The 208,134-nt window shown below is 37.6% G+C and carries 171 protein-coding genes and 1 pseudogene; 89 read left to right on the top strand and 83 right to left on the bottom strand.

The annotated features are described in order from the left end of the window. From ACVWYG_RS07435 to ACVWYG_RS07470, 8 genes are all read left to right on the top strand, one after another. A partial coding sequence (locus ACVWYG_RS07435; protein ID WP_457269545.1) for a hypothetical protein occupies positions 1 to 211 on the top strand: 211 nt, incomplete at its 5' end. Between the two features lie 24 nt (positions 212 to 235). Next, positions 236 to 1,144, top strand: a complete 909-nt coding sequence (locus tag ACVWYG_RS07440; RefSeq protein ID WP_457269546.1) for a hypothetical protein — start codon at positions 236 to 238, stop codon at positions 1,142 to 1,144. Positions 1,145 to 1,299: 155 nt separating this feature from the next. Then, on the top strand, positions 1,300 to 2,337 hold the full coding sequence (locus tag ACVWYG_RS07445) for a hypothetical protein (RefSeq protein WP_457269547.1): 1,038 nt from the start codon (positions 1,300 to 1,302) through the stop codon (positions 2,335 to 2,337). 148 nt (positions 2,338 to 2,485) lie between these two features. Then, positions 2,486 to 2,920, top strand: coding sequence for a hypothetical protein (locus ACVWYG_RS07450; protein ID WP_457269548.1), 435 nt, complete (start codon positions 2,486 to 2,488; stop codon positions 2,918 to 2,920). Positions 2,921 to 3,248: 328 nt separating this feature from the next. Then, a complete protein-coding gene (locus ACVWYG_RS07455; RefSeq protein ID WP_457269718.1) occupies positions 3,249 to 3,539 on the top strand; it encodes a type II toxin-antitoxin system RelE/ParE family toxin in 291 nt (96 codons plus the stop codon). Between the two features lies 1 nt (position 3,540). Further along, positions 3,541 to 3,825 (top strand): addiction module antidote protein, encoded by a 285-nt coding sequence (locus ACVWYG_RS07460; protein WP_457269549.1) that lies wholly within the window; start codon positions 3,541 to 3,543, stop codon positions 3,823 to 3,825. A gap of 150 nt (positions 3,826 to 3,975) precedes the next feature. Beyond that, on the top strand, positions 3,976 to 4,461 hold the full coding sequence (locus tag ACVWYG_RS07465) for a hypothetical protein (protein WP_457269550.1): 486 nt from the start codon (positions 3,976 to 3,978) through the stop codon (positions 4,459 to 4,461). Positions 4,462 to 4,661: 200 nt separating this feature from the next. Further along, positions 4,662 to 5,003, top strand: coding sequence for a hypothetical protein (locus ACVWYG_RS07470; protein ID WP_457269551.1), 342 nt, complete (start codon positions 4,662 to 4,664; stop codon positions 5,001 to 5,003). On the opposite strand, the gene ACVWYG_RS07475 is transcribed toward ACVWYG_RS07470, so the two are convergent. From ACVWYG_RS07475 to pheT, 5 genes are all read right to left on the bottom strand, one after another. Beyond that, positions 4,981 to 5,496, bottom strand: coding sequence for an Mpo1 family 2-hydroxy fatty acid dioxygenase (locus tag ACVWYG_RS07475; protein WP_457269552.1), 516 nt, complete (start codon positions 5,494 to 5,496; stop codon positions 4,981 to 4,983). The two genes, ACVWYG_RS07470 and ACVWYG_RS07475, sit on opposite strands and share 23 nt — an antisense overlap. A gap of 176 nt (positions 5,497 to 5,672) precedes the next feature. Continuing rightward, positions 5,673 to 7,226 (bottom strand): ribonuclease Y, encoded by a 1,554-nt coding sequence (rny, locus tag ACVWYG_RS07480; protein ID WP_457269553.1) that lies wholly within the window; start codon positions 7,224 to 7,226, stop codon positions 5,673 to 5,675. Between the two features lie 285 nt (positions 7,227 to 7,511). After that, positions 7,512 to 7,802, bottom strand: a complete 291-nt coding sequence (locus ACVWYG_RS07485; RefSeq protein WP_354358417.1) for a cell division protein ZapA — start codon at positions 7,800 to 7,802, stop codon at positions 7,512 to 7,514. Between the two features lie 33 nt (positions 7,803 to 7,835). After that, complete coding sequence (locus tag ACVWYG_RS07490; RefSeq protein ID WP_457269554.1) at positions 7,836 to 8,126, bottom strand: hypothetical protein; 291 nt, start codon at positions 8,124 to 8,126, stop codon at positions 7,836 to 7,838. 31 nt (positions 8,127 to 8,157) lie between these two features. After that, positions 8,158 to 10,575 (bottom strand): phenylalanine--tRNA ligase subunit beta, encoded by a 2,418-nt coding sequence (gene pheT, locus ACVWYG_RS07495; protein WP_457269555.1) that lies wholly within the window; start codon positions 10,573 to 10,575, stop codon positions 8,158 to 8,160. A gap of 654 nt (positions 10,576 to 11,229) precedes the next feature. On the opposite strand from pheT, the gene ACVWYG_RS07500 reads away from it, so the two are divergent. Next, positions 11,230 to 11,388 (top strand): hypothetical protein, encoded by a 159-nt coding sequence (locus tag ACVWYG_RS07500; protein WP_457269556.1) that lies wholly within the window; start codon positions 11,230 to 11,232, stop codon positions 11,386 to 11,388. Positions 11,389 to 12,189: 801 nt separating this feature from the next. Here ACVWYG_RS07500 and ACVWYG_RS07505 read toward each other — a convergent pair. The 3 genes from ACVWYG_RS07505 to rpsT all read right to left on the bottom strand — a co-directional run bounded on the left by ACVWYG_RS07505 (position 12,190) and on the right by rpsT (position 14,201). Then, the gene (locus tag ACVWYG_RS07505; RefSeq protein ID WP_457269557.1) at positions 12,190 to 13,023 is read right to left on the bottom strand and encodes an endonuclease/exonuclease/phosphatase family protein; all 834 of its coding nucleotides are present in this window, start codon (positions 13,021 to 13,023) and stop codon (positions 12,190 to 12,192) included. Positions 13,024 to 13,047: 24 nt separating this feature from the next. Further along, entirely contained in the window at positions 13,048 to 13,746 is a 699-nt protein-coding gene (radC, locus tag ACVWYG_RS07510; protein ID WP_457269558.1) for a RadC family protein, read from the bottom strand. Between the two features lie 200 nt (positions 13,747 to 13,946). Beyond that, positions 13,947 to 14,201: a 30S ribosomal protein S20 gene (rpsT, locus tag ACVWYG_RS07515; RefSeq protein WP_457269559.1), complete on the bottom strand. Its 255-nt coding sequence runs from the start codon at positions 14,199 to 14,201 to the stop codon at positions 13,947 to 13,949. A gap of 232 nt (positions 14,202 to 14,433) precedes the next feature. Between rpsT and purN the strand changes: the two genes are divergently transcribed. The 7 genes from purN (at position 14,434) to rodA (ending at position 22,577) form a co-directional block, all read left to right on the top strand. Further along, entirely contained in the window at positions 14,434 to 15,012 is a 579-nt protein-coding gene (purN, locus tag ACVWYG_RS07520) for a phosphoribosylglycinamide formyltransferase (protein ID WP_457269560.1), read from the top strand. Between the two features lie 217 nt (positions 15,013 to 15,229). Next, the gene (gene purH, locus ACVWYG_RS07525) at positions 15,230 to 16,756 is read left to right on the top strand and encodes a bifunctional phosphoribosylaminoimidazolecarboxamide formyltransferase/IMP cyclohydrolase (protein WP_457269561.1); all 1,527 of its coding nucleotides are present in this window, start codon (positions 15,230 to 15,232) and stop codon (positions 16,754 to 16,756) included. A gap of 136 nt (positions 16,757 to 16,892) precedes the next feature. Next, positions 16,893 to 17,915, top strand: coding sequence for a rod shape-determining protein (locus tag ACVWYG_RS07530; RefSeq protein WP_457269562.1), 1,023 nt, complete (start codon positions 16,893 to 16,895; stop codon positions 17,913 to 17,915). Between the two features lie 75 nt (positions 17,916 to 17,990). Beyond that, positions 17,991 to 18,824 (top strand): rod shape-determining protein MreC, encoded by an 834-nt coding sequence (gene mreC / locus ACVWYG_RS07535; RefSeq protein WP_457269563.1) that lies wholly within the window; start codon positions 17,991 to 17,993, stop codon positions 18,822 to 18,824. After that, positions 18,825 to 19,340: a rod shape-determining protein MreD gene (locus tag ACVWYG_RS07540; protein WP_457269564.1), complete on the top strand. Its 516-nt coding sequence runs from the start codon at positions 18,825 to 18,827 to the stop codon at positions 19,338 to 19,340. Beyond that, entirely contained in the window at positions 19,340 to 21,319 is a 1,980-nt protein-coding gene (gene mrdA / locus ACVWYG_RS07545) for a penicillin-binding protein 2 (RefSeq protein WP_457269565.1), read from the top strand. The genes ACVWYG_RS07540 and mrdA overlap by 1 nt, the downstream gene beginning before the upstream one ends. Position 21,320: 1 nt before the next feature. Further along, positions 21,321 to 22,577, top strand: a complete 1,257-nt coding sequence (gene rodA / locus ACVWYG_RS07550) for a rod shape-determining protein RodA (RefSeq protein ID WP_457269566.1) — start codon at positions 21,321 to 21,323, stop codon at positions 22,575 to 22,577. A gap of 91 nt (positions 22,578 to 22,668) precedes the next feature. On the opposite strand, the gene ACVWYG_RS07555 is transcribed toward rodA, so the two are convergent. Together ACVWYG_RS07555 and ACVWYG_RS07560 are read right to left on the bottom strand one after the other, a co-directional pair. Continuing rightward, positions 22,669 to 23,160, bottom strand: a complete 492-nt coding sequence (locus ACVWYG_RS07555; protein WP_457269567.1) for a metallophosphoesterase family protein — start codon at positions 23,158 to 23,160, stop codon at positions 22,669 to 22,671. 96 nt (positions 23,161 to 23,256) lie between these two features. Beyond that, a complete protein-coding gene (locus ACVWYG_RS07560) occupies positions 23,257 to 23,967 on the bottom strand; it encodes a tRNA1(Val) (adenine(37)-N6)-methyltransferase (protein ID WP_457269568.1) in 711 nt (236 codons plus the stop codon). Between the two features lie 128 nt (positions 23,968 to 24,095). Here ACVWYG_RS07560 and purL point away from each other — a divergent pair, with 128 nt between their 5' ends. Next, complete coding sequence (gene purL / locus ACVWYG_RS07565; RefSeq protein WP_457269569.1) at positions 24,096 to 27,809, top strand: phosphoribosylformylglycinamidine synthase; 3,714 nt, start codon at positions 24,096 to 24,098, stop codon at positions 27,807 to 27,809. A gap of 675 nt (positions 27,810 to 28,484) precedes the next feature. Here the strand turns inward: purL and ACVWYG_RS07570 are convergent. After that, on the bottom strand, positions 28,485 to 29,321 hold the full coding sequence (locus tag ACVWYG_RS07570) for a CvfB family protein (protein ID WP_457269570.1): 837 nt from the start codon (positions 29,319 to 29,321) through the stop codon (positions 28,485 to 28,487). Between the two features lie 199 nt (positions 29,322 to 29,520). Here ACVWYG_RS07570 and ACVWYG_RS07575 point away from each other — a divergent pair, with 199 nt between their 5' ends. From ACVWYG_RS07575 to ACVWYG_RS07585, 3 genes are all read left to right on the top strand, one after another. After that, positions 29,521 to 31,257 carry an ABC transporter ATP-binding protein gene (locus tag ACVWYG_RS07575; RefSeq protein WP_457269571.1) on the top strand — a complete coding sequence of 579 codons (1,737 nt, stop codon included), beginning with the start codon at positions 29,521 to 29,523 and terminating at the stop codon, positions 31,255 to 31,257. Next, a complete protein-coding gene (locus tag ACVWYG_RS07580; protein WP_457269572.1) occupies positions 31,241 to 33,001 on the top strand; it encodes an ABC transporter ATP-binding protein in 1,761 nt (586 codons plus the stop codon). Before ACVWYG_RS07575 ends, ACVWYG_RS07580 begins: the two co-directional genes overlap by 17 nt. A gap of 313 nt (positions 33,002 to 33,314) precedes the next feature. After that, a complete protein-coding gene (locus ACVWYG_RS07585) occupies positions 33,315 to 34,364 on the top strand; it encodes an SMP-30/gluconolactonase/LRE family protein (RefSeq protein WP_457269573.1) in 1,050 nt (349 codons plus the stop codon). Positions 34,365 to 34,474: 110 nt separating this feature from the next. Here the strand turns inward: ACVWYG_RS07585 and ACVWYG_RS07590 are convergent, their stop codons facing one another. Together ACVWYG_RS07590 and gpmI are read right to left on the bottom strand one after the other, a co-directional pair. Beyond that, positions 34,475 to 35,005: a hypothetical protein gene (locus ACVWYG_RS07590; protein WP_457269574.1), complete on the bottom strand. Its 531-nt coding sequence runs from the start codon at positions 35,003 to 35,005 to the stop codon at positions 34,475 to 34,477. Further along, entirely contained in the window at positions 35,005 to 36,528 is a 1,524-nt protein-coding gene (gpmI, locus tag ACVWYG_RS07595; protein ID WP_457269575.1) for a 2,3-bisphosphoglycerate-independent phosphoglycerate mutase, read from the bottom strand. The genes ACVWYG_RS07590 and gpmI overlap by 1 nt, the downstream gene beginning before the upstream one ends. A gap of 162 nt (positions 36,529 to 36,690) precedes the next feature. On the opposite strand from gpmI, the gene ACVWYG_RS07600 reads away from it, so the two are divergent. From ACVWYG_RS07600 to ACVWYG_RS07615, 4 genes are all read left to right on the top strand, one after another. Then, positions 36,691 to 37,092 carry a DUF4783 domain-containing protein gene (locus tag ACVWYG_RS07600; protein WP_457269576.1) on the top strand — a complete coding sequence of 134 codons (402 nt, stop codon included), beginning with the start codon at positions 36,691 to 36,693 and terminating at the stop codon, positions 37,090 to 37,092. Positions 37,093 to 37,167: 75 nt separating this feature from the next. Beyond that, entirely contained in the window at positions 37,168 to 38,010 is an 843-nt protein-coding gene (gene nadC, locus ACVWYG_RS07605) for a carboxylating nicotinate-nucleotide diphosphorylase (RefSeq protein ID WP_457269719.1), read from the top strand. A gap of 49 nt (positions 38,011 to 38,059) precedes the next feature. After that, positions 38,060 to 38,707, top strand: a complete 648-nt coding sequence (plsY, locus tag ACVWYG_RS07610) for a glycerol-3-phosphate 1-O-acyltransferase PlsY (protein WP_457269577.1) — start codon at positions 38,060 to 38,062, stop codon at positions 38,705 to 38,707. 87 nt (positions 38,708 to 38,794) lie between these two features. Beyond that, positions 38,795 to 39,595, top strand: coding sequence for a M48 family metallopeptidase (locus tag ACVWYG_RS07615; protein ID WP_457269578.1), 801 nt, complete (start codon positions 38,795 to 38,797; stop codon positions 39,593 to 39,595). Positions 39,596 to 39,725: 130 nt separating this feature from the next. Here ACVWYG_RS07615 and ACVWYG_RS07620 read toward each other — a convergent pair whose 3' ends face one another. Together ACVWYG_RS07620 and lpdA are read right to left on the bottom strand one after the other, a co-directional pair. Then, positions 39,726 to 40,565, bottom strand: coding sequence for an MBL fold metallo-hydrolase (locus ACVWYG_RS07620; RefSeq protein ID WP_457269579.1), 840 nt, complete (start codon positions 40,563 to 40,565; stop codon positions 39,726 to 39,728). A gap of 404 nt (positions 40,566 to 40,969) precedes the next feature. Beyond that, a complete protein-coding gene (gene lpdA, locus ACVWYG_RS07625) occupies positions 40,970 to 42,358 on the bottom strand; it encodes a dihydrolipoyl dehydrogenase (RefSeq protein WP_457269720.1) in 1,389 nt (462 codons plus the stop codon). 411 nt (positions 42,359 to 42,769) lie between these two features. Here lpdA and ACVWYG_RS07630 point away from each other — a divergent pair, with 411 nt between their 5' ends. Next, positions 42,770 to 46,126, top strand: coding sequence for a TonB-dependent receptor (locus tag ACVWYG_RS07630; protein WP_457269580.1), 3,357 nt, complete (start codon positions 42,770 to 42,772; stop codon positions 46,124 to 46,126). A gap of 247 nt (positions 46,127 to 46,373) precedes the next feature. Here ACVWYG_RS07630 and ACVWYG_RS07635 read toward each other — a convergent pair whose 3' ends face one another. Next, positions 46,374 to 47,570: an AIR synthase related protein gene (locus ACVWYG_RS07635; protein WP_457269581.1), complete on the bottom strand. Its 1,197-nt coding sequence runs from the start codon at positions 47,568 to 47,570 to the stop codon at positions 46,374 to 46,376. A 363-nt stretch (positions 47,571 to 47,933) separates the two neighbouring features. On the opposite strand from ACVWYG_RS07635, the gene ACVWYG_RS07640 reads away from it, so the two are divergent. The 13 genes from ACVWYG_RS07640 (at position 47,934) to clpB (ending at position 61,562) form a co-directional block, all read left to right on the top strand. After that, positions 47,934 to 48,287: a hypothetical protein gene (locus tag ACVWYG_RS07640; RefSeq protein ID WP_457269582.1), complete on the top strand. Its 354-nt coding sequence runs from the start codon at positions 47,934 to 47,936 to the stop codon at positions 48,285 to 48,287. 337 nt (positions 48,288 to 48,624) lie between these two features. Further along, complete coding sequence (locus ACVWYG_RS07645; RefSeq protein ID WP_457269583.1) at positions 48,625 to 48,894, top strand: TIGR03643 family protein; 270 nt, start codon at positions 48,625 to 48,627, stop codon at positions 48,892 to 48,894. After that, the gene (locus ACVWYG_RS07650) at positions 48,891 to 49,991 is read left to right on the top strand and encodes an FAD-binding domain-containing protein (protein ID WP_457269584.1); all 1,101 of its coding nucleotides are present in this window, start codon (positions 48,891 to 48,893) and stop codon (positions 49,989 to 49,991) included. The genes ACVWYG_RS07645 and ACVWYG_RS07650 overlap by 4 nt, the downstream gene beginning before the upstream one ends. Positions 49,992 to 50,024: 33 nt before the next feature. Further along, positions 50,025 to 50,654 carry a flavin reductase family protein gene (locus ACVWYG_RS07655; protein WP_457269585.1) on the top strand — a complete coding sequence of 210 codons (630 nt, stop codon included), beginning with the start codon at positions 50,025 to 50,027 and terminating at the stop codon, positions 50,652 to 50,654. After that, complete coding sequence (locus ACVWYG_RS07660; RefSeq protein ID WP_457269586.1) at positions 50,651 to 50,794, top strand: DUF2256 domain-containing protein; 144 nt, start codon at positions 50,651 to 50,653, stop codon at positions 50,792 to 50,794. Before ACVWYG_RS07655 ends, ACVWYG_RS07660 begins: the two co-directional genes overlap by 4 nt. After that, positions 50,778 to 52,256 (top strand): cryptochrome/photolyase family protein, encoded by a 1,479-nt coding sequence (locus ACVWYG_RS07665; protein WP_457269587.1) that lies wholly within the window; start codon positions 50,778 to 50,780, stop codon positions 52,254 to 52,256. Before ACVWYG_RS07660 ends, ACVWYG_RS07665 begins: the two co-directional genes overlap by 17 nt. A 120-nt stretch (positions 52,257 to 52,376) precedes the next feature. Continuing rightward, positions 52,377 to 53,165, top strand: coding sequence for a TlpA family protein disulfide reductase (locus ACVWYG_RS07670; protein WP_457269588.1), 789 nt, complete (start codon positions 52,377 to 52,379; stop codon positions 53,163 to 53,165). A 524-nt stretch (positions 53,166 to 53,689) separates the two neighbouring features. Next, positions 53,690 to 54,853 carry a Gfo/Idh/MocA family protein gene (locus tag ACVWYG_RS07675; RefSeq protein WP_457269589.1) on the top strand — a complete coding sequence of 388 codons (1,164 nt, stop codon included), beginning with the start codon at positions 53,690 to 53,692 and terminating at the stop codon, positions 54,851 to 54,853. Positions 54,854 to 54,989: 136 nt separating this feature from the next. Beyond that, positions 54,990 to 56,441 (top strand): cardiolipin synthase, encoded by a 1,452-nt coding sequence (gene cls / locus ACVWYG_RS07680; RefSeq protein ID WP_457269590.1) that lies wholly within the window; start codon positions 54,990 to 54,992, stop codon positions 56,439 to 56,441. A gap of 230 nt (positions 56,442 to 56,671) precedes the next feature. Further along, positions 56,672 to 57,244 (top strand): Crp/Fnr family transcriptional regulator, encoded by a 573-nt coding sequence (locus ACVWYG_RS07685; RefSeq protein WP_457269591.1) that lies wholly within the window; start codon positions 56,672 to 56,674, stop codon positions 57,242 to 57,244. 343 nt (positions 57,245 to 57,587) lie between these two features. Next, entirely contained in the window at positions 57,588 to 58,115 is a 528-nt protein-coding gene (locus ACVWYG_RS07690; protein WP_457269592.1) for a GlcG/HbpS family heme-binding protein, read from the top strand. A gap of 22 nt (positions 58,116 to 58,137) precedes the next feature. Then, positions 58,138 to 58,545 carry a hydroxyisourate hydrolase gene (gene uraH / locus ACVWYG_RS07695; protein ID WP_457269593.1) on the top strand — a complete coding sequence of 136 codons (408 nt, stop codon included), beginning with the start codon at positions 58,138 to 58,140 and terminating at the stop codon, positions 58,543 to 58,545. 413 nt (positions 58,546 to 58,958) lie between these two features. Further along, entirely contained in the window at positions 58,959 to 61,562 is a 2,604-nt protein-coding gene (clpB, locus tag ACVWYG_RS07700) for an ATP-dependent chaperone ClpB (protein ID WP_457269594.1), read from the top strand. Between the two features lie 65 nt (positions 61,563 to 61,627). Here clpB and ACVWYG_RS07705 read toward each other — a convergent pair whose 3' ends face one another. Next, a complete protein-coding gene (locus tag ACVWYG_RS07705) occupies positions 61,628 to 62,344 on the bottom strand; it encodes a TylF/MycF/NovP-related O-methyltransferase (protein WP_457269595.1) in 717 nt (238 codons plus the stop codon). Between the two features lie 241 nt (positions 62,345 to 62,585). Here ACVWYG_RS07705 and ACVWYG_RS07710 point away from each other — a divergent pair, with 241 nt between their 5' ends. From ACVWYG_RS07710 to ACVWYG_RS07735, 6 genes are all read left to right on the top strand, one after another. After that, a complete protein-coding gene (locus tag ACVWYG_RS07710) occupies positions 62,586 to 62,927 on the top strand; it encodes a cupin domain-containing protein (protein WP_457269596.1) in 342 nt (113 codons plus the stop codon). Between the two features lie 368 nt (positions 62,928 to 63,295). Next, positions 63,296 to 63,946 carry a hypothetical protein gene (locus ACVWYG_RS07715; RefSeq protein ID WP_457269597.1) on the top strand — a complete coding sequence of 217 codons (651 nt, stop codon included), beginning with the start codon at positions 63,296 to 63,298 and terminating at the stop codon, positions 63,944 to 63,946. Positions 63,947 to 64,044: 98 nt separating this feature from the next. Continuing rightward, positions 64,045 to 64,923: a polysaccharide deacetylase family protein gene (locus tag ACVWYG_RS07720; RefSeq protein ID WP_457269598.1), complete on the top strand. Its 879-nt coding sequence runs from the start codon at positions 64,045 to 64,047 to the stop codon at positions 64,921 to 64,923. A 21-nt stretch (positions 64,924 to 64,944) separates the two neighbouring features. After that, positions 64,945 to 65,838 carry a polysaccharide deacetylase family protein gene (locus ACVWYG_RS07725; RefSeq protein ID WP_457269599.1) on the top strand — a complete coding sequence of 298 codons (894 nt, stop codon included), beginning with the start codon at positions 64,945 to 64,947 and terminating at the stop codon, positions 65,836 to 65,838. A 40-nt stretch (positions 65,839 to 65,878) separates the two neighbouring features. Next, positions 65,879 to 67,039 (top strand): DUF3298 domain-containing protein, encoded by a 1,161-nt coding sequence (locus ACVWYG_RS07730; RefSeq protein WP_457269600.1) that lies wholly within the window; start codon positions 65,879 to 65,881, stop codon positions 67,037 to 67,039. A gap of 354 nt (positions 67,040 to 67,393) precedes the next feature. Beyond that, entirely contained in the window at positions 67,394 to 68,311 is a 918-nt protein-coding gene (locus tag ACVWYG_RS07735; protein ID WP_457269601.1) for a hypothetical protein, read from the top strand. Positions 68,312 to 68,342: 31 nt separating this feature from the next. On the opposite strand, the gene ACVWYG_RS07740 is transcribed toward ACVWYG_RS07735, so the two are convergent. Then, on the bottom strand, positions 68,343 to 68,804 hold the full coding sequence (locus ACVWYG_RS07740; RefSeq protein WP_457269602.1) for a 3-oxoacyl-ACP synthase: 462 nt from the start codon (positions 68,802 to 68,804) through the stop codon (positions 68,343 to 68,345). Positions 68,805 to 68,972: 168 nt separating this feature from the next. Next, positions 68,973 to 69,785 carry a metallophosphoesterase gene (locus ACVWYG_RS07745; RefSeq protein WP_457269603.1) on the bottom strand — a complete coding sequence of 271 codons (813 nt, stop codon included), beginning with the start codon at positions 69,783 to 69,785 and terminating at the stop codon, positions 68,973 to 68,975. 383 nt (positions 69,786 to 70,168) lie between these two features. Here ACVWYG_RS07745 and ACVWYG_RS07750 point away from each other — a divergent pair, with 383 nt between their 5' ends. The 5 genes from ACVWYG_RS07750 to ACVWYG_RS07770 all read left to right on the top strand — a co-directional run bounded on the left by ACVWYG_RS07750 (position 70,169) and on the right by ACVWYG_RS07770 (position 75,432). Beyond that, positions 70,169 to 71,791: an ABC-F family ATP-binding cassette domain-containing protein gene (locus tag ACVWYG_RS07750; RefSeq protein WP_457269604.1), complete on the top strand. Its 1,623-nt coding sequence runs from the start codon at positions 70,169 to 70,171 to the stop codon at positions 71,789 to 71,791. Positions 71,792 to 71,984: 193 nt separating this feature from the next. After that, positions 71,985 to 72,686, top strand: coding sequence for a DUF4397 domain-containing protein (locus tag ACVWYG_RS07755; RefSeq protein ID WP_457269605.1), 702 nt, complete (start codon positions 71,985 to 71,987; stop codon positions 72,684 to 72,686). Positions 72,687 to 72,795: 109 nt separating this feature from the next. Then, the gene (locus tag ACVWYG_RS07760; protein WP_457269606.1) at positions 72,796 to 73,365 is read left to right on the top strand and encodes an RNA polymerase sigma factor; all 570 of its coding nucleotides are present in this window, start codon (positions 72,796 to 72,798) and stop codon (positions 73,363 to 73,365) included. Between the two features lie 8 nt (positions 73,366 to 73,373). Then, the gene (locus ACVWYG_RS07765; RefSeq protein ID WP_457269607.1) at positions 73,374 to 74,576 is read left to right on the top strand and encodes a hypothetical protein; all 1,203 of its coding nucleotides are present in this window, start codon (positions 73,374 to 73,376) and stop codon (positions 74,574 to 74,576) included. A 112-nt stretch (positions 74,577 to 74,688) separates the two neighbouring features. Then, positions 74,689 to 75,432 carry a DUF1223 domain-containing protein gene (locus ACVWYG_RS07770; protein ID WP_457269608.1) on the top strand — a complete coding sequence of 248 codons (744 nt, stop codon included), beginning with the start codon at positions 74,689 to 74,691 and terminating at the stop codon, positions 75,430 to 75,432. 167 nt (positions 75,433 to 75,599) lie between these two features. Here the strand turns inward: ACVWYG_RS07770 and ACVWYG_RS07775 are convergent, their stop codons facing one another. Both ACVWYG_RS07775 and ACVWYG_RS07780 read right to left on the bottom strand, forming a co-directional pair. Beyond that, on the bottom strand, positions 75,600 to 76,106 hold the full coding sequence (locus ACVWYG_RS07775) for an FKBP-type peptidyl-prolyl cis-trans isomerase (protein ID WP_457269609.1): 507 nt from the start codon (positions 76,104 to 76,106) through the stop codon (positions 75,600 to 75,602). A gap of 10 nt (positions 76,107 to 76,116) precedes the next feature. Next, positions 76,117 to 78,129 (bottom strand): thioredoxin domain-containing protein, encoded by a 2,013-nt coding sequence (locus ACVWYG_RS07780; protein ID WP_457269610.1) that lies wholly within the window; start codon positions 78,127 to 78,129, stop codon positions 76,117 to 76,119. A gap of 141 nt (positions 78,130 to 78,270) precedes the next feature. Here ACVWYG_RS07780 and ACVWYG_RS07785 point away from each other — a divergent pair, with 141 nt between their 5' ends. Beyond that, positions 78,271 to 79,368: a mandelate racemase/muconate lactonizing enzyme family protein gene (locus ACVWYG_RS07785; protein ID WP_457269611.1), complete on the top strand. Its 1,098-nt coding sequence runs from the start codon at positions 78,271 to 78,273 to the stop codon at positions 79,366 to 79,368. 118 nt (positions 79,369 to 79,486) lie between these two features. Here ACVWYG_RS07785 and ACVWYG_RS07790 read toward each other — a convergent pair whose 3' ends face one another. After that, entirely contained in the window at positions 79,487 to 80,992 is a 1,506-nt protein-coding gene (locus tag ACVWYG_RS07790) for a PH domain-containing protein (protein ID WP_457269612.1), read from the bottom strand. Next, a complete protein-coding gene (locus tag ACVWYG_RS07795; protein ID WP_457269613.1) occupies positions 80,993 to 81,541 on the bottom strand; it encodes a PH domain-containing protein in 549 nt (182 codons plus the stop codon). A gap of 277 nt (positions 81,542 to 81,818) precedes the next feature. Here ACVWYG_RS07795 and ACVWYG_RS07800 point away from each other — a divergent pair, with 277 nt between their 5' ends. Continuing rightward, positions 81,819 to 82,154, top strand: coding sequence for an ArsR/SmtB family transcription factor (locus tag ACVWYG_RS07800; RefSeq protein WP_457269614.1), 336 nt, complete (start codon positions 81,819 to 81,821; stop codon positions 82,152 to 82,154). 12 nt (positions 82,155 to 82,166) lie between these two features. Then, positions 82,167 to 83,003 carry an arsenite methyltransferase gene (locus tag ACVWYG_RS07805; protein WP_457269615.1) on the top strand — a complete coding sequence of 279 codons (837 nt, stop codon included), beginning with the start codon at positions 82,167 to 82,169 and terminating at the stop codon, positions 83,001 to 83,003. 339 nt (positions 83,004 to 83,342) lie between these two features. Here ACVWYG_RS07805 and ACVWYG_RS07810 read toward each other — a convergent pair whose 3' ends face one another. The 8 genes from ACVWYG_RS07810 to ACVWYG_RS07845 all read right to left on the bottom strand — a co-directional run bounded on the left by ACVWYG_RS07810 (position 83,343) and on the right by ACVWYG_RS07845 (position 95,694). Further along, entirely contained in the window at positions 83,343 to 84,674 is a 1,332-nt protein-coding gene (locus tag ACVWYG_RS07810; RefSeq protein WP_457269616.1) for a vanadium-dependent haloperoxidase, read from the bottom strand. A gap of 27 nt (positions 84,675 to 84,701) precedes the next feature. Further along, positions 84,702 to 88,022 carry a VCBS repeat-containing protein gene (locus tag ACVWYG_RS07815; protein WP_457269617.1) on the bottom strand — a complete coding sequence of 1,107 codons (3,321 nt, stop codon included), beginning with the start codon at positions 88,020 to 88,022 and terminating at the stop codon, positions 84,702 to 84,704. 379 nt (positions 88,023 to 88,401) lie between these two features. Then, on the bottom strand, positions 88,402 to 88,626 hold the full coding sequence (locus tag ACVWYG_RS07820) for a hypothetical protein (protein WP_457269618.1): 225 nt from the start codon (positions 88,624 to 88,626) through the stop codon (positions 88,402 to 88,404). A 364-nt stretch (positions 88,627 to 88,990) separates the two neighbouring features. After that, on the bottom strand, positions 88,991 to 89,986 hold the full coding sequence (locus ACVWYG_RS07825) for a glycoside hydrolase family 43 protein (protein WP_457269619.1): 996 nt from the start codon (positions 89,984 to 89,986) through the stop codon (positions 88,991 to 88,993). Between the two features lie 69 nt (positions 89,987 to 90,055). Then, the gene (locus ACVWYG_RS07830) at positions 90,056 to 91,426 is read right to left on the bottom strand and encodes a dipeptidase (protein WP_457269621.1); all 1,371 of its coding nucleotides are present in this window, start codon (positions 91,424 to 91,426) and stop codon (positions 90,056 to 90,058) included. A 405-nt stretch (positions 91,427 to 91,831) separates the two neighbouring features. Next, the gene (gene dnaA, locus ACVWYG_RS07835) at positions 91,832 to 93,262 is read right to left on the bottom strand and encodes a chromosomal replication initiator protein DnaA (protein WP_457269721.1); all 1,431 of its coding nucleotides are present in this window, start codon (positions 93,260 to 93,262) and stop codon (positions 91,832 to 91,834) included. Between the two features lie 193 nt (positions 93,263 to 93,455). Continuing rightward, complete coding sequence (locus ACVWYG_RS07840) at positions 93,456 to 95,003, bottom strand: acyl-CoA mutase large subunit family protein (RefSeq protein WP_457269622.1); 1,548 nt, start codon at positions 95,001 to 95,003, stop codon at positions 93,456 to 93,458. 160 nt (positions 95,004 to 95,163) lie between these two features. Beyond that, positions 95,164 to 95,694 (bottom strand): DUF7935 family protein, encoded by a 531-nt coding sequence (locus ACVWYG_RS07845; protein WP_457269624.1) that lies wholly within the window; start codon positions 95,692 to 95,694, stop codon positions 95,164 to 95,166. 91 nt (positions 95,695 to 95,785) lie between these two features. Here ACVWYG_RS07845 and ACVWYG_RS07850 point away from each other — a divergent pair, with 91 nt between their 5' ends. Both ACVWYG_RS07850 and ACVWYG_RS07855 read left to right on the top strand, forming a co-directional pair. Continuing rightward, positions 95,786 to 96,139, top strand: coding sequence for a HesB/IscA family protein (locus ACVWYG_RS07850; protein ID WP_457269625.1), 354 nt, complete (start codon positions 95,786 to 95,788; stop codon positions 96,137 to 96,139). A gap of 191 nt (positions 96,140 to 96,330) precedes the next feature. Further along, complete coding sequence (locus tag ACVWYG_RS07855; RefSeq protein WP_457269627.1) at positions 96,331 to 97,560, top strand: ABC transporter permease; 1,230 nt, start codon at positions 96,331 to 96,333, stop codon at positions 97,558 to 97,560. Positions 97,561 to 97,945: 385 nt separating this feature from the next. On the opposite strand, the gene ACVWYG_RS07860 is transcribed toward ACVWYG_RS07855, so the two are convergent. From ACVWYG_RS07860 to ACVWYG_RS07875, 4 genes are read right to left on the bottom strand one after another with little or no spacing between them, the layout of a single operon-like run. Continuing rightward, positions 97,946 to 98,506, bottom strand: coding sequence for a hypothetical protein (locus ACVWYG_RS07860; protein WP_457269628.1), 561 nt, complete (start codon positions 98,504 to 98,506; stop codon positions 97,946 to 97,948). Positions 98,507 to 98,555: 49 nt separating this feature from the next. Then, positions 98,556 to 99,578, bottom strand: coding sequence for a UDP-glucose 4-epimerase GalE (gene galE, locus ACVWYG_RS07865; protein ID WP_457269629.1), 1,023 nt, complete (start codon positions 99,576 to 99,578; stop codon positions 98,556 to 98,558). Position 99,579: 1 nt separating this feature from the next. Continuing rightward, positions 99,580 to 100,569, bottom strand: coding sequence for a UDP-glucuronic acid decarboxylase family protein (locus tag ACVWYG_RS07870; RefSeq protein WP_457269630.1), 990 nt, complete (start codon positions 100,567 to 100,569; stop codon positions 99,580 to 99,582). Next, on the bottom strand, positions 100,559 to 101,878 hold the full coding sequence (locus tag ACVWYG_RS07875; protein WP_457269631.1) for a UDP-glucose dehydrogenase family protein: 1,320 nt from the start codon (positions 101,876 to 101,878) through the stop codon (positions 100,559 to 100,561). The genes ACVWYG_RS07870 and ACVWYG_RS07875 overlap by 11 nt, the downstream gene beginning before the upstream one ends. 59 nt (positions 101,879 to 101,937) lie before the next feature. On the opposite strand from ACVWYG_RS07875, the gene ACVWYG_RS07880 reads away from it, so the two are divergent. Beyond that, positions 101,938 to 103,185: a 3-deoxy-D-manno-octulosonic acid transferase gene (locus ACVWYG_RS07880; RefSeq protein ID WP_457269632.1), complete on the top strand. Its 1,248-nt coding sequence runs from the start codon at positions 101,938 to 101,940 to the stop codon at positions 103,183 to 103,185. A gap of 13 nt (positions 103,186 to 103,198) precedes the next feature. On the opposite strand, the gene ACVWYG_RS07885 is transcribed toward ACVWYG_RS07880, so the two are convergent. From ACVWYG_RS07885 to ACVWYG_RS07925, 9 genes are all read right to left on the bottom strand, one after another. After that, complete coding sequence (locus ACVWYG_RS07885) at positions 103,199 to 103,711, bottom strand: gluconokinase (protein ID WP_457269633.1); 513 nt, start codon at positions 103,709 to 103,711, stop codon at positions 103,199 to 103,201. After that, positions 103,711 to 104,721, bottom strand: coding sequence for a ferrochelatase (gene hemH / locus ACVWYG_RS07890; protein WP_457269634.1), 1,011 nt, complete (start codon positions 104,719 to 104,721; stop codon positions 103,711 to 103,713). Before hemH ends, ACVWYG_RS07885 begins: the two co-directional genes overlap by 1 nt. Positions 104,722 to 104,723: 2 nt before the next feature. Then, complete coding sequence (locus ACVWYG_RS07895; RefSeq protein WP_457269635.1) at positions 104,724 to 107,096, bottom strand: TonB-dependent receptor; 2,373 nt, start codon at positions 107,094 to 107,096, stop codon at positions 104,724 to 104,726. A 111-nt stretch (positions 107,097 to 107,207) separates the two neighbouring features. Beyond that, the gene (locus ACVWYG_RS07900) at positions 107,208 to 107,891 is read right to left on the bottom strand and encodes a fatty acid desaturase (RefSeq protein WP_457269636.1); all 684 of its coding nucleotides are present in this window, start codon (positions 107,889 to 107,891) and stop codon (positions 107,208 to 107,210) included. 18 nt (positions 107,892 to 107,909) lie between these two features. Continuing rightward, positions 107,910 to 108,758, bottom strand: coding sequence for a 4-hydroxy-3-methylbut-2-enyl diphosphate reductase (locus ACVWYG_RS07905; RefSeq protein ID WP_457269638.1), 849 nt, complete (start codon positions 108,756 to 108,758; stop codon positions 107,910 to 107,912). 29 nt (positions 108,759 to 108,787) lie between these two features. Then, positions 108,788 to 109,444: a carotenoid biosynthesis protein gene (locus tag ACVWYG_RS07910; RefSeq protein WP_457269639.1), complete on the bottom strand. Its 657-nt coding sequence runs from the start codon at positions 109,442 to 109,444 to the stop codon at positions 108,788 to 108,790. Further along, positions 109,411 to 110,511 (bottom strand): glycosyltransferase family 2 protein, encoded by a 1,101-nt coding sequence (locus ACVWYG_RS07915; RefSeq protein ID WP_457269640.1) that lies wholly within the window; start codon positions 110,509 to 110,511, stop codon positions 109,411 to 109,413. The genes ACVWYG_RS07910 and ACVWYG_RS07915 overlap by 34 nt, the downstream gene beginning before the upstream one ends. After that, positions 110,508 to 111,131, bottom strand: coding sequence for a 1-acyl-sn-glycerol-3-phosphate acyltransferase (locus ACVWYG_RS07920; protein ID WP_457269641.1), 624 nt, complete (start codon positions 111,129 to 111,131; stop codon positions 110,508 to 110,510). Before ACVWYG_RS07920 ends, ACVWYG_RS07915 begins: the two co-directional genes overlap by 4 nt. Before the next feature lie 80 nt (positions 111,132 to 111,211). Next, positions 111,212 to 111,721: a phosphoribosyltransferase family protein gene (locus tag ACVWYG_RS07925; protein ID WP_457269642.1), complete on the bottom strand. Its 510-nt coding sequence runs from the start codon at positions 111,719 to 111,721 to the stop codon at positions 111,212 to 111,214. Positions 111,722 to 111,852: 131 nt separating this feature from the next. Between ACVWYG_RS07925 and ACVWYG_RS07930 the strand changes: the two genes are divergently transcribed. Next, positions 111,853 to 112,554 (top strand): head GIN domain-containing protein, encoded by a 702-nt coding sequence (locus ACVWYG_RS07930; protein ID WP_457269643.1) that lies wholly within the window; start codon positions 111,853 to 111,855, stop codon positions 112,552 to 112,554. A gap of 165 nt (positions 112,555 to 112,719) precedes the next feature. Here the strand turns inward: ACVWYG_RS07930 and ACVWYG_RS07935 are convergent, their stop codons facing one another. Then, on the bottom strand, positions 112,720 to 113,124 hold the full coding sequence (locus ACVWYG_RS07935; RefSeq protein ID WP_457269644.1) for a hypothetical protein: 405 nt from the start codon (positions 113,122 to 113,124) through the stop codon (positions 112,720 to 112,722). Between the two features lie 77 nt (positions 113,125 to 113,201). Next, positions 113,202 to 114,638, bottom strand: coding sequence for a 23S rRNA (uracil(1939)-C(5))-methyltransferase RlmD (gene rlmD / locus ACVWYG_RS07940; protein ID WP_457269645.1), 1,437 nt, complete (start codon positions 114,636 to 114,638; stop codon positions 113,202 to 113,204). Between the two features lie 231 nt (positions 114,639 to 114,869). Between rlmD and ACVWYG_RS07945 the strand changes: the two genes are divergently transcribed. From ACVWYG_RS07945 to ACVWYG_RS07965, 5 genes are all read left to right on the top strand, one after another. Next, entirely contained in the window at positions 114,870 to 121,463 is a 6,594-nt protein-coding gene (locus ACVWYG_RS07945; protein ID WP_457269646.1) for an amino acid adenylation domain-containing protein, read from the top strand. A 5-nt stretch (positions 121,464 to 121,468) separates the two neighbouring features. After that, positions 121,469 to 125,467: a non-ribosomal peptide synthetase gene (locus ACVWYG_RS07950; protein WP_457269647.1), complete on the top strand. Its 3,999-nt coding sequence runs from the start codon at positions 121,469 to 121,471 to the stop codon at positions 125,465 to 125,467. Then, positions 125,454 to 126,170 (top strand): 4'-phosphopantetheinyl transferase family protein, encoded by a 717-nt coding sequence (locus ACVWYG_RS07955; protein WP_457269648.1) that lies wholly within the window; start codon positions 125,454 to 125,456, stop codon positions 126,168 to 126,170. The genes ACVWYG_RS07950 and ACVWYG_RS07955 overlap by 14 nt, the downstream gene beginning before the upstream one ends. Beyond that, positions 126,163 to 127,638, top strand: coding sequence for a 1-hydroxycarotenoid 3,4-desaturase CrtD (crtD, locus tag ACVWYG_RS07960; protein WP_457269649.1), 1,476 nt, complete (start codon positions 126,163 to 126,165; stop codon positions 127,636 to 127,638). Before ACVWYG_RS07955 ends, crtD begins: the two co-directional genes overlap by 8 nt. Positions 127,639 to 127,736: 98 nt before the next feature. After that, a complete protein-coding gene (locus ACVWYG_RS07965; RefSeq protein WP_457269650.1) occupies positions 127,737 to 128,114 on the top strand; it encodes an acyl-CoA thioesterase in 378 nt (125 codons plus the stop codon). A 31-nt stretch (positions 128,115 to 128,145) separates the two neighbouring features. On the opposite strand, the gene ACVWYG_RS07970 is transcribed toward ACVWYG_RS07965, so the two are convergent. From ACVWYG_RS07970 to ACVWYG_RS07990, 5 genes are read right to left on the bottom strand one after another with little or no spacing between them, the layout of a single operon-like run. Further along, on the bottom strand, positions 128,146 to 128,637 hold the full coding sequence (locus tag ACVWYG_RS07970; protein ID WP_457269651.1) for a shikimate kinase: 492 nt from the start codon (positions 128,635 to 128,637) through the stop codon (positions 128,146 to 128,148). Positions 128,638 to 128,642: 5 nt separating this feature from the next. Beyond that, complete coding sequence (locus tag ACVWYG_RS07975; protein WP_457269653.1) at positions 128,643 to 129,077, bottom strand: DinB family protein; 435 nt, start codon at positions 129,075 to 129,077, stop codon at positions 128,643 to 128,645. Between the two features lie 2 nt (positions 129,078 to 129,079). Then, entirely contained in the window at positions 129,080 to 130,135 is a 1,056-nt protein-coding gene (locus ACVWYG_RS07980; protein ID WP_457269654.1) for an ABC transporter permease, read from the bottom strand. 1 nt (position 130,136) lies between these two features. Then, on the bottom strand, positions 130,137 to 131,288 hold the full coding sequence (locus ACVWYG_RS07985) for a BT_3928 family protein (protein ID WP_457269655.1): 1,152 nt from the start codon (positions 131,286 to 131,288) through the stop codon (positions 130,137 to 130,139). Positions 131,289 to 131,305: 17 nt separating this feature from the next. Continuing rightward, positions 131,306 to 131,851, bottom strand: coding sequence for a DUF1599 domain-containing protein (locus ACVWYG_RS07990; RefSeq protein ID WP_457269657.1), 546 nt, complete (start codon positions 131,849 to 131,851; stop codon positions 131,306 to 131,308). A 92-nt stretch (positions 131,852 to 131,943) separates the two neighbouring features. Here ACVWYG_RS07990 and folP point away from each other — a divergent pair, with 92 nt between their 5' ends. Continuing rightward, complete coding sequence (gene folP, locus ACVWYG_RS07995; protein ID WP_457269658.1) at positions 131,944 to 132,804, top strand: dihydropteroate synthase; 861 nt, start codon at positions 131,944 to 131,946, stop codon at positions 132,802 to 132,804. A 69-nt stretch (positions 132,805 to 132,873) separates the two neighbouring features. Further along, a complete protein-coding gene (gene cdaA / locus ACVWYG_RS08000) occupies positions 132,874 to 133,665 on the top strand; it encodes a diadenylate cyclase CdaA (RefSeq protein ID WP_457269659.1) in 792 nt (263 codons plus the stop codon). 444 nt (positions 133,666 to 134,109) lie between these two features. On the opposite strand, the gene ACVWYG_RS08005 is transcribed toward cdaA, so the two are convergent. The 7 genes and pseudogenes from ACVWYG_RS08005 to recJ form a co-directional block, all read right to left on the bottom strand. After that, positions 134,110 to 134,520 carry a BrxA/BrxB family bacilliredoxin gene (locus ACVWYG_RS08005; RefSeq protein ID WP_457269660.1) on the bottom strand — a complete coding sequence of 137 codons (411 nt, stop codon included), beginning with the start codon at positions 134,518 to 134,520 and terminating at the stop codon, positions 134,110 to 134,112. A gap of 104 nt (positions 134,521 to 134,624) precedes the next feature. Next, positions 134,625 to 135,107 (bottom strand): CCC motif membrane protein, encoded by a 483-nt coding sequence (locus ACVWYG_RS08010; RefSeq protein ID WP_457269661.1) that lies wholly within the window; start codon positions 135,105 to 135,107, stop codon positions 134,625 to 134,627. Between the two features lie 197 nt (positions 135,108 to 135,304). Then, positions 135,305 to 135,442: pseudogene (locus tag ACVWYG_RS08015) on the bottom strand (DUF2752 domain-containing protein); the annotation flags it as partial. Next, positions 135,423 to 135,854, bottom strand: a complete 432-nt coding sequence (locus ACVWYG_RS08020; protein WP_457269662.1) for a YkvA family protein — start codon at positions 135,852 to 135,854, stop codon at positions 135,423 to 135,425. The gene ACVWYG_RS08020 and the pseudogene ACVWYG_RS08015, both read right to left, overlap by 20 nt. A 49-nt stretch (positions 135,855 to 135,903) precedes the next feature. Then, complete coding sequence (locus ACVWYG_RS08025) at positions 135,904 to 137,421, bottom strand: GH3 auxin-responsive promoter family protein (protein ID WP_457269663.1); 1,518 nt, start codon at positions 137,419 to 137,421, stop codon at positions 135,904 to 135,906. 5 nt (positions 137,422 to 137,426) lie between these two features. Continuing rightward, positions 137,427 to 138,167 (bottom strand): LPS export ABC transporter ATP-binding protein, encoded by a 741-nt coding sequence (gene lptB, locus ACVWYG_RS08030; RefSeq protein WP_457269664.1) that lies wholly within the window; start codon positions 138,165 to 138,167, stop codon positions 137,427 to 137,429. Positions 138,168 to 138,255: 88 nt separating this feature from the next. Then, positions 138,256 to 139,956 carry a single-stranded-DNA-specific exonuclease RecJ gene (gene recJ, locus ACVWYG_RS08035; RefSeq protein ID WP_457269665.1) on the bottom strand — a complete coding sequence of 567 codons (1,701 nt, stop codon included), beginning with the start codon at positions 139,954 to 139,956 and terminating at the stop codon, positions 138,256 to 138,258. Between the two features lie 50 nt (positions 139,957 to 140,006). Here recJ and ACVWYG_RS08040 point away from each other — a divergent pair, with 50 nt between their 5' ends. Then, positions 140,007 to 140,774 carry an MBL fold metallo-hydrolase gene (locus ACVWYG_RS08040; protein ID WP_457269666.1) on the top strand — a complete coding sequence of 256 codons (768 nt, stop codon included), beginning with the start codon at positions 140,007 to 140,009 and terminating at the stop codon, positions 140,772 to 140,774. A gap of 252 nt (positions 140,775 to 141,026) precedes the next feature. Here ACVWYG_RS08040 and ACVWYG_RS08045 read toward each other — a convergent pair whose 3' ends face one another. From ACVWYG_RS08045 to ACVWYG_RS08070, 6 genes are all read right to left on the bottom strand, one after another. After that, positions 141,027 to 141,389 carry a hypothetical protein gene (locus ACVWYG_RS08045; RefSeq protein ID WP_457269667.1) on the bottom strand — a complete coding sequence of 121 codons (363 nt, stop codon included), beginning with the start codon at positions 141,387 to 141,389 and terminating at the stop codon, positions 141,027 to 141,029. Positions 141,390 to 141,600: 211 nt separating this feature from the next. Then, entirely contained in the window at positions 141,601 to 142,188 is a 588-nt protein-coding gene (locus ACVWYG_RS08050) for a YceI family protein (protein ID WP_457269668.1), read from the bottom strand. A gap of 63 nt (positions 142,189 to 142,251) precedes the next feature. Further along, positions 142,252 to 145,137 carry an aminomethyl-transferring glycine dehydrogenase gene (gene gcvP, locus ACVWYG_RS08055; RefSeq protein ID WP_457269669.1) on the bottom strand — a complete coding sequence of 962 codons (2,886 nt, stop codon included), beginning with the start codon at positions 145,135 to 145,137 and terminating at the stop codon, positions 142,252 to 142,254. 204 nt (positions 145,138 to 145,341) lie between these two features. After that, positions 145,342 to 145,905 (bottom strand): hypothetical protein, encoded by a 564-nt coding sequence (locus ACVWYG_RS08060; protein WP_457269670.1) that lies wholly within the window; start codon positions 145,903 to 145,905, stop codon positions 145,342 to 145,344. A 56-nt stretch (positions 145,906 to 145,961) separates the two neighbouring features. Continuing rightward, positions 145,962 to 146,870: an EamA family transporter gene (locus ACVWYG_RS08065; RefSeq protein WP_457269671.1), complete on the bottom strand. Its 909-nt coding sequence runs from the start codon at positions 146,868 to 146,870 to the stop codon at positions 145,962 to 145,964. Positions 146,871 to 147,022: 152 nt separating this feature from the next. Continuing rightward, positions 147,023 to 147,748 (bottom strand): pyridoxine 5'-phosphate synthase, encoded by a 726-nt coding sequence (locus ACVWYG_RS08070; protein ID WP_457269672.1) that lies wholly within the window; start codon positions 147,746 to 147,748, stop codon positions 147,023 to 147,025. Positions 147,749 to 148,031: 283 nt separating this feature from the next. Here ACVWYG_RS08070 and ACVWYG_RS08075 point away from each other — a divergent pair, with 283 nt between their 5' ends. Beyond that, positions 148,032 to 149,675 (top strand): ArnT family glycosyltransferase, encoded by a 1,644-nt coding sequence (locus ACVWYG_RS08075; RefSeq protein ID WP_457269673.1) that lies wholly within the window; start codon positions 148,032 to 148,034, stop codon positions 149,673 to 149,675. Between the two features lie 2 nt (positions 149,676 to 149,677). Beyond that, positions 149,678 to 150,058: a GtrA family protein gene (locus ACVWYG_RS08080; protein WP_457269674.1), complete on the top strand. Its 381-nt coding sequence runs from the start codon at positions 149,678 to 149,680 to the stop codon at positions 150,056 to 150,058. Between the two features lie 411 nt (positions 150,059 to 150,469). Here the strand turns inward: ACVWYG_RS08080 and ACVWYG_RS08085 are convergent, their stop codons facing one another. Both ACVWYG_RS08085 and ahcY read right to left on the bottom strand, forming a co-directional pair. Beyond that, complete coding sequence (locus ACVWYG_RS08085; protein ID WP_457269675.1) at positions 150,470 to 150,997, bottom strand: peptide-methionine (S)-S-oxide reductase; 528 nt, start codon at positions 150,995 to 150,997, stop codon at positions 150,470 to 150,472. A 435-nt stretch (positions 150,998 to 151,432) separates the two neighbouring features. Then, the gene (ahcY, locus tag ACVWYG_RS08090) at positions 151,433 to 152,749 is read right to left on the bottom strand and encodes an adenosylhomocysteinase (protein WP_457269676.1); all 1,317 of its coding nucleotides are present in this window, start codon (positions 152,747 to 152,749) and stop codon (positions 151,433 to 151,435) included. Between the two features lie 296 nt (positions 152,750 to 153,045). Here ahcY and ACVWYG_RS08095 point away from each other — a divergent pair, with 296 nt between their 5' ends. From ACVWYG_RS08095 to hscA, 3 genes are all read left to right on the top strand, one after another. After that, on the top strand, positions 153,046 to 153,501 hold the full coding sequence (locus ACVWYG_RS08095; RefSeq protein ID WP_457269677.1) for a hypothetical protein: 456 nt from the start codon (positions 153,046 to 153,048) through the stop codon (positions 153,499 to 153,501). 202 nt (positions 153,502 to 153,703) lie between these two features. After that, positions 153,704 to 154,132, top strand: a complete 429-nt coding sequence (locus tag ACVWYG_RS08100) for a CBS domain-containing protein (protein WP_457269678.1) — start codon at positions 153,704 to 153,706, stop codon at positions 154,130 to 154,132. Positions 154,133 to 154,326: 194 nt separating this feature from the next. Beyond that, a complete protein-coding gene (gene hscA, locus ACVWYG_RS08105; RefSeq protein WP_457269679.1) occupies positions 154,327 to 156,183 on the top strand; it encodes a Fe-S protein assembly chaperone HscA in 1,857 nt (618 codons plus the stop codon). Positions 156,184 to 156,392: 209 nt separating this feature from the next. On the opposite strand, the gene ACVWYG_RS08110 is transcribed toward hscA, so the two are convergent. After that, the gene (locus ACVWYG_RS08110) at positions 156,393 to 157,628 is read right to left on the bottom strand and encodes a class I SAM-dependent methyltransferase (RefSeq protein WP_457269680.1); all 1,236 of its coding nucleotides are present in this window, start codon (positions 157,626 to 157,628) and stop codon (positions 156,393 to 156,395) included. A gap of 194 nt (positions 157,629 to 157,822) precedes the next feature. Here ACVWYG_RS08110 and ACVWYG_RS08115 point away from each other — a divergent pair, with 194 nt between their 5' ends. Beyond that, entirely contained in the window at positions 157,823 to 161,080 is a 3,258-nt protein-coding gene (locus ACVWYG_RS08115) for a S41 family peptidase (RefSeq protein ID WP_457269681.1), read from the top strand. Positions 161,081 to 161,256: 176 nt separating this feature from the next. On the opposite strand, the gene selD is transcribed toward ACVWYG_RS08115, so the two are convergent. The 3 genes from selD to ACVWYG_RS08130 all read right to left on the bottom strand — a co-directional run bounded on the left by selD (position 161,257) and on the right by ACVWYG_RS08130 (position 164,165). Then, positions 161,257 to 162,300 carry a selenide, water dikinase SelD gene (gene selD / locus ACVWYG_RS08120; RefSeq protein ID WP_457269682.1) on the bottom strand — a complete coding sequence of 348 codons (1,044 nt, stop codon included), beginning with the start codon at positions 162,298 to 162,300 and terminating at the stop codon, positions 161,257 to 161,259. A 45-nt stretch (positions 162,301 to 162,345) separates the two neighbouring features. Further along, positions 162,346 to 163,386, bottom strand: a complete 1,041-nt coding sequence (gene mnmH, locus ACVWYG_RS08125) for a tRNA 2-selenouridine(34) synthase MnmH (protein ID WP_457269683.1) — start codon at positions 163,384 to 163,386, stop codon at positions 162,346 to 162,348. A 311-nt stretch (positions 163,387 to 163,697) separates the two neighbouring features. Further along, positions 163,698 to 164,165, bottom strand: a complete 468-nt coding sequence (locus tag ACVWYG_RS08130) for a DUF4293 domain-containing protein (protein ID WP_457269684.1) — start codon at positions 164,163 to 164,165, stop codon at positions 163,698 to 163,700. 160 nt (positions 164,166 to 164,325) lie between these two features. Between ACVWYG_RS08130 and truA the strand changes: the two genes are divergently transcribed. From truA to ACVWYG_RS08145, 3 genes are all read left to right on the top strand, one after another. After that, complete coding sequence (truA, locus tag ACVWYG_RS08135; protein WP_457269685.1) at positions 164,326 to 165,117, top strand: tRNA pseudouridine(38-40) synthase TruA; 792 nt, start codon at positions 164,326 to 164,328, stop codon at positions 165,115 to 165,117. Further along, a complete protein-coding gene (locus tag ACVWYG_RS08140) occupies positions 165,118 to 166,884 on the top strand; it encodes an ABC transporter ATP-binding protein (RefSeq protein WP_457269686.1) in 1,767 nt (588 codons plus the stop codon). It begins immediately after the preceding gene. A 279-nt stretch (positions 166,885 to 167,163) separates the two neighbouring features. After that, complete coding sequence (locus ACVWYG_RS08145; RefSeq protein ID WP_457269688.1) at positions 167,164 to 168,210, top strand: DUF2157 domain-containing protein; 1,047 nt, start codon at positions 167,164 to 167,166, stop codon at positions 168,208 to 168,210. Positions 168,211 to 168,577: 367 nt separating this feature from the next. Here the strand turns inward: ACVWYG_RS08145 and ACVWYG_RS08150 are convergent, their stop codons facing one another. Continuing rightward, positions 168,578 to 169,225: a LysE family transporter gene (locus tag ACVWYG_RS08150; RefSeq protein WP_457269689.1), complete on the bottom strand. Its 648-nt coding sequence runs from the start codon at positions 169,223 to 169,225 to the stop codon at positions 168,578 to 168,580. A gap of 8 nt (positions 169,226 to 169,233) precedes the next feature. Continuing rightward, positions 169,234 to 172,047 (bottom strand): excinuclease ABC subunit UvrA, encoded by a 2,814-nt coding sequence (uvrA, locus tag ACVWYG_RS08155; protein ID WP_457269690.1) that lies wholly within the window; start codon positions 172,045 to 172,047, stop codon positions 169,234 to 169,236. 246 nt (positions 172,048 to 172,293) lie between these two features. On the opposite strand from uvrA, the gene ACVWYG_RS08160 reads away from it, so the two are divergent. The 4 genes from ACVWYG_RS08160 to recA all read left to right on the top strand — a co-directional run bounded on the left by ACVWYG_RS08160 (position 172,294) and on the right by recA (position 175,264). Next, positions 172,294 to 172,878: an RNA polymerase sigma factor gene (locus tag ACVWYG_RS08160; RefSeq protein WP_457269691.1), complete on the top strand. Its 585-nt coding sequence runs from the start codon at positions 172,294 to 172,296 to the stop codon at positions 172,876 to 172,878. A 73-nt stretch (positions 172,879 to 172,951) separates the two neighbouring features. Then, positions 172,952 to 173,143 carry a hypothetical protein gene (locus tag ACVWYG_RS08165; protein WP_457269692.1) on the top strand — a complete coding sequence of 64 codons (192 nt, stop codon included), beginning with the start codon at positions 172,952 to 172,954 and terminating at the stop codon, positions 173,141 to 173,143. A gap of 290 nt (positions 173,144 to 173,433) precedes the next feature. Further along, positions 173,434 to 174,129 carry an endonuclease III gene (gene nth, locus ACVWYG_RS08170; RefSeq protein ID WP_457269693.1) on the top strand — a complete coding sequence of 232 codons (696 nt, stop codon included), beginning with the start codon at positions 173,434 to 173,436 and terminating at the stop codon, positions 174,127 to 174,129. A gap of 118 nt (positions 174,130 to 174,247) precedes the next feature. Continuing rightward, positions 174,248 to 175,264 (top strand): recombinase RecA, encoded by a 1,017-nt coding sequence (gene recA, locus ACVWYG_RS08175; RefSeq protein ID WP_457269694.1) that lies wholly within the window; start codon positions 174,248 to 174,250, stop codon positions 175,262 to 175,264. A gap of 154 nt (positions 175,265 to 175,418) precedes the next feature. Here the strand turns inward: recA and ACVWYG_RS08180 are convergent, their stop codons facing one another. Both ACVWYG_RS08180 and tsaD read right to left on the bottom strand, forming a co-directional pair. After that, on the bottom strand, positions 175,419 to 175,625 hold the full coding sequence (locus ACVWYG_RS08180) for a hypothetical protein (protein WP_457269695.1): 207 nt from the start codon (positions 175,623 to 175,625) through the stop codon (positions 175,419 to 175,421). A gap of 74 nt (positions 175,626 to 175,699) precedes the next feature. Further along, positions 175,700 to 176,707: a tRNA (adenosine(37)-N6)-threonylcarbamoyltransferase complex transferase subunit TsaD gene (gene tsaD / locus ACVWYG_RS08185; RefSeq protein ID WP_457269696.1), complete on the bottom strand. Its 1,008-nt coding sequence runs from the start codon at positions 176,705 to 176,707 to the stop codon at positions 175,700 to 175,702. An 80-nt stretch (positions 176,708 to 176,787) separates the two neighbouring features. Here tsaD and ACVWYG_RS08190 point away from each other — a divergent pair, with 80 nt between their 5' ends. The 4 genes from ACVWYG_RS08190 to ACVWYG_RS08205 all read left to right on the top strand — a co-directional run bounded on the left by ACVWYG_RS08190 (position 176,788) and on the right by ACVWYG_RS08205 (position 183,808). Continuing rightward, positions 176,788 to 181,215 carry a translocation/assembly module TamB domain-containing protein gene (locus ACVWYG_RS08190; RefSeq protein WP_457269697.1) on the top strand — a complete coding sequence of 1,476 codons (4,428 nt, stop codon included), beginning with the start codon at positions 176,788 to 176,790 and terminating at the stop codon, positions 181,213 to 181,215. A 162-nt stretch (positions 181,216 to 181,377) separates the two neighbouring features. Then, complete coding sequence (locus ACVWYG_RS08195) at positions 181,378 to 182,439, top strand: SGNH/GDSL hydrolase family protein (protein ID WP_457269698.1); 1,062 nt, start codon at positions 181,378 to 181,380, stop codon at positions 182,437 to 182,439. Positions 182,440 to 182,520: 81 nt separating this feature from the next. Then, entirely contained in the window at positions 182,521 to 183,171 is a 651-nt protein-coding gene (locus tag ACVWYG_RS08200; RefSeq protein WP_457269699.1) for an alpha/beta hydrolase, read from the top strand. 31 nt (positions 183,172 to 183,202) lie between these two features. After that, a complete protein-coding gene (locus ACVWYG_RS08205) occupies positions 183,203 to 183,808 on the top strand; it encodes a DNA-3-methyladenine glycosylase (RefSeq protein WP_457269700.1) in 606 nt (201 codons plus the stop codon). Between the two features lie 622 nt (positions 183,809 to 184,430). Here the strand turns inward: ACVWYG_RS08205 and sucD are convergent. From sucD to ACVWYG_RS08225, 4 genes are all read right to left on the bottom strand, one after another. Then, complete coding sequence (gene sucD, locus ACVWYG_RS08210; protein WP_457269701.1) at positions 184,431 to 185,303, bottom strand: succinate--CoA ligase subunit alpha; 873 nt, start codon at positions 185,301 to 185,303, stop codon at positions 184,431 to 184,433. Positions 185,304 to 185,883: 580 nt separating this feature from the next. Further along, the gene (locus tag ACVWYG_RS08215) at positions 185,884 to 186,234 is read right to left on the bottom strand and encodes a single-stranded DNA-binding protein (protein ID WP_457269702.1); all 351 of its coding nucleotides are present in this window, start codon (positions 186,232 to 186,234) and stop codon (positions 185,884 to 185,886) included. Between the two features lie 694 nt (positions 186,235 to 186,928). After that, positions 186,929 to 188,320 (bottom strand): hypothetical protein, encoded by a 1,392-nt coding sequence (locus ACVWYG_RS08220; protein ID WP_457269703.1) that lies wholly within the window; start codon positions 188,318 to 188,320, stop codon positions 186,929 to 186,931. Next, positions 188,317 to 189,705 (bottom strand): McrB family protein, encoded by a 1,389-nt coding sequence (locus tag ACVWYG_RS08225; protein WP_457269704.1) that lies wholly within the window; start codon positions 189,703 to 189,705, stop codon positions 188,317 to 188,319. The genes ACVWYG_RS08220 and ACVWYG_RS08225 overlap by 4 nt, the downstream gene beginning before the upstream one ends. Before the next feature lie 644 nt (positions 189,706 to 190,349). On the opposite strand from ACVWYG_RS08225, the gene ACVWYG_RS08230 reads away from it, so the two are divergent. The 7 genes from ACVWYG_RS08230 (at position 190,350) to ACVWYG_RS08260 (ending at position 200,399) form a co-directional block, all read left to right on the top strand. After that, positions 190,350 to 190,808 (top strand): GyrI-like domain-containing protein, encoded by a 459-nt coding sequence (locus ACVWYG_RS08230; protein ID WP_457269705.1) that lies wholly within the window; start codon positions 190,350 to 190,352, stop codon positions 190,806 to 190,808. Positions 190,809 to 191,135: 327 nt separating this feature from the next. Further along, complete coding sequence (bla, locus tag ACVWYG_RS08235; protein ID WP_457269706.1) at positions 191,136 to 191,912, top strand: subclass B1 metallo-beta-lactamase; 777 nt, start codon at positions 191,136 to 191,138, stop codon at positions 191,910 to 191,912. A gap of 245 nt (positions 191,913 to 192,157) precedes the next feature. Then, entirely contained in the window at positions 192,158 to 194,557 is a 2,400-nt protein-coding gene (locus ACVWYG_RS08240) for a DUF2339 domain-containing protein (protein WP_457269707.1), read from the top strand. Beyond that, positions 194,541 to 195,767, top strand: a complete 1,227-nt coding sequence (locus ACVWYG_RS08245; protein WP_457269708.1) for a DUF3999 family protein — start codon at positions 194,541 to 194,543, stop codon at positions 195,765 to 195,767. The genes ACVWYG_RS08240 and ACVWYG_RS08245 overlap by 17 nt, the downstream gene beginning before the upstream one ends. 340 nt (positions 195,768 to 196,107) lie before the next feature. Continuing rightward, the gene (gene uvrC, locus ACVWYG_RS08250) at positions 196,108 to 197,934 is read left to right on the top strand and encodes an excinuclease ABC subunit UvrC (RefSeq protein ID WP_457269709.1); all 1,827 of its coding nucleotides are present in this window, start codon (positions 196,108 to 196,110) and stop codon (positions 197,932 to 197,934) included. Positions 197,935 to 198,038: 104 nt separating this feature from the next. Next, complete coding sequence (locus tag ACVWYG_RS08255) at positions 198,039 to 199,832, top strand: S8 family serine peptidase (RefSeq protein WP_457269710.1); 1,794 nt, start codon at positions 198,039 to 198,041, stop codon at positions 199,830 to 199,832. Between the two features lie 129 nt (positions 199,833 to 199,961). Continuing rightward, entirely contained in the window at positions 199,962 to 200,399 is a 438-nt protein-coding gene (locus ACVWYG_RS08260) for a hypothetical protein (RefSeq protein WP_457269711.1), read from the top strand. Positions 200,400 to 200,649: 250 nt separating this feature from the next. On the opposite strand, the gene ACVWYG_RS08265 is transcribed toward ACVWYG_RS08260, so the two are convergent. The 5 genes from ACVWYG_RS08265 to ACVWYG_RS08285 are packed head-to-tail and all read right to left on the bottom strand — an operon-like array spanning position 200,650 to position 206,702. Beyond that, positions 200,650 to 201,627, bottom strand: coding sequence for an L-histidine N(alpha)-methyltransferase (locus ACVWYG_RS08265; RefSeq protein ID WP_457269712.1), 978 nt, complete (start codon positions 201,625 to 201,627; stop codon positions 200,650 to 200,652). Positions 201,628 to 201,642: 15 nt separating this feature from the next. Continuing rightward, positions 201,643 to 202,791 carry an ergothioneine biosynthesis protein EgtB gene (gene egtB / locus ACVWYG_RS08270; protein WP_457269713.1) on the bottom strand — a complete coding sequence of 383 codons (1,149 nt, stop codon included), beginning with the start codon at positions 202,789 to 202,791 and terminating at the stop codon, positions 201,643 to 201,645. Continuing rightward, the gene (locus tag ACVWYG_RS08275) at positions 202,791 to 204,362 is read right to left on the bottom strand and encodes an ABC transporter permease/substrate-binding protein (RefSeq protein WP_457269714.1); all 1,572 of its coding nucleotides are present in this window, start codon (positions 204,360 to 204,362) and stop codon (positions 202,791 to 202,793) included. Before ACVWYG_RS08275 ends, egtB begins: the two co-directional genes overlap by 1 nt. After that, on the bottom strand, positions 204,355 to 205,317 hold the full coding sequence (locus tag ACVWYG_RS08280) for an ABC transporter ATP-binding protein (RefSeq protein WP_457269715.1): 963 nt from the start codon (positions 205,315 to 205,317) through the stop codon (positions 204,355 to 204,357). Before ACVWYG_RS08280 ends, ACVWYG_RS08275 begins: the two co-directional genes overlap by 8 nt. After that, entirely contained in the window at positions 205,317 to 206,702 is a 1,386-nt protein-coding gene (locus ACVWYG_RS08285) for a mercuric reductase (RefSeq protein WP_457269716.1), read from the bottom strand. The genes ACVWYG_RS08280 and ACVWYG_RS08285 overlap by 1 nt, the downstream gene beginning before the upstream one ends. Positions 206,703 to 206,793: 91 nt before the next feature. Here ACVWYG_RS08285 and ACVWYG_RS08290 point away from each other — a divergent pair, with 91 nt between their 5' ends. After that, on the top strand, positions 206,794 to 207,873 hold the full coding sequence (locus ACVWYG_RS08290; protein WP_457269717.1) for an aminotransferase class V-fold PLP-dependent enzyme: 1,080 nt from the start codon (positions 206,794 to 206,796) through the stop codon (positions 207,871 to 207,873). Positions 207,874 to 208,134 lie beyond the last annotated feature (261 nt).

The raw sequence follows: 208,134 nt of genomic DNA on the forward strand, positions 1-208,134 counted from the left end.
TGCCATAGCTTTAAAGTTTGGGTGGACAGGTGTATTCCTGTGCCACATTGCTGTTTTTGTGGAACTTAAATTTACTGCTTTTACATGGATGCTTGGGCAAAAATGGCTGACGGTGGTTTACGTTAATTCATCAGTTATTTACTTAATTTGGTGCGGTGCGACAATGGTTCTGCAGGTAATGCCATTTATGCACAAATTTTCAAAACGTTAGCGGTCAGCTTAAAGAACGACCACAATGAAACATACAATTATATTTTTACTGACATTTTTAGGACTGACAAGTAATGTTTTTGCTTATCCTATTTCGCCAAGACCATTAAGACAACTTGTAACTGAAAGTCAGTATATAATTGTTGGCTATGTTGTAAACACCTATGAAAAGAAAAAAGATAAAGATGATTGGGGTTCAAGAGTGGCGAGGATTGCAGTTTTAGAAAATTTACAAGGAAAAATCAGTAAAGACACTATTGAAATTGAATTTAATCCAAATATGATTTGTCCTTCACCAGACAGATATTTTGATAGCACCTATGTAATTTCATTCATAGACAAGGACAAAAAAAGTGGTAAGTTTCATACTCACGCCCTAAATTATGGTGCGAAGACATTAAACAAAGAAGAAATAGAAATTTACAAACAAAGAATTTCGGAAATTCAACAAATTCTTAAAATTTCAGACACAGTAAAACAAAGAAATAAAACTGTTGAATGGCTTGTTAAATGTGCGGAAAATGAAACAACAAGATGGGAAGGAACTTTTGAGTTAAGTCCAGAAAGTAACTTTATGTCATATTATTCAAGAACTAAAAATCAAGACTTTAAAAATGTCATTAATACTGAACAAAAAGAAAGACTTAAAAAAACATTATTAAATTCAAATGAAACGATAGATTTTGGACTAGTTGATTTAGTCTACAAAGACAATGAAACTCAAATTTACGAATTATTATTTACGAAACTCAAAAACTTAAAAGAAGATGAATATTGGATTGCTGATAATTTTATGAATAGACTAAAGCATAAAAATACTTCAAAAGAAATGAATGAGATTATGGAAGAACTTGGCAAACTTCAATTTGAATATGAAAAGAATGACGAACTCAAAAAGACAATAGAAAAATTTATAAAGCTTATTGAAAAATAGCCTGACAGCCAACATCGGTTTGGCAATATGGCGGGTTTAGTGCTAAATCGAAGATTTTTGCTTCCTTTGAAGTTCAGTGATTATAGAAAGTTTCGGCTTCTGCATCCGCCACATCGCCAAGCCGAAAAACGTTACCAGCAATTTTACCAGACATTATGAAAATAAAATTACTTCTACTTTTTTCTATAGTTCTTGTCAATCTTCAAACCAAGGGACAAGTAAAAGGAAACAAAAACATCTCCATTAACGGCTTTAGTCTTTGTCAAGCTTCTATTACTGAACTAAAAGAATTAGACCCGAATTTAAAGGAAGTGATAGTAGAGGAAATGGACCATCCAGTTAGTTGCTTTGGCGAGGATAGCCGATTTGAAAATGGTAAGGGATATTCATCAAGTAAATATCCTGGTATTATTTTTCAGAAAGAACAAACCTCTGACATTATCAGTAAAGTAAGACTTACAAAAGAATTTAAAGGAAAGCTCCCAGATGGAACATATATCGATATGCAAAACCTATCAGCTAAAGATGTTCTAAATAAATATCCAAAATTTGACACATGGGGTTCAAGAGACTGTTCGGATTATTGGAGTTTATCCAACGATACACTTCTTTTCTACGTTAAAATTGACAAAAAACCAAGATATCCAATTGACGAAAAATACTATTTGGAAAAGCCAATTGAATCAATAGATTTGGTGGTCTCTTGTTATAAGCCTTCCGAAGGAAACGAGTCGAACTTCACTCTAACTCCTACTGACCCTGTATTCTTCATAGACAGCGTAAGAGTGACAAAGAATGATTTAATCAAATATGAACCGAACCAAATAGCCTCAGTTACAGTTTACAAAGATAAATCCGCATGGGAAAAATTCGGTTCAGAAGCTGTTAACGGTTTAATATATATAGAAACTAAAAATTTTGCAAAAAAGAGGTATTGGGATTTCCTGTGCTCAAAATCTACCGAGTACAAAAAATTAGTTCCAGAAAAATCTCAAGACATTGATATAGTTTATATTCTGAATAATAAAGTTCTCAAAGAAAATTTTGAAGGAGACTTAGCAAGCATAAACAATGAAAACTTAATTAATTTAAAAATTATTAATGGCGAAATATTAAAATCTGATTTTAATATAACAGACAAGAAAGGCGGTGTTGTTATAACATCAAAACCGACTGAAAAAAATAAAAAATAACTGCTGGTAACAGCAAATTTGCGCAAAAATGGCTGACGGTGGTTTAGTGCGGTGCGGTGCGACAATGGTTCTGCAAGCAATGCCATTTCTGCGCAAATTTTCAAAACGTTAGAAGTAATAGAGCGAAAAACCCTGTAGAAAGTAAAACATGAAATTTAAAATATTACTTTTCATATTGACAAGCCTCTTTCTTGTTTCTTGTTCTGATGGATTCGAGCAAAGCTACGACAACTATGAGCATTATAACAAAGAAGCAACTCTTAGGAATAAAACTTGGTTTCCTGATATTATTAACGACGACAGCTATAATCTAAAAAACGATTCCTATCTCGACCCACTCTGCGCTTATGGTGTTTTCAATTATTCAAATACGATCTATTATGATTCAATCTTTACTAACTCACAAAATATCGACCGCACAATATTCAATGAAAAAGTTAAAACTCATTCATACCGTAGACCTAGGTGGTTTGTAGACCCTGCATTGGTTTCAAAAGATAGTCTCGAAACAATTCAAATAAAACGGTTTTATATAGCAAGAGATAAAGAGAAAAAGAAAATCTACTTTATTATATCAAACTAAGTCGGTAGACCTATGTGTGCTACAAAGCGCAAGTACTATGTGCCATAGTACTTATAACCGCACCTAAAAAAAATGCGGACAGACATCAAAGTATTTGCAATAAATGCCGCTTCGCGAAAGACAATCATTTTGCATTACAAATACCTAGAAACAATTGTATTTTTATTTAAACGTTTCGGTAGGAAATGTTTCAAACCGCACTTCTGTAATCATCCAAAACATTATAAGGCATTTTAAACCGACGAAAGCCTCAAAAATGAATTTGTAACCTCAAACTATTTATTATATTTTTGTATCCAACCGAATACAATTTTAAAAAATATACTTTATTGAAAAGTCAACAGAATTTGATAAGTGGTTTAAGAAACTGAATGACCTGACAGCAAAAGCTAAAATTTTGTTCAGGCTTCAAAAGCTCGAAAATGAAGAGCATTTTGGAGATTGTAAGCCAGTTGGAAACGGAATCAGCGAATTGAAAATCAATTATGCAAAAGGCTACAGGATTTATTTCAAAGAGACTGACGGAAAGATTATTATTTTGCTTATTGGTGGAGACAAATCTACTCAACAAAAAGACATCGAAAAAGCGAAAGAGATTTGGGATAAACTAAAAAAATAAAATGGAAACATCAAAATTTGACATAGCAGATTACGTAGACAGCAAAGAGATGATTGCCGAGTATTTAAATGCGGTTTTGGAAGAAGGAAATGACACTCAAGTTGTGACGGCGATTGGACATATCGCTAAGGCAATTGGTATGACCAAAATAGCACAAGAAACAGGAATGAGCAGACCCAGTTTATATAAAGCGCTAGCTGAAGGAGCAAAACCACAATTTTCAACCATTATGAAAGTATTAAAAGCTATTGGCGGACAATTAAAGGTAAACCCATTAACCGCATAACAAAACCCCTTATAATAGCAAATTTTCGCAAAAATGGCTGACGGTGATTTACGTTAATTCATCGGTTATTTACTTAATTTAGTGCGTTACGATAGTGGTTCTGCGAGCAATGCCATTTCTGCACAAATTTTCAGAACGTTAGTCAGAATTATGAAACCAACCAAACTGATTATAACTTTTTTGACATCTTGCTTTTTGACAAGTTGTGTTATGGGTGCTGGAACGCTTGGCGGTTTTGACACAAGGATGTTTCCGACTTCAAAGCGAAAACTTGTTCAAGGAATCGACACATTATTTTCCAAATATCCCAACTATAAAATTCCTGACAAATGGAAATCTCGTGACGATTGGAAAGAGAGAGGTTATGGCTTTTTAGACAGTAGGATATTTTATTTCCCATCTGAGCCAGAAGAAATGTATTATGTAACTTTTTATGGTGACGCTAATGACTCGATTCAGGTTGACACGACAAAAACTGGAATTTCTATCCGAGCAGTTGAAAATGCTACATCTGGTTGGACACTTGAGGACAACACTTCTTCATCAGACAAGAAAAGAATAGAAGCAAGATTTAACAAAGAAATTATTTCTAAACTTGAACAATATACGGGAACTAAAGCGACAAGAGAAAAATAACTACAGCTACATCGGTTTGGCAATATGGCGGGTTTAGTGCTAAATTGAGGTTCAGTTTTTCAATTGAACATTAGTTCAAAGTTGAAGTTTTGTGCTTCGATTTCCGCCACATCGCCAAGCCGAAAAACGTTAGTGGCAATAGCCAGAACTGCAAACATTAAAATTTGAGAACAGACTTTTGCCTTATTTAAAAAAAGAAAATGGAATATGACTTGTTTTTTGGTGGACTTGTTTTTTTAGTAGTTGGATATTTAATCTACCGCTTTCTTTTAAAAGGAGTTAAACATTCTTTAGAAACTGAAGATGGTAGTGGCCCAACTCTATCAAGTTATGTTGGACTTTGGGGTAGCGTAATTATTTGCTTTATGGTGGGAATAGCTTTATACTTAAATCTCTACCTAATGAAATCTAACATAAATATTGCTACTTTCACTAACAGCAAATTTTTGCAACAATGGCTGACCGTGGTTTCGGTTAATTCAACAGTTATCTACTTAATTTGGTGCGGGCTGAAAATGGTTAGTATCGGATACCGAATTTGATGCAAATAAAATGGAGCAGCCAAATGGGGCCGATTAGCAAAAACCTTAAATCGTCTAAAAAAGATGGTTTTTTCCCCTCAATTTTATGCCCGATAAACTGACCGACCCAAGCGGCCACAAAAATTATTGCATAAGTAGCGTAGGCCGCCCCGCTTCCCAAGCCAACCAACAGCTCTATTTGCACAATCAGATAACTCATCAGACCGATAATCCAGATCATTAAAAAGGCTAAAAGCGGAGATAAAGTGAAATAATAGTAAAGCGTAAAAGCAATTAAGATGGATGCCCAGTTAAAGAAGCCATTGTAGCGCCCAAGAAATTCCAAATGTGGAAATGGAAGGTTCCAAACCAATCCCAACAAACTAAATACAATCAATGGGACACAGACCCAGTGAATCCGCTCATTGGTAGGATTGATATGACTTTCTTGATATTTGTCGAAATAAACTTCTACGGGACGTTTAGGTTCGACAACTATAGGTTGCTTTTTCATAAAGCTCGTTTTTTTATACTAACACTGAATTACGTGTAATTATTTTCGGATGATTGCTTTGTTTAGCGCACGACTGTTACACCTAATGTTTTTAAGTTAACCACTCTATTAAACTTAAACACAGCGCACCTCTATGGTGCGCTGTGTTTAAATACGATCGTTAATACTTCCAACGCTTATTTCGCAAATGCAACCGACCTAGTTTCTCTAATCACCGTTACTTTAATTTGTCCGGGATAGGTCATTTCAGTTTGGATTCTAGTGGAAATATCTGCTGCTAAAAGTTCTGCTTGCGCATCTGTAATGCGTTCGCTCTCTACAATTACTCTTAACTCTCTGCCCGCCTGAATGGCAAATGTTTTTTCTACACCAGGGTAGGAAAGTGCTAAAGCTTCTAAATCTTTTAGGCGCTTAATGTAACTTTCTACAACCTCTCTACGTGCACCCGGTCTCGCACCAGAAATCGAGTCGCACGCCTGCACAATAGGCGAAATCATCGAAGTCATTTCTATCTCATCATGGTGAGCGCCAATGGCATTACAAATTTCCGGGTGCTCTTTATATTTTTCGGCGAGTTGCATACCTAAAATTGCGTGTGGCAATTCTGGATTGTCATCCGGCACCTTTCCAATATCATGCAACAATCCTGCTCTTTTTGCCATTTTAGCATTTAGGCCAAGTTCTGAGGCCATGGTTGCACAAAAGTTGGCAACTTCTCTACTGTGTTGCAGTAAATTTTGCCCGTAAGAAGAACGGTAACGCATGCGGCCAACCATTCTAATTAATTCTGGATGCAGGCCGTGTATGCCTAAATCTATTACCGTGCGCTCTCCAATTTCTACAATCTCATCTTCGATTTGCTTTTTGGTTTTGGCCACAATTTCTTCAATCCTAGCCGGATGTATTCTGCCGTCTGTTACTAAACGGTGTAGCGCCAACCTTGCAATTTCTCTTCTAACCGGATCGAAACCAGAAAGAATGATTGCCTCCGGTGTATCGTCTACAATAATTTCTATACCGGTTGCAGCTTCTAGCGCTCTAATATTTCTTCCCTCTCTACCAATAACTCTACCCTTAATTTCATCACTTTCTATGTGAAAAACAGATACTGAATTTTCTATGGCCATTTCTGTGGCGGTGCGCTGAATGGTTTGTATCACTACCTTTTTAGCCTCTTTATTGGCAGTCAATCTCGCCTCATCAACAATGTCTTTAACCTGCATCATGGCTTGCGTGCGCGCTTCTTGTTTTAAATTTTCAACCAGTTGGTCTTTGGCCTCCGCTGCAGAAAGTCCGGCAATGGTCTCCAATTGCTTTAAATGCTGGCTTTTAAGCGCTTCTACCTCTTCTTGCTTCTTTACGGCAACCTCTGTTTGTCGCTCTAAATTGGTTTTTTGTTTCTCTAGATCTTGTTCCTTTTTATTAAAATTTTCCATCCGCTGATTTACCGATTGCTCTTTCTGCTTCATCGTGTTTTCGCGTTGGTTAATGTTATTATTTTTTGCGTTTATTTCTTTCTCATGCTCTTGCTTTAATTGAAGAAATTTTTCTTTTGCTTCTAAAAGTTGATTCTTTTTAAGAATTTCTGCATTGCTTTCTGCATCTTTTAAAATCTTCTTCACTTTGGTTTGGGCTGCTACTTCTTGCTTCTTAAACAAACCCCTCAGCAAGAATCTTCCTGCCAAAACACCGACCACAAGGCCAGCAAATACGTATAAAACTATTTCCATTTTTTGTTTTTAAATAAAAAAACCGCAGGTAATCTTTAAAGTTCCATCAATTTAAACCTCAACTATGCATAATTAGGGTTTAAGCCATTTTCAGGTGCTAAAAGCAGATGAAATACGCCCTCTTAACCCTATAGATATTGAAGTGTTAAGTTTAAAAAATTTGAAACTCAAAAACTAGCTGCGGCTATATTTTTGTACCAATTATCTGTTTGAATGCACAAGTCTAATTCACCTCTAACAGAGAGAAATCAAACCTAAATGCAACCAAACTATAAAGAACGAACCTTATTTTGAAAAAAAATCATTTAATAAAACATCCAATTCCTCTACCTTGTCGGCAACTGCGGTATCTTGATTTTGCACCTTATTTTCAGTTCTTAATACCGCTGTTGCATAATGTAGCAATGCCATACTAAGTAAATCTTGCTTATCTCTAACCGCATAATTTTCTTGATATTCTTTTATGCGCTCATTGATCATCTTTGCCGCTCGCCTCACAATTTCTTCCTCTTCCGTATTTACCTTTAGCGGGTAGATGCGATCGGAAATGGTTATTTTAATAGAGATTTCTCCCATTTATTAGCTTAGTTTCTGTTGTGCTTCGCTCACCTATTTTTTAAGCAAAGCGATACTTCTATCGATTTCCCGCACAAAATCGTTAATTTTTAGCTTAATATCAAGAGATTTCTCGTTGTTTCCCTCAATACTTTTAGCCAATTTTAATACCCGCATCTTTTCGTCTAAATCTTTACTTTTATCCTTTGAGGCGGAAAGCGCAACATTTAACGATTGATTTTCGAGTTTTAATAAATCATTTTCTTCTTGCAAGGCAGCACATAACTCAACTAACCGAGTTGTTTTATCTAAAATGCTTTCTAACTGTATTGCAACCGAGCTCATGAATTTCTTTCTAAAAATACGAATTTAAATCTTATTTCCTAATGTGTGCACCTGCTTGTTGTTCAAAATTCTGAATAAGTTTCTGCATCACCAACTCTATCTGTTTATCACTCAGGGTTTGCCCTTCATCTTGCAAGATAAAATAAAGTGCATAAGACTTTTTACCTTCAGGTAATCTATTGCCCTCATACACATCAAAAATGCCTACATCTTTAATATATTTTTTATCTGTTTTGAAGGCGATGGCTTTCAATCCATCGAAGGTGATGCCTTTATCTATTAAAAGAGAAAGATCTCTCCTCACCTGAGGAAACTTACTGACTTCCTTATTGATGATCTTGTGCTTCTTGATAATTTTCAACAACACATCCCAATCAACATCTGCATAAAAAACCTCCGCATGTACACCAGCCAGTTTTCTATCACTTTGCGTGGCGGCACCAAATTTTACCAAAACCTGTTCCCCCCGAAAGTATTTGAGCCCATATAAAAATTCTTCATCCTTCAATGTATCGGTTTGAAAACTTACTACGCCTAGCCTACTCAGCAAACCATCTACGGCTGCTTTTAAATTATAGAATGAACTCGCTTTGCTATCTTGATTCCACTGTTCTGCCTCTTTATTTCCAGTTATCAGCAACAATAGCCGCTGCTTCTCTATGTAGCCATCGTTTTTAACTTGGTACGTTTTCCCAAACTCGAAAAACTTTAGATTTGGATTTTTTCTATTTTGATTGTAAGCGACACTTTCCAACGCCGGCATCAATAGGCTTTGGCGCATTACACTTAAATCATTACTCAAGGGATTTAAAATATGAACCGCAGCAGCTATATTTTTAGAATATGCAGGCTTTGTTAAAGAATTGCACATTATCTCGGCAAATCCATTTGCGCTAAGCATATCAGCGACTGTATTATTTGTATTTTCCCTGTCTGGCTTAATTCCGTAGCCAAGTGAAGCGTTTATTTTGGTGGGAATGGGAACATTATTGTACCCATAAATACGCAACACTTCTTCAGTAATGTCTACTTCTCTAGTAACATCTACCCTGTAAGGCGGCACATTTAATGCGAGCGTTTTATCATCCACTTCAGTTGCTCCAATACCCAATGCCACAATAATGTCTTTTATTTCAGCAAGGGGAATGTCAACTCCGATTAGGGCAGTTATGTTTTTATACGATACTTCAAACTCAAAGTCTTTTATCACCTCGGGATAAACATCAGAAATTGCAGAAGATATTTTGCCGCCAGCCAATTCCTTTATAAGCATTGCCGCAAACTTTAGCGCGTCTACCGTGATGTTTGGATCAGTTCCGCGCTCATATCTAAAAGAAGCATCCGTCTTTAAGCCATGCCTTTTTGATGTTTTGCGGACAGAAACAGCGTTGAAGTAGGCACTTTCTAGAAAAATCGTCGTTGTATTGGAATCAACGCCAGAAGTTTTCCCTCCGAAAACACCCGCGATACACATGGGTTCGGCGCCATCAACGCTCGAAACACCATTGCAAATCATCAGATCCTCTGCACTCAAAGTTCTTTCTACCCCATCTAGCGTGGTAAACAATATACCTTCTGCCATTTTCTTAACAACGACCTGCCCGCTGGTAATCTTCGCGGCATCAAATGCGTGCAATGGTTGCCCAAAACCATGAAGCACAAAATTTGTAACATCCACCACATTATTTATCGGGCGCAGCCCAATTATTTTAAGCCTATCTTGAAGCCAGGTTGGCGAGTCTTGGATATGAACCCCAGACAAAGTAATGCTGCTATACCTAGGGCATGCAATAGCATCTTCTACAACCACCGGAATAGTTAAGGATTCATCATCAACGTGAAAACCAGAAATGTCCGGCATTTTGTAGGCACTTCGAAAATAAGCACCTAAATCTCTGGCAACACCTAAGTGCGAAGCAGCATCTGCCCGATTAGGCGTTAAACCAATTTCGAAGACATAATCATCTTCCAAATCGAAAAAGTCTTTGGCAAAAATACCTACTGTTGCTTCTGGAGGCAATACCATAATCCCGTCGTGAGATTTGCCTAAACCAATCTCGTCTTCCGCACAGATCATTCCCTGCGAAAGTTCTCCTCTAATCTTGGCCTCCTTGATTTTAAAAGGTTCGCCAGAAAGTGGGTAAACAGTACAGCCAACAGGCGCTACCACCACTTTTTGCCCAACAGCCACGTTTAGCGCTCCGCAAACAATTTGAACAGGCGTGTTATCCCCTAAATTTACGGTGGTGATGTTTAATTTGTCAGCGTTTGGGTGCGGTATGCAGGTTAATACTTCGCCGATGACCAAATCCTGCAAGCCACCAATAATTGCCTGCACTTTTTCTAAACTTTCTACTTCTAAGCCAATGTCGGTTAAAATTAGAGACAATTCTTCTGCACTTTTTGTAATATTGATAAACTGCTTTAGCCAGTTGTAAGATATTTTCATTAGTAGTTGGTATTTAGTAGTTGGTATCTAGAAATAAAATATTCCAACTACGCTCTTAAAGGGCAAAGGTATTGTTTCTCTCTGAAAGGAAAAAAAGTATTTAGATGCTAGCTTTAGAAGTTAATGCCATTATCATTTTTCCACGCCACTTGCCTAATGGCAGATTTAGCCAACATTCTGAACATAATAACTTAAACTAAAAAGGCTTATAGCTGACCCGTTTTGTGGTTACTGCTGCCATTACACAATAACTCATAGTGCGTTGTTTAAACGGTAAAATTTAACCTTAATTAGCGTTCTAAAGCACAAATCTGTTAAGCTGAATTTATGAGGTTCTTCAACCTATTGAAAGATTGGCGTCATTCTTCTCAAATAAATTTTCCGCACAAATTTAAAATTAGAGTGAAGTTGTATACCGCATTCCAACCTCAAATCCACTCATATCCGCCATTACAAAGGGCATCCGTAAAAAGGATGTACCACGGCTCCTGGACGGACATTGGACGGATATAAAACGGAAATTGATTAGTGAAGTCCGACCAACGTCCGATTCATATTCGTTTTAGGTTTGTTGAATTTCTGTCTTATGTTTAACCTTCTTATATACAGTTTATTAATCCAATATACTTACGTCAATTTTCAACAAGTGCATCAATGCGCAGAAAGCGCAGTTCGGACCAGACAATGCTGATGGCTTATTTGCCCGGCACCACGTACGAAAACATCATAACCATTGGTGCCAAACGAAAAGTAGGTAACGAGACCTTGATGATGGATGCTTCTTGTCAGGGAAAACCATTCACCTCTGAATAGCGTTCATTGCTGAAGACCGTAAACGCATTTCTGATTTCCATTATTTAGGAGGCAAGTAGGTTCGATACCTCTGATTGATCTATCAACTAATTTTCCGAGATGAGATTTCAAAAGCGTAACCCATCATTCAGAACTTAGAGACGATCCAATGCGTTATTGGTCTACCAACCTGATCATTTAGCTGACTCAACGCCCAGCAGCCGCTAAAGAAAATGCAAAGGCCAAGGTTCATTGGTTTTTATCTTTGCGTGTTCGCCAATTAGTCACATGGCTTCGAAAAATTTAATCTGCGCTGATCAAACGACAATAACTTCGGCTTTAGTTTGGTTGTCTTCCGAAAAAGGGTGCTAATCGCATCACGAAGCATGTATTTAGGGGTTCGTATTCCCATCTCACTTCTGAATGCGGAATATTTTTTAAACGACTGTTGAAGGCTTCATAAGCTATCAAAGTGTTAAATGTATCGGACAATCGCGGAGATTTTATCGCCCTATTTTGATGTTCCTGTTTGCGACATCTATTTGTTTTTTTGATCGACTATTGCATTATCAAACGAAGTTACCGTTGATGTTGTTCATGGTTCTATCAAGACAATCTATTAAAATACTTGTTTTCAAAGCCTTAAAAGCCTCGGCATCTATACCCTACGTTCCTCAAAACATGATCTGAAAAACCTTTTTGTAAATGATGATAAACCGAAAACCTAAAATAAATACAAGGGTTTAGAAAATGTAATGGCAATGAAGTGATTGCTCAAAAGCTCAAAATTAAAAGGAAACGGAGCGTCAGATTTCAATCTAATTATTTTTGAAAATCCAGCGCTACAAAAACTGGCAAATGATCTGAAAAATAATGTTGGTTTTTGCTATCAGATAGTACGGCAAATTTTTCTACTTTAAAACCTTTGTTAACAAAAACATAATCTATTCTATCTTTTAAAGGGCTATCGAATTGAAAATTGTTAAAGGTGCCTTCCGGACCATAAGGTTGCGCTATAGACACCTCTTTTGCATCGCTTAAAAAAGATTTTATAGTGGCAATCGCTTCTGTTTCTGGCGTTACGTTTAAGTCGCCAGTAAAAACAACAGGTAATTTTGGCGCTATTTCCTGGATTTTTTGTTTTATGAGTTTTGCAGATTCTATTCTCGCTTGCACACCTATATGGTCATAGTGGGTATTGAAAACGAGAAACGCCTTTTTATTTTTCTTGTCATAGAGTTCAACCCAAGTACAAATCCGTTCTAAGGCTGCATCCCATCCTTTAGATGGGACATTTGGGGTGGTAGACAGCCAAAAGTGACCGCCATCTTTCTTTATAAACCTGTCTTTGTCATAGTAGATGGCAGAAAATTCACCTTTGCGTTTTCCATCATCCCTTCCAACACCCTCCGCCTTAAAATTTGAATTTTCTAATAATTGGTCAAATTGTATAGCCAAGGCTTCTTGTACGCATAAAATATCTGCATCGTGAAATTTAACGAGCGCCTTTACATTCTCCTTTCTATTTGGCCACGCGTTAATTCCATCGCCAGGATTGTTATATCTAATGTTGTAGGTGATGATTTTAATGGGTGTCTGCGCTAGGGCGTTTAGAGTAAGTGCAAAAAATAAACTAAAGATAAAGGTGCTTTTCATTGTTTTTGTGGTTTGTGGTGATGGTTAAATCAAATCTTCGTCTTTGTAACTGTAGTATTTATTACCTGCAAAAATAAGATGATCAACAATATATAGGTAAAGTAATTTTCCCGCTTCCACTAAACTTTTGGTTAATCTGTTGTCAGCTTCGCTCGGGGTTAAATTTCCAGAAGGATGATTATGAGCTAGCACAATTCCTGCTGCATTTTTTTCTAGCGCAATGTGAAATATTATTTTGGGATCGGCAACGGTTCCCGCTTGGCCACCTTTACTTATAAGATATTTGCCTAAAATACCGTTTGCCCGATTTAATAAAATTATCCAAAATTCCTCATGATTTAAATCTGCGAAGACATGATCTAAATAATTGAAGATGTCTCTAGAACTTGAAACTTTTACAATAATTTCGGCATCCGTTTCTTTCCGTCTGAGACCTAATTCTAGGGCCGCAATAATGGAAATGGCTTTCGCTTCGCCGATTCCTTTAAAGCTAGAAAGATCTGCAATGCTTGCTTTCCCTAATTTGGTTAAATTATGATCATAGAAAGCCAAAATCCGTTTACTCAGATCTACCGCAGATTCTGTTAAATTACCGGAGCCAATTAAAATAGCAACAAGTTCTGCGTTGGTTAGATGTCTGCGTCCATGTAGCAACAGTTTTTCGCGCGGTCTGTCTTCTTCCGCCCAAAATTTGATTCCTAATTTCTGCCCGTATTCATCCATTTTTAGAAATAAAAACGACGCCGAAGAAAGGCATCGCTTCTAATATCGTAAAAAAAATTAATCAAATTGAACTTCCTGTTTTATATCTGTCTTTTTATCTTCTGAAGACAGCTGTTTGTAATGGATTAAGGTGTAATGGATTTTAGGTCAAAAAAAAAACGCCGCATAAATTATGCAGCGTCCTTAATATCGGTAAAAAACTAGCTCAAACCGTTAACAAATTTTGTTAACTTTGATTTGTTATTTGCTGCTTTATTCTTGTGAATTACATTTTTCTTTGCTAAACGGTCTAGCATAGAAACAATCTTAGGCAAAAGTTCTGATGCAGATTTTCTATCCTCAGAAGCACGCAACCTTTTAATAAAGGTACGGGTGGTTTTCGCTTGATATCTATTACGTAAGCGTTTTGTAGCGTTTGATCTAATTCTCTTTAATGACGATTTATGGTTTGCCATGCTCTTTAGCCTTTTATTTTGTCTTAATTTGCCCCTTCTTATCGGGGTTGCAAATATATGATTTATGTTCTTAAATTACAAAACGTTTTTGTTTTTTTTTATCAAGCCAAAATGATCGTGCAAAACCAACGAAAAAAACATGTTCAAAGCTAGAAAACAACTGGGAACAATAACACATATCAGCGTTAAATTTTTAATTTAAAATATTACTTTTGATGAAAATCCCAATGTAGTGAGAAAGAGAATTGCCATTTTTGCCTCGGGTTCTGGCTCGAACGCCCAAAAAATAATGGAACATTTTAAGCACAGTATTGATGCTGAAGTTTCATTGGTGCTTACCAACAACGCAGATTCGTACGTGCTGCAACGTGCCGATAATTTTGAAATTCCAAGCCACATCTTTGATAGAAATGAACTGTATGGCTCAGAAAATGTGTTGTTGCTGTTAAAAAATTTGGAAATAGACTTTATCGTTTTGGCTGGCTTTCTTTGGCTATTGCCAGAAAACATTATAGACACCTATCCCGGTAGGATAATAAACATTCATCCGGCAGTTTTACCGAAATTTGGCGGTAAGGGCATGTACGGAGATAAAGTACATCTTGCGGTGCTGGCAGCTAAAGAGCGTGAAGGCGGCATTACCGTTCATTATGTAAACAAACAATATGATGAGGGCGAATACATTTATCAGGCTAAATATAAAGTAGAGCCAAACGATACGTTAGAAATGGTAAAATTTAAAGGGCAGCAGCTAGAGCACTTGCATTATCCGCGTATTGTAGAAAATCTTATTAAAAAGCTGAAAAAGTAGGAATCTGTTAATTACCGAAGGCGATTTGATGTACGAGCAATTGTAAGAACTATTAATAATTTTACACTATAGCGCTTCAATTGCTGTTAAAAACGCCCTAAAATTGTTGCCAAAAATGAACGCTCTAAAATCTGCCGACTATTTTATTTTTGTTCTAGAAAGTCGCCAAAAAAACAATCTGATTCACTAACTTTGCGGCTCAAAATTTTGCGTCCTAATGAGTGAAAAAATCAAAATTAAAAATGCTTTAATTTCAGTATATTATAAAGATGGACTAGCTCCTTTAGTCGAATTTTTGGCCAAAAACGGCGTTCAATTATTCTCCACCGGTGGAACAGAACAATTTATAAAAGAATTAAATTTACCGGTAACTGCGGTAGAAGATTTAACCGGCTATCCATCCATTTTAGGTGGACGTGTTAAAACCTTGCACCCAAAGGTATTTGGTGGTATTTTAAATAGGCGCTCCTTAGATGAAGACCAAAAACAGATATCCGATTATGAAATCCCGGAGATTGATTTGGTTATCGTAGACTTATATCCTTTCGAAGAAACGGTCTCCAGCGGTGGTGAAGAAGCAGATGTGATAGAGAAAATTGATATCGGGGGAATTTCTTTAATTCGTGCCGCAGCAAAGAACTTTAACGACGTTGTAGTGTTGGCTTCGAAAAATGATTATGGCCTTTTACTTTCCCAGCTGCAGGCACAAGACTGTGCCACAACAAGTGCACAACGGAAAGAGTTTGCAAAAAGAGCTTTTCACATCTCGTCGCATTATGACACCGCCATCTTTAATTATTTTAATACAGAAGATCCTTTACAGGTTTTTAAACAGAGCTTAGCAGAGGTAAAAACGTTGCGATATGGTGAAAATCCGCATCAACAAGGCTATTTTTATGGCGATTTAGATGCGATGTTTTCCAAGCTAAATGGAAAGGAACTTTCTTACAATAATTTGGTAGATGTTGATGCAGCGGTTGCCTTAATGGATGAATTTGATGAGCCGACCGTAATCATTTTAAAACACACCAACGCTTGTGGCGTAGCTTCTAGAAACACGCTTTTGCAAGCCTGGAAAGATGCGCTAGCCTGCGACCCAGTTTCTGCTTTCGGCGGCGTTATCATCACCAATCAAAAAGTAGATTTGGCTACGGCTGAAGAAATTAATAACCTCTTCTTTGAAGTCTTAATTGCCCCCGAGTATGAAACAACTGCTTTGGAGCTTTTTGCAAAGAAAAAAAATCGGGTCATTTTAAAACGCAATGAAGTTCAACTAAGCAAGAAGCAATTTAAAACGCTTTTAAATGGTGTGATAGAACAGGATAAAGATTTGGTTATAGAGGCAGGAGATCAAATGACGGCAGTAACGGATAAAAAACCAACCGCACAAGAATTAAAAGATCTGTTTTTTGCAAATAAGCTGGTTAAACACACTAAATCCAATACCATTGTGCTGGTTAAAGACAATGTATTGATTTCTAGCGGCGTTGGGCAAACCTCTAGGGTAGATGCTTTGAGGCAAGCGATAGATAAGGCTGCTTCTTTTGGATTTAGCATTGAGGGTGCTGCCATGGCTTCTGATGCATTTTTTCCTTTCCCAGACTGCGTGGAAATTGCTGCAGATGCCGGCATAACTTCTATTTTACAACCTGGCGGATCTATTAAAGATGCAGATTCTATCGCCATGGCAAACGAAAAAGGAATTTCGATGGTAACTACCGGAATTAGACATTTTAAACATTGAGAAAGGACCTGCCTAAATAGCTAAACAATAAATACTTGTTTTAATTTGCTACATAATAGGCAGTAACTCAGAGATAGTTATATAGAACACAATAAAAAGTCTAATTTTGCATTAGCTTTTATATAAATTATAAAACATGGGATTATTTAATTGGTTTACGCAAGAAGTTGCCATTGATTTGGGAACGGCGAATACCTTGATTATACATAACGATAAAGTGGTTGTTGATGAGCCATCTATTGTTGCATTTGACCGGACTACCAATAGAGTTATTGCCATTGGTAGGCAAGCGATGCAGATGGAGGGTAAAACACACGACAACATAAAGACAGTTAGGCCACTGAAAGATGGGGTTATAGCAGATTTTAACGCTGCTGAAGCGATGATAAAAGGAATGATCCGTATGCTAAACGGTGGCAAAGGATGGATGTTCCCATCTTTACGGATGGTTATTTGTATCCCATCTGGCATTACCGAAGTTGAAAAACGTGCTGTTCGAGATTCGGCTGAAATTGCTGGTGCGAAAGAGGTTTATCTGATTCATGAACCTATGGCAGCTGCTGTTGGAATTGGTATCGATGTAGAAGAACCGATGGGAAACATGATTATAGACATTGGCGGTGGAACAACGGAAATCGCAGTAATTGCATTGTCTGGTATTGTTTGCGATCAGTCTATCCGCGTTGCAGGAGATAATTTCGACTCTGATATTGTAAACTACATTCGCCGTCAGCACAACATTATGATTGGTGATCGTACCGCAGAAAAAATTAAAATTGAGGTGGGAGCCGCTTTACCAGAATTGCAAGATCCCCCTGCAGATTTCGCAGTGCAAGGAAGAGATTTGATGACAGGGGTGCCTAAGCAGATAACAGTTTCATACACAGAAATTGCCCATTGCTTGGATAAATCTATATCGAAAATAGAAGAAGCGATTTTGAAAGCCTTGGAAATTACACCCCCAGAACTGTCTGCAGATATTTACCAAACAGGCATTTATTTAACAGGCGGTGGTGCATTACTTCGCGGACTAGACAAGAGGATTGCTTCGAAAACTAAATTGCCTGTACACGTAGCAGAGGATCCACTTCGTGCGGTAGTACGCGGTACGGGTATTGCCCTTAAAAACATTGGTGGATACAAATTTTTAATGCAATAATCAGCGTTATACGTTATGAGTTATGAGTTCTACGTCTTGTAACTTACAGCGTACTACTTATAACTTATCACCTAAATGCGTAACCTCTGGATTTTTGTAAGTAAGTACAACGCATTTTTTCTGTTCCTCTTTTTTTTTAGTTTAGGGATTTTTTGTACGGTAAAGAACAATGCATATCAGCGCACCGTTACCTTTAACTCCACAAATGAAGTCGTTGGTAATGTTTACCAAAACTTTAGTGTTTTAAAGCGCTATCTAAACTTGGGTAAGGTAAATGACAGTTTAGCTGCAGAAAATGCGAAGTTAAAAACAACACTTCTTGTCCTTAACACCATAGATAGCGCAAAAGATACCAAAGTTATAGACACCTTTAGCCATCAACAATATACCTATCTAGCCGCTAAAGTCGTTAAGAATTCGATTACTTTGCGCAATAACATCATGACGATTAATAAGGGTACTGCCGACGGAATAGCTATCGGAATGCCCGTTATTTCATCTGGAGCGGGTGTTGTCGGTTTTATCAGAGATGTTTCTCTACATCTTGCGACCATACAATCGTTGCTGCATAAAGACACACGAATTAGTGTTATGCTCCAAAAAAACAATGCATTTGGCTCTCTTGTATGGGGTGATGGCAACTTCGACATAAAAAAAGCGTACATTAAGGAGATACCAAATCACATTAAAATGAAAGTCGGAGATACCGTTGTAACTTCGGGCTTTGGCTCTTTCCCTGCTGGTATACTTGTAGGTAAAATTAGCAGAACAGATGTTTCTACCAACGATAATTTTTTATCTGCAGAAATTGCGTTAGTGAACGATTTTAGCACGTTACAGTATGTGTATGTAATTAAAGACAAGCTTGCACAAGAACAAAAAGATTTAGAAAGCGAAGTAAAAAAATAAATGAACAGTAGGATATTAATCGTAAATATTTTAAGGTGGGTAATATTGTTGTGTGTGCAAATATTTTTGCTCAAAAACATGGGTTTTTACGACCTATCCACGCCCTTTATTTATGTGCTTTTTTTGTTGCTCTTACCATTCAAGACCCCTAATCTTTTACTTTATCTTTTAGCATTTGGGACAGGCCTTACGCTGGATTCTTTCTACGATACCATGGGCGTACATGCAACTGCCTGCGTAGTTTTGGCATTTGTGAGGATATCTTTTATTAATGTGAGTTTAAATAAAGATACATTAGATGAACCCGAGCCTTCCTTAAAATATATGGGACTTCAATGGTTTTCGCTATATGCATTTCTTTGCGTCATTACCCACCACCTTGTTTTGTTTTTTTTAGAGAGTTTTAGATTAACAGAAGTTGTTTACACATTAATTAGAACCGGCCTAAGCGTGGTGTTTACGATGGTACTTATTTTATTGGTGGAATTTATTTTCTATAGGAGGAAAGTACGCTAATGGAACAATTATTTAATCGAAAATATGTCATTCAGGGGCTTTTTATCGTAGTGGTAATTGCCTTGTTAGCTAAGCTATTTTACATTCAAATTGCAACCGATAAGTATTTCCTCTCAGCCGAAAGCAATGTTTTGCGAAAAATATACAAGTATCCTGCGCGAGGTGCGATTTTAGATCGCCATTTAAAGGTCATCGTACAAAATGAACCAGTATATGATTTGATGGTTTTACCTAACGATGTGAAACCTTTTGATACTGTAGCACTGGCAAATGCACTTGACTTAACTGTTGCTGGAGTGAGGTTAAGGCTAAAAAAGGCAACAGCACAATCAAATTATAGATATACGCCATTTGAACGTCAGATCAGTATCCAGAGTTATGCAAAATTACAGGAAATTATTTACCGCTTTCCAGGTTTCAGCACACAGGATAGAACTGTGAGGCAGTATCCCGATAGCATTGCAGGTCAATTGTTTGGTTACGTAAAAGAAGTTGATTCTACTGATATCGCAAATTCGGAAAATTATTACAATTTAGGTGATTTTATAGGTAAAAGCGGTTTAGAGAGGTCGTACGAAGATAGATTAAGAGGCGAAAAAGGAGTTACTCGAATGGTTTACGATGTGCACAACACTCCGCAAGGAAGTTATGCAGATGGAAAATACGATATAAAAGCAGAATCTGGTGATCGTCTAATTACTGGGCTCGACATGCGAATACAGAGACTGGGAGAGGAATTAATGCAGAATAAAGTGGGTGCAGTTGTAGCGATAGAACCATCTACGGGTGAGATTTTGGCCTACATAAGCAGTCCAAGTTATGACCCTAACAAATTGGTTGGTAAAGATTGGGGAAACAACTACATGGACCTTTTGAGAAATCCTTATCGCCCGTCTGTAATTCGACCCATTATGGGCTATTACCCTCCGGGTTCTTCATTCAAACCAGTCGATGCATTAATTGCGCTTCAAGAAGGGGTGATAGATAGTGGCACTCACTTTTACTGCCCAGGTTACTTTCAAGCCGGAAATCATCGGGTGAAGTGTGAACACGTGGATGGCAGCATTGGTTTAGAAAGAGGAATTGCCCGCAGTTGTAACACTTATTTTTGCCATGTGTTCCAAAAACTGATTACCAAAAACGGAATGAAAAACCAGCGGCAAACGTATCAAGATTGGCACGATAAGGTTGCCAAATTTGGTTTCGGAGAAGAATTGGGTATTGATGTTCCCTTTGAAAGACCGGGGTATTTTTACAATGCTTCACATTATAATAAAATTTATGGCAAGTATTGGGGCTACAGTACACTCATATCCCAGGCCATCGGACAGGGAGAAATCACCTCTACTCCGATTCAAATGGCAAATGTAATGGCCGCTATCGCCAATCGAGGATTTTATATCACTCCACATTTTATTAAGGCTATAGGGGAAGAAAACCTTGTTCCAAAAAAATACATCACAAAACATTACGTAGGAGTCGATGAAAAATATTTTTCGCCGGTTATACAAGGAATGCAAGACGCCGTAAATAGCTCTTGGGGTACCGCAACGCTTTCAAGAATACCCAATATTTTGATGTGTGGTAAAACTGGTACTGTCCAAAATCCACATGGTAAAAATCACTCCGTCTTCGTTGGTTTTGCGCCAGAGGTCAATCCAAAAATTGCCATTGCTGTAATTGTAGAAAATGCAGGCTACGGAAGTACATATGCGGCACCGATAGCCAGCTATTTGGTAGAAAAATATCTAACCGGAGAGGTGAGTGGCTCTAGAAAACAGGAAGTTGAGTGGATGAAAATCAAAAACTTACTTCCAGATTTGAAAGTAAAAAAACTAAGCAAAACAGATAGCATAGCTTTGCAAAAAACACGAGAAATTAAACAAGCAAAAGATAGCCTCAAAAAAGCGACTAATACTGCGTCAGTAGATTCTGCCATGCAGCGCGCTTCGAGGGTATTTAAATTCATAGAAAATTAAAATGGAACAGTCAAAAAGCCGATTTTTTTTAAATGTCGACTGGATTACCGTATTGATCTATCTAGCCCTCTGCGCAATAGGTTTCATAAATATCTACGCGTCTATTCCCGAAAAAACCGTTGCTTTTAACTTTTCCTCACTTTATGGCAAACAGCTTATTTATATTGTAACAGGGTTAATTTTAGGACTCTCTATTTTGCTCTTTGACGCCCGGATCTTTAGTGTTTTTGGGCCAGTTATCTATGGCGTAACCATTTTGCTATTGATTGCTGTATTGTTTGTAGGAAGAAATGTTGGAGGTAACCAAGCCTGGATTCCGCTAGGCTCGTTTAGATTACAACCCTCAGAATTTGCTAAATTTGGAACGGCACTCCTGTTAGCGAGGTACGTTGGTTCTTTTAATCCTAAATTTAACAACTTCAAATCCATTTTCTTTGCAGCATTAATTGTTTTTATTCCGCTGCTGCTAATTCAATTGCAACCAGATACTGGCTCAGCATTGGTATTTTTAGCCTTTATGTTTCCGCTATATCGCGAGGGACTTTCGGGTTATTTTTTACTCATTTTTTTAGGAATGATTGTGCTTTTTATCGCAGATTTTTTAGTTCCAGTTGGAATTTTGATCGCAATAATTTGCACTGTGGCAGCTCTCTTCGTCTATGCAAATAAACGCCGAAGACAGGCGCTGGTTGTTACTGTATTGGTCGCGTTACTCGCAATCGGTTATTTATTTTTAGTGAAATTTGCGTACACAACTGTTTTAGAGCCTCATCAACGAAGTAGAATTGAATTGATGTTGGGCCTAAAAACTGATAATAAGGGGGCCGGATATAATGTCATCCAGTCTCAAATTGCCATTGGTTCGGGACAAATAACAGGACGGGGGTTTTTAGAAGGTACGCAAACCAAATACGGTTATGTACCCGAGCAAAGTACAGATTTTATTTTCTCTACCATTGGCGAAGAATGGGGATTTTTAGGCTGTTCGGTAGTCATTGGACTGTATCTTTTTCTACTCCTGCGGGTCGTAAACTTAGCAGAACGTCAAAGGTCTGCGTTTTCCAGGGTTTACGGCTACTGCGTAGCGAGCATCTTATTTTTTCACGTATTTATAAACATCGGGATGACGGTTGGCATCATTCCAGTAATCGGCATTCCTCTGCCGCTAATAAGTTATGGCGGCTCCTCACTGTGGAGCTTTACCATCCTCTTGTTCATCTTTTTAAAACTCGATTCTAATAGAATGGGATACATTTAACCCAGCTAGCAAGTGTTGGCTAACAATCCGTTTTTAATAAAAAATTCACTTTTCTCTACATTGCTATTAATAATATTTGTTGTTAAAACTTCTACCTCCCAGCCAATTCTATCACTTCCAAGTTTTCTATCTTTTCTCCGTTGATCTTAAAGCGGATGAGCGTTCGGACTTTATGCCATCCCTGTTTGCCTGCAGCACCCGGATTTATGTGGAGACATTTTATTTTATCATCAAATATTACCTTTAAGATATGACTATGGCCAGTAATGAATAATTTAGGAGGATTGGTATAAATCTCGGGCGTTACATTTTTGCTGTATCGTCCTGGATAACCGCCGATATGCGTCATCCAAACATCTACTCCTTCGCACATAAAACGGTTATGTTCAGGAAAATCGGAAGTGATTTTTTGATCGTCGATGTTGCCAAATACCCCACGAAGTGGTTTAAAGGCGGCCAGTTTATCTGCTACATCTGCTCCGAAATCACCCACATGCCAAATTTCATCGCATTGGGCAAAATGAGTAAAGACAGCTTCATCTAAAAAACCATGCGTATCAGAAATTAAGCCTATTTTCTTCATTGTAAAATTATATTGAGAAATTGTGGTAGTGTTAAATTGTTGTGCGCTTTGGTCTTTGCTCTTTGTTCTTTACTCCTTTTTCTTTTACCCTTATCCTCAAAATGCTAAAAAAAAGTCCTTCAACAAAACCTTATATTCTTGCGTATGCACATTGAGCGATTCATAAATATAAAAATTGCGCTCTACAATGGTGGTTTCTTCTCGACCAAAACACAAAATATGGCGCACTGCAGCTTTTGAATGATCGGAACAAATTTGCACCTTTTGAGACAAGAACAAATTTTTCTGTACCGCTAACTCGATGAGCATGTCGGCTGGCTTCACAGGTAGAATCACCCAAAACAAACCTTGTTCCGAGAGAAGTTCAGCGATTTTATCTATTAATAGTTCGAAGAAATCACCTTCTGCATGTCTGGCGATTCCTTTTTTAAAATCTGTATTTTTTAAATCATTGGTAAAGAAAGGCGGATTGGAAACAATCAAATCAAACTGCCTAGCGGTCCCAAAATATTCGATTGCAATGTGCTCTACAGATAATTGAGGATCAAAGACAGATTTTTCAAAATTGACAGCCGCAGTGATCGAAGCTTCTTTATCTATTTCTACCGCTTTAATAGTCGCATTTGAAAATCTTTGCGCCAACATCAATGCAATTACTCCAGTTCCTGTACCAATATCCAGAATATTTTTTGGATCAGGATGATTTGCAATAGCACCAATCAACACGCCATCGGTATTAATTTTCATCGCACAACCAGCCTGGCTCACTTCAAATTGCTTAAATCTGAATACTTTTTCGCTCTTCATACCATCAAATCTGCAGGTTGCCTATTCGTCTTACCTTCTTGTTCAGGGCCAAAAGTATATGGAATAAGTAGGAACTGAAAGGAGTTTTAACATTTAAAATCGTAAATTCGCATCTTCAAAAAAAAGCCATGATCCACTTTTTCCTCGACGACAAAAAAACAGTTTTTCTAGTTCAAACCAGCGAAAACTTCTCTGATGCTAATGCAGCAAAACTAGAGTGGTTATTTGCGGGTGCCAAGCTTCAAAAAAGCGAAAACTTAGTCGGGATTTTTGTTGGTCCGCGGGCAGCAATGATCACTCCTTGGAGCACCAATGCCGTAGAGATTACCCAGAACATGGCGATTGAAGGCATCATTAGAATAGAGGAATTTAAAGAAGTGCAGGCAGATTTTTCTGACTATGACGCCATGCTTTTCCAAAAGTACGATGGTTTAGATCAACACATATTTACCATAGACATTCAACCTGAACCGATTTTAGAAATAACAGACATTGCTGCATACAACAAGCAAGAAGGCTTGTCTTTAAGCGACGATGAGGTAAATTATTTGGTCGAATTAGCAAACAAAATTAAAAGACCGCTGACCGATTCGGAAGTTTTTGGCTTTTCGCAGGTAAATTCTGAGCATTGCAGGCATAAAATTTTCAACGGCAAATTTGTGATTGATGGAATAGAGCAGCCGAGTTCTCTGTTTAAACTTATCCGCAATACCTCAGAAAAAAATCCAAACGATATTGTTTCTGCTTACAAAGACAACGTAGCGTTTGTAAAAGGTCCGAGGGTGCAGCAATTTGCGCCAAAACGCGCAGATGTAGCAGATTTTTACAAAACAAGCGATTTTGATTCCGTTATTTCCATCAAAGCAGAAACTCATAACTTCCCAACTACGGTAGAGCCATTTAACGGAGCTGCTACCGGTGCGGGTGGAGAAATTAGAGATCGATTAGCAGGCGGCCAGGGCTCTTTGCCTTTGGCAGGAACGGCAGTTTATATGACCGCGCTTTCTCGTTTAGAAGACAATCGTTCTTGGGAAAAAGGTGTTGAAGCACGGGAATGGCTGTATCAAACGCCGATAAACATCTTAATAAAAGCATCAAACGGTGCCTCAGATTTTGGAAATAAGTTTGGGCAACCACTTATTACGGGCTCAGTCCTTACTTTCGAACATGACGAAAGTTCTGATGGTGCTGAAAACGCTAGAGCAAGAGTTTTAGGTTACGATAAAGTAATTATGCTTGCTGGAGGCGTTGGTTATGGCAAAGCCGATCAAGCTCAAAAGAAAAAGCCACAAGAAGGTGATAACATTGTTATTCTTGGTGGAGAAAATTATAGAATCGGAATGGGCGGCGCCGCAGTTTCTTCTGCAGATACGGGTCAGCATGGCACTGGCATTGAATTAAATGCCATCCAAAGATCTAATCCGGAAATGCAAAAACGTGCAGCGAACGCGGTACGCGGTATGGTAGAAAGCGATCATAATCCAATTGTTTCTATACATGACCATGGTGCAGGCGGACACTTAAATTGCTTATCGGAATTGGTAGAAGAAACCGGGGGTTTGATTAATTTAGATAAACTGCCTGTTGGCGATCCTACCCTATCTGCAAAGGAGATTATAGGAAATGAGTCGCAAGAAAGAATGGGCTTGGTTATTGGAAATGACGACTTGGACACGCTACAGAAAATTGCGGATAGGGAACGCTCGCCGATGTATACCGTGGGAAAAGTAACCGACAATCATAGTTTTACCTTCAAATCAGAAACATCAGGCATTAAGCCGATGGATTTGGCAATGGAAGATATGTTTGGCAGCTCACCAAAAATTGTGATGGAAGATAAGACCATCGACAGAAAATATGCTGCATTAGATTACGATGCCTCAAAACTGAATACGTATTTAGAACAAGTTTTACAACTCGAAGCCGTTGCTTGTAAAGATTGGTTAACCAACAAGGTAGATCGTTGCGTTGGCGGACGTGTTGCAAAACAGCAATGTGCCGGACCGTTGCAACTGCCACTTAACAATTGCGGCGTAACTGCCTTAGATTTCCAGGGAAAAGAGGGAATTGCAACAGCTATTGGGCATGCTCCGATTTCTGCGTTGATAGACCCTGCGGCGGGCAGTAGAAACGCCATCGGCGAATCGTTATCGAATTTGGTTTGGGCGCCGTTAAAAGACGGTCTAGATAGTGTTTCGCTGTCTGCCAACTGGATGTGGGCATGCAAAAACGAAGGTGAAGACGCACGGTTATATAAAGCGGTTGAAGCCTGCGCTAATTTCGCAATCGATTTAGGAATCAACATTCCGACAGGAAAAGACTCTTTATCGATGAAACAAAAATATAAGAACGGAGATGTAATTGCTCCCGGAACGGTAATTATTTCCGCGGCTGGCAACTGTAATGATGTGCGAAAAGTAGTCGAACCAGTTTTGCAAAAAAACGGAGGTGCTATTTATTACATTAACCTTTCTAACGATAGTTATAAACTAGGCGGTTCTTCTTTTGCACAGATTCTAAATAAAATCGGCACTGAAACGCCTGATGTTAAAGATGCCGATCGCTTTAAAAAAGCGTTTAATGCCATTCAACACTTAATTGCAGCAGGTAAAATTCAGGCTGGGCACGATGTTGGAAGTGGTGGTTTAATCACTACGCTTTTGGAAATGTGTTTTGCAGATCAAGAGTTAGGCGCTTCTTTAGACTTATCGCCTTTGGCAGAGCAAGATGTTATAAAATTACTTTTCGCAGAAAATATTGCAGTAGTTTTTCAAGCAGACGCTTCCGCTGAGGAAATCTTGGCTAAAGCAGGAGTTGAATTTCATAAAATCGGTGAGGCAAAGTCTTTACCTACCGTGGAAATCAAAAACTTCGATGAAAATTTGAGCTTTGATGTTGCAGATCTTCGAGATGTTTGGTTCAGAACTTCTTATCTGCTTGATGAAAAACAAACTGGCGCTGGTTTGGCAAAAGAGCGCTTCCACAATTATAAAAATCAACCCCTCAAATATAACTTTCCAGCGCATTTCGATGGAAAAAAACCGAATCTAGAGACTTTAGGAAAAGTAGGAAGCAGACCTAAAGCGGCAATTCTTAGAGAAAAAGGCAGCAACAGCGAACGCGAGATGGCAAATGCCATGTTTTTAGCTGGGTTCGATGTGAAAGATATCCACATGACGGATCTAATTAGCGGTCGGGAAAACTTAGAAGACATTCAATTTATTGGTGCGGTTGGCGGTTTCTCCAATTCTGATGTGTTAGGATCGGCTAAAGGCTGGGCTGGAGCATTTTTATATAACGAGAAAGCCAAAACAGCGTTAGAAAATTTCTTTGCCAGAGAAGATACCTTATCTGTTGGTATATGCAACGGTTGTCAGTTATTTATAGAATTGGGTTTGATAAATAAAAACCATACCGAAAAGCCTAAAATGTTGCACAACAAAAGTGGCAAGCACGAAAGCATTTTTACTTCGCTAACCTTGCAAGAAAATAATTCTGTAATGTTGTCTAGTTTGGCAGGAAGTACTTTAGGCGTTTGGGTTTCGCATGGAGAAGGGCAGTTTTCGCTTCCGAATGACGAGGGTAAATACAATATTGTTGCCAAGTACGGCTACGAAAGTTATCCTGCAAATCCGAATGGATCTGATTACAACACCGCCATGATCTGTGATGAAACTGGCAGACATTTGGTGATGATGCCGCACATCGAGCGTTCACTGTTCCAATGGCATTGGGCGAACTACCCAAAAGGTCGTAACGACGAAGTTTCTCCTTGGATGGAAGCGTTTGTTAATGCAAGAAAATGGGTAGAAAGAATTCGGAAGACAAAGGTCGGAAATTAGAAACTCGATTAGTCGGTTAGTTGTTTAGAATTAAAGTAGACCGTTGGAAGTCAAACGCGGTTTCCTGTGTTAGGAAGGGTTAGGTGGAACTTTTTCCATAAAATTTTCATGCTTTCTCCTGCATTCATACTTCTTAACTCATGCCGGCATTCTTATCCTGAAGCAAAATCGGGATAAGCCTGCTTTCCATGATAACTCTATTTGGTAAAATACAAAGAAAGGGTACCATTCCAATCGGGAGCGCTAGCGTGTTGGCCAACAATTTTACTTCATAACCTTTGTTATAAAGACGTGGGAGAATCCTACGCACTTAAAACTAAAATCTTATTTGCTAAAAATGAAAGATGATTGTTTTGGGCACTTTTACCCGCTTTCCCTTTTATTTTTCTGTGTTCAAGAAACAAATAAATGATGTCATTCTGAGCAGCGCGCCGGCGTGTTGTTAAAAACTTTTATAAAAAAAGTTGGATATAAGAAGAAATCAGCAAACTAAAATTAGTCCATGCTCCCTTACTTCAAACAGCTTTCGTTGGTTGTTTTCCTGTGTTTACAGTTAAGTTACTTAAGCCAACTCTTCCCATATACTTTAAGAAAAAGGTTTGGTTGACTAAGGCGCATTTAAATATTTCTTTTTTACAGGTAATGTAAGCACTTATTAATGAGTTCGAAGCGCGATTAATCTTCTGCAGAAATCAAAATAATTTCATCATCAGTTAATTTGATCAATCGTTCTTTATAAAGCGCCCCAATGGTCTTTTTGAAGACACTTTTACTAATTTGAAAACGCAGGTAAATGTCTTCTGGATGGCTTTTGTCGCCTAAAGAAATAATTCCACCGTGTTTTTTCAGCTCGGCCAGAATCATATCCTTCGAACTGAGAACATGCCCATATCCGCTTGGCTGTAATGTAAGATCTATCTTTTCATCGACACGAATTTTCTTTATCCAACCTTTACGTCTATCCCCAACTTTTACCTCAGTAAAAACTTCATTGAAGAAAAGTAAACCAATGTATTTATTGTTAATAACAGCATTGTATCCTAAATCGGTTTCCTCGGTGATGAGTAGATCTACTTCGTCACCTTCCTCAAAATCGAAAGTTTCATTTTCCACAAAATCATACAGTCTTGAGGAAGCTAAAAGTCTGTCATTCCCTTCATCTAAGAAGAGAAAAACGACGTGTTTTTCTCCTTTACGCATAGGTCGAAGCTGTTCTTTTGCCGGCACATAAATGTCTTTATCGATTCCAAGATCCATAAATGCACCATCTTCACCATCTGCGACAACTTTCAAAAAAGCAAAATCGCCAACAGATCCATGTGCTTTTTGAGTAGTCGCAGTAAGTTTTCCATCCTTCTGCACAAATACAAAGACATTAAGATTGTCACCGATTTCTGCGTCTTTCGGTACGTGCAGATAGGGCAATACCACCAATTTATCGCCGTCCGTTAAATTAATGCCTGCTTCGGTCTTACTTACAATACGCAGTTCATTATAGCTTCCAATATTCATGTATCTTGCAAAAATGTTTCCTGACAAAGTTACATTAAGTAAATCTAAATATAGACAGCTTTGACGAGATTGAAGAAGGTCATTTGGTCAATTCAGTAGTCAATAAATTCATTTGATAACAGTTAAATGATTTTTTATGCTATGGATTTTCTAGATAATTCGATTAAATTTGACCGTCAATAAATATGGCGCATCAAAAATGAAAGAAACCAGGAAGTCAAAAAAACCCAATCTTTTTAGTCTGCTCGGATCTTACAAAGGCTCAATTTTTTTACTTCTAATTTTTGCCCTTCTCAGCAATGGTTTAAACCTTGTAATCCCACAAATAATTGCAAAAGGAATAGATTCTTATACGGCTAAAACGTTTCAAGTAAAGCCAATTATGATAGAATTTTTGATCGCAATCGTTCTGGTTTTTATCTTCACCTATCTACAAAGCATCGTCCAGACGTTTGCATCAGAACGTGTGGGCAGAGATTTACGGAATAGACTGTCAGATCAAATATCCAGACAAAGTCATGCGTACATATTAGATGCGAACCCTTCTAAGTTACTCACCAATCTGACTTCTGACGTAGATTCTATCAAACTTTTTGTCTCACAGGCCATCGTATCGATTGCCTCTTCAATTTTTATTATTTTCGGTGCTAGCATTTTGTTATTGACGATTAACTGGAAGCTAGCTCTTTGTGTGATTGCAATTGTACCATTGATCGGTTTTGCATTTTTCTTTGTATTAAAAAAGGTTAAAATCCTGTTTACAGAAAGCAGGGCAGTAATAGATTGGCTTAACAAAGTAATTAGCGAGAGTATTTTAGGGGCTTCGCTTATTCGAGTAATCAATTCTCAAACGTTAGAGTACAATAAATTTATTGAAGCAAATGGCCGGGCTAGAGATATTGGACTATCTATTTTAAGGTTATTTGCGGCCCTAATTCCAATTATAATTTTTGTAGCAAATATGGCAAGTTTGACCATTTTGGTGCTTGGTGGACATTTTGTAATTGTAAACGCAATGACCTTAGGCGAATTTACCGCCTTTAGCAGTTATTTATCTATGCTTATTTTTCCGATTTTAGTGATTGGATTTATGAGCAATGTTATCGCGCAAGCTACAGCTTCATTTCAAAGAATCGAAACTGTCTTGTCTGCTCCAAAAATCGATCATCCAGGGACAAATGAAACAGCATTAAAGGGTAATTTAGAAGCAAAACACATCAATTTAAGTTTTGGACAGAAACCTATTTTGAAGGACATTTCTTTTAAAATAACAGCAGGGTCAAAAACGGCGATTATTGGGCCTACCGCTGCAGGAAAAACGCAACTTCTTGGCATTCTAGCTGGATTAATTCCCCCTAATAGTGGAGAAATCCTATTAGATGGCATCGATTTGCAGCAATATAACCAAGAAAACTTTCACAAATATGTAGGTTTCGTTTTTCAGGATAGCATTATTTTTAATATGAGTATTAGAGAAAATATTGCTTTTAGCAAAACCGTAACCGACGAAGATTTAGAAAAAGCGGTAGAAACCGCCGAGCTTAAAGATTTTATAGATGCGTTACCTGATAAATCGGATACGATTGTTTCTGAACGGGGAAACAGTTTATCTGGCGGACAAAAGCAACGAATTATGCTTGCAAGGGCTTTGTCCATTAATCCGACATTACTATTCTTAGATGATTTTACAGCAAGAGTAGATGTCAATACCGAACAAAGAATTTTAAAGAAAATTTCTACAAACTACCCTAATTTAACGCTTGTTTCAGTTACTCAAAAGATTGCTTCAGTAGAAAATTACGACAAAGTGGTGCTTTTAATGCAGGGCGAAAAAATTGCTGAAGGAACCCATAAAACGCTTTTGGAAACGAGCCCCGAATACATTCAAATTTACAATTCGCAACAAAGTACCAGCAACTATGAACTACAATCTTAATGATATAAACGCTGGACAGGAAAAACAGTCGACCTTAAAGGCTGTTAAGCGATTACTACAACTTATTTCTGCAGAACGGCGCACATTATGGATCGGTTTAGTTGTTATTCTTGTTAATTCCGGCTTATTACTGCTTGGTCCACTTATTATTGGCCACACAGTAGATGCTTACATCCGTACCAAGCAGTTTAATGGAGTGCTGTTGTCTGGTAGTTTTTTGTTGGGAATTTATATAATTGCCATGTTTACTGGCTACACGCAAACTAAATTAATGGGCGGCGTCGGTCAGCGGATGCTCTATACTTTACGAAATGCCATATTTAACAAATTGCAGGAGTTGCCAGTTTCTTTCTTTAATGAGAACAAAGCGGGCGACCTCATTTCGAGGGTAAATAATGACACCGATAAACTAAACCAGTTTTTTTCTCAGTCGCTCATGCAATTTATCGGCAGCATTGCCACCATCATTGGAGCAGGCATTTTTCTATTGTCGATCAATCCAGAACTTGGCCTTGCGGCTTTAATTCCTGCTATATTTATTGTACTTTTCACAGCCATACTTTCTCCTTGGGTAAAAAGAAAAAATGCTAAAAGTTTAAAAAGCACAGGCAGCTTAAGCGCCGAAATTCAGGAAAGTCTTAATAATTTTAAAGTAATTATTGCCTTTAATAGGAGAGATTATTTTAGAAAACGTTTCGAAGATGCAAACGAAGAAAACTATAAAATGGCGGTTGGAGCTGGACTTTCAAACAATATTTTCGTTCCAGTCTACGGATTATTCTCCAGTGCAGCTCAATTAATTGTTTTGTTGTTCGGAATTTATTTAATTTCTATCGGAAGTTTTACGCTCGGATTATTGGTAAGCTACATCGCCTATACCACAAGTTTTTACAATCCTTTGCGACAGTTGGCAGCTTTATGGACGAGTTTTCAAGTAGCAATGGCAAGTTGGGATAGGATTTCTCAGATATTATTGTTGCAAACCGATTTGGTAGAAATCAATGCTCCGCAGTCCGAAACATCAGATGCGCTGCTAGAATTCCGTCACGTACATTTCGGTTATGATGAATCTAAAGAAATATTACATGATGTAAACCTAAAATTCGAAAAAGGAAAAACTTATGCATTAATTGGACCAACAGGCGGCGGAAAAACGACTACCGCATCGCTTATTTCTAGGTTATATGATGCCACAAAGGGAACCATTTTTCTGGAGGGAAAAGACATCAGAACATATTCTGCCGACGAAAGAAGCCAGAAAATTGGTTTTATTTTGCAGGAGCCCTTTCTATTTTCGGGAACTGTAAAAGACAACATTTTATATGGGAACAGCAATTATAGAAATTCGACCGATGCCGAGTTGGAAAAAATAATATCAGACGCGCACCTTGGCGCTTTGTTAGCCATTTTTGATGAGGGTTTAAAAACTGAAGTCAACCCTTTATCCGATAACATTAGTTTGGGTCAAAAACAGTTAATCGCGTTTATGCGAGCTGTATTAAGAAATCCTGCATTGCTTATTTTAGACGAAGCAACGGCTAATATTGACACCATAACTGAGCAATTATTGAGCAGCATTTTAAACAAGTTGGCAAAGGAAACCACATTAGTCATTATTGCGCATAGATTGAACACCATAGAAAATGCCGACGAAATTTATTTTATAAATGATGGCATGGCTCAACGTGCGGGTACTTTTACTGAAGCCTTAAATATGTTGGTAAAAGAAAAAAGGGCATCTTAAATAGTTATATTATTATCCAAAACTATAAACTGTTAAGTTAAGGCTAGCAGACTGGGAATGGCAAATTAACCTAATCTATTTTCTTTTAGGAATGCACTTTAGGCGTTTTTACAACCGTTTCGCTTTATCTTTAGTTTATGACGAGGGTTAAAACGACACAATACCGTTTCAATCCTTAGCGCTGGCAAATTGCCGAAAACACATCATGTCAGGAGAAAAAATGAAGTTTAATCACAAAATTAAAAAAGACGCCTATCTTTAAACCCTAGTTTGTCTTGGAAAAACACACACTTGATCAGTTAATTTAATTCAAATGAAAGAAGAATTCTCAAGTTTAACCAAAAGCAACAGGTTATCAGCAATTAGCAATTTGCACAAAGACGTAAGCACCCCTATGCCTAAAAACCACTCTTATCAATTTACCGTTAATAGATTATCGTTAAAGCTGCTAACTTTTAACCGATTGGGATCAGCATCGACTTTTATTATTGCGTTGACGCTTTTGCTATCCTCTTTCACAGCATTTTCGCAAACGTTAAAGACCCCTCTTTTTATTCAAGACAGCCTAAAACTTATTTCAAATCAATTTAAGTTTACAGAGGGTGCTTCGGTAGATAGAAAAGGAAATGTGTTTTTTACCGATCAACCGAATAATACCATATGGCAGTATAGCATTGAGGGAAAACTTAGTTTATTTTTAAGTCCTGCAGGCAGGGCAAATGGAACCATGTTTGATAAAAAAGGAAACTTAATTGTCTGTGCCGATGAGCACAATCAGATTTGGTCAATTAATAAAAACAAAAAAATTGAGGTTTTGCTAAATAATTTCGAAGGCAAAAACCTAAATGGGCCAAATGACGTTTGGATAGATGCCAATGGCGGTATTTTTTTTACTGACCCCTACTACCAACGAGATTACTGGACTAGAAAATCTGCAGAGCTACATAGTGAATCGGTCTATTATTTATCAAAAAGTTCTCATAAAGCCAAACTTGTTGCCAATGGTTTAAAACAGCCAAATGGTATTGTTGGTACGCCTGACGGTAAATACTTGTATGTGAGTGATATTGGTGCGTGGAAAACGTACCGGTATACAATAGGTGCAAATGGCAAATTAACCGATCGCGAATTAATAATCAACGAAGGGTCGGACGGGATGACTTTAGATGCAGCAGGTAACATCTACCTCTCTGGAAAAGGGGTAACTATTTTTGATAAACAAGGGATTAAAATTGGGCATATAGACGTGGCTGAAGAGTGGGTAGGAAATCTATGTTTCGGCGGAAAAGACAAAGATGTACTCTTTATTACCGCATCCAAATCCTTGTATAAAATAAAAATGGCTATTAAAGGGGTCGAGTAGGTTATAAATTTTTGAAATGGCAGATTGTCGTTTCGCTCATTACTTATTTAACTTTAAATTTCCATTGTGTAAAATCGAAGTATACAATCCTAAGTTTTTAGCGTCTGATATTATTTTATCTTTCCTAAAATTTTGTACCTTTTTAAACCCATCAATTTAATTTTCTGTTGCTTTACAATCTGGTACAAACTATCCGGATAATAAATAAGGGTATCGTTGGAATGGTAAAGTAGGTTTGCGTTAGCAATTATAACTTTAATTTTCGCCACTTTACCTGACCTATTTGATATTGCAACCTCTTTTACGGGAATCTTATCATTAGCGCTAAAGTAACGAGTATCATTGCCAGTTTTCTCAATTTTAAAAGCACCTTTCCAAGCACTTTTATTAATGTCGGCATCTGTAAAAATTGCTAGTTCTCTAGTCCAATCTTTAACCACCAGTTTTTTTTTCTCACTCTTTCCATCTATCGAAACGATTTTTTCTACCATTGGTTTTTCGGAATTGTAGCGATTAACTTCTTTCTCAAAATAACCCTTTAAATCAAAATAATCGTTGTTAATCGCCGCTTTAACCGTTTTTTCCGGTCTACAGGAAAAAACGGCTAAGGCTAAGAGAAGTAAAGATATTTTTTTTGCCATTATATTAATACATTTCCAGTCATTTCTTTTGGTATAGGAATGCCCATCAGCGTTAAAATGGTAGGCGCAACATCACCAAGTTTCCCATCGGCTATGGTTTTGAAATCGTCATCTATCAAAATGCAAGGCACCAAGTTAGTGGTGTGGGCGGTATTTGCAGACCCATCGTTATTTTTCATGTACTCAGAATTTCCGTGATCGGCGAGGATGATGAATGAATAGCCATTCTCTATTCCCTTTGTTATAACTGCCTGAGCACATTTGTCGGCCATTTCTACAGCTTTAATTACCGCTGAGAAGACACCTGTATGTCCAACCATATCAGGATTGGCAAAATTCAAACAGATAAAATCTGCCCATTTGGTCTCCATTTCTTTGGTAATGGCTTCAGTAATTTCCCTTGCACTCATTTCAGGCTGCATGTCATAGGTGGCCACTTTTGGCGATGGAACTAAAATCCTCCTTTCGTGCTCAAATTCAGTTTCCCGTCCACCAGAGAAGAAAAAAGTAACGTGTGGATATTTTTCTGTTTCAGCAATTCTAATTTGATTTTTATGATGCATGGCTAAAATTTCCCCCAAGGTAGAACGAAGATCATCTTTAGTGAAAATGACTTTTACTTTTTCAAAACTCTCATCGTAAGTAGTCATTGTTAGATAATATAAATCTAGCTTCTGCATGCCTTGTTCAGGAAAGTCTTTTTGGGTCAAGGCCTGGGTAATTTCTCTACCTCTATCTGTACGAAAGTTGAAACACAATACCACGTCACCTTCTTTTATAGTAGCCATTGGCGCTCCGTCGGCAGTTGTTACAACAATAGGTTTTACAAACTCATCAGTAATTCCGCCATCATAACTTTGTTGTATGGCTTCTAAGACATCTGTCGTTTTTTCTCCGGTGGCACGTACCATCAAATCATATGCTTCTTTTACGCGCTCCCACCTATTGTCCCTGTCCATTGCATAATATCGGCCAACTACCGAAGCAATTTTTCCTGCGGAAGTTCTTAAATGGTCCTTTAAGTCAGTTATAAAGCCTAATCCGGAATTAGGGTCTGTGTCTCGTCCATCTAAAAATGCATGAATAAATAGATTCTCTATATTGGCAGTCTGAGCAGCATCGCAAAGTCCTTTCAAGTGTCTAATGTGTGCATGTACCCCTCCATCAGAAACCAGGCCAATAAAATGTACCGATTTTTTATTTTTTTTCGCATAGTCAAATGCGTCAACTAAGGTTTTATCCTTTTGTAAACTACCTATCTCAATTGCTTTATTAATTCTACCGAGTTCTTGATAAACAGTTCTTCCTGCACCTAAATTCATATGCCCAACTTCAGAATTACCCATTTGTCCGGCGGGTAATCCTACTGCTTCTCCAGACGCTTCTAATTTAGAATTAGGATAATTAGCTATCATAGAATCAAAAAACGGCGTATTTGCAGCAAATGCAGCATCTGATTCATCTTTTTTTCCATAGCCCCAGCCATCTAATATTACTAAAGCGACTTTCTTATTTTCTTTCATCGTATAAAATTTCTATAATTTTAGAAAACCTTTTTTATCCAAAGGTGTTCTTATCAAACTTTACGCAAATATAACCTATCTAGCCAGAAAGCAAATTCTAATGTTTCTTTTTCTGACTTTAATGGCATCATTTTAGCTGATGTTTCCCCACAAGCCAAAGGGATGATTAAAAGCCTACTATATTTATTTATCGGAATTTCTACATTTTACGGTCACGCGCAGGCACAAAAGGATGTTATTGACAGTCTTTCTCAGTATTTTAAAGCTGGGAATGAGAAAGAAATTGGTAAAAGCTTTGCGCCAACCTTAGAGTTAATTTTAATTGACGAAGAAGATGTATACTCTAAAGTGCAGGGTGAACAGATCATAAAAGATTTTTTTCTTAAATATCCACCAATTAAATCTGTTGTTACGCACAAAATAAATAACAATCAAAATTATAGATTCGGAGTGTTGACGCTCACAACCGCAAAGGGAATTTTCAGAATTTCGATCACGCTTAAAAAAATCGATAAAGATTTTTTAGTAACTGAGCTTAGAATAGAACCTTCGAAAGAAGAATAAAGCATAATTTGAAAACATACATGAAGCCTTAATTGCCAGCTCATAAATATTTTATATTTTTGCTCGCAAATCATGATGTACGAAAAAGCAATAAACGATTTTATTAGAAATGCAGTTGCCGAAGACATTGGCGATGGCGACCACACCTCTTTATCTACCATCCCACAGCACACCAAGGGGAGCGCACAGCTGATAATTAAGGAAGATGGGATTTTAGCGGGCGCAGATCTTGCTGTTTCCATCTTTAATTATATCGATAGCGAGTTAATTGTACAGTTGCTAAAGCACGATGGTGACTTAGTAAAAGATGGAGATATTGCATTAACTGTTAGTGGGAATACACATACCATTCTACTAGCCGAGCGTTTGGTACTCAACTGCATGCAACGCATGAGCGGAATTGCTACGAAAACAAATCATCTTGTTACGCTGCTTAAAGGGACGAACACTAAGATATTGGACACGCGAAAAACGACTCCAGGACTTAGGTTTTTAGAAAAATGGGCAGTTAGAATAGGAGGAGGCGTAAATCATAGAATGGGCCTATATGATATGATTTTAATAAAGGACAATCATGTAGACTATGCAGGCGGAATTGAACATGCAATTTTAGCAGCTAGGAAGTACCTAGAAGGCAACAAAAAAAAACTCGAAATAGAAATCGAAGTAAGGAATTTGGAAGAGCTGACAAGTGTACTTAAAACTGGCGGTATAGATCGGATAATGCTTGATAATTTTAGTTTGAAAAATTTAAAAATAGGGGTTGAGCTCATTGCTGGTAAATATAAAACCGAAGCTTCTGGTGGGATCACAGAAGATACAGCTAGGAAATACGCAGACTGTGGCGTAGACTTTATCTCAATTGGTGCCCTAACACATTCTGTTAAGAGTTTAGATATGAGCTTAAAAGCATTTTAAGTTAATTTGCAGCAGTTATGATTGCTTATTTTTTGTATAATTGTAGGTTATGATCACAGTTTACTCGCTGGGTGCACTTTTACTTGCCTATTTACTAGGTTCTATACCAACCGCCGTCTGGCTCGGCCAAGCGTTCTACGGAATAGATGTAAGAGAGTATGGAAGCGGTAACGCTGGTGCTACAAATACCTTTAGGGTATTGGGAAAAAAGGCAGGTATTGCTGTGATGACCATAGATATTGCTAAAGGATTTACAGCGACCAAACTAGCCGCTTTTATTGGATTTTCTATTACAGGTCCACATCATTCTGCTCAATATGTTAATTACGAACTTGCCCTTGGCGTTACCGCTGTAATGGGGCACTTATTCCCAATTTTTGCAGGATTTAGAGGTGGTAAGGGAGTGGCTACACTTTTAGGGATGATTTTAGCCGTGAACCTGGAAGCGGCTTCACTTTGTATATTGGTTTTTATTGTCGTGCTGCTCATTACAAACTATGTGTCTCTTAGCTCTATTTGTGCAGGATTTACGTTTCCTTTAAGCGTGGTATTTATTTTTCAGTCTTCTATAAAATCTGAAGTACTGTATGGAATGTGCGTCTGTATTTTAATACTTGTTACCCACCAGAAAAATCTGGAACGTTTATTAAAGGGTAAAGAATCTAAGGTTTATCTGTTTAGGAAGAAGATTAAATAAACAAATTTTCGGCCGAAAATTATTAGGCACAATACTTGTTTAATCTTCAGTCAGATTTAGTTTTATCGTTGAACTTTTTAATATCTTATGAAAAAATATCTCGCCCTCTTAGGGCTTTCTTTAGCCTTAATACTTAACTCTTGCTCTACTGTGCCATTATCGGGCAGAAGCAGACTTAATCTTGTGAGCAATGACCAAGTGTTGCCAATGGCTTTCCAAGCGTATAGCCAGTTTTTAGGCGAGAACAAAGTACTTCCTGCGAGTAACGCCGAAACGCGCCGAGTGAAGACAATTGGAAACAAACTCATCGCCGCTGTTACAAGCTACATGAACTCGCATAACTACGCCAATCTCATTAAAGATTATAAATGGGAGGTGAATGTAGTTCAAAATAACGAAAAAAATGCGTGGTGCATGCCAGGTGGGAAAATAGTGGTATACACGGGAATTTTGTCTGTAACGCAGACAGATGCGGGACTGGCTACGGTACTTGGTCATGAAATTGCACACGCAATTGCCGGACATTCTGCAGAACGGATGTCTCAGCAAATGGTTGCTCAAGGCCTTGGTGCTGTAGGTGGCGTTGCGCTCTCGAAGGATCCCAAAGCCCAATCTGTTTTTAATACCCTATATGGTGTTGGTACTCCATTGGCGATGTTGAGTTTTAGCCGTGGACAAGAGTTAGAAGCAGATCATTTGGGTTTAATTTTTATGGCGATGGCCGGGTACAATCCCTCAGATGCTGTTAGTTTTTGGCAGCGAATGGAGGCAGCAGCAGGAGACGGACAAAAACCACCTGAATTTTTAAGTACACACCCAAGTGATGCTAGACGTATTTCAGAAATTAAAGGTTACCTTCCAGAAGCAAGTAAGTATTATAGGAAATAAAAATAGGTTAATAAAAAGCCTAACCTAATCGACTTAGTGTTAGGCTTTTTATTGATCTGTGCGACTGACTTAAATAGGTAAATCTTTGAATCTGCCAGATTACGTCATTGGTAAAAAATATTTTAAATTTTTAGATATCTTCCAATTTAAAAGTCGCACCAGCCCGTATCCCTTTATCGGTTTTTTCCAACGTACAACATTCGTTAATTGGATCATGTTCTAGCATTAAAATCCAGTCTTCCTCCACTGCTTTTTCCAAAAAGGCACTTTTTTCTTCCAAAGTTTTTATTGGAAACATGTCATACGCCATTACATAAGGTAGTGGAAGATGCCCCACTGAAGGCAAAAGATCTGCCATATAAACCAACGTTTTATCCTTATAAGTTATTTTGGGCAACATCATCGCATCCGTGTGGCCATAAGCAAAATCGATTTTGATGCTTTTCTTCCATTGCAAGTCCTTTTCTTCCGTAATAAATTTCAGTTGTCCACTTTCTTGAAGTGGCAAAATGTTTTCCTTTAAAAAAGAAGCTTTCTCACGTTCATTTGGTTCGGTTGCCCAAAGCCAGTGTTTTTCATTGCTCCAATAGTTAGCGTTTTTAAAAGTAGGCGATAATTGCGCTCCTTCTCTTTTTACTGCCCCTCCAACATGATCGAAGTGAAGATGAGTTAAAAATACATCGGTAATGTCTGATAAACCAAATCCTAAATGCGCTAAAGATTTCTCCATTGTGTCATCGCCATGCAAATAATAATGACTAAAAAATTTATCGCTTTGCTTATTTCCAATACCAGTATCAACTAATATTAAACTGTTTTCATCCTCAATCAGTAGGCAACGCATGGCCCACGTGCAAAGGTTGTTCTGGTCGGCGGGATTGCTTTTTTGCCAAATAGACTTTGGCACCACGCCAAACATCGCCCCTCCATCTAACTTAAAAAGTCCTGTATTTATGGTGTGTAGTTTCATTTCGGTGTTATTTACTAGTTAGATGTTAGTATAAAGAAAACGAAGTCAGAAAGTCAGAAAGTCGGCAACTCCGAAGGCGTAAGTTAACATGGAGTCACTCCCCTCCTTAATTTAAGGGCGGCTGTTGATAATTTTGGACGCTTTTACACGCCATCCACTGTATTTTTTGGGAGAAAAAAAAAGCCCAAAAAGATGCCGTTTCTGTCGTTAGCGCTAGCGAGTCTTTAAGAGAAAAGTATCAAGATAACAAACTCACCACCAAACAACTTAACTGCTGGACAACTCTACACCAAACGATTAAGCGCCAGACAACTTAACAACTCAACAATTCAAGCACTTGATGACCAAACATCTAAACGTCAAACATCTTTTACCTTAAACCTTACATTTTTTACCCACACACCTTATAGGTGTATCACCTCACCATAAGCATCTGCAGCAGCTTCCATAATGGCTTCACTCATTGTTGGATGTGGATGAACCGCTTTTATTATTTCGTGACCCGTAGTTTCTAGTTTTCTTGCCACTACTATTTCTGCAATCATTTCTGTAACATTAGCACCGATCATATGTGCACCCAACAATTCCCCGTATTTTGCATCGAAAATAAGTTTTACGAATCCGTCCTTTACGCCTGCTGCACTTGCTTTGCCAGAAGCAGAAAATGGAAATTTACCAATCTTTAATTCATAACCCGCTTCTTTTGCTGCTTTCTCTGTATATCCAACAGAAGCAATCTCGGGTTGACAATAAGTACATCCAGGAATATTATTATAATCTAGTGGTTCTACATGCTGACCAGCAATTTTCTCCACACAAATAATCCCTTCCGCTGACGCCACGTGAGCCAAAGACTGTCCACCAACTGCATCGCCTATCGCGTAATAGCCTTTTACACTAGTATTGTAAAATTCATCGGTTACAATTTTACCCTTTTCAGTTTTTATCCCAACTTCTTCAAGACCTATATTTTCTAAATTCGCTACAATGCCGGCGGCAGAAAGTACGATGTCTGCCTCAACGGTTTTTATTCCTGAAGCAGTTTTTATTTGCACTTTACAACCATCTCCGCTGGTATCAACAGATTCCACGCTTGAGGAGACCATTACGTCTATACCAACTTTCTTAAGGCTACGAAGCAGTTGTTTGGAAACGTCTTCATCTTCAACAGGAACTATATTATCCATAAATTCGACCAAGGTAACTTTCGTACCCATGGTTGCATAGAAATAAGCAAATTCCACACCTATGGCACCAGATCCAACAACCACCATACTTTTTGGCAATTCTGGCAGCACCATTGCTTTGCGATAGCCTATTATTTTAACTCCGTCTTGCTTTAGATTTGGCAATTCTCTAGAACGCGCTCCTGTAGCAATAATGATGTTTTCTGCGGAAAGCTCTTGTTCTTTTCCATCTGCATCTTTAACAACTAGTTTGTTACCGGGCTTTAAAGTGCCGGTACCCATTACCACATCTATTTTGTTTTTCTTCATCAGGAACTGAACGCCTTTGCTCATTCCATCTGCTACTCCCCTACTCCTTTTTATCACTGCAGGAAAATCAGCCTTCGCTTCTGAAGTGCTTATGCCATAATCTGCGGCGTGGTTGATGTACTCAAAAACCTGCGCGCTCTTTAAAAGTGCCTTAGTGGGAATGCATCCCCAATTTAAACAAATGCCACCTAAAGATTCTCGTTCAACAATTGCAGTTTTCAAACCTAGTTGAGAAGCCCTAATGGCAGCTACGTAACCTCCGGGGCCACTACCTAATATAACAACGTCGTAATTCATCATATAAAAATTAAAAGAAAGTTTTAAAAGCCTCCATCAAAATGTATTAGGAGCATTTAACGAATTTCATCTCTCAGAAGGCATTGTTTTAAATATCAATCGCACTTTGATGATTAAAATCCGTCAACTTCCAAAACTAAAAAAATGTTTCTAATTAAACGACAGTTCAAAAAACGATTACAAAAAAATGGATTGAAAAAATCTTGCTGCCATCGGAAACCATTTGTTTTTATTAAGTCAATTTTTTCATAAAAATATAACTTGTTAAAAATTATGAGGTTGCATCGTCAAAATGTTGAAAAAATAGTGGAGAGTTAACGATTATTTAACACCAGAAGTTAAAATGTGTTAAAAAGTATTCCCTACATTTGCGCCATTAAACATAAAAACTTATTATTCAAGTAAACAAGTATGAAAAGATCTCTACTTTTTAAATTTGTACTGTTAATTGTCACTTTTGTAGGATTTTCTGCCGTTTCTAAGGCTCAGGTTACTACTTCTTCAATGACAGGTACAATCAAAGACGCAAAGGGTACGCTACCTGGTGCAACTGTTAAAGCCACGCACACCCCAACTGGAACGGTGTATACCGTTTCTACAAACAATGATGGTAGGTTTACGATTGGCGGTATGCGAGTTGGAGGTCCCTACACAATCGAAATTAATTTTATTGGCTACCAGCCTCAAAAATTAACAGATGTTTATTTAAAATTAGGTGAACCATACCAGGTAAACGTGGTCCTAAACGACAACAGCTCTACACTTGCAGAAGTAAAAGTTATTGGACAGTCTAATTCTATTTTAAATTCGAAAAAAACTGGTACTTCCACGGTAATAGGTCAAGCACAGATTGAGCGCCTACCCACCATTTCCAGGAGTGTAAACGATATCACGCGTTTGACGCCACAATCTAACGGAACAGGTATTGGAGGCGGTAATTATAGAGGTAATAATTTTACCGTAGATGGTGCCAACTTTAACAATCAATTCGGTATCGGCCAAAACATTCCGGCCAATGGCTCGCCTATTTCGCTAGACGCCCTTGAGCAGATCTCTATTAACGTTACCCCTTATGATGTTCGCCAGACAGGATTTACCGGGGGTGCGGTATCTGCAGTGACTCGCTCTGGAGGTAACAAATTCTTCGGCGGTGCATTTTACACCATGCGCGGTGACGATCAACAAGGCAAAAGAATAGGCGATGTAAGATTAACTAATGTACAGCCCTTAGACGAAAAAAATTATGGCTTTAATCTTGGAGGTCCAATTGTAAAAGACAAATTGTTTTTCTTTGTTGATTATGAAAAGAAAAAAACAACGGCCCCGGGAAACAACCGTATTGCTGCAACACCTGCTAACCCATACGGAAATTTGAGTAATGTTGCTCCGGCAAGTGCAGATTTTTTGAATTCCGTAAAAAGTTATTTGTTAAGCAAATACAACTATGATCCAGGTGTTTATCAAGGATATAGCAATATTAGCGATAACGAAAAAATATTTGCTCGTTTAGATTGGAACATTTCAAAATCTCAGCGTTTTAGTGTTCGTTACAACCAAGTGGAAAGTCAAAGTCCTAGTTCGGCGAGTACTTCTACTTCTGGCTCTGGGGTTACCGGTGTTTATGGTTATGGAAACAGTAGATCTGGATCAAATCAAGATGCAGGTTTAAACTTCTCAAACTCTAATTACTTCCAAGCATCAAACCTTTATACGGGTGTTGCAGAATTAAACTCTTCTTTCGGAAGCAAGATTACCAATGTGTTGCGTGCAACTTATGCGCATCAAAACGACCCTAGAACGTCAACGTCGGCTGTTTTTCCATTGGTAGATATTTTAGATGGTACTCAGAGTGCGAGTAGCGCAGGTAAAGTACTCACTACTTTTGGTTATGAGCCGTTTACATTTGGAAATTTAAGAGATGTAACCACTTACACTTATAGTGATGATTTGAGTTTGGCATTGGGAAAACACAATGTAACCTTTGGCTTGCAGGCAGAATACAGCACTACTAAAAACGGTTTTCAACGTTTCGGAACAGGATTTTACACCTTTGCTAATTTCGATGATTTTAAAAACGGCGCAAATCCGTTACAGTATTCCATTACCTATTCAGAAAATGCAGATGGATCACAAGCATTTCCTAGCTTCAAGTTCGCTCAATATTCGGCCTATTTGCAAGATGAGTATGCTGTATCTGACCGTTTTAAATTGACAGCAGGGTTAAGAGTAGAACAACCTAGATATCCTGATGTGTCTGAGATTAAAACACATGAATTGGTTTTAGCGCAGACATTTGCAAATGGAACAAAAATCAATACTGGTGAGCTTCCTCAAAATAGAATCAGTTATTCTCCGCGTTTCGGTTTTAACTGGGATGTAATTGGCGATCGTTCACTTCAAATTCGTGGTGGATCTGGAATTTTTACAGGCCGTATTCCTTTTGTATGGATTGTTGCACAATCGGGTGATGCAGGATTACTGCAATATACTCAAGCATATAGCGGACCTAATAACGTTCCGGGTCCTTTTAATCCTGATGTTAACGCTTATATCCCAAGCCCAAAAGCGACTCCAGGAACAACGATACCTGGAAACATCAGTTCTAATTCTAAAAGCTTGAGATTCCCTCAAACGTGGAAATCAAGTTTGGCTTTTGATGTAAAACTTCCTTATGGAATTGTGGGTACGATAGAAGGTATTTACGGTAAAGATTTATATGCAGCTACTGCACAAAATGTAAACCTAGTAGATCCAACTCCGTTAAACATCCCGGGTTATCCTGATAACAGACCATTTTATCCTTATACTAGTGCGGGTAAAACAGGAGATCGTCAAGTGGTTAGAATAAGTGGTTCAGGTTTGCCTGACCCAAATGGCACCTCTACCTTAAACGTTACTCAATTAACCAACTCTAAAGGTGGGTACAACTGGCAAGCAACTGCGCAATTAAGCAAACAGTTTAATAAAGGCGTATCTCTAATGGTTGCTTATACCCATTCAGAGCAACGTAATTTTGGCGACGGCGCAGGCGATCAATTGATTAACTTATGGTCAATCCCAGAAACTAGCGGGAATCCAAACAGCCCGACTTTAAGTTATTCTAGCAATTTGAATCCAGATAGGGTGATTGCAAGTTTATCTTACCGTAAAGAATTCCTTAAAAACTTAGCAACAAACATCTCTGTATTCTATGAAGGTACCCAACAAGGACGCTTTTCTTATGATTATTCGGGAGATTTTAATAGGGATGGTCAACGTAACGATTTAATTTACATTCCAAAAGATCCATCAGAGATTATTTTTTCTCCGATAACCAAGAAAAATGGAACGGTTACAACAACAGTATTTACTTCGCAGCAGCAAAGTGATGCGTTTTTTGCCTATGTTAAACAAGACAAATACCTAAGCAAACATCAAGGTGAATATGCTAAACGTAATGGAGCGTTATTGCCTTGGAGAAATCAAGTGGATTTTAGGTTGTCACAAGAAGTATTTAAAAACATTGGCTCTACAAAAAACTCGGTAGAATTTAGTGTAGATATTTTTAACCTCGGAAATCTCTTTAATAGAAATTGGGGCAATGTAAATTATGTAAATAATTCGCTTATCTTAAGTCCAACTAATGTATCAAACATTAACAATACAACTAAGCCAACCTTTAATTTAGCTACAACAGGTGGTCAATTAATTACGGATAGTTTTGGAGTTGCTCAAACAATTTCCTCTACCTATTATATGCAGTTTGGCATACGTTATAAGTTTAACTAATAGTTAAATTTGTGCCTAGACATAAAAGCCTCGACAAATGTCGGGGCTTTTTTTTGGAGACTGAGGAATTAAAGTTGGGTGATCTCTATTTACACAAGAACAAGCTTAGACGTATTAAACCGCTTTTTGCACACAAAGTGTAAGGAAGCCAAAAAGCTTTTTGAGCACTAAGTTGTAGTTTCCCTAGGCTTAAAAAGAAATATAATTTCAAGTAAGGAATCTAGTTGTAGAAGTTAAAACTTAACCCTTAAAAATATTCAAACGTTCCTTTTTCGCTTTCGATGGTTACCTGTTTTTTATCGCTTTCTTCTACTCGACCGATAATCTGCGCATCGATATTAAAGGTTTTTGAGATTGCGATTAAATCCTCGGCAATTTCTTCTGGAACATAAAGTTCCATTCTGTGACCCATGTTAAACACCTTGTACATTTCTTGCCAATCGGTGTTAGATTCTGCCTGAATTAATTGGAATAGTGGCGGAATTGGAAATAAATTATCTTTGATCACATGCACATCATCGTTTATAAAATGAAGCACTTTAGTTTGAGCGCCTCCGCTGCAATGCACAATGCCACTAATCTGATCGCGATAACTAGTTAACATTTTTTTTATGACAGGTGCATAAGTTCGGGTAGGTGATAAAACCAACTGACCGATGGTTGTGCCAGCAGGAATATCTTTTCCATAACCTAATGATGCTGCATCATCTGTAAGTTTTCTACTCCCTGAAAAAACCAAATCATAAGGAACAAATGGATCAAAACTTTCAGGATATTTTTCCGCCACCGACTTATCAAAAACATCGTGTCTTGCTGAAGTCAGGCCATTAGATCCCATTCCGCCATTGTACTCCGTTTCGTAGGTAGCAATTCCTGACGAAGAAAGGCCAACAATTACATCTCCAGGTTTAATGTTGTGGTTGCTAATTACGTGGCTGCGTTTCATCCGACAGGTAACAGTAGAATCAACTATAATCGTTCTCACCAAATCGCCAACATCGGCAGTTTCGCCACCCGTAGAATGAATTGATATACCGAGTGTTCTCAAATTTGATAAAATATCCTCTGTTCCATTGATAATTTCCGCAATAACTTCGCCCGGGATTAAATTTTTATTCCGTCCTATGGTAGATGAAATTAAAATATTTTCGGTTGCACCTACGCAAATTAAGTCATCAACATTCATAATGATTGCATCTTGCGCAATGCCCTTCCACACCGAAATATCTCCGGTTTCTTTCCAATATACATAAGCTAAAGAAGATTTTGTACCCGCACCATCGGCATGCATGATGTTACAATACTCGGGATCGTTGCCCAAAATATCTGGCACTATTTTACAAAAAGCTTTAGGGAAAATCCCCTTATCTATGTTTTTTATGGCATTATGCACGTCCTCTTTTCCCGCAGAAACACCGCGTTTGTTATACCTATTATCGCTCATTGTGGCGCAAAGATACAATTTAAGAGAGAAATTTTGCCCTTAGAAATCTATTGATAAAAGTTAGAATTGCTCTTTAGTTCACAATAAGCAGTATTTAATTAATAAATAATTTAGCATTACAACCCATTGAGGCACTCTTATCCACTTTTGAGAAAACCTTTCTTGGTTGAAAAGGACGAGAAAGAAGTGATTTCAATCCTTATCGCTAGAAAGTCGCCTAACACCAGATCGACGTAATTAGAAATCTGAATTTATGAATCATTTATTAATTTCTAACTGGATGAACCATAGAGCGACCGGGCGTCTTTATGATTTCCATAAATAATTCGTAGCTTTAAACAGCCAACCTTAACCGGAAACTTTATGGAACGCTTATGTACAGATTGTGGCGCCAAGCTTAAAGGCAGGGCAGATAAAAAATTTTGTGATGACCTCTGCCGCAGCAACTTCAATAATCACTTAAATATAGATGATAAAAGTTTTTTGAAACAAGTAAATCAAATTTTAAAGAAAAACAGGGCTATTTTAATTGATAAAAATCCTCACGGTAAAATAAAAATAAAACGAGATGAGTTAGTACGTAAAGGATTTAATTTTGCTTATCATACCCATACATATGCCACACAACGAGGAATTACATACATTTTTTGTTATGAATATGGCTATCTCCCATTAGAAGACAATGAAGTTTTGCTAGTTCGTAGGGAAGAAAAATAGCCCAATAAGACATCCTAAAACTGAGCGAGCTTAATGCTTACGGCTACAAAAAAGCTGCGCGCAAAAGTCTTAATAGATGTTTACCAGATCGACAAATTTCCTAAATCTAAAAAAACGTAATTTTCAATAAGGTAGTCTGTGCAGCTAAATGCTGTAGCTTCGATTTAAAATATTTACCGAAATCGATAACGAATCTCTGTAAGCATTAAGAAATCTTTCGCAGATAGAACATTCGGTCAACGGAAATTGTTAAAGACATCAGAAACACAGCTTTTAACTTTGGCAGGTAAGCCCGATGCTGAATTATACTTAAGTCGATCGAAAAAACAATCCAGCAATGACAGATGCAGAATTAGATAGAATAATAGAAATGGCTTGGGAAGATAGAACACCTTTTGAGGCGATTACTTTCCAATTTGAGCTTTCGGAGGCGGAGGTTATAAAGTTGATGCGAACTACGTTAAAAGAAAGTTCTTTTAAATTGTGGCGAAAGCGCGTCAATACCGGCGTTAGTCAAAAACACCTTAAAAAGAGAATTGGCGAGGTAGATAGATTCAAGTGTTCGAGACAAACAGCTATTTCTAGCAATAAAATTTCAAAACGGTGAATTTCCCAACTAAATTGGTGGAAATTGAAGAAAGACTGAAAACAATCGATCCAAAAAACTATGCGGGAACGCGCAATTTTAAAGATGGATGCGTAACGTATTTAAGTCCTTATGTATCGAGAGGGGTGCTATCTACCAAACAGATTTATGATCACGTAAGAACGCTGGATTTAACGGCTTATCAAGCAGAAAAGTTTGTGCAAGAATTGGCTTGGAGAGATTATTGGCAGCAGGTTTGGATCGTTAAAAAAGAAGAGATAAAGCAAGATCTAAAATATCCCCAACAATCCATTTCAAAATACGGCATTCCGAAAGCCATTATCGAAGCGAACACTGGAATAATTGCTGTGGATGAAGCCATTAAAGAATTGTACGCCTCCGGTTACATGCACAACCACATGCGCATGTATGTAGCATCAATTTGCTGCAATGTGGCAAACGTACATTGGCTCGCCGCTGCTCAATGGCTATATAGTTTACTTTTAGACGGAGATTTAGCGAGCAACCATTTGAGTTGGCAATGGGTAGCCGGAACTTTTTCTAGTAAAAAATATTTTGCAAATCAATCCAATATCAATAAATATTTTAATTCGGATCAGCAAGACACCTTTTTGGACATTGAATACAGTGAGTTTGCTGACCTCGGCATTCCAACTATTTTACGAGAAATAGTTTCTTTTGAGACGGCAACAGTACTGCCAAATATGGAAAAACCAACGCTCGATAAGTATAAAAAGACGCTCGTTTACAACTATTACAACATAGATCCATACTGGCATAAAGACGAAGATGTGCAGCGAATTTTTTTAATGGAGCCCTCGTTTTATAAAAAATATCCGGTAAGCCAACAGTGTATTGATTTTGTGTTAGCACTGACACAAAATATTGACGGGATAAAAATATATATCACAGATTTTGCTGATTTGCTAACTGAAATTGGTGCTGAAAACCTTGTTTACAAGGAACATCCTACGAATAGCCATTACAAAGGATTAGAAGAACCGAGAAAATGGCTAAGTAGCGTAACTGGCTACTATCCATCATTTTTTGCATTTTGGAAAAAATGCGCTAAAAACCTTAAATCAGAAATAAGCTAATTAATAAAAAAACATCCCGTTAAAAAAGCATACATGCAACTAAATAAACAAGAAATTGATACCCTAGAGCGAAAGTATAAACTCAATTTAATAAACTCTATCTCTGGAATAAAACCTGCGAATCTGATCGCAACGAAATCATTAAGCGGTGAAGACAATGTTGCGATATTTTCTTCCGTCGTTCACCTTGGCTCAAGTCCTGCGCAATTGGGTTTTGTTATGCGCCCTCAAAACGAGTCTGAGAGCGACACCTACTTGAATATCAAAGAAACTGGTTTTTACACAATTAACCACGTGTCTGAATCTTTTCTAAAAAAAGCCCATTATACCTCTGCCAAGTTGGACAGAGTTGAATCAGAGTTTGATTGGATGAAGATTGAAAGAGCGGTTATTGCCGATTTTTCGGCTCCGTTTGTTGCGGCAAGCTCGGTAAAAATGGGGATGAAACATTTGGAAAGCATCAATTTACCTAATGGATGCATCTTCATTATAGGTTCGGTAGAACTACTTCTCGCGCCAGACAATTGCATCGACGAGCTTGGTCAACTGCAGCTTTCGGATTACAGTTGTGTTGGAGTTTCTGGGTTAAATACCTATTATAAACTAGAAAAGTTAGAAAGCTTTCCGTATGTAAGAAATCATGAAATTCCCCATTTCGAATGAAGAAAAGTGATTTACCGAGTAAAATATGTTTGGTCTGCGGAAAGCCTTTCGAATGGCGTAAAAAATGGGAAAAAAATTGGGAGTCGGTAAAATATTGTAGCGAACGTTGTAAAAGAAATAAAAATGCAAAAAGCTATTAATCTGGTCTTCCCTAATCAGCTTTTTGTTGAAGGTGAACTTTTAGAAAACGGCGCTGAATTCTATTTAATAGAAGAAAATCTATTTTTTACAGAATTTCTTTTTCATAAACAAAAAATTGCTTTCCATCGTTCTTCTATGAAAAGCTATCAGCAGTTCTTAGAAGACCGCAACAAGAAGGTAACTTACATCGATTATAACAGTAGATTATCAGACATCAGGTTATTTTCTGAAGAAATAGCTAAACGAAATATCACGGAAATAAATGTATTTGATCCGGTCGACAATTGGTTGGAGAAAAGATTACACTTCGCTGCAAAAAAATGCAAATTAAACATCTCTCCTTCTCCCCTTTTTATTAACAGCGAAGAAGATTTGAGAAGTTTTTTCAATTTCGATAAAAAAAATTTTTTACAGGCGTCTTTTTATAAGGACCAGCGCTTAAAATACCACATCTTATTAGATAACGATAAAGATCCCGTTGGCGGCAAATGGTCGTTGGATGCAGAAAACAGGAAAAAATATCCAAAAGGCAAAACTCCTGCGCCTGTTCATTTTCCAGAAGAGAATCCTTTTTGGAATGAAGCATTAATCTACACCGAAAAACACTTTAAAAACAATCCAGGAAAAATCTCTAAGGAAAGAATTTATCCAATCGACCATAAAGAAGCCAACGATTGGTTTTCACAATTTTTGGAATATAGATTTTTCGATTTCGGCCCTTACGAAGACGCAATTGTGAGTGGCGAAACATTTTTAAATCACAGTGGCTTATCTCCTTTGATCAATGTTGGCCTAATAAGCCCTTCATCAATATTGACTGAAACACTAAATTTTGCAAATAAGGAAAGAATTCCATTGAATTCTACAGAGGGTTTTATAAGACAAATTGTTGGCTGGCGCGAATTCATAAGAGGAATTTACAAAGCCAAGGGTAGTTATTCTAGAACTAAGAACTTTTGGAATTTCAATCGAAAAATACCAAGGTCTTTTTATGATGGGAGTACCGGAATTCCTCCAATAGACGAAACTATTAAAAAGGTTTTGAATACGGGATATTGTCATCACATAGAACGTTTGATGATTTTAAGTAACTTTATGTTGCTGTGTGAGTTCGATCCAAATGAGGTGTACAAATGGTTTATGGAGTTGTTTATCGATGCTTACGATTGGGTAATGGTACCAAATATTTACGGAATGGGCCAATTTGCCGACGGTGGCGTTTTTGCGACCAAACCCTACATCAGTGGCTCAAACTACATTAACAAAATGAGCGACTATCCGCATGGGGACTGGGAGCAGATTTGGGATGGATTGTTTTGGCGCTTCGTGCATAAAAATCAAGATTTTTTTAAATCAAATCAGAGAATTTCAATGCTTTACTACGCCTATAGCCGCTTACCTGAATCAAAAAAAATACAACACCTTGATACCGCCAACAAATTTTTAGACACAATAAATTAGCATTTCTTATTCCATTCATTACCAAAGCACCCGTACCATGATTCGTCAAAATAAAAATAACTAAAAAATTAGGTCGAAATTTGCCAAATCGAAAATCTGTTGCTAAATTTCGAAAAAAACATGAAAGCAACTCTTTTTATTTTCCTCCTGTTATCTGGATTTGGATTATCTGCACAAGAAAAAACAATAAAGAAGCCAGAATATGTCGTTATAGCGAATGATAAAATCATCAGCATGAAAGAAGTGGAAGAATATGGCAAGCAAAATTATGTAAAAGCGATGAACAAAGGCGTTTCGACAGAAGTTAGGGACGAACTTGCAAAAAAATTTGGAGATAAGATTGGAGATAAAGAATTCGTAATCATTATTGTCCTCTACACAGAAAAAGAACATGCGGAGCGATTGGCACAGATCTCCTCTACACCCGCAGATTCAAGTTTAAAAAGCGACCCAATTGATGAATTTAAGGTTAAGGTTGGCGACCATGCAAAAGACTTTAAAACACTGTTGATTGATGGGAAAGATCTTAATTTCTCTGATCTGAAAGGAAAAGTAATTCTGGTCAATTTTTGGGCAACCTGGTGCGCGCCATGCCTTATGGAATTCGCGGAAATCCCAGAAAAAATTCTGACTCCTTTTAAGAATGATCCATTTATTTTCTTACCTATTTCTATCGGCGAAAGCAAAGATGTTGTATCAGAAAAAATGGCGGATCTAAAAAAATATAGTGTCCATTTCAACTCAGGTACCGATCCAGAAAATAAAATATGGAATGAATACGCCACAGGATCCATTCCAAAAAGCTGCATTATTGATAAAAAGGGAATTATCAGGTATTTATCGGTTGGAAACGCAGTAGGAAATGTTGATAAATTGGCTGAAGAAATTAAGAAGCTTTTGGAAGAATAACGTGAAAACTATGAAATTAAGTCATGTGATAAAAACGCATCAAAATGTTTAACAATTCATTTTCATGCTACGCATTTATTTGAATGTTTGTTGTTGCAAAACAAAATTTCTTTTGCACAAGATTACCGCTCCTGCCTAATTATCCATTAAAGACTTTTTTACCCTCTCTCAGCTAATGTTATTTTTTATTTTATAATTGCCTTCTATGTTTATAAACTTTTGCCAAGCTGTCGAAAATACCTCCTCAGCCTTGTGTGATATCTTTGACAGATTCCTGAATGCTACATGCCATTTGGCGTAAATTATACGTCGTCTTCCTCATCGCGAGAAACTCTAAATTAGCTAAACATCAAAATATAAGTATGCGGTTTGAATTGACGAAATATCTGAAAAAAACGTGCTATAAAAAATGATAGGAATTTGCAAGGCAATAAATCTTAAAAAATCCTACTTTGCTAATGCCCGCCAAACTTTCTAAACCAGTAACAACTTAAATACTAAGTGCTCTAAATTTAAAACCAACTATGAGTTCTCTATCTAGACGTTTGTTTATCGAAAAATTCGGCATTGGCTTGGGTGCAACTGCTAGCGCTTTAACAATTCCTTCTATCTTAAATTTTGCCGAAGCAAATGCCGAAATTTACGAAGGAAAAAAGCTAAATATTGCATTGTGCGGACTCGGAAACTATGCGGGGGCCTTAGCAGATGGGTTAGTGGAGAGCAAATACTGCAAACTGAACGGCCTTATTACTGGTCATCCCGCGAAAGCGGAAAGCTGGAAAAACAAATATAATGTGCCAGATAAAAACATTTATAATTATAAAAATTTCGACGCGATAGCGGATAATAAGGACATAGACGTGGTTTATGTCGTGTTGCCAAACGCTTTGCACAAGGCGTTCACCATTAAGGCAGCAAAAGCAGGTAAGCATGTTATTTGTGAAAAACCAATGGCAACTTCGGTAAAGGATTGCGAAGAAATGATAAGCGCTTGTAAAAATGCCGGCGTACAGTTGGCAATTGGTTACCGCCTACACTTTGAACCAACTCATAAAGAAATTATGAGATTTGGGCAAGACAAAGTTTTCGGTCAAGTACGTTTTTTGGAGGCTGGTCTTGGTTATAAAACCTACGATACAATGTTAAAAACTGATTCAAAAAATTTTAGCATAAATGCCGCTTCTGAATGGCGACTAAGAAAAGCCATGGCAGGCGGTGGCCCATTAATGGATCTAGGAATTTATTGTATACAAGCAAGCCGTTATGCATTGGGTGAAGAACCGACTAGTGTAACCGCACAATTTGGCCCCATAAATGATCAAATTAGGTTTGCACAAGTAGAGGAAAGCATTACTTGGAAAATGGAATTTCCAAGTGGCGCCATGTCGGCATGCACAAGTTCCTACGGCTTTAACATAGATCGATTTTATGCAGGTGCAGATGATGGTTTTTTTGAGCTTAGCCCTGCCTTAAGCTACGGACCATTTAAAGGAAAAACAAGTAAAGGAGAAATAAATTTTCCGGTAATCAATCAACAAGCGGCACAATTAGATGGCCTTGGAAAATTGATTTTAGAAAAAAAACCGTTGCCCTCGCACATTACCGGTGCAGAAGGAATAAAAGACGTAAGAGTTGTAGAGGCAATTTATAAAGCGGCAGAAACAGGCACTAAAATTTTATTGAAATAGCGCTCAGGATAAATCTAAAGAACAGGTTGCCCATAATACCAATTTATATATCTTAGCTAAAATAAAAACGTAGAATCTGTGTGTTGAATATATTACGCTGTTATATTTCAGATTACAGTTTGCCGTTTTAGGGCTTATGAATTGGATTTTAATTCTAGAATTACTTTACGTCGTATTCATTATTGCAGTCTGTCTACGCATCGTTTTTGACACAGATGATGTTACAAAAACACTTGGCTATCTTTTGGTAGTCATCTTTTTACCAATAATTGGCGTATTCATCTACTTTTCATTTGGAATCAACTATAGGAAGAATAAACTCTACACTAAGAAAATTATTCTCGACAAAAAGCAACGAAAGCTCCTGTTGCAGAAACTACAGGCGTACAGTACCGAAAACTTAAAACAGCTTTCGGCAGGAAGTAACTACCAGCACCTCGCGAAAATGCTGTTCAAAACAGATCAAAGTCCCCTAACCTGCAACAATGAGGCATTGTTGCTCATAAATGGCGAAGATACGTTCCCTGAAATAATGAAGGAACTTAAACTAGCGCAGCACCACATTCACGTAGAATACTACATTTACGAAGACGACCATATCGGCAACGAAATAGCAGACATACTTATCCATAAAGCTCAATTGGGCGTTCAAGTACGTTTTATTTACGATGATTTTGGGAGTTCTTCCATTCGAAAACACCTTGTTAAAAGACTGCGGAGAGGCGGGGTAAAAGCCTATCCATTTTATAAAATAAAGCTGGTGCCCTTGGCAAACAGATTAAACTATCGAAATCATCGAAAAATAATTGTGATAGATGGAACAACTTCATTTATTGGCGGCATAAACATAAGCGACAGATATACCAACGACACGATCGGCAACACCTACTATTGGCGGGATACGCATTTAAAATTATTCGGACCAGTTACCTCGCTGCTGCAACACATTTTTATTGGCGACTGGAATTTCTGCGCCGCAGAAACTTTGCCAATTGAAAAAGACTACTTCCCTATGTTCGATCCCTTGCCGCATAAGGGCAATAAACTCGTACAAATTGCATCGAGCGGCCCTGATTCAAACCATCCAACCATTTATTATGCCATCGTAAAAGCAATCTCTTCCGCAAAAAAAGAAGTGTTGTTAACTTCTCCGTATTTTATTCCCGGAGATACAATTTTAGACGCAATAATCATGGCGGCACTCTCCGGCGTCAAAATAAAGCTTTTGCTCCCAGGAATTTCAGACTCTTTGTTCGTTAATGCAGCATCTAGGTCATATTTTAGCGCTCTATTGACCGCAGGTGTCGAGATTTATCTCTATCAAAAAGGATTTGTACACGCAAAAACATTGGTTGCAGATAGGTATCTGTCTATTGTAGGTACTGCAAATTTAGATTACAGAAGTTTTGATTTAAATTTTGAGGTAAACGCCATCCTGTATGACTATGAAATAGGAGCGCAATTGGCCCGAGCTTTTGAGAAAGATATTCAGGACGCAGAGATAATAAATGTGGATAGGTGGCTCAAAAGACCTAAAAGGAAGCAGCTTTCAGAGAAAATTATTAGGCTGGTATCTCCTTTGCTTTAAAAATTAGATTCTTTTTTGACCTATTTTAGCGGCTTAAAACCTTTTAAATTTTATCTTCAATTGCGAAAAAAGCGCATAACTAAAGGAAGTGACTATCTATTTTCGAGCTTTCAAATCGTAAAAAGTTCCTCTTTAAAAACCTTATTTCTTTTAATTGAACATTTCATAAAACTATTCAACAACTTAAATGTCTCCCATGTTATCATTCTATTTTTAGTAGTCAATACAAAATGTACGCTTCTTTAAAAAACTTCTTAAAAAGTAAAACATCTTTTAATGAAGACAAATTAGATGAAATTTGTGCCTTTTTTACGCTTCTCAAAACAAAACGAAACCAAATTCTTTTGAGCTATGAACAGACCTGCAAATACTATTATTTCGTAAATAAAGGCTGTGTTAGGTTATATACGTTAACTCCTGATGGCAATGAAAGCTCTAGGTATTTCGCTTTCGAAGGTAATTTTGTAACTGCATTACCGAGTTTTATCGATCAACAACCCGCTGAAGAATTTTTACAAACCATAACGCCAGCTCAACTGCTTTGCATTAGGAGAGAAGATTTTTACCGCTTAGTTGAAACCCTTCCTGCTTTTGCAAAAATTTACACCGAAATTTTAGAGCTTGGGTTTATTGTTGCTCAAAAAAGAATCTACGGCTTTCAAGGTTTTGATGCGTTGGAAAAGGTAAAATGGATTATTCAACACCAACCAAAACTCCTGATTAACGTCTCTAATAAAATGGCAGCATCTTATTTAGGCATCTCCCCTTCTACGCTAAGCAGAATAAAATCTAGGTTAAACTAGTATTAGGTAGTGGTTATCTATAAAACTAGCATCGCAAATCAACAACTTTCTTAATAACTATATAAAGCCAATGCTTTAATTAATTATTTGGGCGGCTGTATCTGCCAGTTCAGGGGCGTGGTTAAGTTTTTCACCCCAAAAGCTAAAACTTAACCGGCACTGTATTCGGCCCTTACCATCCAGGACGCAAACTACCAGCGTAAAATATTCCACATCAAGTAAAAGGAAATTCAATTTAAGAATGCTACCAATTAATTATAAAAAAATTAACCAATCCACAAAACATTGACTTAGGACAACGTTTTGGGCATTCCAGACCTGTATTTTTGTTAAAAAAAAGATCATGAAACTAATCACCATTCTTTTCACACTACTAACAGCAACAGCATTTGCACAGTCTAATGGGCAATCTAAATCTTTAAAGCCATCTGCCGGCACTTATGTAAGATCTATAAACACTTTAACATTGAATGCTGCTTTTGAACTCACAAAAGTTGCAACTGCTGAAGCAGCTAGTTTGAATAAAACGGTCTCCATTGCGGTGTTAGATGCTTTTGGAAACATAATATTGCTTGTTCGAGGCGAAAATGTAGGTCCGCATAATACAGAAGCCTCCCGAAGAAAAGCTTACACCGCGCTTTCTACCAGAACAGCAACCCTTGTTTTATTGCGTAACGCACAAAAAAATCCGGATACAGAAAATTTAAACACCTTACCAGAACTATTGTTAATGAGTGGCGGAACGCCAATTTGGTATAAAGCCGAAGTGATTGGAAGTATCGGAATATCTGGCGGTGGCAGTGCAGAAAATGATGATTTAATAGCAAAATCTGCAGTCGTTAAGTCGTTTGGATTTACAACATCAAAATAATTTATCTTTTAAAAAAAACCATATGAAAAATTTAGCAATCACCTTTTTAATTGCAATGTTTGCATCCGTAACCTTTGCACAGAAACCAAAATACCAATTGTCGAGCCATATTTTAGACATTTCTAAAGGTATGCCAGCGGCCGGAGTAAGTATTAAATTAGAAAAATACAACGAGCAAAATAAAACTTGGAGCTTTGAAGCTGAAAAGAAGACTGATGAAAGTGGAAGAATTCCTGATTTTTTACCTTCAGACAAATCCAATATCGGCGTCTATAAACTTACCTTTTATACTGAACCATACTTTAAAAAGAGTCATGTAGAGAGTTTTTATCCTTTTATAGAAGTTGTATTTCAAATTAAAGATGGCAAACATTACCACGTGCCAATTACCTTATCCGCATATGGTTATTCTACGTATAGAGGAAACTAGCTTGCTCAAATAAGATTTCCATTTGAGATAATATACATCCCTGAAGCTTTAAAAAAAGCTTGGGGATTTTTTTTTAAAACTGCAATGGATAATGATCAATGAAAATTTGGAATACATGCCAGACAAAAAAGAGTTTGTTGTTTCTAATAAGTTATTGATTTAATGTACACTTAAGAGCGAGACAATAACCAACTGATATATGGCTTAATTAAATCTTTATTTCATTGATGATGGACTAGAATAGATTGTAAAACCAACTCATTATTAATGGTCATTACGGTAAAAACAAGCCAAAACGTCAATAAAAAACTTATTATTAGAAAGTTAGTCAGCATTAAACAAAGGTTCAAGACAGAATTTCCGAAAATAAAAAGCAAACCGCCTGTGGCACTTATTTTGATTTAATGCGAGATATGAACTTCAACAACTTTACCATAAAAGCGCAAGAAGCGGTACAGAAGTCCTCTGAGATTGCACTTGCCAATCAACAACAGGCCGTTGAACCGGCACATCTTCTGAAGGGTCTTCTTACAGTAGATGAAAATGTGGTTTCGTATGTGTTAAAAAAAATAAACGTAAACCTAAATACGCTAAATACCAACTTGGATGCTGAAATAGCGAAATTCCCAAAAGTTAGTGGGAGTAACATCTATATGTCGAGCAATACCAATTTGGTTTTGCAAAAAGCTACCTCTTATTTAAAAGAGTTTAAAGATGAATTTGTGTCTGTAGAGCATTTGCTATTGGCTATTTTATCTGTAAATGACAATACTTCAAAACTTTTAAAAGAGCAAGGCGCGACAGAAAAAGATCTCAAAAAAGCCATTATGGAGTTGCGGGGAGACAATAGGGTAACAGATCAGAATGCGGAGGCAACCTATCAAGCGCTAAGCAAGTACGCACGGAATCTTAATGAGTATGCAGAAAGCGGAAAATTAGATCCGGTAATTGGTAGAGATGAAGAAATTAGGCGAGTGATCCAAATTTTATCCCGACGCACAAAAAACAATCCTATTTTAATTGGCGAACCAGGTGTTGGTAAAACTGCCATCGCCGAGGGCATAGCTTTTAGAATAATAAAAGGCGACGTACCTGAAAACTTAAAAAGTAAAGTGGTCTATTCGCTAGATATGGGTGCGCTGATTGCGGGAGCAAAATACAAAGGCGAATTTGAAGAACGTTTAAAAGCCGTAGTTAAAGAAGTTTCGCAAAGCGATGGGGAAATTGTATTGTTTATTGATGAGATACACACGTTGGTAGGTGCAGGAGGTGGCGAAGGTGCGATGGACGCCGCAAATATTCTAAAACCCGCATTGGCTCGAGGTGAACTTCGGGCAATTGGCGCCACTACTTTAGACGAATATCAAAAATATTTGGAAAAAGACAAGGCTTTGGAACGTCGTTTCCAAAAAGTAATGGTTGAAGAGCCCGATACGCAGGATGCGATTTCTATTTTACGTGGTTTGAAAGAGCGCTACGAAACTCACCATAAAGTCCGAATTAAGGATGAAGCCATTATCGCGGCAGTAGAAATGAGCCAACGCTACATTTCAGATCGTTTCTTACCCGATAAGGCCATTGATTTAATGGATGAGGCTGCTTCTAAATTGCGGATGGAAATGGATAGCGTGCCTGAGAATGTAGACGCGCTCGACAGAGAAATTATGCGTATGGAAATAGAACGCGAAGCCATAAAGAGAGAAAAAGATGAAAAAAAGGTAAAAGAATTGTCTGAGGAGCTTGCAAATTTATCTGCGGAACGCGACGAGTTAAAGGCTAAATGGCAGAGTGAAAAAAACTTGGTAGACAATATGAATACCCAGTTGGAACAGATTGAGCACTTTAAATTAGAGGCCGAGCAAGCAGAACGTGCGGGAGATTATGGAAAAGTGGCGGAAATTAGGTATGGCAAAATCAAAGAAGCTCAAGACAAAGCCGAAAAATTAAAAGCGGAATTAGAGCAGCAACAAAGTGGCAGTAGAATGCTAAAGGAGGAAGTTACTGCAGATGATATTGCAGGAGTGGTAGGCCGTTGGACCGGTATTCCGGTAAATAAGTTGATTGAAAGTGAGCGCGTAAAATTATTGAGCTTAGAAGACGAACTTCATAAAAGGGTAGCTGGCCAAGATGAAGCAATCGAAGCCATTTCTGATGCCATACGAAGATCTAGAGCTGGTTTACAAGACAAGAAAAAACCAATTGGTTCCTTTATCTTTTTAGGAACAACCGGAGTAGGTAAAACTGAACTTGCAAAAGCATTGGCAGAGTTTTTATTTAACGATGAAAATGCATTAACGAGAATAGACATGAGCGAATACCAAGAAAGGCATGCGGTATCTCGTTTAATTGGAGCGCCTCCAGGATACGTAGGTTACGATGAAGGCGGTCAGCTTACAGAAGCGGTAAGACGCAGACCTTACTCGGTTATTTTATTGGATGAAATAGAAAAAGCACATCCCGATGTATTTAATATATTGCTTCAGGTATTGGATGATGGCCGCTTAACCGACAACAAAGGGAGAACGGTGAATTTTAAAAATACCATTATCGTAATGACCTCCAATATTGGCGCCAACATGATACAGGATAATTTTAAAAATCTAACCGATGAAAATCGAGACGAAGTAGTTGCAAAAACCAAAAATGAACTTTTTGAGATATTGAAACAAACCATCCGCCCCGAATTTTTAAATAGAATTGACGAGCTAATTATGTTTACTCCGCTAAACAGGACAGAGATTAGGGCTATTGTAAATTTGCAGTTTAAGCAAGTACAAAACACCTTGGCTGAAATGGGAATAGAAATGGATGCGAGTCAGGAGGCTTTAGATTGGTTAGGCGAACTTGGTTACGACCCACAGTTTGGTGCTCGTCCGTTAAAAAGAGTTATTCAAAAACGAATTTTAAATGAACTATCCAAAGAAATTTTAGCAGGGAAAATAAGCAAAGACAGCAAGATTAAGCTAGATATGTTTGACCATAACTTCGTTTTTGTAAACGTGACAGCGCAGCAATAAAATCACCAAATCCAAAAAAAAGCGCAGACAAATGCTGCGCTTTTTTTAGGTATGAGGTTTTTTCACTACATTTTTCTAAAAAAACCATGAGAATAGTCATTCCCATAAAGCATCACTATTTTCTCAGGCCGATCTTTTAAAAAGAGGTCGCAGGCTAGTTTTACACCAGGATTTGCATCCAAACCTTTATCGCCTGCTGCACCGTCATGATAATCCATCAACACACAAACTGCTCCTTTGCTCAGTTTTTGATAAATCTGTTCAAAACAATACAATATAATATCTCGGTGTTCAATTCTATCGCCACCAAAGCCACAGTCGATGTGCACAAAACACAGTTTTTCTGGCAACTGAGTCGGCAAAGTTTTATCAAAATATCCCTTATGTAGCGTAGGCGGTTTTAAATTAGCTGTCTTAAAATTCTTTAGAAGTTCGTCTTCTACCCCTCCTGTAAAGGCAAATTTTGTTTCGAAACTATCGTAAAGATGTAATTTTTTTGAAGACTGACTCTGTTCGATGACTTTTTCAAAAAGCAAGGCACATTGGCCTGTAAAGCACCCTAGTTCCACGACATCGCCTTCCACGCCATTGCCTATGACAGACTCTAACAACAGGTAATAATTCATACGCTGCTCAAGTGAGTTCATATCTAGGGTAGAATCCGGTTTAGGCTGCAACTTGTATCGAAATCCCGCCCTATTCATTGCGGCATTTATATACCTCACTAAGTTTGATTTTTTAGGCAGTGAAAAAGGATGTTGGGTGATAAAAAAATTATTCATATGATTTAAAAACTCAGATAACAACTCCTTAAAAGTAATTAAAAATATAAGTTATCATTCAAAAAAACTTAATTCTCAAAATTGATTCGAATCAAAGTTACCGGAAACACCTAAACTTAATTAGCCAATAATATTCGCAACTAAAAACGTGTTCCTAATGTCTATCTCCTAAAAATATGATTAAAATCATTTCTGTTAATTCAAACCTTTGATACATTGGCGGCATTAAAATCATAGACTTATGCGAACAGCGTCGATATTAGAAGACCTTAGATTTAATGAAACAAAACCTGCAGTTTCGGTTTTGATGGATACGGCCTTCACCAAAGAGATACGGATCCTTTTTAGAAAAAACCAGTGTATGAAAGAACACAAGGCGCCTTTGCCAATTGTGGTAGAAATTGTAGATGGAGAAATAGATTTCGGGGTAGAAGGCAATAATTTAAATTTAAAAAGAGGACAATTGATCTACATAGAAGCCAACATTGCGCATAACCTAACAGCAATTTCAGATTCCATTGTTCGCTTAACGCTGTCTAAAGGCGACGACGCGAGTAGAGTAAAAGACGTAACAAAAAGTTAATTTAAGATAATAGACGATCATAAAACTGATTGCGTTCTTGGTTAACGATGTTTTACAGAAATTGTTGGCCATATTTATGGAAGTAATAAAGGAGTTTGGTCAACTACAATGGGTTTCTAAAGAAAGTATACAGGCCAGAATGTAATTAAAAAGTAGGAAACGACTTTTATAAAGACTACTTGATTTCCAAGATAAGTTAACTCACACTAGGCATAAACAGAACATGTTATCTATCAAAACATTAAAAAGCCTTTGGGTATAATAATGACGACTATTTTGTGTAGGTTTTTGAAGGAGACTATCGGAATTTTATTGTTTCCATTTTTAGAAAAAAACAGTAAATTTAGTCACACACAAATACACACACCATGAAGTTTACTCTATTAACGGCGGCACTGCTGTGCGCCCTTGGTTTTGGCTGTTATGCCCAGACCGAAAAAGGCAATTCTATAATTGGATTGAGTTTTAGCTACTCGAGCGATAAGCTACAACCAGAAAATGATCGCGTAAATAACTTCTATTTAACACCTCGGTACGGATATTTTTTAAAAGATAATCTAGCACTTGGTATAGAACTACCATTTAACCTTTCGCGATTAAAATTTAAAAATTTTCAAACATACAACAACCAAACTGGCTTCTACGAGGACAGGTCTGAGCCGAAGGAGTTGAGTATAGGATTTTCGCCCTTTTTAAGAAAATACTTCCTAGCGCAATCAAGCTTGGTTTTTTTTGCCCAGGCCAATCTTTTGATGCTCGTAAACTCACTTAACATAATAGAAAGGGGTTATTTGCTGAGAACCGATGTAAAAGTTAAGGGCTTGGGTGCAAACTTAAGCGCAGGCATTATGGTAAAAGTGACTAGCCACACAAGATTAGAATTTAGCGTGCCATTTGCGAGCTTTTTTCATCAGTCCTATTATGACGGAACTTCGGACTACAACTACAAAAAGAAGAACAGCGTAAATGTATTTCCAAATCTATTAACCCCAACACTTGGCTTTAATGTTTATTTCTGATATCTAAATTATATTTCCACAAAAAAACACGAACGTTGATAAAATCCTGCAAAAATCGTTTTTTGATTTCATAGTTTTGCGGCAAATAATCCATAATCATGAAAATTAAAGTTCTATCTATTTTTTCTATCGCGGCGGTTCTGTGTATAAGTTGCCAGTCTAAATCTGAGCAAAGAGAGAAAGACAGCTCCAATAAATCAGACACAACTGTTGTAGCGGAAAGTGATCCTACAGAAAAAATTGATGTCTCGCAAATAAAGAAAGCAGATGCGGCCTCCATTTTAGCGCGCAAACAAGTGCCTATTTTATGTTACCATCAGGTTCGGAATTGGATAGAAAGAGACGGAAAAGTGGGCAAGGATTACATTGTGCCCATCCAAAACTTTAAAGACCAAATGAAAATGTTAGCCGATAGTGGTTACCACACCATTTTGCCCGACCAATTATATGCGTATTTAAACACGGGTGCAAAACTACCAAGCAAGCCGATAATGCTAACTTTTGACGATACGGATGAAGATCAATTTACCATCGTTCGACCTACCTTAAAGAAATATGGCTATAAAGCGGTGTATTTTATCATGACCGTTTCTATCGGTAGGAAAGGAAAATTTGTAAACTACATGAGTTCAGAACAGATTAAACAGCTTTCTGATGAGGGCAATATTATTGGTAGCCATACCTACGATCATAAAAATTTTAAAAAATATGCTGGGAAGGATTGGGAAGAACAATTAGATAAACCAACAAAAAAGCTAGAAGATATTACTGGCAAAATAATGACTGAATTTGCCTATCCTTATGGCCTGTGGAACGCAGAAGGCTTTCCTGAATTGAAGAAACGTGGTTTTAGAATGGCATTTCAACTGAGTACCAAGCGAGATGAAAAAGAACCATTACTGACCATTCGCAGAATTATAGCTAGTGGCTATTGGACACCAAAAACGTTAAGCAATAGCATTAAAAACAGTTTTTAAAAAATCTGCCTTAGATACGGAATGATTGCGCGCGTACTGAAACACCCGGTTTACTTAATTTCGGTCAGTTTGCTTTTTGGCGCTTGCGGCCATGTTCCAAAAGAACTGTCGGCTAAAAAAACAGGCATTGCAACTGCGGCTGCAAAAAATAAAGCATTAAGGCTTAGTGAGTCTGGCCATAGAGTTAAAGCAGACGCAAAGACAATTTTAGCACGCAAAGAAGTCCCGGTTTTATGTTATCATCAAATTAGAAATGCTTTACCTATCGACAGCAAGCGTGCGCAGAATGACATTATCTCGCCAGATAACTTTAGAAAGCACATTAAAATGTTAGCCGACAGTGGCTTCCATTCTATTTTGCCCGACCAGTTATATGATTATTTGGCCTTTGGAGTAAAGCTGCCAGAAAAATCTATAATGATTTCTTTTGATGATACCGACCTCGATCAATTTGAAGTGGCGGCACCAACCTTAAAAAAATATGGTTTTAAGGGCGTTTATTTTATAATGACAGTTTCTATCGGAAAAAAAGGTAGGATTGGATATATGAGCAAAGCTCAGATCAAGCAATTGTCTGAGGACGGAAACACCATTGCAAGCCATACCTACGATCATAAGAATTTCGCACATTTTACAGAAGCCGATTGGAAAACCCAAATTGATCAGCCAACAAAGACGCTCGCAGAAATTACAGGTAAAAAGATAAATTATTTTGCATATCCTTATGGTATTTTTAAAACTTCATCTCTTCATAAACTAGAAGAGCACGGCTTCAAAGCAGCTTTCATTTTATCAACAAAAAGAGATGAGCAATATCCCTTATACACCATTCGTAGAATTGTAGATCCTGGTAATTACTCTGCCAAAAACCTAATTCACAGTATAAAAAAGAGCTTTAATAAAACAAAAAGCTAATTCTCTTTGCATTTTTAAGGCAAAACTACACCTTTGTAGCATGAGAAATTACATCATCGGCAGCATTGCATTGCTTATTCTATTTGCCTGCAACAGCCCAAAAAGCGGAAAAATTGAGGCAGAAAATAGTACTCATATCGCCAAAATAACCACCGTGCTTCCAAGCTGTTTTTACAAAAGATTAGAAGGAACTATTGCAGGAAAACCCGCCATTATGCACTTACAAAGCATAAATGGCAATCCATCTGGCGGATATTATTATGACGGGCCTTGGTTAGGTTTATCAAACTTTACCAAAACAAGCAAAGACAGTGTTTGTCTCAATGAGCGTAATTTATATGCATCGTATTTTGAGCCAAATTCAAAATATCCCACAATAACCGTAGGTTGGAATGGAAACGGCTTCAACGGGACTTGGATGAGCGGCGACAGCACAAAAAAATATCCAATAAAATTAGAAGAAAAGTACCCAGAAGGATCTTACAAATTTAGCGCAGGCACCTATAGCGACTCGATTGCGGCGATTCCCAATAATCCAAAATCGCCCATGGCACAAATAAATTTCACTTATTTGAAAGCAGAAGATGGCACAGACAACACCAAATGGCTTGATGCACGACTTAAAAAGCTATCGGGCATTGAAGACCCAAACACTGGCCGACAAGCAGGATTTGAAAATCTAAGCACAGATTATTTTAAAAACTACGCCAGCGAAATAAAGCAACTAGGCAAAAATATGGACATTACAGAGATGCATTCTCTTAATTATTACAGGACCAACAATCAGTCCATAGCCTATAATGATAGAGATTATGTGGTTCTCGAATCGCTTAGCGAGGAATACACCGGTGGCGCACATGGCAATTACGGCACTTTAATGACTTGTTTTGATGTAAAAAACAAAAAGCAACTTGCACTAAGCGATGTAATAAAAATAGATTCTAACACACTACAAAAAATAACAGAGAAAAATTTTAGAAAGCTATACAACATCAAACCAAATGGCGATTTAAAAGCGGTATTATTTGATAATTTCATCAAACCAAACACCAACTTTTATTTTAACCAATTTGGTTTGGCTTTTATGTTCAACCCTTACGAAGTTGCAAGCTACGCGCAAGGTCAACTGGTTGTGTTTATTCCTTTTACAGAATTGACGCAGTATTTAAATCCAGAGTTTAAAACGAGAATGGAATTATAAAAACCATATTGCTTAGAAATAATGGAGTTTGTTAAATAGTGCTTGTATAATTTTAACGAGAAAATTAGATCATCTATTAAATTTCCAAAAAAAAATTAGATTTTCCGTAAATCAACAGCAAGCGCTCCCATAATGAAATATAGTTTAATTAGTCTCCTCAGTCTCACTACGTTTACAGGCTCTAAAAACCCATAAAAGAGTGAAGTTTATAGCAGACAGCCAATTGTTGAGCTGCCTAATTCTTTTTATAAAAGACTTGAAGGAACGATCGATGGGAAACCCGTTATTAGCCATCTACAAAAAGCAAACAATGCGTATTTTGGTAGAGATTACTACAATGGCCCGTGGTTTCGATTGTCAAACCTCAAAAAAGCAAATAAGGATAGTGTGGGACTCAAGGAGCTTAGTTATTTTGATAATGGCGCCAACCAGAGCAGGAAAAATCCAGCATTATCGCTCGCTTGGAAGGGGAGTGCTTTCTACGGAATTTGGGTAAATGGCGACGGTTCACAGATGTATCCTATAAAGCTGGAGGAAAAATATCCAGAAGGGTCTTTTAAATTTGATATTGAATATTATAGTGATTCAACTTATGCAATTTCCGAAAATCCGACGGCTAGGACAGCGAAATTTAGCATTATCTATTTAAAGCCTAAGACAGATAGCGAGCATGGAAAATGGCTTGATGAACAATTAAGATTGCTGGAGGGAATAACAGAGGAGAAAATGAGTCGAAAAACTCAATTTGAGAAGTTAGCTAGAGCGTATTTCCAAAACTATAGAAAAAGCATTAAAAATTTTCTCGATAAAGCCAGTCCCGCCTATCTTAATTTCTCAAATCAATTTCATCATCAAACCGGATACATTGCCTTTAACGATAGAAATTACGTTAATGTAGAAGTATTTTCTGAAAACCAAATACGCGGCGACGTGAGAAATAGCAGCATGGTTTATTGTTTCGATGTTAAAAATAAAAAACGCTTAGCATTAACTGATGTAGTAGATATGGACAATGAAAAACTTCAAAACATCCTAAAAAAAATCTACAAAGATCAGTACAATTATGAGCCAAGAAATTCTTATGAAGAAACAGCATTTAATCAATCTCTATTCCAAACAGATAACTTTTACTTTAATCAATACGGTTTGGCCGTGTTAAGCAACCCGGGCGGGATGCCTGGCAATGTGAAAGGCCAAGTTTTGATTTTTGTGCCGCTTAAAGATGTCGAGGAATATTCAAAACCAGAGTTTAAAACGAGAATAGAAATTTAAGTCGTCGTTTTCTTAACTGTTAAGACGAAGCTCAAAAAAACTTTGTTATCAAAAAGGCTTTTCCATTAAAAGTAAACTCCTCATTTTTGCATTTGCCAATAAGCGTTTTACCTATCGGCGATGCTTGAGAAACTGCGAAGTATTTTATGTTGTCAATACTTAATTCGCCTGCGCTAATGCTTAGGTAAAAATTGCCATTCGAGGTAAAAACCAAGCTTCCGTTTTGCACCGTTGCCGACACGCCAGTTCGCTCTATCTGCTGTAAAGCCATTTTTTGCATCCCAGCTTCGTAAAGCAACTTGTTATTTCTGTCCATTTCTTGCTGCATCATTTCTCTGGTCGTTTCATATTTGTCGCCGGCACTACTCTTCGTATCATCATTAGAAGCCTGCCTGGCCTGCTTAAGAGAATCTTCTATATTTTCTATGCGGTTTTGTATAAACGCCAAACACAGTTGATGCAACCGATGCTTTATGGTGGAAGAATTAATCATAATCTAAATCAATCTGCAAGATGCGCAAACTATTCAAATTTTCACCCTCACAACTTTTCTTATTCTATTCCACTTAAATCGCTAACTCAAAACATCCAAGTGTTCAATAGCGCTAACCCGACTAAAAAAACAAAATATATAAATTGGATATTTCTCTTGACAATAGGTTTAAATGTCCATTTCAACCATTTCTGCTCTTGCACCAAAACGAATTGGCAAAATACTTGTTCCAATTCCCTTGGACACATACATGCTGGGTTGCGGCGCCCGATACCAACCTTTTAAGTATGTTCCGCTTCCTGGAGGCTTAAAAGGCACAAACCCCAGAAAGGTAATTTGGCCGCCATGCGTGTGCCCAGAAAGGACCAAATCTATATTTAAGTCACCCTTTTGTCGGCCAATCACATCTCGGTATGCCGGACAGTGCGATAATACAATGTTAGTTTCTGTAGGGTTGATTCGGCTTATCGCCTTTATGTAATCTGCATTTCCCCCGATAAAATCATCAATGCCAATTATTGTTATTTTGCGCTTTCGTATTGAAACAGTTTCATTTTTATTAATTAACAACTTACAATTATTCTTAGAGTAAACGTCGCTAAGTTTCTGCAAATTTACATTCCCCCAATACTCCCAGTTGCCGGTTATCGCGTACTTTAAAATGCCATGATCAATTAATTCTAAAAAACGGTTTAATGGTTCAATCTTATCGGTATGATCAACCGAATCTCCGGTTATAAAAATTAAATCCGGCTTTATTGAATTGATTTTTCTTGCAATAGACTTATGAAAATACCTGAGTTTATCGAAATGTAAGTCTGAGATCTGTATTATTTTTATCTTGTCGTCAGATGATTTCGAAACATCAAAATAATTCCAGTCGATGACATACTTCTCAAACCAAAAAGAATCTAAAAAGACCAATATAATAGACGCTAAAATACCGCCTTTAATAAACTTTCGTCTGGTTAGATCTGGCATTTAGGGTGTATAAAAAAGTGAATTAAAATTGTTTAAATTGGATGAGTTGGGTGAGTTGGGTGAGTTGGGTGAGTTGGATTTTCTAATTTCTTAACCAAAGATAACAAAAAGTGATCAGCTGAATCACATCTTTTATCCCCCCGAATCCGTCTCTTTTCAAACTTAAACCCGGTGGAAACGGTAGCCCGCGAGGCACGAGCGGCTATAGTGCACAGTGGGACTGCAAAAACGCAAAAGTACAGAACCCATCGTTTTCAAATAATTAGGATCATCAAGGCAGAACTTAAAAGGAAAAAGCAAAAAGCAAAAACTGAGTTCGGTTTTTATCGTAACTTTTTACCCTCGGGCTTTTTGCTTATCTTTGCAACTTATTTTTCAAACGCATGATTTCAGTTTCAAATTTATCTTTACAATACGGCAAGCGCACTCTTTTTTCAGATGTAAATCTCAAATTTAATCAAGGCAACTGCTACGGTGTTATTGGCGCAAACGGCTCAGGAAAATCAACTTTTCTAAAAATTTTATCGGGTGAGGTAAGTCAAACGACTGGTTCAGTAGCTTTTACGCCAGGAGAGCGCATGGCGGTTCTAAAGCAAAATCACTATGAATTTGATGAATTCACGGTATTGGAAACTGTTATGATGGGCCATAAAGAACTTTATGCCATCATGAAGGAGAAAGATGGCATCTATATGAAAGAGGATTTCTCTGAAAAAGATGGCATACGTGCTGGTGAATTAGAGAACATTTTCGCAGAAATGGATGGCTGGAATATGGAAAGCAACGCGGCAACCATGTTAAGTAATTTAGGAATAATCGAACAAAACCATGGCAAACTGCTCCAAGAGTTAGACAATACACAAAAAGTTCGGGTACTTTTGGCCCAAGCGCTTTTCGGAAATCCAGATATTCTACTTTTAGATGAGCCAACCAACGATTTGGACATCGAAACCATTGCTTGGTTAGAAAATTTCTTGGCTGATTACCAAAATATTGTCTTGGTTGTAAGTCATGATAGGCACTTTTTAGATGCAGTGTGTACGCACATTGTGGATATCGATTTCAGCCAAATGAGCATTTACTCCGGCAATTACAGCTTCTGGTACGAAAGCAGTCAGCTAGCATTGAAACAACGCGGAGATCAGAACAAAAAACAAGAAGACAAGGTTAAAGAACTTCAGGAATTTATTAGAAGATTTAGTGCGAATGCTTCTAAATCTAAACAGGCTACTTCCCGTAAAAAAGCCTTAGATAAGATTGATATTTCTGAAATTAAGGCGTCGAGCCGGAAATACCCTGCCATTATCTTTAACAATACTGGTAGAGATGCGGGAGATCAGATTTTGCAGGTAGAAAAGTTAAGTAAAAGCAATTCAGACGGCGTACTATTTAAAGATATTTCTTTTATGGTAAATAAGGGAGACAAAATAGCCATCCTTTCTCAAAATAGTTTGGCTACCGCGGCTTTTTATGATGTACTTAGCGATCGAGATGCAACCTTTAAAGGTTCTTTTAAGTGGGGTGTTACCATTAGTACTGCCGACATTCCGAACGACAATGCAGCATATTTTATGCGTAAAAACGAAAATTTGGTCGATTGGTTGCGGGAATATTCTGGAACTGATGCCGATGAACAGTTCGTCCGGAGCTTTTTAGGCCGGATGCTATTCTCTGGCGAAGAGGTTTTAAAAAGCGTGAAAGTACTTTCTGGAGGAGAAAAAATGCGCTGCATGTTTTCGAGAATGATGTTGCAACAGGCTAACTTTTTAATGTTTGATGAGCCTACCAATCACTTAGACTTAGAATCTATCGAAGCATTAAACAATGGGATGAAGGATTTTAAAGGAACGATTCTATTTACTTCCCGAGATCATCAATTGACAGAAACGGTAGCAAATAGGGTGATTGAAATTACCCCAAAAGGCACAATAGACAAATTGATGACCTACGATGAATACATCCACAGCGACGATGTGGATAAATTAAGGAAAGAAATGTATGCTTAATTTTTTTAAAAAATAGACATCAAAAAGAGCTTTGGATATAAACCAAAGCTCTTTTTAATTTTGGAGTAAGCGAAAAGCTGAAAAAGTAAATGAATATTTTTTTAGCTGTAGCGTTTTGAGTTAAGTGCTCGTTTAAGAAGAAAAAACGTTAATGGCCGTTAACAACCATCCTTTTAAACATTAAAACAAAAACATGACAACTCATTCAAAAACACTTTACAGAAATGCAAAACTTTTTTTTGCAGTCTTTGCACTTTCAGTTACGCTTGCTGCTTGTAGCAAAACAGAACCTAATCAGCCAATAGAAGCTGCAGGAATTGGATTTATCCATGCGTCGCCGGGTACTGGAGCATTGGATTTTGTGATAGACAACCAAAAGGTAAATCGCTTCACCTACACGCAAGATTTTGGATATTACACTGCCTATCCGGGTGTTCGAATTGTTGGAGTAGCTAAAAAAGATTCTACCAAATATCTAACCAGCGCCAATGTAACTTTAAAGCCGGGTACATTCTATTCAATTTTTGTAGTGGATACTTTAAAATCTACCAAACTTCTGGCGCTAGAAGACGACTTGACGGCACCAGCTGCAGATAAGGCAAAAATTCGCTTTGTAAACTTAAGTCCAGGTTCAACAGCACTAGATTTAAATGTAGCGGACGCAGACACGGCGTTAGTTAAAAACAAAGCTTTTAAAGAATATTCTAGCTTTGCGACCATAACTCCAAATGTTTCTTATAATTTCCAAGTAAAACAGACTGGTACAACTGCTGTGAAAGCAACGCTAACAGCTGTAAAAATAGAAGCCGGAAAGATTTACACCATTTGGGCAAAAGGCTTGTCTAGTGCAACAGATAGCACGGCTTTCGGTCTTTCTATTATGCCAAATAAATAGCAACTTCCTTACCTGGAAGAACATCGACACCATTCCGATTGGAATGGTGTTATTTCATTATTTTTGCTTTTACCGATGATTATAAACGCTAAAAAAGGTGCTTTAGGGAGTGATAAATAAAATACTCAGTTTTGAGGCGATTTTAAAAGGCTGTTTAAAAGAAGACGATGGCTGTAAAGAAATGATGTATAAATCATTTTACGGGTATGTAATGGGCGTAACTTTAAGATATACAAAGAACAGATCTGATGGTGAAGAGTTGGTGAATGACAGTTTTATTAAAATTTTTAAGTACTTATCTACATTTAAGAAACCGGATAATCCAGATCAGTTGCAACAATTTTTTAAAGGCTGGGTAGCGCAAATTGCATCGCGCACTGCAATTGACCGACTGAGGACATCGAAAGCACATCTATACGTAGAAGATGTTGCAGAAGAAGTTCATCCGGCAACTCAGGTTTCAACAGCGTCTCAACTTCATGTAAAAGACATTTTAAATTTATTAAATCATTTACCGGAAATGCATCGATTGGTTTTTAACCTGTATGAAATTGAGGGATTTTCTCACGAAGAAGTATCTAAAATGCTGAATATCCCGATAAGTTCTAGCCGAGTCTACCTCACTAGGGCAAAAAGCAAATTGCGTAGCCTTTACACGCATAACATGACGAATTCTTAAGGAAAAAAATGAATAAAGAACTCATCGAACAGATTAGAGCACAACTACAAGAATATGAGGAACCTTATGATCTTGGCGCTTGGGAGCGATTTAACGAAAAAAATCGCAAACAAAGACGATTTATTTATTGGCCTCTGTGGTCAGCTGCTGCCGTGATTTTGGTTTTTTTGGGTTTATTCTTTACTTTTAATCAAACAGATAAAAAATCTGCCATTGCCGTTTCTAAACCAAAGTTAGAGGCAATTGGCTCAACACAAAATTCCATAAACAATGGTTCGAATGTTTCAGCCGCCAATGGTGATGAAGGTTTAGGAAATCGCTTTAAGTCTGATAACCAAAGAGTTGCAAACCATTATGATCGATCGTTACCCAGTGAAAATAATGTTCTGGCACAGAAAGTGCCTTTGCAAAATATACTAACGTCAAATACAATCCTTAATTTGAACGCTGTGCCTGCGACAGAACTATCCACTGATTTATCGTATGAGAAACTCGAACAAAAACAACAACTGCCCCCTGCAAATCACCTGACTTTTGAAGAATTATTGGCCCGCGACAGCAAAACTGATCTGGCAAAAACAACACACAAAAATTTAACCGATCCTAAATGGGAATCTGGTGTTTACGTAGCGCCAGCGATAGGCAACGACAACAAAGTAAATTTGAATTATGGCTTTTCGCTTTCATATTCCGTTGCACCTAAAATATCCATCAGCTCAGGGGTTTCATATGCATCTTTAAGCAGCAGCGAAACGCTAAGCAATTCTTCACCACAGAGTTTATCTGGCAAAAACCTAGGTGCTGTAAATGCCAAAGTAAGTGGCATCAATGTACCGCTAGAGTTAAGATATAAGATATCAGATAGATTGTATACGGGTGTTGGCATCTCTGCCTTAGCGGTTTTAAATAATTCTCAAAGCAACACTTACCTAAGCAACGAAGTTCAAAGTTTTGCAAGTCCAAACTCAGTTCAAAATTCCGATTTAAAAAATTACATTGTGCAAGAGAAAACGGTCGAACCTCAACCTCCTGCAAGCGTAGCGCCAGACAACTACATCGGGTTTTACAATTTTTCTCTAGGATATAAGCAGAAAATATCGAAAAAAAATAACATTTCTATAGAACCTTTTTTGCAATTGCCAATGAAAACGTTTTCAAAAGAAAATCTTAATCTTACGAATGGTGGAGTTAGGCTAAAATTTGATTTTTAAAAAATACCCATTTAGCCTCTTGCCTCGTTTTCAGTTAATTTAAAATCAATTTTTGGCTAGAGCACATCGGTAAACAAATGTTTTTCGTAAATTCTTATAAAAAGCTTTAGCAATGAGATTTGATAGGATTTATATAGCCCTTATATTTTTACCATTTTGGGGTTGCAGCCAAAATAAGCCGCAACCTAATAAACAGGATGAAGCGCCAATAGTGATCGAACTTTTTACTTCAGAAGGTTGTTCCAGCTGCCCGCCGGCAGATAATCTGGTTGCAAAAATCCAGAAAGAATATTACGAAAAATCTGTTTACATCCTTGCGTATCATGTAGATTATTGGGATAGGTTGGGATGGAGAGATCCTTTTAGCAATTTAGATTACTCTAAACGCCAATATAAATATGCACACTGGTTAAAAAATAATGGCGTTTACACACCTCAAATAGTTGTAAATGGTTCGGTGTCATTTGTTGGTTCTGATCAGCAAAAACTTAGGGCTGCATTAGGAAAAAACAATTCAATGATTGAAAATAACATCGTTTTAAAGGTTAAAAATCTTCTGGACAATAGAATATCAGTTGATTTTACTTTAAAAGACAGGATTCCGAATACAATGCTATGTGTAGCATTAATTCAAAACAGCGCGACAACGAAGGTAACCGGAGGTGAAAATAGTGACCGATTACTGCATCACGTCGATATTGTACGAGAATTTAATACGATACAAGCCGGCGACCATGGATTGTTGTCATTTAATCTACCGAACAGCACAACGTCAAAATATCATTGTATAGCTTTTTTGCAAAATTCGACAACTGGCAGAATTATTTCTGCCACGAGTACAGGTGTAGTAAATTAGTGAAAACGAATCGAACGAATAATACTTTTTACAATTTTAGTTGGTAAACTATCAATATAAACCATTGTTTACCTTAAAGTGAGTATTGCGATAAGTTGCTCGGCGGAAAAAAAACAGAGCGCCAAAATCTGATTAGATTTTGGCGCTCTGTTTAAAAATAATATATCCTAATGATCTGCCATGCCATCAGCCCCATGGGCGTGTCCATGAGTCAATTCATCTTTGGTTGCTTCGCGCACACTTAATATCTTTCCTTCAAACATTAAATTTTTGCCAGCCATCGGGTGATTTAAATCTACAGCTACCGTATCTTCGTGTACCGCCGTCACCCCTGCCCTAAACTGGTTGCCATTATTGTCTTGTAAAGGAATCACATCGCCCACTGCAGGCAATTCTCCACCGGCTTCTGTAAACATTGATTTTGGCAAATCTGCAAATGCCCCTGGATCAAGTTCTCCATACCCATCTTCCGCAGAAAGTTCAAAACTATAATCATCCCCAACTTTAAATCCTGTCAATTGCTCTTCAAATTTCGGTAACATCATACCTACGCCGTATAAAAATACAAGTGGATTTTCCTCATCTGCCTTTTCAATAAAAACGGTTTTTCCCTCCTCGTTAGTGGTGTGTAATTCGTACGTTAATGAAACTACTGTGTTTTCTGAAATGTTCATTCTATCTATTTTAATGTAAATGTGTCAATGCCTCAACCGCCGCAGAAACCGGCAGTTGGCATACTCTATTTTTGCAAATATAAACTTTTGTTTCAAAGCCCTGCTTTCCCTCTAACAAGGGCAGCGTACTTTTTGTTCCGCCTAATATAATTTTGTTTGGAATGTAATGATTGCTAAACTCATTTTTCAATTTCTCCCACTCCTTCCCCACAATGGCAATTTCATTAATGCCGTACACTTTGTTTAGCAAACCGATAGCCCAATTGGAGTAGCCAGACCCGTAAGATTTCATACTAGGCTGTACAGCTTTTAACATTTCATCTGCCTTTTTGGTATAACTTTCATCGTCGAAAAGCAACCCGAGTACACTCAGATTATTAGCCATAACAGAATTAGAAGCAGGAATTACGTTATCCAACACTTCATGTTTTCTAGCAATAAGTTTTTCACTTTGATTTGAGGTGTAGAAGAACATCGGTGAATCCAAATCAGTAAAATGTGCAACTACAAAATCTGTCATTTCTCTAGCCTCCGCTAACCATTTTTCATCGAAATCAAATTGATAGAGTGCAATTAGAGATTCAATTAAAAAAGCGTAATCATCTAGAAACCCAGCTATGGATGGCTTACCATTTTTATAATTTCTGAATAAACGCTTATCCGCAGCCCTTAAATTGCTCAATATAAAGTCTGTTGTAAGCACTGCCTTTTCGTAATAACTTCGATCACCTAAAATCGATGCTGCTTCTACAAGCGCCTTAATCATCATAGCATTCCAAGCGGTCAGACATTTGTCATCCAAACCCGGCCTAATCCGATTACTTCTCCTTTCCAATAATTTATTATTAGCAATCAAGGTTTTCTCCTTCAAACTGTCCTTGTCGAGCCCATATTTTTCTATAAATACATCATCATCCAAGGTTCTACGCAGAATATTGGTATGCTCTTCTTCCCAATTTCCACTGTCATTTACATCGTAATAATCGCTCATCAAATTTGCATCTGCTCCAACAATTTCGTCAAATTCGGTCTTATCCCATACATAAAATTTGCCTTCAACACCCTCGCTGTCTGCATCTAAAGCGGAAAAGAACAACCCATCAGCAGAGTTCATTTCTGCAAAAACCCATTTAATTGACGCTTTTGCTACCAGTTTAAAACTTTCATTTTTGTAAGCTTGATAAGCTTCCAAATAAAGTGAAATTAGCTGTGCATTGTCGTACAACATCTTCTCAAAATGTGGCACATGCCATTTATCGTCAACTGAATACCTCGCAAAACCACCAGAAATTTGGTCGTAAATACCACCTTTCGCCATCTCTTGTAAAGTAAATTGTACAGCGGTGTAACATGCTTTGTCTTTAGCCAGTACTGCATACCTTAATAAAAAAAGCCAGTTGTTTGGCAAAGGGAATTTTGGCGCACGATTATAGCCGCCAAAACCTAAGTCAAATTGTCTCTTCCAAGGGCTTACAATTTCTGTTAATTGCGCAGTTGTAAAAGAACTATCAGCTGTATTTGCTAAAATTTTTTCGCTGTCGCGGATACCAGCCGTGAGCCGATCTGCATACTGCAAAGCTTTTTCCGGCTCATTCGACCAAAGATTGGCTACGTTGGATAAAACATTTAGCCAGTCTGAGGTTCTAAAATAGGTACCTCCATAAATAGGCCGTTGATCTGGTAAGCAGATGCAATTTAATGGCCAACCACCACTTCCGGTCATTAATTGAATGGCGAACATGTAAATCTGATCTATGTCGGGTCGCTCTTCCCTGTCTACCTTAATGCATATAAAATGCTCATTCATAACCTTTGCCACTTCGGCGTTTTCAAAACTTTCGTGCTCCATTACATGGCACCAATGGCAAGCCGAGTAACCTATACTAACTAAAATAAGTTTGTTTTGGGTCTTAGCGCTATCCAAAGCCTCTCTACCCCACTCCTGCCAGTGCACTGGGTTATAAGCGTGTTGAAGGAGATATGGCGAAGAAGCTTGAATAAGTTTGTTTGGCGTTTTTTCCATAATTGTAAAGTTAAAAGTATTACAACAGAAGCTTTGATAAGTTTGGTTTTAATGTTTAATTTGTGCTTTTGAGCATTAAATAAAGATTAAGGAATAAAGACACGGCGTTGAGCTAAATACCTACTACTAACGGCTAACCCAATGAAAATAACCCATACAGAAATATACAGATTTAGTATTCCGATAGAGCCCTTTGTAATTGCAACAGGCACAATGCATTTTGCACAAAATGTGCTTATCAGAATTTACACAGACCATGGCTTGTACGGTATTGGGGAGTGTTCGGCTTTTCCGATGATTGTTGGCGAAACGCAAGATACCTGCATTGCCATGGCTAAGGAGTTTGCAAAGATATTTGTCGGAAAAAATCCTTTAGAGATTCCAGAAAGGATGAACGATTTGCTTCAATTTGCAAATTACAATCCAACCATCAAAAGTGCTTTCGATATGGCCTTATTTGATATTGCTGCAAAAGAGGCCAAATTACCGCTGTATCAGTTTTTGGGTGGCAGTAAACGAATCGTCGAAACGGATATGACGATTGGAATTGGAAAGCCTGAATTTATGGCCGACGCTGCAAAAAAATGGGCAGAAAAAGGCTGCAGAAATATTAAGATTAAGCTTGGAACAGGTACTGCAGAGGACATTGAACGTGTCATACAAATTAGAGCCGCAATAGGAAACGAGGTAAACTTGCGATTGGATGCAAACCAAGGTTGGAGCTTTGATGACGCTTTATTTATACTTGGGCAGCTAGCTCCATACAACATTCAATTCTGCGAACAGCCGATGCGTACCTGGTTCGATGACAAATTGCCGGAACTCCATTTAAATTCAGCCATTCCGCTGATGGCCGATGAGAGTTGCTACAATCATCACGATGCGCGAAAACTGATAAACAGTCAATCAACCACTTTCTTAAACATTAAGTTTTCTAAATCTGGCGGAATATTAGAAGCACAAAAAATACATGAAGAAGCCTTAAAAAAAGGAATTAAATGTATGATTGGCGGCATGTTGGAAAGCCGAATTGCTGTGACAGCAGCGCTTCATTTTGCACTTGCTAGTCCGAACGTAGTTTTTTATGACTTAGATTCTTGTTTGCTTGGCCACTTGGTCGACCCCGTTATTGGTGGTGCCCGCTACAATGGTTTCTTTTTGGAAGTGCCAGAAATATCGGGTATTGGAGCAGATGCAGATGAATTTTTCTTAGAAAAATGCGAATGCTGGAAAGTGTAGGGAGGTATTAAAAAACTGCTACCCTTTGCATGTACCCGAATTTATTTGCTGAAATGTAAATTCGTTACTGAGACAAAAGCCGTCAAATTAAAACCATATCTTATAATTCTCAAGACTACTACTCCCAGTTTTCCTCACCTTTTTCAACTAGGTACAACCAGTAATTTACCAACAATTTTATTTCGGTATAGTTCCCGTATTTAAAGTAAATAGTGCCTGCAGCAGTATGTAAATTTAAATGTCCAACATCGATTCCTTTATGCCAAGGATACTGAAAAGCCGTGATCGACTGGATATTGCTGGGTTTTAAAATGTTATGAGAAATATCCCAAATTCCTTTTTGCTTAACAATAAATTCTTCACTCACAGTTAACTTATGATTTCTGTAACTGATATAAACCATAGAAAGACCGATGGCCAAATAAATCCAAACCAAATGTAAGTAAGGGCGAACTTCTTGATTGTTTATCGCAACGAAAAAAAAGATTAGCGCAGGAAGAAATATTTTGAAGAAATTGGGCAGGTTTACGAACCGCCAGTTTGGTAAAAATTTGTTTCCGCCGTGCGGGAGTTTGTCTAGAATTAGCTGCATCAACTCGTCTTTCTCCGTAGGACTGCAACCAGGCAAATGAATAACCGAACCCTGAAGCCCATCTTTTTGATTGGCACCGCCAAAATGAGGCTGCTTAATGATCAAATTTACAAGACCTAATTTACGCTGAAAATAATTCTGACTATAAGAAGCTATTTGAACCTTGTTGGGATCGAGAATGGTATTTTTTTTGGCAATGAAGCCTGAAGAGATAAGTAAATTGTCATTCTTGATGCTAATTTGAAGTTCAAAGTATCTATAAAACGTCCGAACCAAATTGATAACAAGCAAAACTAATAGAAAAATAACAGCTAAAATAAATGCTGACAAAACACCTAAAAAACCTTTTGCTGTGGCTTCTAGCCGATCTTTATCTAAATTAAAAGCATCTATAAGGTGATTTGCTTCATACCAAACGAAATATACAAACGACAAAAGTAAAAGCAAGCTTCGCTCATAGTGGGAGGTTAAACCTACCTTTAACAAAGTTGCATTGCTTATTTCTACTAAGGGCTTGCTTTGAACTAAGTTTTCTATTGCGGCGATAGTTTGTTCTGCGCCAACTTTCTTTTTCGCGACAAGCAGATGATCTTTCAAGCTTATTGCAGCATATTCTGTAATAGCCCTAATGTGTACTTCCTCACCATTTGCGCTGGCGGTATCTATTTTTAAGCCATAAACGCCAATTATTTTCTGTAAGATATCTTGGGTAATGTTTACCTGCTGAATTTTTTCTATTGGAATAACCAAATTGTCTCTATTAAAAATTCCTTTCTCGACGACAAACTCTCGGTTTATCTCGTTAAGATAAAAGGTAAACCGCAGATAACTGAAGTAAGCAAAAACCAAACTGATAATTAGGATAATTACTAAACCGAAGAAAACATATGCGATGTAAATTCCCGGAGATTTAACGATAAATATGATGAAAAGAAAGAATAAGCTTTTTACAATTCGAAATGCAGTATGGGCCGCCATAATTATGATGCCTATGGCGGACTGTCGTTGGGGTTTGCCAAAGTCTAATTCCATTTAAATGGTTGTTGATTTTGCCAGCTTTTCCATTTTAAAGAGAATTAAATCTCGGATACTTTTAGCTTCTTCCACAGGAATTCCTTCAATATTTAGGTGACCTGTTTGCCCACCCGCCGTAAAAATTTGAAGCGCTGCCAATTTGAAATGGCGTTCTAACAACCCTTCGTTCAGCTCAATATGCTGAATACGGTTTAAAGGAATTATGGTCGTTTCTTGTTGCACAAGACCCTGTTTGTAAACTACGTCATGCGTTCTCATCCCATATCCGCGCCTATCAAAACTAGCTTTTTTCAACCAAAACAATAACGAAAAAAAAACCGCAAGTAGTATAGAAATGAGCATCCAGAATGGCTGCACTTCAGCGTTAAAAAAGATGAGGCATGCAGCTCCAATTACGACAATTAGGGAAAAACCTAGGGTTTTAAAAAGTATAATTTTCCAATAATTTGCATGTGGCCTTTTTAACTGAATTTCTTCATATTTAGGCAAGTTAAAAAGATCTGCAGGTAAATTGCTAAATGCATTTGTTAATTGGTCGGGTAGCATGTGTTAAAGGTAATAATTTTTGAAAGCATTATACAAAAGTCAGCTATCAGATATTATATTTTCGATTCATATTAAATTGCCAGAAATCCTAGCGAGGATTTTGATCAAAATCACGGTAATTTCTTATTTTTTGTGAGCGGTAGAAGCGATTTGCTTTTTTTAAGTGATAGGTTGAATCTTTGGTTAAGTTTCAGGATGGAGAGTTAATTCAGTTAAGTGACAATTCAGTTGCTTATTTAAATTATTCATTGTAATATTGCAATATAGTATTTATGATATGGGAGCTACCAATACCGAACATTATACCGAAGCGCAAAATAAAGTGGCAGGTCTGGCAAAAGCACTCGGGCATCCGGCTAGAATTGCAATAATGGAACACCTGCTAAAAGTGGGCAAGTGTATTTGCAATGACATTGTGACTGAGTTACCTCTAGCACAACCCACTATATCACAGCACCTTAAAGAGTTAAAAAATGTGGGGTTAATTAAGGGAAATATAGAGGGAACTGCAATTTGTTATTGCGTTGATGAAACAGCCATTGACACGTTAAAAATATATTTTGAAAATTTAATCCCAACACGCAGGGGTAAACAGAATAATGCTTGTTGCTAAAACTAAATAGACATGGAAAATCAAAATCAATTAAAGGAAATTGTTAAGCAAAAATATGGGGAGATTGCGTTGCAAAGCAAAGAAGTAAACCAATCTTCTTGTTGTGGTGCAAGCGGATGTTCTACAGAAATTTATAACATCATGAGTGATGATTACACGAATTTATCAGGCTACGCTGCTGATGCAGATTTAGGTTTAGGATGTGGCCTACCCACACAATTTGCAAAAATAAAAGCTGGAGATACGGTCATCGATTTAGGTAGTGGTGCAGGCAATGATTGTTTTGTGGCGCGTGCCGAAACTGGTGAGAGTGGAAAGGTAATTGGAATAGATTTTACACCGGAAATGATTAAACAGGCTAGGAAAAACGCCGATGACCTTGGTTTCAACAATGTGGAATTTCGAGAAGGAGATATAGAAAAAATGCCTGTTGCTGCAAACGTTGCTGATGTATTGGTTAGCAACTGCGTACTAAATCTAGTGCCAAATAAAGCTGCAGTTTTTAATGAAATTTTTAGGGTAATTAAGCCCGGTGGGCATTTTAGCATTTCAGATGTAGTGTTGGTTGGCAATTTACCTGAAACGTTACGGAGCGATGCAGAAATGTATGCCGGCTGTGTTTCTGGTGCAATTCAAAAAGAAGATTACCTTGATCTGATCAACTCAACTGGTTTCAAAAATGTAGTCATACAGAAAGAAAAGTCTATCATAATTCCGAGTGATATTTTAGAAAAGTACTTAAACGCTGAAGAGCTAAATAATTTTAAGCAAGGTGATACAGGCATTTTCAGCATAACGGTGTACGCAGAGAAACCAGTCGTTGCTTGTTGTCCGCCGGGCTGTTGTTAAGATATTATTTAGATCCGTTAGAAAATATATCTTCTGATGGCTATTTAAGCCGATAATGTATCGTATGTTGCCGAGACTTCTCTGAGTCGGCACTTAAAAGGAACAGTTGAATAAATTAAAATCGATAGAAGCAGAGAAGCTTCCAACGAATGATGAGCTCTTTTTGAAGTACTTTCTAAATCTGAAATAACGCTGAGATATTAGAGAAAAATTAAAACTCTGCTGCTAACTGGAAATTTGTATGCACTTGCCTTTTAATTTGCACTCGTTAAATAGGTTTTAAAACCAAATAGCCTGCCATTTTGGGCAGCCTATTTAATTATTATTAATTTATGATGCTTACATAATCGGCGCTAATTTGTGGTGCTTTAGCTTATTAACGACAAAGTTGCCAATGCCTTTCCCCATAATTGCGCCGTTGACATTTCCATCCATAAAGTGGATGCCTCCCCAATAGCGGCTCATGGCCGCTTCTGCAGCAGCCTGTTGGAAAGATGAAAAATTACGCGGAGCTAATCCGTAGGATTCCTCAACCGAATCAGTGTATTTATAATTAGGTCCAAAATAATAGGTTAAGATGGTAGCTGATGCGGCGGAGATGCAGCTGTGCCCGCTTACATATTCGGGAAATGGTGGGGTTTGCAGCAATGGTTTCCAGTTGGGGTCTATAAGTTTACGTATTGCTGTTTCAGGCCGTATTCTATTACTTCTGTACTTTTCGTCCCAGCATCCTATAAAACTGTCAGTAAGTCCAAATGCGACCATGCTGTAAATTTCCAATGACTTAGAAAAGCCTAATTTAGACTGCTGGCAAGCTATACCTGTTATGCCCATCCAGTGCGCCCCTGGCGATATCTTTTTCATACCAACCATTAAATGTCCCTCGTTTTTTATCGCAAAAGGATTGCAGTCCCAAAAACCGGCAATGGCCCGGTGCTCTGGGGTAAGGCCTGAACCACCATCTACGTAATTAGCCTTCATCATTTTAAAAAATGCCGAATTCTTGTCTGTTGAAAAAGGTGCCGGTGGTGTCGGTTTAAACTGAGAGCAGCTGTCAATAATAAACGTTCTGATTGTTTGAAAATATGGCTCTACCGGTGCAAAAAACCCAGGTGGCGTTGGATACCAGAAACCCTCTTTCCCAACTGGGGTATAACGCTGATAATTACTTATTCGGTTATAACGATCTGCTCTAACATACGACATTACCTGATTGACAATCTGGTTTGCATAGGACTGTGACTGCTGAATAATATCATCGTTAAAACCAACTCTGCGGCAAGAATCTAAAAATATTTTCTCAAAATCGTTGAATTGCCGTCCTGATGGCTGCATTCTTTTGGCGGTGCCAATCATGGCTAATATGGCACTTAATTGCGGTGAGTATTCACCAGAGTCCAGTGGTTTTTTTATATCAGGAAACTCATTCAAAAACCCCTTTAATGGCAATGCACGCTTGTCATTTAAAGACAACACCGTATAACCAGAAATACATGCGTAAGAATAAAACCTTGCTGCCAAAGGCGGATTGGTAACGTCATGGATCATAAAATCGGTCATCTTACCCAAAACTTTGGCAATGTCTTTATTACTAAGGTGCGGATAATTGTCCTGTTTTTTACAGCCAAACAAGCAGGTGAGTAGGGTGCAGAAAATTATTAATCGTTTCACTTATATTTGGTTTATACGGGATGTGGTTTACTTTTTATTGAACTCGAAAGCCCTTATTTTTTGCTGATTAATGCCTATAAACAAAGTGTTGTTGACAGTCAAAGCACTTCTGACATCCCCTTTTAATTTTATGCCGCTTTGTTGCGCTGGCACGTATTTAAACCCGCCTTTTCCGTCTCCTGTAAGCAATATGCCATGATTGGCATCGTACCGTCCGAAGCGAATACGCGATTGATAAATATTGCCGCAGAGCAACAGGTCTTTATACCCATCACCGTCATAATCAAAAGACGTGATGGTATAAACAGGGGAATATTGGGCCTGTAAAGGCAATGCTTTCTCTTTAAATTTTCCGTTCACAGTACTTTCAAAGTATGCCGTTGCTAAATAATTAGTTTTTAATAACTTGGCCCCATTTCTTTCCTCATTGGTAAACACCTCATTAATGCCGGCATCGGCATAGCTTTTATAATCATAGAAACGGCCACGCATAACACTCAGCTGATCTAATAACTCGTCCCTCGTAAGGTAGGGGTAGCTTTTGCCCATAACATAAAAACAAAGTATAGGGTCTATTGAGCCGTTATCATCAAAATCCTTGTAGTAAAGTTCGGCTGGTTGAGTATCGCTCACTTTGCATTGACTGTTAAGCCCAAGGTTGCCTACTATCAGGTCGGGTTTACCGTCTCCGTTAAAATCATCCACCTTTAAACTGTTCCACCAACCGGTGTATTGCTTATCAAAATATTGGTCTGTTTCATTTTTTAGCGTACCGCGGTGATTTATGAAAACACTAACGGGTAGCCAATCGCCGACTACCACCAAATCGTGTTTTCTATCGCCATTCATATCAATTGCCGCAGCATCCGTAACCATCCCTATATATTCTAATTGCGGGGCAATTTTTTTGATCTGATCAGTAAAATGACCCTTTCCATCGTTTATGAGAATAAAACTTTTCGGCGCCTCCGGATATCTAGAACCTGCATTTCGGCCACCCACAAACAAATCGGGTGAACCATCGCCGTTAAAGTCGCCTACGCGTGCGCAACTTTTGCTTATCAACATTGCAGGCAATGCTCCGTTAGCTTTTATCAAATTGCCTTTACCATCGTTTAGGTATAGCCTATCTTGAAATAATGGATCTGCATCTTTAAAATTAGCGTAACCGCCGCTTACAACGTATAAATCGGTATGTCCGTCACCATTGGCATCGAAAAATACCGCGTCGGCATCCTGGCTTTTTTTATCGGCCATAAAAGGTTGCTGGTTTTTAATAAACTTGCCTCCCCGCTGCTGGATAAACAATGCGCCGGCCTCAATGCCGTCGCCACCAACAAATACGTCTTCCAACCCATCGCCATTTACATCGCCTTTGGCCATGCATGGACCCACAAATGATAGTGCGTTAACCAACAGTGGCTGGCGCTTAAAATCGTTGATTTCATTAGGCACCTGTGTGGATGCTAACTGCGATGATATTTCTTTAAACAAGGGCTTTACCGCCGCAGGTTTATGATAGGTGTTTACAGCTTCGCTTTGCTTTAATGTGATCAGCTGATCAGCGGGTAGGTTTTTTATAATCTGCTGCTTGCCGCCAACCCAAACGACCCGCACCGAGTCAATATTTTTATGACCGCCTAAACCAAAATGCAGTACTGGAGATACTGACGACAAGTATCCCCGTGAGGGCGTTGCCTCAACTACTTGCTTCATGCCTTTATTAAACACAGTCACTAAGGCTCCTATACCACCCGTATTTTTTCCAGCTCCAACTAACTTTACGCTTAGGTAATGTTTAGCAGGATTGCCCATGTTCTTGTAAATGAAAGCCGAGCGATTGATGTTGTTCACCACCAAATCCAAATTTCCATCGTTGTCCAAGTCAGTATAAACCGCACCGTTACTGTTTGATGGAATGTTAACACCCCAGGCAACGCCTTTATTGGTAAAGGTATTCCCACCGTTATTTTTAAATATGTAGTTTTTAACATCAGACGAAGGCATGTTTTTTAGCATGGCTAATACGTGTGCGGGTTCTATGTTTCCATTGATGCTCGCAAAATAATTTGCATTGAACTTAATCACGTCCATATTGGTAAAATCGCGCATATAGCCATTTGTAACATACAGGTCTTTCCATCCGTCGTTATCATAATCGGCAAATAGTGGCGCCCAGCTCCAATCGGTATTTGAAATACCAGCCAACTGCCCTATTTCACTAAATGTGCCGTCGCCATTATTTATATGTAGCATATTGCGCATATATTGGTAATAAAACCCATTACGCAGGTTAACGTTAAAGGACTCATAATTATCTAGGCTTGCTAGTAATTTTTGCCTTCTATTATCTTCAGGAAGCATATCCAGGGTGAAAATATCCGGAAGGCCGTCATTGTTCACATCTGTTATGCTGTTACCCATCGAAAACAACGTGATGTGATCAAGTGTGCTCCGTATTTTATCAGTAAATGTGCCGTTGCCGTTGTTGATATACATCATATCTGGGATAGAATAGTCGTTGGAAACATATATATCCTGTAATCCGTCTCCATTGACATCTGCAATTGCGGCACTCAAGCCATAAGATAGGGTCGACCTGTCAAGTCCGGCTTCTTTCGTTACATCTTTAAAATGCCCATTGTCATTTCTAAATAGTTTTGAGGACACCTCGGGATCTGATTTCTTTTTTAGTTCCTGAATAACGGCATCATCCAAATCGTGCAATGCCCTGGGATTCTCATTTACCAAAAAAAGATCCAAGTCACCGTCACGATCGTAATCGAAAAAATAGGATTGGGTACTATATGATGAATCGGCGAGGCCGTAAGATTCTGCTTCGTCCTTGAATATCGGTATGCCCTGGGAATCCAAACCCTGATTGATAAAAAGCTGATTCTTACGGCTATCGCCGTCGCCTTTGCCTGAATAGCATTGGTAAATATCTAATTTACCATCACCATTAACGTCAACCATATTTACGCCGTTCTTCCATCCGTCTTCGCGTCCACGTACACCGGCCTGTTCGGTAATGTCATTAAATTTCATATTGCCTTGATTGAGATACAATTTATTCGAAGTCATATTGCCCGAAAAATAAATATCGTCTAAGCCATCACCGTTAATATCCCCTACGGCCACCCCACCGCCATTATAAAAAGCTGGGTAGTTTAAAATATTTTTGCTAAAGTCTTCATTGATCCGATTATTAAAAATAACACCTGTTTTTAAAGAATCAAGTAATGTAAAGAGTGTTTTCTCTGTCGCGATCTTTGAATTGTCTTTCCCAGAACGTCCACAAGCGGCTAAAATAATAACGCAAAAAATTGTTATGTAAAGTTTTGACATACAGGCAGTTTAACGGTAAGTATCTAGGGAAAGCGAAAACTGTCCCCTCTATTTACCCTGTTTATATTTGATAAAGGTTAGTTGTTTGTTAGGCACATAACTTGTGTCGCATAGTTAATGCGTAACAAATTAATGACAATGTGCTAAATATATGACTTTTAATTTTTCAATTTCTAATAAATTAAGATAATCTACATCATTATTGATTGAAACCTAGAAAATTGATTGCTTCGTTGAATTTTTAAAAATTGTGCCGCAAAACTGTTAAACAAAAAAGACTGCCCTTTTGAGACAGTCTCCCTGTTTTAATTGTTCTATTAATTGATTTTGTATTGAGCAATAAGGCAGTTACGCGTTCTGGATAGAATCCTTTATCTGCTTAGCCTATTTTTTTACTTTTGATTTGGCGTGCTGAACGTGATGTTGTCTGACCCGACAAAGTCATTAGCTTAGATTCGATATCAACGCTAACTCCATCGCGGTAATTATACAGATTTTCAACCGCATTGCCATATTTTGATTTGACCCATTCGGCAACTCTACTGCCATAACTTTCAAAATACCCCAGCAGTTTGACCCTCTCTTTTTGATTTATCAAACGCATGATGAATTTAGTCAGAAATTTCGTTCCTCATATTTTCGCCAGCGTTTGGAGCTAATAATTATCCAATGCCAACACCTGCCGCCACGCCTAAATAATAATGCTGGTGTAATTCTTGCTCGGTTTTTTTAGCTTTTACAAAAACTCCTTCGACTTTACAGGGAGAATGGTATTTGCATTTCTGCTGAAAAACTCTGAAAAAAATTCCTCAAAATTATATGACTTATAATTTGATTCAAAAATCAAGACAATTTTCTTTAGATCCTTGTTTCGTCTGCCTAAACGATGAGTTTATAAAAACTGTGCACATCAGCATTTGCAAAATTCATTTCATGTTATTTAGATCTCTGTTTGAACTGAGTTCGATTTACAACTTATCTGCAGCCACGCCTTCGTTTGTAATTTTTACAGGCAAAATCATTCCGGCTGCATCAAATTTCATTTCGTCAATACAAGTTTCCCTGTGATTTCCGTTGGTTTCCGTTAGAGGCCTGCGGTGATAAATAATATAATATTTGTCGCTTTTCTCGTTATGGACTACTGAATGATGACCGGCGCCTCTAGCAATTGAAGGATCTTGCTGTAAAATTTTACCAATCCGTTTAAATGGACCGAAAGGAGAATCTCCGATGGCGTAGGCAACAGAGTAATCTGGACCAGTCCAACCGCCCTCACTCCACATAAAATAATATTTACCGTTCCGCATAAACATGTAAGGACCTTCGGTGTATTTGTCTGGTGTAATATCCTTAAACGTAACCCCATCATCAAAAGGTATAAACCCGGTGAAATCATCTTTAAGCTTTGCAATGTTGCAATGGCCCCAACCGCCATAAATTAAATAATATTGACCGTCTTTGTCTTTAAAAACAAACTGATCTATGGGCTGTGCGCCATTTATATTATTGTTAACGAGTGGTTTACCTAGCAAGTCTTTAAACGGACCGCCAGGTTTGTTTGAAACTGCGACTCCAATGCCTCCAATTTCAGAATCTTTTTGCACATCGTTTGCACCAAAAAACAGGTAGTATTTATTGTTTTTTTCTACTATCGCAGGTGCCCACATGGCTTTCTTTGCCCACTTTACAGCAGCCGTGTCTACCACATGTGGGTGTTTTGTCCATTTAACAAGATCTTTTGATGAGAAAGCATCTAAAAAAACCTGGTTTTCATACTTGTCTGAATAAGTTGGGTAAACCCAGTATTGATTACCGAATATTGCCGCCTCTGGATCAGCGTACCAACCCGGAAAAATCGGGTTGCCAGACATTTTTTTAGAGGAAGCTTCTTTTGTGATCGTTTTCTTCATACTACAAGCAGAAAACAACACTGCCACAATTAAAATGGTAAAGGATAATTTCATGCTTTAAAATTAAAAAAAGATCTCCATAAATCTACGGAGAGCTTTTAGGTTTTATTAAAATGAAGATTGCTATTTGCTCAATTCTGCGAAATATTTATGAAACAATGGCAAGGTTTCTATGCCTTTGTAATAGTTGTAGACGTTGTACTTTTCATTTGGAGAGTGTAAGGCATCGCTGTCTAATCCAAAACCAAAAAGAACCGTTTTTAAACCTAATACTTTTTCAAAAAGAGAAACGATAGGAATACTTCCACCCCCACGAGTCGGAATTGCTTTCTTCCCGAAACTCTCTTGTATCGCTTTTTCTGCTGCTTGATATGCGATGCCATCCGTTGGCGTCACTGCGGGTTCTCCGCCATGATGAGCGGTAACCTTAACCTTTACATTTTTCGGAGCAATGCTTTCGAAATGTTTGGTAAATAATTCAGCTATTTCTTCAGAACTTTGTTTTGGAACTAAACGCATGCTTATTTTAGCATTCGCTTTGCTTGGTAATACTGTTTTTGCGCCTTCGCCAATGTATCCACTCCATATTCCATTAACTTCTAAAGTTGGTCGAGTTCCGGTTCGTTCTAAAGTAGAATAGCCTTTTTCGCCCCAAACTTCTTCAATTCCTAAATCTTTTTTGTAATCTTCTTTATCATGAGGAGCTGAATTTAGCGCTTTTTTCTCAGCATCACTTAATTCAACGACTTTGTCATAAAAACCTGGAATGTTAACGTGGTTATTTTCATCGTGCAGAGAGGCAATCATTTTGCATAGAATCGTAGCAGGATTTGCAACCGCACCGCCATAAACACCAGAGTGCAAATCTCTATTCGGACCAACCACTTCAACTTCCATATAAGCCAATCCGCGGAGACCAGTTTCTATCGAGGGATGCTCCATGCTAATCATCGAAGTATCAGAAATCAATACCACATCTGCTTTCAATTTCTCCTTATTTGCTTTTACAAAGATGCCCAAGTTGTTAGAGCCAACCTCTTCCTCTCCCTCAATCATAAACTTTATGTTACATGCCAAAGTGCTTGTTTGCATCATCAGCTCAAAGGCTTTTATGTGCATGTACATTTGTCCCTTATCATCACAAGCCCCACGGGCGTAGATTTTTCCATCACGTAAGGTCGGTTCAAAAGGTGGCGTATCCCAAAGCTCCAACGGGTCTGCCGGTTGTACATCATAATGACCGTACACTAGAATTGTAGGTAGTTTTTCGTCAAACATTTTTTCTCCATACACAATTGGATAGCCCGCCGTATGGCAAATCTCTACTGCATCTGCACCCGCGTCTTTAAGCTTTTGGGCAACAAAGTCTGCAGTTTTAAGGACGTCGGCTTTATATTTAGGATCGGCACTAACCGATGGAAAACGTAACAATTCAAACAATTCTTCTAAGAAACGATCTTTATGCGTTTCAACGTATTTTTTAATTTCTTGCATATCAATAAATCAATTTGAACAAAGATAGTATTTAGATATTAGTAGTTAGTATTTGGACAAGGGACATAAGATGGGAGATTTGAGACCCATCAATCGTTTAAGTAATTTAACGTTGCTTTTCGGCTGAAGTCCTCAAACATTCGGGTTTTGATCGGCGTCGCTATTGCACGCTAAAAAACGATGCTGACTTGCTGCAATCCTACATGTGATTGTTAGCAAAAACCGAATGCCTTGCACCCATCATTCTAGAATTAGAAAAATGTTCTCTATTTCTTTCCTCGAGCAGGCTAGCAATTGGAAAAAAAACTGTGACATTTTTAATAGTCATTCTCAATTTCCGCAAATTTTCACAAAAAAAAGCATCGACTTAAAATCAATGCTTCCGATTTTATGTAAGTTGAAAAACTAGCTCATTTTCAGCTTTTTCTGAATGTCGTTTACATAAGTTTTAAACTTCTTGTCGGTATCAATTAAGTCCTCAACCGTTTGGCAGGCATAGATAACGGTACTGTGGTCTCTTCCACCAAAAAATGCGCCGATAGTTTTCAGAGATGATTTGGTATGGCTTTTAGAAAGGTACATAGAAATTTGTCTAGCCTGCACGATTTCGCGTTTGCGGGTAGGAGATTTAACCATGTCTACAGAAACTTCAAAATACTCACAAACGAGTTTTTGAATGTATTCCATCGAAATTTCCTTTGTGGTATTTTTAATGAAATTTTTCAACATTTGCTTTGCCAATGCCAAATCTATCTCCTTTTTGTTAAGCGTTGCCTGTGCCAATAAAGAAACCATCGCTCCTTCTAGCTCACGTACGTTATTATCGATGTTATGTGCCACGTATTCTACCACCTCTTCCGGCAATTCTATGCCATCGGCATACATCTTTTTTCTTAGTATAGCTACACGTGTTTCTAAATCTGGTACTTGCAGATCTGCTGAAAGACCCCATTTAAATCTACTTAACAAGCGCTCTTCCAATCCAACTAAATCTTTTGGTGGTTTATCTGAAGTTAAAATTACCTGCTTACCAGACTGGTGCAAATGGTTGAAAATATGAAAAAATATGTCTTGAGTTTTTTCCTTACCGGCAAAGTTATGCACATCATCCATAATAATGATATCCATTGCCTGATAAAAATTAACAAAATCGTTGATGGTGTTATTTTTGAGGGAATCTACAAATTGTTGGCAAAATTTTTCACAACTCACATAAATAATCAACTTATCCGGCATGTTGCGTTTTACCTCATTTCCGATGGCTTGAACCAAATGCGTTTTACCCAGACCCACACCGCCATAAATCATTAATGGATTGAAAGAAGTGCCTCCGGGTTTGGCTGCAACGGCATAGCCTGCAGATCTCGCTAAACGGTTGCAATCACCTTCAATATAATTATCGAAAGTATAATTTCCATTTAATTGAGGATCAACATTTAATTTCTTCAGACCAGGGATAATAAACGGATTTCTAATGTCTTTATTGATAGAAACAGGAATGGGCATGGATTGCATTTTTGATTCTGCACCGTTGCCATTCGACGGCATATTGGTCGTGTATGGACTGCCACTGTTTGATGATTTATCCACTACAATATTATATTCTAACCGACCAGCTTCTCCAAGTTGTTTTTTAACAGTTTTTCTCAATAGGCCAACATAGTGTTCCTCCAACCATTCATAAAAGAACAAACTAGGAACTTGTATAGTTAAAATATTGCCTTCTAATTTAAGGGCTTTTACCGGCTCAAACCAAGTCTTGAAACTTTGGGTTGGGATATTGTCCTTAATGATTTGAAGACAGTTTTTCCATACTTCGTTACTTGTTTTTTCCATGCTCAAATTCATACTTTATTGGTTTACAGTGCCCATAACACTTAAAATAGTGCTGCTGTTCCGCTCTTCGAAGATTGGCAAAATTATCAACATTTTAAACAAAAATTTGAAATAAATTGTAACGCACTAGCATGCAGCATCGTACCCTAGTTAACCTTAATTTATTGTGTGGATAACTTATTTTTAACATTTATCAATACTCGCCAAACGAATTTCGAAGGACGTCTGCAATCTCTCCTAGTGTCGCATAATGCTCTACAGCATCTATTATAACTGGCATCAAATTTTGGCCATTGTTTGCTGCCGCAGCTATATTTTTTAACGCAATAGAAACCTTTATGTTGTCTCGTTTTGCCTTTAGTTGCGTTATCTTCTCAATTTGAACCTTTCGTATTTCGTCGCCAACATTAAACACTTCCGAAACCTCAGCCTCACTCTGTGTGAACTTGTTTACCCCCACCAAAACCCGTTCTCCGTTTTCAATCTCAATTTGATAAGCGTAAGCAGAAGCCGCAATTTCCTGTTGCATGTACTCGCTTTCTATCGCAACTACAGAACCACCCATCGCATCAATTTTATCAATATACAGCCAAGCTGCCTTTTCAACCTCGTCTGTTAAACTTTCAACAAAAAAAGAACCCGCCAAAGGATCCACGGTTTCCGTAATGCCACTTTCAAATGCTATTATTTGTTGAGTGCGGAGGGCAATTTTAGCCGCTTGTTCTGTAGGCAATGACAATGCCTCATCATAACCATTTGTATGCAACGACTGTGTGCCGCCGAGCACTGCAGCCATAGATTGCGCGGTAACTCTTACAATATTGTTCTGCGGTTGCTGAGCGGTTAGGGTTGAACCGCCAGTTTGCGTGTGGAAACGCAACATCTGCGCTTTAGCATCAGTAGCACCTAACTCCTTTGTTATCTTTGCCCACATTCTCCTCGCAGCCCGGAATTTTGCAATCTCTTCGAAAAAATTATTGTGGCAATTGAAAAAAAACGACAGTCGCTTTGCGAAAACGTCGATATCCAACCCTTTGCCAATAGCTGCTTTCAAATAGGCCTTGCCATTTGCCAAGGTAAAGGCCAGCTCCTGCACCGCGGTAGAACCCGCCTCTCTGATGTGGTAGCCAGATATAGAAATGGTATTCCATTTAGGAACCTCCTTGCTACAAAATTCAAAAATATCGGTAATGATGCGCATGGAGGGTTTTGGAGGATAGATGTAAGTTCCTCTTGCTGCGTACTCTTTTAAAATATCGTTTTGTATGGTGCCAGATAATTGCAGTAAGTTTGCTCCTTGTTTTTTTGCGAGTGCAATGTACATAGCAAGCAAAATAGAAGCCGTTGCATTGATGGTCATCGATGTCGTAATGTCTTGCAAAGCAATCCCTCCAAAAAGAACCTCTATGTCTTCCAAGGAATCTATCGCCACGCCAACTTTACCAACCTCTCCGGCAGACATTTCATGGTCGCTATCATAACCGATCTGTGTAGGTAAATCAAACGCGACAGACAAACCATTTGTTCCTTGATCCAACAAATAATGGTAACGTTTGTTAGATTCCGCTGCGGTAGAAAACCCGGCATATTGCCTCATAGTCCATAGTCTACCTCGGTACATGTCTTTTTGAACACCTCTGGTAAATGGAAATTCACCCGGCAACTCGTTCATTGGATTTGCAGAGGTATAAAGCGCTTTGATTTCTATACCCGAAGAAGTTTTGTGCGAAGAGTTGCTCATTGAGGTAAATTTGAATTTATAAAGGGTATAGAAACTAACTATTAATCAATTTTGTAAGATAACGCTTCTTTTTCCAGTTTTCAAGAATTCCTTAGAACAAGTATTTGTTTCACCGAGTAACAATATAATTGGCGCCGACAAACAATAGCTCGCATTTTAGCTAAAACAATTGGTGGATGTCTTGTTTAATGAGGTTTATTGTCAAATCGTATGGATTTTCTTCTATTTCTGCCATATGTTCCAATATCGCTTTAGCTAAATCCATACCTGTTGCTTCGTTACCTAAACCTTGTGCCCCATTATTTAACATTGCAATGGTATCGTCTTTAAGTTTTCTTACCACTTGCCAAGTGCTTGTGCCCACATACAATTGTTGGGTTATGTTGTGCTGGTATTCAGACCTTACCTCGGTCAATACTGCTGCTTGTAACTCGCTTATGCCAATGCCAGAATGATGAAGCCGCAACAACATATTTGACGGATTTATACGGTCGATGAAAAGAATTAATCGTTCATGTGCTTGTAAACGCAAGGGCAATAAGTGGGCGCGGGTTTCCCGTTGCAGTTCCAAATTTCTTAAAGATAGAAGGCGCGTAATATCTTTTCTAACAATGCCATAAATAGCCAACAAGGCCAGAAATATCCCTAAAAATAAGGTGACCATTTCTATTAAAAAAGACGGGATAAACATAGCTTTGATATTTTATTACGGTAATTTAACGAACGCAATCGGCAAAAATGTGCATTATTATTTATATTTGTATGAGTTTAGAACAAATACCATGAGCATAGCCGTAGACAGTACATTCGCACCCGTAACATTTTCTGAGGGCGCTGTAAAAGAATTGAACAAGTTGAAAGATCAGCAGGAGATTGCAGAAAATCATGGCTTACGTGTTGGCGTTGAAGGCGGAGGTTGTGCAGGTATGAATTACATACTGGGATTTGACCAGCGAAAAGATGGTGACCAAGAGTTTCTTATAGAAGGAATTAAAGTTTTTATGAATAAATCCCATCAAATGTATTTAATGGGTATGATGATAGACTGGCAAGATGGCCTTAATGCTAGAGGATTTACCTTTGTAAACCCAAATGCCACAAGTACATGTGGTTGCGGAACCAGTTTTTCTGCCTAATTAAATTTTTTTGTAACATATCTTACAGTCTCCTTGTCTATAACATGGAGATTTTTTTTTGAATGGAGTAAAAAACTTTCTGCCTAAAGCATTCGCAAAGCTTTATAAAATGAGTTAAAGAATGTATTTTGCATAGATTAAATTTAAAGATATCCTTAAGTACCTCAGAAACAAAATCTATTTCCAAGTAAATGAATTATAGAGAAAACATTCGGTTAGCCATACAGTCCATCAGATCTAACCGATTGAGAACAATGCTTACCGCGCTCATTATTGCCATTGGCTTAAGTGCATTGGTTGGAATTTTAACAACGCTAGATGCGGTAAAAAGAAGCATGACCGAAGCATTTAGCAACATGGGTGCAAATTCTTTCACGATTAGAAACAGAGGTACAGGTATAAGAATAGGCCAAGGAAAACGACCAAAACCCTTTCGATCAATTACTTATGAAGACGCTTTAAAGTTTAAAGAAGAACAAAAAACGCCTGCGACGGTTGCCGTTAGTGTTTTTGCAAGTGGAGGCGCTACTGTAAAAAGTGGTAGTCTAAAGACCAATCCAAACATCAATGTTCAAGGAATAGACGAAAACGGGCTTTCCTCTCAGGGCCTAAATCTAAGTGCAGGCAGAAATTTCAGTTTATCAGAAATTGCTCTTGGCAGCAATGTGTGTATTGTGGGAAATGAAGTGGTAGAAAGATTGTTCGAACACGAAGATCCCCTCGACAAATTAATCAGTGTGGGCAACAACCGACTAAAGATAATTGGGGTACTCGAAACGAAGGGATCGAGCATCGGCTTTAGCGGAGACAGAGCTGTTTATGTGCCTCTGTTAAAAGCGAAACAGATTAACGACAATGCAAATCCTTCTTACACCGTTACGGTTATGGTACCTGGAAACGACATGATGGAAACAGTAATTGGCGAATCTACTGCGCTCTTTAGAAACATTAGAAAAGTTCCTGTTACTGGCAGCAACAACTTCGAAATCTCTAAAAGCGACGCCATTGCACAAACCCTGTTTGAGAACTTGAAATTCGTGGCCATTGGTGGAGTATCCATCGGAATTATAACCTTAATTGGTGCGTCTATAGGTTTAATGAACATCATGCTAGTTTCTGTAACTGAACGTACGAGAGAAATTGGAATTAGAAAAGCAATAGGCGCAAACCCAAAAGTAATTCGTAGGCAGTTTTTAATTGAGGCAGTAGTTATTTGTTTAATGGGAGGCGCATGCGGAATATTTCTCGGCATTGTTCTGGGAAATATTATTTCGCTAAGCATGGGAGGAACCTTCATCATCCCATGGCTCTTTATTATGGGCGGATTTGTACTTTGTGTAATGGTTGGAATTGGCTCTGGTTATTATCCAGCAAAAAAAGCGTCTAAATTGGATCCGGTAGAAGCGCTCAGGTATGAGTAAAGCTCTATTTTAACCTAAGATTTGATTGGCGCATAAGATTTCTGAAATTGAAATCTGCAAACTATAGATTGTAAGGTTTATTCGATGATACCTGATTGGGTTTTATTATTCACGTCTATTGCGTTAAAAATAATTTGTTTAAGTGGAGGTCATTGCTATATGAGTTGCTGTAAAATCGAACAAAATTGCTGCTACATAAATGAACACTATATTATTCCAATATTTACAATATTAAATTGAGCAATTTATTAACGCTCTTTAAAATCTTTTTTCGGCAGCGAAGGCAAAAATAAATATCGTTTCAATCGTTAGCGCCTAAAAGCCGCATAAATCGATATTGTTTGTTTTTTAGTTAATGTGACATTTACCTTAAATTACAGGTTTGTTAACTTCCGAATTCGGTGGGCAGTAGAATGTATTCCGCGCCCTTTGTAAGATGGGATTTATAAATTTTCTTAAGCATTCTATTTACGTCATCCGTAAGATCAAATTGAAGGTCTTCATGTAGTTTTTCTACCTTTTTAATCACCGCATCTGCAGATTTTACGAAGAAAACGGCAAATTGAAAACCGAAATCTTTTCCTCGATAATGAGGGGTATTGAACAAAATTGGCATCGAATTTAACAGCAACACTTTAAGTTCAACCTCCGAATAACTATCCTTGGTAATTTTAAAAAAATGATTTATGATTGTGGTCATTTGCCTAAAATAATAGAGCGCATCTCGGTAACTGACATGCTGGATGCTTGCTACAACGTTTCCAATTTCCTTCGCAATTACTTCTTTTCTTGCGTGTAGATCGATTTCGGTTTCTAACAGCCTAAAATGCAGATGTTCAGTCAAGATTTTATCTTTCGCAACTAAACGCAATAAAAGCTTGTCTTTTTCCTTTTCAGGCAAAGCCATAATCGCTTCTTTTAAATCTTTATGTTCGGATAACTTCATCAATTAACTCAGCAATTCCGCGGTTAGCGTCAAAATAGAAAAACCTCAGCTAGAAAGGATTTTTACCAATGTATTCTTCCCAAGCCCAAGCAGAACTCAGCATTTCATTTAAATCTAATTCCGTTTGCCATTTAAGAGCCTCTTTAGACTTTGTCACATCTCCATAAATCTCTACGATATCGCCACCTCTTCTTTTTCCGATTGTATAGTTAAGTTTAACACCGGTAGAGTTTTCGAACGCGGAAATAATTTCTAACACCGAAGATCCTTTACCGGTTCCAATGTTAAATACCTCATAATTATCAGTATCGGTATTCGTTTCCAATCGCCTAATAGCAGCAACGTGCGCCTTTGCCAAATCTACCACGTGGATGTAATCTCTGATGGCAGAACCATCTGCGGTTGGATAATCATCGCCGTAAACGGTAATTGGACCTCTTTTGCCAATGGCCGATTGGGTAATAAACGGTACCAAGTTGGCAGGAACACCGATCGGCAATTCGCCAATGAGCGCGGTTTCATGCGCTCCAACAGGGTTAAAATACCTTAAAGCAATCACCTTTAACCCATCAGCAGTTGACGCAGTTTCTGAAAGAATCTCTTCTGCTACCTGTTTAGTGTTTCCATAAGGAGATTCGGCAGGCTTAACAGGGGCAGATTCTGTTACAGGCAAACTATCTGGCTGGCCATAAACTGTACAAGAAGACGAAAAGACAAAATTTATTTTACTGTTAAAGGATGTCAGCAGATTTATTAGGCTGAAAAAATTATTCTTGTAATATTTCAACGGCTGTTCAACAGACTCTCCAACTGCTTTAAAGGCTGCGAAATGAATAATGCCTGTGATGTCTGCATGTGCTTTTGCAAAATCTTCTACTGCTTTAGGATCTTGTAAATCAAATTTTTCAAAGTCAAATCTTTTACCAGTAATTTTTTCTAGTTGATCAAGAATCTCGATTTTTGAATTCGACAAATCATCTACAATGACAACATCATAACCTGCACTGTGTAATTCTACAACGGAATGAGAGCCTATATAACCGGTACCGCCAGTAACTAAAATTTTAGACATACTATTTATTAAAAGTGGTAAAATCTTTGTGATCAATCTTTTCTAAAGCATCTGTAGGTAATCCTTTAAAATATGCGTAGGTAATTTTTAATCCCTCTGCCCTATTAACTTTTGGCTCCCAGTTTAACAAAGCTCTAGCTTTTGTTATGTCTGGTCGGCGTTGCTTTGGATCATCTTGGGGCAATTCTCGATATACAATTTTTTGTGAGGTTCCTGTAAGTTTTATAATTTCTTCACAAAACTGCTTTATTGTAATCTCATCGGGATTGCCAATATTTACTGGCGAAGCATAATCGCTCATTAGTAAACGAAAAATACCTTCAACTAAATCGTCGACGTAGCAGAATGAACGGGTCTGGCTTCCATCCCCAAAAATTGTTAAATCTTCGCCCCGCAAAGCTTGCCCTATAAATGCCGGCAACACTCTTCCATCGTTTAATCGCATACGTGGCCCGTAAGTATTAAAAATACGAACAATACGCGTTTCTACACCATGAAATGTGTGGTAAGCCATGGTTATTGCTTCTTGAAAACGTTTTGCTTCATCATAAACGCCCCTCGGTCCAACAGGGTTTACATTACCCCAATATTCTTCTGGCTGGGGATTAACATTCGGGTCTCCATAAACTTCTGAAGTAGATGCGATCAGCATTCTAGAACCTTTGGCTTTAGCCAGCCCTAAAAGATTGTGTGTACCGAGAGAACCCACTTTTAGTGTTTGGATTGGAATTTTTAGGTAATCGATTGGACTAGCAGGAGATGCAAAATGCAAAATATAATCTAGTGCTCCCGAAACATGCACAAACTTGGAAACATCGTGGTTATAAAACTCAAAACGCTCTAACTTAAACAAATGTTCTATGTTGGCTAAATCGCCGGTAATTAAGTTATCCATGCCAATAACATGGTATCCTTCCTTAATAAAACGATCGCACAGATGGGAACCCAAAAAGCCTGCAGCACCTGTAATTAAAATTCTTTTATTGCTCATTTGTAACTAATTTCCTGCCAATGCTATTGTAATAAAATCCTAAATCTATCATTTTTTGTAAATCGTAGAGATTTCTGCCATCGAAAATAACCTTATTTTTTAGTGTCTCTTCCATTTTATCATAATCTGGATTTCTAAAGACAGACCATTCTGTAGCGATTAATAAAGCGTCGCAATTTTCTAAAGCAGCATATTGATTTTGTGCATAGGCAATTTTATCTCCTATTAAAGCCTCCACGTTTTCCATTCCCTCTGGATCGAATGCCGTAATTGTTGCACCTTTTGCCAACAACGCATCGATGATGTAAAGCGCTGGCGCTTCCCTTATGTCATCTGTTTCTGGTTTAAAAGAAAGGCCCCAAAGTGCAAAGTGCTTGCCATTCACATCTCCTTTAAAATATTTTAAAACTTTATCAACCAAAATGGTTTTCTGTCTTTCATTTACGGCCATCACAGACTTTAACACCTGAAAATCATATTTAGAATCATCTGAAGACTTTACCAATGCTTGTACATCTTTTGGAAAACAAGAACCGCCGTAACCAATTCCCGGAAAGAGGAAACGTTTGCCAATCCGCGCATCAGATCCAATACCGCGCCTAACGGCATCTACATCGGCGCCTACAAGTTCACACAGGTTAGCAACTTCATTCATGAAGGTAATTTTGGTCGCCAAGAAAGAATTTGCGGCATATTTCGTCAACTCGGAAGAACGCTCATCCATAAACAAAATTGGATTGCCTTGTCTTACGTAGGGGCCATAAAGTTCTGCCATAAGTTTGATTGCACGTTCACTAGTCGTTCCTAAAACCACTCTATCAGGTTTCATAAAATCGTCTACAGCAACGCCTTCTCTTAAAAACTCTGGATTAGAAACTACGTCTACTTCTACATTTGTATGCGCCTTAAATACCGCAGAAACCTTATCCGCTGTACCTACAGGAACTGTAGATTTGTTTACGATAACTTTATATTCTGTAATGATTTTGGCCACATCTTCTGCCGCACCAAGAATATAAGAAAGGTCTGCAGCTCCGTCTCCACCCGGAGGCGTTGGTAATGCCATAAAAATAATTTGTGCATCCTTTACTGCATCAGCCAATACAGACGTAAAGGTTAACCGACCTTGGTCTATGTTTCTATGAAAAAGCTGCTCTAGGCCAGGTTCGTAAATTGGAATCTTTCCATCTTGCATTTTCTTAACTTTTGCCTGATTGATATCAACGCAAATAACATTGTTGCCTGTTTCTGCCAGACACGTTCCGGTTACCAAACCAACATAACCTGTACCAATTACGGCTATTTTCATAGGGACTAAATTTATAAGAGAAAAATATTTTACTTTGCAGCGAAGATAATAAATACAGAATGACTTTTTTATACTCCATAACGATTAAATTATATTTTTTTATTGTTTGGGTAAGTTCTTTCTTTAATGCAAAGGCAAAGCTGTTCTTAGAAGGGCGTAAAAATGTTTTTATCGACTTAAACCATTCACTTTCAGCAGGAAAAAGAAGAATTTGGTTTCACTTTGCATCTCTTGGGGAGTTTGAACAGGGAAGAACAGTGCTAGATCAAATAAACTCTGCACACAGCGACAAAGAGATTGTTGTTACCTTTTTCTCTCCTTCAGGATACGAAATAAGGAAGAACTATCCGGGCATAAAAGTCTTCTATTTACCAATGGACTCTTGGTTGAATGCCAAAAAATTTATAGAAATCGTTAATCCTTGCGTCGCAATTTTTACAAAATACGAATTTTGGCATTTTTACTTTTCAGCGTTGAAGCAAAAAAATATTCCATTGTTTGTAATCTCCTCGATTTTTAGAGATAGCCAACCTTTTTTTAAATGGTACGGAAATTTTAACCGAGAAATATTAAAATGTGTAACGCATTTTTTTGTACAGAATAGAGAAAGTGTTTCATTACTAGCCTCCATTAACCTCTGCAATGTTACGCTTGCAGGCGATACAAGATTCGATAGGGTTTTCCAAAATGCCATTTCTCCAAAACGCCTTCCAATAGTTGAAAATTTTATAACTGGCCACCCAACTTGCATTGCAGGGAGCACATGGCCTGAAGATGAAGGAATTCTGTCGGCTCTGCCTGAACAATATCCTAATTGGAAGTTTATAATCGTTCCGCATGAGATTGACGAAAAACATCTTACCAACATCGAACACCTATTCCCTGCTTCGAGTATCCGGTTTTCAGTACTTAGTACGGAATCTACATTATTAACAAGACCGAAACCGGGCATTAATGTTTTAATTGTCGACAATGTAGGAATGCTTTCCTCAATCTACCAATATGGTAAAGTTGCGTATATCGGCGGGGGATTTGGCGCGGGTATACACAATACCCTAGAGGCGTCGGCATTTGGATTGCCTGTTATATTTGGACCTAAATACAAAAAGTTTCAAGAAGCTAAAAACCTAATCTCCATCGGAGCAGCGAAAAGCATTACAGGAAATGCAGCATTAATTAAAGCATTTAACTATTTCGAAAAAAATAACGCGGGCTCAACCGCAGCGAAGAACTACGTCGCAGAAAACAAAGGAGCGACGAAAATAATTTTAGACTACATAATGCCTATCTTAAATTCCGTAGAGTAGGAAAATACCAAACTTAAACTTTCGATAATTTAGCGGCTACTTCCCCTACTATTTTAGATACCTGAGCGGCTACATTTACCGCAATTACATCAGTTTCGTCTTTGGTAGGAACTTCGAGCGCTTCAAACTGACTTTTTAGCATGTTTAAGTGCATAAAATGATTTTCTCTGCCTTTAATACGTTTTGAGATGAGCTTATAATCGCCTGACAAGAAAACAAAGCAAATGTTGGGATTATCCACTCGCAACATATCTCGGTATTTCCTTTTGAGCGCTGAACATGCGATGACACAAAAGTTGCCTTTTTCTGAATCTTTATGACCAATCTTAGCAATTGATTTTAACCACCCGTATCGATCTGTGTCAGTTAATGGAATTCCTGCTGCCATCTTATCAATGTTACTTTGCGGATGCAGATCGTCACCATCGATAAAATGAGCGTTTATTTTTTTAGCGAGCGCCTCACCTATTACGCTTTTACCGCTCCCTGAAACGCCCATAACAATAACTAGCTTGCCAGCGATCATTACTCTACCATTTCCTGTAATACATCTATAAATAAAGAATTGTCGTTTAAACTTTCTACAAGTTGAACACCTTCGCCTCCCAAACCTATAAACTCTTCGTGATATTCTACTGTTATTTCATACAATGTTTCCAAACAGTCGGCCACAAAAGCTGGGCTAAAAACTAGGAGTTTTTTCTTTCCTTCAGCCGCCAGTTTCTTCAATGTATCTGTAGTATACGGCTGTACCCAAGGATCCCTGCCCAACCTAGATTGGTAACAAACCGTATAATTTGCCTGATCTAGTTTAAGCTCTTCTGCAATTAATTTTGCGGTATGATGGCATTGTGCAGAATAACAATACTTATTAGTATCGTTAAAATTATCACAACAATTCTCTACTTTTAAACAATAGCTTTCTGTATGATCGCATTTTTTGAGCTGTCTTTGTGGCAAGCCATGAAAACTAAAAAGAATATGGTCAAAATTTTCAAGACCGTGTTTTCTACCGTTTTCAGCAAAAATTTTAATCATCTTCTCATTGTCGTGAAAAGAATTTACAAAGGAAATTGGAGGAACCGTTTGCCATTTTGAGACAATTTCCATCACCAATTGCATTACAGAACCTGAGCTCGCCGAAGCATATTGCGGAAACATTGGTATTACTTGGATGCTTTCTACAAGACTGTCTTTAAGTCTTTGCAATGCCGATCCTACTGAAGGTGTTTGATACCGCATTGCAAGTTCCACTTGATAATCGTCGCCCAACCTGGCTTGCAAACTATTTGCCTGTTTAATGCTATAATATAAAAGTGGCGAGCCGTTTTCGCCCCAGATTTCCCTATACAATTTAGCTGTCTTTGGACTTCTAAAGGGCACTATAATGCCTTTAACAAGAAGCGTACGATTAAATTTTGGAATGTCAATTACCCGTTCATCCATCAAAAACTGATCGAGATATTTTCTCACATCGGGCACTTTTGCACTGTCGGGCGTACCAAGATTTACCAATAAAATTCCTTTTTTGCTCATAATTAAATTTCAAAAATTACCCCAATGGAGGGTAAAATATTTCCGCTAGCGTCTTGCAACAGCTTTGTCCTATACCGCGAAGGATCTCCGATTGCATCTTGCGCATTCCCGTTTGCATCCCGATCTAACACCAATGGCGACTGCAGCTGGTACTTATTGTTGCTTAAGTTTTGGATGTCTAGATATAAGTTTAAGTTAAATTTTTTAAAGGGAAATTTCTTATCCACTCTAGCATCAATCTGGTAAAAACTTTTAAGCATGTTGGCATTTAGCCTGTTATAATCAGGAATTCCGGCAGGAAAAACTGTATAATTTACTTTAAGAGAAGAGTAGGGAATATTATATGGCGTGTAAGGCGTACCTCCAGAGTATCTAACCTTTGCACCAATTTCCCAATTTCTTGGTAGAATTTTACCTGCTGTTACGCTTAAGATATACCTGTTGTTCCAGCTAGATTGTACATAATTTGCGTTTTTATCTTTAAACTCACTCCTGTACAAGGTTAATGCAAAAATACCGTAAAAACCTTTATTTAACCGTTGTTGGGCGAAAAACTCTACCCCATAACTTCTCCCTTCCGTTTCGCCAACTACCGGATTATTCCCCACTACGCCGAAATCTGCACCAAGATTTGCCAAAGGAACTGTGTCTTGAAATACTTCTACCAAGGGATAATTTGCATACTTTTTATAAAATCCCTCCACAGTAAATTTTGTGTTTTTTTGTGTATTGTATTCTAAACCTGCAACCAAATGCGTTGCCTTTATATAATCCACCGATTTATTTAATAAAGGAGCATCCGTACTAGTTCTATAACCGAGTAAAGTGTAAGCAGGTAACTGGTAATAAATGCCAGTATTAAAATTGAAGCTAATTTTCTCTGTAAAATTATAAGAGGCAGAAAATCTTGGTGAGAAAGTCTTAAATGGATTCTGCATCTGGCTGGCATAATCGCTGCCATCTATTCTAAAACCTCCAGAAAGATTTAATTTATCGTTGAAATATGGAGCGCTTATCTGTAAGAAAGCGCCATATTTTAAAATATTAAGGTCGGAGGAATAGTTGAAAGTTTGCGAGGGATAGTATACCAAATTATTTACATGATATTGGCCAGTTTCTATGCCAAAGCCAAAATTAATTTTATACCTACCTTCTAAAGATGAGTTTTCTATACGAAACTTATTTTCTGCTTCTTGAGAAGAATAATCTAAAGTACGAAGTTTACGCTCGTCGTTATTTTCATATTTGACGGCGCTTGTATTCAAATAATTTCTACTAAGTACAACTGTAGAAAATCCTCTCTGCCGATAGTTTTTATAAACTGCGCCGACGGTATAATTGTCTTGTGCATTCTTTGGCAAGTTTGCCAGATTATAAAGATTTGCCTCTGTCGGATCGGCAGCAAAATTTAACGTAAATTTATCTATTGCGCCTAAGCCTAAGACGGTAAGTTCATTGTGGCTATTAAATCGAGTCTTTACCTTAAACTGAAAATCTTGATATTGTGGCAAAAATGGCAAACCTAAAAGCTTAAACAAACCTTGCAGATAGGACAATCTATAAGATGCTATAAAAGTAGTTTTTTTGCCTATTGGACCATTTATCGCGGTAGCAAAATCGCTAGAACCTAATGTTAAAGATGCAGCCAATTTATCTGGATTGCCGTCCGTTTCTTTAAATTCAAACACAGAACTCATTGCGTTTCCTCTTGAAGCTGGAAAAGCGCCGGAATAAAAATCTACTTCTTTAATAAAATCGACGTTGATTAATCCAACGGGGCCTCCAGAAGAACCTTGGGTACTAAAATGATTGATGTTAGGAATTTCTACGCCATCTAAATAAAATCTATTTTCGTTTGGGGCGCCTCCTCGGATGATGATGTCATTCCTAAAACTAACGGGCACAGAAACACCCGGTAAAGATTGAATAACTTTTGAAATATCTCTATTGCCACCTGGGTTTCTTTTAATTTCTGTCGCGCCGATGGTACGTAAGCTTAGCGGACTTTCTATCGGCTTTAAAAACCTTTGCTTTTCAATTGTAACTTCCGCAAGCTGATTGTTATCCGATTCTAACGCTAAATCTAAGTTTACTGCCACAGCATTAGTTACCGAAATATCAAAGACAGGTTTGCTTTTGTAGCCCAAAAAAGAAACGATTAAATTATAAACGCCCGGCTTCAAATCCTTGAGCAAATATTGTCCTAAACTATCTGTTTTACCAGAAACTGCTAAATTCTGTATTTTTACCGTAGCACCAACTAACGGTTGATTGGAATATTCGTCAGTCACTTTTCCCTTAATTTCTCCACTTTGCCCAAAAGCAGTCTGAATTGTTCCAAGGAAAAAGAAGACGATAATTAATCTTTTATTCATAAATGAAAAGCGGTAGACCCCGAGTTATTTATACCAAAACAAATATCAAGTTAAATTGATTGTCAGTTGCTTTAGATTAAGCCATTTTTTGGTAAAAAGTAATGAATCATGCTAGCCCTTTGTTTTGTACAACTGCCACCAAGGCAAGTTGGGGCTTTGGTGATGTTCTAAATGATATCCAAAAAAATAACAAGTTATAAAAGCTATAAAATGATTTTTACGCAATGTTGAGGCTTGGTATTGGTTATTGTGCTCGCCCTTATGTGGCAAGTAGGTGCCAAAATAAAATAGTTGAAACGTACTCATTAGCGAAGGAAGTACCCAAAAAAGCAACAAATTGCGCTGATCAAACCAAATTTTTAAAACATTAAAGGCCACAGCCATTATAACGAGCTGAATAACCGTAACATAATTTAACATAAAATGAAAATACCACTTAAAAAATCCGTGTGGAGAAAAATCAGGATCTAACTCTGTGTGTACATCACTATGATGAAGATGATGCTTTTTATATAAGTTGCGGTAGAAAAAACCTGCATAAAGAAAAACACACAACCTACCTATAAAATTATTTAGTTTTTTGCTTCCTGTAATTGTGCCATGCATGGCATCGTGCGCAGTAATAAACAAACCAGTAAATAAGTGCATTTGCACCAAAACCAGTACATATGCTAATGGATTTGCCCAAGAAAATTGCCAATTTAATAAACAAGTAAGCAAAAAAAACCAACAAGCAATCACCAAAAATGCCATCAAAACTCCGAACTCAGAACTTTTAGTTTTGCCAACAGCCATATAATTTAACATTATAATTTAAAAGGCTTCTATGGAAGTTTTAACATTTTCCATCAGCCATAATGGCGTAGATGTTGCGCCACAAATCCCTACTGTATCGTTTTCATCAAACCAATCTTTGTCTATTTCGGCGATACTAGAGACGAAATAAGAATTCGCGTTAAATTTTTTACAAACATCATAAAGCACTTTTCCGTTTGATGATTTTTTACCAGAAACAAAAATAATCTTATCATAATTGCCTACAAACTGCTCTAACTCGGCATAACGGTTGGAAACCTGTCTGCAAATGGTATCATTTGCCTTTACGTCAAAACCCCTATTGATCAGTTCGTTTTTTATGTGATAAAATTTTTCAGTGCTTTTTGTCGTTTGACTATACAGCGTAAAATTTTTGGGCAATTGCACGTCGTCCAACTCTTCCAAATCTTGAAAAACGATTGCTTTTCCGTCGGTTTGGCCCATTAATCCAATCACTTCCGCGTGACCGTGTTTTCCGAAAATTAAGATTTGTTCGTCTTCCTCGTGGGAGGTTTTAATGCGATTTTGCAGTTTTAGAACTACCGGACATGAAGCATCTATTAATGTGAGGTTATTTTTCAGCGCGAGTTCGTAGGTAGACGGCGCTTCGCCATGAGCGCGGATTAAAATTTTTTCGTTTTGTAAACTTGACAACTGCTCGTGATCGATGATTTTCAGACCTCTTTTTGTCAGACGCTCTACCTCCTCATCGTTATGTACAATGTCTCCAAGGCAATATAAGTGCCCTTCTGTACTTAGAATATCCTCTGCCATTTCTATGGCATAAACTACCCCAAAACAAAAGCCAGAAGATTTATCGATTGTTGCTGATATATTAAGATTCATTTATCTGCAAAATTATTTAAAAAAATAGATTAAACGGTCATATACAAGACAACAAAAAATACTAACTGACTACAAAACAAGGTTATTCCAACGTATTTTTGCTGCTTTAAGTTAAGTGCATAGTAGAATTTTAATAGTATGACTGAAACAATAAACCATGCAATGTAGTTTTGAACCGGAATAATTTTATCGTGCCATTGCCAATAATCAAACTTCATTGCAACGGGTTCCATAAAAAAATCAAACGAGACGAGTAGGGATGCTCCAATTAATGAAGCCAAACTAGAATTCCTAATCTTAAAATCTTTGATCATCTGGCCTACACTAAAAATTAAGAGCACCCAATTTATTCCCATCAACAACGGCACATCTGCAACTTTTAAACCAAGAGTTTCTCCATAAGCGTAGTTGCCAAAAATTTCTAGTGTTTTTACACCCAAAAGCTCTACCATATAACCACATAAAAACACTCCCGCTATAAATAGATATAAGCGCTTTCTATCCGCCGTGTAAGAAAGCATCAATACCAAAAACATGAGTAACAAGTGATAAGGAACCAGGCTTTTAAATGAAGCGTGCAAACTTGGAACCAAAAAGCCAACAAGACCAACCGAATGAAATAGTATAATAATTGCTACGGCCCATTTGGAGCTTATGATCGCGTTAGTAGTTGTCGGCCTTTCCATGTACCAGATTTTAATAAATGTTTTTTTATAGATATGATGGCAATGATAAAGAAAAACGCCATTTGAATGGGATGCAAAACTAAGTTTTCTATCACTTTTTGTCCCGAGAGTAAAGAAATCATTATCCTACCCAACAAAATTAGAGCAAGCGGTAAAATAACTTGAGCAATATTAAAATTAAAAATTAAGAGGACTGGCCCTACTATAACCAAAGTTAAATAAATTAGCAACACCCAAATATTCTTACCAAAACCGGCTAACAGATTTTTGCTAAAGCCATCAACAGCCTCTTTTACACCATTATACATTCTACAATATATAAAGTTGTTCGCAATTAACGCTTCAGCTTTAAAACTTCGCAATTTAACCAACCTCATAATTTCTATGTCTTCTACAACCTCTCCTTTGACCTCTTTATGCCAAAAATTGACTTTATAGTTTTCCGCCTCGAAAAACATACACTGCCCACTAGCCGCGGCAAACATGGGGTTTTTTGAGAGTTTTACCAAACGAAGCGGAAGTAAACTTAACAAAATATAGTGCATTAGCGGTACAGTAAATTTTTCTCCTAGGCTATACATTTGCTGAGTTGTAAAAACACTTAATAGAGAAAGGTTACCAATTTCCATTCGAGTAAGCAGGCTGTTTATAAGTCCTGGTTTAATCTCTTCGTCGGCATCTAAAAAAAAAAGAAACGCTCCTTTCGCCAACGCTGCAAGCTGGTGACACGCAAAATTTTTTCCCAACCAACCAACAGGTAGATCTTTCCCCATAACAACCCGAAATTTTTTATTTTCCAGACAAAATTCTGAGGCGATTTGAAGGGTGTTATCCTCACTATGATCATCTAAAATTAAAACCTCATAATTTACATAATCTTGGTTTTTTATGGATAACAGCAGTTTAAGAATGTTATCTTGTTCATTACGGGCAGGAATAAGAATTGAGACCGAACTAGAAAACCGCTTATATAATTTAGGGAGTTTTGGATTAGACAAAAAATTAAAAAGAATTACAGAAAACCTAAGCACCAAGAATACAAGTACTACATATAAAAAAATACTCATATAATTTTTTCGGTCTGCTTAATTAATGATGACTGATAATGTTTGTTATAGGCACTTTTCAACACCTGTAAACTTTCATAAATTTCGGGTGTGTGACCCGATAAAAACGTGCGAGCTACTGATTTTCTTTTGTCAAAATAGTCTGTGAATGTAGCAGCGAACACAATCTCTGTATTATTTCTACCTGATTTTATAATGCGCATAATACCCTTCTCGAAAGAAATGGACTTTACATGATTTGATTCCAACTTTCCTTGAGGAAAAAACAAAACCAAATTATTTGGATTGTCGAGCAAAGTTGCTGCGAAATCTAGTGTTTCTAAAATGTCTTTTCCTCCACCCCTCGATGCAAAAGCACCCAAATACTTTAAGAACTTTATTTTCGAATAATTTTCTTCATTTACTAAAACATGAAATTTTTTCTTAAACACAACTTTATTGATATAGAACATTAAAAAACCATCCCACCAACTAAAATGATTAGCTATCAACAAAATGGAAGCATCCTGACGAACATCAATCCTATTAAAATTAAACCATGAAAAATCTTTATCGATAATATATTCGATGTACCAAGAAAAAAAACTAAAAATAACCTTACTTTCTCGCGGTTTATACATACTTGTAGACTAAAAAACTGCAAGTGGTGAATATAGGATTTAATTTCAACAGAAATTCCGGAAAAGATGGGACGGAAAAATCAGCTTAAAAACACCCTGTCTTCTTCGCCTTCTACATCCATAACAACTTCTACATGTTCTTTTAAAAGTGTAGCAAGCTCTAGCCCGACGTAATCTGTTGCGATGGGGAAAATTTTGTGGCTGCGATCTACAAGTACCACCGTACGTATTTTTTTATGTGGCGTATTTAGAAAGACGCCTAACCCGTAGGCCAATGTTTTTCCGCTGTTCAATACATCATCTACTAAAATAATAACCTTATTTTTCCACACTTTCTTTTCAAGATCGGTGGTAGCTACCAATTCGCTGCTTTCTCGCTCTAAGTCTATCCGAAGTAAGACTACCTTTAAATTGCTAATTTCTTTAAGCACCTTTTGCAGTCGCAAACCTACCTTATAGCCGCGTTCCCAAATGCCGGCAAGCACAATTTCTGTTTCATCTAGATTATCTTCCAAAATTTGATAGGCAATCCGATCTATTTTTTGTTGTAATTGCTTGCTATTTAATAAGAGCAGTTGCGCGCCGTCCATTTTAATTTTCTTTAACTACAAAAAAACCTATTTTAAGTTTTAAAACAAAAGAATAAACAATTAATTTAATTTACTGCAACGTTTTAGCGTTTTTTGCGTCTAACTATCAAAAACCAGAATTTAATATGAAAATGCTATCCAAACTATTTGTAACGCTAACGCTAGTCCTTTCGACCCTGTTTGCAAATGCACAGAAATCTAAAACTTTTCAGGCAATTAATTTTAACTCCATAAACATAAGCAATGGCATTGATTTATACCTGAGTCAAGGAAATGGAGAAGGCGTAACTGTGAGATCTGATGATGTAGAAGTGCTAAATGAAGTGATTGTAGAAAAGAATGGGACCAGTTTAAACATTAAGTTTAAGGATGGATTTAAATTGAGCAATCTATTTAAGGGGCGAAATGCAAAAGCATATGTGTCTTTTAAAACGCTAAATGCCTTAAGTTGTTCTGGCGGTGCCGATGTTTTTTCAGAAAATCAAATTAAAACAGACAAACTTGCCATCCACTCATCGGGCGGATCTGACCTGAAGTTGAATATTTTTTGTAATAATTTATCGATAGAATCTAGCGGCGGTAGCGATATCACGCTAAAAGGAAAAGCCACTAATTTAACATTACAATCCAGTGGTGGAAGCGATATAAGCGCATACGATTTGATTACAGATTATGCAAAAATAGAATCTTCTGGTGGTTCTGATGTGGAAGTTTACGTAAACAAAGGTCTACAAGCGAGTGCTAGTGGGGGCTCTGACATTACTTTTAAAGGTAACGGAGCGTTAAGAAAAACCTCGGATTCTAAAAGCGGCAGCGTTAAGCATGTTAATTAGTGCCACCGCATTTTTTCAGCACCAATTCATTTAAACAATTGAGTACTTTAACGGGCTTACATTTCCTTTTTGCCCGCTTAATTAGCGGGCAAAAGATAAAATTACAATCGTTAGTGCTTAAAATTAAGTAAATAAGAGGCTGAAAGTGTGAATTCTAGTAGGTTGCTATTTTTTTTTATAAGGATAAAAAATAAAGTTTGCGCCCTCAGGCACCACCACAAAAACACACATAAATTCTTGCGGATTTTTATATGCCTTTAGAAAGGGTTCTTTACGCTCTTTTGCGATTACACCCTTTTCTAGAAACTCTTCTAAAGTAGAGGCATGTATGGTCCAATTGGTATTCAGGTCGTCTTTATTTAGAATTATTTCGCCGAAACTCACCTCATGTTGATGGGCAACAAAAATAGGTTGTTTAGAAATACCTTCCATTAAAATATCTAATGAAACTTCTTTCAAAGAGTCTGAGTATAATTCTAGATCTTGTTCTAAACTCAACAACGGGCTCTTTGGCTTTTCTTCTTTGCCACCATCCTCCGGCGTTGTGCCCAATAATTCTTCTCTTTCCATTTTAATTACTTCTTTAATATATCATCTTCCAATCAAATATAAAATTCATTTAACAGAACCTTTTATTCTTGTATGGGTCACTTTTTTAACTTTAACAAAACAACATTTTCTACATGCTGGGTATGTGGAAACATATCTACAGGCCTCATACGCTCCACATCATACTTTTCGGCTAGCCAAGCAATATCTCTTGCTTGGGTGGCCGCATTGCAACTTACATACACAATCTTTTCAGCTTCAATCTCTAACAATCTATTCACCACGTCTTGATGCATTCCGGCACGCGGCGGATCCGTAATAATTACGTCTGGCTTACCATGCTCAACTACAAAATCGCTGTTTAACACATCCTTCATATCACCAGCAAAAAACTTCGTATTGGTAATTTCGTTTAATTCGGCGTTATACTTGGCATCTTCTATTGCTGTGGGCACATATTCTACCCCAATGACTTCCTTAACATCTCTAGCAATAAAATTTGCGATGGTTCCGGCTCCGGTATACAAATCGTAAACCTTTTCGTTCCCCTTAAAACCAGCAAAGTCTCGGGTTATTTTGTACAACTCTAAGGCTTGGGCAGAATTGGTTTGATAAAAGGATTTTGCCCCAATTTTAAAGCGAACGATGGTCCCATTTTCAAGTTCCATTTGTTCAAAAATGAAATCCTTTCCAGCAAACTGAATAACTTCCTGATCAAAAATAGTATCATTTTTCTTCTCATTTATTACATACATCAATGATGTTATGTGCGCAAATTCAGCCTTCAAAAAAGCCATTAAGCTATCTACTTGCCCTTCTTGGGGATAAGCAAATATCACCACTACCATAACTTCACCAGTCGAAGAAGTTCTAATGATTAAATTACGTAGCGCACCTTCATGGTTACGCAGATCATAAAAAGAAATCTTGCTGATTGATGCAAATTTCCTAACCGCATTTCTAATGTTGTTTGATGGGTCTGCTTGCAGATAACAATGGTCAATATCTAAAATTTTATCGAACCTGAGTGGCACATGAAAACCAAGTGCGTTCATATCAAAACTTTCATCTCGTTCGGAAACGTCCTTATCAATGGTTTGCAACCAACGCTTGTTGCTAAAGGTAAATTCTAATTTATTTCTGTAATATTTATCCGTTTTAGACGCTAAAATTGGTTCCATGGCAGAAACATCTATTTGTCCGATGCGTTCTAACGCAGAAGCCACACTTCTTTGTTTATATTTAAGCTGCGCAGCATAACTCATGTGCTGCCATTTGCATCCACCACAAGTACCGAAATGCGAACAGAAAGGATCAACTCGCTCTTCAGATTTAACCAAAATACTTTCAACGATGGCTTCCGCAAAATTTTTCTTCTTTTTTGTCAACCGCACATTCACCACGTCACCGGGCACCGCTTTATCTACAAATATGACCAATTCGTCATGTTTGGCCACACCTTTTCCTTCTTCAGCAATGTCCACTATCAACAGATTCGATATATAGACGGGCACATTTGTTTTTTTTCTGCTCATAGAGGTGCAAATATAAAAATAAAGGTGAGGAGCGAAAAGAACAAATGCTTTGTATAATTAAACATATTAACCGGGTTTGACCCGAAAATTATTCGAATATCTTGTCTTTCTAAAAATACATAGCGTATATTTTATGTAAAATGGAATACTCAATAACGAGTAAAACTTAAAAAAATTTTTTTTTCTATCTCTTTATTGACGAAATTAGCAGTGATTTAAGTCCCCCAGACAATGCCAGAAAAAACTGAAACTAAAGATAACGACCCGAGTAATTTGCTTCTTCACACTTGGGTCGAACAAACGGCTGTCGAATATGCAGACCATATTGCAGTTGTTTTTGGAAGTAATGAAATAAACTATAGGAGTTTAAACAGGAAAGCAGATGAACTTGCTGAAAAAATAGCAACAAGCTGGCCAAAAGAAAAAATCATTGCTGTAAGCTCAACAAGAAGTATCGATCAAATTATTTTCTTATTAGCTGTTTTAAAAGCCGGCAAAACCTATCTACCACTTGATGTCAATTATCCAAAAAACAGACTTTTACAACTTATCGATGATTCTAAGATAACAGCATTTTTGTCGGAAGTTGGTGAACATTTTTTATTTCAAGATCTTGGGCTGGTCACAATATCTTTAAACAACCAGGCAAACGCTCCATTCGCTGAAAAAATTAGTCAAGAACAAAACGCCTGCGTACTTTATACTTCAGGTTCTACCGGAAAGCCAAAGGGTGTTTGTTTAACACACAGTGGAATTTGTAACTTTTTATTTTGGCAGAAAAACAATTCCTATAACAGCAGCACACTTAAGCATTTACAATTTTGCCATTTAAGTTTTGACGCTTCCGTTTTAGAAATTTTTCTCCCACTTGTTTCTGGCGGAACAATCTATTTAATTGATGATGACATACGTTTAGATGCCGCAAAACTCATTGAATTTATTTCTGTTGAAAGGATAGATAAAGTTTTTGTCCCATATGTTACGCTACAGTACCTGGCCGAAGCGGCATTGGCTCAAAATATTATTCCTGCTTATTTAAAAGAAATCACCACAGGTGGCGAATTATTAAAGATAACCCCGGCAATAAGGAATTTCTTTAATGCGCTGCCTAACACTGTTCTTTTTAACATTTATGGGCCCACAGAAACGACCATTTGTGTCACCACTTTAAAGCTATCGGCTCCTGCTAATTCCTGGCCGGATGTACCTACCATTGGAAGTGTGATGGCAAAAGCAGCTATCTATTTCTTGGATGATCAACTTAATGTACAACCCGATGGAGAAGTAGGCGAGCTTTGCATTGCTGGCCCTGGATTGGCGAACGGCTATTTGAATAAAACAGAATTAACTGACGAAAAATTCATCACGTGGGAACATCCATCAAAAGGCGCCACTAAGTTATATCGTACAGGCGATCTCGGCAAATTCCTTCCAAATGGAGAGATCTCATTTGCAGGTAGGAAAGATGGACAGGTAAAAATTAGAGGAAATCGGGTAGAACTGGCTGAGATAGAAATTGCTTTATCAAAAGTTAAGGGTGTAAGTCAAGTAGCTGTTATCGTACGAGAAGATATGCCTGGTAACAAATTATTGGTAGCCTATTTAGTGGGGGTGGAAACATTTAGCCCGCTCAACTTGCGTGAATATGTGGTAAACTTGTTGCCCGATTTTATGATCCCGGCTCATTTTGTCTGGTTAGATGAAATGCCAAAGACCACCAGTGGCAAAGTGGATAAATTGGCACTCCCGAAACCAGTCAATGTACGCTCAGAAATTAACACGCTCTATAAAATCCCGAATACTATTTTAGAAAAGAGTGTTGCTTCCGTTTTTAAGAATGTACTTCAGTACGATAAAATTGGCTTAGATGACAATTTCTTCGAACTGGGAGGAAACTCTTTACTCGCTCAGAAAGCAGTTGCTCAACTTAGAGCGGATTTTGATAAACGCTTGCCCATTACAAAACTATTTCAATTTCCAACGGTGGCAAAAATTTCTGATTACTTTGAGAAAAAAGTAAACGAAAAAAAAGCAGCCCCGTCAGTCAACAAGAAACCAAACTCCCTAAATGAGGTTGCAGTTATCGGAATGGCGGGCAGATTTCCTGGATCAAATACCATTACTGAAATGTGGCAGAATTTGATCGATGGGAAGGAAACAATTAATTTTTTCAGTAAAGAAGAATTAGATATAAGCATTCCGTTTGAAGTAAGAAACGATCCAACCTATGTAAAAGCCCGCGGCATCCTAGACAATGCCGATAAATTCGAGCCTTCGTTTTTTAACATCAACCCAAAGCTCGCAGAACTGATGGATCCGCAGCAGCGTGTATTTATGGAGATTGCATACGAGGTACTAGAAAAGACGGGGCACCTTCCACAATACCACGATTATAAAATTGGCGTTTTCGCTGGAGTTGGAACAAATACCTATTACGAAAAAAATGTACTCGCTCACCCAGAACTGATCGAAAATCAGGGAAAAACCCAGGTAACAAGTGTAAATGATAAAGATTTTATTGCCTCTAGAACGGCTTATCATTTAAACCTAACGGGACCTGCTATAAATATTAATTCTGCCTGTTCTAGTTCTTTATTAGCCATTGCTCAAGCGGCCAACAATATTAAAACGGGCATTTGCAAAGTTGCAATTGCCGGCGCAGCAAGCATCACAAGTCCGATAAAAAGTGGCCATATTTATCAAGAAGGAAGTATGTTAAGCAACGACGGGCATTGTATGCCTTTTGATGACGCGGCGACTGGAACAGTTTTTAGTGATGGTGCGGCTGTAGTACTTCTTAAAAATCTAGCAGACGCTGAGCGAGATGGTGACACCATATATGCCATCGTTAAAGGCATTGGACTGAATAATGATGGTGGAAATAAAGGCAGTTTTACGGCGCCAACTACGGCGGGTCAGGCCGATGCGATTACAGATGCATTGAAAGATGCAGGAATAAACGCTTCCGAAATTTCTTATGTAGAGAGCCATGGAACAGGTACGCCAATTGGAGATCCTATTGAGGTTGAAGGATTAATTGAAGCTTTTGGAGAACAAGACAAAAAACAGTTTTGTGCTATTGGATCGGTCAAAAGCAATTTTGGTCATTTAACGCACGCGGCAGGAGTCGCTGGTTTTATCAAAGTTTGTTTGGCACTGCATACACACAAAATACCGGCAACTTTAGGTTTTAAAACGCCAAATAGAAATATCGATTTCGAAAATAGTCCATTTTATGTGAACTCTAAATTAATAGATTGGAAGCAAACAGAAAAAAGATATGCTGGCGTAACCTCTCTAGGTGTTGGAGGAACGAATGTTCACATGGTTTTAGAAGAATACGAAAACTCGAAAAACGCGTCATCTAGTAGTAAATTACCAGAAATAGTAATGTGGTCTGCTAAAAGCAAAGAAAGCGTGAACAGTTATGGCGAAAAATTGGAAAGCTATGCGAAGAACCATGCTGATTTAAATCTATCAGACATTTCTTGGAGTCTAAATCGATCTAGGAGCGATTTTTCTTTTAGAAAATTTGTTGTTGCTCAAAATCATGCAGATTTTTTAATGCAAATTTCGGACAGAGACTCTAAAACCTATCAGCTTATTACAAATCCAACAAATCTTGTGTTTGTTTTTCCTGGGCAAGGAGCACAATATCTAAATATGGCGAAAGACCTATATGATAGGGAAGCATTGTTTAGAACAGAAGTTGATTTATGCGCGGAATTACTGATGCCATATATCGACGAAGACATTAGGAAAATCATTTTTCCGATAGAAAAAGATGAGTTAGCTGAACAGAAATTAAAGAATACAAAATACACCCAACCGGCACTATTTGTTGTTGAATATGCGCTCGCAAAACTATGGATAAGCTGGGGTTTGATACCGACAGAATTTTGCGGACATAGCATTGGCGAATATGTAGCCGCGCACTTAGCGGGAATTTTCTCCTTAAAAGATGGATTAAAACTCATCGCGTTACGCGGAAAAATGGTTAGCGAATTACCAAGTGGCTACATGCTTTCTGTTAGAGGATCAGTAGAAGAACTTCGTCTAATAATTCCGAATGATATTGACATAGCGGCAATAAATAGCCCAAAACTTTTTGTATTGTCCGGTACGCGCGAGAAAATTTCAGAATTATCAAAAGTACTAACCCAAAACGAAATAGCCAACAATTTACTTTTTACAAGTCATGCATTCCACTCGGCAATGATGGATCCGATTATCGATGATTTTGAGCGTATCGCTAAGGAAGTTAAATTATTTCCACCACATACTCCTATTATCTCGACGGTTACGGGAGAATATTTAACAAATGAAGAAGCGACAGATTCCAAATATTGGGCAAATCATTTACGAAAAACGGTAAAGTTCGCAGATGCAGCAAGTTTTATGCTCAGCGAATTTTCTTCACCGATATTTTTAGAAGTGGGTCCAGGTATTGTTATCACTACACTGATAAACCAAACGGCCGCTACTGAAAAAAGGCAAATAAAATCGATCGCTAGCTTAGCGGATAAGAAAAATAATTATGCCTCACTCCTAAATTCTTTAGGACAATTATGGGCGGCGGGGCAGTCCATAAACTGGAATAATTATTTCGAAAACAATCACAAAAATTTTTTAAATTTACCAACATACCAATTTAACAGACAAAGTTGTTGGGTAAATCCGGAACCAAATACAACTTTAATACAGACTTTTCAGCCAAACGCTACGAAAGAAAACGTCGGCAAAATGCAAACTAAGTCTACTTCAGATATGAGAAAGAATGCGCTAACAATACAAGTAAAGCAGGTTTTAGAAGACGCATCTGGCGTGGAAATGGATGGCGTAAATTCTGATCTTAGTTTTTTGGAAATTGGATTAGACTCGCTTCTATTAACACAAATTGCCATTTCATTAAAAAGAAAATTTGAATTGCCGATTACGTTCAGAAAATTAAATGAGGAGTATTCGTCGATTGATTCTTTGGTTGATTATATTGATAAAAATTCAACTAAACAATTTGGGAATCTTTCTGAACCTTTAACCATCCCGCCGGTTGCGCAAAATTTACCAGGTTTAGAGCTTAGTGGTTCCGCTGTTGATAGTTCGTTAAGCTTAATTGCCCAGCAGTTAGATTTACTCGCTAAGCAAGTGCAGTTGTTACAGAGAGGGGCAGTTCAACAGATTGTGTCTGCGTCAGCAGTACCGAATCCGGTGGCTTCGTCGAAATTATCGAACAACACGGATTTAACTGAGCAAGAAAAGACAGAAATTGCAAAACCTTTTGGAGCTACTCCAAAGATAGATAAGCGAACAACCGAGCTTACAGAAAAACAACGCTCTTTTCTTGACAACTTGACACTGCGTTATACTAAAAAAACTGAAAATAGTAAAGCTTACGCAGTTGAAAGTAGGTCATTTATGGCTGATCCAAGAGTAGTTTCGGGGTTTAAGCCGCTCACAAAAGAATTGGTTTATCCCATAGTGATGAACAAATCTGCCGGCAGTAAAATGTGGGATTTAGACGGAAATGAATACATAGACGCTTTGAACGGATTTGGCTCAAATATGCTTGGTTATCAACCAGATGTAATAAAAAAAGCGCTGCATACCCAAGTTGAAAACGGATTTGAAGTTGGACCGCAACACGAACTTGCAGCTGAGGTTAGCAAGCTTATTTGCGAGTTCACTCACTTTGACCGTTCTGCTTTATGCAGTACTGGATCTGAAGCTGTTTTGGGCTGCATTAGGATTGCCAGAACGGTTACAGGAAGATCTTTGATTGTGGCGTTTACTGGTTCCTATCATGGTATTATTGACGAAGTGCTGGTTCGGGGAACAAAAAAACTTAAATCTTTCCCGGCTGCCGCTGGGATAATGCCAGAAGCTGTTTCTAATATCTTGGTTTTGGATTATGGAACAGAGGAGAGCTTCCAAATTATAAAAGATAGGGCTAATGAAATTGCAGCGGTTTTGGTGGAGCCCGTTCAAAGTAGAAGACCAGAGTTTGTGCCTGTAGAATTTTTGCAAAAACTAAGAACGCTAACCACCGAATGTGGGGCTGCACTCATATTTGACGAGGTAATTACAGGTTTCAGAATGCATCCTGGAGGTGCACAAGCATTGTTGGGAATAAAAGCTGACATTGCTTCTTACGGAAAAGTGGTAGGAGCGGGATTACCAATAGGTGTTATTGCAGGTAAAAAAGAGTACATGGATGCATTGGATGGAGGAAACTGGAATTACGGAGACCTTTCTATTCCAGAAATTGGTGTTACCTATTTTGCGGGCACATTTGTCCGCCATCCACTTGCTTTGGCGGCTGCAAAAGCGTCTTTGCTGTACATGAAGAAATTGGGGCCGAGCTTACAAAAAGGCTTAAATGAAAATGGAAAACTCATTGCAGATACATTGAATGAAGAAATCGGTAAGAGAGCATTGCCTTTAACGATTACCAATTATGGCTCGCTTTGGAGATCTAGGTTCGATGAAGAAATTCCCTATAGCGAATTACTATTTACGCTCATGCGCGAGAAAGGAATTCATATTTTAGACGGGTTTCCATGTTTTGTTACCGAAGCGATGACCAGTGATGATATCCAAAAACTTATTAAAGTATATGTTGAGAGTTTAGATGAAATGATTAACGGAGGTTTTTTTCCGTCGTTGAATGAAAAAAATCCAAATTTTAGAAAAGATGAGGTTGTTTTTGAAAATGATAATCCTCCAGTAAAGGGGGCCAAACTCGGTTTGGATGATGCTGGAAACCCTGCATGGTTTTTAGAAAGTGTTGAGGAAAGAGGCAAATTTCTGTTGGTTGGGACTGATTAATAATTATGATTAATACTTTGGATACAGACAATAAATTTATTGAAATAAATTACAATCCTTTTGGATACGGGAAAGAAATTCAAAAAGTTATCGCCTTAAATGAATCTCAAAAAGAATTGTGGCTTTCTTGCATGATCGGCCAAAAAAACGCAAATCTTGCATATAACGAATCTATTTCATTAAAATTGCACGGAAAGTTTGATCTGGATGCGTTCAAAAAAGCAATTGAATATTTAATTCAGTCTCATGAAGCACTGCGAGCAAACGTTTCTACGAATGGAGAAAGCTTAATAATTTTTCGAAATATAGACACAGACATTGTTTATACTGATTTCTCCAACATCGACCCAAATTTATTAAAAGATGCACTTAAATCTTTCATTAAGCAAGAAATAAGTATCCCATTCGATTTATACAACGATGTTTTATTTAAACTCTTCGTCCATAAAATTGACGAGGAAACGAACTATGTAACCTTAATCATCCATCATATCATTGGCGATGGTTGGTCGATCGGGATTTTGTTGGAAGACCTAAGTTCATTCTATAACAGTATTGTAAAAGGTACTATTCCCTTTATAGAGAATAAAGAACAAATGAGCACTTATGCAAAAGAAGTTATTGCTTTTAATAAAACTGATGAGTATAAACAGACACAAGATTTTTGGATTAATCAATACAAGGATGGCGTTCCTACACTAAATCTCCCAACAGATTTTAGCAGACCTTCCATAAGAACCTACGAAGGAAAACGAAACGACTATCTGTTAAACGATACCCTGTATTCAAATATTAAAAATCTTGCCTCAAAAGCAAACTGCAGCGTTGTAACTACTTTAATTGCCGCCTTCGAAATATTTTTATACAATCAAACCGGACAGGAAGATATTGTTCTTGGTTTGCCGGCAGCCGGTCAACTTGCAAGTGAGCAATTTAGGGTTGTTGGCCATTGTGTAAACCTACTTCCGTTAAGAAGTAAAATTTTACCCGAAATCCCATTTATCGAGTTTTTAAAGAAAAGACGAGATGAGATGTACGATGTGTATGACAATCAACGGTTAACATTTAGTGAATTGCTAAAGAAATTAAATATTAGAAGAGATCAATCTACCATTCCGCTAGTGCCTATTGTATTTAACGTGGATAAGGGCATGGACGACAACGTGAAATTTGAAGGTTTAAGGCATGAAATTTTTTCTAATCCTCGGGTTTGTCAAACATTTGAAATTTCCTTAAACGTAAACGGTTCCAAAGACGCGGTATTTTTTGAATGGGCTTATAATACACAATTGTTTAAATCTGAAACGATTGAAAGAATGATGTTCGATTTTGAGAACCTGCTTGTAGCATTTACCTCCAATCCAGAAGTTTTAATAAAAGACGCTTTTATCGATAGCAATCCTTTCCCAGAGATTACACCAAATGTTGTAGATTATCCACACAACGTTACAATAGTTGATTTATTTATAAAACAGGTACAGGAAAACCAACATAAAAAGGCTGTAGTTTTCGAAAATAAATATCTAACTTATAGGCAGTTAGATGAAAAATCAAACCAGATTGCAAATTATCTTATAGAAAGAAATATAGGCAACAACTCTATTGTTCCAATATGTGTGAAGCCTTCTCTAGAGATGATTGTTGCAATTTTAGGAGTATTGAAAACAGGTGCCGCTTATGCACCTATTGATGCAGAATCTCCTTCGTTTAGAGCTAAACAACTTACAGACGATTCTGAAAGTAGTTTGATGATTATTGATACGGAGAACTCCATTAGATTGGGCGACTTTTTATCGATTGATATGATAAAAATCGATGAGTCGGCAGATCAAGTTTGGGATGCGTCAAAAGCAGCTCCTCCAGTAAAAATTGAGCAAACAGATTTAATTTATGTCATTTATACCTCCGGATCTACAGGAAGTCCGAAAGGCGTAATGATAAAACATGAATCAATAATAGACTATCTGTATGGGTTGAAAAGTAAACTTCCCGTCGTTACTAGCTGTCAAAGTTTTGCACTTGGTTCCTCCATTTCAACAGACTTAGGAAATACAACGCTATTTAGCGCACTTACAAACGGTGCCGAGTTACATATTTTTAGCAAAGATAGATTCAATAATATATCTTTCATTCATCATTACTTCGATACTCATAAAATAGACTTTTTAAAAATAGTTCCCTCCCATTGGAAATATCTTACTTTAAAAAACAAGGAGCTATATCCTAAAAAACTGCTGATGTTTGGGGGAGAATCACTGCCAGGAACATACATCAAATTAATACGAAATAGTGATTCTAAGTGCCTAATTGTGAATCATTACGGACCAACAGAAACAACAATCGGCAAACTTCTTCATATCGTAAATAAAGACCACCATTATCCTAAAACGGTTCCGATTGGAAAGCCATTCTCAAATACTGACGTTTATGTATTGAACAAATACTTCAAACGCTGTCCGATTGGTTTGCCCGGAGAACTTTACATCAGTGGAAACGGTGTGGCGGAAGGATATTTAAAAAACGACGACATAACAAAAAAATCATTCATCAAAAATATTCGAATCGACATTAATGAAGTCGTTTATAAAACAGGGGATTTGGTGCGCTGGTTACCAGATGGAAACATAGAATATCTTGGTAGAATTGATGATCAAATCAAAATAAGAGGAAATCGAATCGAACTCGGAGAAATTCAAAATACTTTACAACAGCATAGCGAAATAAAACAATGTGCGGTCCTGACTGAAGACACGTTAGGTGACGAAAAGCAACTAATAGCATACATAGTGTCGGATATTGAGCTAGACAAGGATGGTATTATTGCTTTTTTGAGAGATAGGCTTCCAGAATATATGATTCCTAGAGTGTTGATTAGAATTGACAAAATTCCCTTAACGTCGAATGGAAAAATAGATAGGAAGCTACTTCCAGTACGAGACTTATTAAATATTGTAGAAGAAAACGTTTTTATTGCACCGAAAAATAAAAATCAGGAACTTATAGCTCGTATATGGGGAGAGGCGCTGGGCATTAAAAAAGTGAGCATAAAAGATGATTTTTTTGAATTAGGTGGCCATTCGATGATTGCAATTAAAGTAATGATAGAAGTTGAAAAACAATCTGGAATACGCTTACCGCTTTCTACATTATTTGAAAACCCTACTGTCGAAAAACTTGCTACGTTACTAGAAGTAAAAGCAGATAAACAGCTGGATTCTTTGGTCGCAATTAAAGCGACGGGAAGCAAACCACCAATATATCTTGTGCACGGAGGCGGAATGAACGTGCTTGTTTTCAGATCTATGGCTCAATATTTAGACCAAGAACAACCAGTTTACGCACTTCAGGCATTGGGTTTAAATGGAGAAACAGTTTTTTACTATTCAATCGAAGAAATAGCTAAAAAATATTTATCAGAGGTTTTGCTGCAGAATCCCGATGGTCCTTTTCAATTAACAGGCTATTCATTAGGAGGAAAAATTGCTTTCGAAATGGCAAAACAGTTAAGAGCTATGGGGAAAACGGTGAAAATGCTTGGTATTTTCGATACGTATCTTCACAAACAAGAAGTCGGTTTATCAAAAATAATGTCTAAAATTGAACGACAGTTTAGAAAAGTCCCTTTTATAATGGACCGATTGATAAGCGCTCCGGGAGAAACAATTAAATATCAAACGCTAATTGCAAAAACTAAACTTGCAAACAAAATAGGCCGTGAAATTCCTTCAGACGAAATTTTTACGTACAATAAGGAAATGATAAATGCCTACGACATTGCAGCTGCTACCTATAAGATGCAACCAATTGACGTTCCAATTCAACTGTTCAGAGTGGAGAAAAGAATTTATTTTCTTGATGACCCAATATATTTAGGATGGAGAAATTTTACCTCAGAACGAGTAGACATTCATGAAGTGCCTGGCGACCACAAAACGTTTTTATTTCCACCAAATGATAGCGCATTTGCTAAAATTCTGCAACAGGTGTTAGATGATGCTGAATAAATGCGACTGGGTAGATTTCGAACGCCAAACAATAAATCTAGATTGTACCTCTATTTTTAAGATTAAAATCCCAGATGTGCTTGCTGAAGTACGTAAATATTATGGTCGACTCCTTTCAGAGGACGAAAAAATAAAAGCAAATCGTTTTAGATTTTTAGCTGATTTAGAGCGGTTTTCGACCGCCAGAATTGCACTTAAATTATTACTCAAACATTTATCTGGTGCTTCTGCTGATGAAATAGTTTTAGAACTATCTAAAAATGGAAAACCTTCTTTTCGGAACCTAGAATTTAATTTAGCACATAGCGGAGATTATGTGCTTATTGCCCTGTCCAACAAACCTATAGGTATAGATGTCGAGATTCCAAAAGAGCACTTTGATTTTAGTGTAATTCTTAAAAATACTTTTAGTGTTGAGGAAATAAATTACATCAACCAAAACCAAAATAGCAAAAAAAGCTTTTTGATTTTGTGGACAAGAAAAGAAGCACTACTAAAGGCAACCGGCGAAGGCTTAACAGAGGATCTGCCAACCATTTCTGTTTTGAATAATACTATAAAAAGAATGGACTCGACTTACAATTTGCACTCTTTTAAAATTAACGATTCAGATATTGCAAGTGTTGCGCTAAACGGCGCACTAGTTAGACTTAGCACATATAATATATTGCCTTCATTCTTTACTGCTTGCGTCAATGAGTAAACCCTCGGCTATAATAATTGGAGCTGGAATTGCAGGCATTGCTTCATCTATCCGATTTGCGATAAAAGGTTACAATGTGTCAGTGTTTGAGGAAAATGAAAAACCAGGCGGCAAACTCGGCGAGCTAAGTTTAGATGGATTTCGTTTTGATACTGGGCCAAGTCTCTTTACTATGCCGCAATATGTAGATGAACTTTTTATCCTTGCGGGAAAAAATCCGCGTAATTATTTTGACTATTTTAAACTAGAAGAGATTTGTCGGTATTTTTATGAAGATGGACTACGCTTAAATGCTTTTGCCGAGGTCCAAAAATTTGCGGATGAAGTTGGCAACAAGACAGAAAGTAATCGAACAGAAGTTTTAAATTTCTTAAAAAAGAGCGAGAAAATTTATGAAGTAACGGATAAGGTTTTTTTACAACGCTCCCTTCATAAAGTAAAGAGTTACTTGCATTGGGATACGTTAAAATCAGTGTTAAACTTTGGTAAAATCGATGCCTTCAGAACACAAAGCGAAGCCAACAATGCCATGTTTTCCGATGAGCGAGTGACCCAATTATTTAACCGCTACGCAACGTACAACGGATCTAATCCTTTTCAAGCGCCTGCTACCTTAAATGTAATTCCACATTTTGAGTACGGTTTTGGTGCGTTTTTACCAAACGACGGCATGTACTCCATCGTAAATGCACTGGTAAAACTTGCAAGGGAATTGGGAGTGAAATTTAGTTTTAAACGTAGGGTAGACGAAATCATTTATTCAGATTTAGGTAAAGGGCAACGCGTTGAAGGTGTAAGGTGCGATGGAAAAATTTTTAAATCTACAGTGGTTGTTTCTAATTTAGACATTTACTTTACCTACAACAGGTTATTAAAAAATATGCCTGCTCCGAAGAAAATCCTGTCTCAAGAACGGAGCAGTTCTGCCTTAATATTTTATTGGGGGATACGAGGGAACTTTCCGGAGCTAGATGTGCATAACATTCTTTTTTCTCAAAACTACGAAGAGGAATTCGACTACATTTGGAAAGAGAAATCAATTTCTCCAGATCCTACCATTTACATAAACATTACCTCAAAAATAATTAGAGGCGATGCCCCACAGGATTGTGAAAACTGGTTTGTGATGATTAATGTGCCCGCAAATGACGGTCAAGTTTGGGAGAAGTTAATTTCGACAGCTAAAATAAACATCTTAAAAAAAATAAATCGTACTTTAAAGATCGATATAGAAAAACACATAATCTGCGAAAGAATTTTAGACCCAATTAAAATTGAAGAAAACACGGGCTCATTTCAAGGATCTCTTTATGGAAATAGTTCCAACAATCAATTTGCTGCCTTTTTAAGACACCCTAATTTTTCATCCAAAATAGATAACCTGTATTTCTGTGGCGGCAGTGTTCATCCTGGTGGAGGCATTCCTTTGGCGCTGCTGTCGGCGAAAATTATCGACGAGCTCAGTTAAGTTTACATTTCCAGAATAAAAAATAGCTGACATTGAACTGAATTTATCCCTGCATTGAAAGCCTATATTTGCAGCTTTAATAACTTCAAAATATTTTTATGAATTTTCATACCCGAAAATGGATCAAGCCCGAAGACCTCAACCCAAATGGCAGCTTATTTGGCGGAAGTTTGCTAAAATGGATTGATGAAGAGGCAGCTATTTATGCCATTTGTCAATTGGAAAACTCTAGAGTTGTTACCAAATACATGTCCGAAATAAATTTTGTAAGTTCTGGGAAGTTAGGAGACATTATAGAAATGGGCATTACGGCCACTGGCTTCGGCCACACATCATTGACAATGTGCTGCGAGGTGCGAAACAAAATTACGAAGAAAAGTATCTTAACGATTGATAAAATTGTGTTTGTAAATATGAACGATAATGGTGAGCCAAGCGCACATGGAAAAACTGAAATTAAGTATATGAAACCTTAAGAAGCCCAAAGGTTTCATTTAAGACGCTTTTTTAGAGGATTGCTAAAAAGCCATCTAAGTCTAAATTAAACCCATCAACAATAACTTCTGCTCGGCGGTAGAATTTGTTGCGTTCCTGAAGCTTTCCCTCAATAAAAATCAAAAGTTCTTCGTCGTTCATATTTTTTATTAGTGGACGCTTGTCTCTGTTTTGAAGTCTAGAAACTAATTGGGCAGGTTTCATTTCTAGATAAACTGTTTTACCGTTGGCTCGCATCCAATCTATGTTATCGAAAAAACATGGAAGTCCGCCACCCGTTGCCACGACACAGCGATCGGGATAAGGAAAATCTTTCAATGTTTCAGTTTCAAATTGTCTAAATTTTGCTTCGCCAAACTCGTCAAAATAATCGGCAACAGACTTGCCTGATCTTTTTTCAATCTCTGAATCTAAATCTATTACAGGGCAATTTAGTTTCTGCGCCAACTGTTTCGCCTTGGTACTTTTTCCACAGCCCATAAAACCTATTAAAAAGACTTTCATTAGATTCAACTTGTTTTTAAATAAATATAATCTGTTACCGGCGGCTCGATTCCGTTATCACGAAAGAGCATCACAATTTGTCCGCGATGATGGGTTGAGTGATTGAAAACATGAAAAAGAATATCTCTAACAGCACTTGTACCATTCAGCCCTTCAGAGTCGATATAATTTACTTTTTGATTTAGAGAAATTTGATCCAAAACTTCTCTAAATAGAACGAAATTCTGTTCATGAACACCTCCGAAATCGTCGAGCAAATGGACTTGAAAAAAAGAAAACTTAGATTTCCTATTTAACATTCGACTTGCCCAAATATGTTGCGCGTTCAACACATGAGAAAATAGAGCCAAAGCCTGCGGAGGGCTATTTTTTGTGCTTGTAAAAACTTCAATAATCCTATTGTCTGCTTCTTGGCAATAGTCTAAAATTGCTCTTATCATAATTAAACCAGTTTAACTCTTGGATCTAGATAGGCATAAAGAATATCTACCAATATATTTATCAAAACAAAAACAAGTGCGATAAATAAAATAGAGCCCATAACTACAGGAAAATCAGACATTTCTAGGGCGGCAACAGTTGTTCTACCCAATCCGTTATAACCAAAAATATATTCTACAAAAAATGATCCGGCCAAAAGGGATGCAAACCAACCAGAAATCGCCGTGATTACTGGGTTCAATGCATTTTTCAGGGCATGTTTGTAGAGTATTTTATTTCGCCCCAAACCTTTTGCTTTTGCGGTACGAATGTAATCTTGTGCAAGTACGTCGAGCATTGCAGTTCTCGTTAGCTGGACAATAATTGCCAGTGGCCGTAAACCTAAAGTAATCATAGGCAATAGAAGATTTCTTAAGCTCAATACTTCTCCTTTAAATGGATCATAACTGTAAAGACTTCCACTCATCCGCAACCCTGTATAGTCACTTAATAAAAAGCCAAATACCCAGGCAATGATAATTCCTGCAAAAAAAGAAGGAGCAGAAATGCCTAAAATTGCAAATGAATTTGCTGCTCTATCTATAAAAGTATCTTTGTAGACTGCAGAAAGCACCCCTAAGAAAACACCTATGACCGTGGCAAAAAGCATTGCGGTAATCGCTAAAATAAAAGTATTCGGGACGGTTTCAGCTAGAATAGAAACTACATCTCTTTTAGTTTGATAGCTGCTACGCAAATAAGGAAATTTTATTACTAATGTTTTCTCTCCGAAACTAAAAATTTTAGCATATTGATATTTTTTTTGAGCGATAGAAGTGTTTTCTTCGACACTTAAGGGAGATAAATCGCTTATATAAAGCAAAAACTGCATGGGCTTAGACCTATCTAATCCAAACTCTTTACGTACCGCTTCTAAAGACTGCACGTCGGCACGTTGTCCGAGAGTCATCCTAGCAGGATCACCTGGCAATATGTTGAAGAGCACAAAAACTACCGTAATGACGCCCGCCATTACCAACATTCCGTAACCTAATTTCCTTAAAGCGTACCCAAACATCTTATTTATTAAAATATTTTTTGCTCAACTCGTCAAAGCTTGGTATTTGATGCATACTCCATTTATTTACAATCACCCCATTTTTAAAAAGTAGAATGCCAGGATTTGACCTAATCATACTTTTTAGCGGAACAGCATCTGCGTAAAAAATCTCTGCGAAAAAATTATTTCTTTTAACAAAATCGGATGCAGTTTGAGCGGAGGTTGAGGTAAGCAACACACTTCTAATGTTAAACTGTTGTGTAGCGTTTAAAGCAAGCGCGTTTAACTTTCCAATCGCACCTTCATCGGTGTCAGTTAGATTGTATGCTACAAATACGAGATTATAATATGGATTTTCAATAATTTCTTTGGTATAATCCGTACCAGAAGCATCCCCAATAATCAGATCTTTAATTTCAGGTTCATAACCTTTCTTTATTAACTTTTGCTCTGGATCGCCAATAATTTCCCAATTCTCGTCTTTCCAAATTTCCGTTTTTACGTAGTCCTTATCAGTTAATTTTTTTTGCTCACCGGTTTTTTTGTTTTTCATCTGATAAACAATTTCATATTCATCTGGCTTTTCTCCCGCAGGAATAACCATCAACGATGGAACGTTTGCGCCCACTTTATAAGGCAGAAAATCAATTATTGGCAAAAAATTAAGTGTGTAAACCCCAAAAGCAAACGAAAAAAATGTAACCACCGCAAGCAATAATTTTTGGGTTTTAGACCCTTTAATTATTGGTCTGATAAATTCTCTATGTCTAAATAAGAACACAATCATTAACAGTAGGATTAAATCTTTGCTAAAAGATTGCCATGGAGTTAAGGGAATAGCGTCGCCGAAACAGCCACAGCTTGTAACCACTTTGAAAGCTGCAGACACAAAGGTTAAGAGTGTAAAAAAGACAATTAGAATCAATAATCCCCAAACTACTTTTTTGGACCAAAAGCCGAACAAGAGCAAAGTGCCTAATATTACCTCCAATGTACAAAGTAAAATGGCAATACTTGTTGCAAAATTACCTAAAAACCCAATTTGAAATACTTCGAAATATTCTTGTAATTTATAGCCAAAACCAAGCGGATCGTTTGCTTTAATAAGCCCGGAAAAGATAAATAATAGTCCGACAAACAAACGGAAAATAATGATGGTATTTTTTTTCATTGCTACTTTAAACTAAATTATTTAGCGCCTAATTTAATCAAAGCAAAAACTGCATAATTTAACATGTCTTGATAATTGGCCTCCACTCCTTCTGAAGCAATGGTTTCTCCATCGTTATCCTCAATCTGCTTAACACGTAATAGTTTCATCAATATCAAATCGGTCAGTGAACTGATGCGCATATCCCTCCAAGCTTCGCCATAATCATGATTTTTTGCGAACATCAACGTCTTTGTTTCTAGTATTTTTTGATCAAAAAGATGTTCGACCTTTTCATAAGCCAGATCGGCTGGATCGCTCGGTCTTAAAGACAACTGCAGCATTGCAATTACACAATAGTTTACAATGCCCACGTACTCAGAACCTACATTTTCATTCACTTTACTGATCTTCTTTTCCTCTAAGGTTCTTATGCGTTGAGCTTTAATAAAAATTTGATCTGTGATAGATCTTGGTCTTAAAATTCGCCAAGCTGTGCCATAGTCTTTAGTTTTTTTTAAAAACAACGATCTACATATGGCTATCACGTTATCAAATTCAGCGGAAGTATTTGTAGTATCCAATTGAAAAATTTATTATTTAAAATGTATTTTTGTGCCCTTCGGCACGACGTCTAAAGATACATTTTTATGGCGAAACCAAAATCTCGGAAATTATGAAGCGACAAGAAAGTTTTCTGGATCCGAAAGAAAGCTTAAATCTAAATGGCAGAATTATCTCGTTAAAAACGCCAAAGGTGATGGGCATCTTAAACTTGACACCTGATTCTTTCTATGCTGAAAGCAGAATATCTGCTACTGATCAAATCTTGAAAAAAGTTGAACAGTTTCTAACTGAGGGCGCTACTTTTATCGATATTGGCGGATATTCGTCCAGACCAACTGCTGAAAATATTTCTTTAGACGAAGAATTAGAAAGAGTAATTAATCCCATCAAACTGATTGCGAAAACCTTTCCTAAGGCTATTATTTCGATAGATACTTTTAGAGCTGAAGTAGCAAAATGTGCCATAAATGCTGGAGCGCAACTAATAAATGACATTTCGGCTGGCACTTTAGATGAGCAAATGTTTGCTACTGTTGCAGACCTAAATGTTCCATATATTATGATGCATATGCAGGGAAGCCCACAGAATATGCAGAAAAACCCGACTTATAAAAATGTGGTTTTAGATGTGCTCGAATTTTTTACAACTAAAACTGCGGAACTCCTCAAACTTGGTGTTAAAGACGTAATTATAGATCCAGGATTTGGCTTTGGCAAAACATCAGTCCATAACTATGAATTACTACGAAATTTAGATTCCGTTAAAATACTAGGTTTGCCAATCATGGCAGGTCTTTCTCGAAAGGGAATGATTTACAATCCATTAAAAATTACCGCTCAACAGGCGTTAAATGGTACAAGTATTCTAAACACGGTGGCATTGCAAAACGGCGCCAGCATTCTGCGCGTACACGATGTTAAAGAGGCAATAGAATGCATAACCCTTATGGGATTACTAAATCAATATTGACACGTTTGATATAGAGCACCTCAAAACACCTGCACATAAAGCGAAAACAGTTTCTTATCTTGCAGCCACATGAGACCCTTCGACTTTGATTTTCTAAAAGTTTCTGCAACAGATATCGTAGACATCGTTCTTGTGGCTTTGCTACTCTACTACGTATATACGCTCATCCGCAATACGCTTGCGGTGAACCTTTTGGTTGGTATGTTTATCATTACCGTTTTCTATTTTGTAGTTAAGGCGCTACATATGGAGTTGCTGACCACAATCATTGAAAAATTTATGAGCGTTGGTATCATTGCGCTTATCATTATTTTTCAACAAGAGATTAGACGATTTCTGCTCCTTATAGGAAAAAATGCATTTCTGCAAAAAAATAAGGCATGGTGGGGTTATTTATTTGGGAGAAAAGACATAGAAGCTAATAATTTAGCTCGGATTAAGCCCATTATCGATGCTTGTAAAACAATGAAGAAAACAAGAACGGGAGCATTGATCGTATTTGTTAAATTTTATGATGAACAGTATTTCGCAAATAGCTGTGAATATGTCGATGCAAAAATTTCTAAACGTTTATTGGAAAGTATTTTTCAAAAATACAGCCCGCTACATGATGGCGCTGTAGTTATTTCAGAGAACAAAATAAAAAGTGCAAGTTGTATTTTGCCGCTCACCGATAACGATCAGCTTCCACCACAATTTGGCTTGAGACACAGGGCAGGAATTGGAGTGTCTGAGACAACAGATGCTGTGGCAGTTATCATTTCAGAAGAAACTGGAGAAATATCTTACGCAAAGCAGGGTAGGGTGCGAATGAATGTATCTTTCGGAGAACTAGAAAAGTTGCTTAATAAAGATTTTTAAAGCTAATTTTCAGTTTTTGAGTAGTGCCATAGTTGAAAAGATATTTCTTAATTTTCTGTTATGGGCGTTCCCGGGGAAAAAACCCCGGTCGGGTTGTGCGGGGGTTCGCTTCGCTACCGTGCCAAAAAAAATTGGCACCAAGCCCCTACCACCCCTAACGCAAAAAAGCAGTCAGAAATAAAAAAATTTCGCTGTATTTCCCATCTCTGAGACCGACTTCCGACGCCTGACTTCCGCTTCTAAATTCCGATTAATGCGTGAGGGACAGTAGTGAAAATCCTTTTGCCTAAAGGTTCTTTTGGGGTTTGGGAAGCAAAAGATTGTAACGGATTGCCCGACCCTTGCGCAGCTTGGGACACGCCCAAAAAACTAAGAAAAAATGTTAAAAAAAATGGCAAATCGTTTAGAAACGAATTGCCAATATTAAATTTTTTGATTCTTAAATTAACAATACTCTTCAAAAGCACCTATTAAATTATCGGCAATCATCTGTGCCGGACGACCTTCAATTTGGTGGCGTTCTATCATATGAACCAATTTTCCATCTTTAAACAAGGCCATAGCAGGAGATGACGGAGGAAAAGGCATCATATGACTTCTTGCTTGATCAACCGCATCTTTTTCCATTCCAGCAAAAACTGTTACCAATCTATCTGGATGTTTTTCATTTGCAGCAGCGGCTTTAGCAGCTGGCCTTGCGTTTGCGGCGGCACAACCACAAACAGAGTTTACAACCACAAAAACAGTTCCTTCGCTATTGATGGCTGCATCTACCTCAGCAGCCGATTTAAGCTGTTCGAAACCAACACTTGTTAATTCTGCACGCATTGGTTCTACTAAATATTCTGGATACATATCTATTATTTTAAATTGAAAACTAATTTACAAAAATAAGAAAATCGGGCGGCATGTACCATCCGATTTATGTTTTAAAGGTAAAATTAGGACATCTATTTAATCTAGAATTTTCTAAAATTTTGAAAGAGCGCAGGATAACTGAATAATCCGATTACGATCAGTATCCAGAAAACGAAAAATAGTGCGCTAAGGGAAAGTCCAATAATTCCGCAGATTTTTCCCGCTTTACTATTATTGTAGGATGCTTCAGTAAATATACCAGGATTCATTTGATATTTCTTTATATCGCCGTTAGACAAAATTACTGCAATTACGCCAAAAATAATTCCGAAAAAACCATAAAAGCAACAAGCAGGAATTGATAATATTCCAAGTATTAAAGACGCCGTAGCATTCGGCAAGTTTTGCTGCCCGCCATAATTACCCCCAAACTGTCCGAAAGCAGGTGGGGCTTGAAAAGGTGGAGGAGTTGGAGGCAAATTAAAATTTGGAGGCCCTTCCAGATGCCCTGGATTGAATTTTTCAGTTTGCTCTTTTGGACTTTCTGATCCACTTTCTTGAGGATTTTCCTGATCGACAGACATAGTTTTTATTAAAGGTTAGTTAGCTGATGGTTGTATATTTTATAAAAATAATTAATTACAACAATGAAAGCAACAAAGCCAAATAAAACTTTAATGGCAACTGCTCCTAATTTGAAATCTAGTTTAATGTGGAAAAAAGCGAAAATGACCAATATTAATAAGGGAATAGTGGCGGGATAAAACTTGAAAGAACTCATAAAATCTCCATTTAGGAGGGCAAAAATGGAGCGTTGCAGTCCACAACCTGGACAATCAATTCCGAAGTTAAGTTTGAACGGGCAATCGAAAAGATGCTGACCTAACCAATTAAATACATTATGATAGAACTTCTGCATCTACGTCTTCTGTGTTTGCTCGATCTGATTTCCATATTTTATATTTTTCAATGTCTTTGATTACTTGTCTGTAGACTAAATTTAATACAAAAATATCATCTGCAAACCCTAAAAAAGGAATGAAATCTGGTATGACATCTATAGGCGAAAGAAAATAGATCAATCCTCCCACAATTGCTATTATGGAACCCAGCGGCACATTTGGATAACTTCCATTCAGATAATCTCTAGATATACCGAACAGCAACTGCATTTTCTCCCAAACCTCATCCAGGCTGCCCTTATTATTTATGGCTTTACCGAAGGCCATTTTTATAGTTTCTTGGGCTTTCTTTTTGTCCTTTAAAATAATCCGGGCTTTATTTTTTGAACCCCCAAAAAGTGCTAAAATTCTCTTAACATTTAATCTCATATTTTTTCTTTCGCAAATTAGCTGCCAAAAGTGTGCTTGATAAAAAACATTAGAAGGTTTTAATCAACGCTAAAATTTCGTCTACATATTTTCTATCATTTGCCAACCTAGGTACTTTATGTTGTCCACCTAATTTATCCTTTGCTTTCAACCAGTTGTAAAAAGTTTCTTTTGGCAAATTATGCACTAGCGGTGGTTTTAATGCCATGTTTTTAAATCTCTTTGCATCATAATCAGAATTTACAGCTCTTAATGTATCGTCCAATTCTTCCACGAAACAGGCTAGATTATTTGGTTGTTTCTCAAATTCGATCAGCCATTCATGACCTCCAACTTCCTCGCCTTTAAAGTAAATCGGACAGGCTGTATAATCTTTTACTTTCGCACCTGTTTTTAAACAAGCCGCAGTCAGCGCCTTTTCAGCATTATCTATAATTACCTCTTCTCCAAAAGCATTTATAAAGTGCTTTGTGCGGCCTGTAATCTTAATACGGTATGGCGAAATTGAGGTGAACTGAACGGTATCTCCTATCATGTACCGCCATAAACCGCCATTTGTAGAAATAACAATGGCGTAATTTTTTCCCATCTCTACTTCACCAAGTAGGAAAGTTTTTGGATTTTCTTCGCAGAAATCCTCCATCGATATGAACTCGTAGAAAATGCCATAATCTAGCATTAACAACAAATCTTCCGAATTCTCTTGATCTTGTAGACCGAAAAATCCCTCCGAAGCATTGTAAGTTTCTAGATAATACATCTCATCATTTGGAATAAGCTGTCGGAATTGTTCCCTATAAGGACCAAAGTTTACCGCACCATGTACATACAGTTCTAAATTAGGCCAAACTTCCATTAAGTTCTTCTTGCCCGTAATCTCTAAAACTTTCTTTGCCAAGACAATGGTCCATGTAGGCACTCCAGAAATACTTGTTACGTTTTCTTTTATGGTTGCCTCGGCCATCTTGTCTAATTTCAGTTCATAATTGTCCATTAGTGCGATAGACATATCAGGCGTACGGTAATATTCTGCCCAGATTGGTAGATTTTTTATCAATACTGCTGATAAATCGCCATAAAAACAATCGTTGTTAAGTTGGTTTACCTGATGACTCCCGCCCAATACCAAACCTTTCCCCGTAAACATTTGATTGTTGGGCCTATTGTTGCAATAAATGGATAGCATATCCTTGCCGCCTTTAAAATGACATTCTTCTAAAGACTCCTGAGAAACAGGAATAAATTTACTTCTATCACTTGTTGTACCAGAAGATTTAGCAAACCAATTAATTTCCGAAGGCCATAAGACATTTTGTTCACCGTTCAACATCCGTTCTATAAATGGCTTCAAGGTATCGTAATTTTGAATTGGGATTCTTTCCTGAAATTGCTGTATGGTTAAAATGGATTTATAGTCGTAAAACTTTCCCCATTCGGTATTTTGTGCGCTCTCTATCAACGCATGGAACCATTCTTCCTGCACATCGTGCGGATATTTCATGAAAAGCTCTATCTGGTGGATACGCTTTTTCATAAACCAGCTAAAAATAGAATTTACAAAGACCATTTTTACTAAGGCAAAAAGGTTTTACGTTTCAGCACAAAATTAGCTCCAAGATAAACCTTGCGCACCAGCTCATTCTCGGCCAAAACCTCGGGAACTCCTTGTTCTAAAATTCTTCCTTCGAACAGTAGGTAAGCCCTATCGGTAATTGACAATGTTTCTTGAACATTATGGTCGGTTATTAAAATACCTATATTTTTATGTTTAAGTTTTGCAACAATGCTTTGTATTTCCTCTACTGCAATGGGATCTACGCCGGCAAATGGCTCATCTAGCAGAATAAAGTTAGGGTTAGCGGCTAGCGCTCTCGCAATTTCTGTCCTTCTTCGTTCGCCGCCCGAGAGTAGATCGCCATTATTTTTTCTTACTTTTTGTAAAGAAAACTCATTGATCAACTCTTCTAACCTATCTTTTTGATCAGCCTTACTTAACGGACCCATTTGCAAGATGGCTAGAATATTGTCTTCTACAGTAAGCTTTCTAAAAACAGAAGCCTCCTGAGCTAAATAGCCTATCCCCATTTGCGCACGGCGGTACATCGCGTCGCTGGTAATGTCTTTGTCGTCTAAAAAAATCTTCCCTTCGTTAGGTCTAACAAGGCCCACAATCATATAAAATGACGTGGTTTTTCCCGCACCATTTGGACCCAAAAGCCCAACGATCTCCCCTTGACTCACTTCGAAAGAAACATCACTCACTACTGTTCTTTGCTTATATTTCTTTATAAGATGCTCAGCTCTTAGTATCATATATTATCCATTCGTCGTTCTGAATTTATTTCAGAATGTACTTTCTAAACGACGGCTTAGCAGACTAATGCGCATCGGATAGTTTGTTTTAATTAAATTTAATACCCTTCAGATTCAACTGCATTCTTTTCTTATCTCTCCACACATTCTCTGTTAATGTGTAACAAATGGAGAAAGGTGTGTTCAGCAATAATTTTTGCTCGTATTCTCCAAGTCCAAAACCAATCGCTTCAAAAATAGTAGAATCTGTCTGTTTTACACTTATTTTTAAATGATTTGCACCTACAACTTGCGGTTGGCGTGCTAACACTACTCCGTCAGTTTTAAAAACTGGCGCCATATTCTGCGGGCCAAAAGGACCCATTTGCGTCATAACCCGATAGAATTTTCCATCGATTTCGTTAAGTTTTACGTCACCGTCAATGGCTATCATTGGGGTTAACAGTTCTTCTGTAATACTCGCTGCTACAATTTCCTCAAACTTATCAGCGAAAGCTTGAATGTTATGGTGCTGCATGGTTAGCCCAGCGGCAAATTTGTGACCACCGTATTGATCTAATAAATCTGCGCAACGACTTAATGCCTCATATAAATCAAATCCTGCTACAGATCGACAAGATCCAGCCACTTGATTGTTTGATTTGGTAAGCACTATAGTTGGTCTATAATAAGTTTCTGTAAGTCTAGATGCTACAATTCCGATAACGCCTTTATGCCAACTTTCGTTATAAACAACCGTTGTTTTTTTATTTACCAGCACTTCATCCTGGCCGATTAAAGATAGAGCTTCGCGTGTAATTTCTTGATCGAAACCTTTACGTTCTGTATTTTTGATATTGATGTCTAGACTTTTTTGAAGTGCATCAACATCTCCTTCGCAAAGCAACATAGCAACGGCGTGTTTTGCATGATCTATTCGCCCTGCGGCATTTATCCTAGGAGCAAGCATAAAAACAACATCGGTGATAGAATATTCATCCGTTTTGCCAGAAACTTCCATCAAAGCTTTTAAGCCATCGCATGGAGATGTATTTAATTTTTTTAAGCCATGATAAGCTAAAATGCGATTCTCTTCTACAATAGGTACAATATCTGCGCCGATGCTCACCATGACCATGTCCAAATATTGCAAAAAACTTTCGTCTGGTAGATGGTGCTTTTGAGCGTAAGCTTGCGTAAGTTTAAAACCGATGCCGCATCCTGCCAATTCTTTAAAAGGATAATTACAATCACTTCGCTTCGGATCTAACACTGCAATTGCTTTCGGCAGTTCATCGCCAGGCAAGTGGTGGTCGCAAATGATAAAATCTACACCCAAACTGTTGGCATAATCTATTTTATCTACCGATTTAATTCCACAATCTAACGCAATAATAAGCGAAAAGCCGTTTTCTTTTGCGTAGTCGATACCTTGTGTAGAAATACCATATCCTTCTGCATACCTATCGGGAATGTAGTACTCGATGGTTTCTGTAAATTTTGCGAAAAAAGAATAAACCAAGGCGACAGATGTTGTTCCATCAACATCATAATCTCCGTAAACAAGGATTTTCTGTTGATTGTCCAAGGCCTGTTCAATTCTTGCAATAGCCAAATCCATATCCTTCATTAAAAAAGGATTATGAAGGTGAGCAAGATTTGGTCTGAAAAAGTCTTTCGCTTCGGAAAAACTACAGATGTTGCGTTGGATTAAAATTTTTGCAAGCACTAAACTGATGTTCAATTCAGCTGCTAAAGCATCTGCCGAATCTTCATTACATTTTGTTGCAAGCACCCACCTTTTTTCCATTACCTTTGTTTACAAACCGTAAATATACATTTTAATTAAACAGAAATAAATTGCAAGTCCACACTTTATATGAAGGTACTTACTCTGTAGATGTAAGTAAAAAATTTATCCCTTTTGACCCAACTATTCATCATTTTAAAGATCGGCCGGCTTCACTATTTATTAATATTCAACCATTCTTAGTCGAAATAAACGATGATTTAATTTTAATGGATACCGGCCTTGGCTTTATTGATGATCAAGAAGAATTAATATTACACAAAAACATAAGAAACGCCGGATTTGACCCTAGTGATGTGACGAAAGTGCTGATGTCTCATTTACATTACGACCATTCTGGTGGCATGGTTCATAAAGTGAATAACAATATGGAGTTAAGTTTTCCAGATGCTACCTATTATATTAATCGAGGTGAGTGGGAAGCGGCATTTTCTGACACTTCTAGTTCTTATCATACTAATATTTTTGATTTTTTGCAACGGAATGCTCAGCTAGATTTCATAGAAGGAGACGGACAAATTACAGATTCAATTTCTTACGAATTTACAGGTGCACATACGCCAAACCATCAGGTTTTTTTATTGAATGATGAAAATGAAAAGGCATTTTTCGGTGGTGACGTATTGCCCGAGCCTGAAGAACTCGTTAAAAATTTTATTGCCAAATACGACTTCGATGGTCGAAAGGCAATGGAGTTGAGGAAAGAATTTGGCAAACGTGCTGCTGAAGAAAACTGGAATTGTTTATTTTATCATGGCAAAAGTGCAGCTACAGGCTTTGTGAATTTAGTAGATGGAGGTTTTAAAGTGAGCAGCTAATCTAATTCTGAAGCCACATCATCTAAAAATTTAGCTCTATGTATAAGGTTCTATATTTCTTTTATTAACTAGGTGAAGCTTCTTAAGAAATTTCCAAAGTTAGCTTTTTGAGAAATTCAATACTCGGTATGTGTGCTACGAGGTTTACCTTCTAAAAATTATTTGCAGTCCTTGAATCCTTCGCTAATGCTCCGAAGTTTTACTACTAAGTCTTGAATTGATTTTGGTGCATTTCCGAATTCAAAAGTCTTCTTATAAGTTTTGCCATTCATAGTTATGGATATCCATTTCGGCACCTCCATCAGCACAATCGGGACATTCCGTGGTCTCGGATAAACTTTTTATATTATTTACTTTTATTAGCGAATACAATTCTCTTTTTTCTTGCTCTGTCAATACCGCTTTGCATACTTTTGGTGGGAGTATCTTGTCGTTCGATATTTGTGTGAACAATAACATTGATTGCTCAACTTTGAGCGTCTTGTTGCAGTAGCCTACGCAAAAACCAAAAGATGTTCCATAAGACAAAGAAAAAGTCTCATCGCTAGACAAATCTTTCTTGCAGCCAGAAAAGACAACTATGATTAGTGCTAAGAGGGTGAAAATTCTTTTCATCGGATGTTTAAATAACAATCAAAGATAGATGTTTTTTTGAAAGACCACAGTTTGTTTTAGAGAAACTTACGTTGCCTTCATATCTATGTGATCTAAAAATAAATCTATTTATACCGCAGCCAAGATTTTGGCATTCTCTGTCAGAAAAAAATTAAAACAAAAGAGGTCTGCTTTTCAGCAGACCTCTAAAAAATTTAGGTAATAATAGAAACTACTTACTCGCTACTAATTTCACACCTATTTCAAACATATCATCTATAGCTTTATCGCCAATGTTGTCGAAAAAAGATTTAGAACCATATCTAACGTCATATTTTGTTCTGTCGACCAATATCTTTCCTGCCAAAGCAGAAACAGATCCATTTCCATTGATAGATACCGTCGCTGGAAATACTACCGGTCTCGTTTTCCCTTTAATAGTTAAATCACCAGCTACTGTCACCTCGCTACCAGAACCAGAAACCTTGGTAATTACGAAAGTCGAAGTTGGAAATTTTTGAGTACTGAAAAAATCTTCAGAATTTAAGTGACCCTCTAATTTTTTGCTTCCCCCTTCATCTTTAATGGTACTCATGTCCATCGTAAATCTTCCTCCAACCAACTTATTACCATTTAAAATTAGGTTGCCAGATTTTAAGACAATTGTTCCATTATGTGAACCTGCAATTTTCCTACCAATCCAGGTAACTGAAGATTTTGAGGCATCAACCTTATAATCTACTGGTTCGGCCTTAAATGTGAATGCAGAAAGCATCAACGTTATCAGTGCCGAAAAAACAATACTTGTTTTAAATTTCATAAAAACTTATTTTTTTAAAGGGATATACGGGTTATTCTGATAAAAATATTTTCTAAATACCGATTAAACTTTTACCGGCTCCATCTCTTCTAAATAAGCTTCCATCGGCGGGCATGAACAAATTAAGGATCTATCTCCCTGACTATCGTTAACGCGACCAACTGACGGCCAAAATTTCCGTTCTTTTACATATTTTAATGGAAATGCTGCTGCTTGACGTGAATAATCATGATTCCATTCATTCGCTGTAATTACCGCAGCGGTATGCGGCGCATTTTTAAGTGGATTGTCTAATCTATCAAAAGAACCATCTTCAACTGCAGCAATTTCATGTTTTATAGAAATCATGGCGTCACAAAAACGATCCATTTCATCTTTTGGCTCAGACTCTGTTGGTTCTACCATCATTGTGCCAGCTACCGGAAAAGAAACTGTTGGTGCATGAAAACCATAATCCATTAACCGCTTTGCAATATCCGTAACCTCTATTCCGAATGCTTTGAAAGAGCGACAATCTAAAATCATCTCGTGTGCGCAACGTCCGTTGGCGCCAGAATACAATACAGGGTAATGTTCTTCCAACCTCGCTTTGATATAATTAGCGTTTAATATAGCAACTTTAGTTGCATCTGTTAATCCCTTGCTTCCCATCATTGCGATGTAAGCGTGAGAGATTATCAGAATGGAAGCTGAACCCCAAGGTGCAGAAGATACCGCAGAAATAGACTTTTCGTTTGCTATGTCTACAACAACATGGCCTGGTAAAAATGGAACAAGATGTGCAGCCACACCAATTGGACCCATACCTGGTCCACCTCCGCCGTGCGGAATACAAAAAGTTTTGTGCAAGTTTAAATGGCAAACATCTGCGCCGATATTCGCAGGACTAGTTAAACCAACCTGAGCATTCATGTTTGCACCATCCATGTAAACCTGGCCACCGTTTTGGTGAATAGTCTCACAGATTTCTACAATACTTTCCTCAAATACACCATGTGTAGATGGATAAGTAACCATTAAGCAAGCTAAGTTTTCTTTGTATAGAACAGCCTTAGCCTTTAAGTCATCTACATCAATATTTCCATTTTCTAAAGATTTTACAACTACAATCTTCATCTCTGCCATTGCAGCAGAAGCAGGGTTTGTGCCGTGAGCTGAAGCAGGAATTAACGCAACGTTTCTATGGAAATCTCCTCTATCGTGATGGTATGCGCGGATAACCATTAAGCCGGTATATTCCCCTTGAGCTCCAGAATTTGGCTGTAAACTCATAGACGCAAATCCAGTAATCTCACTTAGCCATTCGTTTAACTCATTAAAGACAGAGTAATAGCCAAGAACTTGATCAGAAGGTGCAAAGGGGTGAATCTTCCCAAAATGAGACCAGGTTACCGGAATCATTTCTGCCGTTGCATTTAATTTCATGGTACAACTTCCCAATGGAATCATAGATTGGCAAAGAGAAAGATCTTTGGCTTCTAAAGATTTTATATATCTGAGCATTTCGTGCTCAGAGTGATGGGAGTTGAATATAGGATGTTCTAGAAAGGTAGATGTACGCTGTAAATTTTCTGGAATAACGGTTTCTACCTCTTCAACGACAACTACTTCATTAACTGCAATGGCACTAACTTTTGCAAATATTTTGGCTAAAGTCTTTACATCTGCAAAAGTACTCGTCTCATCGAAAGAGATGGTTACCACACTGCCCTCATAGTTAAGGTTTATCTCATTATCCAAACAAGCGGCGTGAACCGATCCTACTAAATCTCCCAAATCAAATCGAATCGTATCAAAATACGAAGTATTCAATTGTTCAAAGCCTAAACTATTTAAAGTCTCTGCAAGACTAATTGCCAAACCGTGAGTTCGGGTGGCAATTTTCTTTAACCCTTCTGGACCATGATAAGCAGCATAAAAACTTGCCATTATCGCCAGTAAAGCCTGCGCGGTACAAATGTTAGAAGTCGCCTTATCTCTACGGATATGCTGCTCGCGAGTTTGCAAAGCCATGCGCAGTGCGTAATTATTCGCTGCATCTATGGTAACTCCGATAATTCTTCCCGGAAGGTTACGCTTATAATCTGCTTTAGTAGCGAAGAAAGCCGCGTGCGGGCCTCCAAAACCCATTGGAACACCGAATCTTTGCGTGTTTCCAACAACAACATCCGCTCCCCATTCTCCTGGAGGCGTAAGTAGCGTTAAGCTTAAAATATCAGCTGCAACGGTTAATTTAATATTTTTATCATGTAAAGTACTTGCAAATTCTTTGTAATCGAATACTTCTCCGTTTCCGGCAGGGTATTGAACAATCGCTCCAAAAAACTCGTCAGTAGGTTCAAAAGTTTGATGATCGCCGACAATCAATTCCATTCCATAAGGATTGGCACGGGTTTTTAACACGTCCAACGTTTGAGGAAACACGGAAGCAGATACAAAGTATTTCTTTGCAGAAACATTTTTACGGAGCGTATATTGCATAAACATAGCTTCTGCTGCGGCTGTTGCCTCATCTAAAAGTGAAGCGTTGGCAATTTCCATTCCCGTTAAATCTATAACCATGGTTTGAAAATTTAGTAACGCTTGCAACCTACCTTGTGCAATTTCTGCTTGATACGGTGTGTATTGTGTGTACCAACCTGGGTTTTCGAAAACGTTCCGCAGAATTACACCCGGAGTAATGGTATCATAATAACCCTGCCCAATAAAGCTTTTAAATACTTTATTTAAGAGAGACGTTTGCTTTAAGGTAGTTAAATATTCAATTTCTGATTTAGCAGCAGGAAGATTTAGTGGCTTTTTAAGTTTGATGTTTGCCGGTACAGTTTCATCAATCAATTGGTCAATGGAATTTACACCAATAACAGCTAACATCGCTTCTGCGTCTGCTTCATTTGGTGCAATATGCCTGGTTTGAAACTCTTCTTGGTAGTGAATATCTAAGCCCATAAAATATGATATATTGTTTTGGGCGAAGTTAGGAAAAGCAGCCTAACTCTTTGACATAAAACTGTAGATTTGTTTAGACAAAAGAGCAAGGAACAAAGAGCAAAGACTGGGTGGCAAACACTACATCGACTAAAAAGCTATCCGCCTAAATCTTAAACAGACCTAACAACTAACCTTCTAAACTCTAACCCCTAACCTCCAAGCCTACTTCTGCACCTTCCAGCCTTCACTTTTATCAAACTTTAATTTGTAAGATTTAGTAATAAAATTACTGTTTTCAAACTTACCCTCATCAAAAGCAGCGAAATCAGTATTTTCTTTTTTAAGTGAAACAGTTACTTTAGCCGTATTGGAATTTACCATAGAAAAATCTACTGGTTTTCCATCTGCCAAAACATAATTGACTGTTTTAACTGTGGCTTTGTCGTCGCTTTGTTTTAAAACTAAAGGACTCGCTAAATCTGTTAATTTAATTTGATATACAAAACTACTGTCTTTAGATAGAAATTTCTTTTTTGCCGATAACATGCTTATGGTAACAAATCCTTTCTTGGCTAATGCTTTATATTTTAAAAGACTTAACATCTCTGATTCACTATTGAACTTTATCTCACCGAAATCAAATTTAGTGGTTTGATACTCAGGATTGGCCGCTAGATATTCTGTAATTACTTTCCCAGCTTCCTCTTTATTAATGGAAGTTTTTGGGGCACATCCGGCGAAGCCGATAACAAGAACGAATAATAAAGCGGTACCAAGGTTTTTCATTTTATAGCTATTGATTGTATCAAATCTAAACAAAATAATAGAGCAACTTTAGCACTCTAAAATTTTTCTAACTTTTGCTTTCTATGTAGCAATTGCTTTAAATTAGAAACAGCAATTGCAGAGAGTATAACCGCAACCCCAAACCAGCGGACAGCGGAGACTTCCTCATTTAAAAAGAGGGCAGAGAGCAATACGGCTACAGGCAGTTCTGCAGCGCTTAAAATAGAACTGAGCGCCAAGCCGGTTTTAGGTACTCCGATTGCGAAACAAAGTGGCGGGATAACGGTACCAAAAAATGCGATGATTAATCCCCACTTGAGTAAGCTGCCGGTTAAGGCACCATCAATTAAGAACATTGGTGGAAAAATAATGAAGATAAAAAGGCATCCACCCGTAACCATTAACGCTGCCTTTTTAATAGGCCGATAATCTATTCCCAACCTACCATTTAGCATCATAAAGCCTGCGTAAAATAGGGCTGCGAATAGGCCATACCCAATCCCATACATATTTAGTGTTTGCAAGGTTGTAGAGAAAACGCCACTTGCCAAGGCAGTTCCACCCAAAATTAGCACCATCGACAAGGCTTGAAAATTGGAAATCTTCTTTTTAAAAATAAAATATTCTAATAAAATACCTATCCAGATAAACTGCATTAACAGAATAATAGCAATAGAATTGGGAACTAGTTTAACACTTTGATAATAGCAAACACTTACCAAGCCGGCACAGATACCGGCCAACATTAATTTATATGGCGGGGTTTTCTCCGCGTAGCCATGCGGCTTTTTTGTTAATGCTGTACGTACAAAAAACAACAACCATAAGCCGACAGCGCCAAAAAAAGCTTGTGCACCAGTTACATCGCCTAAGGTATAACCGTCTCGATAAGCAAATTTTACAAAAGTGGAAAGTACGCCATAACTGCAAGCGCCGAGAAAAACAAGGATAATACCTTTTAACATGAATTTGTTTAGGGGTTAGGGTTTAGTTGATTAGAGGCTAGATGATCAGTTCGCTAGAGGTTAGATGATCGGTAGTGATTTAGTTTGGTTGCAAAGGACGTCCTTTCTTTGCTCCTTGATCTTTCATCCAGTTGCGTCTCAAATCTAATGTTTCACATCTCACTTTTTAACTCCGCCAAATACTTTTGTATCGTTTGTTCCAGGCCTATGTAAAGCGCATCGCTAATGAGCGCATGACCAATCGAAACCTCTAAAAGTCCGGGAATACTTTGTGCAAAATATTTAAGATTATGCAAATCCAAATCGTGCCCCGCATTTATACCTAAACCTAATGCATTTGCTTTGTGGGCGGCAGCAATGTAATTTAAGATACTCTTTTCCCTATCTGCGTTATAATTGTGTGCAAAAGCTTCGGTATAAAGTTCAATTCTATCGGTACCAGTATCGGCGGCAGCTGCAACCATATCTACCACAGGATCTACAAAAATAGAAACCCTAATCCCTTCTTGCTGAAAAACAGAAACAATTTCTTTTAGATATTTTGCATGTTTAACGGTATCCCAACCATGATTGGAGGTGAGCTGGCCTTCTACATCTGGAACTAAAGTAACCTGAGCGGGCTTATTCGCCAACACCAAATCAACAAATTTATTTTCTTTACAATTTCCCTCAATATTAAACTCGGTGGCAATAACCGCTTTCAAATCGTAAACATCTTGATAGCGAATGTGGCGCTCATCTGGTCTTGGGTGCACGGTAATCCCTTCGGCACCAAATTTCTCGCAATCTAATGCCACCTGGACTAAATTCGGATTGTCGCCACCCCTACTATTTCTGAGCGTTGCAATTTTATTTATGTTAACCGATAATTTTGTCATGGGCCAAAGATAACAGTAATTTAAGAAAGTTTGATGAACTGAATTGGCCTGGATAGGGCTTTTCACGTCTTAAAATAGATTGATTTTTATTACCAATATAGTTTAGTTAGAATTAAGATCTTAGTTTATTTGGGCGCTTTTACACGTTCTCTACTTAATCTTTTTTAGGGCTAAAAAGCCAAAAAAAAATATTATTCTGCCACTTTTGCATAAACTAGTTACCCAAAATCTTTGCAATTAAGCAGAGACCATTTAACTTGCAACTTAAATTTTTAAAAACATCATGCAGCCAGAAGAAAAAAGATTGTACCTCATACTCATCTTTCTTTTGGCCGCTTTTGGAATTCCTGCACTTTTTATCAATATTATAGAACCAGATGGGGCGCTTTTTGCAAGTATCTCTAAATCTATGGTGCTCAATAACGATTGGCTAAACCTTTACAGCAGAGGCGCCGACTGGTTAGATAAACCGCACTTACCTTTTTGGCTTGCAGCTGCTTCTTTCAAAATTTTCGGCATCAATAGTTTTGCATATAAACTTCCGTCATACCTTATTGGACTGTTAACTGCTGTTTTGCTATTCAAATTCGCCAAAAATCTATATACTGAAAAGATTGCCTACATCTCTGCAATAATTTTTTTAAGTGCTCTTCATGTCATTGTTTCCACCTTCGACGTACGTGCAGAGATTTACATTACTGGCTTTGCATTCGGAGCGATTTATTTTTTTGAGCGTGCGTGTCGAAGGGATCGCATTAGTTGGGTTTTAGTTTTGGGTGCACTTTTTACAGCTTGCGCCATAATGGTAAAAGGTATTTTTGTGCTAATTACAGTTTTAGGTGGCTTTGTTATCTATTGGCTGGTAACCAAACAGTATCAAGAGTTTTTAAAACTCAAATGGTATTTTGCGCTTCTGCTAATCTTTGTATTTATAACACCAGAATTATACGCTCTTTATAATCAGTTCGACAAAAATCCCGATGTTTTTGCTCAAGGACAGCGAGGCGTTTCTGGTTTAAAATTCTTTTTTTGGGATAGTCAGTTCGGGCGATTCTTTAACACAGGTCCGGTTAGAGGGAAAGGTGATCCTTCTTTCTTTCTACACACTACGCTTTGGGCATTTCTACCTTGGGCGGTATTGCTATACTTAGCTGTTTTTAATCTCCTGAAGAAAAAAGAACGTTCTAAGATTCCTAAAGAAACCATTATTCTTTGGGCGAGTGCCGGAATTACTTTCTTAGTTTTTTCTGTTTCAAAGTTTCAGTTACCTCACTATATATTACTTTTATTTCCCCACTTCGCCATCATTACGGCAATCTATATTTCCGATAAGGAGGGTAAATCTTTAAAATCTTTAGCTATAACCCAGTCTGTTATTGTAATCTTAATTACTATTGCACTGTTGTTACTCACAATCTTTTTTGGATTTGATCAACCGGTGTTAATCGGCTTACTACTACTCGGGTTTTTAGCTGGCTCATTTCTTATCTTTACAGAATTAACGTTTAAGGCCTTAATTGGCAGAAGTGTCGCCATTTCCTTAAGCCTAATGGTGTTCCTATATTTCTTCTTTTATCCAGCGCTTCTAAAATATCAATCAGGAAGCGAAGCAGGACAATGGTTAACAGCAAATCTTCCAAAAGCAAAGCCTGCAGTCTACATGTACAATGATGCGTTTTCTTTCGATTTTTATGCAAAGGGAGATGTCAAATATTATTACACGTTAGCGGATTTACAAAGAAGTGAAGTTGAGAACTTAGTTTTGTATATTCCAGAAGCTCAAATGCCAAACTTAAAAAAAGCATACAACGTGAAAATTCTTAAAGCTTTTGATTACTTTCACACCACCAAGCTAACTTTAAAGTTTTTAAATGCAGCATCTCGAGCAGCTACTTTAGAGCGATTTTATTTGGTTACGTTAAATTAGCTATGGAAATTTTCTTTAGGATCATCAAATTTGGACTCACCGGTTTTCTCGGTATGGCAATCGACTTTGGTGCTACCTGGCTTTTTAAAGAAAAGATCAGAATTAACAAGTACATCGCAAACGCAATTGGTTTTAGTCTGGCAGTAACCAACAACTATTTTATAAATAGAATCTGGACCTTTGAGAGTACCAACCCACATTTGGGCACAGAGTTTACGAAATTCGTATTTGTAAGTTTGGTCGGTCTTGGGCTGAACACATTTATTATTTACCTATTCCACCAACGTAAAGATGGAATAAACTTTTATTTAGCTAAGTTTTTCGCAATCGTGATTGTTTTTATCTGGAATTTTCTGGCAAATTGGCTGTTTACTTTCAGGTAACATTTTTGCCAACGTAATAAAAAATGATCAGCCAAATAATCCCCTTAATTAAAAAAAAAAGAAACCCGATCAAGCCAATCCGCTTAAACCAAATTTTAAAATCTTCTCTATTGATGGGCATGATGTTTTAAATATATTGGATTTAATTGGATTTCAAAACTAACAACCTCGTGAAAAAACTCCGATCCTAGTTTTCAAAAGGATAGCACTGAATTTTTAAACACCTGTTAAACTTCTAGCCCAGTAAAAATCAACGCGCAGTTTTTAACTTTCCCTTAAATATTAATGCGTTTGTTTAAAGTAGAAAATCATTCAAATGGACTAAAGACAAAAAAAAACGGAGTATTTTTTCCTATTTCAAAATTCTTTTAAAAGATTTAGGCCTGGTAATCGATCGGTTAAAGAGTACAATTAATTTTCCAAATCTTGTAATGCCAAGAGTGCTTTACCACGCAGATTTCTTACAAATTTTTCTTGGAGCATTTTAAGTTTCGGTGTGATGTAATTTTTGCAAAAAGGTTTTTCAATGTTGTTCCAATAATAATTTAAGTATTCCGGAACATTTTGCTCGAATGATTTTAAAGGCAATATTTTTGTAATTATTGGTTTGCTAAAGTCGGTTTGAAGCCTTTTTAAAATACCCTCGCAAATTCTTTTTTGTTCTTCTGTGAAAAAATAAATCGCAGAGCGATATTTTGCTCGAAATTGATGTGCGCTTGTACAGCTATGGCTATGTAGATGAATAGAGATAATTTCCTCCAAAGAGATTTCTGCTGCATCGAAGTCGAGCAGAATCGCTTCTGAGATTTTTTGGTGAGGTTCTTCGGAAGTGATCCAACCCTGTTTTACGTTGCCAACTCCAACAAGCGATTGAAAAATCCCCTCGGTACACCAATGGCAACTTCCACCCAGACCCGAAGTTTGTATATTTTCGCTCATTTTTAGAAAGGGATAAGGGATTACTTTTACCACAAAGCTCACAAACATGTTCGCAAAGTTCCTGGAGGAATTGGTATTAATTTTAATTTTAGTACCTCTGTTGCCTATCCTCTTTAACCATTACGGTTAGTTAATGTAAAGTTAACCTTTAAAAATCATTTGATGATATCCGTGAGCTGCCCTAAACCTTAGGTTTAATTTCAATCTCGGTTTCACCAAAGCATTCGTTACTTTGAACAATAAACCCGGTGGTAGCGAGCACGAGACCTCTTTTTGGGCGAAGTAAAGCGGACGACGGGGCTGCAATTGCCGAAGAATTACCGAACAGCTCGTTTTCAAATAATTATAGAGCAACAAAAAAAGAGATGCGCTTTACACACATCTCTCCTTAAATATTAAACTTCGGACTTCCACACTTCGGACTTCCGACTTATTTTAGTAACGGTATTCGTCTGATTTAAAAGGACCATCTACGGTAACGCCGATGTAATCTGCTTGATGCTGATCTAAAACTTCTAACTCAACACCAATTTTTTCCAGATGTAAACGGGCAACTTTTTCGTCGAGTATCTTTGGCAACACATAAACCTTATTTTCGTAGGTGTCGGTATTTTGCCACAATTCTAACTGCGCCAATACTTGGTTGGTGAATGAGTTGCTCATTACAAAACTCGGGTGACCGGTAGCGCAACCTAAGTTAACCAATCTACCTTCTGCAAGTACAATTACGTCTTTTCCATCTATGGTATATTTATCCACCTGAGGCTTGATTTCTATCTTTGTATTGCCGTAATTTTTGTTTAACCAAGCCATATCTATTTCATTATCGAAGTGGCCGATGTTGCAAATAATGGCTTTATCTTTAATCGCACGGAAATGTTTTTCGCGAACAATGTCTCGATTTCCGGTAGTGGTAACTACGATGTCTGCTTCTTTTATCGCGGTGTCTAATCGTTTAACTTCATAACCTTCCATAGCGGCTTGTAGCGCGCAAATTGGATCGATTTCCGTTACAATTACACGAACCCCTTGAGAGCTTAACGACTCTGCAGACCCTTTTCCAACATCGCCATAGCCACAAACAACAGCAATTTTACCTGCCATCATTACATCTGTAGCTCTACGAATGGCGTCTACCAAAGATTCACGACAACCATATTTGTTATCAAATTTAGATTTTGTCACTGAGTCATTCACGTTTATTGCAGGTAAATGCAACGTGCCATTTTTCATGCGTTCGTACAAACGGTGTACACCTGTAGTGGTTTCTTCTGACAAACCTTTAATCGCCGAAATAAGCTCTGGATATTTATCAAAAACCATGTTGGTTAAATCACCTCCATCATCTAGAATTAAATTTAACGGTTTTTGATCTTCACCAAAATGTAGCGTTTGCTCGATACACCAATCAAAATCTTCCTCTGATAAGCCTTTCCAAGCATATACTTGAATTCCTGCAGCCGCAATTGCAGCGGCAGCATGATCTTGTGTGGAAAAAATATTACAAGAAGACCAAGTCACTTCGGCGCCAAGGGCTACTAAAGTTTCAATCAACACGGCGGTTTGGATGGTCATGTGCAGACAACCTGCAATACGTGCACCTTTTAATGGCTGCGATGGGCCGAACTCCTCACGTAAACTCATTAAACCTGGCATTTCTGCTTCGGCCAATCCAATTTCTTTCCGACCCCAATCGGCCAAGGTAATGTCCTTAACTTTGTAAGGAAGGTATTCTGTCTCTACTGATGACATAGTTTTTTGTTTTATTTTGTTTGTGATGAATCAGTTAATTGTCAATAGCAAAGCACTTTCTACTATTTAAATTTCTTTTTCTGTTGAACACAAAAGTAGGGATTTTGTTGTAAATTTTATTGAGTTTGGCTCGAAGGATGATAGAGTTGAAAAAATTAGACAATTTGATTACTTTTAAAATTATAGTCACTTCCGGTACGACCAAGTACGTTTAATCAAATCTGAAAGAATTTTGATCAACTGTAGCGTTTCTAGCTATTTGTTCGTTTTAGGATAAACCTATTTGACTAACAACTATGAAGACCAAACAACTCAGGATTGGTGGATTGCTATTGTTGCTTTCCATATCTATTTTTGCTTGTAAGAAAGATGAAATCTCGTCTGAACCCCAAAATGCACTTTCTGGCGCTTGGGCGGAGGTGCCCCCAAACGACAGTAGTAGAAGAATATTTTTTGGAACTCAAGGAAATTTCGAAATGGAGTTGCGAGATTCTTCCAAAGCATATTGGAGCAGGGCTGTAATTGGGAAGTACAAAATCTCAAATGATTCGCTAAAAGTTAACATTACTAGTGAGGTAGAAAAGTCTGCTGATGGCAAAGTTACCAAGACAACCACAACAAGCTACGTGATATTTGATAAGGGTAGATTCTCGATAGAAAATGATCTGTTAACCATCCAATGCGTAACCTACCCAGCAGATGGACCAGTTCCAACTACCTTTAAATATAACAGGATAATTGCAATTGATTAAGTATGTCGAATCTTTCTAGAATTAGATTTTTCCTTAACATCCATAGATGTACTATTAAAAAAACTAAAGTAAAGTTTCGATAAAAAACTACAGGCTAAAATTTCCTCACTCACACAAACAGCCTGTAGTTGTTATTTTGAAAACACTTTCTTTTTACGAGAATTAATTTCTAAATTGGTGATAACCTAAACTTAGTTAGATTATGAAAACCGTAAAACAACTTTTCGACACAAAGAAAGCAGCTATTTATTCTGTTACTGAACAAACTTCGGTATATGATTCTTTACGGCTCATGACTGAAAAAAACATTTCTGCCTTGCTGATTATGGATGGTGATAAACTTTTAGGAATTTTTACGGAGAGAGATTACGCCAGAAAAATTGTTTTGCAAGGAAAATCATCTAAAGAAACGATGATTAGTGAAGTGATGACTGCTGACCCGTTTGGCGTAAGCTTAAGCGATTCGATAGACAAATGTATGTCGATGATGACCGAGAAGCACATTAGGCATTTACCGATTGTCGAAAATGGCGAAGTGAAAGGAATGGTTTCAATCGGAGACGTGGTAAAGTACATTATCGCAGATCAGAAAGAGACGATTAGCCATTTGGAAGGGTATATTAATGGATAATGGCAGTTACGAGTTGCGGGTTATGAGTTGCAAGTCTAGATGGCAAGAATCTTTCCTTTAACTTAAGAGTCGTTTAGTTGTAAAGCTGTTTAAGGATTGGCCGAAATCCAATAGCCACTTAGTCCTTAATCTTTGCTCCTTATTCCTTACTCCTCTTAACGCACCTTTCCGAATCAATTCCCTACTTTTGCCGTATGGCAAAATTTTCGATAAACCTCGCTACGGGTTCGTTGCAAAAACAAGAGATTATTGTGGGTATAGATTTGGGTACGACCAATAGCCTGGTCGCTTTTATCAATCCAGACGGAAATCCACAGGTAATTAATGATACAGGTAAAGGAATTCTAGTTCCTTCTGTTGTTCATTTCGACGAGAATGATGCAGCTACAGTTGGCACAAAAGCTGCAGATTTTTTGTTAACCGATCCTCATAACACGATATTCTCCGTCAAGCGGTTGTTGGGCAGATCTTATAAAGACGTAGCCGAACATGCAGCGATTTTTTCCTACAAAATTATAGATGACGACAGTGACGCGCTTGTTAAAATCCAAGCGGGTGATAAGTTTTATACGCCAATAGAATTATCGGCAGAAATTTTAAAAGAGTTGAAAACGAGCGCAGAACATGCGCTCAAAACGCCAGTCAACCGTGCGGTGATTACCGTTCCCGCTTATTTTAATGATAGTCAGCGGCAAGCTACCAGAGACGCTGGGAAACTCGCAGGTTTAGAGGTAATGCGAATTGTGAACGAACCAACCGCAGCAAGTTTGGCCTATGGAATTGGTTTAGATCCATCAAAACAAAAAACAGTTGTTGTATACGACTTAGGTGGTGGAACTTTTGATGTTTCGATTTTGCAGATTCAAAACGGCATTTTTGAAGTATTGGCAACCAATGGAAACACGTATTTAGGTGGTGATGATTTCGACAGAGCGATTTTAAATTATTGGATAGAAAAGAATAAACTTGATTTGGGCACCATAGCAAAGGATGCAGTACTCATGCAATCTTTACGCCTTAAAGCCGAAAAAGCAAAAAAAGCGTTGAGTTCTCAAAACTTATTTAATGAGCAAATTGGCGAAATTTGGTGCACGTTAGATCAAAAGACTTTCGAATGCATAATTGCAGAAAAAGTTGAAGAAACCATAACGTCTTGTAAAAACGCGTTAAAAGATGCGGAGCTGACTATTGATGACATCGATGAAATTATTTTAGTTGGAGGATCGACGCGCACAAAATATGTAAAAGAAAAAGTTGAAAGCTTCTTTGGTAAAACCCCGAAAGACAATATAAATCCAGATGAAGTTGTCGCATTAGGCGCGGCAATTCAGGCAGATATTTTAGCCGGAAATCGATCTGACATTCTATTGTTAGATGTAACTCCTCTTTCTTTGGGTATTGAGACGATGGGTGGATTGATGGATGTAATTATCACTAGAAATAGCAAAGTACCAACGAAAGCTGGGCGACAATACACCACGTCTGTCGACGGACAAATTAATATGAAAATCGCTATTTTTCAGGGAGAGCGAGATCTGGTAAAGGAAAACAGGAAACTTGCAGAATTCGAGTTAAAGGGAATTCCGGCAATGCCTGCAGGCTTGCCGAAAGTAGCTATTAATTTTCTGCTAAATGCAGACGGGATATTAACGGTAAATGCGGTAGAGTTAAGATCGGGTGTAAAGCAAGAAATAGAAATTACACCAAGTTATGGTCTGAGCGACGATGCTGTCGAAAAAATGTTGCTCGACAGTATCGAGCATGCTAAAAGCGATGTAGAAGCACGTATGATTATAGAAGCGAAAACAGCTGCCGAACAACTGGTTTATACGGCAGAACGATTTATCAGCAAGCATGCTGATTTCTTAGATGAAAATGAAATCAGCAATACCAGAACGCATATAGAAGCATTGAAGACTGCAATTTTAACGTCGGATAAGGACATTATCTTAAGTAAAACCGAGGAGTTGAACGAATTTACTCGTCTGTTTGCCGAACGAGTAATGAATAAGGCAGTTTCTGGCGCAATGAACGGAAAAAGCGTTAACTAGACTGCGCCGTTGACGCCGAACTAAGCCGGCACTGTTTGTGAATATTAAACATTATTGTAGTGGCAGCCCGCAAATTGATGGGATTTCCGCGGTGCAATTCCAGTGAACAAGGGGACGCTAAGTGTTTTTGTAGCAAGCCTTCTTTTCGAAAACATCTTTAGCAACCGTAAAAGCAGCACTTCCTAAGCCAACTCACAATTTTAACAAGCCTAAAGATTTAGTAACCTTTCTAAATGGTGATAACCGATTCCAAAATATTCTTTAGACGCGTTAATCTTTTGTAAAATTTGCTCTTGCCTTTCGCTTTCAGCTTTCAGTTTTAGGCTTTCAACATCCTTGTCTTTGTTCTTTGCTCCTTTTTCCTTTTTCCTAATGCCTACTACCATTACATTTTTCGGCGTATGTGCATCAGAAATAAATTCAAAGACTTTGGTTTTATATCCGAAATATTCTAGGATTAAAGCGCGAATTCCGTCCGTAACCATTTCTGCTTGACGCTCTAAAAAGATGCCATGCTTAGTTAAAAAAGAAACATCATTTTTTACTTTATGCTGCTCAATTTCTCTCCGAATTTGTTTGTGGCAACATGGCGCAACCACAATCAGGTCGGCATTGGCTTTTATTCCTTTATAAATTGCATCGTCTGTAGCGGTATCGCAGGCATGCAGCGCAATTAAGAGATTAACATCATTTGCGTCATAATCTTCAATAGTGCCTTTTACGAAACTTAATTTCTCACAAGAAGATTTTTCAGCGACATCGTTGCATAAATCAACCATATCTTGGCGATATTCTACGCCAATAATTTCGCTATCTAATTTTAGATTGTTGTGTAAATAATCATATAACGCAAACGTTAAATAGCCTTTACCCGAACCCATATCGGCTACTTTCTTAATCGTTCCCTCTGGCAATTCCTTAATTAAAGCGCTTAAAATCTCGATATAATGGTTGATTTGCCGAAACTTGTCTTGCGCATTTTTATAGACTTTCCCATCGGCGTCGGTAATTTTTAATTCGGTTAAATACTGTTTTGAATTAGCTTGGATTAACCTCACTTTTTCTTTATCGTGCTGTTTTGATGGCGCTTCTTTAACAGATGAACCTAGTGTTCTAAAAGCAACTTTCCCATTGTTTAACTCTTCTAAAATGTAGTCGTTTTGAGTGGTAAAAAGCGTAGCGATTTTAAAACCTTCATCTAGATGTTTTTCGATCAAATCAATAGCCTCACTTATTGCGTAATTTTTTACTACATCTCTGGTTTTATATCTAAAAGTAAACGCAAGTTTATCTTGGGCTTTAATCAGCACCTTTCTGACTAAAATCTGCTTTAATTCTGTTTCATTGCCTTGATAATTTCCGAATGAAATTTTCACAAAAGTACCATACTCAATACTTGTCTTCAATGTCGAGATAAACTTTTCTATATATTCTTGAAAAAACATAAGTTAAATTTTAAGAAGCAAAGATAGCTAAGTATTTTTTTAGTCGCTTAACAAAGACTTAACTTCAATATACAATACTTCGCATACCAACAGGCATAGCGTTTAGAGCACCCTCAAAAATCGAGAAATTATAACTGTAGTATGCTGTCAGATTTGATTACTTATCTCTATTTTTAGCAGACCAATCTACAAGTATGAAAAAGCATTTACTCTCGGCCTGCATTCTTTTTTTTCTTATGATATCTGCACACGCTCAACAACCGCTTTGGATGCAGCAAACGTCTATTTCTCCTGATGGAAAATGGGTGGTCTTTGAATATAAAGGCAATATTTTTAAGGTGTCGACCAACGGTGGACAAGCATTACCACTAACTATCACTTCAGATTATAATGGTTACCCAATTTGGAGCCACGACGGGAAAACCATTGCTTTTGCATCAGATAGATTTGGAAATTTCGATGTCTTTAGCATGTCGGCCGATGGAGGTTCGGCCACGCGCTTAACTTACAATTCTAATAAAGATATTCCATACGATTTCAGCCAGGATGATCAGAAAGTTTTATTCGGTTCGAGCAGACATGACATTTATTCTTCTATCCGGTTTCCAGGCGATAACTATTGGATGAAATTGTATGAGGTGCCGACAAAAGGCGGAAGAAACATTATGATAAACTCTGCCGGCACAGAAAATGTGCACCTTAATGCTGCTGGCGATAAAATAATTTATCAAGATAGAAAAGGGTACGAAAATCCTTACCGAAAACACCATACATCGGCCATTACGCGAGATATTTGGGTGTTAGATTTAAAAAACACTCTATATAAAAAGCTAAGCAGTTTTGTTGGAGAAGATCGCGAACCGGTTTGGGGAGATGGAGAGACGTTTTACTATTTGAGCGAGCAGAAAGGAAATCAAAACCTTTTTAAATCGTCTTTAGAAACCCCGACTGAGGTTACCCAACTTACGTCTTTCGATAAAAATCCTGTAAGAAATCTATCACGATCGAATGATGGAACTTTTGCTTTTACACAAGATGGAAGCATCTACCTTTTTAAAGAAGGCGGTCGGCCTGAAAGACTAAATTTTAGCATTCTAGCAGATTTCGCTACAAACCAGGTTAAAACAATTCCTATAAAAGGAGGTGCAACCGAAATTGCAGTTTCGCCTAGTGGAAAAGAAATTGCATTTGTTTATCGTGGAGAAATTTTTGTAACCGCTGTAGATGGTTCCACTACCAAACGGATAACAAACACTCCTTTTCAAGAAAGGATGGTAAGTTTTTCGCCCGACGGGAAAAAACTTTTGTATTCGGTGGAGCATGAAAAATCTTGGGACATCTACGAAGCTACTCTAGCTCATCCATCTGAAAAATATTTCTATGCCTCTACCGTCATAAATACTGCGGCAGTTATTGCAACTGACAAAGATGAGTTTCAGGCACATTATTCCCCAGACGGGAAAAAAATAGCTTATTTAGAAGAGAGAAATATATTGAACGTGATGGATCTATCCACTAAAAAAACCATTTCGGTGTTGCCAGCCGGATTAAATTATTCTTATCAAGATGGAGATCAGTACTTTTCTTGGTCGCCAAACAGTAAATATCTCCTTGCGCAATCAAATGAAGGAGGCGGCTGGTTTGCACCTGAAGTGGTTTTACTTAAAGCAGATGGCAGTGGTGCACGCATTAACTTAACTCAAAGCGGTTTTAGCGATGAGTATCCGCAATGGGGAATGGACGGAAAAATGATGTATTGGCTTTCTGATAAGGAAGGAAAGAAAAATTTAAGTCGTGGTAGCCAAGAAGATATTTTCGCCATGTTTTTCGATCAAGAGACTTGGGACAAACATCAACTTAGCAAGGAAGATTCCGATCTTCAGAAAGAACTTGCCAAAAAGGATACAACCATCAAAACAGAAGAAAAAGACAAGGCAAAAAAGATAAAAGACGACAAAAGGCCGAAGGAAAAGAAAGATTCGATTAGCAACATCCTCAATCTTAAAAACTTAGAAAATAGAACAGAGAAACTTAGCATTAGCTCTACAGATATTTCTGGCCTTGCATTATCAAAAGACGGCGAAAAGCTGTACTACCTAGCTCGCTACGAAAAAGGGTATGATTTATGGGTAACAATGCCGCGAACGCACGAAACAAAAGTGTTGGCGAAACTTGATGTAAATGAGGGAAGTTTAGAAATGAGCGACGACGGAAAAAATCTTTTCGTTTTAGCGGGTGGAAACATAATGAAAGTGGGCGTAGAAGACGGCAAGGTTTCGCCGGTTAAGATAGACGCTACTATGGAATTGAACGCTTCGGAAGAAAGGGCCTACATCTTTGATCATGCTTGGAAACAAGTAAAGAAAAAATTATTCGATCCGAAACTACAAGGCGTAGATTGGGATGGATACCACAACAACTATTCGAAATTTCTTCCTTTTATAAATAACAACTACGATTTTGACGTATTCCTGAGCGAATTTTTAGGAGAACTTAATGCTTCCCACACCGGCAGCGGTTATCGCGCAAGCATGCCGAATGCAGATGCGACAGCTGCGTTAGGCTTACTTTATGATGTTACCAAGGGTGGAAAAGGATTAATCGTAAAAGATGTGATCGAGGGCGGCCCATTCGACAACGCCAAAACAGACATGAAAGTGAATATGGTTATTGATAAAATAAATGGAAAGGCCATTACCGATGAAGTAGATTGGAGCAGTTTTTTAAATCATGAGGCAGGAAATTTTACCCGGATAGATTTCCACAATCCTAAAACCAAGCAAACTTATAGTGAAATTGTTAAGCCCATTGCTGGTGGCTTGGAAACAAATAACCTGCTTTATAAACGTTGGACAGACAGAATGGAGTTTTTGACTGATAGCCTATCGGGCGGGACGGTTGGTTATGTGCACGTTAGGAGTATGAACGATCCCAGTTTTAGAACAACTTTTGATAAAGTGCTCGGAAAAAACATAAACAAAAAAGCGTTGATTGTGGATACGCGATTTAACGGTGGCGGTTGGCTTCACGATGATTTAGTTACTTTTTTAGGTGGCAAAATGTACTTTACGCTAAGGCCGCAAGGGCATGTTACCAACGGCGGTGAACCTTTGAATAAATGGAGCAAACCCAGCTGTGTACTTATGAGCGAAGGCAACTATTCTGATGCGTTTATGTTTCCATACGCTTACAAGGCTTTAGGTCTGGGCAAACTTATCGGAATGCCAGTTGCAGGAACAGGAACCGCAGTTTGGTGGGAAACGCAAATAGATCCTAGTATTTATTTCGGTATCCCAATGATTGGAAGTTATGGCATTGGCAAAACCGAACCGACTGAAAATCATCAGTTGGAACCTGACATAAAGGTAAACAACGAATATAATGAGGTGCTAAATGGTAAAGATCAACAATTGGAAGCTGCCGTTAAAGAGATGATGAAAGAAGTGAAATAACCAAGATCTCGGCTAGGATGAAGCATCAGCACGCTAAATTGTAATAAATAAAATGCTTGTGAAACATTTCTTTCCTCAACGATCCGAGCGGTTTCACGAGCTTTAAGAACTCTATTCTTCAATAATATCGGGAGCACTTAGTTCTCTTAACAATAGCTTTTATGGCAATAGTGTCACTAAATTATGTCAATCAACTTTTCTCCATTTCTCTCTTTCAATGTTCCAAAAGAAACACAACTTTGGGGGTCAATCCGCTGTGCTTTTAATAAGGTTTCAAATTCCGTTGCATATTCAGGCAGCACAGCAATCAAAAGTCCGCCGCTGGTTTGCGGATCTGCAAGCAGATGCTTTTGGCGGTCGGTTATCGGGCCAATTTTATGCCCATAACTATCCCAATTTCTAGTTGTACCTCCCGGGATGGCATTTTGATTTAAATATTCGTCGATTATCGCAAGTTTTGGTACGCGCTCAAAAATGATTTCTGCGCATAAGTTGCTTCCTTCGCACATTTCAGATAAATGACCTAACAAACCAAAACCCGTAACATCCGTCATGGCTTTTACATACTCTAATTTACCTATCACTTCGCCAATGCTGTTTAACTTCGACATAGAATTAGGTGCAATATCGGCATGTTCTATTTTTAAAATTCCCTTTTTCTGTGCCGTTGTTAGGATACCAACGCCCAAAGCTTTTGTGAGGTATAATTTACATCCGGCGAAAGCGGTTGAATTCTGCTTTAAATTTTTAACATAAACAATACCATTTACCGCCAACCCAAAAACCGGCTCCGGGCAATCGATGCTATGACCTCCTGCGAGCGAAATTCCGGCTTCGGCGCAGATAGAACGCGCTCCATCCATTACTTTTTGTGCAATTTCTGGCGCTAACTTATCTATCGGCCAGCCTAAGATTGCAATTGCCAAAATAGGCTTCCCGCCCATTGCATAAACATCAGAAATGGCATTTGCAGACGCAATTCTTCCAAAATCGAATGGATCATCAACAATAGGCATAAAGAAATCTGTGGTCGAAATTAAAGCCGTTCCGTTGCCCAGATCGTAAACCGCAGCATCGTCTCTGGTGCTGTTTCCAACCAGTAAATTCTTGTCGGCTTCGTATTTTATTTGGCTATGCAATATAGTATCCAGCACTGCGGGCGATATTTTACAGCCGCAACCTGCGCCATGAGAATATTGGGTAAGTTTAATTTTTTCCATCTATTTTTCTAATACATTTTAACGCCGACAGCGATCGGTTAGTTTCTATTTTATGTCTTTTGTGGCATCATTTTTAAATGCTACAATTGCTTTTGCATGAATTTTTGGTGCGATTTCTTTAAATTCAATGTGTTCTACAGATTCGCTTACTCGGGTACTCAAACCCTTTAAATACGCTTTATCATAATATACAAGTACTTTTTCAATAAAATCTTTCATCCTACCCTCATTTATGGCTTGTAGTGTAAATTTCGTTTCCAATGGCCCAAGTCTTTTCGCAATTCCCAAAACAGCTGCCTTTAAAAACTCCGGATCTAAAATTCCATACTTGGCATTCAAAAATTCAATGCGTGCTTTTTTCGGAATCTGTAGTTTCATCACAGGAGCCTGCCGCATCTGCTCCCATATAGGTTTTGGAATTACCCTTTTGCCAATCAATATACTTTCATCTTCCAACCAAATAGGTTTATTTAAGTCCATCTTTTGAAGCGCTACCCCGAGAAGATTTTCAAACTGCTCCTGAGATGGCTGAACCAATGTTCCCATCGACCCAAATGACGAGCCTTGGTGCTGTGCCAAGCCCTCTAAGTCGATTACCTGCTCACCCAATAATAACATTTCCTGTAGAATTTCAGTTTTAGCACACCCAGTACTCCCACTCAAAATTTTAAAGGGGTATTGTTTTGAAAAAGCATCTATAGCCGCACGTCGAAAGACTTTGTATCCACCTTTTAAGGTGCTTACTTCGAAGCCGTATAAATTAAATGCCCAAGCCATCGCACCGCTGCGCATTCCTCCACGCCAACAATGAACCAAAATTTTCTTTTCAGGCGATAAACTTTCTGCCACTCTGATAAAATCCGCCCATTTACCACCAACTAACTCAAAACCCAACAAAATTGCTGCTTCTCTACTTTGCTGTTTATACGCAGTTCCTACGAGAACGCGTTGTTCATTTGTAAAAATGGGAAGATTTATTGCCCCAGGAATATGTCCTTGTTCGAACTCTAAGGGTGTTCGAACATCTACCACAACCCTATTGTTGGCAACTTTTAGAAATTCAGAAAGATTTAATATTTGTTGCATGTTAATTGTTGACCAAACCTTTAGGAACTTAACTTCTATAATTCACATTGCTTCGATTTTTAGAAACAGCCAACGGAAATACAAATATATCAAAGCAAAGTCGCTATTGCTCGCACATTTACTTTTAATGCAATACAACTAGATAGGAAACTTATTTAAGGAATTGTAAATTGTCTAAAACGTTATTAATTCATTGCTAAATTAAATGTTGACTTTTTTTTAGACATAGCAGTCAGGCGCTATCGTTCTCTCTTCTTTTTAATCCTCATTCCTTCCAACCCTAAAACACATTTTAACCGAATGCATTATTGCTACCTCAATCGCTCTGCAGAACGGATAAGTTTTTCGTCTTTGTTTATCCCGGCAATGCCGAAAATGCAAAATAAAATAGACAATGCGGGCAAATACGCAGCAAAATCAAAATGTGCATTTGCAAGTCCTCCCGGCAACTTTTCTGCAAAAATAGTGCACCAAAAACTAAAGGTTAAAATAAGGAGAACAGAAACTATTGCAATTCGTTTCTGCATTTTTCTACGTTTGAAATTAAAAATATTAACAAAGCAAAGCAATGCAATTACAACATTTGTGATGAACAGTGGCGTAAATGCCTCTTTTAAAGTTCCAACACCTGGCCGCCCCACTACGTCTTCGTATAGCCCCATGGTGTGTAAACTTGTCTCTGTTGTTTTCACTTCAACCGTAAGTAGCGGCAGAAATAACATTAAAATTAGCGCAATAGTCGCTAAGAAGAGCCAAATAGATTGTATGCGTTGTATCATGTTCGTATAATCGTGGGTACAAATTTAGCTAAAATATTGTTTTTTATAATTTAATTTCAGAACGTAGGCTTTGGCTGATTAATATTTACAGTTTGAACAGATTAAAATTGGCCAGAGTGGTAGCGCTAATAAAAGGAAAAAGGTATTTTTGCCACTGGTTTTGCATAAAAATAGATATTTCATACAATTGGCTTACAATGGCACTCTATATCACGGTTGGCAAACACAACCCAACGCGATAACTGTACAAGAAATAGTAGATAAGGCCATTTCGATTTGTTTTAGACAGCCGGTTGCAACTTTAGGTTGTGGCAGAACAGATGCTGGAGTTCACGCCAATGATTTTTATGCGCATTTTGATGTGCTTGATTTGGAAGAGGAACAGGTAATAAATTCTCTAGATAAAATCAATGCGCTATTGCCTTATCAAATTGCTGCGAAAACACTTACTTTGGTCGAAAAAACTGCGCATGCTAGATTCGACGCAACATCTCGCACTTATCAATATTTTATTCATTTTAATAAAGATCCATTTAAACTAGATTGTTCTTGGCTGTTAAAAGATAAATTAGATGTTGACAAGATGAACCTTGCAGCATCAGAATTGTTAAACCATCAAGATTTTTCATGTTTTAGCAAATCAAACACGCAAACATTTACAAACAACTGTAACATTAAATCAGCAGGTTTTGTAGCATTGACCGACGAAAGCCTGGTCTTTACCATTATTGCAGATCGGTTTTTACGCAACATGGTCCGGGCAATTGTGGGCACCTTAGTGTTGGTGGGGAAAGCAAAGTTAAGTGTAGCCGATGTAATCAAAATAATTGAAAGCAAAAATAGAAGCAATGCAGGGCAATCTGTACCTGCTTGCGGATTATTTTTGACAAGAGTAGAATACCCATATTTGGGAGAAAAAAAAAGAAAAAATATAAATAAAGAGCAAGCTTAAATGGCAGCGGGAGACGTATATAATGCAGGTTTATTAAAACGTATTTTCGAATATGTAAAACCTTATCGTACTGTTTTCGCATGGTCTATTTTCCTAACCATCGCAATGGCTGCGGTATCGCCGATAAGGCCTTTCTTAATAAAATACACGCTAGACAAATACATTCTTACCGGCAAATACGACGGTTTATTGCAAATGACCATCGTCATGACTGTTATTCTGTTGTTGCAAACACTTATCCAATACAATCAAACGTATTTAACAAACAGCTTAGGTCAATCAGTAATCAAGGATTTGAGAGTAAACGTATTTAACCACATCACCAAGTTAAAGCTCAAATTTTTCGACAAAACCCCTCTTGGTCAGTTGATCACACGTACTGTTTCTGACTTAGAAACCATTTCAGATATTTTTTCTGAAGGGTTGATTTCCATGATTGGCGATAGTTTGCAAGTGGTGGTGATTATTGCCGTAATGTTTTACACAGATTGGGAGTTGACGTTGGTTATGCTTTCGCCAATTCCCTTACTGATTGTGGCCACTCGGGTTTTCCAAAAAGCCATAAAAGTAGCTTTCCAAGAGATTAGAACCGAGGTAGCGAATTTGAATACGTTTCTACAAGAACACATTACTGGAGTTGCGATCATCCAATATTTTGCAAGAGAACGACAGGAATATAAAAAATTCTATGCCATTAATAAGCGTTACCGCGATGCGAATGTACGCTCTAATTGGTACTATTCTATTTTTTTTCCTGTAGTGGAATTGATCTCAGCATTATCGATGGGATTGTTGGTCTGGTACGGGGCAAAAAGTATTTTGGCAAAGCCGATGGATGTTACGCCTGGAACCATTACGCAATTTATCATTTATCTAGGAATGGTTTTCACCCCAATTCGTCAGCTTGCTGATAAATTTAACACCCTACAAATGGGTATGGTTGGCGCAGAAAGGGTTTTTAAAGTGTTAGATACTGATGAACGGACGCCAAATTTAGGAAAAGAAAAACCAGAACACTTAACAGGAAACATTAATTTCAAACATGTTTGGTTTGCCTATGTAGAAGATCAATATGTGCTTAAAAACATTACCTTCGAGGTTAAACCTGGCGAAACTGTTGCATTGGTTGGCGCAACCGGAGCTGGAAAATCATCTACCATAAACATCTTAAACCGCTTTTACGAAATCCAAAAAGGAGAAATTACCGTTGACGGCATAAAAATAGAAGATTTTGATATCGATTACCTGCGGAGTAATATTGCCACAGTATTACAAGATGTTTTTCTGTTTTCTGATACCATTTTAAACAACATTACGCTTAACAATCCGGCAATTCGTTTGGAACAAGTTATCGCGGCGGCGAAAAAAGTAGGTGCGCACGGATTTATAGAAAAACTTCCGGGCGGCTATCATTATAATGTGATGGAGCGCGGTGCAACGCTTTCTGCCGGCCAAGCGCAACTAATATCCTTTATCCGCGCCCTAGTTCACAACCCAACCATTTTGGTGCTCGATGAAGCAACTTCATCGGTGGATACCGAAACTGAAATGCTCATTCAGCATGCGATAGACAATTTAATGCAGGGAAGAACCTCGATCGTTATTGCCCATAGGCTATCTACCATCCAAAAAGCAAATAAGATCATCGTATTAGAAAAAGGAGAAATTATGGAGATGGGTTCTCATCAAGAATTGCTTAAAATAGACGGTTATTATAAAAAACTATACGACTTACAGTTCTCTTCTGCCGGGATCGCAAAGGGTTAATCGCTTTTTGTAGCTTGCATACTTTTTTAAATTCAGGCAGTTGGGCAAATAGGCGCATCGACAATAATTTCCTGCAGTGCATCCGCCGTACAAAACAAACAATTAAGACTCAACTTTATATTTAGTTGCGTCTAACCTTTTCCGATATTATTTTTAGAAAATTGAAGGCAAAAATTCCATGCATTTATTAATTTCCCAATACCAATTGGGAGAAAACAGAAATTAGCAGAGAATTTTTCAAAAAAATAGTAAATCACTATCTTCGCTTAAACAATAACCATGCAAATCGATAGAGAAAAGAGCGAGTTTTTAGATGATACCATCGAGCAATGGCAACGCGAAGGTTTGATTGATGACACCCTAGCAAATCGACTAAAGAAAAGCTACGAAGCTAAAAGTTTCGATTGGCTTCGGCTTGCACAATACGCTTTTTGGGTTGCGCTTGCATGTGGTTTTGTTGCGCTTGGAGCGCTTTTGATAGACAGTTCAATCTTAATTGCGCTAAGAAAATTGTATGACACGCCAGACATTGTCATCTCAATTATTTCTGCTACAATCGCCGCTTGGCTCTATATTTTGGGCTTTAGAAGAAAGAAAAAATTTGCTCAGTTAAAGTTCAGTAACGAGGCAATTGTGCTTGCTGCCGTTTTATTCACGGCAAATGCCATCGCATATTTCGGCAAATCAATTGACAGCGGTTCTACAAACTTCTCTATTCTCATCTTAATTTCTGTATTTGTATACGGCGCTTTAGCCGTCTTTTTCAACTCACGCCTCATTTGGGTTTTTGCTTTACTATCGTTAGGCGCTTGGTTTGGAACAGAAACCGGCTACCTTAGCAGGTGGAATTTTTACTTTTTGGGTATGAACTATCCGCTAAGATTTGTCTTTTTCGGCGCAATTTTAACAGCGTCCGCTTTTTTAATGAAACTATTGGATAAAAGTCGACCATATTTTAAAGTAACGTACATAGCCGGAATGGTCTACCTTTTTATTTCGCTATGGTTGTTATCTGTGTTCGGTAACTTCGCAAGTTTAGAAGAATGGTATAAAGTAAGGCAGATTTCTTTATTTTATTGGGCAATCGTTGCCGCCGCAGTTTGTATAATAAGCACATTTTACGGTTTGAAGAAAAATGATGAAATTGCCAGGGAATTTGGAATAACGTTTTTATTCTTAAATTTATACACCCGATATTTCGAATATTTTTGGGACAGTTGGCACAAAGCATTTTTCTTCGCGGTGCTTGCTGCTTCTTTTTGGTTGATTGGTAGGAAGGCCGAGAAAATCTGGAATGGGGAATTTTTAAATTCCCCAGAAAAATAATTTCTTTTGATTATCCTGCGATGATTAAGTCCTGTATTCCCATTTGAATGAAAGTTTTTGGGCGTCCCCTTCCGGTCGGGCTATACGCTACAAGTCCGCGCTCGTTCCTCGCTGTGGGCTTTTTCCTGCTATCCCTTACGCAAATCACTTACAAAAAACAGGTTTATTTAAAATCCGAAGATCACAATGGTGATCGGCCGTGCGTCAGGGAATGAAGTGAAAATACTTTTGCGAGAAACGAGCAAAAGATTGGAAAGAAAAGCACGACCCTTTTCGGGGGAACGCCCAATTTTTGTTTCAAAAAAGCATTAAAAACAGCAGCTTTTTAGTTCTTAAATCGCCTTACACTACGGCTATAATGTTCTGATCAAAATAAGATAATCGCCTGCTTTACAACTAGGTATCCCGCAAGGCAAAATAAAAAAATTGCGATAGATTTATTGATGATCAAATTGCTAAGGGTAAATTTCTCTTGTATATAATTAGCAAAATGGGCATAGCAATATAGTGCAAGTGCAGAACCAAAACCAGAACCTAAACTAAATAAAATGAGCGAAAGATAATCGGTGTTTATCCAATTATGTAGGATTACATAATTTCCAAAAAACAGCCAAAAAGGAATTTGGACTGGATTAAGTACACCCAAAATCATACCATACCAAATACTGTCGCTACCTTTAGCTTGCCCTTTTGTAACCACCTGCTTCTTTCTATTTACCCAGGTAATGACACCCATTACCGTGAGCAGAATTATCATAAAGCAATCCACCAACGTGCCAAGTTTCACTTCACTAACAGACGCGTTTGGATTTAGGTCACTCATTGCCCATCGCGCAAAGCGCATCATCCCAAAAGTAAAAAAGACTTCTACGCAAGAAAATGACAGAATAAAGTGCCAAACTTGCCGCATGCCTTTGTTAATGGAAATCTGTGCAACGGCCAAATTTATATTCCCCGGCGGGATGTAGCCCATAGCATTTAGTGCCAGGCCGAGGAAAAACGTTAAAAAAAGCATTTGCTAAATTATGATTTTAAATTTAAATGCCCAGCCAAATAATTGCCTGTGTAGGATGCTTTAATTTTTGCCAAATCTTCAGGAACACCTTCAAAAACCAACTGTCCGCCGCCATCGCCGCCCTCCGGACCGATGTCTATTACCCAATCGGCACTTTTAATCATATCCATGTTATGTTCTATAACCAGCACGCTATTGCCCTGTTCAATCAATGTGTTTAAGGCAATAAGTAGCTTTTTTATGTCGTGGAAATGAAGTCCTGTTGTAGGTTCATCGAATATAAATAACGTTTTGTGCGCATTATGACCTTTAATCAAAAACGACGCTAATTTGATTCGTTGTGCCTCGCCACCAGATAAAGTATTGCTTGATTGACCTAAATGTACGTAGCCTAAACCAACGTCGACCAACGGCTGCAGCTTGTTTAATATTTTTTGCTCTGCAACGAAGAAAGCAACAGCATCTTCTATGGTCATCTCTAAAATATCTGCAACGTTTTGCTCCTTATAAGTTACATCCAGCACCTGTTGCTTAAAACGTTTTCCGTTACAAGCCTCGCAAGGCAGATATATATCGGCCATAAACTGCATTTCTATTTTAACTTCCCCCTCGCCTTGACAAACTTCGCACCGTCCGCCTTCAACATTGAAAGAAAATGCCGATGGCTTAAGACCTGCCGCTTTGGATGCCGGAAGTGCAGCAAATAGCGCACGTACATCATCCCACGCTTTAACGTAGGTTACCGGATTAGAACGACTACTGCGACCAATTGGATTCTGATCAACCATCTCCACTTGACTCACTAAATCTACCGCGCCTGTAATGGCATTGTACGCACCTGTTTGTTCGCCAGAATAATTTCCTATCGCTTTTTGTAAAGCAGGGTAAAGAATTTTCTTAACCAAACTGGTTTTTCCCGAACCAGAAACTCCCGTAACAGCGGTGTAAATGCCAAGTGGAAATTTAACGTTGATGTTTTTAAGGTTATTTTCTCTTGCTCCCTCAATAAGAATGTAATCTTTCCACTTTCTGCGGTTTTTAGGAATCTCAATGCGTTCCTTTCCAGACAAATACTTTCCGGTAAGGCTGTGTTTATCTTTTAAAATCTCTTCGTAGTCGCCGCTAAAAACTAGATTGCCTCCATGGGTACCAGCTTCCGGACCAATGTCTATAATGTGGTCTGCTGCGCGCATCATCTCTTCCTCGTGCTCGACAACCAAAACGGTGTTTCCCACGTTGCGCAAACTTAAAAGCACTTCAATCAACTTATTTGTATCTCTTGGGTGAAGCCCGATACTTGGCTCATCCAACACATAAATAGATCCGACCAAACTACTTCCTAATGATGTAGCTAAGTTTATACGCTGAGATTCCCCCCCAGAAAGGGTATTCGAAAGTCTATTTAAGGTTAAGTAGCCCAGGCCAACGTTGTTAAGATACAATAAGCGACTTTGAATTTCGGCCAATAATCGTTTTGCTATTTTTGCCTGATTGGCTTCTAATTTTAAATTATCAAAAAACAAAACTGCTTTATTAAGTGGCAGCAAAACTGCATCTACAATAGATTTTCCGTCAATTTTTACGTACGATGCGTCTTTGCGCAGGCGAGAACCTTTGCATTCTGGACAAATGGTTTTGCCTCTATATCTAGACAGCATTACGCGATATTGAATTTTGTAAGTTTGCGCTTCCAATTCTTTGAAAAAAGCATCTAAACCGTCGAAATATTTGTTGCCGCTCCAAAGTAAAGCCTGCTCTTCCTCTGTCAGTTGGCTGTAGGACCTATGGATTGGAAAATCGAATTTCGGAGCCACCTTGACGAAGTTCTTTTGCCAAACACCCATTTTTTCTCCTCTCCAAGGAGCAATGGCGTTGTCGTAGATACTTTTGCTTTTGTCTGGAATAACCAAATCCTGATCAATGCCTATCACGTTCCCATAACCTTCGCAGCGTTTACAAGCACCATATGGATTGTTAAAGGAGAAAAAATTGGGTGTTGGTTCTTCGAACGTAATTCCGTCTAATTCAAACCGATCGCTAAAATGTTTTATAGTGCCATTTGCGTCTACAAAACAATCCCCTTTTCCTTCAAAAAAAGCCGTTTGTACACTGTCTGCTAATCTATTTAAAGTTTCTTCCTCCAAATTGACCACCACCCTATCTACCAAAATCTGAACCGTTTTCTCATCTGTCAGTTTTTTGTCTTTAAAATTTGCATCGTCTAAAATGGACTCTATTTTTAGCACGTCACCACCAATCAAAACCCTTAAAAAACCTTTCTGCAACAAAATGGCCAACTCTTCTTTAATGGTTCGCTCATTATGCGGGTACAAAGGACAAAAAATACTGGCCGCCGTTCCTTCTTCTAAATTGGATATAAAATTTACCACCATTGAAACGGTGTCTTTCTTTACCTCATTTTTACTGATAGGAGATAAGGTTTTACCGATACGAGAAAATAGGAGCTTTAAGTAATCGTAAATTTCTGTAGATGTGCCCACTGTAGAACGCGGATTACTTGTAATAACCTTTTGTTCTATTGCAATGGCAGGCGCTATTCCTTTGATATAATCTACATCAGGCTTGTTCATTCTGCCCATAAACTGGCGTGCATAAGCTGATAGACTTTCTACATAACGCCTCTGACCTTCTGCATATAAAGTGTCGAATGCCAAAGACGATTTGCCAGAGCCAGACATACCAGTAATAACGACCAACTTATTTTTAGGAATGGCTACATCTATGTTCTTTAAATTGTGTACGCGGGCACCTTTTATAATTATATTTTTTTGTGGATCTTTCTCGGCTTCGTTTTTGCTCATGAATGTTGTGTAACTAGTGCTCCTCTTGAATAGAAGAATTAAAGACTGCAAAAATAAGTTACTTGCATCGATTTTTACTTTTTAATATTTAATATTTTTGTTTTTTGATAAAAAAAACACTTTCTTTGGCAATTAACAGACTCAAATCCAAACCCTTCAATAAACATAGGAGATACGTTATAGAAATTAAACCTCTACCAAATTAATTTTTAGAAACATTACGACATAACTGTCAAGTAAAATCCTATGAATTTACGACCATACAACGAGCAAGAGCTAGTAAGGCTTTATATTACTGGCAATGAACTTGCGCTTGAAGAGCTTATAATTAGACATAAAACAAAGATTTTCACTTCCATTTACTTAATGGTTAAAGACCAGTATTTGGCAGAAGATATTTTTCAGGAAGCTTTTATCAAGGTGATAAATACGTTAAGATCTGGAAAGTATAATGAAGAAGGAAAGTTTTTGCCTTGGGTGATGCGCATTGCGCACAACCTTGTAATAGACCATTTTAGAAAGGAAAAACGTACACCTGTTATCACAAGTTCAGATAGTTTAGACGTTCTTAATACCTTGCATTGTTATGATGAAAATATTGAGGAGAAGATGCTAAAAGAGCAGGGTCATAAAGACCTAAAATCGCTTATCCGCAATTTACCCGAAGAGCAGAAAGAGGTCTTGTTGATGCGCCACTATGCAGATTTAAGCTTCAAGGACATTGCTTATGTAACCGATGTAAGCATTAATACAGCGCTTGGTAGAATGCGGTATGCACTCAGCAATTTAAGGAAGATGTTAAGCTCGCGAGAAATTAGTTATAAAGATTAATTTATTTTTACACACTGTAAAATAAAGGAGATAATCAAGCGTTTTAATAGAAAATAAAAACTATTTATTGCTTATGATTAAAACCTCTACATTTAAAAACAGTGTAAATTCTATTCAAAATCATTTAGACGTTGTTCAAGAAACAAGGTTTGGAGCAGATTTAGATGCTTTTTACGATCACATCGCACCGAAGTTAGACCTTCTTCAACGAGACCCTTCAGCAGATGCTATCAAACGGATCTTAGATTACAGTAAAAGCAAGTAATTTACCACAAAACATCAAGCCGCGCTAATGCGCGGCTTTTTTTTACGGATTTTATTTTATTAAACGCCAAGAAAAATCACATCAAAATTCAAATTGTTGTTAAAAATTTCTTAGCCTTTTAACGCGCTTTTTCCTATATATTTTATGGTGCTGAAAAGTAGGATAAAAGGATTTCAGACAATTGTCTATGGACCAATCGCGGATGAAGAGCCCTAAAAACCCAACTTTATAACTGAGTAAATATTTCTAAAAACAATCGATACATAAACGTTAGCGCATTATATTTACCTATGCTTAAAAAGGAACGCTATAAACTATTTGTAGATTATTTCTCGGCACATCAGCCCGAGGCAGAAACGGAGTTACATTACCACAATCCTTTTCAATTGTTGGTCGCCGTTATCTTATCTGCGCAGTGTACCGACAAACGGATAAACATGGTTACGCCTGCACTTTTTCAGCGCTTTCCAAATGCCAAAGCATTGGCTTCCGTTACACCAGACATTGTTTTTGACTACATTAAAAGCATAAGCTATCCAAACAACAAAGCCAAACACTTGGTCGGCATGGCCAATATGCTTGTAGATACCTTCAATAATGTGGTACCAAGCGATATAGATGAGCTCCAAAAAATGCCAGGTGTGGGGCGGAAAACAGCAAATGTTATCGCTTCGGTAGTTTATAATGCGCCTGCAATGGCGGTAGATACGCATGTGTTTAGAGTAGCCAGACGCTTAGGCTTAACGATAGGGAAAACGCCTTTGGCGGTAGAAAAAGACCTGGTTAAAGGCTTGCCAAAAGAAAAAATTTACATCGCCCATCATTGGCTCATTCTGCATGGTAGGTACATTTGCCTAGCTAGAAGCCCGAAATGTACCATTTGCCCATTAAATAATTTTTGCAGACATTATCTAAAAATACAAAGCTTGGAGTCAACTATGAAAAATAAACTCCCTCCTGAAAAAGGCAAAAAATTAATTAAATAAATACTACTGTAATTAGTAAAATTAATCTTAGCTTCGCTAAATTTATTAGCACAGACTATTAAAATTTAAAACAATTAAATAAGTATATTTACGAGATACGTTCCGATAAAAAATGAAGATGAATAGTAATTCAAATCCAGACAAATTAAAAGCATTGCAATTAACGCTTGACAAATTAGAGAAATCATATGGTAAGGGCGCTATAATGAAGTTGGGTGACAGCCCTATTGAAAGCATAGAATCTATTTCCACTGGCTCGATCAGTTTAGATATTGCCTTGGGCATTGGCGGCATTCCAAAAGGAAGAGTAATAGAAATTTACGGTCCAGAATCTTCTGGTAAAACTACCTTGGCTACTCATATTATTGCGGAAGCGCAGAAAAGAGGAGGAATTGCTGCTTTTATAGATGCCGAGCACGCTTTCGATCAATTTTATGCTAAAAAACTAGGCGTAGATACCGACAATCTCTTGATTTCTCAACCCGATAACGGAGAGCAGGCTTTAGAAATTGCAGATAACTTAATTCGCTCTGGAGCAATAGATGTTATTGTAATTGACTCTGTTGCTGCACTAGTACCAAAAAGTGAAATTGAGGGAGAAATGGGCGACAGTAAAATGGGATTGCATGCCCGTTTAATGAGCCAAGCACTTAGAAAGTTAACAGGAACTATTTCAAAAACAGGATGTAGCTGTATTTTTATCAATCAACTGCGTGAGAAAATCGGAGTTATGTTTGGAAATCCTGAAACCACTACTGGTGGTAACGCACTGAAATTTTACGCTTCTGTGAGGCTAGATATCCGCAGAATCTCTCAAATTAAAGATGCTGATGAAGTTTCTGGAAATAGGGTAAAAGTTAAAGTGGTTAAAAATAAGGTTGCACCACCTTTTAGAATTGCAGAATTTGACATTATGTTCGGTGAGGGCATTTCTAAAAATGGCGAGATTGTAGACTTAGGTGTCGACTTTGGAATCGTTAAAAAGGCAGGTTCTTGGTATTCTTATGGAGAGACAAAATTAGGACAGGGAAGAGATGCTGTAAAGCAGCTTCTAAATGACAACCCCGAATTAGCTGACGAGCTGGAAGTTAAAATTAAGGCTGCTGTTTTAGGCGACAAGCCAAAAACCAAATAAACAATTTAAAGTATGTAAAAGGGTCTATCAAAGCTATTTTGATAGACCCTTTTTTTTACCCGATCGTAAATGTTTTTTTAAGCTGATGAAATAAAAGTAATTGACTTAGGGCTATTCACTCACCGTACAACGGAAAGAAAAACTAACAATTAAATTATTTAATAGAATCTTCGCTGAATATTGCATTAAAGTCTTTGCTTACATACAAGATGGTTAGCACTCCTGCAACAATCAATAAAAATAAAATAATCATTCCGATGCTGCCGGTTAACTTGTTTTTATCTTTTCTAATTAACCAATAGATTACCCCTATTAGAGGCAATCCACATAAAATCCAGAATACTAAAGATGCGCCTGCCATAAAAATCCTTTAACTTGGCAATGATAGCTTAAAAAAATGTAAATCGAGTTCGAGTGATGTAAAATTTCGTCATTTCAAAATTCCATTCTAGACATAGGCGCCACCTGCTGGCCAATAAAATCCTTTGCTAAAAATTTATGATATCCTGCGATGGCAATCATCCCAGCGTTATCTGTACAATATTGAAAAGGGGGAATAAATGTTTCCCAGCCTAACTTTACTTGGTTTTCTTCTAAAGCATTGCGCAATCCGGAGTTTGCAGAAACTCCACCTGCAATTGCAACCCGCTTTATGCCAAATTTTAACGCTGCTGTTTCTAATTTCTTCATCAAGATCTGGACGATGCTGTATTGAACTGATGCACAAATGTCATCTAAATTTTGCTTGATAAAATTAGGATTTTCAGCCAAGTATTTTCTTAAAAGATATAAAATGGACGTCTTAAATCCGCTAAAACTAAAATTAAGATCAGCAATTTGTGGCTTGGCAAACTGAAAAGCATGGGCATTTCCATTTTTCGCATGCTGATCAATCAATGGACCGCCGGGATAAGGAAGGTTAAGGAGCTTTGCGGTCTTATCAAATGCTTCGCCAGCAGCATCGTCTAAGGTTTCTCCGATAATTTCCATCTCGAAATAGTCTTTTACAAGCACAATTTGTGTATGGCCGCCAGAAACCGTTAGGCATAAAAACGGAAATGTTGGTGGTTTTTTATCGCCGGGGATAAAGTGTGCCAGAATGTGGGCATGCATGTGGTTTACCGATATAAGCGGAATATTTAATGCCAAAGCAAATGATTTGGCAAACGATACCCCCACCAAAAGAGAACCAAGTAACCCAGGACCACGGGTAAATGCCACAGCATCAATCTCTTTTTTGCTAACGCCAGCTTCCTTAAGCGCCTGGTAGATTGTCGGAACAATATTCCGTTGATGCACTCTCGAGGCGAGCTCCGGAATTACCCCTCCATAATTTTGATGAATTGTTTGGTTTGCAATAACATTGGATGTAATTTTGCCGTTGTTACATATGGCGACCGAGGTATCATCACAAGAAGATTCAATAGCGAGTATAATTGACAAGACATTAGTATTTAAGCTGCAAAATTATTAAAAAACTATTTAAAATACTCATTTGGGTAATTGCATCGATAATATTATTGTTGACGCTCGTTATTTTTACGCTGCAGTTTAAACCTGTTCAGACCTATGTTGCCCAAAAAGCCGCAGCATATCTGTCAAGAGCGCTTAATACAACGGTTTCTATTAAAAGTCTGTATATAAAGCCATTTAAATCTATTGTTCTAGAAGATCTGCTCATACTAGATTTACAGCAAGATACTTTAATTAGTGCCCCTAAATTTCTTGTAGACATAGATCGTTTTTCTTTTAAAGGTAGAATTTTAAAAGTAAGTACTATACAATTAAATAATGCGCATTTATTTTTAAAAGAATACAAGGATGCAACAACAAACTTAGATTTCATTATCAATTATTTTGATACCGGAAAAGCTACACCTGTTAAAAAAGACAGCACCAAAAAACCTTTTGACTTAACTTTTGGTAAGGTTATTTTAAATAGTATCGCTTTTAAGTATAAGAATTATTCTGCAAAAGATACCGTACAGGGAAAAAGCGTCAACTTCGACAATGTAGCATTGGCACATTTTAGTGGAATTATTGAAGCAATAGATTTTAAGGATCACTTATTTAAGGCCGATGTTAAGAATCTTACTTTTCGGGAGCGAAGTGGTTTTTACCTTAAAAATCTTACCGCCCAAACCACTGTAGATAGCAATGCAATAGAATTAAAAAATATGTTGCTGGTAACAGATAGAAGTAGACTATCTAATTATTACCAGATGCGATTTAAAGACTATAGAGATTTTAATGACTATGTGAACAAGGTTAGAATGAAGGCCAATTTTACGAACAGCCATTTGAGTAGCCGGGATGTGGCATATTTTGCGCCTGAGCTTGAGACAATGAAATTAGATGTAGATATAGATGGACAGGTGACGGGGTTGGTAAATAATTTGAGGGCAAAAAAATTAATGGTCAAAGCTGGAAAGGCAACCTACATTCGCGGAAATTTTAGCTTAAAAGGGCTCCCAAACTGGAAAGAGACTTTTATGGACTTAGACATTGATTTAGCGGGAACCAATAAAAAAGACCTTGATGAAATTCTGGTGGGCATCACAGGGGATAAAACCAGCATCACGCCGGCAATTGTCGAGAAGTTAGGCAATGTCAATTTTAACGGCTCTTTTACGGGTTTTCAGAACGATTTCATCGCCTATGGCGAATTTAAAACGAAGTTAGGGCGCGTGGTTTCTGATGTCAATATGAAAATTGACAAGAAAAACATTCCCTCCTATTCTGGCAATGTTAACAGTTACGACTTCGACATCGGAAGGTTGATTGACGAAAAATTGTTTGGTAAAACGACTTCATCTTTATATGTGGAGGGCCGCGGAACAGAAGTTAAAACGCTCAATGAAAAACTACTCGGGAAGGTAGCTTACTTAGATTTTAAAGGCTACAGATACCGCAACATCAAAATTGACGGAAGTTTTGATAAAAAATTCTTTAATGGAAAGCTGAGCATAAACGACGCAAACATCAGGCTAAATTTCGATGGCGGTGTTAATTTAAATCCAAAATTGCCAGTTTTTAACTTTAACGCAAAAATAGAAAAAGCAAATTTGCTTAATTTGAAACTGTTAAAAGATTCCATGTCTATCAGTGCACAGTTTAACACCAATTTTTCTGGCACAAATCTTAATAATATAGAGGGAAGGTTGTTGATTGACAAAATCACCATGAGAGATCATGAAGGGATATATGCGGTGGATTCTGTGCGTTTGGTAGCTGAGGGTGTTGGTCGCGAAAGAAATTTAGCCATTAATTCCGATATTTTAGACGCAAGTATTAGCGGCCAATATGACTTGAATTCCATCGGTTCTTATTATAAGGCGATCGCAAAAACCTATATTCCTTCGTTAAACACAAAAATATTTAAGTTTAATGACCAACTATTTAAGTTTAGTTTAAAGATAAAAAACTTTGAACCTTTGGCGCAAATTATTGCACCAGGACTTGTACTCGAAGAGGGTGCTTCTTTTCTAGGAGATTTTGATTCTAAAAGTAACAAAGCATCTCTAACAGGATCTATAAAAAGCTTAAATTACAAGGGCATCCTTGTAGATAACATTATTCTCGATGAAAACACATCAGCGCAGCAGCTCCAGGTTATTGTAACTTCAGATAAAGTTCAACTAAATGATAGCCTATTCATTAAAGATGTCAACATCAGTAATATTTTAAGGAACGATAGTTTGGCGTTTAACGTTAAAATGTCTAATTCTAATGAGGTAAATCAACTTGATTTGAACGGCCTTGTAGAATTTACTAAAAACGTAGATACCACGGCTAGACTAAGTGTGCTCCCGTCTATATTGAAGATTAATAATGAGGATTGGCGGATTGAAGAAAAAGTAAGAATTGTACTCAATAATGGTAAAACCGAAGTTTCTAACTTTGATTTAACCAATGGAAAACAACGCATCACTGCAAATGGGTTTATTTCCGACAGTGAAGAAGATGCGTTAAAACTTGGGTTTGAAAATTTTAGTTTACGCACCTTAAATCCATTTACGAAAGGTTTTGGAGCGATCCTCAGCGGTAATGTTAATGGGACCACTAAACTATTTGGTATTTTGAATAAGCCAAAAATCAACGATGACATTAAGATAGACTCATTAAGTTTTAACAGCATCTATTTGGGTACGCTTTCAGATACCTCATCTTACAATCACAGCACTAACCGGATAAATGTCTACACTAAAATTATCAGCAACGGAACTGAAAACTTAAATCTTAGTGGAAATTTAGATTTAAAAGACAATACCATCGACCTAGCAATAAAAATGAAAGACAGCAAGTTAACTGTCTTAGAGCCTTTTGTAAAGGAATTGGTCTCGAACCTTAGTGGTAACATTTCTTCTGATTTAACCATAACTGGCAGTTTGAACAGTCCCGATATAAATGGTAATGTTTCTTTGGATAAAAGTAGACTTACGGTTAATTATCTAAAAACCACCTATATCATTACTGATGAAGTTGAGGTAAACAACAGCAGCTTGACCTTAAGTGATTTCAGGCTAGAGGACGTTGAGGGACATGAGGGAATTGCCAACGGAACAGTAGATTTAAAAAACATAGATGACCCTACTATACGTGTTACGTTAAAAGCCACGGATTTTATGGCGCTAAATACTACAGCCAAAGACAATTCGGTTTATTATGGCAAAGCGTATGGTACGGGTGTGTTTAAATTTAACGGGCCAACTTCTAAAATGAAGATAGATATCCAAGCCAAAACAGGAAAAGGTACGGTTTTTAATTTGCCCCTAAATAGTTCTGAAACCGTGTCTGACAATGAATTTATCAATTTTGTGAGCAGCGATACAAGTAAAATTATTAAAAAGAAAACCAATTTTGACGGCCTTACCCTAACATTCAAGCTTAACATTGACCCAAATACCACTGCAAACATCTACACCGATTTGGGAAATTTAAGCGGTAAAGGCAATGCCGATTTGAACCTAAACATTAATAGTTTAGGCGATTTTGAAATGAGTGGCGATTACATCATCGAAAGCGGCAGTTTCGATTTTACGGCTCAAGAAGTGATCAATAAAAAGTTCGACATTCGGCAAGGTGGTACCATCCGGTGGACGGGAAACCCCAGTGCCGCTCAAATTAACCTAAAGGCCGTTTATGAAGTTAGGGCAGATTTAAGTGAACTTTATCGTGCAGCAAACAGAGACATTAGTGCAGAGGCAAATCAACGCGTAGATACCGAGGTAGAAATGGGATTGACAGGACTTCTCTTGCAGCCTACCATAAAATTAGACATTAATTTTCCTTCTCAGCCCTCGGTTAAAGAGCGGCTACAAACCTATTTAAGCGATGTTAACAATGTGAATCTTCAGGCGTTTAGCTTAATTATTAGAAGAAGTTTCGCACCAGGAAATGGAGGAGAATCTTTTGGAAATCAGATTGGATCTACGGTCTCTAAAACAGCAACAGAGTTGGTCTTCAATCAGTTTAACAACGTACTATCATCCTTAAATCTAAACTTTGTGGATCTTAATGTAAGGTCGTTAAGCGAAGCGAATGCATCTTTTAAATTGTTTAGCAACAGATTGATTATCAATGCAGGCATTGTCGACAGAAATAGTGTAAATGACCTGTCTCTGATAGACTTTTCTAAAAACAATGTTGGAAGTGAGGTTGAAGCGCTTTTTTTAATTAAAAAAGATGGTAGTTTGATTGGCAAATTGGCTAATAAGCCACCAACACAACAAAGTATTTTTTTAAATAGTGGCATCAATCCAAATGCAAACGTGACTTCGTTCGGACTTGTTTATGCGCAGCAGTTTGATACGTTTAAAGAATTCATTCAGAAAATATCCGGTGCTTATCGTAGAAATTTGAAGCGTAAGGAAGCAGAAAATCCAGTCAAAACAAAGAAAACGCTGGATAGGGAAATTATCGAGGCCGGAAAAAATAAACCCCGTAGGTAGCAATCGCAGAACCGTGGCAGATTTTAAACATCAAGCATTAAAACCATCTTCTAGTTTTTGTGACTAGAAAATATTTAGATTTAGCGCTCTGACAAACGTCTTTAAAATAGTAAACCAATTTTATTTTTATTAAATCATCTTTTTTTCTTAAAACCAGATAAAATGAAAAACAGTATAAAAATTTCACTTCTTTTATTCTTCATTTCTTTCTCTGCGCTGGCAGGATCAAAACTTAAGGTTTTTAAAGCAAACGATACGAGGATACAATACGTTGGGCGCATCGATTTTTCTAATGCAATGGCTCCTAGATTTTGGGCATCTGGCGTGTATGTTCAAGCAACTTTTGAAGGAAAGAAGTGTGAAATAATCCTGAACGATGAAGTGCTAAACGGCAATAGCCATAATTATATTTCCATTATTGTAGACGGTGGCATCCCAAAACGGATACAACTGAAAGATAAGCGCAATAGTATATTAATTGGGGAAAACCTAACGCCTGGAAAACATACAATATTAATTTGTAAAGCGACCGAAGCTGGAGTCGGATATCTGGAATTTATAGCCCTAAAGTGTGAAAAATTGCTAAAACCAAAACCGTTGCCTCCGCGCAAAATAGAATTTATTGGAAATTCCATTACATGTGGAATGGGTGCCGACTTAACAATCCCGTGTAAAACAAAGGATTGGTACGATCAACATAACGCGTATTTAGCCTACGGACCAACGACTGCGAGGGCTTTAAATGCACAATGGCATCTTACTTCAGTTTCTGGCATCGGCTTGATACACAGCTATGGAGGTGCACCGTTGTTGATGCCCGAAGTTTTTGATAAAATTGATTTCCGCACCGACTCCATCATTTTTAACTTTAACAGCTATCAACCAGACGTTGTAACAATTTGTCTCGGACAAAATGATGGCATCCAAGACTCTGTGGCTTTTACATCAGCCTATGTAAAGTTCATTACTAGATTGCGTTCTCTCTATCCCAAAACAACAATTTTATGTCTAAATAGTCCAATGGCAGATGAAAAGCTTAATATTGTGCTTCAAAGATACATCTCTACCGTAGTAGCTAAGGAAAATCAAAGCGATAAAAACGTTTATAAATATTTTTACACCAAGCGTTTTTCTAGCGGTTGTGATGGTCACCCAGATTTAGCCCAACACAGAGAAATGGCTAGAGAAGTCACCGAATACATAAAACAAATTAAAAATTGGTAGGTTATTAATTAAATCGTTGCGTCCCATGAGTAGAATACAAACTTTCTGCCCTTGGTAATTTAAGCAGCACCATTTTACTTAATGATTGACTTATATTGTATTCCGGGCTACGGTACTGACAGACGTTTGTTTAAACACTTAAAATTACAACACTATAAAATCCGATTTATAGAATGGCCCGAACCAGAACCGAATGATACTCTAAATACATTTGCCGAGAAAATAATTTTACAAATAAACCTTAAAAAACAATTTTCTTTGCTGGGAGTATCTTTGGGAGGTTTTTTGGCGGCAGAACTGTCATCAAAAATAAATCCAATAAAAGTATTTGTGATTTCCAGTTTAAAATCTTCCAAAGAATTCCCGAAGTATTGGTCGATTATTTGCTGGTTTGGCATCTCCCATTTCATTACCACTAACAGAGTTAAAAGTTCGAAGTGGCTTATCGAGTTTATTTTTGGCAAGATGATTAGGGCAGACAAAAAAACCATGAACCAAATGATTGACGAGGCTCCAAATGATTTTATCACGTGGGCGCCAAAGGCAATCTTAAAATGGAAATCGAACGATTATTTGACACCGTTTGATAAAATAGTTCACATTATAGGCGACAAGGATTTATTTTACTCCAAAGCCATAATTAACGATTGCCATTTGATAGAGAATGGAAGTCATTTGATGATTTTTGACAGGGCCGCTGAAATCGGAAAATTGATTGATTCGATAATTTAGTTAAGTTTTTAAACTAACAATAGCAGCAAATATGAAGCTTAATGAAGCTTTTTACGGAAGAGAAGATACCATAGAAATGGCAAGAGAACTCATTGGAAAATTTGTTTACACCAATTTAGACGGGCAAAAAACCGGCGGGATGATAGTAGAAACAGAGGCCTACATGGGTGTAACCGATAGCAGTTGCCATTCCTTTAACAACAGGAAATCGATAAAAAATGCTTCAATGTTTAACAAAGGTGGAGTAGCGTACATGTACATCTGCTATGGAATACATGATATGTTGAACATTGTTACGGGTGCAGAAGGAGATTCTCAAGTAATTCTAATCAGAGCGATTGAACCGACTATCGGTATAGATGTAATGAAAGGCCGCAGGGGCGATATTCCAATAAATAGACTTGCAAAAGGACCTGGCTCTCTGGCAAAGGCATTAGGTCTGAATAAAAGTTTTGATAACGCTTCGCTTTTGGGAAATACGCTTTGGATAGAAGATCAAGAAGTTAATATCGTTGATGCAGATATTGTTACAAGTGCGAGAATTGGATTAGGATGCCCGGAACCCTACCTTTCCGTGCCTTGGCGATTTTTTTTGAAAGGAAATAAATTTGTAAGTGGAAAGACGAATTACCGATAAAAGTTGATTTCTGATTCAAAACTTTTTCAACGCAATTAAAATTATTGTGGATTAATCGATATTTGTTAGATCAAAAATTTATACAACTACACATAATTTTCATCGAAAAACAGTAAGTGTAGGAAAAGCAAATGAAGTTTTGAGAAAAAAAAACTCATCACGCATTAAGTTCGCTATTGCATTTAAGTTGCCAAACTATCGTAAATGCACGTACCGAAAATTGCTTCAAGCAAAACTTCGTTCCAATCGCCTACGATATTTGGATTATCGGTTTATATAAATTGACGCCTATGCGTACAGTTTTGGGCTTCTTTATTACCAATAGCACCGTTATCGACGATAAGTCAATTGATTAAGAAAAAATATAAGGAAGCATATGAATCCAACGATTGCTGAATCCGTCCTATTTATTAAAATTGTTTCTGTAAAATATGACGGATAAGCAGCAAAAATTAATAGTCATTAACCAAATGCGATTATTTATGCCCCTTCTGCGTGTTTTAATTTATCCTAGATAATAACAGAACGAATCCCAAAGCACGCGGGAATAAGGGGGAATCTTTTGGCACAAAAAAAACGGCTTCAAGTCTGAGGCCGTTTCAGAATCTTATTTGTAAGTGACTTATTTGCTTAGTTCCTCAGCCATGGCTTTACCAATTTCTGCAGGACTCTCAACTACTCTAATTCCACATTCTCTCATAATTTTCATTTTTGCTGCTGCAGTATCATCTGCACCACCAACAATTGCACCTGCATGACCCATACGACGACCCGGAGGCGCTGTCTGACCTGCAATAAAACCAACCACTGGTTTAGTGCCGTTCTCTTTAATCCAATGTGCTGCATCGGCTTCCATACTGCCACCAATCTCCCCAATCATCACAATTCCATGAGTATCTGGATCATTCATCAATAACTTTACAGCTTCTAAAGTAGGGGTTCCGATAATCGGATCACCACCAATGCCGATAGCTGTAGTGATTCCCATTCCGGCTTTCACCACTTGATCTACTGCTTCATAAGTTAACGTTCCAGATTTTGAAACAACTCCAACATGTCCCTTTTTGAAAATGAAGCCGGGCATAATGCCGATTTTAGCTTCGTCGGCAGTAATTATACCAGGACAATTTGGACCGATAAGCGTTACATCTCTACCTACCAAATATTCTTTTACCATAATCATATCCTTAGTTGGGATACCTTCGGTAATACAAACAATAACTTTAATTCCACCTTCGGCAGCTTCCATAATGGCATCTGCTGCAAACGCAGGAGGAACGAAAATGATTGATACGTTTGCGCCAGTTTTTTCAACGGCATCTGCAACTGTGTTAAAAACAGGTTTGTCTAAATGCAGTTGCCCACCTTTGCCAGGGGTTACACCGCCAACTACGTTTGTACCATATGCAAGCATTTGCTCTGCATGGTAAGTTCCCTCGTTTCCGGTAAACCCTTGAACGATAACCTTAGAATCTTTATTTACTAAAACGCTCATGTGTCAATGTCTTTTGTTGCGCAAATCTACTATTATTTGTAGGGTATATCAAACCCTGAATGGATTATTTCAATAAGCAGCAATATTTAAACCATGGCGCTCAATTCAGTTTAGATATTTCTTGTGGAGATGCTATTAAAATTTAGGATTTAATTTTGGACAGAAAAAAATCGCTATCTCCGATTAGTTAGGATTGGTTTTAACAGCTATTTGGAGGAAAAAACGCCAAAAGCTGCTTGCAGGAACATAGTGAATTCTAATGCGAAGATGATTTGCTGCCGTGGGCGAGGTTTGGTTTTGGGATAGCCATCAACGCATCGATCATAGGCCGCTTGGCAAATTTTTGTACAAAGAGGTGCCAGCCTTGATTTTTGTTTCTTTTCATAAAGAAAAAGAAAGGATCCCGTCCGGATCGGAATGCGCGCGGCAGAGAAGAGACCTTTTTAGGAAAAGAATAAAGTGAGCCCATTTAATAAGGATTCTAATAACCCCAAGTCTAAATTATGAAAAGCCAACCTGCAATCTCCTAACAATTATTGTCGGCAATTAGCAGATTGGATTAAGATATCTCAATAAAAAATTAAGCGGTTTCCAACGCACCTCCAGCTTGCAAAACAAGCTCGTGCACAACAATATCAGTAGTGTAACGCTTGGTACCATCTTTTGCAATATAGTTATTGGTTTGCAATTTGCCTTCGATGGTCATTCTTGTTCCTTTCTTAATCTGTTCTTCTGCAATGTCTGCTTTTGCGCCCCAGAAGGTAAGGTTAAACCAGTGCGTTTTTTTAGTCTCCTCCCCTGCTGCATTCTTAAAATTCTCATTTACTGCGAGGCTAACTTTTGCCAATTTCTGATTGCCAGATAAGATTTTCACTTCAGCATCTGCTCCTGCAAATCCTGTTAACATTACTTTGTTTACTACACTTTCCATGATGATAAAAATTAGTTTGTGAATTGATTAACGAACAGCAGCTTTTCTAACCACCGACACAACAAAGGTGCAGCAGGGAATAAATTATAGTCGGATGTTAAACGGATATAGTCGATTATAAACGGTTATAATCGGATAAAGTGGGTTGGGAGTGAGCTAGAAGGAAAATGGATAATTGAAATTTTTTTTTGTTTGTGAGTAAGAGAAGTTAAAGTTATCGAGATTCCAACTTAAAAGCTCGAATAATGGTGTTGTGTAAATGAAAATGATTTCAAACGATTCGAGTAGTTTGGGCGTTCCCCTCGGCCACGCCCTGCCCAACCTCGGGGCAGGCTTTACGTTTCAATCTTTTTACCTAGCCATGCCGCAACATTAACCCCGACGGTAAAAGGATTTACACTTCAATCCTTAACGCGGAAATATTTTGGAGCTTTGATTTTAAATAATACCCTATTCCCATCAACCAACATCAGCTAAAAGCAACACCAGCTTATTCAATTATTTTTAATATTCAGTTCTATTCTTTTGCAAAAGGCAGCTTTAATAAATTCTTTTTCTTCGATTAACAAATATCAATTGATCAGGACGAAAGCAATATCTGCAATAACAAGTGAAAAAGCTATATTGTGGAATGAATTTTAATTTACTTGCTGTGGAAACCTAGGTCTGTTAACTTAATTGTCTTCTCCCCAAATTACTTTTGAAGGGTCTTTGGTCTGTAATTAGTTCGTTTTCCAATTTCGTTAAGTTCACTCACAAGTAGCCGTTTCGCTTCGTTAATACTGTTTGTTTTCAACGGAATTCCAATTATTGAAACGGTGTTCGTTACGTCGTTAATTCCGTTTTTATATTTTATTGTTTTTAATTCTAATTGGTCAGATGGATAACAGAGAAAACCATATTTAAAGTCTGTCTTACTAAACGATGAATATGCCATAATCTGATGTAAATCGTGTCTGTGGTCATCTTTTAAGGTTTCGCTGTTGTCGAACTTGTTGTAAAGATTTGATTTGTATTTAGCGTCTATAAATACTAAGAAGTTCTCCTTCTGATAAATTGCGTCAGGTTCAATATGTTTTAGCTCCCAAGAATAATGCTTAAAAGTTCTTGAGTGGAATTTGAAATTTGCAAACAATTTTCCACCCGTTTCTTTAGCTACCTCTTTAAAAATGTGTTGAACGAATTTTTCGAAAACGTCTGAAAAGTCAACTCTCCAAGCTGTGCTGTCAAACAAATTAAAGTTTAGTATCTTATTGGCTTGTTCTTTACAAGTTTTTACCGTTGGGCTGTCCGATGATTTTATCGCAATGTTATTTGTTGCTTTGGGTTTGTGGTGATATAGCTTTTCTTCAATGAAATTTAGCTTTACTCGAATTATGTTTTTTATTCTTTGTGGTGTGTTTGAAGAAAGCAACTCGTTCTTGCAAATGTCGAACACATACCGTACTTCGGCATATTCACTGTGAAATTCACTTAAGATATTTTTTCGAGTAGGAAATTTTAAACGATTTTCAATTTTGAATTCAGTGTTGATGTATTTATTCCAATTAATTTGTCCTGTTGGTTGGCTTGATATTTTTTCAACATTGTCAAACTTACGCCAAGGTCTGGATATCAATTTTTCAAGCGAAGCAATGAATTTAACAGCTTCTAAATACAACGGTGGTCGGAAGTTTTTACCTGAAGCAAGTGGCAAACTGTCTATAACTTCAGGACTTATTTCTGTTCCAAGTAAATTCAGAATTTCAATATAATCTTCGAACCTGTCACGGCCAGTAAACCTAGGCATTACAACAAAATCACCAATTTGTTTTCCTGTGTCAGATGCTCTTAGTGGAATAGAACCAATGAAACTTGAAGAACGGAAAGCCAAAGAAATACTTTTATCGGAGCCAATGATAAAGGGATGAACGCCTATAAACTTGAATTGAGATGAATTGTAGTCTATGAACTTTTGAAGGTACTGGCCAATTATTCTTTTGTCAGCCGACTTGAACCATTTTTTTTGCAAAGCAATTCCACTTAACTGTCTTGACTGTTCAGTTAAGCAGGAAACCTCACAAAAAACGTCTAGAAACTTGCTCATTCAAAAAGTGATTGATTAATTCGGACAGCAAAATAATTATTGAATTCTTCTTTGGCGTTTCTAATCAAGCCTTCTTGCAAATACTCTTTTATCAATGGGAATATTTCGTACTTGATGCGGTTTGTCATTTCCTCTTCACTGTCTGCAATAAAATAACCTTGGCCTGGTTGCAGTGAAAGTTCATTACTTGAAGCATACCAGTCAAAAATTTCCTGAATTCTTGCAAAATCTTCTTTAAAGAATTGTTTTGAAATTATTGCTTTAGGTTTTAGTGAGTACCAGGCAAATCGTCTACGTAACGCAAAGTCAACCACCGCTAAGCTTCTGTCAGCAGTATTCATAGTTGCGATTACAGAAAAATTATCCGGTAGTTTATTAATCTTGAAGCCTGGTGAGATTTCAATTTCAACATTCGACTTGTCCATCTTGTGTTCAAACAAATAGAAAATTGGCCCTAAAACATTCGAAAGGTTTGCTCTATTAATTTCGTCAATTATTAAAAGTACTTTTTCATTCTCGTTTTCTTTTGAATACTTCAGGGCTTCCGTAAAGCTTCCTAAATTTTCTTTGTAGCTAAGTTCTTTACTATGAAGGTCTGGCCGTATACCAAATATAAAATCTGAAAAACTTGTCTCTGCGTGAAATTGAGTAAAAAATGTTTTTGCTTTAATTTTTTCAGCAACCTCTTTTGCTGTCCTTGTTTTTCCAGTTCCCGGAGGACCTTGTAGAACAATGTATTTTCTTTCATTCAAAAGATTTTTTATTTCTTCTGCTTCATCTATTGTTTCTGCTTTGAGGAAAGGTTCTAATGCATCAGAAATTGCTTTTCGATGGTCTTTGTTCGATGGCCAGTCTCTAAGTTTTGCATAGCCTGCTACAAATACAGCAATTATTTTTTTGCCGGCATCGCTTTCCGGGTCATCAACGATTTGGCAAGCAGGTAAAACCTTTGTGTAAGTTTTTATTGTGTTTTTTAAGTGTTGTAAATCTAGGCTACCAGTAGTAGATTTTGGCAAACTTGTTTCTATATCCGAAAAGTCCGATTTGCAAAAACCATTTTCGTTAATGAGTTTAGAAAATAGCCGTCTTAGTCCAGGGTAAGTGGCAAGTTCATAGTCATTTTTAAAACCGCTTGAACCAATACCCAAACAGATTAACCACGGTTTGTCTTGGTCATTTGGAAATATAGTTAATGAGAAGTCGTGGAATGGTCCCGAAGCTTCTTCCTCTGGATGAATAAAACCGAAATATGCTCCGTTGTCTTTTAAAGCCTCTTGTCCTGTGTTGTTTCTTTCAACATATGGTTTATTAAATTCGTTGTCTGTCTTAGCGCCGAATTGTTCTGCTTTCTCTTTTATGAATTGCCTAATGTTGTCTATGCTCATGGTTCCTTTTTTTTGAGTGCTGGTCCTGTGCGCGTTTAACTCCACAGAAGCTTCCAATCGATTTTAAGTACTTCAAATAATCTCGCAATTATATATTTAGGAATCATTGGGAGCCCACATTTAACAATTTAGATCGATTAATATTTCGAAATATACATAATAATCAGTCATAGTTTCGGATGAGATCAAAACTGAGATCAAATAATATGTTTTTGAACTTAACCTAAATCGCTAACCCCCGGTAAATCCAAAGGTCCTATCTTTTATCATTTAGTTTTGCCGTCATGAGTGAATTTGACGAACCCGGTAGAATCTATGGATAGTAAAATAATCGAAACAGAACGAACAATCCTCAAAAACTGCAAATGCGAAATTCATTACGCTAAGATCGAACCTACTGACTTCTTTTCAAGCAATTTCTTGCGTTACTCTTCTTTTAACAAAAAATTATATTAAAATTAACAAAACGCTTTTTTTTTATCGGTTCAACATTCATTAGTTTTACCATCGAAACATCAAAGTTCCTCACCTTAACAATCTAATGAGAATATGAAGCGATTTTTTATTAGTCAACTATAGAGAAACAGGCAACGAATGAGCTAATAAACATAAACCAGAATTATTAAATCAAACATTAAGAAAATATGAAAGCAGGATTTAACCTCATAGGCATTTCGGTACGAACCACAAATAAAGACAACCAAGCTTCAAAAGATTTGGGTGCACTTTGGCAACAGTTTTTTGTCGACAGTCTATTGGAAAAGATTCCGAATAAAATTTCAACCAACATTCTTTGTGTTTATACGGATTATGAAAGCGATTTTACGGGCGAGTACACCGCAATGATTGGCGTTCCCGCAAAAGATTTAAGCGAAATTCCAGATGGCTTAGTTGGCCGAGAATTTCCTGCAGCAAATTTTAAAATCTTTACCGCCGAAGGCGAAATGCCAAATGCGGTAGTAAATACTTGGAACGGAATCTGGACAAATGATAAAAATTTAAGTCGAGAATATACCTATGACTTCGAAGTTTACGGAGCAGATTCACAGAAAGGTGAGGATTCTAAAGTGGATATTTATATTTCGGTTAAAGCGGAAAGCTGATTGCTGAAAGCTGATAACTGAAAACCGTAGGTATCGGAGTTAAATTAGATAAAAAATAATCGTAGTTATTTGGGCGTTCCGCTTATCCTTAGCTCAAGTCCTACGCTCGCGGCAGCAATACAAAAAAGCTTTACAAAATTCCTGACTTCTGACATTCGAATTCTTTTCCGCGTGAGGGGTAGAAGCGAAAAACCCACAGCAGAGTGAAACGAAGCGAGGATTTGTAGCGGATGACCCGACCCTTGCGGAGCTTGGGGCACGCCATAAAAAAACCTACATTTGACTAAATTATCTTAAATTTAATTAGCAGCACTTAGGAACATAACAATGAAAAATGCAAGAAATAATACCTGCTTAGTTTTCTGGAGTTTTGCTATAATGGCTTTCTCTGTCCATCTTGTACAAGCCAATACTTCCTTTAAAAGCTTGCCAAACGATACTGTTTATAAGTCAGCGCAACTTATTTTGGTGAAGTTGTCTGCGCATACTTATCAGCACATCTCCTTCTTAAAAACCAACGATTTCGGCAATGTTTCCTGCAACGGGATGGTTGTTATAAATGATTATCAAGCAATTATTTTTGACACCCCAGCAACTACTGCAAGCGCTGAAGAACTGATTAACTACCTAAATAAAAATTTGAAAACAACTGTAAAGGCAGTTATTCCGACTCACTTTCACCAAGATTGTATTGCCGGTTTAGATGCATTTCAAAAGAGGCAGATTCCTATAGTGGCATCAACCAAAACAATTGCGTTTTTAAAAAGAGCTGGAAATAAATTTGTGCCTTTTATAAAAGGATTTAAGCGCCAGCTTAACCTGACTATAGGCGATAAAAAAGTGTACGCAGCGTTTTTGGGTGAAGGACATACAGAAGACAATGTTATTGGATATTTCCCGGCAGAGCGCGTTTTATTTGGCGGATGTTTAATTAAAGAATTGGGCGCCCAAAAAGGAAATTTAGAAGATGCAAATGTAGCTGCTTGGTCGAAAACGGTAGAAACTGTAAGCCAAAATTATCCACGAGCGCTAATCATTATCCCTGGTCATGGAAAGTCGGGAGGCATAGATTTATTGCATTACACGTCGTCTTTATTTAAATAAATACCGAAACTGTAAACTTCTAAACGGGCTTATGTGAGTATTTCAAATTAAAATTTTCCGGAAATTGTTTATCTAGATCGAATTAACTTCAGGATTGAATATGAAAAATATTAGGAAATTTTATTAAACAGTTGGTTTATCACAATCGGGATTTAGGTTAAAAGCGATTTATTTATCGCTGTGCTAAGCTTATAACAAATTGCTATATTTATCCAACCAAACCAAAGAGCGATTTTCTTCAAAGTATGAACAACTCCGAACAAATCAACCTCATTAATCTCAGATTAGAAAATTTACTGTTGCGCCAGCAAGGATTTGAAGCGGAGATAATGATTTTAAGAGACGAAGTAAAAAAACTTCAACCTTTCGACTTATCACCCACACAATCTACACCATTTCCATTGCCAGAGCCCCGGCCTATTCCTGCGCAGCAGTCGATGTTCCCACCTAAAAATGCGGCCGCAACCCGCAACTTAGATACAGACATGCAGCCTCCATCTTGGCCACAGGCACAGTCTACCACTCAACCACAGCATCCGCCGCTATCTGCTCAAAATCGGTTCAATAGGGAAAACTTGATTAAATCTGACTTTGAAAAATTTGTCGGCGAAAACCTGATCAGCAAAATTGGAATACTCATCTTGATTGTCGGAGTTGGCGTTGGTGCCAAATATGCGATAGAGCACGATATGATTAGTCCGTTAACACGTATTGTATTGGGGTATGCGGTTGGCTTGGGTTTAATGGCCTTTGCCATCAAACTAAAAGAAAGATATGAAAATTTTTCTGCCGTTTTGGTGAGTGGCGCAATTGCCATATTCTACTTAATCACCTTTGCGGCCTACGACTTTTATGCGCTCATTCCGCAATTTTTCGCTTTTGCGTTGATGGTGTTTTTTACTTCATTTACCATTTTTGCGGCTATAAAATATGACAGACCAGTTATTGCGCACATTGGATTAGTGGGCGCCTATGCTGTGCCCTTTTTGCTTAGTGATGGCTCCGGAAAAGTGGGCGTTTTGTTTACTTATATGGCCATTATAAACATCGGCATATTGGTTTTGAGTTTCAAAAAATATTGGAAATCGCTATTATTTGCATCTTTCGGACTTACGTGGGTGATTTTTTTAAGCTGGCGATTAAACCTCGTTCCAAACGACAATTCCTTCGCCATTTCCTTAACTTTTGCGTCCGTATTTTTCGTTATTTTCTACATCGCCAACCTTGCTTATAAGTTGCGAAAAAAAGAAATTTTTGGTTTGTGGGATGTAGTGACAATTCTTTTAAATGCCTTCATCTATTACGGAGTTGGTTATTATATTTTATCCACGCAAGAGGAAAGCGCCTCTTTACTAGGTTTATTTACACTTGCAAATGCAATAATGCATTTTGCTGTAAGCTTAATAATTTACAAGCAAAAACTGGCCGATAAGAATTTATTTTATCTGGTGTTAGCAATGGTTATTACGTTTATCACGCTCGCGATTCCGGTGCAATTAAATGGTGGTTGGGTAACCATATTTTGGTTGGCAGAAGCGTCACTATTGTTCTATCTCGGACGTTTAAAGAAAATAGTTATCTATGAGAAATTATCTTATCCGCTGATCTTCTTGGCTTTTTTCAGTTTGACACAAGATTGGATGCTCGCATCTAGCTTTTATGGTAAGGAATACATTCAAATAATACCATTTTTTAACGTAGGATTTTTGACCTCTTCTATAGCCATTGTAGCATTTACGCTCTTACATCAAAACAATCAAACGGCTATAGATGAGAAAGAAGGATGGCTTTGGATGAAGCAGATTTTAAACTTTGCCATTCCAAGTATGTTGCTTCTAATTATATACGTTGCGTTTCGGTTAGAGATTTCTAAATATTTTGATAACCTATATCAATCTACTCGAATCAATACCAATCCAAAAAACAAGGCAGATGACTACAGTTTTCAATACAATTACAATTACCAACTTTTAAAAGACGTTTGTCTGCACATTTACACTTTGTTATTCGCAGCTGGATTAACGCTTATAAATCTTAAAAAGATAAAATCTAAAGACTTGGCCATTGCAAACTTGGTTATCAACGGGGTTGTTATCGTTATTTTTTTAACCCATGGACTTTATATTTTAAGTGAGTTAAGACATTACTTTGTGTTACAAAATGATAGATATTTCATTAGTGGAGCTGAAAATATCTGGATCCGCTACCTTGCAATTTTAGCATTTTCAGGTTTAATTTACGCTTGCTATAAATTAAGCAGAAGTAGGTATTTAAAGGGTGATTTGGTCAAAGCATACGATTATGTTTTTTACATTTCATTGTTGTGGGTATCGAGCAGTGAATTGCTCAACATTTTAGACCTTACACAAAAAAGTGGAAGTTATAAATTAGCTTTGAGCATATTTTGGGGCGTATTTTCACTTTTTCTAATTTCGATGGGTTTGGCGCAGAAGAAAAAGTTTCTCCGGATCGGTGCAATGGTTATTTTTGGCATTACCTTACTTAAGTTGTTTTTTTACGATATCGCTTACCTCAGCACAATTTCTAAAACAGTTGTACTCATATCGTTAGGCGTTTTATTACTTATTATTTCGTTTTTATACAACAAATACAAACACCTTATTATAGATGATGTTAAAACTTAAATCAACATGCATATTGCTTTTTATAGCTGTTGGTTTATTTGCCCAAACGGGGGCATTTAAATTTAAACGAGACGTTGGCAAGGTTAATCAAACTTGGCAACGCTTGGCGCTGCCAAACAGTTTGTTTGCCAACGCCAAACCAAATCTTGCAGATTTGAGGATTTTCGGCATTTCCAAAAATGATACGCTAGAAGTACCTTACCTTATTAAAACACTCGACGATCAAGTCACATCTTCAGAGATTTCCTTAAAAACCATCAACATATCAAACAATGTGGATGGTTTTTTCTACACCTTCGAAGTGCCGAGCAAAGCTGCAATAAATGAACTTCATCTAAATTTCGAACAGAAAAATTTTGATTGGAAAGTAAACCTCGAAGGAAGTAACGACAATAAAAAATGGTTCACAATCCTTAAAAACTATCGGATTTTATCGATTGAAAATACAAGTACAAAATACGTTTTCACATCACTTAAATTTCCAGAAAGCAAATTCCTTTACTTCCGTTTAGCGGTAAAAGCAGACAAACAACCAAACTTAAATAACGCTGAAATTTATAAGATAGACACTGTAAAGGGTGTATATCACGCCGTCGAAACACGATCTTATCAAATAAAAAACGACAAAATAACTCAAGAAACGATCGCTAATATTTCTTTCGAAAACCCAATTCCAGTCTCTTATTTGAGGGTTAATGTAGCGCGTAAATTCGATTTCTATCGCCCAATTAAAATAGAATATGCCACAGATAGTTTTAAGACCGATAAAGGAATTAATTATAATTATGCGCTACTTGCCGAAGGCACGTTAAGTTCTCTAGAGGAATTAACTTTCAATTTCAAAAATACCTTGGCTACACGTCTGCGTGTTACGGTTCTGAACAATGACAATGCGCCGTTGACCTTTAAAAACTTTGAAATTAAGGGCAATAATTATGAGATATTGGCAAGATTCGACAATCAAAATATCAATTATGCTTTGTATTATGGCAATACCAAATCAGCCGCTCCAAATTACGATCTAGATAAATTTAAATCTAAAATTCCCTTAGAACCTCCCATAGTAAATCTTGGAAACGAGCAACAAAATCCTACTTTTACCACTCATACAGAGCAGCCCTTGTTCGAAAAAAAAGCTTGGTTATGGGTTTTAATGGCCGCAATAATTGCTATTTTAGGTTGGTTTTCATTCAAAATGTTGAGAAATTGAAAAATTCTGTGGAAATTTAAAGAATGGACAAATAAGATCGGAATCTTCAGCGCAATGGAGATTCGTCAACTTATGAAGTCGATAACCCGTAAGAGACAATGGCTTTTAAAATCTTATGTAATTACGCAAGAAGACAGCCCTATAAATCTTAACTATCCGGGCGTCTTTCTCCTCTTCCCATTGCATCTTTTGTCGACTTATATTGGGTTATTAAGTAAAAACAATCTTTAGGCATCTGAATGGATCACACTAAACGTTTCACAAAACACTTAGAACGTCTACCATTAATCATAAAACTTACAACCAACCCTTCCCCTCTTTTTTCTTATTTTTGTAGCTCATGGGAGTTTTTGATCACAAACGAGCTTTAGAAGCCATTCCGCATAAACCTGGCGTTTACCAATATTGGGATGTGGATGGAAAATTGATGTACATCGGTAAAGCAAAAGATTTGCGAAATCGGGTAGCTTCTTACTTCAATACGGATAAACAACAGTTTAACGGCAAAACCCGTGTACTTGTCTCTCGAATAAGGAAAATAACTTTTACCATAGTAGATACTGAAATAGATGCTTGGCTGCTGGAAAATAGCCTGATCAAAAAGCATCAACCAAAATTTAACATCAATTTAAAAGATGACAAAACCTATCCATGGATTATCGTAAAAAATGAGCGCTTTCCCCGTTTATTTTGGACAAGAAAAGTAATTAAAGATGGGTCTACCTACTTTGGCCCATACGGGTCGATTGGGATGATGCACACCATTTTGGATTTGATAAAAGAGAGTTATCCTTTACGAACCTGCAATCTGCCATTGACTGAAGAAAACATACAAAGTGGTAAGTTTAAAGTTTGCTTAGAATATCAAATTGGCAATTGCAAAGGCCCTTGTCAGGATTATCAAAATGAAGCAGACTACAACAGCAACATTGAGGAAATTAAGCAAATTTTGAGTGGAAAGATTGGCAATGTCATCCGAGAAGTGAAACAGGTAATTAAATCTGCTTCAGAAGAGATGGCTTTCGAGCTTGCGCATACCTACGCACGCAGGCTGCAAGTATTAGAAAAATATCAGAGCAAAAGTACCGTAGTGAACACTGCAATTACCAATTTAGATGTAGTGAGCATCGCTTCTGATGAACGGTATGCTTTTGTAAATTATCTCAAAGTAGTAAATGGATCAATCATCCAAACCCAAACCATAGAAATAAAGAAACTATTAGATGAAAGTGATGATGAACTATTGACCACCGCATTGCTTGAATTTAGAACAAAGTTTAAAAGTACATCGAGAGAAATTATTGTACCCTTTGAGCCAGCCCTCCAAGATGAAAGTCTTCGTTTTACAATCCCGAAGCTTGGCGAGAAAAAGAAGTTATTGGAACTTTCGCAGAAAAATGTGCTGTTCTTTAAAAAGGAAAAACTAAATCAATACGAAAAACTCAACCCCAATTTACGCACTGATCGCATTTTAACAACCATGCAAAAGGATTTGCGTCTTTCGCAGTTGCCAACGCACATAGAATGTTTTGATAACTCTAACTTTCAAGGAAAATATCCCGTTTCGGCGGTGGTCGTTTTTAGAGATGCAAAACCGAGCAAAAAAGATTACCGGCATTTTAACGTAAAAACCGTTGAGGGCCCGAACGACTTCGCTACAATGGAGGAAGCCGTTTTTCGGCGCTACCGAAGGCTATTGGAAGAAGAGCAGCCGTTACCACAACTTATCATCATAGACGGCGGAAAAGGGCAACTTTCATCCGCAGTAAAAAGCTTAAAATTGTTGGGCATAGACAATAAAGTAACCATTATTGGTATTGCCAAAAGACTAGAAGAACTTTTTTATCCTGGAGACTCCTATCCACTTTATCTTGATAAAAAATCTGAAACCTTAAAAGTTATTCAACAGCTCAGAGATGAAGCGCACCGATTTGGAATTACTTTTCATCGATTAAAACGAAACAAAGGTACTTTGCAAACTGAGTTGGAGCAAATTGATGGCATTGGAAAAACAACTGCTGCCAAATTGCTTACCCACTTTAAATCGGTGAAGAAAATAAAGGAGGCTACTGATGTTGAACTTGCTGAAGTACTCAACAAAAAACAATTGTCGACGCTGTTAAGTTATTTTTCGGAAAAACAGGAACAAGCTGCCAAATTAGGTTAGATTTAATTGTATTAATCTGTGCCGATTTTTATTGTTAAAAGATGTAAAATCGCCCGGTTGAGCGCAATAAAACCGTATTATTGTCTAATTACGTAAATATTAAAATGATGTGTAAGAATTTAAAATCGTGGTTGTTTCTTAGCGTGTTAATCCTTGGACAACTTGTTGCCAATGCACAGAAAAAAGATGTTAAACTCCCACCAAATTGGTTTAATTTAGATTTAGCAGAAAGTGGCTATTATGGCATCAGCACAGAAAAAGCATACCGGGAGATTATAAAAAATCAACAACCAAAACAAAAAGTTATTGTAGCGGTGATAGACGGCGGTGTCGACATTACGCACCCAGATTTAAAAAATGTGTTGTGGACAAATACGAAGGAAATACCAGGCAATGGCATAGATGATGACGGAAATGGCTATGTAGATGATGTGCATGGATGGAATTTTATCGGTTCTAAAAAAGGCGACCTTCAATATGATAATTTAGAGCTGGTTAGGCTATATAGGGTTTATAAACCGAAGTACCAATCTGTAACCAATCTAACGCCGTTAGATAGCAATCAAAAAGAAGAATTTAAACTGTATAAAAGAATTGTTGGCGATTTTGGAAAGAAATATCAGGAAGCGAGCGAAACCTATTCTGTCATTGTGAAAATCAAAAAAGTGTTAGATTCGGTATCGATCATTAATAACAAAAAGATGCCCAGCTTGGAAGAAGTTGAACTATATAAGCCTGACGATGAAACTGAAGAGCAGGTAAAAAGCATTATTAAAAGAGGAAGTAGGCAAGATGGAAGTTTCGAAAAATTTTATGCCAATATTATGGATGCCTACGCCCAATACGACGCCATGCTTAAATATAACCTAAATCCTAATTATGATATGCGAGCGGAATTGGTAGGCGATGACTATTCCAATTCTTACCAAAAAAATTATGGAAATACCGATGTTACTGGTCCGGATGCAAAACATGGAACTCATGTATCTGGCATAATTGGTGCTCAAAGAAATAACGGAATTGGTATAAATGGTGTTGCAAATAACATAAGTATTATGGCCATTAGAGTAGTACCAACCGGCGATGAGCGAGATAAAGACGTGGCCAATGGGATTAGGTATGCGGTAGACAATGGTGCAAAAGTGATAAACATGAGTTTTGGCAAGGGATATAAGTGGGATAAGAAAGCAGTGGATAGCGCGGTAAAATATGCCGATGAAAAAGGAGTATTGTTGGTTCATGCAGCAGGTAATGACAATGAAAATAATGACATCCAAGAAAATTATCCGAATAAGTTTTATGACAGCAAGGAAGCCGAAGCTTATAAAGCAACACATAAAAAACCTGTTTTACCCGCGTTTGTACCACCAGATCCAAAACAACAACAACAACAACGGCAACCAAATTATGGCTATGGATATGGCGGATATCCTCCAAGCAATTATAAGGCAACCGCTAAACCAATCCCTCTAGATTCGGCGAAGTATCAACTTCCACACGCAAGAAATTGGATTGAAGTTGGTGCAAGCACGTATAAGAATGACGACAATTTGAAGGCAGATTTTTCCAACTATGGAAAATATACGGTTGATGTTTTTGCACCAGGATTTATGATCAATTCTTCCGTACCGGGTGCAAAATACGAAGAACTAGATGGTACAAGTATGGCTTCCCCTGTTGTTGCAGGACTTGCTGCTTTAATTTTGAGTTATTATCCACACCTAAAACCTGAACAAGTTCGTGACATTATCATTAAATCTGTTTCCAAGGTAGATCATAAAGTAAAATATAAAGATGAAAAAGGTGCAAATACTCGAGCCTATTTTTCGGACTTAAGCGTTAGTGGCGGAATCGTAAACGCGTATAATGCACTCAAATTAGCGGAAACTTATAAGTAGTAAAATTGTTTATAAGTTTGGGACTTTGATAAAGCATTGTAAATTAATTTTCGAATTATCGAGCTACAATCTTTTTATCATTAAGCGCCGAAAAGATTTTAAAAACTAATCAAACTATATTAGACCAAAATGATTTATTTCAAAACCGCAAAACAAAACAGTATTTTTTTATCTATTTTATTCTTTGTAGGCACAGCGCTTAGCAGTTGCTCTAACAAGGTGATGTTCAATACTTCTAGAGTTGTTCCCGCTGCGCAAGGATATGCTAAAGTAACGAAAGACGACAACGGGAATAAACTTATTTCGATAGAAATAATGCGACTTACGCAACCTACTAGACTTCAACCATCAAGAAGTGTTTATGTGGTTTGGATGGAGACCAAAGATAATGGATTAAAAAACATTGGTCAATTGCGCACTGGTTCCGGATTTTTTTCCAGCACTTTAAAGAGCAGTTTTACAACCATTACTCCATTTGTACCGAAAATGATCTTTATTACAGCAGAAAACAATGCAGACATTACAAGGCCAACAGGAGATACCGTACTCTCCACTGATACCTTTTAATGTAGGATTCGTTTCTAGATTAGCTGGCCAAATGTCATTGGTCTTTTGCTTTGGAGTACAAGTATAATTTCCACCGAATTAACTATCGGTGATCCATTAATTCCGGACAGTCGATAACTGAATTGGTTATTTCCGAGACACAATCTTTCATTAGAGAATTCTGATATAAAAAAGATTGGACAATAACCCCCGGCTTGTTCGATAAAGCGAAACTAAAATCCTCTTTTTAGAAATGTAATGGTCTATTCTATTACTTCACAGACCACACTGAATCAACGAAATAGTCTTTCGTATCATAGAAGTTTGCTGCATACTGGAAGCCAGAATCTGTCATTAACTTATTAATGTCCGGAATAGAATACTTCTGAGAGATCTCCATATCAATATATTCACTTTTTGCAAAATGAATAAGAGTAGACCCAACCTTCACTTGTTGATCAGTCAAACTTATCAAATAGCTTTTGCAAGCGCCAGTTTTAGGATCGTAATTGGCATAGTGCTCAAAATTATCTAAAATAAAACTGGCGTTAAGTTCAGCATTTATTCGTTTTAATAAATTTAAATTAAAACGCTTAGTAATCCCTTCCTTGTCATTATAAGCGGCCAATATTTCTCTCGGATTTTTCTTTAAATCAAAACCTATAATCAACATGTCGCCCTTGCTCAAACATTCTTTCAATTTAACGCAAAATGCCTCGGCCTCAGTCGGGAGCATATTGCCGATATTTGCACCCATAAACAATACCACTTTTCTATTGCCGCTAAACTTAACCGCTTCTTCCAGCATATCGAAATAGTCTCCCACAAAGCCTTCCATTTGAAGTTGTGGAAGATGAGCGGGAAGTTGTTTTTTTAAATGATGAATAACATTTTCGGAAATGTCTATCGGTAAGTAATTAAAACTAGCGTTGTCAGTAATCAACTGCTGAAGTAGGTGAATAGACTTTGTACCATCTCCAGCACCGAGTTCAATTAAATCGAACGCGCCAGTCTTGCGAGATAGCAAAGCTGAAATCTCGACAGATTGCTCTGTCATTATTTCCATCTCACAGCTAGTGAGGTAATATTCGGGCGACGCCATTATTTCTTGAAAAAGCCTGTCACCTTGCTTGTCGTAAAAATATTTCGACTGAAGTTTCTTCGGCACCGAGTCTAACCCTTCGATAACGTCTGCAAGAAATTGTTTATTAATTTGGGCAACACCTTCTGTTGCAATAACGGTTTCCATATAATATCCTATAGATTATTTAACTAAACGTATCCCTGTGAACTGCCATTTCAAGTTTGGCTGGAAAAAATTTCTATAAGTAATTCTGCTGTGATTTTCTGAAGTTACCTCAGATGCACCACGCAGTACTTTTTGATTGACCATAAACTTACCATTGTACTCGCCAATGGCACCCGGTGCCTTATTAAATCCTGGATAAGGCAAATATGCACTTTCTGTCCACTCCCATCTGCTACCCCAATCAAAATGTTTCGCAGCAATTTCCCACTCAAATTCGGTTGGTAACCTCATTCCTTTCCACGTTGCAAAAGCGTATGCTTCATAGTAATTTACATGACAAACTGTTGCTTCCATATCTAAAACCTGCAAACCAGAATAGGTATAATTAAACCATTTTCCATCGACATTGTGCCAATACATTGGCGATGAGGCATTATTTATATTCACCCACTCCCACCCATCCGCATGCCAATAACTGAAATTTTTGTAACCACCTGCGTTAATAAATTCTAAATAATCTGCATTGTTAACCAAAACAGGACTGATGGAAAACGCATTTAAATACACTTTATGCTTATTAAGCTCATTATCAAAACAAAAGCCATCACCTTGAAAACCCACTTCATAAATCCCTTCAGGGATATTGAGGAAATCCAAACTTTTTGAGTTGGGTTTATCTATACTTCGCCTCTCGCCGTAAGCTGGGAACAAAGGATTATTCCCTAAAATGTATTTGATATCTGTCAATAATAATTCTTGATGTTGCTCCTCGTGATTTAAACCCAACAACATAAGCTCATCAATTTCAGAAAGATTTGCTTTCTTTAAGAACGCAATCATGTGTTCATCTACAAATTTTCTATACTTATACACATCTTGTACGCTCGGCCTGCTTAAATTCCCCCGATCAGTTCTGATAACTCTTGCGCCAATCGTTTCGTAATAACTATTGAAAACGTAGTTGTAATCTGTATTGAAAACCACATAATCTTTATCAAAGTTTTTGAGAATGAACGTTTCGAAAAACCAAGTCGTGTGCCCAAGGTGCCACTTTGGAGGTGACACATCGATTACTGGTTGTACAACATAATCTTCAACTTGTAGTGGTTCACAAATCTTTTCTGTGGTGGTTCTCACCTTAATAAAATACTCTAAAATTGTCATTAATGCTTATCCAAATAGTTTTTTAGTTGAGTAATTGATCTAACACCTAGTTTTTCAGATTGTTTTTTTCGCATCATAAGTGCATAGGAATTATTAAAACCGATTGGTTTGAGCCAATGCAATTTATATTTTCTTAAAAATTCCTTTTTAACATATTCAAACGTTTGATCACTAGTTTTACTAACTCTGGCAATCGTAGCTGGATCAGGCTGTAACAATACCAAAAGCCCCGTACCCGTATATTCTGGATAAAAATCTATTTGATCATTTGTCAAAGCATCAAAACAAATTTTTGTCCCCCCTAGACCAGTTTTTGTCTCGACACCATAATTGGTATATCCTTTAATCAACATGGAATATATATTCGCAAGAATATATTGCTCGCCGAAAATCTTAGATCCAATTTTTACGGTTCCATTGTGTCCGGCTCTTTCGGTTTTGAACAGCTTTTTACTCAGCAAAAAATCTTTTGCTACCCGCTCTGGTGTTTGGTGAAGGTAATCTGTTCGATAGTTAAGTTCAGTCATAACGGAATCGGTAATTATTCCAGCCAACAGATTCAAGGTTTTTTCAAGTTCAGGAAACTTAACTAAAGCATCTTCTCTAACTACGGGAGCCGCGTAATAAGGCGGAAATATACCTTTATCGTCTTTTAAAATAACGAGGTCGAATGCTTTCAATCGGCCATCCGTAGAATATCCACTTATCACATCTAACTCTTTGTCGAACGCTGCTTTATACATCACTGCATCGCTAATCACAGTGGTATTTATCTTCAAACCGTAAATTAATTTAAGTCCTAAATCTCCATCTTGTCTACCCATAAACTCGGGCGTAAAACCAGCTATAAGCTTATTGTTTTTTGTAGTAGGCCAAAAATAAAAGGCAGCAACAGTAGCGGAGCCGATTAAAATTAATAAAAAAAACCACTTTAATTTTCTTGGATCAAATTTTTGAATCAGCGAAAGCAGAAAATCTAAAATAACCGCAAGTAAAGCAGCAGGAATAGCCCCCGCAAGGATCATATTGGTATTGTTTAAGGAAATACCTCCAAAAATAAATTCACCCAAACCACCTGCGGCGATGTAAGATGCTAAAGTCGCAACACCTACATTTATAACGGTTGCGGTCCTCACCCCTGCCAAAATAACAGGCATAGCAAGTGGCAGCTGCACTTTAAGCAACAATTGGTTATTTGTCATTCCCATTGCCCGCGCGGCCTCTACGATATAAGGATCGATCCCAACGATCCCCGTATAAGTGTTTCTAATGATTGGCAAAAGCGCATAAATTAGCAATGCCACAATTGCAGGTTTCACGCCAATCCCCAGAACGGGGATCATAAAGCCCAAAAGCGCAATACTTGGAATGGTTTGTAATACGCCTGCAAACCCTAAAATCCCTGGAGCAAATTTCTGCTTTCTAGCAACCAAAATACCCAACGGAAGCCCAATTGCGATCGCAAAAAACAACGAAATAAAGGTCAAGCCTAAATGTTGTAATGTTTGGTGGGATAGCTTGTCGCTTTCCTGATACATAAATTGCCACAAAGATTGCTTATGCTCAATCATTGGCAATGGCATTTTTATAACGGCTAAATGCTTGCATCAACTGATCAAAATTGAAAACACGGTCGCCAGATTCAGAATTACCAGACACTGTTAAACTTGCATTTGTTGCTTCTCTAAGTTTATCCATTGCCTGCCATACAGAGATGGTTTGTGATACCTTTTCAATGGCATCTCCTTTTTCTTTCGGTAAATAGTACATTAAATCTGTCAAGTTTATCGTACTAAACTGAAGAGCCAACCGCTGACCATCAAGAAATGATTTAGTGAAAAAATCTGAAGGCTTAAAAAGCAATTCTTTGGGCGTACCAATTTGAACTATTTTTCCTTCATGCATCAAACAGATTCTATCAGCAAGCGTAAAAGCTTCCTGCACATCGTGTGTAACCATAATGATGGTTTTAGTTTTTAGCTCGTCCAAGCCCAAGAAATCGTCTTGAATTTTACTTCTTGTTATGTTATCTAGTGCACCAAAAGGTTCATCCATTAATAATATAGGCGGGTTTGCAGCCAAAGCGCGAGCTAAGCCTATGCGCTGCTGCTGACCACCACTCAATTCTTTAGGAAATAATTTAAGGAGATCTAATGGTAAATGTAATTTCTCTAATAATAGTAATGTGCGCCGTTGTATTTCCATTGCGCTCCATCCTAGCATTTTAGGCACCACAGCAATGTTTTCCGCTACTGTATAATGGGGGAAAAGTGCAATATTTTGAAGCACATAGCCTATATCTCTGCGTAAAATTTCCGGTTTTATTAAAGCTATATTATTGCCATTCAAAAAAATCGCTCCTGCGCTTGGTTCTATTAAACGATTGATCAGTTTTAAGGTGGTAGTTTTGCCACAGCCGCTCGTTCCTAAAAGAACCAGACTTTCGCCTTCATTTACTGTTAAAGAAATAGCATCTACCGCTTTCTTTAACCCAAAGACTTTAGTTGCATTTTTTAACTCAATCATCAATCAAGTTGAACAAATAAATTATTTAGTGCCTCGGCGTAAGTTGGGTGTGCGAAAATAAAATACCTCAATTGCTCGTAGGTAAGTCCACCTGCCATCGCCATCTGCAAAACAGACATTATTTCTCCACCTTGCGCAGCCAAAACAGAAGCTCCCAAAATCTTTTTAGAGTAAACATCTACCACGGCCATAATTAAGCCTTTACTTTCGTTAGTCTCGATTGCCCTCCCCACTTTATCCATGGTAAGAGAAACAACCTTATGCTTTATTTTCTGTTCCTTAGCCTGTTCGGATGTTAACCCAATTCGCCCCAATTGAGGATCGGTGAACATACAATAAGGTATTTGCCTATTTTTAATTGACAAGGTTTTTCCTTCTAAAATATTTCTTGAAACAACTGTGTAATCATTATATGAAATATGAGTAAAAGCAGGACCGCCTTTTACATCCCCAAGTGCATAAATACCTTTAACGTTTGTCTCTAACTTGTTATTGATTTTTATAAACCCCTTCTCATCAACTTTTACACCTGCTTTTTTTAAATCAAGTGATTGTGCAGAAGACTTTCGCCCGACAGCAACAAGTACATGTGTACACTCAACTTGCTTTAAGCTTTCGCCGCTTTTCAATGTAATGGAAATACTTTTTTTGCCCTTACGTGATAACTTATTTACCTGGGTACTAGTCAAAATAGCGATGCCTTCATCTCCTAAAATTTCTGTAACTGCTGCCGAAATTTCATTCTCTTCTCCTTTCAGTAACCTTTCTGAGCGTTCTACAATGGTTACTTCACTCCCGAACCGCCTAAACATTTGACCAAATTCAAGCCCTATATAATTTCCTCCAATAATTAACAAATGCTTCGGAACCTCCTGTAGATCTAAAATACTACTAGACGTTAGATAGCCAACCTCGTTCAGTCCGCTTATCGGTGGAATAATTGTTTCCGCACCAGTATCAATGAAAATTAAATCGGATTTCAACGTTAGCCGCTTTCCATCTCGTCGCTCAACTTGTACTTGTCTCTTTCCGACAAAAGAAGCTTCGCCAAAAATTAAATCTAGATTTTTTGTCTTCTCCAATCCTTTTTGTGCACCATCCCTAAACAACGAAACGATGTCGTTCGTTCTCTGTTTTACAATCTTCATATCTACGCTCACGTCACCGGTCAAAACGCCCATCGCTTGGGCATTTCGTGTTTGATATGCCACCTTGGCCGATGCAACCATCGCTTTGGTAGGAGTGCAACCAACATTAATACAAGTGCCACCAACCTTATCTCTTTCAATTACAGCCGTTTTCTTTCCTGCGGCTGCAAGCTTCTTTGCTAGTGGGTTTCCAGCCTGACCAGAACCAATAATAATGGCGTCGTATCTTTTTTGCATAAGTCAATATAACACATTTTAAAAAAAATAGTTCCAAAAGCCGAGATTTAGATCGCCACTCCTCCTCAGGGTTTAATTTATATATTTGGAAATGGATTTTAAACACAAGTATCCCGCACTCCAATATTCGATTTACTTGGATACGGCAAGCTCCGGTATTATCTCGAAAGAAACTTTTGAATGGCGTAGTGGCCACGAAAAATCCTTTCTAAATCAAGGGAGTTATTTTAGAGAAAAGCAAGCAGTTTTTTTAAACGAAGTTAGAGACCTAGTATCAAGTTTTTTTAACGCTGAAAGGGAATTTTGCTTTTTAGTTCCCAACTTTTCATTTGGTTTCAATACCTTTTTACAAGGACTTAAGCCAACATTAAAGTTTCTACTTTTAGAAAGTGATTATCCTTCTGTTAACCATGCAGTTAAAACACACAGATTTTCCAACGAAAGTATTCAAATAACAGTAGATCTTGAAGAAAAATTATTCGCAAAAATAACGCAAATGAACCCAGATGTATTTGCTTGCAGCTTAGTACAATATTTAGATGGCTACAAAATAAATTTAGCACTTTTAAAAAGGCTCAAACAAAATTTCCCAAACCTAATCATCGCTGTTGATGGAACTCAATACTGCGGCACGGAAACTTTGGATTTTAAAAATAGTGGTATCGATTTCTTGGGTGCTAGCGGCTATAAGTGGATGTTGGCGGGATACGGAAATGCTTTTATATTGTTGAAGGATTTTGCAGTTAGGAATATTTACGAAAAAGCAAAAAAAACAGCCGTTCCTTCTGAACCTTTTTTAAAGGATCGAAGTATATTAGCTACCTTTTTTGAGCCAGGGCATTTGGACACCTTAGCATTTGGCACTTTGAAACAAGCCATAGTAGAACGAACCGAAATTGGAGTGGACTACATTGAAGCAAAAATAAACCATCTTGGACGTGTAGCGGCAGAAGAATTTCAGCGTCGAAACGTTTTAAGTAGACCACTGCTAAAACAGGGATTAACTCAACAGATATTTAACTTGAAGTTGGATGAGACGGTATTGGAAAAACTTGTGGCAAAAAAAATAGCTTTTACAAGGAGAGGATCTGGAATACGGATCGGTTTTCATTTCTATAACGAAATAGCCGATTTAGAAAAATTATTATCGACAATAGATGGTGAGGGATAAGACTTAGGCAAACAATTCTAAAAGTCAGTTTTTGGCAGCTTGCTTAGCTGAGTTTTATCTCGACTTAGGCGGGAATTTGAGTTCCAATCTTTTATGTTCTTTCCGTGCTGAGAGGATATCTCTGCAATCGGTTACGCGGTTGAACGATGTCTGAGGTTCGGTCTGCGGTCTGCGGCTTCCGCCGGGGTGTATAAACAGGAAATCCCCGTAGCGTCATGCTACGGGGAATCCATCTTTAAGATCTGGCACCGACCTACTCTC

Source organism: Pedobacter sp. UYEF25, assembly GCF_054061655.1.

What these genes read in the sequence shown, in the direction of transcription:
- ACVWYG_RS07440 (WP_457269546.1), top strand. Translation starts at nt 236, where the DNA reads ATGAAACATACAATTATATTTTTACTGACATTTTTAGGACTGACAAGT.
- ACVWYG_RS07445 (WP_457269547.1), top strand. Translation starts at nt 1,300, where the DNA reads ATGAAAATAAAATTACTTCTACTTTTTTCTATAGTTCTTGTCAATCTT.
- ACVWYG_RS07450 (WP_457269548.1), top strand. Translation starts at nt 2,486, where the DNA reads ATGAAATTTAAAATATTACTTTTCATATTGACAAGCCTCTTTCTTGTT.
- ACVWYG_RS07460 (WP_457269549.1), top strand. Translation starts at nt 3,541, where the DNA reads ATGGAAACATCAAAATTTGACATAGCAGATTACGTAGACAGCAAAGAG.
- ACVWYG_RS07465 (WP_457269550.1), top strand. Translation starts at nt 3,976, where the DNA reads ATGAAACCAACCAAACTGATTATAACTTTTTTGACATCTTGCTTTTTG.
- ACVWYG_RS07470 (WP_457269551.1), top strand. Translation starts at nt 4,662, where the DNA reads ATGGAATATGACTTGTTTTTTGGTGGACTTGTTTTTTTAGTAGTTGGA.
- ACVWYG_RS07475 (WP_457269552.1), bottom strand. Translation starts at nt 5,496, where the DNA reads ATGAAAAAGCAACCTATAGTTGTCGAACCTAAACGTCCCGTAGAAGTT.
- rny (WP_457269553.1), bottom strand. Translation starts at nt 7,226, where the DNA reads ATGGAAATAGTTTTATACGTATTTGCTGGCCTTGTGGTCGGTGTTTTG.
- ACVWYG_RS07485 (WP_354358417.1), bottom strand. Translation starts at nt 7,802, where the DNA reads ATGGGAGAAATCTCTATTAAAATAACCATTTCCGATCGCATCTACCCG.
- ACVWYG_RS07490 (WP_457269554.1), bottom strand. Translation starts at nt 8,126, where the DNA reads ATGAGCTCGGTTGCAATACAGTTAGAAAGCATTTTAGATAAAACAACT.
- pheT (WP_457269555.1), bottom strand. Translation starts at nt 10,575, where the DNA reads ATGAAAATATCTTACAACTGGCTAAAGCAGTTTATCAATATTACAAAA.
- ACVWYG_RS07500 (WP_457269556.1), top strand. Translation starts at nt 11,230, where the DNA reads ATGCGCAGAAAGCGCAGTTCGGACCAGACAATGCTGATGGCTTATTTG.
- ACVWYG_RS07505 (WP_457269557.1), bottom strand. Translation starts at nt 13,023, where the DNA reads ATGAAAAGCACCTTTATCTTTAGTTTATTTTTTGCACTTACTCTAAAC.
- radC (WP_457269558.1), bottom strand. Translation starts at nt 13,746, where the DNA reads ATGGATGAATACGGGCAGAAATTAGGAATCAAATTTTGGGCGGAAGAA.
- rpsT (WP_457269559.1), bottom strand. Translation starts at nt 14,201, where the DNA reads ATGGCAAACCATAAATCGTCATTAAAGAGAATTAGATCAAACGCTACA.
- purH (WP_457269561.1), top strand. Translation starts at nt 15,230, where the DNA reads ATGAGTGAAAAAATCAAAATTAAAAATGCTTTAATTTCAGTATATTAT.
- ACVWYG_RS07530 (WP_457269562.1), top strand. Translation starts at nt 16,893, where the DNA reads ATGGGATTATTTAATTGGTTTACGCAAGAAGTTGCCATTGATTTGGGA.
- mreC (WP_457269563.1), top strand. Translation starts at nt 17,991, where the DNA reads ATGCGTAACCTCTGGATTTTTGTAAGTAAGTACAACGCATTTTTTCTG.
- ACVWYG_RS07540 (WP_457269564.1), top strand. Translation starts at nt 18,825, where the DNA reads ATGAACAGTAGGATATTAATCGTAAATATTTTAAGGTGGGTAATATTG.
- mrdA (WP_457269565.1), top strand. Translation starts at nt 19,340, where the DNA reads ATGGAACAATTATTTAATCGAAAATATGTCATTCAGGGGCTTTTTATC.
- rodA (WP_457269566.1), top strand. Translation starts at nt 21,321, where the DNA reads ATGGAACAGTCAAAAAGCCGATTTTTTTTAAATGTCGACTGGATTACC.
- ACVWYG_RS07555 (WP_457269567.1), bottom strand. Translation starts at nt 23,160, where the DNA reads ATGAAGAAAATAGGCTTAATTTCTGATACGCATGGTTTTTTAGATGAA.
- ACVWYG_RS07560 (WP_457269568.1), bottom strand. Translation starts at nt 23,967, where the DNA reads ATGAAGAGCGAAAAAGTATTCAGATTTAAGCAATTTGAAGTGAGCCAG.
- purL (WP_457269569.1), top strand. Translation starts at nt 24,096, where the DNA reads ATGATCCACTTTTTCCTCGACGACAAAAAAACAGTTTTTCTAGTTCAA.
- ACVWYG_RS07570 (WP_457269570.1), bottom strand. Translation starts at nt 29,321, where the DNA reads ATGAATATTGGAAGCTATAATGAACTGCGTATTGTAAGTAAGACCGAA.
- ACVWYG_RS07575 (WP_457269571.1), top strand. Translation starts at nt 29,521, where the DNA reads ATGAAAGAAACCAGGAAGTCAAAAAAACCCAATCTTTTTAGTCTGCTC.
- ACVWYG_RS07580 (WP_457269572.1), top strand. Translation starts at nt 31,241, where the DNA reads ATGAACTACAATCTTAATGATATAAACGCTGGACAGGAAAAACAGTCG.
- ACVWYG_RS07585 (WP_457269573.1), top strand. Translation starts at nt 33,315, where the DNA reads ATGAAAGAAGAATTCTCAAGTTTAACCAAAAGCAACAGGTTATCAGCA.
- ACVWYG_RS07590 (WP_457269574.1), bottom strand. Translation starts at nt 35,005, where the DNA reads ATGGCAAAAAAAATATCTTTACTTCTCTTAGCCTTAGCCGTTTTTTCC.
- gpmI (WP_457269575.1), bottom strand. Translation starts at nt 36,528, where the DNA reads ATGAAAGAAAATAAGAAAGTCGCTTTAGTAATATTAGATGGCTGGGGC.
- ACVWYG_RS07600 (WP_457269576.1), top strand. Translation starts at nt 36,691, where the DNA reads ATGATTAAAAGCCTACTATATTTATTTATCGGAATTTCTACATTTTAC.
- nadC (WP_457269719.1), top strand. Translation starts at nt 37,168, where the DNA reads ATGTACGAAAAAGCAATAAACGATTTTATTAGAAATGCAGTTGCCGAA.
- plsY (WP_457269577.1), top strand. Translation starts at nt 38,060, where the DNA reads ATGATCACAGTTTACTCGCTGGGTGCACTTTTACTTGCCTATTTACTA.
- ACVWYG_RS07615 (WP_457269578.1), top strand. Translation starts at nt 38,795, where the DNA reads ATGAAAAAATATCTCGCCCTCTTAGGGCTTTCTTTAGCCTTAATACTT.
- ACVWYG_RS07620 (WP_457269579.1), bottom strand. Translation starts at nt 40,565, where the DNA reads ATGAAACTACACACCATAAATACAGGACTTTTTAAGTTAGATGGAGGG.
- lpdA (WP_457269720.1), bottom strand. Translation starts at nt 42,358, where the DNA reads ATGAATTACGACGTTGTTATATTAGGTAGTGGCCCCGGAGGTTACGTA.
- ACVWYG_RS07630 (WP_457269580.1), top strand. Translation starts at nt 42,770, where the DNA reads ATGAAAAGATCTCTACTTTTTAAATTTGTACTGTTAATTGTCACTTTT.
- ACVWYG_RS07635 (WP_457269581.1), bottom strand. Translation starts at nt 47,570, where the DNA reads ATGAGCGATAATAGGTATAACAAACGCGGTGTTTCTGCGGGAAAAGAG.
- ACVWYG_RS07640 (WP_457269582.1), top strand. Translation starts at nt 47,934, where the DNA reads ATGGAACGCTTATGTACAGATTGTGGCGCCAAGCTTAAAGGCAGGGCA.
- ACVWYG_RS07645 (WP_457269583.1), top strand. Translation starts at nt 48,625, where the DNA reads ATGACAGATGCAGAATTAGATAGAATAATAGAAATGGCTTGGGAAGAT.
- ACVWYG_RS07655 (WP_457269585.1), top strand. Translation starts at nt 50,025, where the DNA reads ATGCAACTAAATAAACAAGAAATTGATACCCTAGAGCGAAAGTATAAA.
- ACVWYG_RS07660 (WP_457269586.1), top strand. Translation starts at nt 50,651, where the DNA reads ATGAAGAAAAGTGATTTACCGAGTAAAATATGTTTGGTCTGCGGAAAG.
- ACVWYG_RS07665 (WP_457269587.1), top strand. Translation starts at nt 50,778, where the DNA reads ATGCAAAAAGCTATTAATCTGGTCTTCCCTAATCAGCTTTTTGTTGAA.
- ACVWYG_RS07670 (WP_457269588.1), top strand. Translation starts at nt 52,377, where the DNA reads ATGAAAGCAACTCTTTTTATTTTCCTCCTGTTATCTGGATTTGGATTA.
- ACVWYG_RS07675 (WP_457269589.1), top strand. Translation starts at nt 53,690, where the DNA reads ATGAGTTCTCTATCTAGACGTTTGTTTATCGAAAAATTCGGCATTGGC.
- cls (WP_457269590.1), top strand. Translation starts at nt 54,990, where the DNA reads ATGAATTGGATTTTAATTCTAGAATTACTTTACGTCGTATTCATTATT.
- ACVWYG_RS07685 (WP_457269591.1), top strand. Translation starts at nt 56,672, where the DNA reads ATGTACGCTTCTTTAAAAAACTTCTTAAAAAGTAAAACATCTTTTAAT.
- ACVWYG_RS07690 (WP_457269592.1), top strand. Translation starts at nt 57,588, where the DNA reads ATGAAACTAATCACCATTCTTTTCACACTACTAACAGCAACAGCATTT.
- uraH (WP_457269593.1), top strand. Translation starts at nt 58,138, where the DNA reads ATGAAAAATTTAGCAATCACCTTTTTAATTGCAATGTTTGCATCCGTA.
- clpB (WP_457269594.1), top strand. Translation starts at nt 58,959, where the DNA reads ATGAACTTCAACAACTTTACCATAAAAGCGCAAGAAGCGGTACAGAAG.
- ACVWYG_RS07705 (WP_457269595.1), bottom strand. Translation starts at nt 62,344, where the DNA reads ATGAATAATTTTTTTATCACCCAACATCCTTTTTCACTGCCTAAAAAA.
- ACVWYG_RS07710 (WP_457269596.1), top strand. Translation starts at nt 62,586, where the DNA reads ATGCGAACAGCGTCGATATTAGAAGACCTTAGATTTAATGAAACAAAA.
- ACVWYG_RS07715 (WP_457269597.1), top strand. Translation starts at nt 63,296, where the DNA reads ATGAAGTTTACTCTATTAACGGCGGCACTGCTGTGCGCCCTTGGTTTT.
- ACVWYG_RS07720 (WP_457269598.1), top strand. Translation starts at nt 64,045, where the DNA reads ATGAAAATTAAAGTTCTATCTATTTTTTCTATCGCGGCGGTTCTGTGT.
- ACVWYG_RS07725 (WP_457269599.1), top strand. Translation starts at nt 64,945, where the DNA reads ATGATTGCGCGCGTACTGAAACACCCGGTTTACTTAATTTCGGTCAGT.
- ACVWYG_RS07730 (WP_457269600.1), top strand. Translation starts at nt 65,879, where the DNA reads ATGAGAAATTACATCATCGGCAGCATTGCATTGCTTATTCTATTTGCC.
- ACVWYG_RS07740 (WP_457269602.1), bottom strand. Translation starts at nt 68,804, where the DNA reads ATGATTAATTCTTCCACCATAAAGCATCGGTTGCATCAACTGTGTTTG.
- ACVWYG_RS07745 (WP_457269603.1), bottom strand. Translation starts at nt 69,785, where the DNA reads ATGCCAGATCTAACCAGACGAAAGTTTATTAAAGGCGGTATTTTAGCG.
- ACVWYG_RS07750 (WP_457269604.1), top strand. Translation starts at nt 70,169, where the DNA reads ATGATTTCAGTTTCAAATTTATCTTTACAATACGGCAAGCGCACTCTT.
- ACVWYG_RS07755 (WP_457269605.1), top strand. Translation starts at nt 71,985, where the DNA reads ATGACAACTCATTCAAAAACACTTTACAGAAATGCAAAACTTTTTTTT.
- ACVWYG_RS07765 (WP_457269607.1), top strand. Translation starts at nt 73,374, where the DNA reads ATGAATAAAGAACTCATCGAACAGATTAGAGCACAACTACAAGAATAT.
- ACVWYG_RS07770 (WP_457269608.1), top strand. Translation starts at nt 74,689, where the DNA reads ATGAGATTTGATAGGATTTATATAGCCCTTATATTTTTACCATTTTGG.
- ACVWYG_RS07775 (WP_457269609.1), bottom strand. Translation starts at nt 76,106, where the DNA reads ATGAACATTTCAGAAAACACAGTAGTTTCATTAACGTACGAATTACAC.
- ACVWYG_RS07780 (WP_457269610.1), bottom strand. Translation starts at nt 78,129, where the DNA reads ATGGAAAAAACGCCAAACAAACTTATTCAAGCTTCTTCGCCATATCTC.
- ACVWYG_RS07785 (WP_457269611.1), top strand. Translation starts at nt 78,271, where the DNA reads ATGAAAATAACCCATACAGAAATATACAGATTTAGTATTCCGATAGAG.
- ACVWYG_RS07790 (WP_457269612.1), bottom strand. Translation starts at nt 80,992, where the DNA reads ATGGAATTAGACTTTGGCAAACCCCAACGACAGTCCGCCATAGGCATC.
- ACVWYG_RS07795 (WP_457269613.1), bottom strand. Translation starts at nt 81,541, where the DNA reads ATGCTACCCGACCAATTAACAAATGCATTTAGCAATTTACCTGCAGAT.
- ACVWYG_RS07800 (WP_457269614.1), top strand. Translation starts at nt 81,819, where the DNA reads ATGGGAGCTACCAATACCGAACATTATACCGAAGCGCAAAATAAAGTG.
- ACVWYG_RS07805 (WP_457269615.1), top strand. Translation starts at nt 82,167, where the DNA reads ATGGAAAATCAAAATCAATTAAAGGAAATTGTTAAGCAAAAATATGGG.
- ACVWYG_RS07815 (WP_457269617.1), bottom strand. Translation starts at nt 88,022, where the DNA reads ATGTCAAAACTTTACATAACAATTTTTTGCGTTATTATTTTAGCCGCT.
- ACVWYG_RS07820 (WP_457269618.1), bottom strand. Translation starts at nt 88,626, where the DNA reads ATGCGTTTGATAAATCAAAAAGAGAGGGTCAAACTGCTGGGGTATTTT.
- ACVWYG_RS07825 (WP_457269619.1), bottom strand. Translation starts at nt 89,986, where the DNA reads ATGAAATTATCCTTTACCATTTTAATTGTGGCAGTGTTGTTTTCTGCT.
- ACVWYG_RS07830 (WP_457269621.1), bottom strand. Translation starts at nt 91,426, where the DNA reads ATGCAAGAAATTAAAAAATACGTTGAAACGCATAAAGATCGTTTCTTA.
- dnaA (WP_457269721.1), bottom strand. Translation starts at nt 93,262, where the DNA reads ATGGAAAAAACAAGTAACGAAGTATGGAAAAACTGTCTTCAAATCATT.
- ACVWYG_RS07840 (WP_457269622.1), bottom strand. Translation starts at nt 95,003, where the DNA reads ATGAGCAACTCTTCGCACAAAACTTCTTCGGGTATAGAAATCAAAGCG.
- ACVWYG_RS07845 (WP_457269624.1), bottom strand. Translation starts at nt 95,694, where the DNA reads ATGTTTATCCCGTCTTTTTTAATAGAAATGGTCACCTTATTTTTAGGG.
- ACVWYG_RS07850 (WP_457269625.1), top strand. Translation starts at nt 95,786, where the DNA reads ATGAGCATAGCCGTAGACAGTACATTCGCACCCGTAACATTTTCTGAG.
- ACVWYG_RS07855 (WP_457269627.1), top strand. Translation starts at nt 96,331, where the DNA reads ATGAATTATAGAGAAAACATTCGGTTAGCCATACAGTCCATCAGATCT.
- ACVWYG_RS07860 (WP_457269628.1), bottom strand. Translation starts at nt 98,506, where the DNA reads ATGAAGTTATCCGAACATAAAGATTTAAAAGAAGCGATTATGGCTTTG.
- galE (WP_457269629.1), bottom strand. Translation starts at nt 99,578, where the DNA reads ATGTCTAAAATTTTAGTTACTGGCGGTACCGGTTATATAGGCTCTCAT.
- ACVWYG_RS07870 (WP_457269630.1), bottom strand. Translation starts at nt 100,569, where the DNA reads ATGAGCAATAAAAGAATTTTAATTACAGGTGCTGCAGGCTTTTTGGGT.
- ACVWYG_RS07875 (WP_457269631.1), bottom strand. Translation starts at nt 101,878, where the DNA reads ATGAAAATAGCCGTAATTGGTACAGGTTATGTTGGTTTGGTAACCGGA.
- ACVWYG_RS07880 (WP_457269632.1), top strand. Translation starts at nt 101,938, where the DNA reads ATGACTTTTTTATACTCCATAACGATTAAATTATATTTTTTTATTGTT.
- ACVWYG_RS07885 (WP_457269633.1), bottom strand. Translation starts at nt 103,711, where the DNA reads ATGATCGCTGGCAAGCTAGTTATTGTTATGGGCGTTTCAGGGAGCGGT.
- hemH (WP_457269634.1), bottom strand. Translation starts at nt 104,721, where the DNA reads ATGAGCAAAAAAGGAATTTTATTGGTAAATCTTGGTACGCCCGACAGT.
- ACVWYG_RS07895 (WP_457269635.1), bottom strand. Translation starts at nt 107,096, where the DNA reads ATGAATAAAAGATTAATTATCGTCTTCTTTTTCCTTGGAACAATTCAG.
- ACVWYG_RS07900 (WP_457269636.1), bottom strand. Translation starts at nt 107,891, where the DNA reads ATGGCTGTTGGCAAAACTAAAAGTTCTGAGTTCGGAGTTTTGATGGCA.
- ACVWYG_RS07905 (WP_457269638.1), bottom strand. Translation starts at nt 108,758, where the DNA reads ATGAATCTTAATATATCAGCAACAATCGATAAATCTTCTGGCTTTTGT.
- ACVWYG_RS07910 (WP_457269639.1), bottom strand. Translation starts at nt 109,444, where the DNA reads ATGGAAAGGCCGACAACTACTAACGCGATCATAAGCTCCAAATGGGCC.
- ACVWYG_RS07915 (WP_457269640.1), bottom strand. Translation starts at nt 110,511, where the DNA reads ATGAGTATTTTTTTATATGTAGTACTTGTATTCTTGGTGCTTAGGTTT.
- ACVWYG_RS07920 (WP_457269641.1), bottom strand. Translation starts at nt 111,131, where the DNA reads ATGTATAAACCGCGAGAAAGTAAGGTTATTTTTAGTTTTTTTTCTTGG.
- ACVWYG_RS07925 (WP_457269642.1), bottom strand. Translation starts at nt 111,721, where the DNA reads ATGGACGGCGCGCAACTGCTCTTATTAAATAGCAAGCAATTACAACAA.
- ACVWYG_RS07930 (WP_457269643.1), top strand. Translation starts at nt 111,853, where the DNA reads ATGCTATCCAAACTATTTGTAACGCTAACGCTAGTCCTTTCGACCCTG.
- ACVWYG_RS07935 (WP_457269644.1), bottom strand. Translation starts at nt 113,124, where the DNA reads ATGGAAAGAGAAGAATTATTGGGCACAACGCCGGAGGATGGTGGCAAA.
- rlmD (WP_457269645.1), bottom strand. Translation starts at nt 114,638, where the DNA reads ATGAGCAGAAAAAAAACAAATGTGCCCGTCTATATATCGAATCTGTTG.
- ACVWYG_RS07945 (WP_457269646.1), top strand. Translation starts at nt 114,870, where the DNA reads ATGCCAGAAAAAACTGAAACTAAAGATAACGACCCGAGTAATTTGCTT.
- ACVWYG_RS07950 (WP_457269647.1), top strand. Translation starts at nt 121,469, where the DNA reads ATGATTAATACTTTGGATACAGACAATAAATTTATTGAAATAAATTAC.
- ACVWYG_RS07955 (WP_457269648.1), top strand. Translation starts at nt 125,454, where the DNA reads ATGATGCTGAATAAATGCGACTGGGTAGATTTCGAACGCCAAACAATA.
- crtD (WP_457269649.1), top strand. Translation starts at nt 126,163, where the DNA reads ATGAGTAAACCCTCGGCTATAATAATTGGAGCTGGAATTGCAGGCATT.
- ACVWYG_RS07965 (WP_457269650.1), top strand. Translation starts at nt 127,737, where the DNA reads ATGAATTTTCATACCCGAAAATGGATCAAGCCCGAAGACCTCAACCCA.
- ACVWYG_RS07970 (WP_457269651.1), bottom strand. Translation starts at nt 128,637, where the DNA reads ATGAAAGTCTTTTTAATAGGTTTTATGGGCTGTGGAAAAAGTACCAAG.
- ACVWYG_RS07975 (WP_457269653.1), bottom strand. Translation starts at nt 129,077, where the DNA reads ATGATAAGAGCAATTTTAGACTATTGCCAAGAAGCAGACAATAGGATT.
- ACVWYG_RS07980 (WP_457269654.1), bottom strand. Translation starts at nt 130,135, where the DNA reads ATGTTTGGGTACGCTTTAAGGAAATTAGGTTACGGAATGTTGGTAATG.
- ACVWYG_RS07985 (WP_457269655.1), bottom strand. Translation starts at nt 131,288, where the DNA reads ATGAAAAAAAATACCATCATTATTTTCCGTTTGTTTGTCGGACTATTA.
- folP (WP_457269658.1), top strand. Translation starts at nt 131,944, where the DNA reads ATGAAGCGACAAGAAAGTTTTCTGGATCCGAAAGAAAGCTTAAATCTA.
- cdaA (WP_457269659.1), top strand. Translation starts at nt 132,874, where the DNA reads ATGAGACCCTTCGACTTTGATTTTCTAAAAGTTTCTGCAACAGATATC.
- ACVWYG_RS08005 (WP_457269660.1), bottom strand. Translation starts at nt 134,520, where the DNA reads ATGTATCCAGAATATTTAGTAGAACCAATGCGTGCAGAATTAACAAGT.
- ACVWYG_RS08010 (WP_457269661.1), bottom strand. Translation starts at nt 135,107, where the DNA reads ATGTCTGTCGATCAGGAAAATCCTCAAGAAAGTGGATCAGAAAGTCCA.
- ACVWYG_RS08020 (WP_457269662.1), bottom strand. Translation starts at nt 135,854, where the DNA reads ATGAGATTAAATGTTAAGAGAATTTTAGCACTTTTTGGGGGTTCAAAA.
- ACVWYG_RS08025 (WP_457269663.1), bottom strand. Translation starts at nt 137,421, where the DNA reads ATGGTCTTTGTAAATTCTATTTTTAGCTGGTTTATGAAAAAGCGTATC.
- lptB (WP_457269664.1), bottom strand. Translation starts at nt 138,167, where the DNA reads ATGATACTAAGAGCTGAGCATCTTATAAAGAAATATAAGCAAAGAACA.
- recJ (WP_457269665.1), bottom strand. Translation starts at nt 139,956, where the DNA reads ATGGAAAAAAGGTGGGTGCTTGCAACAAAATGTAATGAAGATTCGGCA.
- ACVWYG_RS08045 (WP_457269667.1), bottom strand. Translation starts at nt 141,389, where the DNA reads ATGAAAAGAATTTTCACCCTCTTAGCACTAATCATAGTTGTCTTTTCT.
- ACVWYG_RS08050 (WP_457269668.1), bottom strand. Translation starts at nt 142,188, where the DNA reads ATGAAATTTAAAACAAGTATTGTTTTTTCGGCACTGATAACGTTGATG.
- gcvP (WP_457269669.1), bottom strand. Translation starts at nt 145,137, where the DNA reads ATGGGCTTAGATATTCACTACCAAGAAGAGTTTCAAACCAGGCATATT.
- ACVWYG_RS08060 (WP_457269670.1), bottom strand. Translation starts at nt 145,905, where the DNA reads ATGAAAAACCTTGGTACCGCTTTATTATTCGTTCTTGTTATCGGCTTC.
- ACVWYG_RS08065 (WP_457269671.1), bottom strand. Translation starts at nt 146,870, where the DNA reads ATGTTAAAAGGTATTATCCTTGTTTTTCTCGGCGCTTGCAGTTATGGC.
- ACVWYG_RS08070 (WP_457269672.1), bottom strand. Translation starts at nt 147,748, where the DNA reads ATGACAAAATTATCGGTTAACATAAATAAAATTGCAACGCTCAGAAAT.
- ACVWYG_RS08075 (WP_457269673.1), top strand. Translation starts at nt 148,032, where the DNA reads ATGCAGCCAGAAGAAAAAAGATTGTACCTCATACTCATCTTTCTTTTG.
- ACVWYG_RS08080 (WP_457269674.1), top strand. Translation starts at nt 149,678, where the DNA reads ATGGAAATTTTCTTTAGGATCATCAAATTTGGACTCACCGGTTTTCTC.
- ACVWYG_RS08085 (WP_457269675.1), bottom strand. Translation starts at nt 150,997, where the DNA reads ATGAGCGAAAATATACAAACTTCGGGTCTGGGTGGAAGTTGCCATTGG.
- ahcY (WP_457269676.1), bottom strand. Translation starts at nt 152,749, where the DNA reads ATGTCATCAGTAGAGACAGAATACCTTCCTTACAAAGTTAAGGACATT.
- ACVWYG_RS08095 (WP_457269677.1), top strand. Translation starts at nt 153,046, where the DNA reads ATGAAGACCAAACAACTCAGGATTGGTGGATTGCTATTGTTGCTTTCC.
- ACVWYG_RS08100 (WP_457269678.1), top strand. Translation starts at nt 153,704, where the DNA reads ATGAAAACCGTAAAACAACTTTTCGACACAAAGAAAGCAGCTATTTAT.
- hscA (WP_457269679.1), top strand. Translation starts at nt 154,327, where the DNA reads ATGGCAAAATTTTCGATAAACCTCGCTACGGGTTCGTTGCAAAAACAA.
- ACVWYG_RS08110 (WP_457269680.1), bottom strand. Translation starts at nt 157,628, where the DNA reads ATGTTTTTTCAAGAATATATAGAAAAGTTTATCTCGACATTGAAGACA.
- ACVWYG_RS08115 (WP_457269681.1), top strand. Translation starts at nt 157,823, where the DNA reads ATGAAAAAGCATTTACTCTCGGCCTGCATTCTTTTTTTTCTTATGATA.
- selD (WP_457269682.1), bottom strand. Translation starts at nt 162,300, where the DNA reads ATGGAAAAAATTAAACTTACCCAATATTCTCATGGCGCAGGTTGCGGC.
- mnmH (WP_457269683.1), bottom strand. Translation starts at nt 163,386, where the DNA reads ATGCAACAAATATTAAATCTTTCTGAATTTCTAAAAGTTGCCAACAAT.
- ACVWYG_RS08130 (WP_457269684.1), bottom strand. Translation starts at nt 164,165, where the DNA reads ATGATACAACGCATACAATCTATTTGGCTCTTCTTAGCGACTATTGCG.
- ACVWYG_RS08140 (WP_457269686.1), top strand. Translation starts at nt 165,118, where the DNA reads ATGGCAGCGGGAGACGTATATAATGCAGGTTTATTAAAACGTATTTTC.
- ACVWYG_RS08145 (WP_457269688.1), top strand. Translation starts at nt 167,164, where the DNA reads ATGCAAATCGATAGAGAAAAGAGCGAGTTTTTAGATGATACCATCGAG.
- ACVWYG_RS08150 (WP_457269689.1), bottom strand. Translation starts at nt 169,225, where the DNA reads ATGCTTTTTTTAACGTTTTTCCTCGGCCTGGCACTAAATGCTATGGGC.
- uvrA (WP_457269690.1), bottom strand. Translation starts at nt 172,047, where the DNA reads ATGAGCAAAAACGAAGCCGAGAAAGATCCACAAAAAAATATAATTATA.
- ACVWYG_RS08160 (WP_457269691.1), top strand. Translation starts at nt 172,294, where the DNA reads ATGAATTTACGACCATACAACGAGCAAGAGCTAGTAAGGCTTTATATT.
- ACVWYG_RS08165 (WP_457269692.1), top strand. Translation starts at nt 172,952, where the DNA reads ATGATTAAAACCTCTACATTTAAAAACAGTGTAAATTCTATTCAAAAT.
- nth (WP_457269693.1), top strand. Translation starts at nt 173,434, where the DNA reads ATGCTTAAAAAGGAACGCTATAAACTATTTGTAGATTATTTCTCGGCA.
- recA (WP_457269694.1), top strand. Translation starts at nt 174,248, where the DNA reads ATGAATAGTAATTCAAATCCAGACAAATTAAAAGCATTGCAATTAACG.
- ACVWYG_RS08180 (WP_457269695.1), bottom strand. Translation starts at nt 175,625, where the DNA reads ATGGCAGGCGCATCTTTAGTATTCTGGATTTTATGTGGATTGCCTCTA.
- ACVWYG_RS08195 (WP_457269698.1), top strand. Translation starts at nt 181,378, where the DNA reads ATGAAAAACAGTATAAAAATTTCACTTCTTTTATTCTTCATTTCTTTC.
- ACVWYG_RS08200 (WP_457269699.1), top strand. Translation starts at nt 182,521, where the DNA reads ATGATTGACTTATATTGTATTCCGGGCTACGGTACTGACAGACGTTTG.
- ACVWYG_RS08205 (WP_457269700.1), top strand. Translation starts at nt 183,203, where the DNA reads ATGAAGCTTAATGAAGCTTTTTACGGAAGAGAAGATACCATAGAAATG.
- sucD (WP_457269701.1), bottom strand. Translation starts at nt 185,303, where the DNA reads ATGAGCGTTTTAGTAAATAAAGATTCTAAGGTTATCGTTCAAGGGTTT.
- ACVWYG_RS08215 (WP_457269702.1), bottom strand. Translation starts at nt 186,234, where the DNA reads ATGGAAAGTGTAGTAAACAAAGTAATGTTAACAGGATTTGCAGGAGCA.
- ACVWYG_RS08220 (WP_457269703.1), bottom strand. Translation starts at nt 188,320, where the DNA reads ATGAGCAAGTTTCTAGACGTTTTTTGTGAGGTTTCCTGCTTAACTGAA.
- ACVWYG_RS08225 (WP_457269704.1), bottom strand. Translation starts at nt 189,705, where the DNA reads ATGAGCATAGACAACATTAGGCAATTCATAAAAGAGAAAGCAGAACAA.
- ACVWYG_RS08230 (WP_457269705.1), top strand. Translation starts at nt 190,350, where the DNA reads ATGAAAGCAGGATTTAACCTCATAGGCATTTCGGTACGAACCACAAAT.
- bla (WP_457269706.1), top strand. Translation starts at nt 191,136, where the DNA reads ATGAAAAATGCAAGAAATAATACCTGCTTAGTTTTCTGGAGTTTTGCT.
- ACVWYG_RS08240 (WP_457269707.1), top strand. Translation starts at nt 192,158, where the DNA reads ATGAACAACTCCGAACAAATCAACCTCATTAATCTCAGATTAGAAAAT.
- ACVWYG_RS08245 (WP_457269708.1), top strand. Translation starts at nt 194,541, where the DNA reads ATGATGTTAAAACTTAAATCAACATGCATATTGCTTTTTATAGCTGTT.
- uvrC (WP_457269709.1), top strand. Translation starts at nt 196,108, where the DNA reads ATGGGAGTTTTTGATCACAAACGAGCTTTAGAAGCCATTCCGCATAAA.
- ACVWYG_RS08255 (WP_457269710.1), top strand. Translation starts at nt 198,039, where the DNA reads ATGATGTGTAAGAATTTAAAATCGTGGTTGTTTCTTAGCGTGTTAATC.
- ACVWYG_RS08260 (WP_457269711.1), top strand. Translation starts at nt 199,962, where the DNA reads ATGATTTATTTCAAAACCGCAAAACAAAACAGTATTTTTTTATCTATT.
- ACVWYG_RS08265 (WP_457269712.1), bottom strand. Translation starts at nt 201,627, where the DNA reads ATGGAAACCGTTATTGCAACAGAAGGTGTTGCCCAAATTAATAAACAA.
- egtB (WP_457269713.1), bottom strand. Translation starts at nt 202,791, where the DNA reads ATGACAATTTTAGAGTATTTTATTAAGGTGAGAACCACCACAGAAAAG.
- ACVWYG_RS08275 (WP_457269714.1), bottom strand. Translation starts at nt 204,362, where the DNA reads ATGATTGAGCATAAGCAATCTTTGTGGCAATTTATGTATCAGGAAAGC.
- ACVWYG_RS08280 (WP_457269715.1), bottom strand. Translation starts at nt 205,317, where the DNA reads ATGATTGAGTTAAAAAATGCAACTAAAGTCTTTGGGTTAAAGAAAGCG.
- ACVWYG_RS08285 (WP_457269716.1), bottom strand. Translation starts at nt 206,702, where the DNA reads ATGCAAAAAAGATACGACGCCATTATTATTGGTTCTGGTCAGGCTGGA.
- ACVWYG_RS08290 (WP_457269717.1), top strand. Translation starts at nt 206,794, where the DNA reads ATGGATTTTAAACACAAGTATCCCGCACTCCAATATTCGATTTACTTG.